This window comes from Plantibacter cousiniae (nom. nud.) (assembly GCF_977070315.1).
Genome location: NZ_CDRVEU010000008.1, coordinates 1 through 230686 on the forward strand (window position 1 = coordinate 1; position 230686 = coordinate 230686).

Below are 230686 nucleotides of genomic sequence, written 5' to 3' on the forward strand. Positions count from 1 at the left end.
AGCACCGCCAACCCGGTCAACCTCAGCCATCCATTGAACCTGGCTTACGTGATTTACACCTCCGGCTCGACCGGCAAACCCAAGGGCGCGGGCAACAGTCATCGTGCGCTGGTCAACCGTCTGCACTGGATGCAGAAAGCTTACAAAATTGATGGCAGCGATACCGTTCTGCAGAAGACACCGTTCAGTTTCGACGTGTCGGTCTGGGAATTCTTCTGGCCGCTGATGACCGGCGCACGTCTGGCCATGGCGCTGCCGGGGGATCACCGCGACCCCGAGCGGCTGGTGCAGACCATCCGCGAGCATCAGGTCACGACGCTGCACTTTGTGCCGTCGATGCTGCAGGCGTTCATGACTCACCCCCACGTTGAAAGCTGTAACACGCTGCGCCGAGTGGTATGCAGCGGTGAAGCACTGCCTGCCGAACTGGCCGCTCAGGTGCTCAAGCGCTTGCCGCAGGTCGGTTTGTACAACCTGTATGGCCCGACCGAAGCGGCCATCGACGTGACCCACTGGACTTGTAGCACCGACGATATCCTCAGCGTGCCGATCGGGCAGCCGATCGACAACCTGAAAACCCATATCCTCGACGACGGCCTGTTACCTGCTGCACAGGGTGTGGCGGCGGAGTTGTACCTGGGGGGCGTCGGTCTGGCGCGGGGTTATCACAACCGTGCAGCACTGACGGCCGAGCGCTTCGTGCCGGACCCGTTCGACGAGCAGGGCGGCGGCAGGCTGTACCGCACTGGCGATCTGGCGCGTTATCGCGACGCAGGTGTCATCGACTACGCCGGGCGTATCGACCATCAGGTGAAGATTCGCGGCTTGCGCATCGAACTGGGCGAAATCGAAGCCAGCCTGCTGGAGCACGACAGCGTTCATGAGGCGGTGGTGATCGACGTTGACGGCCCGTCCGGCAAACAGCTGGCGGCGTATCTGGTGGTCGGGCACCACGACGATCAGTTGCGTGATGCGCTCAAGGCCTGTCTCAAGGAATCGCTGCCGGATTACATGGTGCCCACGCATTTCATCGTGCTGGACAGAATGCCGCTGAGCGCCAACGGCAAGCTCGATCGCAAGGCACTGCCTAAGCCGGACGCCAGCCAGTTGCAGCGCCAGTACGTCGCACCCTGTACCGAGCAGGAACAGCAGATGGCGGCGATCTGGGCCGATGTGCTGAAAGTCGAGCGTGTCGGGCTGAGCGATGATTTCTTCGAGCTGGGTGGTCACTCGCTGTTGGCGACGCAGCTGATTTCCAGAATCCACACCGGCCTGGGAATCGACATTCCGCTGCGCCTGATCTTCGAGAAACCGCAACTGAACGAATTTATTCAGGCCTTCGCCGGCAGTGGCCTGTCGCTGACCGAGGACGGCTTGTCCGATATTGAAAAAATGATGAATGAAATGGCGGGTATCTGACATGGACAAGTCTGCAGCAGAGCGTATTGCCCAGCGTTTCATCGGCCTGCCCGTCGAACAGCGGCGCCAGATCCTCGCCAAAATGCATGAGACCGGACAGAGCTTCAAACTGCTGCCCATCGCCGTGACCCGGCATGCCGCAGCGCGTATTCCGCTGTCTTACGCGCAGCAGCGCATGCTGTTCCTCTGGCAGATGGAGCCGGGCAACGCAGCCTACAACGTGCCTTTGGCGGTGCGTTTGAAAGGCGCACTGGACCGGCAGGCGCTGAGCGCAGCGCTGGAGCGGCTGGTGCAACGCCATGAAACCCTGCGCACCCGCTTCGTTTCAGAGGATGGCGTGTTCTATCAGGAGATTCTCGAACAGGCTACAGTCGCTCTCGAGTTCGCGTCGGTGGCGCCCGCAGACATCGAGCAGCAGGTGCGCGCCGAGTTGCAAAAGCCCTTCGACCTGCTGAGCGGCACGCTGCTGCGGGTCAAGCTGTTCCAACTGAGTGAAAGCGAACACGTACTGACCGTGTGCATGCATCATGTGGTGTCCGATGGCTGGTCCGGCGAAGTGCTGATTCGCGAGTTCGTGCAGTTGTATCAGACTCAGGTATCCGGACAGCCGATTTCGTTACCTGAGCTGGCGATTCAGTACGCAGATTACGCGATCTGGCAACGCGCCTGGCTGGAGGCCGGGGAGGGCGAGCGGCAGCTGGACTACTGGAAACAGCAACTGGGCAGCGAACATCCGTTGCTGAGCCTGCCACTGGATCATCCGCGTCCGCTGCAACCGAGCCATCGCGGTGCGATGGTGCGCGTCGACCTGCCGCAGCAATTGTCCACGCAACTGAAAAGCCTGGCGCGCAACAATGGCCAGACCCTGTTCATGGTGACGCTGGCGGCGCTGTCGGTGGTGCTGTCGCGCTTCAGCGGGCAGTCCGACATCCGCATCGGCGCACCCAATGCCGGGCGCACACGCAGCGAGCTGGAAGGGCTGATCGGCTTTTTCATCAACACTCAGGTGCTGCGCGTGCAGGTGGATGAGCGGCAGAGCTTTGCCGAGCTGCTGGATCAGGTCAAACAGGTGGTGACGGGCGCGCAGTCGCATCAGGAACTGCCGTTCGAGCATCTGGTGGATGCCTTGGCACCGGAGCGCAATCCGGGCCACAACCCGCTGTTCCAGTTCAAGATCAATCAGCACGTGCTGGCGGCCGATGGCAGCGGGCAGCGCGTGTCGGGCCTGACGGTCGATGAGTTCCCGATGGGCAGCAGCGATGCGCGTTTCGATCTGGCCTTCGACTTCACCGACACGCCCGAAGGGATACGTGGTTATTTCACCTACGCCACCGACCTGTTCGAAGCGCAGAGCATCGAGCGTATCGCCGAAGCGTTGCGCAACGTGCTGCAAGCACTGGTCTCGGACACCGACCGGCGTCTGGCCGATCATCCACACGCCGTATCGTCGCCGGTCGCCGAGCAAACCCAGGATGTTGCCTGCCCCGATTTCCTCAGCCTCTGGCAACAGGGCCTGCGTGCCGGGCGTGGCAACACCGCGTTGCGTGTGGGTCAGCAGGTGTTGAGCTTTGACGAGCTTGAGACACGCAGTAACCAATTCGCCCGCTACCTGCACGCTCAGGACATAAAGCCGGGCATGACCGTCGCGCTGTGCCTGGACCGCTCCGTGGAATGGGTGGTCAGCCTGCTGGCGGTGCTGAAACTGGGCGCGGTGTACTTGCCGCTGGACAGCGCGCAACCGTTCGAGCGCTTGCAGCAACTGGCCCGTGACAGCGGCGCGGTGCTGCTGGTGCATGCACCCGATGATGACAAGGCCGCGCGGTTGGGCGTGTGCCCGGTGCTGGCGTTCGATGCTGCGCTGTGGGCCGCTGTCGATAGCGGGGCGCTGGATGTTCGGGTGCTGTCTGGGCAAGCGGCGTACATCATCTACACCTCCGGCTCCACCGGGCAGCCCAAGGGGGTGGTGGTCAGCCACGGCGCGCTGGCCAACTATGTGCAGGGCGTGCTTGAGCGTCTGGCGTTGAATGAAGGGGCGAGCATGGCGATGGTGTCGACGGTCGCTGCCGACCTGGGGCATACGCTGTTGTTCGGTGCGCTGGCGTCCGGCCGACCGCTGCATCTGCTGTCGCACGAGCAGGCGTTCGACCCTGACGGTTTTGCGCGTTACATGGCCGAGCATCAGGTTGAAGTGCTGAAAATCGTGCCCAGCCATTTGCAGGGCCTGTTGCAGGCCGCCAACCCGGCGGACGTGCTGCCTGGGCAAGTGCTCATTCTGGGTGGCGAGGCCAGCGCCTGGGCGTTGATCGAGCAGGTGCGTACGCTCAAGCCGGGCTGCCGGATCATCAACCACTACGGCCCGACCGAAACCACGGTCGGTATCCTGACCCACGAAGTGGCCGGGCACCTCAGTGCCTGCCGTAGTGTGCCGGTCGGTCAGCCGCTGGCCAACGGCAAGGCGCGGGTGCTGGACGCATACCTCAATCCGGTGGCCGAACGGGTGGCCGGTGAACTGTATCTGGGCGGTCGCGGGCTGGCGCAGGGCTATCTGGGCCGTGCGGCAATGACCGCCGAACGCTTTGTGCCGGACCCGGACGCCAACGGTCAGCGTTTGTACCGTGCAGGGGACCGTGCGCGTTGGGTGGATGGCGTGCTGGAATACCTCGGCCGTGCTGACGATCAGGTGAAAATCCGCGGTTACCGGGTCGAACCGGGCGAGGTCGGCCAGCTTCTGCAAACCCTGGAAAACGTGGCCGACGCCGTGGTGCTGGCGCAGCCGCTGGAAAGCGATGAAACACGTCTGCAACTGGTGGCCTATTGCGTCGCGGCAGCCGGCACGAGCCTCAACGTCGACAAACTGCGTGAGCAACTGGCGGCGCGCTTGCCCGAGTATCTGGTGCCCGCGCAGATCATGCTGCTGGACAGTCTGCCACTGACCGCCAACGGCAAGCTCGACAAGCGCGCCTTGCCTAAGCCTGGCGTGGTCAAACAGCGCTACACCGCGCCAGTCGGCGAGATCGAGGAAAAGCTCGCCGCCGTGTGGGCGGATGTCCTCAAGCTGGAACAGGTCGGCAGCACCGACAACTTCTTCGAGCTGGGCGGCGATTCGATCCTCAGTCTGCAGATCATCGCCCGCGCCAAGCGTCAGGGCATCAAGCTCAGCCCCAAGCAATTGTTCGAAAGACAGACCATCGGCCAACTGGCTTCGGTGGCGAAACTGATTCAGAAAAAGCCCGCCGCCGTGGCAGAGCAGATCAGCGGTTCGTTGCCGTTGCTGCCGATTCAGGCGCGTTTCTTCGAGCTGGACATCCCCGAGCGTCAGCACTGGAATCAGGCGCTGATGCTCAAGCCTCTGCAAGCGCTGGAGGCCTCTTGTCTTCAGTCGGCATTGACGGCGTTGGTCGAACAGCACGACGCGTTGCGTTTGGGTTTCTCCCAACAGGACGGCCAATGGCTGGCCACCTTCGGCATGCAGAACACTCGTGAGCTGCTCTGGACCCATGAGCTGGACAGCATCGAGCGTTTGTCTGAGCTGGCCGATGAAGCGCAACGTAGCCTGGACCTGAAAAACGGGCCGCTGCTGCGTGCCGTGCTGATCAACCTGCCACAAGGCGAACAGCGCCTGTTGCTGGTGATTCACCATCTTGTGGTGGACGGCGTGTCATGGCGGGTGTTGCTGGAAGACCTGCAACAGGCGTACATCGCCCTGGCAGCAGGTCAGCCAGCGCTGCTGCCGGCGAAAACCAGTTCGCTGAAAAGCTGGGCCGAGCACTTGCAGGCCTACGCGCAAAGCCCGGCGCTGGAGCAGGAGTTGGGCTACTGGCAGGCGCAATTGCAGGACGTCAGCGACGCCTTGCCGTTTGATCATCCGCATGGCGGCCAGCAACAGCAGCACGCGCTGTCGGTGGTCACGCAACTCAATGGCGAGCTGACCCGGCAACTGCTGCAGGACGCCCCGGCGGCCTACCGCACGCAGATCAATGACCTGCTGCTGACCGCGCTGGCGCGGGTGGTCAGTCGCTGGACCGCGCAGCCGCATGCACTGATTCGTCTCGAAGGCCATGGTCGCGAAGACCTGTTCGACGCACTGGACCTGAGCCGCACGGTGGGTTGGTTCAGCAATGTGTACCCGGTCAGGCTCACCCCACAGGCCTCGCTGGCCGATTCGATCATGACCATCAAAGAGCAACTGCGCGCAGTGCCCGACAAGGGCATCGGTTACGGCGCGTTGCGTTACCTGGGCCGCGAATCGGCGCGTCAGACCCTGCAAGCCTTGCCGCTGGGCAGCATCGTGTTCAATTACCTGGGGCAGTTCGACGGCAGCTTCGACGCACCGCAGGCACTGTTCACACCCTCCGTCGACAGTAGCGGTGCCTCACAGAGTGCCGATGCGCCGCTGGCTGCGCCGATCAGCATCAACGGTCAGGTCTATGCCGGTGAGCTGCGGCTGAGCTGGACCTTCAGTGGCGCGGTGTTCGAGCGCGACACCATGCAGCGCCTGGCCGATGAGTACACCGCCGAATTGCAACAGCTGATTGCCCATTGCACCACCGAAGGCGTGGCGGGGGTGACCCCGTCGGACTTCCCGCTGGCGTGCCTCAGTCAGTCGCAGTTAAGCCGTTTGCCGATACCTGCCGGGCAGATCGAAGACCTCTACCCGCTGGCACCGATGCAGCAGGGCATGCTGTTCCACACCTTGTTCGAGCAGGAGGCGGGCAATTACATCAATCAGATGCGCATTGAGGTCAGCGGCCTGGACGTGCCGCGTTTCCGCACCGCCTGGCAGGCCACGCTGGATGCCCATGAGGTGCTGCGCAGTGCTTTCATCAGCCATCTGCAGCCAGCGCTGCAAGTGGTCTTGCGTGATGTGCGCATGCCTTTTGTCGAGCTGGATGCCCGGACGCAGTCGTCCGGCTGGATCGACCAATGGGCCGATGCCGACCGCCGGCAGGGTTTCGAGCTGGTCCACGGGCCGTTGCTGCGCCTGGCCGTATTGCGCACCGGCGAGCAGAGCCATCAGCTGATTTACACCAGCCATCACATCCTCATGGATGGCTGGAGCAGCTCGCGCCTGCTCGGTGAAGTGCTGCAACGCTATAGCGGCCAGACACAGCCGAGGCAGGTCAGCCGCTATCGCGATTACATCGAATGGTTGCAGCGCCAGGATGCCGGGCTCAGCGAGCGTTTCTGGACCGATCAACTCGCCAGACTCGATGAGCCCACGCGTCTGGTTCAGGCCTTCAAGGCGCCTGAGAACGGCCAGGGGCACGGTGATTACCTGCACTTGATCGACGCCGAGAATACCCGTCAACTGAGCGAGTTTGCCCGTGAGCAGCGCGTGACCCTCAATACGCTGGTGCAATCGGCCTGGCTGCTGGTGCTGCAACGCTATACGGGGCAGTCCAGCGTCACCTTCGGCGCAACCGTGGCCGGGCGTCCGGCTGATCTGCCGGGTGTCGAGGAGCAGCTCGGGCTGTTCATCAATACCCTGCCGGTGATCGCCAGCCCGCGTGCCGAGCAACGGGTGGCGGAGTGGGTGCAACAGGTCCAGGCGCAGAACATCGCCTTGCGTGAGCATGAACACACGCCGCTGTACGAGATTCAGCGTTGGGCCCGCAGCGCTGGCGAGGCGCTGTTCGACACCATTCTGGTGTTCGAAAACTACCCGGTGTCCGAAGCCCTGCAACAGGCTGCGCCGCCGGGGCTGGTGTTCGGCGGCCTGCGTACGCAGGAGCAAACGCATTATCCGCTGACCCTGGTGGTCAATCTCGGCGAAACCCTGTCGCTGCGCTTCAGCTACGCCCGCGAGGCGTTCAGCGAGCAACACATGGCGCAGTTGTCGGCGCATTTCCAGCAGGTCTTGCAGGCGCTGACGCATGACGCACAGACGGCGCTTGGCGAACTGGCGCTGTTGAGCGACCGTGAGCAGCAGCATGTTCTGCGCGAGTGGAACGCCACAGCCGCAGACTTCCCGAGCAAAGACTGCCTGCACAGCCTGATCGAAGCCCAGGTATGCGCCACGCCGGACGCACCGGCGCTGATTTTCGCTACTGAACAACTGAGCTACGCGCAACTCAACGCCCGCGCCAATCAGCTTGCGCATCGCCTGCGTGAGTCGGGCGTTGGCCCGGACGTATTGGTGGGCATTTGCGTCGAGCGCAGCCTGGAACTGGTGATCGGTCTGCTGGCGATCATCAAGGCCGGTGGTGCCTACGTGCCGCTGGACCCGGACTACCCCGAGGATCGTCTGGCCTACATGATGCAGGACAGTGGTATCGGTTTGCTGTTGACCCAAGCGGCGCTATTGGAGCGTTTGCCTGTTCCGCCTCAGGTGCAGAGCCTGTGCCTGGATCAGGACGGCGACTGGCTTGCCGGTTACAGCACCGCCAACCCGGTCAACCTCAGCCATCCATTGAACCTGGCTTACGTGATTTACACCTCCGGCTCGACCGGCAAGCCCAAGGGCGCGGGCAACAGTCATCGTGCTTTGGTCAACCGCTTGCACTGGATGCAGAAGGCCTACGGGCTGGATGGCAGCGATACGGTTCTGCAGAAGACGCCGTTCAGTTTCGACGTGTCGGTCTGGGAGTTCTTCTGGCCGCTGATGACCGGCGCACGCCTGGCCATGGCGCTGCCGGGTGATCATCGCGACCCCGAGCGGCTGGTGCAGACCATCCGTGAGTATCAGGTCACGACCCTGCATTTCGTGCCGTCAATGCTGCAGGCGTTCATGGCTCATCCTCAGGTGGAAAGCTGCAACACGCTGCGTCGGGTGGTATGCAGCGGCGAAGCACTGCCTGCCGAGCTGGCCGCTCAGGTGCTCAAGCGTCTGCCGCTGGCCGGTCTGTACAACCTGTATGGCCCGACCGAAGCGGCCATCGACGTGACCCATTGGACTTGTAGCACCGACGATATCCTCAGCGTGCCGATCGGGCAGCCGATCGACAACCTGAAAACCCATATCCTCGACGACGGCCTGTTACCTGCTGCACAGGGTGTGGCGGCGGAGTTGTACCTGGGGGGCGTCGGTCTGGCGCGTGGTTATCACAATCGTGCAGCACTGACGGCCGAGCGCTTTGTGCCGGACCCGTTCGACGAGCAGGGCGGCGGCAGGTTGTACCGCACTGGCGATCTGGCGCGTTATCGCGACGCAGGTGTCATCGACTACGCCGGGCGTATCGACCATCAGGTGAAGATTCGCGGCTTGCGCATCGAACTGGGCGAAATCGAAGCGCGTCTGCATGAGCATGCCGCCGTGCGCGAAGCCACGGTGATCGACATCGACGGGGCGTCCGGCAAGCAATTGGTCGCTTATGTGGTGCCGACCGATGCCGCTGATGCGCCGGACGTTCTGCGCGAGCGTCTGCAGGTTCATCTCAAGGCTCATGTGCCGGATTACATGGTGCCGGGCTACTTCGTATTTATCGATTCGATGCCACTGACCGCCAATGGCAAGCTGGATCGCAGAGCACTGCCGAAGCCGGACGTGGCCCGCTCACAGCAGGGTTACGTGGCGCCGCGCACTGCATTCGAGCAGCGTCTTGCTGAGTTGTGGGAGCAGGTGTTGCACGTCGAACGGGTCGGGCTCAACGACAACTTTTTTGCCTTGGGCGGGCACTCGCTGCTGGCGGTTTCACTGGCGGGCAGGATTCGCGAGACGTTCGATATCTCCATCAAGCTGCATGACTTGCTGTTGCTGCAGACCCTGGGCGAGCTGGCTGATTTCATGCGTGCCGATGAAGCCAGGGTCAAATCGGCGGTCATCGCCATGAACGCCAATGGCTCGACGCATGCGCCACTGTTCTGCCTGCCGCCGGGCGGTGGTGGCACGTATTCGTATTACCCGCTGGCGGGCAAATTGGGCGACAGCCGACGGGTTTACGGGTTGGTCAACAAGGCCTATGTGGTGCCGGGCTGGTTCGATACGTCGTGGCCGGACATGGTCGATTACTACGTCGAGCTGATCCGCACGACCCAGCCACACGGGCCTTACAACCTGCTGGGTTGGTCGATGGGTGGCGCGCTGGCCATTGAGGTCGCGCATGTACTGGAGCACGCTGGCGAAGTGGTGAGCTTTCTCGGGCTGGTCGACACCCAGCTACCGACATCGGCTGGCATGGAATGGGTCGAAGAGGACCCGCACGTCACCACGCAGCAGCAGGGCGAAAACTACTACCGCGGCCTGATCAAGAGCCTGCAGGCCTTCGTGCCGGGCTTGCAGGAGCAAACCATTGTCGACCTGATCGAAACGGCCCGGCAGTCGGTGACCGGGGAGAGTGAAGTGATTGATCGAGTGATCGAGCAGATCGCGCTGCAACACGCAATGAACGTCGACAACCTGCGCAGCATGTTCCAGGACATTGCGGTGCAGGACGAAATCGAAACCGGTTACACATTGCTGGAAGCCAACGCGAAACTCAGCCAGGCGTTTACCTTGAAGACTCTCAATGTAAAGGCCGATTGCTGGTGGGCAGGGCAAAGCCGCAAACCGGGGCAGATTGCCAAGGCTGAAGCAGTGCTGCTGGAACAGTGCTCGGTCAACGGACTGCGCAGCTCGACGACGATTGATCAACGACACGACAACCTGGTGATCGCTGAAGCATTTTTGCAGGGGCTTGCCGAGCGGTTGGTGTGACGCAGAGCGTCACGAACGGCATTCCCACGCGGAGCGTGAGGAACGATAGGTGTCCGGGCTGGAGTGCGAGGGACGACAGGTGTCCGCTGTTGATCGCGAGGGGCAAGCGTCGCTTAAAAATCACCGCGCAGGGTCAGGACGTAGTTGCGCGGGTCGCCGTAATAGTTACCGCGGTCGATGTCGCCGGTGGCCTTGTAGTATTTGCGATCCAGCAGGTTGTTGCCGTTGAGCGCCACCGACCAGTGTTCGTCGATTTTCCACGCGACCCGGGCATCCCAGATGGCCCGGCCAGCGTTATCGATGGGTTGGGTCGACTCGTGTTCCGAGTAGCCGCTCTGCGCCGAAACCCCGCCGCCGACGCTCAACCGACGCCAGGCGCCGGGCAGGGTGTAGCTGCTGGTCAGGCGCAGCATATGCCGGGGTGTTTCTGCTGAAATGGACTGTCCGTCACTGCCGCGGGTGATGTTGAACGTGTACCCGGCGAGGGTCTGCAATCCCGGTAACGGCTCGCCACTGATTTCCATGTCGACGCCCTTGCTGCGCCGGATATCACCGTTCAGGTAGCAGGTCCCATAGGCATCATTACTCAGGCACTGGCCGGCGTTGGCGTCATCCGCGACGGCTACGTCCTTCTGCTTCACATAAAACAGCGCCAGTGACACGTTCAGACGTTTGTCGAACAGTTCGCCCTTGATTCCGGTTTCGTGGCTGGCGCCGATGGCCGGATCAAGCAGCGTGCCTGATGCCGTTCGATAGGCGCTTTGCGGCAGGAAAATATCCGTGTAACTGGCGTACCACGACCAGTCCCGGTTGAGGTCGTAGATGACCCCCGCAAACGGCGTGACCTGGTTGTCCTCCTGCGCGCGACGGGTTACGCCTGCGGATGTGGTCTGATAGTCATAGCTGCTGACCCGGCCGCCCATCACCAGGCTCAACGATTCCGTCAGGCTCAGACGCAGGTTGCTGTAGAGGCCATAACGTTTGTCGCTGTAGTCGGTACGGCGCCAGGCCGGGCGCACAGGTTCGGCAATCGCGTCGTGGTCGGGGTTGAAGATAGCCAGCGGCTGATTGGCGTTGACCGTGGCATAGCGCGACTCGCGTTTCTGTTCGGACCCATTACCGCCGACGGTCAACTGGTGACTCAGGCCAAAGGCGTCGAACCGGCCGTCCAGGTGCGCGTCGATGCCATCGCTATGGATATCGTCCGAGCGAAACAGGGTTCTGACCAGTCGGGAACCGCTCTGCGTCGCCGGGTCGATGGCGCCCTGTGCGTAGGCCACCTTCTGATCGAAAGCACCCTCGGAGCGGGTTGCCGACAGTGTGCCGCTCCAGTTTTCGTCAAAGCGGGTTTCCAGCTCGCTGAACACTTCGTCAGTGCGGGTCTGGTGGCGGTTCCAGTCCTGGGCCAGCGACGTCGAGCGCGGCAGGTCGATGGCCTTGCCGTTGCTGTAGCGGGGCAGACCGAAGATCGAAAAGCCTTGGGTGTCGGCGTTCTGATGGCGCACGCCCAGGGTCAGGGTAGTGTCTTCGCTCAGGTCGGTTTCCAGGATGCCGTAGAACAACGGCGCGGTTTTCTGCAGACCATCGGTGAAATAGCCGCGGTCTTCATAGGACGTTACAACACGCCCGCGGATGCTGCCGGAATCGTTGAGTTTGCTGCTGCCATCCAGGTCGACCCGGTAGTTGTCCCAACTGCCTGCGCGGGTGGTAATCGAGAACTGCGGCAGGGCAGTCGGGCGCTTGCGGACCAGATTGACCGCGCCACCGGGGTTGCCTGCGCCAATCAGCAGACCGGCCGCGCCGCGCAGCACTTCGACGCGGTCGTAGATTTCCATGTCCGGGGTCATCCAGCCGGTCACGCTGTAACCCTGACCAGCCACGCCATCGATGATGTAACTCTCGTCCTCCAGCGCAAAGCCTCGCGAACTGAAGACATGAGAGCCGAAATTGCGTTGGGAAAAGGTGATGCCGGGCGTTTGTGCCATCACCTCGTCGAGGCCGGTGAGGTTTTTGTCGTCCATCACCTGGCGGGTCATGACGGTGACCGACTGCGGCGTTTCGCGCAGCGACTGAGCGGTCTTGTTGATGCTCACGCCGGTGGCTGAATACGCGCCGCTGCCCTCGGTGGTGATGCCGAACGAATCGCCCTTGATCGCCACCGGCCCGAGGCTCATGGTTTGTGCGGAGGCAGCAGCGCCGAGGGTCAGGGTGTTGTCTTCAAGACTGTGCGCTACGTTGGCTTTTTTCAGCAGGTCGGCGACGGCCTGTTCGGGCGTCAGCCTGCCGTGCACCGGGCTGCTGAGCTTGCCGTTCAGGTCGTCGGGGTTGTAGAGGATTTGCAGATCGCACTGGCGGCCCAATTCCTTCAGGGCACTGCTCAGTGTCTGGGCCGGGATATCGAACTCGAACTCCTCCGCCAGCACCTGTCCCTGGACACTCAACGCCAGCACCAGCCCCACACTGCCCAGACGCAGGCCGAGCGTTTTCACGCGGCCTGTGCGCAGACGGCTGGAGGATGTTTGCATGGGAGGGATGGCTCGTTGAGATCAATGGCGAAGGATAATGCATTTGCGGCAGCCTGGTCGCGTGCAGAGCGCTGTATCACGTACCGAAGCCGCTCCGCGCGGGGCATGGGCACGCTGGTGCCTCTCCGGAGACCCATCGTTGCGCACGCTCCAGCGCGGGAATGCCGTTCGTGACGCTTTGCTTCACACTCGCTGTCGCGCCGCGCGATCAACGCTTCGCTTGCTCGCGAAGAGACCTGTCCAGTCCCGGAAATCAGGGCGTTTGAACCATTGCCTTCGCGAGCAAGCTCGCTCCCCCACAGGGATTTCAATAACGTTGAGCTTAGATCAGAAATCCCCCCGCAGTGTCAGGACGTAGCTGCGCGGTTCGCCGTAGACGTTGGAGCGATCGGTGGCGATCGAGGTGGTGTAGTACTTGCGGTCGAACAGGTTTTCGGCGTTGAGTGACACCTTCCAGTTTTCGTCCAGTTTCCACGACGCCCTGGCATCCCAGATGGCCCGACCGGCCACGCCAAGCTCTTTGTTGGACGGCACTTCGTAACCCGAATCCGCCGACACACCGGCGCCCAGGGTCAGGCGGTTCCAGGCACCCGGCAGGTTGTAGCTGGTGTTGAGGCGCAGCATGTGTTTCGGTGTTTCGTAAGCCACATCCGAATCACCGTTGTTGCGCAGCATGTTGTAGGTGTAACCGCCGAACACTTGCAGCCCCGGTAACACCTCACCGCTGGCCTCGACATCGACGCCCTTGCTGCGGCTGATGCCGTCCTGCAGGTAGCAGGAGCCGTCGGAGCTGGTAGGGCACAGTTCAGTGGTGTTCACATCAACGGCGGCCACATCTTTCTGCTTGATGTAGAACAGCGCCATCGACAGGTTCATGCGCTTGTCGAATAGCTCACCCTTGAAGCCGGTTTCGTAGTTGGAGCCGATGGCCGGGTCCAGTGGCGAGCCGCCAGCGGAGACGTAGTTGGCCTGTGGCGTGAAGATGTCGGCATAACTGGCGTACCACGACCAACTGTCGTTGATGTCATAGATGACGCCCGCGAACGGCGTGAATTCCTGAGTCTGCTTGGATTCGTAACTGTTTGCCGCACCGGTTTTGACGTCGTACTTGTAGTCATACCAGCTGAGGCGCGTGCCAAGCACCACGCTCAACGGTTCGCTCAGGTGAATGCGCGTGTTGGCGTACAGACCCGCGCGTTCTTCGGTGGTGTCGATGTCGGTTTGCCAGGCTGGACGGGCTGGTTTGGCGAAAGCGCTCTGATCGACATCGAAGACGTTGACGGCGGTGCGCCTGGTCACGGTCGCCTGATGCGTGTTGGCGTTCTGCTTCGACCAATCGGCACCCAGGGTCACCTGATGTTCGAGGCCGAACGCGTTGAAGTTGCCTTCCAGCTGGCTGTTCAGACCGACGCTGTCGACCTCGTCCTTGCGAAACAGCGTGCCCTGAAAGTTGGAGCCCGCCAGCGTCACGGGATTCACTGCGCCCCGTGCGTAGGCAATGTTCTGATCGAAGCCACCCTGGGAATAGGTCAGCGAGGTCCGGCTGGTCCAGTCCTCATTGAAGCGATGCGCGACTTCGGTGAACACCTCGGTCATGTCGCTTTCATGGCGATTCCACTTCTGCGCCAGGTTGGTCGAGCGCGACAGGCCCAGCGACTGGCCGTTGCTGTAGCGCGGCAGGCCATAGATCGAGTAGCCGTTGATGACCTGTTCCTGACGTCGCAGGCTCATGGTCAGGGTGGTGTCGTCGCTCAGGTCGGCTTCGACGATGCCGTACAGCAGCGGCGTGCGGCTGTCGCGACCATCCAGATAGGAGCCGCTGTCATCGTAGGCCGCGACCATGCGCCCGCGCAGGGTGCCCGAATCGTTGAGCTTGCCGCTGCCATCCAGGTCGACCCGGTACTGGTCCCAGGAACCGGCGCGGGTGGTGATCGAGAATTTGTTATCGGCAGTCGGGCGTTTGCGCACCAGATTGACCGCGCCGCCGGGCTGCCCGGCACCGACCAACAGCCCTGACGCGCCGCGCAGCACTTCCACACGGTCGTAGATGGCCATGTCCGGCTGCATCCAGCCGGTGATCTGATAGCCCTGACCGCCAATGCCGTCGACCAGGAAGCTTTCCGCCAGCAGCGAGAAGCCGCGCGAGGTGTACACGTGACCGCCGAAGTTGCGGTACTGGAAAGTGATACCCGGGGTGTCTTCCAGCACGTCGCTGAGGCTGGTGAGGTTGTTGTCATCCATGACTTGCCGAGTCACCACGCTCACCGATTGCGGTGTTTCGCGCAGCGATTGCGGTGCACCCTTGCCGATACTCACTGCGCCGGTGGTGTAGGAACCGGTGCCGTCGGTGGTGGTGCCCAGGTAATGCGAGTCGATTGCAGTCGGGGCCAGATTGACGGTGCCTGTGGTGTTCGAATCGTCTGCGACGGTTTCCTGTGCCTGACCGGCGACCGGCATGCACAGCGCAAGACCCATGGCCGCCATGGATGGCCGGGAGCGGAACATCTGACTGAGCATCAACGCTTTGCTGAGCGGGGTGAGTCGTGACGGGTTGTGCATGAATTGGCTCTTTCCAGTGAGTATCGGCAAGGAGATTGGGAGCGTCGTTCAGGCCTGCGCAGTCGGGTCCAGCCGTCGACCGGGCAGGCGTGAGCCACTTTTTTATGGGGCGTTGCGCGAGAGATGGCTGGGCGCGCAATTCGCTGTTAATGAGAACGAAAGCGAATAACGTTTATTTAATGTTTTTTTCACAATCCACGAAAAAAAGATGGCGCTTGGCTAGCAATTGAGGGTGGTGCGGAGCGGCCAGGCAAAAAAAGCCCCGCTCGCGGACGGGCCGGGCGGGGCGTTTCAGGTGCGAGTGAATCACGCCGTAATGGTTTTATCGCGGGTTTCGTTGCGAACCTGTTCGACCTGAATCTGCCCGGCCTGCATCCGCACCAACTGGTCGGCGACGTAGAAATAGCGGTCGTCATGGGAGATCACGATGATGGTCTTGCCCTGCTGCTTCAGTTCCGGCAGCAGTTCGGTGTAGAACACGCGACGGAACGCCGGGTCCTGATCGGCGGCCCACTCGTCGAACACCAGCACCTGCCGCTCGTCCAGCCACGCATTGATCAGGGCCAGGCGCTTGCGCTGACCGGTCGACAGATCGGTGGTGGTGAAGGCACCGTTCTCGATCCTGACCTTGTGCGCGATGTCCAGGCGCTCCAGGTATTTGCCCGCGTCCTGCGGCAGCGCGGCCTGCCCCTGCAACGGCTCGTCGAACAGGTAGTAGTCGGCGAAAATCGTGGTGAACAGCTGGCGGTAGTCATCCAGGTTTTCCGCGCTGACGGGCTGGCCATTGAGGCGGATCTCACCCTGTTGCGGGGTGTACAGTCCCAGCAGCAGCTTGATCAGCGTGGTCTTGCCACAACCGTTCTCGCCGACGATGAACACGATGTCGCCCTGTTTGATGCTCAGGTCGACCGGGCCGAGGTGGAAGGCATCGCTGCCCTCGACGGGCGGGTAGTCATAGCGCAGGTTGTGCAGCTCCAGCGTGTGCATGCTGGGCAGCGACGTCGGGCGGTCACTGACCAGCAGGTGCGGTTCGGGGCTGGAGAATTTCCATGACAGCTCGGCAATGCGGCGCATGGCGATCTGCGCACGGCTGATGCCGGGCAGGGCAGTAATCAGGCGCTCCAGTGGGCCTTTCATGTACAGCATCACCAGCACGAAGCCGCCCAGTACGGTCTTTTCGGTCGTCGGCCAGAACGCCTGAAAGGCGATGGCCATGCCGATCACCGCGAAGAACAGCATCGAGCCGAAGGTTTCCGCGCTGACGAAGATATTGGCAGCGCGAATGTTCGAGCGGCAGATGTGTTCGGTGGCCCCATGAATCTTCTCGTCGAGCATGTGCTGACGACGCTTGCGCTGGATGCGCAGCTCCTTGGCGCCTGCGGACAGCGCCTGATAGTGCTTCTGCAATTCGTCTTCGCTGTTGCGCGCGGCCAGAATGCTGCGCATGCCGAACGCATGCGCCAGGTATTGCGCGCCGGTGCCGAGCACCACGGTGAGCACCGTCAGCGCCAGAATCTGCCAGGACAGCAAGGCCAGATAGGTCAGGCAGCCAAGGGTGACGGTGAACGAGATGACCATCGGGGCGACCGACAGGGCAAAGGTGCTGATGGTGTTGACGTCGTTGAGCAGCACCGGGATCAGGCGGTGCGCGCGATAGCGTTCCAGCTGCTCGATGGGCGCGACCAGCACCTTGGCTGCCAGCTCGCGGCGCAGGTTGGCGACGACCCGCTGGCCGACGTAATTGGTCGACAGGTTGGACAGGGTCGAGCACGCCAGGGTCAGCACACACAATCCGGCGAACAGCAGCGCGGTCTGCGTGTCCGGCCCGCCGGGCATGTTCATCGCGTTGTTGATGGTGGCCAGCAGCCCGGTGACGCTCAGGCCGCTGACAATCCCCAGCACGGTCGATAGCGCCACCAGCCACCAGAATGGCTTGAGGATTCTCAGGGTTTCCCGGGCGAGGCTTTCAGTTGTGCGGGTCATGGTGTGTCTCGTCAGTGTCCGTGAGTGCGGCGTGGGCTATCGCCGGCCGAGGGTGCGCATGAAATCGGTCAGAGGTCGCGGGCGACCCGGAAACCCAGCCAGTCACCCCGTACATCCGGCTGGCGGCTGTTGCGGTTGCCGGAGCGCGAGAAGATCGGCGCTTCGGTCCAGTCATTGCCGCGAATCATCTTCCAGGTGCAATCACCGGCCAGCCATGCGCTGCCATCGGTGGGCGCGCCGTTGTAGTTGCTGGTCTCGCAATCGGCAGTCCATTCGTAGACATTGCCGTGGGCGTCGTAGATGCCGAAATCGTTGGGGCTGTAGCTGCCAGCGGGTGCCGTGTAGCTGAAGCCGTCTTCCGGGCCGTAAGTGTTGGCATGTTTGGCGATGCTGTAGGGCTTGCCTTCGTCCATCGGAAACGGGAACGAGCCTTTGCTGCCGCCGCGTGCCGCGTATTCGCGCTGGGCTTCGCTGACCATGTGGTAGGACTTGCCGGTCTTTTTCGACAGCCAGTCGACATACGCCTTGGCTTCGTTCCAGTCCATGCACACTGCTGGCTGACGCGGGCTCAGCGGGTAGCGCGGCTTGCCGGCCTTGCACTCGCGGCCTGGCCGGGTATCGCCATCCGGCATCGTGTAGCCGGAGCTCTTGATATAGGCATTCCACTCGCCGCTCAGCACCTGAAAACGGCTGATGGCGAAGGGTTTGGCGAAGGTCACGTCGTGCAGCGGGCCTTCGTCCGGCTGACGACCCAGTTCCTCTTCGGGCGCACCCATGGTGAAGGTGCCCGCAGGCAGCACGACCATTTCCGGGCAGTCCTTGCAGTCCTTGAACACTTTTCCGGGCGCGGGCACCGCAGCGGGCGTGGCGGCGAGGGTGGTGCCGCATAGCAACAGGCCGAGCAGGGCGGACAGGGGCAGCAATGTTTTTTTCATGACGGGTCTCGATGGAAAACGGAAAACAGGTGAACGGTGCAGGCGTGTCAGGCGCGTCGGGCGAGCAGCGTCATGAAGCGATCGATTTCGGCTTCGCTGTTCAGCAGCCCCGGCGCGGTGCGCACCACCGGGCCGACGTCGCGACTCACCGCGTCAACGACCATGCGCTGCTTCATCAGCCAGGCCGCCACGTCGTCGCACGATTGGCCCTTGAGCCGGAAGAAGCTGAAACCCGCCGACAGCGCAGGATCCATGGGCGTCACCAGCTCGACATTGGGCTGGGCCTTGAGGCGCTGCTTGAGGTCACTGTTGAGCTGGTGAATACGTGCCTGCACATCGGCCTTGCCCAGTTGCAGGTGCAGTTTGAAGGCCTCGTTCAACGCCCAGCGGTGTTCGAACGAGTGGTAGCCGCCGGGCGTCATGATCGTGCTGAAACCGCTGGCTTCCGAGAACGTCGGGATCAGCGGCGTGAGGACCTTGACCTGTTCCGAGCGGGCGCAGACGATGCCGGTACCGCGTGGACCGAACAGCCACTTGTGGGTGCCGGCGACATAGAAGTCGCACTTCATCTCCGGGAAGTCGAGGTTCTCGACGCCAAAGCCATGCACGCCGTCGACCACATAGAGGATGCGGTCCTGGTCGTCACGGTTGCGGTTGTGTTCCTCGACCAGATCGCCGATGGCCCCGATGGGCAGTTTCACGCCGCTGCCGGACTGCACCCAGGTCATGCCCAGCACGCGCGTCTTCGGCTGGATACTGCGCGCGATGGAGCCGATGATTTCGTCGACCGAGACGGTAGCCGGGTCCTTGAACAGGCGAATCTTGCGAACCTGCGTGCCGTCGCGCTGCTGGCGGAATTTCAGGATGTCGCGGACGCAGGAATGCTCGTGTTCGGTGGTCAGAATCTCCTGATCCGGGCGCACATGAATACCGCCGTAGATGATCGCCAGGCCTTCAGTGGTGCTGCCGGTCAGGGCGATCTGGCCGGGTTGGGCCTTCAGGTACTTGCCCGCCCAGACGCGAACCTCGTGTTCGCGGCGCTCGGTCTCTCCCAGATCCCAGTCCATGGCCAGACCGGGATTGCGGTCGATATGCGCGCGATGCTGTTCGATGGCCTGGCGAACCGGTGCGGGGTGCGAAGTGACCAGAAAATTCGAGAGGTGAACGTAGTCCGGGTCCTGATTGAACAATTGTTTCAGGCGCGTCCATTTATCCGTGGAGGCCGGCTGAGTGGCTGGCGTCATGGCCGCTGTTGCCAGGCCGGAGCCCAGTGGCAGGGCTGCGGCCAGCACTCCGGCCTGTTTGAGAAAGGTTCTGCGATCAGTCATGAGCGTCTGCGCCTGAGGGTCGGGTGGCGGCGTTTGAGAGATTCATGTGTTTCACATCCGGACGGGCAGCCGCCTGAACCTGCTCCCAGACGCGCAGAAAGTTGCCGCCCCAGAGCTTGGTGATATCCGCTTCGGCGTAGCCGCGCTCGATCAATTCGGCCGTCACGTTGCGGATTTCGCTGACATCGTTGAAGCCTTTCACACCACCGCCATCGTTGAAGTCGGAGCTGATGCCGACATGGTCGATGCCGATTTTGCGGACCGTGTAATCGATGGCGTCGACGAAATCCTTGACCGTGGCTTTGGGCTCCTCCTCGAGAATCGCGTACAGCTTGCTGGCATAGGCGCCGAAGCGTTGCTCCGGCCAGACGGTGATGATCGGGTCGCCGGGCATCAGCGCCATGGCCAGGTTCGGCAGCGGTGGCAGGTCGAAGTCCTTGCGTAGCGCATTGAGCTTGTTCTGGGTTTTCTGGGTCAGCGGCTTCAAATAGGCTGGGAACGCCACGATTTGCACCACACCGCCGCTGCGCTTGATGAGCTGCAGTTCCTCGTCGCTGAGGTTGCGCGGGATGTCCACCAGCGCACGCGGCGCCGAGTGCGAGGCGACCATCGGCGTGCGGCTCAGCTCGCTGACCTGTTGCAGCGCCTTGCTCGACATCTGCGACACGTCGATGATCACACCCAGGTCATTGAGGCGTTGCACGGCCTGCCTGCCGATCTCCGACAGGCCGCCCAGAGCGTCGGGCGTGTCATTGAGAAAGGGCAGGGGGCGTGAAGAATCGGCCCAGCTGTTATTGCCGACATAACTGAAACCGAACATGCGCATGCCGCGTGCGGCCCAGTGGTCCAGCAGGCTCAGGTCATTGCCCAGCGGGTAGGCGTTGAGCATGCTGATGAAGATCGCAAACTTGCCTTCGCCGTGCAGGCGGCGCATGTCGTCCGGGGTGTAGGCGATGCCGACCTGATTGGGGAAATCGCGCACCAGCCCGCTGATGATCCGGTAGCGCACTTCCTGCTGATGGCGTGCTTCGTCGACGAAACCGGGTGTCGGACGATGCGGGGCGTTGTCGCCGTTCCAGATCTCCGGCCAGCCGAATACCGTCAGCGCTGCACCGGACAGGCGTCCGCGCGCGGCTTTCACCAGGTCGAACTGCCCCGAGCCGTCCTTGTCGGCTTCGTTGCCCTCGCTGCCGAATTTCATCGGCACGGTGATGTGGCTGTCGAAGGAAATGATCCGCTCCTGCAGGTCGTCGGCCTGCTGCATGACCTTGACCGGGTAGCCTGCTGGCGACCAGTAATTCCAGGCCAGAAAGCCCGTACCTGCACTGATCGCCAGGGCCAGTGGCAGGCCGATGAAGAGAGCTTTTTTCCAACGCGGTCTTGTCATTTCCGTCTCGTGTGGTTAACCGTTGCGCAGCCTGCGACGGCTGTTGCTATCTGGTGGAGAACGAGCGGATCACCGAGAAATTTAGCGCGGGCTCATGGATGTGTGTGCAGCGCTAAATTTGTCTGCCGGGTTTACGTTCTAGCTTGGATAACGGCTGTCTCGGGGCTGGAACAGGTAGGGTAATGACGATTTCTCGACGAGGGTTCATAGCGGGTCTGGCGCTGACCGGTGCGGCAGTTCCGGCAGCGTATTACGCGCATCGGGAACTCACCCGGGTCGACCTGCCGGAAACGCCGGGCGAAGCGACGGCGGGGCCTGCCGATACCGCCACCCAGCGCCTGGCCGACAAGCTGCGCGGTGTGTGGACTCTGCGCTTCGAAGGGCGCGATGCCGGACTGAGCGGTGCGCCGCTCGAAGGCCTGGAAATGTTTCTCGACATCGCCCCGCGTGGTCGCGGCCTGCGCGGCTATATCGACACGGCCGGGCAATTGCGCGGCGATGCGCTGCCGCGTTTTCGGGTGATTGGCGATCTGCAACCGGCCAATGCCGCAAGACTCTACCTGCGGGTCATGGACGGCCATGCCGGCAATGGTCCGCACAGCGACAACCCGGATTACGAATTCAGCCTGACCCTCGATGAAGTCTGGGGCGCGTTCGGTAACGCCGGCAGCGGCACCCTGAGCGGGCGTATCGAACGTCTTGACCGACCGCTGGCCCTGCCGGAACTGGAAAACCGTCTGATCGCGATCAAACAGGTGTTTCCAGAAGCGCGGGAAAGGGTGGGCCTGAGTCCGCCGTTTCTGGCCTGGCTGGTTTCCAGGGAGCATCGTCTGTTCCATCAGCTCTGGCATGCCTCGCGAGACAAGTGGCACAAATTGCCCGAAGACAAGCGTAACGCCCTGCGCGGCATCGGCTGGCAGCCGGGGCCGCGTGACCATGAGCGCGATGCGCGTGGCCCGCACAAGGACCGCAACGGCTCGGGTGAAGACTTCTTTTATATGCACCGGCACATGCTGATCCAGGCACGCAGGATTCAGGACTTGCCGTCCTGGCCGCGTTTTCCGCTGCCGCAGCCTGAGCTGGAACGTGACCGCCTGGGCTTTGCCCGCTATTTCGACAATCACGACGGTTGTTCGCTGCCGCCCAACTGGCTGGCGCATGGTGACGAGGAATACACACAGCTGGTCAGCGATATCAAAAGCCACGAGACGTTTCATACGCATTTTCAGGTCTGGGAATCGCAGTATCGCGATCCGCGCTTTTTGTCGAAGCTGACCCTGGGCCAGTTTGGTTCGCAGGTCGAACTGGAACTGCACGACTGGCTGCACATGCGCTGGGCCTCGGTGGCCCGCGATCCGGCCAACGGGCAGCCGGTGCCGATGGCACGTCGATCGGATGATTTTGCCGAGCGCTGGTTCGAGCCTGAAAACGACTTTCTTGCCGACCCGTTTTCATCGCACGTGAACCCGGTGTTCTGGATGTTCCATGGCTGGATTGACGACCGCATTGAGGACTGGTTCCGCGCCCACGAGCGCTTTCATCCGGGCGAAGTGAAGCGCCTGCAAGTCAACGGCGTGCCGTGGTTTGCGCCAGGCCGCTGGGTGAATGTCAGCGACCCGTGGCTGGGGCCTGAAACGCACGGTTGCAGCACAGTGCCCGGCCAGACTGCAGGCACGACCATGGAAATGGACCCGGAAGTCATGAAGCTGGCGCTGCGCATCACCTTCGCGGCCGATGACAAACTGAGCAACCTGCTACGCCGCGTGCCGCGCCGGCCCTGGTATGCACGGAATCTGCTGCCGGAGAGGTGGTTTTGAGCAGCGCTGGCTCCTAGGCTCTGTACGAAAAGTGGCTGCGCTCGGTGATGCTGCGTTAAAAACAGGCTCGGATGCGAGTCCAATCGGAATGCTCATTTACAACACGTAGAGTCGAACGCGACCCCGGCCGTTCCTCGCCTGTTTTTGCCTTGCCTGACCTTCGCTCGCGGACTTTTCGTACAGAGCCTAACGCACTCCGCTCTGTCGGATATTTCATGAATGCCCCCCTGATTCTCGAACAAAAGGCGTAGGGTGGCGCCAGGTCGCAAGCTGTCTGGATGTTCGGCCGTTTCTCATCCCTTCCTTGCTTGCGCCCTCGAGAATACCTTTCATGACACCCGGAATTTTTGACGCGAACAACATTCACTTTGATCTGGGCCCCGATGCCGGTGGCAACTGGTCTGAGGTCATGCTGGAGCATCACGGGCTTTACTGTGAGTTCGATAAAACCCTGTCAGGCAACTCCACAGCGCAAAGCTGGAGCCTGGGGGCTATTGGTGTCACGCAGGCTGATCTGAAATCTCTGGTATTGATCCCGGTTGGAGAAGAACAGGATTGCTGGCAGGGGGAATGGCTTTATCTGAAGCTTATGACCGGTGGGTATGTCGATATCGACGAAGCCGGAAAGCAACATCGCTTCATGGCTGGCAGCATGTTCTTCATCGATCCCGGGCAATCCTTTCAGGAGTCGTTTACCCAGCATGGGCAAATGACCGTATTGCGCATTCCCAAGTCCAGTTTGCGCGATCGGGGCCTGAGGCATTCGTTGCCGGGGCTGATGGTTGCCGACATGGAGTCGGCAGACATACGCGCAGCCCGTGACCTGATCCATTGCATCGCGCAGCAACAGGCGGCCCCTGGCTTGGTCATACGCGAGTTGATGGGCAGACAATTGCTGGAGCTGATTGACGCCATGCTGGGCGGCCCCGGCGACAAGGCAGTTTCGCGCAGCACTGATGTCGTGCTGTTGCGCGCCAGACGTTACATTTACACGCGTTTGAGTGACACCGAACTCGACTGCGCGGCCATTGCCGGTGCCGTGCATGTTTCAGTCAAGCACTTGCAACGCTTGTTCCGGAGTGAGGAGACGACGGTGATGCGTGATGTCTGGAATATCCGCCTGCAACACGCACAGCAATTGCTCAGTTCGACCCGCACGCTTCGGCCAAGTGTTCAGGACGTTGCCTGGCAGTGCGGTTTCACCACGGCAGCGCATTTCAGTCGGGCCTACCGGGCACAGTTCGGTATTTGCCCCTCGCATGTTCGGGCTACTTTCAACTGAGCAACTTCTGCTCTCGCCTTATCAGTTGAAAGCGCCTTGTGGACATCCCTCACGCGCCTTGCAGGTAACGGTGATACGCCGTCTGCGCCCTAGAATCGATCCTGTCATTCAGTGACTGATTCATCTCAATGGCTGCTGCGCTGACGCATCGGTCACAGCCCACCGTTATTCATCTTTCGCGATTGGCCCCGGCAGTTTTGCGCCGTCAATTCATGGAAGTTTTACAAAGGCACTCTTATGGAAAGTTATACCGGCGCAACCGACACTGCAGACTTTGCACGTCGTGTTGAAGACAATCAGCGGCGACTGAAAGCCAGTCTGAAGGGCGCTTACGATTACATCGTGTGTGGCTCCGGCACCTCCGGGTCGGTCGTTGCGCGGCGTCTGGCAGAGAATCCCGACGTCAGTGTTCTGCTCCTGGAGGCAGGCGGCACCGATGATGTGCCCAGTGTTACCGATGCCAGTATCTGGTTCACCAACCTGGGCAGCGAGCGCGACTGGCAGTTTCAGGCACAACCCAACCCGCACCTCAATAACCGGGCCATTCCCTTGTCGATGGGCAAGGTGCTGGGCGGTGGATCCTCGATCAACGTGATGGTCTGGGCGCGCGGGCACAGCAGTGACTGGGACCACTTTGCCAGCGAATCAGGTGATCCGGCCTGGAATTATCAATCGACACTCGCCACCTATCGACGTATCGAGAACTGGCAGGGTACGCCAGACGCACTGCGCAGAGGCACGGGCGGTCTGGTCTTCGTGCAGCCTGCGCCTGATCCCAACCCGATTGCACCAGCCATGCTGGGAGCGGTGGCGGAGCTCGGAATGCCTGTTTTCGATGACCAGAACGGCGCGATGATGGAGGGCGCGGGTGGCGCGGCACTGGTCAATATGTGTCTGGAAAACGGTCGTCGCCGTTCGATTTTTCGTAGTTATGTGTACCCGCTGATGGCGCAGCCCAACCTGACGGTCCTGGCCCACACCCATGTATTGCGCGTGTTGCTGGAAGGCAAGCGAGCGGTCGGGGTCGAGGTCATTCATGAAGGCAGGATCATGAGTTTCAGAGCACGAGAGGAAGTCGTGCTGTCACTGGGTGCCATCAACACACCCAAGGTGTTGATGCTGTCCGGAATCGGCGATGCGCAGCAACTGGTTCGGCATGGTATCGCTCCGTTAGAGAATCTGCCGGGTGTCGGCCAGAATTATCAGGACCACATCATGGTCTCGGGGTGCATCTGGGAATACGAACAGGCTCATGCGGCGCGCAACAACGCCGGGGAATCGACGTTCTTCTGGAAGAGTGATCCGGCGCTCGATGTACCCGACATCCAGACCTTTCTCGCTGAAATGCCCATTGCCTCGTTTGAAGCGCAGGCGACGTTCAACCCTCCGGCCAGCGCATGGTCTTTGTTGCCGGGGCTGGTACGGCCCAAAAGCCGTGGCTCGATCACGTTGTCTGGCGGCGGGCACCGGGACGCACTGAGAATCGACAGCGGTGCGCTTGCCGAACCCGAAGATCTGCAGGCGCTGGTGCGTGCAGTCGAATTTTGCCGAGAGATCGGCAACAGCTCGACCCTGCGCCCGTTTGTACGCCGTGAGGTGATGCCCGGAAAGATGAACCGCAAGGATCTGGAGTCGTTCGTGCGCAACACCGCATCGACCGTCTGGCACCAGTCCGGTACGGCCAGAATGGGTATTGATGAGTTATCGGTGGTGGACGCGCAATTGCGCGTCTATGGCATCGACAATCTGAGGGTCGCGGACGCCTCGATCATGCCGCGAGTAACCACCGGCAACACCATGGCCCCGTGCGTGATCATCGGGGAGCGCTTGGGCAGTCTGCTCACTGGCAAGTCCTGAATAATTTGATCCATGCCGTAGATCATGCAGCGAGTGCCCGGTGGGTACTCGCTGACTTTCACCTTTTCGAGAGCATCATCATGAGCAGGCTTCAAGGCAAAATTGCGATGATTACCGGCGGCAGCAGCGGCATCGGTCTTGCGACCGCCCAGCGTTTTGTGGAAGAGGGCGCCTATGTGTTTATCACGGGTAGACGTCAGCCCGAGCTGGACGATGCCGTTGCACGTATAGGTCGTAACATGACAGCCGTACAAGGCTATGTGTCCAGTCTTGACGATCTGGACCGACTCTACGCAGTGGTCAGGCGCGAGAAAGGCTGCATTGACGTGCTCTTCGCCAACGCCGGCATTATGGAAATGCAATCCATCGATGGCGTCGATGCGGCGCACTACGACAAGGTTTTTGATACCAACGTCAAAGGCCTGTTGTTCAGCGTGCAAAAGGCACTGGTGTTGATGCACGACGGCGGCTCGATCATCTTGAATTCGTCCATTGCCGCCAACAGGGGCGTTTCGGGCCGCAGCACTTACAGCGCTACAAAGGCAGCCATACGCTCGTTTGCCCTAACCTGGACAGCCGAGCTGCAAAGTCGAGGTATTCGCGTCAATACACTGAGCCCGGGCCCGATCGACACGCCGATCATGGGCCTGGAAGGGCTTGCGCAAGAGCACGTCGATCAAATGAAAGCAGCGCTGATCAGAGGTATTCCACTGGGCCGTCTTGGCCGCCCTGAGGAAGTGGCCGCGGCCGCGCTGTTTCTTGCCTGCGACGACAGCAGTTTCATTGCGGGTATCGAGATGTGTGTAGACGGGGGCAAAGCGCAAGTTTGAGGAATAGCGGGCCTGAAGCCCGCTCAGCGCACCTGCCAGCCACCGCCCAGCGCTTTGTACAGCGCGATGCTCGCCTGCACCCGTGCCACCCGCAACTGCACGCTTACGTCCTGTGCCTGGTAAAGGGTGCGTTGGGTTTCCAGTACGGTGAGCAGGTCCTCGGCGCCTTCCTGGTAGCGGCTTTGGGCGATGCGGAAGGCGGTTTGCGCCTGTTTGAGTTCTTCTTCGTGCCAGTAGCGCTGTTGATCCAGGCCGTGAATGCTGTTCAGGGCTTTTTCCACGTCGGCGAAGCTGTTGATGATCGCGCCGCGATAGGTTTCCAGCAGTTCTTCCTGACGCGCTGTGGCCTTGTCGCGCTCGGCGGCCAGACGGCCATTGTTGAAGATCGGTCCGATCAGCCCGGCAGCGAGGCTGCTGAACGGTGCGCGCAGCCAGTCTTCGGCGCGGGTGTTTTCGGTGCCGAGCCGGGCGCTCAGGGTCAGTTTTGGCAGCATGGCGGCGCGGGCGACGGTGACATTGGCCTGTGCCGCCGCCAGGTCAGCCTCGGCCTTGGCCAGATCAGGGCGGCGGGTCAGCAGTTCGCTGGGCAGGCCGGGGCCGATGTCCGGCCAGTTCAGGGTGTCGAAGGGCTGATCCGCGAGGTGCAGATTCTGCACCGGCTGACCGAGCAAGGCTGCCAGGGTGATCAACTGCTCGTTGGCCAGTTGCTGAACGCGGGGCAGTTCACGCTGCTGGGCCGCAACCAGATTTTTTTGCTGCGCCAGCTCGAGGGCGGTAGCTGAGCCCGATTCATAGCGGGTTTGCACCAGGCGCAGTACGTCTTGGGCGTTGGCCAGATTCAGTTCGGCAATCCACCCTTGCTCGCGCGCCGCCAAGGTTTGCGCATAGCGATCGGCGACGTTGGCCAGCAGGGTCAGCTCCACGGTCGCCTGATCGAACTGGCTGGCGCGCAGCCCTTGGAGTGCGCTGTCGCGTCCCGCTGCGATACCGCCCCAGAAATCCACCTCATAGCTGGCGGTCAGGTCGCTGGTGAAGTTGTTGGTGTTGTTGTCGTCGGAAGGGTTGGCCTTGCGGTCGCTGTTGCGCAGGAACCGGTTACGTTCGCCGCGCAGGTCAAAGGCCAGTTCCGGGACCAAGGGCGCGCCGCCGATAATGGCGCTTGCCTGTGCCTGACGAACCCGTGCCATCGCCGCAGCGACTTCATGGCTGTCAAGGCTGGCCTGTTCGATCAGGCGATTCAGCTGTGGGCTGCCGAACTGCTGCCACCAACGGATATCACTGCGCTGTGCGGCGGCGTTTGCGGCAAACGCCCAGCTTGCCGGCGGCTGGATGCCGCTGTCCGGCGGCGGAGCAGGCGTCTGGCAGGCGCTCAGCAACAGGCAGGCAGTCAAAACGCAAAGGCTAGGCTTCATTGATCGATCATTCACAGGTGAGGGCCGCGACCGGGTCGAGGCGGGCAGCTTTGCGGGCCGGCATGAAGCCGAAGATCACGCCGGTAATCAGGGCGCAGGCAAACGCCCCGGTCACAGCCGGCAGGGTGAACGCAACGGCCACCTTACTCAGCAACAGCGCTGCGCCCATGCCCAGCGCCAGCACGATACCGGCCAGCCCGCCGACCACGGAAAGCATCACAGCCTCGGTAAGAAACTGCCGCAGGATGTCGCTCTGTCGCGCACCGGTGGCCATGCGGATGCCGATTTCACGGGTGCGTTCGCGCACTGTCATCAGCATGATGTTCATCACGCCGATACCACCGACCAGCAACGAAATGGCGGCAATCGAGCCGAGCATCAGCGACAGGGTGTTCTGGGTGCGTGCTTCGGCCTGGATCATCGCGGCGTTGTTGGTCAGTTCGTAATCCTGTTTGCCGTGATGCAGTTGTTGCAGCAGGTTACGGATCGCCGTTTCGGCCTGTTTGACGTTGTTGGCGTCACGGGTGGCGATGGTGATGTACTCGGGGTCCTGCGTGCCGAACAGGCGGATACTGGCCGACGAGTAGGGGATGGCGATGCGATTGTCGCTGTCCAGATCGCCGGACGTGGCGCCTTTTTCCTGCAGCACGCCGACCACCTGAAAAGGCACGTTTTCGATCAGGATGTACTGGCCGACAGGGTCGTTATGCTCGCCGAACAGTTTCTGGCGAACCTTGTAGCCAATCACTGCGACGGCGGCTGCGCTCTGCTCATCCGCTTCGCTGAAATAACTGCCTTCCACCACCGGCCAGTTGAAGATCGCCGGAAAGTGCGTGTCATTGCCGCCGACGTAACTGGAGTGATCGACGTTGCCGTAGCGCACCCCGGCCTGGCCGCCGTTGACCGGCATGATCATTTTCACCTCGGGCAACTGGCCCAGCGCGGCGACTTCCTCCAGGGTGATGACGCCTTTCGGCGCGCGCGGATTGGGCGCCTTGCCGTTGAGGTAAATGATATTGGAACCGAACGAGGACATCTGCGCCATGACCTGACGCTTGCTGCCTTCGCCGACGGCCAGCATCACCACCACCGACGCCACGCCGATGACGATGCCCAGCAGGGTCAGCGCGGTTCGGAAGCGATTGATCCACATGACGCGCCACGCCGCCTGAATCGCCTCGAGCAGCTCGCCTTGCCAGGCGCCGTGGCTGCCGCTGCCCTCGCTCAGGCGCTTGCGCAGGTCTACCGCCTGCAGCGTGCCCGGATTGACTGAGCGCTGCACGTCAGAAGCATCTCGAGCCGTATCACTGATCACCAGCCCATCGCTGATCTCGATGACCCGTTTGGCGCGCGCCGCCACTTCCCGGTCATGGGTGATGAGGATCACCACATGGCCCTGGCTGGCCAGTTCGTCCAGCAGGGTCATCACCTCCGCGCCACTGTGGCTGTCCAGCGCACCGGTGGGCTCGTCGGCGAGGATGATGTGCCCGCCATTCATCAAGGCGCGGGCGATGGAAACCCGTTGCTGCTGGCCGCCGGATAACTGATGCGGTCGATTGCCGGTGCGCGACGCCAGGCCCAGTCGGTCAAGCAGGGCGGCGGCCCGCGCATGACGCTCTGCGGCGGGCGTCCCGGCGTAGATTGCCGGCATCTCGACGTTTTCCTGTGCCGAGCCGGACGGAATCAGGTGATAGCCCTGAAACACGAACCCGAACGCTTCACGGCGCAGCCAGGCGAGCTCGTCGCTGCCCAGTTCGGCGACGTTTTCCCCGGCGAACAGGTATTCGCCCGAGGTCGGGCGGTCCAGGCAGCCGAGGATGTTCATCAGCGTCGACTTGCCGGACCCGGAAGCGCCGACAATCGCCACGAATTCACCGGCATGAATCGACAGATCGATGCCGCGCAGCACGTTGACCCGTGGGCTGTCGCCTCCGCCGTAGGATTTGCGGATGCCTCGCAGGTCGATCAGCGGCGTGCGCATTCAGCCTCCGCTGCCGACAGAGGCGGGCACCAGCAGGCGCTCACCTTCATTCAGCCCGTCGAGTACCTGCACGCGCATACGGTCGCTGATGCCGGTGCGCACCTCACGGTTCTGCACCTCACCATTGGCAGATAGCACCTGGGCGGTCTGCCGATCGGCCTGCGCCCCGTTTCGCAACGCCGCGAGTGGCGCGGTGAGGGTGTTCTCGGCTTTTTCGGCGACGAAGAATATCTGTGCGGTCATTTCTGCCATCAGCGCCTGATCGCTGTTATCCACGTCCAGCAGCACGGTGTACAGCACCACACGGCCACCGCCGTTCTTGCGCGAACTGCTCGGGCTGCCGCCGCCCTGATTGGCTTGATCCAGCGGCCTGGGCGGCACCGGCAGGATCTGCCGCACGGTGCTGCTCCAGCGCCGGTTGCCGCCGCTCAAGGTGGTGAAATAGGCAGTCATGCCGGGTTTGACATGGCCGATATCGGCTTCCGAGACCTCGGCCCAGACCGTCATCGGTGACAAGCGGGCGATGCGCAGAATCAGCGGGGTCTGTTGTTGCGCGTTCAGCGTCTGGCCTTCACGTGCATCGAGGGCGACCACTGTGCCGCTCATGGGCGCGAAAATACGGGTGTAGCCCAGCGCTGCTTCGTCGCTGCGCAGCGCGGCCTGAGCTTCGAGAATCTGCGCCTTGAACATGTCGACCCGTGCCTGGGTGGCGCGAAATTCCGATTCCGCAGCCTGAACGTCCTCGGCTCGTGTGGCGCCGCCTGCAGCGAGGCGCTTCTGGCGCTGCTGCTTCTGTTCTGCAAGTTCGTGCAGCGCACGCTGCTCCTGCAATTGCGCCTTGAGGTTATCGATGGCGTAGCGTGCGGCGTCGAGTCTGGCCTTTTGCGTCGAAGGGTCGATTTCGACCAGCAAGTCGCCTTCCTTGACCTGATCGCCGACCTGAGCATGGATTTTCATGATCTGCCCGCTGGCCTGCGAGCCCACATCCACGTAACTGCGCGGCTGCAGGGTACCGAGCGCCGTGACGCTGTTTTCGATCGTGCCGCGGGTCACCGTCACGGTCGCGGCGCTGCTTTTGCTGTCGGGCAGGATCTGCCAGGCGCATACGGCAATGACCGGGAACAGGCACAGCGCCACCAGGAGGGCGCGGCGAGGATGTCGAGAGCGTTTCATGCAGATTCCTGCGCTGGGAGATCAGTCGGTCGGTGAACGACGGCCACGAGAGCTGCCCTTTAAACGAGGCATGCCAGCAGGAATTTAGCGTTGATCACGGGTTACCCGCTTCGGCTAAACATCAGCGTCCGTGCTTCGTTTAACGGGAGCGGCTAATTCGGGTCGTCTTGTCGAGTTGGAGTCAGCGTGATTATGTCCAGACCCCTGTGCGGTTTTGTGTTTGCAGGTCTTTCGTTCGCTGTGATTTTCCCTGCGCAAGCCTTGGTTGAGCCTGGAAAACAGGCGGCCAGTGCCGAGATCCGGCGGACCGGTTTTGGCGTGCCGCATATCGTTGCCGCCAATGAGCGCGGTTTGGGTTACGGCATCGGTTATGCCTATGCGCAGGACAACCTGTGCCTGCTGGCCAATGAGATCGTCACCGTCAACGGCCAGCGCTCGCGCTATTTTGGCCCCGATAAGGCGACCCTTGAGCAGCGCAACAACATGGCCAGCGACCTGTTGTTCCAGTGGCTCAATACGCCGCAGGCACTGGCGGATTTCTGGAATGCGCAGCCGCTGGAGATTCGCCAGTTGATGCAGGGCTATGTCGCCGGTTACAACCGCTCGCTCGATGAACAGAAGGCCAAGGGCCTGCCGCAGCCCTGTGCGGCCGAGTGGGTTCGGCCGATCAGTACCGAAGATCTGGTGCGCTTGACCCGTCGCCTGCTGGTAGAGGGGGGCGTGGGGCAGTTCGCCGAAGCGCTGGCCGGTGCTACGCCGCCTGCGCTGCAAAAGCCACTGCAGGTAAATGCTCAGCAGGTTCAGGCGCTGCAACTGGCTGCTGCGCGCAACCAGCGGTTTGCTCTGGAGCGCGGCAGCAATGCCGTGGCAATAGGGCGCGAGCTATCGGCCAACGGGCGCGGCATGCTGCTGGCCAATCCGCATTTTCCATGGGCTGGCGGCCTGCGCTTCTATCAAATGCACCTGACCATTCCCGGCAAGCTCGACGTGATGGGCGCAGCCTTGCCGGGCCTGCCACTGATCAATATCGGCTTCAATCAGCATTTGGCCTGGAGCCATACCGTCGACACGTCGAAACACTTCACGCTGCATCGCCTGCAGCTCGACCCGAAGGATTCCACCCGTTACCTGCTGGATGGCAAATCGGTTGCCATGGACAAGCAGCAGGTGAGTGTCGACGTGAAGCAAGCCGATGGCAGCTTGAAGTCGGTGCCACGCATTGTCTATTCGTCCAGGTTCGGTCCGGTGGTGCAGTGGCCGGGCAAGCTGGACTGGGACGAAAAGTTTGCCTTCAGCCTGCGTGATGCCAATCTGCAAAACGACCGAGTGTTGCAGCAGTGGTATGCAATGGACAAGGCTGACAGCCTCAAGGCGTTTCAGGATTCGGTGCGCAAGATCCAGGGCATCCCGTGGGTCAACACCCTGGCAGTCGATGCGCGGGGGCAGGCGCTGTACATGAACCTCTCGGTGGTGCCAAACGTCGACGCCGTCAGGCTTGCCCGATGCAGTGATCCGCGCATCGGCACGGAACTGATCGTGCTCGACGGCTCGCGCAGTGAATGCAACTGGGAGGTTTCCGCAGAGGCGGCACAGGCCGGTATTTATCCCTCTTCCCGTCAGCCGCAGTTATTGCGGACCGACTTCGTGCAGCACTCCAACGACTCGGCCTGGATGGTCAATCCCGCTGCGCCGTTGAAGGACTTTTCGCCGCTGATCAGCGAGGACAGCCAGCCGCTGGGGCAGCGAGCACGTTTTGCGCTGGATCGGCTGGGCAGCCTGAAGAAGGCGGGCAAGATCAGCGTCGAGAATCTGCAAGCGATGGTCATGGACAACGAGGTCTATCAGGCCGGGCAAGTGCTGCCGGATCTGCTCAGGTTCTGTGCCTCGGAGCTGGGTGATGATGCTGCGCGGCTGACGCCGCTGTGTACCGCACTGAAAGCCTGGGATGGACGCGCTGACCTGAACAGTGGCATCGGGTTCGTGTACTTCCAGAGAATCGTGACGTCCATGCAGGCTGTTGCCTCGCGCTGGCGTGTTGCGTTCGACCCGCGCGACCCGGTTCACACGCCGAGCGGGCTGGCGATTGAGAACCCGCAGGTCGCCACTGCATTGCGCGCCGCCATGCGGGCCGCAGTGGATGAAGTGGCCAAGGCAGGCCTCTCGGCAAGCAGTCAATGGGGCGACATTCAGGTTTCCAGCATCAGCGGCAAGCAGATCCCGATTCACGGTGGTCCGGCCGGGCTTGGCATCTACAACGCCATGCAGACCGTGGCAGGCAAGGACGGCAAGCGCGAGGTGGTTAGTGGCACCAGTTACCTGCAGGTGGTGACATTCGACGAGCACGGCCCAAGGGCGCAGGGTTTACTGGCGTTCTCTGAGTCGAGCAATCCACAGTCAGCCCATTCAAGCGACCAGACTGAAGCATTTTCAAAAAAACAATGGCAGGCGTTGCCGTTCACTGAACAGCAGATCAAGGCTGATCCTGCGTATGAGGTGCAGGTGATAAGCGAGGAGCCTGATCGCTGAAAGAGGCAAGAAAAGCGTTTGGGCCATGCGGCCCAAATGCGCTTATCGGTAATCAGCCGCCCGGTGTATCGATATCGGCGTCAACGCCAGTGGTGGGCTGATGATTGCGTAAATCCTCGGTTTTTTCTTCCGGCTCATGGTCAGGCACGTAGGCGCTGTCGCTGGTTGACTGGCCCTGCGACTGAGTCTGTGACTGACTTGGGGCGGGCGTCTGGCCCTGGCTCTGGCCATTGCCCTTTTCAGTCTCGGGTTTTACGTCCCCGACTTGCGGCTCGATTGCCGGATCGTTGCGGTCCGGGCCCGGGCTGGCAGGTGCGTCCTGATTTGGCGTCGGTTCTTTCTGACGTTGCGGTTCGATAGACATGAGTACCTCGATATCGGTTTCAGAAAATGTTTTGACACAGTTTCGAGGGGTAGCAATGGGGATCGTTCGATTCAGTTGCCGAATGGTGATGCAGTGGGAAGTGCTGCGTGCAAGGCTGTTGGATAAGCGCTGTTCGCGAAAGGCCCGTACGTTGCATGAGATGCATCGACCGGAGAACAGCCTTCGCGAACAGGTTCGCTTCTACCAGTGCGCTTCAGCGCAGTCAGAGCACTTTTTTGATCGCGTCACACACCACGTCGATGTTCTTCTGATTCAGCGCGGCCACGCAGATACGCCCGGTGTCCAGCGCGTAGATACCGAACTCGCTGCGCAGGCGCTGGGCCTGTTCGGCGGTCAGACCGGAGTAGGAGAACATGCCGCACTGGCGCGCGACGAAGCTGAAGTCCTGACCGGCCGGGTTGTCAGCCAGGCGCTCGACCATCGCCTTGCGCATGCCCTGGATGCGCAGACGCATTTCGCCCAGTTCCTCTTCCCACATTGCACGCAACGCAGGGTCGTTAAGCACCGCAGCGGAGATGATCGCACCGTGGGTCGGCGGGTTGGAATAGTTGGTGCGGATCACGCGCTTGACCTGGGACAGGACGCGAGTGGTTTCTTCCTTCGATTCGGTAATGATCGACAGCGCGCCGACGCGTTCGCCATACAGCGACAGTGATTTGGAGAACGAGCTCGAGGCGAAGAAGGTCAGGCCCGACTCGGCGAACAGACGCACTGCCAGGGCATCTTCCTGAATGCCCTGACCGAAGCCTTGATAGGCCATGTCCAGAAACGGTACGTGGCCCTTGGCCTTGACCACTTCCAGCACTTTTTTCCAGTCATCCAGGCTCAGGTCGACACCGGTGGGGTTGTGGCAGCAGGCGTGCAGCACGACTACCGAGTTGTTCGGCAGGTTGTGCAGGTCTTCGAGCATGCCGGCACGGTTCACGTCGTGGGTGGCAGCGTCGTAGTAGCGGTAGTTCTGCACCGCAAAGCCTGCGGTTTCGAACAGCGCGCGGTGGTTTTCCCAGCTCGGGTCGCTGATGGCGACGACGGCATCGGGCAGCAACTGCTTGAGGAAGTCGGCACCGATCTTCAGTGCGCCGGTGCCGCCGACCGATTGGGTGGTCAGCACACGGCCCGAGGCGATCAGCGGCGAATCGGCGCCCAGCAACAGTTTTTGCACGGCCTGGTCGTAGGCGGCAATACCGTCGATCGGCAGGTAGCCACGCGGCGCATGCTGGGCCACGCGGATCTTTTCGGCTTCGGCCACGGCGCGCAGCAGGGGAATGCGCCCGTCTTCATCACAGTAGACGCCCACGCCAAGGTTGACCTTGGTACTGCGGGTGTCGGCGTTGAAGGCTTCGTTGATACCCAGGATCGGATCGCGGGGTGCCATTTCGACAGCGGAAAACAGGCTCATGGTGCGGCGGCTCTTGGTGAAGAGTGGGAAGGGGACACGCTGAGGCTCGATGCGCCAAAGCGGTGCGCAAACTGAGCGTAGTATAGAGAGCATCCCCTCGGTGATCGACAGTGCAGGGCGGGTTTTTTACAGGTTTTTGCGCATATTTGTAGAACGTTCGTTCGGTTAAAACCTCAATGCTTTAAGTGCGTGCCTTGAAAGGCTGATATATGACTCCATCTATTAGCCATCACTTCAAAACATCGCACGCCTGCTTCCCGGCGGGAACGGCTGTTTGCGATGATTTCGTCGTTGCGCGCCGTCATGCGCCGACGAATATTTCCAGTTGTGCCGTCGAGGCGGTCAGGTCGCGGAAGGTTTCACGCGAACCCCGTCACACGCGCACCATTCAAGAGGTCAGTTATGTCCGAGTTCCAGCTCGTTACCCGCTTTGAGCCAGCCGGCGATCAGCCCGAGGCCATTCGCCAACTGGTCGAAGGGATCGACGCCGGGCTCGCGCACCAGACCCTGCTCGGGGTGACCGGGTCGGGCAAGACGTTCAGCATCGCCAACGTGATTTCCCAGATCAAGCGTCCAACGCTGGTGCTGGCACCGAACAAGACCCTGGCGGCGCAGTTGTATGGCGAATTCAAGGCGTTTTTCCCGAACAACGCCGTGGAGTACTTCGTTTCCTACTACGACTACTACCAGCCGGAAGCCTACGTGCCGTCGTCCGACACCTTCATCGAGAAGGATGCCTCGATCAACGACCACATTGAACAGATGCGTCTGTCCGCGACCAAGGCGCTGCTGGAGCGCAAGGATGCGATCATCGTCACCACGGTGTCGTGCATCTACGGCCTGGGCAGTCCGGAAACCTATCTGCGCATGGTCATGCACATCGATCGTGGCGACAAACTCGATCAGCGTGCCTTGCTGCGCCGCCTCGCCGACCTGCAGTACACCCGTAACGACATGGACTTTGCCCGTGCGACGTTCAGGGTGCGCGGTGATGTGATCGATATCTACCCGGCCGAATCCGATCTGGAAGCGATCCGGGTCGAGCTGTTCGATGACGAGGTCGAGAGCCTGTCGGCGTTCGACCCCCTGACCGGCGAGGTGATTCGCAAGCTGCCGCGCTTCACCTTCTACCCGAAAAGCCACTACGTCACCCCGCGCGAGACGCTGATCGAGGCGATGGAAGGGATCAAGGTCGAGCTGCAGGAGCGCCTCGAATACCTGCGCAGCCAGAACAAACTGGTGGAAGCTCAGCGTCTGGAGCAGCGCACCCGTTTCGATCTGGAAATGATGCTGGAGCTGGGCTACTGCAACGGTATCGAAAACTACTCGCGCTACCTGTCGGGCCGTCCTTCCGGTGCGCCGCCGCCAACCCTTTTCGATTACCTGCCACCGGATGCCTTGCTGGTGATCGACGAGTCCCATGTCAGCGTGCCGCAGGTCGGCGCGATGTACAAAGGTGACCGTTCGCGTAAGGAAACCCTGGTCGAGTACGGCTTTCGTCTGCCATCGGCACTGGATAACCGCCCGATGCGTTTCGACGAGTGGGAGGCGATCAGCCCGCAGACCATTTTCGTCTCGGCGACCCCGGGTAACTACGAGGCCGAGCACGCCGGGCGTATCGTCGAGCAGGTGGTGCGTCCGACCGGCCTGGTGGACCCACAGATCGAGATTCGTCCGGCGCTGACCCAGGTCGATGATCTGCTGTCGGAAATCCACAAGCGCACCGCGCTGGAAGAACGGGTGCTGGTCACCACGCTGACCAAGCGCATGTCCGAGGATTTGACCGACTACCTGAGCGACCACGGGGTGCGCGTGCGTTACCTGCACTCGGACATCGATACGGTGGAACGTGTCGAAATCATCCGCGACCTGCGCCTGGGTACGTTCGATGTGCTGGTGGGCATCAACCTGCTGCGCGAAGGCCTGGACATGCCGGAAGTGTCGCTGGTGGCAATTCTCGATGCCGACAAGGAAGGCTTCCTGCGCTCCGACCGTTCGCTGATCCAGACCATTGGCCGGGCGGCACGTAACCTCAATGGTCGGGCGATTCTGTATGCCGACCGGATTACCGGCTCAATGGAGCGCGCCATCGGCGAGACCGAGCGGCGACGCGAGAAGCAATTGGCGTTCAACCTGGAACATGGCATCACCCCCAAAGGTGTGTTCAAGGACGTCGCCGACATCATGGAAGGCGCCACCGTCCCCGGCTCGCGCAGCAAAAAACGCAAAGGCATGGCCAAAGCCGCCGAAGAAAACGCCCGCTACGAAAACGAACTGCGCTCGCCGAGCGAGATCAACAAACGCATTCGCCAACTGGAAGAAAAAATGTACCAACTGGCCCGCGACCTGGAATTCGAAGCCGCCGCACAAATGCGCGACGAAATCGGCAAACTGCGCGAGCGGTTGCTGGCGGTTTGAAGCATTGGACACGCCACCTCTCATGCCGGTGCGGCGACCCCCGGATCAGTGTCAGGGCGAAGGAACCCGACGAAGTCGGGCCGGAAACGGAGCAGGGGGCTTCGGTCACTTTGGCCCCTTTCGAAGTGACTCGCCGAGGGGCGAAAAGGTGACCTGAGTCGAACCCCCATTTACCTGACAAAGAAAAACCGCCGTGTGGCGCAGAGCGTCACGAACTGCATGCCCACGCGGAGCACTGGCACGATAATCAGCTGAATTTGTTTACAACTCCGGGCGCGGAGCTTGCGGAACGAGAGGCGTCCGGGCAATTGCCTTTGTTGCTGGAGCCTCATGCCCCCGGCCTGTTAACATTCCGCGCTTGATCGACCTAATTCGGGATTTTCCATGACCACCGTTCGTACCCGCATCGCGCCATCGCCCACTGGCGACCCCCACGTCGGCACGGCCTACATCGCGCTGTTCAACTACTGCTTTGCCAAACAGCACGGCGGCGAGTTCATCCTGCGTATTGAAGACACCGATCAACTGCGCTCTACCCGCGAGTCCGAACAGCAGATCTTCGACGCACTGCGCTGGCTGGGCATCGACTGGAGCGAAGGCCCCGACGTCGGTGGTCCACATGGCCCATACCGCCAAAGCGAGCGCGGCGACATCTATAAGAAATACGCGCAGCAACTGGTCGACATGGGCCATGCCTTCCCGTGCTTCTGCACCGCCGAAGAGCTGGACCAGATGCGCGCCGAACAGCAGGCCAAGGGCGAAACCCCGCGCTATGACGGTCGCGCCTTGCTGCTCTCCAAGGAAGAAGTCCAGCGCCGCCTGGACGCCGGCGAGCCACACGTGATCCGCATGAAAGTGCCGACCGAAGGCGTCTGCGTCGTCCCTGACATGCTGCGTGGCGAAGTCGAAATCCCGTGGGACCGCATGGACATGCAGGTCCTGATGAAGACCGACGGCCTGCCGACCTACTTCCTCGCCAACGTCGTCGATGACCACCTGATGGGCATCACCCACGTACTGCGCGGCGAAGAATGGCTGCCATCGGCACCCAAACTGATCCTGCTGTACGAATACTTCGGCTGGGACAAGCCGCAGCTGTGCTACATGCCGCTGCTGCGTAACCCCGACAAGAGCAAGCTGTCCAAGCGCAAGAACCCCACGTCGGTGACCTTCTACGAGCGCATGGGCTTCATGCCCGAGGCGATGCTCAACTACCTGGGGCGTATGGGCTGGTCGATGCCTGACGAGCGCGAGAAGTTCTCCTTGCAGGAGATGGTCGACAACTTCGACCTGTCGCGTGTTTCGCTGGGCGGGCCGATCTTCGATATAGAAAAGCTGTCCTGGCTCAATGGCCAATGGCTGCGTGATCTGCCGGTCGAGGAGTTTGCCTCGCGTCTGAAGACCTGGGCGCTGAACCCTGACTACATGATGAAGATCGCACCGCACGTGCAGGGCAGGGTAGAGACCTTCAGTCAGGTTGCACCGCTGGCCGGCTTCTTCTTCGCAGGTGGCGTCACGCCTGATGTGAAGCTCTTCGAACACAAGAAGCTGTCCCCGGAGCAGGTGCGCCAGGTGATTCAGTTGATCCTGTGGAAGCTGGAATCGCTGCGTCAGTGGGAGAAGGACCGGATCATGGGCTGCATTCAGGCCGTGGTCGAGCATCTTGAGCTCAAGCTGCGAGACGCCATGCCATTGATGTTCGCTGCGATCACCGGTCAGGCCAACTCGGTCTCGGTGACCGATGCGATGGAAATCCTCGGCCCGGACCTGACTCGCTTCCGCCTGCGTCAGGCCCTCGATTTGCTGGGCGGCGTTTCCAAGAAAGAAAACAAGGAATGGGAAAAGCTGCTGGGCTCGATTGCCTGAGGCATTACCTGTTCCTGTGAATCGCCCCCGGTTTTCCGGGGGTTGAAAGGTAAGTGGTTGTATTACCGACAAAAAACTTTGCAAATTGTAGAAAATAAATTTGACAGCCCTGTCACTCACGCTTAATATGCGCCCCGTCCACTGATGTGGGGCTTTAGCTCAGCTGGGAGAGCGCCTGCATGGCATGCAGGAGGTCAGCGGTTCGATCCCGCTAAGCTCCACCAAATTTAGCATTTCAGAGTGCTGCTACACTGCTCTGAAATGATGTGAAACAAGCGGATCCAGCGACCGTTTGTTTTGCAAGAAGGTTTTGTCCCCTTCGTCTAGTGGCCTAGGACACCGCCCTTTCACGGCGGTAACAGGGGTTCGAGTCCCCTAGGGGACGCCAGTTTCACCGAGGGATGCCGGAAGGTTGATCTCCGCCGAGAGGCGTAAATCCGGGGCTTTAGCTCAGCTGGGAGAGCGCCTGCATGGCATGCAGGAGGTCAGCGGTTCGATCCCGCTAAGCTCCACCAATTTTGCCAGGGTTCATCGTTCGATGAACCTGACTGAAGGTTTTGCGTCCCCTTCGTCTAGTGGCCTAGGACACCGCCCTTTCACGGCGGTAACAGGGGTTCGAGTCCCCTAGGGGACGCCACGATTTCCCGCTCTGCGGGACCAAGGGTCATTCGATTATTGAATGGCCCTTTTGTTTTTTCAGGGTTTGAAAACCCCTCCTTTCTGTTTTTATCTATTGCCACACTCAACTGTAACCGACTCTCGTGCCGATACTGCGTTGGCATGCCGTTCAGGACACTCCGCGTCCTCTATGCGTTCGCAACGCAGTGCGCCGCGAACTACATCCTCGCGCTGCAGCCCTCTTGGTTATACACAAATCTTGTGGGAGCGAGCTTGCTCGCGAAGAGGCCGGTATAGCCCCCAGGAAATAGGGGTTGGATGCATCGTCTTCGTGAGCAAGCTCACTCCCACAGGTCTGTGTCCAGTCTGCACGTACGGTTTCAGGCCTTTTATCCGGGCTTATCCAGACTTGTGTATGACTCTGAGCGCTGTAGCGTGAAGAGCAAAAGGCGTTCGGAGGGGCGCTTTTCATGCCAACGCGTGTGAACGCGCGCCATGACCCGCTACACTCCCGCCAATTACATCCACTCAAGCAGGAGCACGCATGGTCTGGGACCGGGCAACGCCGTTTGTCATCGATCTGAATGTCGCCGCCGAAGACATCGACGGGCTGGGGCATGCCAATAACGCTGTCTATGTGTCCTGGCTGGAGCGCTGTGCCTGGCGTCATTCGCAGTTCCTCGGGCTGGACCTTACCGAATACCGGCGTCTGGATCGGGCGATGGCGGTGGTCAGGCATGAGATCGACTACCTTGCCAGCGCCTACGAGAACGACGGGCTGCAATTGGCGACCTGGATCGTCGACTGGGATCGCCGCCTGAAAATGACCCGCTGCTTTCAGCTCAAGCGTCCTGCCGACAACCTGACCTTGCTGCGCGCGCAAACCACCTTTGTCTGCATCGAACTGTCCACTGGTAAGCCCAAGCGTATGCCTGCCGAGTTCATCGAGGGCTATGGCGCAGCCATCTCTGACAGCGCCGTTCCCAATCCGCACGCCGGGCAGTAAACTGCCGGACTTTTTTTCGAGTGTGACCCATGCAAATTGCTTTGGCGCCCATGGAGGGGTTGGTCGACGACATCCTGCGTAATGTGCTGACGAAAGTCGGCGGCATCGACTGGTGCGTGACCGAATTCATCCGGGTGTCCGAGCGTTTGATGCCAGCGCATTACTTCTACAAGTACGCATCGGAATTTCACCAGGGCGCGAAAACTGACGCAGGCACGCCGTTGCGCCTTCAGTTGCTGGGCTCTGACCCGGTGTGCCTGGCCGAAAACGCCGCGTTCGCCTGCGAGTTGGGTGCACCCGTGCTGGACCTCAACTTCGGCTGCCCGGCCAAGACCGTCAACCGCTCGCGGGGCGGCGCAATCCTGCTCAAGGAGCCGGAACTGCTGCACTCGATCGTCAGCCAGGTGCGCCGTGCCGTGCCCAGACCTATCCCCGTTACCGCCAAGATGCGCCTGGGTTACGAAAACACCGATGGCGCGCTGGACTGCGCCAGAGCGCTGGCTGACGGCGGGGCAGAGCAAATCGTCGTTCATGCGCGCACCAAGGTCGACGGCTACAAGCCTCCCGCGCACTGGGAGTGGATTGCGCGCATCCAGGAAGTGGTCAATGTCCCGGTGGTCGCCAACGGGGAAATCTGGACCGTTGAGGATTGGCGCCGTTGCCGTGAAATCTGCGGTGCGCGGGACATCATGATCGGTCGCGGTCTGGTGGCGCGTCCTGATCTGGCCCGGCAGATCGCTGCAGCGCAGAAGGGCGACGAGGTCGTGCCCATGACCTGGGACGAGTTGCAGCCGATGCTGCGGGTCTTCTGGCAGGACTGTCTGGCGAAGATGACGCTGATTCAGGCGCCGGGCCGGCTCAAGCAGTGGCTGGTGCTGCTGACCAAAAGCTACCCCGAGGCGACTCTCATGTTCAATACGTTGCGCCGCGAAACCGACTGCAATTGCATCAGCGTATTGCTGGGTTGCGCGCCCGGTTGCTACCCAGAAGCTGATCCCGACGAACGGTCAAAAAAATCCTGAAAAAAGTCTCTTGAAAAGCGAATGGCTGTCCCTATTTTGGTGACCAAGCGATGCCGAACACGGGTCGCGTAAACCACTCGCTGATAAACAGGAGAATTGTTATGGCTACTGCATTTTCTCTGGCTCCACTGTTTCGCAACTCAGTGGGATTCGACCGCTTCAACGACCTCTTCGAGTCGGCGGCGCGAAATGAGACAACCAGCGGCTATCCGCCCTACAACGTCGAGCGGCACACCGATGACCATTATCGAATCGTGATTGCTGCAGCAGGCATGCAAGAGCAGGATCTCGAGTTGCAGGTTGAAAAAGGTGTGCTGACCGTGATCGGCAACAAGCGCGAGCAAGAAGCCGAAAACGTGACGTATCTGCATCAGGGTATTGCCCGGCGTGAATTCAAGCTGTCATTCAGGCTGGCGGACAATATCGAAGTCAAAGGGGCCGATCTGTCTCACGGCCTGCTGAATATTGACCTGGTGCGCAACGTGCCGGAAGAAGCGAAACCAAAACGCATTCCGCTCAATAGCCAAAAAGCGCTGGAAAACTGATCCGACAGGTGATGTTGAGTCAGCGGCATGTAACGGGGAAGGCGCCTGCGGGGCGCCTTCCTTTTTTCAGTCCTGATGTGCGGTTTGCTGCGCAGGCCCCCTGAGCTCCAGCAGGGACTCGAACTGTGGGCCTGGCAGCGGTTCGCTGAACAGATAGCCTTGATAGATGTAGCAGCCGACTTTTTCCAGAAACGCCAACTGCTCTGAGGTTTCAACGCCTTCAGCGATCACGTTCAGGTTGAGACTCTGCGCCATGGCGACAATGGCACGGATGATTTCTGCGTCGTTGGGATCACTGGTAGCGTCCTGGACGAAGGACTGGTCGATCTTCAGCGTATCCACCGGCAAGCGCTTGAGATAGGTCAGGGACGAGTAGCCGGTGCCGAAGTCGTCCATCGCAAAGCTGACGCCCAGTGCCTTGAGGCTGAGCATCTTGAGGATGGTGTCGTCCAGGTTCTGGATGACGATACCTTCGGTGATTTCCAGCTTGAGCATGGATGCAGGCAACTGATGCAGGGTCAGGCTGCGTTCCACGCGCTCGATGAAATCGTGCTGCAGAAACTGTCGCGGGCTGATATTGACGCCCATCAGGAATCTGTTTTCCGGGATCAGCCCTTGCTTTAACAGCAGGCCACCGGTTTTACAGGCCTCGTTCAGAATATGGCTGCCGACCTCCAGAATCATCCCGCTTTCTTCAAGTATCTGCACGAACTGATCGGGCGCCAGCAGGCCGTATTCGGGGTGTTGCCAGCGCAGCAGGGCCTCGGCCCCGGTGATGTATTCGTTACGACAGTCGACCTGGGCCTGGAAGTGCAGGTGAAATTCGTTGCGGGTCAGCGCCAGGCGCAAGTCATTTTCCAGGCGCAGGCGCTGGCTGACGGCCTGTTGCATGGATACATGGAAAAACTGTGAAGCGTTACGCCCGCAATCCTTGGCCCGATACAGGGCAATATCGGCGCGCTTGAGCAGATCGGCCGGGGTCAGGCCATCATCCGGAATCAGCACCACGCCGATGCTCGGCGTGACCTGCAGACGATGGCCGTCGAGAAACATCGGCTCGGCCAGCAGGTTGCGCAGGTTGTCGGCCAGCTCCCGGACTTGCCGGGTGACCTCGTCCTGCGAGCCTTCCAGGCCGCAGATCAATACCACGAATTCGTCGCCGCCGAGGCGTGCCACGGTGTCTTCCTGGCGCACGCTGGCTTCCAGGCGCGCGGCGATGATGCTTAAAACGCTGTCGCCTACCGGGTGGCCAAGCGAGTCATTGATGTGCTTGAAATGGTCCAGATCGAGAAACAACAGGGCGCCGCGCAGATTCTGGTGCTGGAGCAGCGACACTTGCTGGCTGAGGCGGTCGAGCAGCAGCGCGCGATTGGGCAGCCCGGTCAGTGGATCGTGATAAGCCAGGTGCTGGATCTGCGCCTGGGCATTTTTGAGTTCGCCGATGTCGCGGGCATTCATCAGCAGGCAGGCGGTGTTGTTCAGGGTGATGAACTCGACCGATATATCCAGCACCAGAGGCGCACCGTGCTTGTCTCGCCCGTTCATTTCACGATGATGCACGCGGCCTTTCTGGCGCAGTTCTTCAAGCATGTGTTCGCGCTGCAAGGTGTCGGTCCAGATGCCGATTTCATGCGCTGTACGGCCGAGCACTTCCTGGGCGCTGAAACCGGTCAGGCGGCTGAAGCCATCGTTGACCTCGACATAGCGGCCCGAGTCGATTTCAGTGATGGTGATCGAGTCGGGACTTGAATGAAACGCCTTGGCAAATTTCTCCTCGCTGGCCTCCAGTGCGACCTGAGCACACTGCTGGGTAATGTCCAGCAGTGTGCCGGACAGTCTGACGGGCTGGCCCTGTTCATCCCGGTAAATCCGCGCGCGGCTCTCAAGCAGGCGTGACGTGCCGTTTTTCAGCCGGAACCGGTAAGTGACTTGCAGGCAGTCCTGCCCGGTTTCGAGTGCCGCGGCATAGAGCGCGCGCATTCGGCGGCGTTCTTCGCCGGGCAGGCTGCCGAAGAACTGCCCGCCAGACTCATTGAAGGGCATTGCCGGCATGCCGTGCAGCAGCGCCGCGCGTGCCGAGGCTTGCAGCCGGTTGCGGACGATATCCAGATCCCAGGTGCCCATTTGCGCCAGTTCCAGTGCCAGCTCCAGGCGATCACGGGTTTCCTGCAGGATCCGCTCTGCGTCTGTCAGCGGCAGCCTGGCAGAGACCGACTGTGCGGCAACATTCGGCACGGCGTTATCCGGTGGGTTGGGCATGTTATCCGAGCCTTTGATCGATAGGGCGGCCAGAGCGATCTGCCTGCGGCCTGCTGCAGCATCTGTTCACTGTGTCTGCGCATCGAGCAGTTTCATGAATGCCCGTGCCGCATTTGAGAGCGTGCGTTCGGTGTGCAGGATGTAGCCTAGCTGGCGATTGAGCTGTACGCCCGGCAGCGGGATGCGCGCCACCTGCTCGTCGAGCATGGTGCGCGGCAGAACGCTCCAGGCCAGGCCGATGGAAACCATCATTTTGATGGTCTCCATATAGTTGGTGCTCATCGCGATGTTGGGCTTGAGGCCCTGAGCCTCGCACAATCCGCTGACAATATGATGGGTAAACGTGTTACCGCCGGGAAATACCGCCGGATAGCGCACAATATCCTCCAGCTTCATCGGGCCGCTGTTGGCCAGCGGGTGCTCGGGGGCCGCGACGAAATCCAGCGGATCGTCCCAGACGGGCACGGCGCGGATCAGCGTATGCGGCTCGGGCGCCAGTGTAATGACTGCCAACTCGGCGCGCCCGTGAAGAATTTCTTCATAAGCAATTTCCGAATCCAGGAACTGGATGTCCAGTGCAACCTTCGGGTAAGTGCGGGTAAAGGCGCGCAATATCGGCGGCAAACGGTGCAGGCCGATGTGGTGGCTGGTCGCCAGAGTCAGCCGCCCGGTGACTTCCCCGGTCAGGTTGGTCAGGGCCCGGCGTGTGTCATCCAGCACGTTGAGAATCTGGTAGGCACGCGGCAACAGGGCGCGTCCGGCCTCGGTCAGACTGACTTCGCGGCCCAGGCGATCGAACAGGCGTACGTTGAGTTGCTGCTCCAGACCGGCAATGCGTTTGCTAATGGCCGGCTGGGTCAGGTAAAGGCGTTCGCCTGCCCCGGAGAAACTGCCCGTTTCAGCGATGGCGATAAAGGCATTGAGGTTGGCCAGGTCCATGGTCGGATTCCAGTTGGTTATCCAAAGTATGAAAATTATGAATTTGAGTTATTTAAGCATATTCCATAGGATGACCGCACAAGCCAAGGGGTCATCGCAACGATTGCCCAAGGCATAGAAACAAGCTGATGAGGAAGTACGTCCGATGGCCGGGAAAACGCTCTACGACAAGCTCTGGGATTCGCATTTGGTCAAACAGCGCGACGACGGTTCGGCGCTGATCTACATTGACCGCCATATCATCCATGAAGTGACCTCGCCGCAGGCGTTCGAAGGTCTGCGGCTGGCGAAGCGCAAGCCGTGGCGGATCGACTCGATCATCGCCACGCCTGACCACAACGTGCCGACCACGGCCGAACGCAAGGGTGGCATCGGTGCCATCGAGGATCAGGTGTCGCGCTTGCAGGTGCAGACCCTCGACGATAACTGCGACGAATACGGCATCACCGAATTCAAGATGAATGATCCGCGCCAGGGCATCGTCCACGTGATCGGCCCGGAGCAGGGTGCAACCCTGCCAGGCATGAGTGTGGTCTGCGGCGACTCGCACACCTCTACCCACGGCGCCTTCGGTGCGCTGGCCCACGGCATCGGCACTTCCGAGGTCGAGCACGTGCTCGCCACCCAGTGCCTGGTCGCCAAGAAAATGAAGAACATGCTGGTGTCGGTCGAAGGGCAATTGCCCTTCGGCGTGACGGCCAAGGACATCGTTCTGGCGGTGATCGGCAAGATCGGCACGGCAGGCGGTAACGGTTACGCCATCGAGTTCGCCGGCAGCGCGATTCGCGACCTGTCGATCGAAGGCCGTATGACCATCTGCAACATGTCCATCGAAGCGGGTGCCCGGGTCGGTATGGTGGCCACCGACGAGAAGACCGTCGAGTATGTCAAAGGCCGTCCGTTCGCACCCAAGGGCGCGGAGTGGGACCTTGCTGTCGAAGCCTGGAAGGACCTGGTGTCCGACCCGGACGCTGTGTTCGATACCGTGGTCAGGCTGGATGCCGCACAGATCAAGCCGCAGGTCAGCTGGGGCACTTCGCCGGAAATGGTCCTGGCGGTCGATCAGAACGTGCCGGACCCTGCGCAAGAGCCGGATCTGGTCAAGCGTGGCTCCATCGAGCGTGCGCTCAAGTACATGGGCCTGAAAGCCAATCAGCCGATTACCGATATCCAGCTGGACCGGGTATTCATCGGTTCCTGCACCAACTCGCGTATCGAAGACCTGCGTGCTGCGGCCGATGTTGCCAAGGGTCGCAAGGTGGCCGCGACCATCAAGCAGGCCATCGTGGTGCCGGGCTCGGGGCTGATCAAGGAGCAGGCCGAGAAGGAAGGGCTGGATAAGGTGTTCATCGATGCTGGCTTTGAATGGCGCGAACCGGGCTGCTCCATGTGCCTGGCGATGAATCCGGACCGCCTGGGGTCCGGCGAGCACTGCGCGTCGACTTCCAACCGTAACTTCGAAGGTCGTCAGGGGGCCGGTGGCCGGACGCATCTGGTGAGCCCGGCAATGGCCGCTGCCGCTGCGGTCAATGGCCGTTTCATCGATGTTCGCGACCTGATCCAGCACTGAGGAGTCCTGTATGAAAGCCTTTACCCAGCATCATGGCCTGGTCGCTCCTCTGGATCGTGCCAATGTCGACACCGATCAGATCATTCCCAAGCAGTTTCTCAAGTCGATCAAGCGCACCGGCTTCGGCCCGAACCTGTTCGATGAATGGCGTTATATGGACGTGGGGCAGCCTTACCAGGATAACTCCAAGCGTCCGTTGAACCCTGACTTCGTCCTCAACCACGAGCGTTACCAGGGTGCCAGCGTGCTGTTGGCCCGGGAAAACTTCGGCTGCGGCTCCAGCCGCGAACACGCGCCGTGGGCACTGGAAGAGTACGGTTTCTGCGCAATCATCGCGCCGAGCTACGCGGACATCTTCTTCAACAACAGCTTCAAGAACGGCTTGTTGCCGATCATCCTGTCCGAAGAAGACGTCGATCAACTGTTCAAGCAGGTGGAAGCCACGCCCGGCTATCAGTTGAATATCGATCTGCAGGCGCAGACCGTGACCCGTCCGGATGGCAAGGTCCTGAGCTTCGAAATCGATGCGTTCCGCAAGCATTGCCTGCTCAATGGCCTGGATGACATCGGCCTGACGCTGATGGACGCTGAGGCAATCGCCGGTTTCGAGAGCAGGCACCGCGCCAGCCAGCCATGGCTGTTCCGCGACTGATCGATCAACAGCGGATGCTGCATGTTTGCCAGTAAGGTGCAATTGCGCCTTGCTGGCAAAAGTGTTTTGGCCGGACGCTAAATTTTCTGTGGTATTGAGCGTTTCAAGCAGGCGTTGTCAAAGACGCCGATGCACAAAATCGAGGATGTTATGAGCAAGCAGATTCTGATTCTCCCAGGTGATGGTATTGGTCCGGAAATCATGACCGAAGCGGTCAAGGTGCTGGAGCTGGCCAACGAAAAGTATCAACTGGGGTTTGAATTGACCCACGACGTGATCGGTGGCGCGGCCATCGACAAGCACGGCGTGCCGCTGGCCGATGAAACCCTGGATCGTGCCCGTGCGGCCGACGCCGTGCTGCTCGGTGCAGTCGGCGGCCCGAAATGGGACACTATTGAGCGTGACATCCGTCCTGAGCGCGGTCTGCTGAAAATCCGTTCGCAACTGGGCCTGTTCGGCAACCTGCGTCCTGCGATCCTGTATCCACAACTGGCCGACGCGTCGAGCCTGAAGCCGGAAATCGTCGCCGGCCTGGATATCCTGATCGTTCGCGAGCTGACCGGTGGTATCTACTTCGGTGCGCCACGCGGTACTCGGGTGCTGGATAATGGCGAGCGTCAGGCCTACGACACGCTGCCGTACAGCGAAAGCGAGATCCGCCGCATTGCCAGGGTCGGTTTCGATATGGCCATGGTGCGTGGCAAGAAGCTCTGCTCGGTGGACAAGGCCAACGTACTCGCGTCCAGCCAGCTGTGGCGTGAAATCGTCGAGCAGGTCGCCAAGGATTACCCTGAAGTCGAACTGAGCCACATGTACGTCGACAATGCCGCCATGCAACTGGTGCGTGCACCCAAGCAGTTCGATGTGATCGTGACCGATAACCTGTTCGGCGACATCCTCTCCGATCAGGCGTCGATGCTCACCGGCTCCATCGGCATGCTGCCGTCGGCCTCGCTGGACACGGCCAACAAGGGCATGTACGAGCCATGTCACGGCTCGGCGCCGGACATCGCCGGCAAAGGCATTGCCAACCCGTTGGCGACCATTCTGTCGGTGTCGATGATGCTGCGTTACAGCTTCAATCTGACCGATGCGGCCGACGCCATCGAAAAGGCTGTCAGCCTGGTTCTGGATCAGGGTATCCGCACCGGCGACATCTGGTCGGAAGGCAAAGTCAAAGTCGGTACGCAGGAAATGGGCGATGCGGTAGTCGCCGCGCTGCGGAATCTGTAATCTCTCTGGCCCGCCGCCTGCTGTGTACGCGCAGAGCGGCGGTCCCACTTTTATTCAAGGTGTAGTTGCGATGAAACGTGTAGGTCTGATCGGTTGGCGTGGCATGGTCGGTTCCGTGCTCATGCAGCGGATGCGGGAAGAGCAGGACTTCGATCTCATTGAGCCGGTGTTCTTCACTACTTCCAATGTCGGTGGCCAGGCGCCTTCGGTGGGCAAGGATGTTGCGCCCCTGAAAGACGCCTACAGCATCGACGAGCTGAAAACCCTGGACGTGGTGCTGACCTGCCAGGGTGGCGACTACACCAATGAGGTGTTCCCCAAGCTGCGCGAAGCGGGCTGGCAGGGTTACTGGATCGATGCGGCGTCCAGCCTGCGCATGCAGGATGACGCGGTCATCGTGCTGGATCCGGTCAACCGCAAGGTTATCGACCAGCAACTGGACGCGGGCACCAAGAACTATATCGGTGGCAACTGCACCGTCAGCCTGATGCTGATGGGGCTGGGCGGCCTGTTCGATGCCGGTCTGGTCGAGTGGATGAATGTCATGACCTATCAGGCAGCCTCCGGCGCCGGCGCGCAGAACATGCGTGAGCTGATCAGGCAGATGGGCGCGGTGCATGCCTCGGTGGCCGATGATCTGGCCAACCCGGCCAGCGCCATTCTGGATATCGACCGCAAGGTGGCTGAAGCCATGCGCGGCGAGTCGTTCCCTACCAAGAACTTCGGTGTGCCACTGGCGGGCAGCCTGATCCCGTGGATCGACAAGGCGCTGCCAAACGGCCAGAGCCGCGAAGAGTGGAAAGGCCAGGCTGAGACCAACAAGATCCTCGGTCGCTTCAAGAGCCCGATCCCGGTGGACGGCATCTGCGTGCGCATCGGCGCCATGCGCTGCCACAGTCAGGCGCTGACCATCAAGCTCAACAAGGATGTGCCGATTGCGGACATCGAAGGGTTGATCAGCCAGCACAACCCGTGGGTCAAGCTGGTGCCGAACAATCGCGAAGCCAGCATGCATGAGCTGAGCCCGACGGCGGTGACCGGGACCATGAGCATTCCCGTGGGGCGTTTGCGCAAACTGAACATGGGTTCGCAGTACCTGGGCGCTTTTACCGTGGGTGACCAGCTGTTGTGGGGCGCTGCGGAGCCGCTGCGTCGCATGCTGAGAATCCTGCTGGAGCGTTGAGGCTCGGTTTTACAGCAAACCCGCTTTCCGAAAGGAAGGCGGGTTTTTTAATGCCTGATACTTTTGATTGATCGCCTTTCATCCCTATATATGGGATTGAAATTTACATATTGAGATAAGTGTAACAACAGGTTTATAGTCGTCCTGCACTCACTTCCAAAAAAACAACAGGTGACGCAATGCAGGCGCAATTGATCGCGCTCGATTGGGGGACAACCTCACTTCGTGCTTATCGACTTGGCGAACACGGCCAGGTACTGGAACAGCGCGCATTGAGCGCGGGCATCATGCAGTTGCCGACCACGCCGCGGCTGATCGCGGGGCAGTTCTGCAGTGACGGTTTCGAGTTGGCCTTTGACCAGGCGTGCGGCGACTGGCTCGATGCACAGCCGGACCTGCAGGTGATTGCCTGTGGCATGGTCGGCAGCGCACAGGGCTGGCGCGAGGCGGCCTACCGGGAAACGCCGGCCAGCGTCAATGAGCTGAGCGCAGCGTTGCAGACGGTGCGCAGCGTGCGCGGCGTGACGGTGCACATCATCCCCGGCGTCCTGCAGCGCTCGACCCTGCCCAACGTCATGCGTGGCGAAGAAACCCAGGTGCTGGGTGTGCTGGCAGGGCGCGAAGACGGGCAGGGCAGCCAGCCTCTGCTGATCGGTCTGCCCGGCAGCCACTCCAAATGGGTGCAGGTAGAACGGGGTCGCATCGTTCACTTCGATACCTTCATGACCGGCGAGGTCTACGCCGCGCTCTGCGCGCACACCATTCTGGGACGCACCATGCAGCCTTCGGAGGCGTTCGACGAGCAGGCGTTTGACCGCGGCTTGTCGATTGCCCTGTCCGACGCGGGCTCTGCGGGGCCGCTGTCGACGATTTTCAGCACACGAACGCTCGGCCTGACCGGGCAATTGGCTGCCAGTGCGCAACCTGACTATCTTTCCGGCCTGTTGATTGGCCATGAACTGGGTGCCATCGCCAGGCTGCATCTGCACAACCACGAACAATTGCCTGCGGTGATCCTCATCGGTAGCGATTCGCTGTGCACGCGCTATGCGCGCGGGCTGGCCGTTTGTGGCTTTCCCGGGGTGACATTGGCCGAGCAGGCGACCGAGCGCGGCCTCTGGCAGGTCGCCGTTCAGGCCGGCCTGATCGCGCGCCGCTCGTCCCAACACATTCGAGAGATTTGACATGCTCAAGCAAGCATTGAAAGAAAATGGTCTGGTCGCGATTCTGCGCGGCCTGCGCCCCGAAGAAGCGCCTGCCATGGGCGATGTGCTGTACGAGGCGGGGTTTCGGGTCATCGAAGTGCCGCTCAACTCCCCGCAACCGTTCGACAGCATCCGCCTGTTGCGTCAGCAGTTGCCTGCCGATTGCCTGATCGGTGCTGGCACCGTGCTCACCGCTGAACAGGTAACTCAGGTCAAGGACGCCGGCGGGCAGGTGATTGTCATGCCGCACAGCGATGCCAAGGTGCTGCGTGCGGCCAAGGCGGCCGGGCTGTTCCTGTCGCCAGGGGTCGCGACGCCGACCGAAGCCTTTGCCGCGCTGGCCGAAGGCGCTGATGTGCTCAAGCTGTTTCCTGCCGAGCAGATGTCGCCGGCGGTGGTCAAGGCGTGGCTGGCTGTCCTGCCCAAGGGCACGATTCTGCTGCCGGTCGGGGGTATTTCGCCGGACAACATGAAGGTATTTCTCGACGCCGGCGTGAAGGGTTTTGGCCTGGGCTCCGGGCTGTTCAAACCCGGCATGAGCGTCGCAGACGTCACCGAGCGTGCCCAGGCTTATGTGGCGGCCTGGAAGCAGCACAGCGCAGCGCTTGCAGACTGAGTGGCGCAGCAGACGCCGCCGTGCAGCAGCCGCTATCCAACAAGAGAATCAACAAGAGAAACCGCACCCATGAAAATCACCAAACTCACCACGTTCATCGTTCCGCCGCGCTGGTGCTTCCTCAAGGTCGAGACCGACGAGGGCGTTGTCGGCTGGGGCGAGCCAGTGGTCGAAGGCCGCGCGCACACGGTTGCTGCCGCGGTGGAAGAGCTTTCCGACTACCTGATCGGCAAGGACCCGCGCAACATCGAGGACATCTGGACCGTGCTGTACCGCGGCGGCTTCTACCGCGGCGGCGCGATCCACATGAGTGCGCTGGCCGGCATCGATCAGGCGTTGTGGGACATCAAGGGCAAGGCGCTGGGGGTGTCGGTCAGTGACCTGCTCGGCGGTCAGGTACGTGACAAGATTCGCGTCTATTCGTGGATCGGCGGTGATCGGCCCGCCGATACGGCACGCGCCGCGAAGGAGGCGGTAGAGCGCGGTTTTACTGCGGTGAAAATGAATGGCACCGAAGAGCTGCAGTTTCTCGACACCTTCGACAAGGTCGACCTGGCGCTGGCCAACGTGGCCGCTGTGCGTGATGCCGTTGGGCCGAATGTCGGCATTGGTGTGGACTTCCATGGCCGGGTTCACAAGCCGATGGCCAAGGTGCTGATGAAGGAGCTGGACCCTTACAAGCTGATGTTCATCGAAGAACCGGTGCTCAGCGAGAACTATGAAGCACTGAAGGAGTTGGCACCGCTGACCAGTACGCCGATTGCGCTGGGCGAACGGCTGTTCTCGCGCTGGGACTTCAAGCGCGTGTTGAGCGAAGGCTACGTCGACATCATCCAGCCCGATGCCTCGCACGCCGGTGGCATTACCGAGACCCGCAAGATCGCCAACATGGCCGAAGCCTACGACGTCGCGCTGGCGCTGCATTGCCCGCTGGGGCCTATCGCGCTGGCAGCGTGCCTGCAACTGGACGCGGTTTGCTACAACGCCTTCATCCAGGAGCAGAGCCTGGGTATTCACTACAACGAAAGCAACGACCTGCTCGATTACGTCAAGCACCCGGAAGTCTTCGACTACGACCAAGGCATGGTCAAGATCCCCAACGGCCCTGGCCTGGGCATCGAGATCAACGAAGAGTACGTCATCGAACGCGCCGCCATCGGCCACCGCTGGCGCAACCCGATCTGGCGGCATGCGGATGGCAGTTTTGCAGAGTGGTAGAACAACAACTCCGCTAATCATCGTTTCGGCGCCCTGCGCTCATCGCCATACATAAGCCCTGAAGAGCCCGGAAAATGGGCGTTCAGGCTTCTGCCCGCAGGGCGTAGGAGCGAACGTGTTCGCGACAAGGCCGACGTGTTCTCTGAAAATGTTTCGTTTGAACAATGTCTTCGCGAACACGTTCGCTCCCACGGCCTTCGGCCAGAATCAAAAGCGCACTGGTGCATAACGATGAGCGCTCTGCGCGGGAACGAGAACCGGCGTGCCTTCAGCTCAGTTATATCGAAACACAGACCTCAATAAATCCAACAAGAGGCTACATTCCATGCGCACTCGAACTCTGGAGGGTGCGGCATCCCTGGTGACGCCGTCCCGCAAACGTTTCTTTATCATGGTGCTGCTGTTCATCACGGTGGTGATCAACTACCTGGACCGCAGCAACCTGTCGATTGCCGCACCAGCGCTGACCTCCGAACTGGGCCTTGACCCGGTGCATGTCGGGCTGATCTTTTCTGCGTTCGGCTGGACCTACGCCGCCATGCAACTGCCCGGTGGCTGGCTGGTGGACCGCGTGCCGCCGCGCATTCTCTACACCGCAGCCCTGCTGCTGTGGTCCATCGCGACCATCATGCTCGGCTTCGCCGCCAGCTTCATCGCCCTGTTCGTACTGCGCATGGCGGTCGGCGCGCTGGAAGCACCTGCCTATCCGATCAACAGCCGCGTAGTCACCACCTGGTTTCCTGAGCGCGAGCGGGCCACTGCCATCGGCGTCTATACCTCCGGGCAGTTCGTCGGCCTGGCGTTTCTGACCCCGGTGCTGGCCTGGTTGCAGGCGCACTACGGCTGGCACATGGTGTTTGTCGCCACAGGGGGAGTCGGCGTGCTGTGGGCGTTGATCTGGTACACGGTGTATCGCGAGCCACGTGATTTCAAAGGCGTCAATCAGCAGGAAATCGAGCTGATCCAGGAGGGCGGCGGGCTGGTGGACATCCAGAAGGATGTCGAAAAACAGAAGCAGGCGTTCAGCTGGCTGGACCTGGGCATTGTGTTGAGCAAACGCAAGCTATGGGGCATCTACCTGGGGCAGTTCTGCCTGAACTCCACGCTGTGGTTTTTCCTGACCTGGTTCCCGACCTACCTGGTGAAATACCGGGGCATGGACTTCATCAAGTCCGGCCTGCTGGCGTCGTTGCCGTTCCTCGCCGCGTTTGTCGGTGTGTTGTGCTCGGGCTTCTTCTCCGACTGGCTGATCCGCCGCGGGCATAGCGTAGGCTTTGCGCGCAAGCTGCCGATCATTGCCGGGCTGCTGATCTCGACCTCGATCATCGGTGCCAACTTCGTCGACTCGACGCCGTTGGTGATCACCTTTCTGGCGCTGGCGTTCTTCGGCAACGGCCTGGCGTCGATCACCTGGTCGCTGGTCTCGACCCTGGCACCGGCGCGCCTGCTGGGCCTGACCGGTGGCACGTTCAACTTCATCGGCAACCTCTCAGCCATCGCCACCCCGATCGTGATCGGCTTTCTGGCATCGGGAGACTCGTTCGCGCCTGCCATCACCTACATTTCGGTCCTGGCACTGTTGGGCGCGCTGTCGTACATCCTGCTGGTAGGGAAAGTGGAGCGTATCGAGCTCTGATGTCGACGCCTCTGGACTCAGGCGGCGATAATGCCGCCGGTTTTCGATCCGAACCCTTTTGATCCGAGCAAGGCCTCTCATGCACAACGATTCGATCACCCCTGAAAAAATCACCGGCAAGGATTCCGTACCCACCGGGACTCAGACCTTGCTGCGCGGGCTGGGGGTGGTGCAGGCGGTTGCCGGTGGCGCACGGGACCTCAAGGAGATCGCCCGGCTGATCGGTACCACGCGCAGTACCACGCACCGCCTGGCCAGTTGCCTGGTCGAGGAGCGTTACCTGCGGGTCGTTCCTCAGGTGGGCTATCTGCTCGGCCCGAAATTGATCGAACTGGGATTTCAGGCGCGTGAAGAGGTGCCCTTGGCGATGCTCGCCCGGCCGTATCTGGATCGCTTGTCGGAGCTGACCGGCGATACCGTGCATCTGGCAGTACGAGAAGGGGACGACGTGCTCTATCTGCACAAGAATCCCGGTCGCAATGGTCCGGAAATGCGTTCGCGGGTCGGGCATCGGATGCCGCTGGTGCGCACCGGTATCGGCAAGGCGCTGCTGCTGGACAGTGCTCAGTCCGAGTGGCAACGGCTGTATGAAATCAGCATGCCGAGCACAGGCAGAAATCCGCTATGGCCTGCTCATGAGCAGCAAACCTGGGAGCAGTTGAAGGCGCGGCGCGAGGAGTATGTACAAGGGGGGTATGCATTCGATCTGGAGGACAACGAACCGTCGATCCGTTGTGTTGCAGCGCCGGTACGTGATGCCAGCAAACAGATCGTTGCCGGCATCAGTGTCGCCAGTACCGTGCCCTACATGCCGCTGGAGAAGATGGCCGAGCTGGTTCCGCTGATCAAAACCATCGCAGCGGAACTCTCGGCCGATCTCGGCGGCTGATCGGCAGTCGATCAGGCCTTCAGCGTGGCCATGTCGATCACGAAGCGGTACTTCACGTCACCGGCCAGCATGCGCTCGTAGGCTTCGTTGATGTTGCGAATATCGAGCATCTCGATGTCGCAGGTGATGTCGTTCTCGGCACAGAAATCCAGTACTTCCTGAGTTTCCGCGATACCGCCGATCAACGAACCGGCCAGCACGCGACGGCTCATCACCAGATTGGCTGCATGTACCGGCGGCTCGACCGGCTCGATCAGGCCGACGAGGATATGTACGCCATCGAAACGCAGGGTTTCCAGGTAGGGATTCAGGTCATGCTGGACCGGAATGGTGTCGAGCAGGAAGTCGAAGTGCCCGGCAGCAGCCTTCATCTGTTCAGCGTCGGTGGATACGATCACATGATCGGCGCCCTGGCGACGCGCTTCCTGCGCCTTGGCGGCGGAACGAGTGAACAGGGTCACTTCAGCGCCCATGGCCTTGGCGAACTTGATGCCCATATGGCCCAGGCCGCCCATGCCCAGAATGCCGACCTTGTCGCCAGCCTTGACACCGTAGTGCTTGAGCGGCGAATAAGTGGTGATACCTGCGCAGAGAATCGGTGCAGCGGCGGCCGGATCGAGTTTTTCCGGGACGCGCACGACAAAGTGCTCGGCGACCACGATGCTGTTCGAGTAACCGCCCATGGTGTTGCTGCCGTCCACGCGGTCTGGCGTGGCGTAAGTCATGGTCGGGCCTTCCAGGCAATACTGCTCGAGGTCTGATTTGCAAGCCGAGCATTCGCGGCACGAATCGACCATGCAGCCGACACCGACCATGTCACCGACCTGGTACTGGGTTGCACTGCTGCCGGTGGCAGTGACACGACCGACGATTTCATGGCCCGGCATCAGCGGGTAGACGGCGATGCCCCATTCGTTGCGTGCCTGGTGAATATCGGAGTGGCAGACGCCGCAATAAAGGATTTCGATGGCAACGTCGTCGGCACGCAGAGCGCGACGTTCGAAGGTCATCGGGGCGAGGGGGGCGGTAGCTGACTGTGCGGCGTAACCGATAGCTGTGTACATGTTTGACCTCGCAAGGTGTGACGGAAGAGAGGCGAACCATTGTCCTGATACGGGCCCTTCGCGGCTATGGTGAATCCTCCGTGTTTCATGCCTATTCCTCCGGTCTGATAGTTCGGGGTCGGCGCTGAGGCGCAAATCTGCGATTATATGACTGTCTGTTTCTCTGTCAGGCGGTGCTCATGAACTTACCTGTTGTGCTGGATGGCAATGCCACCCTTGTGTCCCTGATCCAGCCGCTGGCGGTGCGCCCGGGGTTCGTCGCGACGCCGTTGCCGGAGGTACGTGTGCTTTCGGCGTTTGGTTATGTCGCCAGCAGCCCGCAGATCTACGAGCCAAGCCTGATGATCGTGGTACAGGGCAGCAAGGTCGCGTGCCTGGGGCCGCGCACGTTCGAATACGGCACCGGGCATTACCTGATTCAGGCGCTCTCTGTGCCGTTCAAGTGTGAAACCTTCGCTACTCCGGAAAAGCCGCTTTACGGCGTTTCAGTGGCCATCGACCGGGTATTGCTCGGTGAGCTGGTGCAGGCGATGGGCCCGGTCACCGGCCAGGAGAGTCAGGTGCAGACGCCGGAATCGATGACCTCGGTGCGCATCGACAACAGCATGCGCGACAGTGTCGAGCGTCTGCTGCGTTGTCTGCATGATCCGCTGGAGTGTCAGGCCATGGGCCAGGCACGGATTCGCGAGGTGCTGTATAGCGCGCTGCGCGGACCGCAGTCAGGGGTTTTGCGTGCGCTGGTCGAGCAGCAGGGGCAGTTCGCACGAATTGCTTCTGCGGTGACCTACCTGCATGAGCATTATGATCACGCACTGAACGTCGACACGCTGGCCAGTTGCGCGAACATGAGCACGTCGACCTTTCATGAGCATTTCAAGCGCAGCACGCTGTTGTCGCCGGTGCAATACCTCAAGCGTCTGCGCCTGCTCAAGGCTCAGCAATTGCTGGTGGCCGAGGGCCTGGGGGTGGCGCAGGTCGCGTTGAAGGTCGGCTATCAAAGCGCGTCGCAGTTCAGTCGTGAATACAAGCGCTACTTCGAGCGCAGCCCGGGGGAGGAGAGCAGCAATCTGCGTGTCCCTGCCTGAATAAAAAAAGCCCCGAAAGGGGCTTTCTCTATTGAGGCTTGCTGCGGCTCATTACATATTCGGGTAAGTAGGTCCGCCAGCGCCTTCCGGTGCTACCCAGGTGATGTTCTGCGACGGGTCCTTGATGTCGCAGGTCTTGCAGTGCACGCAGTTCTGCGCGTTGATCTGGAAGCGCTTCTCGCCGTCTTCCTTGGTGATGACTTCATACACGCCAGCCGGGCAGTAACGCTGAGCCGGCTCGTCGTACAGCGGCAGGTTCTTGCTGATCGGGATGCTCGGATCGGTCAGCTTCAGGTGGCAGGGTTGTTCCTCTTCATGATTGGTGCTGGAGAGGAACACCGAACTGAGCTTGTCGAAGCTGAGCTTGCCGTCGGGTTTCGGGTAATCGATCTTCTTCGAGTCGGCTGCCAGCTTGAGGCAGGCGTAATCCGGCTTGGTGTCGTGCAGCGTGAACGGCAGCTTGCCGCCGAAAATGTTCTGATCGATGAAGTTGAATGCGCCACCCTTGATCGCGCCATATTTATGGATCGCCACGCCAAAGTTGCGGCTGGCGAACAGCTCTTCATGCAGCCAGCTGGCCTTGAAGGCATCCACGTAGGAGGTCAGCACGTCGCCACCTTCCTTACCGGCCAGCAGCGCGTCGGCCACCGAATCGGCGGCCAGCATGCCCGACTTCATGGCCGTATGGCTGCCCTTGATCTTGGCGAAGTTCAGCGTGCCCAGATCGCAGCCGATCAGCGCGCCGCCGGGGAAGACCATTTTCGGCAGGGAGTTCAAGCCACCCTTGGCAATCGCGCGGGCACCGTAGCTGATGCGCTTGCCGCCTTCCAGGTATTGCTTGACGACCGGGTGGTGCTTGTAGCGCTGGAACTCGTCGAACGGCGACAGGTACGGGTTGCTGTAGGACAGGTCGACGATCAGGCCGACCACTACCTGATTGTTCTCCAGGTGGTACAGGAACGAGCCGCCCGGATTGGCATCGTCCAGCGGCCAGCCTGCGGTGTGCACCACCAGCCCTTGTTCATGTTTGGCCGGGTCGACTTCCCAGATTTCCTTGAGGCCGATAGCGTAATGCTGCACGTCGGCTTCGTCGTCGAGGTTGAAGCGCTTGAGCAGCTGCTTGCCGATGTGACCACGGCAGCCTTCGGCGAACAGCGTGTACTTGGCGCGCAGTTCCATGCCGGGTGTGTACAGGCCTTCCTTAGGATTGCCTTCGCGGTCGACACCCAGATCCCCGGTGACGATGCCGCGCACTACACCGTTTTCGTCGAACAGCGCTTCCTGAGCGGCAAAGCCAGGATAGATTTCGACACCGAGGTTTTCAGCCTGCTGAGCCAGCCAGCGGCACAGGTTGCCCAGCGAGATGATGTAGTTGCCATGGTTGTGCATGGTCTTGGGGACGAAAAAGTCCGGTATTTTCTGAGCTTTTTCAGCATCGCGCAGCACATAGATGTCGTCGCGCTTGACCGGCGTGTTGAGCGGAGCGCCCAGTTCCTGCCAGTTGGGGAACAGTTCATTCAGCGCGCGGGGCTCGAATACCGCACCGGAGAGGATGTGCGCGCCGACTTCGGAGCCTTTTTCCACCACGCAGACGCTGATTTCCTGGCCAGCTTCAGCGGCCTTCTGTTTAAGGCGGCAAGCGGCAGAAAGCCCGGACGGGCCGGCTCCGACGATAACGACGTCGAATTCCATGTATTCGCGTTCCACAGGCTATCTCCTACTCTCAAGGCTCACGGTGTTTTTATGGGCACTGCTTTTTTGGTCGCTGCAGGCCGACGCATGGAGGTATTGAACCGTCCCGTCTTTTAATGGTTCGCATTATATCTACACCACTGCGCGGGTCCAATACAAACGTTTGTTTGAATCGGCCGCAGGCCAGATAAATCAAAGACACCAGACTCGGAACTGGCCGATTTGGCGTATTGACCGGAAAAGGCGTTGCGGTCAATATACGGGCGGTTTTGCGTTTGCCGTAGGCTGAAACGAGGTTTCCGGATTGCGGGCAATCTCTCAAAAGGCATCAGGCAGACGCGCTGCAGGCAACAGGTCAACGTCGCACGGCGCATTTTACACACCCAGCCGCTGCTTGACGGGTGACTCCCGGCTTTTATATGGCTTTTTAAAGTCGTCCGGGTGGCCTGCACGCATTGCGATTGCTTGTTGAGGACACATATCGATCGCCTGGTGCCGCCGGGCGACTTCTTTTCACCGGAGAGTGAGGAATCCATGAAGGTTCTTGTAGCTGTCAAACGAGTGGTCGACTACAACGTCAAGGTTCGCGTCAAGGCGGACAACTCCGGCGTCGATCTTGCCAACGTCAAAATGTCCATGAACCCGTTTTGCGAAATCGCCGTTGAAGAGGCTGTTCGCCTTAAAGAGAAGGGTGTAGCCACCGAAATCGTCGTCGTCACCATCGGTCCTACCACGGCTCAGGAGCAACTGCGTACCGCCCTGGCGCTGGGTGCCGACCGCGCCGTGCTGGTCGAGTCCGCCGAGGAGCTGACTTCTCTGGCCGTGGCCAAGCTGCTCAAGGCCGTGGTTGACAAGGAGCAGCCACAGCTGGTGATCCTTGGCAAACAGGCCATCGACAGTGATAACAACCAGACCGGCCAGATGCTGGCTGCGTTGAGCGGCTACCCGCAGGGTACGTTCGCATCCAAGGTTGAAGTGACCGGTGACAAGGTTGCCGTGACCCGCGAAATCGACGGCGGCCTGCAGACCGTTTCCCTGAGCCTGCCAGCCATCGTGACCACGGACCTGCGTCTGAACGAGCCACGCTACGCTTCACTGCCCAACATCATGAAGGCCAAGAAAAAGCCGCTCGAAGTGCTGACCCCGGATGCGCTGGGCGTTTCCACGGCCTCGACCAACAAGACCCTCAAGGTTGAAGCGCCGGCTGCACGCAGCGCCGGCATCAAGGTCAAGTCGGTGGCCGAACTGGTCGAGAAACTGAAAAACGAAGCGAAGGTAATCTAAATGACGATCCTGGTTATCGCTGAACACGACAACGCGACCGTAGCCCCGGCTACGCTCAACACCCTTGCTGCTGCCCAGAAGATCGGCGGTGACATCCATTTGCTGGTGGCCGGGTCCGGCGTGAGCGCCGTTGCCGACGCCGCCGCCAAAATTGCCGGTGTGACGAAAGTGCTGGTGGCCGACCACGAAGCCTACGCGCACCAACTCCCTGAAAACATCGCACCGCTGGTCGTGGAGCTGGCTGCAGGCCATAGCCATGTTCTGGCTGCGGCAACGTCCAATGGCAAGAACATCCTGCCGCGCGTCGCTGCTCAGTTGGATGTCGATCAGATCTCCGAGATCGTTTCGGTGGTTTCCGCTGACACCTTCACTCGTCCGATCTATGCCGGTAATGCCATCGCCACCGTACAGTCGACGGCTGCGGTCAAGGTCATTACCGTACGTGCCACCGGCTTCGACCCGGTGGCTGCAGAGGGTGGCTCGGCCGCTGTCGAGGCGGTGTCGGCTGCTCACGATGCCGGCAAGTCCAGCTTCGTCGGTGAAGAACTGGCCAAATCCGATCGTCCGGAACTGACCGCGGCCAAGATCGTCGTTTCCGGTGGTCGCGGCATGCAGAACGGCGACAACTTCAGGCACCTGTACACGCTGGCCGACAAGCTCGGTGCGGCAGTGGGCGCTTCCCGAGCTGCGGTCGATGCCGGTTTCGTACCCAACGACATGCAGGTCGGTCAGACCGGCAAGATCGTTGCTCCTCAGCTGTACATCGCAGTCGGTATTTCCGGCGCCATTCAGCACCTGGCCGGTATGAAGGATTCCAAGGTGATCGTTGCGATCAACAAGGATGAAGAGGCACCGATCTTCCAGGTCGCCGATTACGGTCTGGTGGCTGACTTGTTCGAAGCCATCCCCGAGCTGGAGAAGCTGGTTTAAGCCACGCGCTTCCACTATAAAGAGAACCCGTTCCATTCGGGGTTTGCGCACCAGCGGTTTACGGTGCGCCTGCCTGGATGAAGCGGGTTTTTTATTGCGTATCGAAAGGACTTTTCATGGTGCATTCCCGGCTGCTTTCTTCGCTTCTCCTCGGGCTGATCACGCTGCCGACGCTGGCATCCGCCGCAGGCAAGTGCGAGCGTCTGATCGTGACCGGCAGCCCGGACGCGCCGCCGTATCTGTGGCGTGATCCCCAGGATCCGCGCCACCTGATGGGGGCCAATGCCGATCTGCTCACCCAGGCGGCAGGCGAGCTGGGTATCAAGGTCGAATTTCTGTATGGCGGCAAGCGTAGTCAGGCGCTCGAAGAGGTGCGCACCGGGCGCATGGACCTGCTGGCTGACGCGCCATTGAATGTCGCACAACTCGAAGCGCTGGATTACATTCATCCGCCGATCGTGCAGAACGAGATCATGGTCTGGACGCGTCACGATCACAGCGTGCCGTTCAATGCCGTGAGCGAGCTGCAGGGCCATCCCGGCGCCATGTCGGAAAAGACCCGCCTGACGCCTTCCTTTGAGGTGCTGGCCAGACAGAATCTGACCCTGGAGCGCCTGCCCGCACTCACACCTGCCTTTCAGAAGCTGGCCTTGGGTGAGGTGGATTACGTGCTTGCCGGGCGTTATGCCGGTATGGTCATGGTGCAGACGCTGGGTCTTTCCAAAGACCTGACGGCACAGCCTCTACCGGTCGATACGCCGGGTTTCTATCTGGCCTTGTCGTTCAACTCGGCCTGCAATGAACCATGGTTGCGCGGACAGCTGGCGAAAAAGATGACAGAATCGGCCGCCTCTGGCCTTGCGGGCGATGTCATCAGGCACAACCTAGAGTTGTGGAAAGCCCAACTGTTGCAACCCGCCAGCGCCAGCGCACCCAACAAGTAGGGATGTTTTTGTGAGTATTCGTTTTTCAATTGCCGTCATGGCAATCGCCACGCTGGCCGGTTGCGCCAGTGATCCGGTACCAACCGAGCAGTTCAAACTGACCGAGCAGGCGCTGGAGCAGGCCAAGGCGGTCGGCGCGAGTGATGATCAACCCGAGATGGAAGTCGCTCAGGCAGGATTTGCCGAAGCCCGCGCTTCTATGGCAAGCCATGCCTACAAGGACGCGCGTATGAAAGCCGAGCAGGCCGAGCTTGATGCGCGCCTGGCTGAAGCGCGCGTGTTGACCCTCAAGAGCCAGGAGCAGGTCAATCAGTTGAATACCCGCCTCAATCGCTTGCGCAAGCAGCTGGGGGAGGCGCAATGAAGAGTATTCCGCGTGTCCTGAGTGTGTGTCTGTTGCTGGGTGCGGCTGGCCTTTATGGTTGTGCCGGTCACCAGGACAGCGGCCAGGCGTTGCAGCAGGCCAGTGCCGACTTCCAGAAGGTCAAGGAAGATACCGATGTGCTGCGCAGTGCACCCAAGGATGTCATTCGTGCGGGTGAATCGCTGGCTCGCGCCGAGCGTCTGTCCAGTTACCTGGGGAGTGGCGCCGATGTCGCTCACTACGCCTACCTCAGCAGCCGCTACAGCGAGATCGCGCGTGAGCACAGCAACCTGATGCTGAGTCAGGAGCGTCTGGCGAAAATGGACATGGAACGTCAGCGTATGCAGTTGGCACTGCGCGAAGCCAAGTTGGCCAGCGCCCAGCAACAGGGCCGTTGGCTGGAGGATCAGATCCTCAGCCTGGCCACCACCGAAACCGACCGCGGGCTGGTCATGACCCTGGGCGATGTGCTGTTCGACGCCGGACATGCCGAGCTGAAAAACTCGGCCAGCCGTACCATTCTCAAGGTTGTGCAGTTTCTGCAGATCAATCCGCGCCGAGTGGTCCGCATCGAAGGCTATACCGACAGCACGGGCGATCGTCAGGAAAACCTGAAGCTCTCGAAAGACCGGGCGCAAGCAGTCGCTGATGTGCTGATGGACCTGGGCATCGACGAAAAACGCATTCAGGTCGAAGGCTATGGCCAGGAGTTTCCTGTGAATGCCAATACCTCCGAGCGGGGCCGCGCGCAAAACAGGCGTGTCGAGATCGTTTTCTCGGACGAAAAAGGTCAGCTGGGCGCAGCTCGCTGATAAATAGACGATAAAAAGCCCGATGCCGGAAACGGCCTCGGGCTTTTTTGTCTTTAATCACATTGATTATGGCGTTTCTGCCCGCGTTTATTTTCACTCAGCAGCCATCAATGCTGGCCTGTCTTCAAACTGTTCCCGTACACTTCCGATCTGTGCCGGTTATTACGCATCTGTATTTTCAAAAATAATAAATCACCGGTCTTTTCGAGGCTGTGTCATGACCAATCTCTTGCTCTACCAGCGTATCGCTCAGCAGTTGGCCGAAGACATCCGCCGTGGTGTGTATCAGCCCGGCGAGCGTGTGCCGTCCGTTCGCAAAATGAGTTCGCAGCTCAACGTCAGCCATGCGACTGTATTGCAGGCTTACGCGAACCTTGAAGACCAGGGGCTGATCCGGGCGCGTCCTCAATCCGGCTACTACGTCCATCAAACGCCCGCGCTGACAGCGTCCACCCCGGATATCGCGCGGGTCGAGCGGCCCGGCCTGGTCACACGCAGCAGCATTATCCAGCAAGTGCTCGAAGAGTCGCGCCGCGAAGGCGTCTTCGCCCTCGGGGCCGCCGTGCCTCATGTGGATTACCTGCCGGTGCGCGCGCTGCATCAGCAGCTGGCCAAGGTCACGCGTTTTCACAGCCCACGGGCCTTCAGTTACATGTTCAGCCCTGGCTTCGAACCCTTGCGCAGGCAGGTCGCGATCCGCATGCGCGACGCCGGTGTAGTGGTCGACCCGTCAGAAGTGGTCATCACTCACGGCTGCGTGGATGCGCTGCAGATGGCCCTGCGGGTGCTGACCCGGCCCGGCGATCTGATAGCCGCCGAATCACCGGCTTATTACGGGTTGCTGCAACTTGCCGACCTGCTGGGTTTGAAAGTCATCGAAATCCCCAGTGATCCGGCCACCGGCATCAGTCTTGAAGCCTTGCAACTGGCGGCCAATCAATGGTCCATCAAGGCCCTCGTGCTGACCTCACGGCTGAGCAATCCACTGGGCGGCACCATGCCCGAGGAGCGGCAGAAAAACCTGCTGCGGCTGACCTCGGATTTCGATATCCAGGTGGTTGAAGACGACGTCTACGGCGAGTTGATGTTCGAAGTAGGGCGGACCAAGGCGCTCAAGGCCTTCGACCGGCTGGGGAGGGTGATTTACTGCTCAAGCTTCTCCAAGACCTTGTCACCGGGTGTGCGCATCGGCTGGATGATAGCCGGCAAATACCAGGCGGAAATTCAGCGCCTGCAGACCTTCAGTACTCACTCGGCGTGCAGTGTCACGCAAATGGCCGTCGCCGCGTACCTTGAAAACGGCGGCTATGATCGGCACCTGCGCTTCATTCGGCTCGAATATCGCAAGAACCTCAGTGCGTATCAGCTGGCGGTGCAGCAGTTCTTTCCCGAAGGCACGCAGATGAGCCGTCCCGCAGGGGGCTTTATCCTCTGGGTCAGTCTGCCGGGCAGGGTCAATACCCAGGAATTGCACGTGCGTGCGCTCGAGCAGGGCATCAGCATTGCACCCGGGCTGATTTTCAGTAATACCGAGCAGTTCAACCACTGTATTCGTTTGAATTGCGGCATGAAATGGAACAAGGAAGCCGAGCGGGCATTGATGACATTGGGGATTCTGGCCAAGCAGTTATGTCAGGAAGCTGTCCAGGCTTATTGATTGGCAAAGATATTTGTCAATTCTTCGGAACTCTTGTCTTGTCAGGTTGGCCTCAAAAGGACAGCATGTGTTTCTTTCCGGCTTTTTGCCACTGTCTTGCCTGACTTTTTGCCTATGAATGTTTTTCGCTGTCTCGGATTGCTTGTCGTCGTACTTCTGAGCGGTTGTGACGCTCCGGATACCTCTGTGCCCAAACCCAAGACCGAGGCGGTCATCACCGCGCCGGTATCGCCCGAGGTGCATCTGAAGACTGAGGCACCTGCGGAGGCAGCCGCCACCGATGCCAGGCAAATCAAGGCGCCGGACACCATGCATCAGCTGATGCCGGGGGTGCCAGTCGTGCCTGTGGTGGTCGGAAAGGAAAAGTCAGAACCTGCAGCACCCCAAAGCGCCAAATCGGCGGCGTCCGAAAAAGCGTCTTCCAAGGTCGCGGCAGCCAAGGCGCCTGCGAGCAAGCGCAAGAACGCCAAGGATGCCAAGACGGCCAGCGTCAAGGATGTGCGAATCAAATCGCCCAAGCTGGACCTGAGCCTGCCTCCCGAACTGGTCAAGGAACTCGACCCGCCTGCCAAGGTGATTACCAGCAAGCGCAAGCCGATATTGCCGCAGATGTTCAGCGACAAGGGCGACTCTGCGAACCCTGGTCCGTTCGAGCTCGAAGGGCGATTGCTGACCAACGAAATGCAATTGCAGATGCGCAACGAAAACCGTCGCGACGTGGAAGGCGCTGCGCTGGACTTCAAATTCAAGCAGTAAGCCCTGCCTGTCGTCCGATACGGCGTTTTCAAACAGACGTTTTGACGGTTAATATCCTTCCTCTTTTTCAATTTTCACAAAAGGGTGTCTGGTCATGGACTGCCGTTCCGGTTGTGGAGCGTGCTGCATAGCGCCTTCCATAACGTCTCCCATACCCGGTATGCCCGACGGAAAGCCTGCAGGCGAGCGTTGTCTGCACCTGTCGGTCGAGTTTTTGTGCGCCTTGTTTGGCAGGGCTGAGCGGCCCGCCGTATGCAGTCAGTTCAAGGCGGCAGAGGATGTCTGCGGTGTCGACCAGGCGGATGCCATTCGCCTGATCGGTTGGTGGGAAAAAGCCACTGCGGTGGCCTGAAAAAGTGTTTTCGAGCACAAATGCTTCTTCGGAACTTCAAAACAAGGAATAAAACAATGGGTCCGCTGTATCGCATGGCTGTTGCTTGTGGTTTGACTGTAATGCTTGCCGGAACGGCGCAGGCTGAAGAGTGGAAAGAGGTCAAGAATCAGGAGGGCATCAAGGTTTCGTTGAGCGACGTGCCCGGGTCTGATTACAAGGCTTATCAGGGCATTGCGCTGATCAATGCCAGCGTGAGCAAGTTGCGCGCGCTTCAGGAGGATGTCACGGGCGCCTGCTCCTGGATTCATGAGTGCAAGTTACAGAAAGTGCTCAAGCACGAAGGCAACAAGACCTGGACCTACAGCCAGTTCAACACTCCCTGGCCAGTGACGCCTCGCGATTCCGTGCTGTTGATCACCACTCAGGAAGGCCCTGACGGGAGTGTTACCCGTAATCTTGAAGAGCAGCCTTCGTACATCCCCGAGGAGAAGGGCTATGTGCGCGTAACCGAGGTCAAGGGCTTCTGGAAAATGGTACCCAAAGGGCCGAACCAGACTGAAGTGACCTATCAGGTTCACACCGAGCCGGGTGGCAGTGTGCCTTCGATGCTGGCCAACAAGTTCGTTGTCGATGCTCCGTTCAACACCTTGAAAGCCCTCAGGGAGCGTGCTGCGCAAACCCCATGATGTGCATCGGATAGCGCGCACAAAAAAGGGCTGCCAATGGCAGCCCTTTTTTTGCGCGTGGCGCTTACTTGCGGTCTTGCAGGGCGACGATGTCGCGTTGCACGTTGCCGGTGTACAGCTGGCGAGGGCGACCGATCTTGTAGGGGCTGGAGAGCATTTCCTTCCAGTGCGAGATCCAGCCGACAGTCCGCGCCAGGGCGAAGATCACGGTGAACATGCTGGTCGGAATGCCGATGGCCTTGAGGATAATGCCCGAGTAGAAGTCGACGTTCGGGTACAGCGAGCGCTCGATGAAGTACGGGTCGGTCAGGGCGATCTCTTCGAGGCGCATGGCCAGTTCGAGTTGAGGATCGTTGGTGATGCCCAGCTCTTTCAGCACTTCGTCGCAGGTCTGCTTCATTACGGTGGCGCGCGGGTCACGGTTCTTGTACACGCGGTGACCGAAGCCCATGAGCTTGAATGGATCGTTCTTGTCCTTGGCCTTGGCAATGAACGTGTCGATGTTCGACACGTCGCCGATTTCATCGAGCATGGTCAGTACCGCTTCGTTGGCGCCGCCGTGGGCAGGGCCCCAGAGCGCTGCGATACCGGCTGCGATACAGGCGAACGGGTTGGCACCCGAAGAGCCCGCCATGCGCACGGTGGAGGTCGAAGCGTTCTGCTCGTGATCGGCGTGGAGGATGAAGATCTTGTCCATCGCCTTGGCCAGCACCGGGCTGATCGGTTTGATCTCGCACGGGGTGTTGAACATCATGTGCAGGAAGTTTTCCGCGTAGCTGAGGTCGTTGCGCGGGTACATCATGGGTTGACCCATGGAGTACTTGTAGACCATCGCTGCCAAGGTCGGCATCTTGGCGACCAGACGGACTGCGGAAATCTCGCGGTGCTGCGGGTTATTGATGTCCAGCGAGTCGTGGTAGAACGCCGACAGGGCGCCGACTACGCCACACATGACGGCCATCGGGTGGGCGTCACGGCGGAAACCGTTGAAGAAGGTCTTGAGTTGTTCGTGAACCATCGTGTGGTTCTTGACCACGGCCACGAACTGGGCTTTCTGCTCGGCGGTGGGCAGTTCACCGTTAAGCAGCAGGTAGCAGGTCTCGAGGTAGTCGGACTGCTCGGCCAGTTGTTCGATCGGGTAGCCGCGGTGTAGCAGAATGCCATTATCACCATCGATGTAGGTGATCTTCGAATCGCAAGAGGCCGTGGACATGAAACCAGGGTCAAATGTGAAGCGGCCGGTGGCGGTCAGGCCGCGTACGTCGATCACGTCCGGACCCACTGTACCGGTCAGAATTGGCAGCTCGACGGGGGCAGCGCCCTCGATGATCAACTGCGCTTTTTTGTCAGCCATGTGGCCTCCTATTTATGCTTCAAATCATCAGACAGGCCCCCCACGCAGGGCCCGCATCACTATAGTGAGATAAATTCTAAAGTCAATTTGCCTAAAGTCGTGTTCCGCAAGGGCTCGACCGTGGATTTTTCAGACGGTTTACTGCCATTTACGCCTTTTGTCGCGGCAACGCAATCCGCTATTGGCGGTACGTCTGCGCGTTGTCATTAGTAACCTAACTGTCTATACTCGGCGTCCGACCGCCAGAGGCTTTTGGCCTGTTTCAAGGGGGTCGTCACTTCCTGGGTGGTGGGTACCTGACCAGTGCACTTCCCAACAACTTGCCCTGATTGTTAGGGGCTCTTCAGTGTGAAAAAAAGCCGTGAATAGCCAACGACCTGTAAATCTAGACCTAAGGACCATCAAGCTCCCAGTCACCGCTTACACGTCCATCCTTCACCGCATCTCCGGTGTCATCCTCTTTGTCGGTATTGCAATCATGCTGTATGCAATGGACAAGTCGCTGGCCTCCGAAGAGGGATTTGGTGAAGTCAAGGCGTATATGACCAGTCCGCTGGCCAAGCTGATCATCTGGGGACTTCTGTCTGCCCTGCTGTACCACCTGGTGGCCGGTATTCGTCACCTCATCATGGACTCGGGGGTAGGCGAGACGCTTGAAGGCGGAAAGCTGGGCTCCAAAATCGTTATCGCGGTTTCCGTGATTCTGATTCTTCTGGCGGGAGTATGGATATGGTAACCAACGTCACCAACCTGTCGCGTTCGGGCCTCTATGACTGGATGGCTCAGCGTGTCTCCGCAGTCGTGCTCGCGGCTTATTTCATTTTCCTGATCGGTTACATGGTCTTTCACCCGGGTCTGAGCTACGCCCAATGGCATGGTCTGTTCGCTCACAACGGAATGCGTATCTTCAGTCTCCTGGCCCTCGTTGCCCTTGGCGCTCACGCCTGGGTCGGCATGTGGACCATCGCGACCGACTACCTGACGCCGATGGCGCTGGGCAAGTCCGCAACTGCAGTACGTTTCCTGTTCCAGGCGATATGCGGCGTTCTGATGTTCGCCTACTTCGTCTGGGGCGTGCAGATTCTTTGGGGTATCTGATCCATGGCTAACATTAATGCGCTTTCTTTCGACGCCATCATCATTGGTGGTGGCGGTGCCGGCATGCGCGCTGCGCTGCAGCTCGCCCAGGGCGGTCACAAGACTGCCGTGGTCACCAAGGTTTTCCCGACCCGCTCGCACACCGTATCCGCCCAGGGTGGCATCACCTGTGCAATCGCCTCCGCCGATCCGAACGATGACTGGCGCTGGCACATGTACGATACCGTCAAGGGCTCCGACTACATCGGTGACCAGGACGCTATCGAATACATGTGTTCCGTAGGTCCGGAAGCGGTCTTCGAGCTCGAGCACATGGGCCTGCCGTTCTCCCGTACCGAGCAGGGCCGTATCTACCAGCGTCCGTTCGGTGGCCAGTCCAAGGACTTCGGCAAGGGCGGGCAGGCTGCCCGTACCTGCGCTGCCGCCGACCGTACCGGTCACGCACTGCTGCACACCCTGTATCAGGCCAACCTGAAGGCAGGCACTGTATTCCTCAACGAATACTATGCAGTGGATCTGGTAAAGAACAACGACGGCGCCTTTGTCGGCATCATCGCAATCTGCATCGAGACAGGCGAAACCTCGTACATCCGCGCCAATGCAACCGTGCTGGCGACTGGCGGTGCAGGCCGTATCTACTCGTCGACCACCAATGCCCTGATCAATACCGGTGACGGTATCGGCATGGCGCTGCGTGCCGGTGTACCTGTTCAGGACATCGAAATGTGGCAGTTCCACCCGACCGGTATTGCCGGTGCAGGTGTACTGGTCACCGAAGGTTGCCGCGGTGAAGGCGGTTACCTGATCAACAAGCACGGTGAGCGTTTCATGGAGCGTTATGCTCCGAACGCCAAGGACCTTGCCGGTCGTGACGTTGTGGCACGTTCCATGGTCAAGGAAATCATTGCCGGTAACGGCTGTGGTCCCGATGGCGATCACGTGATGCTCAAGCTCGATCACCTTGGCGAAGAAGTGCTGCACAGCCGTCTGCCAGGGATCATGGAGCTGTCCAAGACCTTTGCTCACGTCGATCCTGCGACCGCTCCGATCCCTGTCGTACCAACCTGCCACTATATGATGGGCGGCGTTGCCACCAACATTCATGGTCAGGCGATCACTCAGGATGCGGCGGGCGTCGATCAGATCATTCCAGGTCTGTTCGCGGTAGGTGAAGTGGCTTGCGTATCGGTTCACGGCGCAAACCGTCTGGGCGGCAACTCGCTGCTCGATCTGGTGGTGTTCGGCCGCGCTGCGGGTATCCACCTCGAGCAGGCGCTGCGTGAAGGCGTCGATTATGCGCGCGCTTCCGAGTCCGACATCGATGCTGCCCTCGCGCGCCTTGCCGGCCTGAACGAACGCACCACCGGTGAAGACGTCGCGTCCCTGCGTAAAGAACTGCAGAGCTGCATGCAGAACTACTTCGGTGTATTCCGTACTGGCGAATACATGCAGAAGGGTATTGCCCAGCTGGCTGATCTGCGCGTGCGTATCGCCAACGTCAAGATCAACGACAAGAGCCAGGCGTTCAACACCGCCCGTATCGAAGCGCTTGAACTGCAAAACCTGCTGGAAGTTGCCGAAGCCACGGCGATTGCTGCAGAGCATCGTAAAGAGTCCCGCGGCGCTCACGCTCGCGAAGACTTCGAAGATCGCGACGACGAGAACTGGTTGTGCCACACCCTGTATTTCCCGGGTGACAAGCGCGTGACCAAGCGTGCCGTGAACTTCTCGCCGAAGACTGTTCCGACTTTTGAACCCAAGATTCGGACTTATTAAGGGGTGGCCGATATGTTGCAAGTCAGTGTTTATCGTTACAACCCTGAGCAGGACGCCGCGCCGTTCATGCAGGAGTTTCAGGTCGATACCGGTGGCAAGGACCTGATGGTGCTGGACGTGCTCGCCCTAGTCAAAGAACAGGATCAGGGGTTCTCTTATCGTCGCTCATGCCGTGAAGGCGTGTGCGGTTCCGACGGCATGAACATCAACGGCAAGAACGGTCTGGCCTGCATCACGCCGCTGTCGGCTGTCGTTGCCAAGAACAAGCTGATCGTACGTCCGCTGCCTGGTTTGCCGGTTATCCGTGACCTGGTCGTCGATATGAGCATCTTCTACAAGCAGTACGAGAAGGTGAAGCCGTTCCTGCAGAACGACACGCCGGCTCCGGCCATCGAACGTCTGCAAACACCGGAAGAGCGCGAAAAGCTCGATGGTCTGTACGAGTGCATCCTGTGCGCTTGCTGCTCGACTTCCTGCCCGTCCTTCTGGTGGAACCCCGACAAGTTCCTGGGTCCTGCTGCACTGCTGCAAGCCTACCGTTTCCTGGCTGACAGCCGTGATACCCGCACCAGTGAGCGTCTGGCTTCGCTTGATGATCCGTTCAGCGTATTCCGCTGCCGCGGCATCATGAACTGCGTCAACGTCTGTCCGAAGGGCCTTAACCCAACCAAGGCTATCGGTCACGTACGCAACATGCTGTTGCAGAACGGCGTCTGATTCATCGCTTTATCTGTTACACCGTTGTACTGAAGTGGCTACGGCGCAGGCTTCAACCGGCGCCGTAGTTTTAACCTGAGCAGTAGCTCGCAAAGCTGCGGCTCTTATTTTGAAGAAATGAGACCAGCAGGGGCATCCGGGCTGGTACCCGGACTATCTGCGTGATCCCTGGTGACTTGATACAGTCGCTGCACACGACTATTTCAGGATTGCTCTGGTGTCTTCGCCGGTGGTGTCCCCTTACCGAGGGTGACCAAGCATGCAAGAAAGCGTGATGCAGCGCATGTGGAACAGTGCCCACCTATCCGGTGGTAACGCTGCCTATGTGGAAGAGCTCTATGAGCTTTACCTGCACGACCCTAACGCTGTGCCAGAAGAATGGCGCACCTACTTTCAGAAGTTGCCAGCAGACGGCAGCTCTGCCACTGATGTATCGCACTCGACCATTCGCGATCATTTCGTGTTGCTGGCCAAAAACCAGCGCCGCGCTCAACCGGTGTCCGCCGGCAGTGTGAGCAGCGAACACGAGAAGAAGCAGGTTGAAGTGCTGCGACTGATCCAGGCATATCGGATGCGTGGCCACCAGGCTGCCCAACTCGATCCGCTGGGCCTGTGGCAGCGCCCTGCGCCTGCGGATCTGTCCATCAATCATTACGGCTTGACCAATGCCGATCTTGATACGACCTTCCGTGCCGGCGACCTGTTCATCGGCAAAGAGGAAGCGAGCCTACGCGAAATTCATGAAGCGTTGCAGCAGACATATTGTCGCACCATCGGCTCCGAGTTCACTCACATCGTGGATTCCGAGCAGCGCAACTGGTTCATGCAGCGTCTCGAGAGTGTTCGTGGCCGTCCGGTGTTCTCGGCTGACATTCAGAGCCACCTGCTCGAGCGTGTTACCGCAGCTGAAGGCCTCGAGAAATACCTGGGTACCAAATACCCGGGCACCAAGCGTTTCGGTCTGGAAGGCGGCGAAAGCCTGATTCCAATGCTGGACGAGCTGATTCAGCGTTCCGGGTCCTATGGCACCAAGGAAGTCGTGATCGGCATGGCCCACCGTGGCCGCCTCAACGTACTGGTGAACACCTTCGGCAAGAATCCTCGCGACCTGTTCGACGAGTTCGAAGGCAAGAAGAAAGTGGAACTGGGTTCCGGTGACGTCAAATACCACCAGGGCTTCTCTTCCAACGTCATGACCGCAGGCGGTGAGGTTCACCTCGCCATGGCCTTCAACCCGTCTCACCTGGAGATCGTGTCTCCGGTGGTCGAGGGGTCGGTGCGTGCGCGTCAGGATCGTCGCAACGATCCAAACGGCGACAAGGTTCTGCCGATTTCCCTCCACGGCGACGCGGCCTTTGCCGGCCAGGGCGTGGTCATGGAAACCTTCCAGATGTCGCAGACTCGCGGCTTCAAGACGGGCGGTACGATCCACATCGTCATCAACAACCAGGTGGGCTTCACCATCAGCAACCCGCTGGACTCGCGTTCTACCGAGTACGCCACCGACGTTGCCAAGATGATCCAGGCACCGATCCTCCATGTGAATGGTGATGATCCGGAAGCCGTGATGTTCGTGACCCAGCTGGCCATCGATTACCGCATGCAGTTCAAGCGCGACATCGTGATCGATCTGGTTTGCTACCGTCGCCGTGGTCACAACGAAGCTGACGAGCCGAGCGGCACCCAGCCTTTGATGTATCAGCAGATCACCAAGCAGCGCACCACGCGCGAGCTGTATGCCGAGCATCTGATCAAGACCGGCGTTCTCGACGATGCCCGCGTTCAGGCCAAGGTCGACGACTACCGCAGCGCGCTGGACAACGGTCTGCACGTGGTGAAAAGTCTGGTCAAGGAGCCGAACAAGGAATTGTTCGTCGACTGGCGTCCATACCTGGGCCATGCCTGGACTGCGCGTCACGACACCCGCTTCGATCTCAAGACCCTGCAGGAACTGTCCGCCAAGCTCATGGAGCTGCCGGAAGGCTTCGTCGTGCAGCGTCAGGTTCAGAAAATCTACGAAGACCGCCAGAAGATGCAGGCCGGTGGCTTGCCGATCAACTGGGGTTACGCCGAAACCATGGCGTACGCCACACTGGCATTCGAAGGTCACCCGATCCGCATGACGGGGCAGGACATCGGTCGCGGTACGTTCTCGCACCGTCACGCCGTGCTGCACAACCAGAAAGACGCCGGGACCTATATCCCGCTGCAGAATCTGTACTCCGGTCAGCCACGTTTCGACCTGTACGACTCCTTCCTTTCGGAAGAGGCCGTACTGGCATTCGAATACGGTTATTCGACTACCCAGCCTGATGCGCTGGTTATCTGGGAAGCCCAGTTCGGCGACTTCGCCAACGGCGCTCAGGTGGTTGTCGACCAGTTCATCACCAGCGGCGAGCACAAGTGGGGCCGTCTGTGCGGTCTGACCATGCTGTTACCTCATGGCTATGAAGGGCAGGGGCCAGAGCACTCGTCGGCCCGTCTGGAGCGTTACCTGCAATTGTGCGCCGAGCACAACATTCAGGTGTGCGTACCGACGACTCCGGCGCAGATCTATCACTTGTTGCGTCGTCAGGTCATCCGTCCGCTGCGCAAGCCGCTGATCGTGCTGACACCGAAGTCGCTGTTGCGTCACAAGCTGGCTGTTTCGACTCTGGAAGACTTGGCCGAAGGCTCGTTCCAGACCGTCATTCCGGAAATCGATACCCTCGATCCGGCCAAGGTCACGCGTCTGGTGCTGTGCAGCGGCAAGGTTTACTACGATCTCCTGGAAAAACGCCGTGCCGAAGGGCGTGAAGACATCGCCATCGTTCGCCTTGAGCAGCTGTATCCGTTCCCTGAAGATGATTTGATGGAAACCATCGCGCCTTATACCAACCTGCAGCATGTGGTCTGGTGTCAGGAAGAGCCGATGAACCAGGGTGCCTGGTACAGCAGCCAACACCATCTGCGTCGTAGCATGGGCAACCACAAACGTGAACTCGTTCTCGAGTACGCCGGTCGTGATGCTTCTGCCGCTCCAGCATGTGGTTACGCTTCGATGCACGCCGAGCAGCAGGAAAAACTGCTGCAAGATGCCTTCACTGTTTAACGCCTTCGAGCATTAGAAACCGAATTAAGGAATTACAGATAATGGCTATCGAGATCAAAGCCCCCTCTTTCCCGGAATCCGTTGCCGACGGCACCATTTCCACCTGGCACAAGCAGCCGGGCGATGCGGTAAAACGTGACGAGCTGCTGGTCGACATCGAGACCGACAAGGTCGTTCTCGAAGTACTGGCCGAAGCCGACGGCGTGCTGGTATCGATCGTGAAAGGCGAGGGCAGCACTGTCCTGTCCAACGAAGTGATTGCAACGCTGGACGCTGGTGCTACTGCTTCTGCTGCGCCAGCTGCCGCTGCGGCCGCGCCTGCCTCGGCTCCTGCTGCGGCTCCCGCTGCACCTGCCGGCGCTGGCGAAGAAGACCCGATTGCTGCGCCTGCTGCGCGTCAACTGGCTGAAGAAAACGGCATCAACCTGGCCAGCGTCAAGGGCACCGGTAAAGACGGCCGTATCACCAAGGAAGACGTGGTTGCTGCAGTTGAAGCGAAGAAATTCGCTCCGGCCGCTGCGCCTGCCGCCAAGCCTGCTGCCGCCGCGGCTCCTGTGGTCGCTGCTGGCGATCGCACCGAGAAGCGTGTGCCGATGACCCGCGTGCGTGCAACCGTTGCCAAGCGTCTGGTCGAAGCCCAGTCGAACATGGCGATGCTGACCACTTTCAACGAAGTCGACATGACCGAAGTCATGGCACTGCGTTCGAAGTACAAGGACCTGTTCGAGAAGTCGCACAATGGCGTACGCCTGGGCTTCATGTCGTTCTTCGTCAAGGCTGCCACTGAAGCGCTGAAGCGCTTCCCGGCCGTCAACGCGTCGATCGACGGTTCCGATATCGTTTACCACGGCTATGCTGACGTCGGTGTCGCGGTTTCCAGCGATCGCGGTCTGGTCGTACCGGTTCTGCGTAACGCAGAGCACATGAGCCTGGCTGAAATCGAAGGCGGCATCGCCACCTTCGGCAAGAAAGCCCGTGACGGTAAACTGTCCATCGACGAGATGAACGGCGGTACGTTCACTATCACCAATGGTGGTACTTTCGGTTCGATGATGTCGACGCCGATCGTCAACCCGCCACAGGCTGCAATTCTGGGCATGCACAACATTCTGCAGCGTCCGATGGCGGTCAATGGTCAGGTTGTGATTCGCCCGATGATGTATCTGGCGTTGTCGTATGATCACCGTTTGATCGACGGCAAGGAAGCGGTAACCTTCCTCGTGACCATCAAGAACCTGCTGGAAGATCCGGCTCGTCTGCTGCTGGATATTTGATGACGCAGCCCCGGGCTGCACACGACAGGCTGCGCAAGAGCGCAGTCTGTCGCACAGCCCGGGTCTTGCAGATTACATCTAATGAACAGGTTGCAACGCTCGTCTGTAAAGCATCACAGACCTGCCTGCAGCTTGCAGGTTAAAGCTCGCAGCTATAGAGGAATTCTTTTTTATGTCCCAGAAATTCGACGTGGTAGTGATTGGCGCAGGCCCTGGCGGTTATGTTGCCGCCATCAAGGCTGCGCAACTTGGTCTCAAGACTGCCTGCATCGAGAAGTATCAGGACAAGGAGGGCAAACTGGCCCTCGGCGGTACCTGCCTGAACGTGGGTTGCATTCCTTCCAAGGCACTGCTCGACAGCTCCTGGAAATTCTATGAAGCCAAGAACGGCTTCAGCGTGCATGGCATCTCGACCTCTGAACTGAACATCGACGTTCCAGCGATGATCGGCCGCAAGTCGACCATCGTCAAAGGCCTGACCGGCGGCGTTGCCAGCCTGTTCAAAGCCAACGGCGTGACCACGTTGCAGGGCCACGGCAAACTGCTGGCCGGCAAGAAGGTTGAACTGACCGCAGCCGATGGCACTGTCGAAATCATTGAAGCGGATCATGTGATCCTGGCTTCGGGTTCGCGTCCTATCGACATTCCGCCAGCGCCTGTTGACCAGAAAGTCATCGTCGATTCGACTGGTGCTCTTGAATTCCAACAGGTTCCACAGCGTCTGGGCGTGATCGGCGCTGGCGTGATCGGTCTGGAACTGGGTTCTGTCTGGGCTCGCCTGGGTGCCCAGGTTACCGTTCTGGAAGCGCTGGAGAAGTTCATCCCGGCAGCCGACGAAGCGGTTTCCAAGGAAGCGCTGAAAACCTTCAACAAGCAGGGCCTGGACATCAAGCTGGGCGCTCGCGTGACCGGTTCCAAGGTCGAAGGCGAGCAGGTTGTGGTCAGCTACACCGACTCTGCCGGCGAACAGTCGATCACCTTCGACCGTCTGATCGTTGCCGTGGGCCGTCGTCCGGTTACCACTGACCTGCTGGCTTCGGACAGCGGCGTCGATCTCGACGAGCGCGGTTTCATCTACGTTGATGACTACTGCACCACCAGCGTTCCGGGCGTATACGCCATTGGTGACGTGGTTCGCGGCCTGATGCTGGCGCACAAGGCCTCGGAAGAGGGCATCATGGTTGTCGAGCGCATCAAGGGCCACAAGGCCCAGATGAACTACAACCTGATCCCGTCGGTTATCTATACCCACCCGGAAATCGCCTGGGTCGGCAAGACCGAGCAGACGCTCAAGGCCGAAGGCGTTGAAGTCAACGTCGGTACGTTCCCGTTCGCAGCCAGCGGCCGTGCCATGGCAGCCAATGACACCGGCGGTTTCGTCAAGATCATTGCCGACGCCAAGACCGATCGCGTACTGGGTGTTCACGTTATTGGCCCGAGCGCTGCAGAACTGGTACAGCAGGGCGCAATCGCGATGGAATTCGGCAGCAGCGCAGAGGACATCGGCATGATGGTCTTCTCGCACCCGACCCTGTCCGAAGCGCTGCATGAAGCTGCACTGGCTGTGAATGGCGGCGCCATCCATATCCAGAATCGCAAGAAACGCTAAGACAACAAGAGAAACCACGGCGCAGTGCCCGTCGTTGGCCTTGCAAGCAGGGCTTACCGCGGAATCTGCGCCGGACTCGACCTCTCAGGCGGCTTCATGAGTGTCCCACGGCACTTGCGGAGTCCACCCGGAGTAGCGGTCACAGGTGGTGCGGCACGCCGACGTGCAGCACCGAATGCGCAGTACCTAAACGAAGACGGTAATAAGCATGAATCTTCACGAGTATCAGGGTAAGCAGCTGTTCGCTGAGTACGGCCTGCCAGTATCCAAGGGTTACGCGGTAGACACCCCGGAAGCAGCAGCAGAAGCCTGCGACAAGATCGGCGGGACCGAGTGGGTCGTCAAAGCCCAGGTTCACGCAGGTGGTCGCGGTAAAGCGGGCGGCGTAAAGCTGGTTCGCAGCAAGGAAGACGCTGCAGCGTTCGCTCAACAGTGGTTGGGCAAGCGCCTGGTGACTTACCAGACTGACGCCAACGGTCAGCCAGTGACCAAGATCCTGGTCGAGTCCTGCACCGACATCGCCAAAGAGCTGTATCTGGGCGCTGTGGTCGATCGTTCCAGCCGTCGTATCGTGTTCATGGCTTCCACCGAAGGTGGCGTGGACATCGAGAAGATCGCGCACGACACTCCTGAAAAGATTCTCAAGGCCACCATCGATCCACTGGTTGGCGCTCAGCCGTTCCAGGGTCGCGATCTGGCATTCCAGCTGGGTCTGGAAGGCAAGCAGGTCACTCAGTTCGCCAAGATCTTCACCGGTCTGGCCAAGCTGTTCCAGGACCATGACCTGGCACTGCTGGAAGTGAACCCGCTGGTGATCAAGGCTGATGGCGATCTGCACTGCCTGGACGCCAAGATCAACATCGACGCCAACGCCATGTACCGTCAGCCAAAGCTGAAGGGCTTCCACGATCCTTCGCAGGACGATCCTCGTGAAGCTCACGCCGCCAAGTTCGAACTGAACTACGTTGCGCTGGAAGGCAACATCGGCTGCATGGTCAACGGTGCCGGTCTGGCCATGGGTACCATGGACATCGTCAACCTGCATGGCGGCAAGCCTGCAAACTTCCTTGACGTTGGCGGCGGTGCCACCAAGGAACGCGTTACCGAAGCGTTCAAGATCATTCTGTCCGACGCCAACGTCGCTGCAGTTCTGGTCAACATCTTCGGCGGTATCGTTCGTTGCGACATGATTGCCGAAGGCATCATCGGCGCAGTGAAAGAAGTCGGCGTTAAAATCCCGGTTGTTGTTCGCCTTGAAGGCAACAACGCTGAGCTGGGCGCTAAAGTACTGGCAGAAAGCGGTTTGAACATCATCGCGGCTACCAGCCTGACCGACGCTGCTCAACAAGTTGTCAAAGCCGCGGAGGGCAAGTAATGAGCGTCCTGATCAATAAAGACACCAAGGTTATCTGCCAGGGTTTCACTGGTTCGCAAGGTACCTTCCACTCCGAGCAAGCCATTGCCTACGGCACCAAGATGGTTGGCGGCGTGACACCAGGCAAGGGCGGCACCACGCACCTGAACCTGCCAGTGTTCAACACTGTGAAAGAAGCGGTAGACACCACTGGCGCAACCGCCAGCGTCATCTACGTTCCGGCTCCTTTCTGCAAGGATTCCATCCTTGAAGCAGCGTTCGGCGGCATCAAGCTGATCGTGTGCATCACCGAAGGCATCCCGACCATCGACATGCTGGAAGCCAAGGTCAAGTGCGACGAGCTGGGTGTGGTCCTGATCGGCCCTAACTGCCCAGGCGTCATCACTCCGGGCGAGTGCAAGATCGGTATCATGCCAGGTCATATTCACTTGCCAGGCAAGGTAGGCATCGTGTCGCGTTCCGGCACCCTGACTTACGAAGCTGTGAAGCAGACCACTGACGCCGGTTTCGGCCAGTCCACCTGCGTCGGTATCGGCGGTGACCCGATCCCGGGCTCGAACTTCATCGACATCCTGAAGCTGTTCCAGGAAGACCCGAAGACCGAAGCGATCGTCATGATCGGCGAGATCGGCGGTTCGGCTGAAGAAGAAGCCGCTGCCTACATCAAGGCGCACGTGACCAAGCCGGTTGTTTCCTACATCGCTGGTGTGACTGCTCCTCCGGGCAAGCGCATGGGCCATGCCGGTGCAATCATCTCGGGTGGTAAAGGTACTGCAGACGAGAAGTTCGCTGCACTGCAGGACGCTGGCGTGAAAACCGTGCGCTCCCTGGCAGACATCGGCAAGGCCCTGGCCGAGCTGACCGGTTGGCCGACCAAGTAAGCCTAGCTTGCTTTTCGGGTAATCGACAAAAGCCACCTTCGGGTGGCTTTTGTTTGGGCCGCTGAAAAACGCAGAGGTGCGTCCTTGTGCTGCTTGCGTCTATCGATTGTTATTCATCTGCCATTCCTGACAGGTCAATTCCTATATCTGTTCCTGAGTGGTCCCGCAAACAAACTGTGCTTCCTGAACGATCACAAGGCGCATGCCTTTGCGCCGCGACAGGCGGCACGACGCTTCATTAAGGGGCGCAGGACCAGGCGTGGCGAATACAGGGTCGGCGTGGGTATCGCTCTCGGATGGGTGATGTCAGGCATGGAAATAAGCTGCCGGGTATAGAGAGGAGGCCCAATCTATCTGTCAGGAAACGGTTGGTCTGTCAGGCATTTCTCGTTTTACAGCGGCTTTTGCAGCTGCCAGTTCAGGGTGCGTCGTCGGGTGGCTCGCCCTGAGACAGTGCATTTTCGAGCGAAGTTGGCTACCCTGTCCGCCGTTTTTGCGTTGCCCTCACGAGGGGCGTTTCGCAAGGTACTGCCACGTCTTACGCCGACGGGCTGCGTCTGCCCCATTCATGGGTGACGTCCCATCCCTTTTTCGATTCCGTGTGGTCCCTCGTAATGAAAGTGTTGAAAGGCCAGGACATCCTGGCACTCGGTTTTATGACATTTGCCCTGTTCGTCGGGGCTGGCAACATCATCTTTCCCCCTATAGTCGGCCTGCAAGCCGGGCCGCATGTGTGGATGGCGGCGCTGGGCTTTCTGGTCACTGCGGTTGGCTTGCCGGTCATTACCGTGATTGCTCTGGCCAGGGTCGGCGGCGCGATGGATGCCCTTAGCAGCCCGATTGGCAAGATCGCTGGCGGGGCGCTCGCTGCCGTCTGCTATCTGGCGGTCGGTCCGTTGTTCGCCACGCCACGTACCGCCACAGTATCGTTCGAAGTCGGCCTGGCGCCTCTGACCGGCGACACCCCGATGGCATTGTTTCTCTACAGCCTGGTGTATTTTCTGGTGGTGTTCTGGGTTTCGCTGTACCCAGGGCGCTTGCTCGATACCGTCGGACGCTTTCTGGCGCCGCTGAAGATCATTGCGCTGGCGGTTCTGGGCATTGCGGCATTCGGCTTGCCGGCGGGCGGAATAGGGGAGGCGGAGCCCGCGTACGCCGCAGCACCGTTTTCCCAGGGGTTCATCAATGGTTACCTGACCATGGATACGCTGGGGGCGTTGGTCTTCGGTATCGTTATCGTCAATGCGATCCGCTCTCGCGGTGTCGAATCGCCCCGTCTGATCACTCGCTACGCGATCATTGCCGGGCTGATCGCCGGGGTGGGGTTGGCGCTGGTGTATGTCAGTCTGTTTCGCCTTGGTTCCGGCAGCCACGCCGTGGCGGCCGGTGCGAGCAATGGCGCAGCGGTTCTGCATGCCTACGTGCAACACACCTTCGGTTCGCTGGGCAGCGGGTTCCTTGCCGTGCTGATTTCCCTGGCGTGTCTGGTCACTGCAGTAGGCCTGACCTGTGCCTGCGCCGAATACTTTGCCAAGGTGCTGCCGCTGTCCTACAGAACGCTGGTGATTATCCTCGCCGTGTTCTCGCTGCTGGTGTCCAATCTCGGGTTGACCAAACTGATCCAGTTTTCGATTCCGGTGCTCACGGCGATTTATCCGCCGTGCATCGTTCTGGTCGCGCTGAGCTTCTGCAAGGAGCTCTGGCAGCGCCAGGGACGCGTAGTGGCACCTGTGATGCTGGTTTCGCTGGTGTTTGGCCTGATCGATGCGCTGAAGGGCGCTGGTTTCGCCGACGCGCTGCCCGATGTTCTGAGCCATCTGCCGCTGGGTGATCAGGGGCTCGCGTGGCTGGTGCCTGCTGTTGTCACGCTGGCGGTCGCGGTGGTGGTCGACAGGGCCATGGGCAAGCGTAGCGAGGCGCTGGCTTGAAGGCCTTGCGTTAGACGATTGCGCAGGAAAAACCGTGTTGCATGAAAAGGCCCGCTATAAGCGGGCCTTTTTAGTTCTGCGAGCGTATCAGCCTTACTTGGTGGCTGGTGCTGCTTCTGGCGCCTTGTCGGCGTTTTCATTGGCGCGCTGCTGAGCGGCTTCAGCGTTCTTCTGAGCGGCTTCCTGGCTTTCCTTGGCCGCGTCATTCACTTTTTCCTGAGCCTTTTCCATCGACTCCTGGGACTGCTGAGCTGCCTTGTTGGCATCTTGCTGAGTGTTTTCGGACTTTTTGTCACAGGCGGCAAGGCCCAGGGTGGCAGAAAGCATCAAGGCATAGGCTAAAGATTTACGCATGGGGTGTTTCTCCTTATTAAGTATTCACGAGCCTAAGAGCCTGCCCCCGCGAGTTAAGTTCCACCCGTGACGACAATAATGGGGAGCGCTGTTGCACGGCCGTTACACACTCATGAAACCGGGCCGATCATGAGCCTTTCCGGTGAGCGCCGAGCAAGCCGGTTCGCCTTGTGCCCGGTGCACGAAACATGCTCCACGCATCATTGGCTCTTGAAATCCTCGACCCAGCCCCCACCTTGATGACTACCCGCTGTCACACAGGCTGCTGCCTGACCGTGACGGCTTATACCATCCAGATCGGAGTTTGATGATTATGAGTGTGGAAACTCAAAAGGAAACCCTGGGCTTCCAGACCGAGGTAAAGCAACTGCTGCACCTCATGATCCATTCGCTGTATTCCAACAAGGAAATTTTCCTTCGCGAATTGATCTCGAACGCGTCTGACGCGGTCGACAAATTGCGTTTTGAAGCGTTGTCCACGCCCGAGTTGCTGGAAGGCGGCGCGGAGCTGAAAATTCGTGTGAGCTTCGACAAGGACGCGAAGACCGTTACGCTTGAAGACAACGGCATCGGTATGAGCCGTGAAGACGTGATCACCCACCTGGGCACGATCGCCAAGTCCGGCACCGCTGATTTCATGAAAAACCTGTCGGGCGACCAGAAGAAGGACTCGCACCTGATCGGTCAGTTCGGCGTGGGCTTCTACTCGGCGTTCATCGTAGCCGATCAGGTCGAAGTGTTCAGTCGCCGTGCCGGCACGCCAGCGAGCGAAGGCGTGCACTGGTCCTCCAAGGGCGAAGGCGAGTTCGAAGTTGCCACCGTCGACAAGGCTGATCGTGGCACCCGCATTGTTCTGCACCTGAAAAACGGTGAAGAGGAATTCGCTGACGGCTACCGCCTGCGTAACATCATCAAGAAATACTCCGACCATATCGCCTTGCCGATCGAACTGCCCAAAGAGCAGGCTCCGGCAGCCGAAGGCGAGGAGGCGCCGGCGCTGGAGTGGGAAACCGTCAACCGCGCCAGCGCACTCTGGACCCGTCCGCGCACCGAGGTGAAGGACGAGGAGTATCAGGAGTTCTACAAGCATGTCGCGCACGACTACGAGAACCCGCTGAGCTGGAGCCATAACAAGGTCGAAGGCAAGCTGGAATACACCTCGCTGCTGTACGTGCCTGCGCGTGCGCCGTTCGATCTGTATCAGCGTGAAGCCCCGCGTGGCCTCAAGCTTTACGTCCAGCGCGTGTTCGTGATGGATCAGGCAGAGTCGTTCCTGCCGCTGTACATGCGCTTCGTCAAGGGCGTGGTCGACTCCAATGACCTGTCGCTGAACGTTTCCCGCGAAATCCTGCAGAAAGACCCTATCATCGACTCGATGAAGTCGGCGTTGACCAAGCGCGTGCTGGACATGCTGGAGAAGCTGGCGAAAAACGAGCCCGAGAAGTACAAGGGTTTCTGGAAAAACTTTGGTCAGGTCCTCAAGGAAGGTCCTGCAGAAGACTTCGCCAACAAGGAAAAAATTGCCGGTCTGCTGCGTTTCGCATCGACGTCCGACGACAGCGGCGAACAGAGCGTTTCTCTGGCCGAGTACTTGGCGCGTGCCAAGGAAGGTCAGGACAAGATTTATTACCTCACTGGCGAATCCTACGCACAGGTCAAGAACAGCCCGCACCTTGAGGTCTTCCGCAAGAAGGGCATCGAAGTGCTGCTGCTCACCGATCGTATCGACGAGTGGCTGATGAGCTACCTGAGCGACTTCGATGGCAAGGGCTTTGTGGATGTGGCGCGTGGTGACCTGGATCTGGGCAATCTTGACTCCGAAGAGGACAAGAAGGCTCAGGAAGAGATCGCCAAGGACAAGGAAGGCCTGATCGAGCGCCTGAAAGCCGCGCTGGGTGAATCGGTGAGCGAAGTGCGGGTTTCCCATCGTCTGACCGATTCGCCTGCGATTCTTGCCATTGGCGAGCAGGATATGGGGCTGCAAATGCGTCAGATTCTGGAGGCCAGCGGGCAGAAGGTGCCAGACTCCAAGCCTATCTTCGAATTCAACCCGGCTCACCCGTTGATCGGCAAGCTTGATGCCGAACAGAGCGAAGACCGCTTCGGCGATCTGTCGCACATCCTGTTCGATCAGGCCGCGCTGGCCGCCGGTGACAGCCTCAAGGATCCGGCCGCTTACGTGCGCCGTCTGAACAAGTTGCTGGTAGAACTGTCGGTTTGATAGCCGGTTGACAAGAAACCCGCCTCGGCGGGTTTTTTGTTTCAGTTCCCGCGACACGTCTTTCATCTCTCCAACGATCAGGAGTCAGTAATGAGCAGCAATATCGAAATTCGTTCTGTGGTCTATCAGATTGATGGTCAGCCCTATGAAAGCCGTCTGGTGTACGACACCCATGCTACTGTTGCACAGCCAGGTCTGTTGATGGCGCCCAACTGGATGGGTGTCAGCAAGGGCGCCGAAGACATCGCCAAAGCGGTAGCAGCCGAGGGCTATGTCGTGTTGCTGGCTGACCTGTATGGTCAGCAGATTCGCCCCGGTAACAATGACGAGGCGGGCGCTGCCATGACGCCGCTCAAGAACGATCGCAGCCTGCTGCGCAAGCGTATGCAGGCAGGACTCGACCAGTTGTTGAGCCAGGGGGATGTGGCTCTGGACTCAAGCAGAATCGCAACCTTCGGCTTCTGCTTCGGCGGCTGCTGCTCTCTGGAGCTTGCGCGTACCGGTGCTGAACTGAAAGCCGCGATTTCCTTCCACGGCACGCTGGATACGCCTAACCCGGCTGACGCCAAAAACATCAAGGGCTCGGTGCTGGTCCTGCACGGTGCTTCTGACCCGTTGGTGCCGAAAGAGCAGCTACCGGCTTTCGAAGATGAGATGAACGCCGCTGGCGTGGACTGGCAACTGTACAGCTACGGTGGTGCATTCCACTCCTTCACAGATCCGCACGCCAACGTGCCGGGCATGATGATGTACGACGCCAAAGTGTCGAACCGCGCGTTCAAGTCGATGCATGATTTGCTGAAAGAAGTGTTCGGCTGAATGAATACCTATCGCGCCTAGGGCGTGCCGGAGAACACTATCGTGCCCATGCTCCGCGTGGGCATACCGGAGAACACCAGCCACTTTTCCCCATTCACAAAAAAGGCGCCTCGAAAGGCGCCTTCTTTGTTTGTCGCAAAAGCGGTATTACTTGCCCGCCCAGCGCTTCAAGACCAGCGTGGCGTTGGTGCCGCCGAAGCCGAAGCTGTTGCTCATGACCAGATCGATCTTCGCATCTTCCTGAGTCTTGAGCAGGATAGGCATGTCGGCAACCACCGGGTCCAGCTCGTCGATGTTGGCCGAACCTGCGATGAAGTTGTTTTCCATCATCAGCAGGCAGTAGATCGCTTCGTGGACACCTGCGGCGCCCAGCGAGTGGCCCGACAGGCTCTTGGTGGAGCTGATCGCCGGAGCGTTGGCGCCGAATACTTCGCGCACGCCTTCCATCTCCTTGGCGTCGCCGACCGGAGTCGAGGTGCCGTGGGTGTTGATGTAGTCAATGGCACCCGAATCGATGTCGCCCAGCGCCATCCTCATGCAACGAATGGCGCCTTCACCGCTTGGTGCGACCATGTCGTAGCCATCGGAGGTCGCGCCGTAGCCGACGATCTCTGCGTAGATCTTCGCGCCACGCGCCAGAGCGTGTTCGAGTTCTTCGACAACGACCATGCCGCCACCACCGGCAATGACGAAACCGTCACGTTTGGCGTCGTAGGCACGCGAGGCTTTTTCCGGCGTTTCGTTGTACTGGGTGGACAGTGCACCCATCGCGTCGAACAGGAACGACTGGCTCCAGTGCTCTTCTTCGCCGCCACCGGCAAAGACGATGTCCTGCTTGCCCAACTGAATCTGCTCGACAGCGTTGCCGATGCAGTGTGCGCTGGTGGCGCAGGCGGACGAGATGGAGTAGTTCACACCCTTGATCTTGAACGGCGTGGCCAGGCAGGCCGAAACGGTGCTGCCCATGGTCCGCGTGACGCGGTACGGGCCGACGCGCTTGACGCCTTTCTCGCGCAGGGTGTCCAGCGCTTCCATCTGGTTCAGGGTCGAGGCGCCGCCGCTGCCGGCGATCAGGCCGGTACGCACGTTGGAAACCTGCTCGTCGGTCAGGCCCGAATCGGTGATGGCGTCTTTCATCGCCAGGTAGGCATAGGCTGCCGCATGGCCGACGAAACGGAAGATCTTGCGATCGATCAGCTCTTCCAGGTTCAGGTCGATGGAGCCGGAAACCTGGCTGCGCAGACCCATTTCGGCATATTCCGGGTTGAAGCGGATGCCAGGGCGGTTAGCACGCAGGTTAGCGGTGACGGTGTCTTTGTCATTGCCCAAGCAGGAAACAATACCCAGACCAGTGATAACGACGCGGCGCATGCGAGTACCCTTAGAAATTTTCAGTGGAAGTGAACACGCCGACCCGGAGGCCTTCGGCGGTATAGATTTCGCGACCGTCGACACTGACCGAACCGTCGGCGATGGCCAGGTTCAGTTTGCCCTTCAGGACGCGCTTGATGTGGATGTTGTAAGTGACCTTCTTGGCGGTAGGCAGCACCTGACCGAAAAACTTCACTTCGCCTGAACCCAGGGCACGACCACGGCCGGGGTTGCCCTGCCAGCCAAGATAGAAACCGACCAACTGCCACATGGCGTCGAGGCCCAGGCATCCAGGCATGACCGGATCACCTTCGAAGTGGCAGGCAAAGAACCACAGGTCCGGATTGATATCCAGTTCGGCGACCAACTCACCCTTGCCGAACTTGCCGCCCTCATCACTGATGTGCGTGATGCGATCAACCATCAGCATGTTGGGGGCGGGCAGTTGCGCATTACCTGGGCCGAACAGCTCGCCACGACTGCAGCGCAGCAGGTCTTCCCGGGTAAAGGCGTGTTGTTTGGTCATGCGAGCTCCTCAATAATCTTGTGCGGCAGGTTGTGGCGCCACTGGCCCGAACGCCAGTTCTGGCGTGTTATTTTCGCCAGGACCCTGTCCGGCAGCCTACTCATAGACTGTTGCGTTGTAATGAAAGTCACAGCGCAGGTGAAATCAAGGTACACCTGTACACTGAATTTTGTCATTCAGCCGATTTTGCTGGCCGATCTGGATGCCAAGACTGCCGCAATTTAACATTTATCGCCAGTCACAGGTGCTTCAAAGGACAGCCAGCGCTGTAAAACCTGCTGTAAATCAGCATGTTTGAAGGGTTTGGGCAGGTAATCATCCATTCCTGCCTGCAAGCAGGCGTCCCGATCACCCTGTAACGCGTTGGCCGTCAGGGCAATGATTGGGATTCGCTCCAGCCCGGAAAGTTGCCTGATTCGACGGGTGGCCTCATAGCCATCCATGACCGGCAGTCGGCAATCCATGAGAATCAGCGCGTGGTTGCCTGCGCTTGCCTTCGCCACCGCTTCGGCACCGTCGACAGCGATGTCGACCTCGCACCCCAGATTACGCAACATGGCCTGCACCACCGTGCGGTTCACGGGGTTGTCTTCGACCAGCAGAATGCTGCGTTCCCGGCCATGTGCATCGAGTATCGACAGCGGCTTGGCAATATCCACCGAAGCGTCGCGCGAGACGGGCAGGGGGATCTGCAGTGTGAACAGCGAGCCCGAACCTTCCGCGCTTTCGGCGTGCAAGGTGCCGCCCATGCGTTCGGCCAGGGTCCGCGCAATCGGCAGCCCCAGACCCGTGCCGCCGTAACGTCTGGAAATCGAGCTGTCGGCCTGCTTGAACGCATCGAACATCGACTCCAGTCGCTCGGCGTCGATACCGATGCCGCTGTCCTGAACCGCGCAGGTAAAGTGCAGCCGCTCATCGTCGAGCATTGCCCACCTGGCGTCGACGCAGACCTTGCCTTGCTCGGTGAATTTAAGCGCGTTGCCGATCAGGTTCACCAGAATCTGGCGAATGCGTGTCGGGTCGCCTATGACGTTTATCGCCTCAAGACCTGGCTGAATGTGCAGTTCCAACAGCAGCTTGCGTTGCGCGGCGCTGTGGTTGAAGGCGTGGGTCGAGGCGCTGACCAGTTCAGCCAGGTTGAACGGTATGCCTTCCATTTGCAGGGCATCGCGCTCGATGCGGGAAAAATCGAGGATGTCGTTGATGACCCGCAGCAGATGCTCGGTGGATTCGGTCGCCAGCGTTGCGTACTCGCTCTGCTCGTGGGTCATCTGCGTGGTTTCCAGCAACTGCAGCATGCCCAGTACACCGTTCATGGGCGTACGCAGTTCGTGACTCATCATGGCCAGAAAATCCGATTTGGCGCGGTTGGCCTGTTCGGCTTCTTCCCGGGTCTGGATCAGTTGTGCCACCGAGCGTTGCTGCTCGAGGCTGGCGCGGTGCAGGTTCTCCGCCAGGTTGTTGATGTGCCGCGCCAGCGCACCCAGCTCGGCATCATCGCTGACCGGCATGGGCGTGTGGTAATCGCCATGTTGAATCGCCTTGAGGGCTTCGCCCATAGCGCTGATGGGTCTGGACAGGCTCAAGGCCAGGCTGCGCGCCAGCAGAAAGGCGAACAGCAAGGCCACCATCGCCAGGACGCCAGCCTTGAGCAGGATCTCTTGCTGACGTCGGCTGAATGCTTCGCTGGACATACCTACCAGCACCCGGCCCAGATAACTCTGTGAAGCGCCCTGCGCGGGTTGGCTTTTCCCTGCGGCGGGGGTGCCTGGATTGCCATGAATGGTGGTGCGCTGCGGCTGAACGGGGGCCAGAAACACTTCCATCTGCCGGGTCTGCTGCTCGTTTTCGCGCGGCTGGTCTATGTAAATTACGGCGGTGTTGGAGCTGTCCTGAATTTCCACATAGCGAACGCTGGGCATGGACAGGGTGGCGCGCATCAACGCCTTGAGCCCTTCGATATCGCCCGAGGTCACGCCTGGCTCGACCGCAGTCGCCAGCTGATTGGCGATCAGTTGCCCGGTGTGATTGAGCTCCTGACGCAGGTCCTGAATACGTACGAACGTAAAAAAGCTGATCAACAGAGCTGTCAGCAACAGGGCAGGGCCAAGGCTGATGATCTGTGTGCGGGTATTGATGTCCCAATGCCGAAACTTCATCGACTGTGGGCCTCGCGCGCAACGCACTGCGGAGGTGGTTCGATTGATGCGTCCATGCTTGTTCGCCCGGTGGTCGCGAATCGCTCCGGCTGCACAAGGCAGGGCCGATTCGTGATGATTCATGCTGTGCGCGCATGTTAACCGAGATGGCGCGTGTTTCCAGCGAACTTGTTGATGGATGCCATCCTGCGTGCATAACAGATCAGCTTTGTCGCTGGCTGATAACGTGTTGCTCCGTATAATGACGGCATCGCCACTTGAATGGCTCTGGATGGATAGTTTTATGACCACACAGCAACCCGTCGCGGTGCTTGGCGGTGGCAGCTTCGGTACGGCCATTGCCAATCTGCTGGCCGAGAACGGCCATCAGGTTCGTCAGTGGATGCGCGATCCGGAGCAGGCTGAGGCCATTCGCGTCAATCGTGAAAACCCCCGTTACCTCAAGGGTATCAAGATTCGTCCTGAAGTCGAGCCGGTCACCGACCTGACGGCGGTGCTCGACGCCAGCGAACTGATCTTCGTCGCCTTGCCATCGAGTGCCTTGCGCTCGGTGCTGTCGCCTCACGTCGAGCGCCTCAATGGCAAGATGCTGGTGAGCCTGACCAAGGGAATTGAAGCGCAGAGCTTCAAGCTGATGAGTCAGATCCTCGAAGAGATCGTCCCGCAGGCGCGTATCGGCGTGTTGTCCGGGCCCAACCTGGCGCGGGAAATCGCGGAGCATGCGTTGACTGCAACAGTGGTTGCCAGTGAAGACGAAGCGCTGTGTCAGGCGGTTCAGGCTGCATTGCACGGGCGCACCTTTCGCGTTTATGCCAGCAATGACCGCTTTGGTGTCGAGCTGGGCGGGGCACTGAAGAACGTCTACGCGATTATTGCCGGGATGGCGGTGGCGCTGGACATGGGCGAAAACACCAAGAGCATGCTGATCACCCGGGCGCTGGCGGAAATGACCCGTTTTGCGGTCAGCCAGGGCGCCAACCCGATGACCTTTCTCGGCCTGGCCGGGGTGGGCGATCTCATCGTCACCTGCTCCTCGCCGAAAAGCCGCAACTATCAGGTCGGCTTTGCGCTGGGCCAGGGGCTGACGCTGGATGAAGCGGTCACCCGCCTGGGCGAGGTGGCCGAGGGCGTGAACACCCTCAAGGTGCTCAAGGTCAAGGCGCAGGAAGTGCAGGTCTACATGCCGTTGGTCGCCGGGCTGCATGCGATTCTTTTTGAAGGCCGTACGCTCAGCCAGGTCATCGAGGCACTGATGCGGGCCGAGCCCAAGACGGACGTCGATTTCATTTCGATTACCGGCTTTAATTGAATTCAGTCTGATCAGGAGAAGGTCTTGAACGAATCGAAAATCCAGCACAACGAATCGATCCTGCTGCGCATTCTGTGGATGCTGCTGTTTCTGGGTGTATGGCACGTCGCGCAAATCATTCTGGCGGGCGTGGTGCTGGTGCAATTGGTCTATCGCCTGATTTACGGCGCGCCGAATGGCGGCCTGATGAACTTCGGCGACAGCATCAGCCAGTACCTGGCGCAGATCGGTCGTTTCGGGACCTTTCACAGCGACCACAAACCCTGGCCTTTCGGCGACTGGCCAGCGCCGCGTGCGCCCGAAGGCGAGTCGGCTCATCATGTCCCGTCAGCGGCTCAGCCGGTGCGCGATGAGGAGCCAAGGCCATGAAGGTCTGGGTATTGCGTCATGGCGAAGCGCAGTCGCGGGCGCGCAGTGATGCCGAACGCGAGTTGACTGCACACGGACGTGAGGAAGTGCTGAAAAGTGCGCTGCACCTGACAGACAAGCCCGTGCAACGGATCATCGCAAGTCCCTACGTGCGAGCACAACAGACTGCCGAGCTGGTGCGTCAGTCGTTGGCATTCGATGACTCGATCGTCACCGCGCCCTGGCTTACACCCGACAGCAGTCCGCGTGAGGTGCTGGCGCAACTGGACAAGCTGGGTGTCGACGAAGTGCTGCTGGTCAGCCATCAGCCTCTGGTGGGCGAACTGATCGGGGTACTGGCGCACGGCAGCCCGCAGCAGGCCGAGCCGATGAGCACGGCCAGTCTTGCCGAGCTGGAAGGCGAGTTCTTAGTGGCAGGCGGGATGCGCCTCAACAGCGTCAGGCACGTCTGAACGGTCTGTGCGAGCAATGAATGACCGCCGCGAATGCGGCTCTCCCGGAAAAAGGATTTAGCATGAGCATATGGCGTCAGGCTCCCGATATCGAAGCCCTCATGGCGGCTCAAAAGAACACCATTGGCGAGGTGCTGGACATTCGCTTCGAGTCTTTCACCGATGATTCCCTTACGGCCAGCATGGTGGTCGATCAACGTACCCACCAGCCTTTCGGACTGCTGCACGGCGGCGCATCCGTGGTCCTGGCCGAGTCGCTGGGATCGATGGCCAGTTATCTGATAGTCGACCCGAGCAAGTACTTTTGCGTCGGGCTGGAGGTCAACGCCAACCATTTGCGCGGTGTGCGTGCCGGCCGTGTCACCGGTGTGGTCAGGCCCGTTCATATAGGCCGGACCACGCATGTGTGGGACATCCGTATCAGCAACGACGAAGGCAAGCCAAGCTGCATTTCGCGCTTGACGGTGGCCGTTGTACCGCATGGCAAAGAGCCTCCAGTCAATTGAGTGTTTTCAGCTATTACGGACGCATTCTCAGGTCCGGTTTGGCCGTTGTGAGAGGGTATCTTTTCTCTTAGTGTTTGAGTGTTCCCTGGAGGGAGCACTCATTCTCAGGAGGATTGATAATGACCGAAGAAAAGCCAGTCTCACCCGGAGAGAGCCCTGCGCCTGAACAGACGGTTGCGTCTGAAACGCCTGCTTTGCCGGGCAGTTCACCGCCCTTTGGCGGAGTACTCACCGGTCAACCGATATCTGCTGCAACCCCGCCTGCTGCCAAGGCTCCACCGCAACACGGTGAATTGAATCTGGAAAAGCGCTTGAAGGCGGTCTATGCGGATAACCTGATGACCTCAGCCGAGTTCATGGCCTTGCGTGATGATGCCGACATGCTGTTCGACAAGCTGAAGGTCCAGTTTCCCGACAATGGTCCCCTCGCGCTGTTCCAGCCGTTGGCGGATGCCGCAGTACAAGCCATGCAGTTAGCCATCCTGGATTTCAGAAAGGCCAAGCCCTCTGCTGAGGCCAAGGCCCTTGCCAAACAGTCTTTTGGTTTTCAGGTCGCCTATATAAAGGCTTGTCTGGACCGTTTTACCCAAGCTTTATAGGCCTTCACGCCGCTCCGACCGCCGTATCGGGTAATCCTGATGGCCGGAGTGACACCTGCGATGGCGGTTCCAGTCATTGCCGATCTGCGAAGCAACTTGGCACAATCGTGACTCGCCCGCTCATGGAAGTATTGGCATGTCGCAACCCGTGTTCTTTGCTCACGCCAATGGCTTCCCTTCAGCGACGTACAACAAGCTGTTTTGCGCGCTGGCACCGGAGTATTCGGTGGCTCATCTTGAGCAACACGCCCATGATCCGCGTTTTCCGGTAGATGACAACTGGCTTAATCTGGTCGATGAGTTGCTCCACCATCTGCGTGAGCAGCCGGGCCCGGTGTGGGGGGTAGGGCACTCGCTCGGCGGCGTGTTGCACCTGCATGCCGCATTGCGCTGTCCGGAACTCTATCGGGGCGTGGTGATGCTCGACTCACCGGTCCTGGGGCTGGCTGATCAGTTAGTCATACGCGCTGCCAAGCGGCTGGGTTTTATCGACCGCATCACGCCAGCGGGTCGCACCCTGGGCCGGCGTGAGGCGTTTGACGATCTGCAGTCGGCACGCGCCTACTTCGCGGGCAAGACCCTGTTCAGCCGCTTCGATCCCGACTGCCTGACCGCCTACCTGCAACATGGTCTGCGCGAAGACGGCGGGCAGTGGCGTCTGCGTTTCGACCCGGCGACCGAGATCAGCATCTACCGCAGTATCCCGCACACCAGCCCAATGCCGTCACGGCAACTCAAGGTGCCGCTGGCCATGGTGCGCGGCAAACACAGCCGGGTGATCATGCCTCATCATGGTTATCTGGCCCGACGCATGCGCGAAGGCGAATACCTGTCCATGCCCGGAGGGCACATGTTTCCCCTTGAACGACCGGATGAAACCGCATTGCTGCTCAAGACGCTGCTGGCTCGCTGGGACGCGCGCAGCGCCTCAAGGGTGACGGCGTGACGTTTACCGTGGAGGAGGTGCGTTTCAATCTGGGCCATATCGAACTGGCGGCGCATCTTTACGGCCCCGAGGACGGCCAGCCGGTGATTGCCCTGCATGGCTGGCTCGACAACGCCAACAGCTTTGCCCGCCTGGCACCGCAACTGGAGGGCCTGCGCATTGTGGCGCTTGATCTGGCCGGGCATGGTCATTCAGAGCATCGGCCTGTCGGGGCGTCCTATGCGCTGGCCGACTATGTGTTTGATGTGCTGCAGGTCGCCGAGCAATTGGGCTGGCAGCGCTTCGCCCTGATGGGCCATTCGCTGGGCGCGATCATTTCGGTATTGCTGGCCGGGTCGTTGCCGGAGCGCATCACGCGGCTGGCACTGATCGATGGTTTGATTCCCTTGACCAGTGACCCCGAATCCGCTGCCGAGCGCATGGGCTCGGCCATGCAGGCACAGCTCAGGCTGTCGGGCAAGAAAAAGCCGGTTTACGAAGATCTACAACGCGCTGTCCAGGCGCGAATGAAAGGCACCGTTCCGGTCAGTCGCGAGGCTGCAGAATTACTCGCGCAGCGCGGCCTGATGCCGGTACCCGGCGGCTATACCTGGCGCAGCGACAGTCGCCTGACCTTGCCATCTGCGATACGTCTCACGCATCAGCAGGCAATGTCTTTCGTCAATGCTATCCGTTGCCCGACGCAACTGCTGGTCGCTGCGGGCGGTATGCTGGCGAAAAACCAGCTTGTGCTGTCCGGGCTGCCTTTCGACGTCGTGCAGCTTGAAGGTGGTCATCATCTGCACCTGGATGACCAGCAGGGTGCGAGCGCTGTTGCACACTGTATCAATCGCTTCTTCGCTGCTTCTTGACTTGAGACCGGCAACTGCCGACGCTGGACGGGTTGAAACAGGAGTCAACCGTGATGGATCAATCCGCAGCCTCTGGTGACCGCCTCGCTGGCGATCTTTTATATTTTCACTCCCTGCTTGCCTGCCAATGAGAGCACTCATGCGTTTATCAAGTGTTCCCGTTGTTGCCTTGTGCATGTCTATGTTCAGCGCTGTGCTGTGCGCCGCCGATGTACCAGGCAGCAGCGATCTGCAGATCCTGCCGCGTCTGGCCGACACGGAAATCGTCGATTATCGTCCGGCTGCCGAGCTCGAGCGGGTCTACCCCATGGGCTCGATCCGCAAGATTAGCGGCCAGTTGCGTTTCGACGGCCAGGTCAGTGCGCGTGGCAATCTGACGTCGGTCACCTATCAGTTACCTGCAGAGCGGACTTCCGACGACGCCTTCACCGCGGCTCGTGAAACCTTGCAGCAGCAGGGCGCCGAGCTGTTGTTCTGGTGCCAGGCGCGCGACTGCGGAGAAAGCAGCCTGTGGGCCAACGAAGTGTTCGGCAACGCCAAACTGTATGGCGCGGATGACCGCCAGGCTTACCTGTTGCTGCGTCTGGCAGAGCCGCGCAGCGACACGCTGGTAGCGTTTTACAGCATCACCCGTGGCAATCGCCGGGCCTACCTGCATGTCGAGCAGTTTGAATCCTCTGCGCCACTGGGCGAACTGCTGCCGACCTCGGCCACCTTGCTGCGCCAGCTGCGAAGCACCGGCAAGCTGGAACTGCCCCGTCTGAGCGGCGAACCACAGGATGCCTGGATTACCCTCGTTTCCCGCGCCCTCAATCAGGACAGCAGCCTGCGCGCCACGGTGTCCGGACCCAGTGCCGGCGCCTGGCTTGACGCCCTGATCGCCAAAGGTGTTCGCGCTGCCCGGCTCGAGGCGGGCGTCACTGAAGGCAAAGGGCTCAAGATCGAGGTTATCCGTTAGAACAGCGATGGCGGACGCGCAGGTTCGCCATTATGCTCGCTCCCTCCGATCCTTTTTAGTGGATAGCGCATGTTCAACAATGACCGTCTGTTGGTGCAGATTCTGCTGCTGGCGCTGTTTGGTGCCTGTCTCTGGGTGATGGCGCCGTTCTGGTCGGCGCTGGTCTGGGGCGCGGTACTGGCCTTCGCCAGCTGGCCGCTGATGCGTTTGCTGACCCGCTGGTTCAAGGGCCGTGAGTCGTTGGCCGCGCTGGTGATGTGCCTGTGCTGGATGCTGCTGGTCGCGGCGCCGCTGGTATGGCTGGGCTTCAATCTCGCCGACCATGTGCGTGACGCTACAGGCCTGATCAAGGATATTCAGGTCGACGGCTTGCCCGATCCACCGCAATGGCTGGCGGGTATTCCGCTGGTGGGCGAACGACTGGTAGCGCTGTGGACCACCATCGATCAGCAAGGCGCGGCGTTCATGGCGACGCTCAAACCGCATCTGGGTCAGGTCGGTAACTGGGTGCTGGCACGCAGTGCGCAGATTGGCAGCGGGATTCTGGAACTGACCCTGAGCATCGTCTTCGCCTTCTTTTTTTACAGGGACGGTCCGCGCCTGGCCGCATTCGTGCTCAGCCTGCTGGAGCGCCTGATCGGGGAGCGCGCCCAGTATTATCTGGATCTGGTCGCTGGCACGGTGCAACGCGTGGTCAACGGGGTCATCGGTACGGCAGCGGCCCAGGCGGTACTGGCGCTGATCGGCTTCCTGATCGCGGGCATTCCCGGCGCGTTGGTGCTGGGTATTCTGACTTTTCTGTTCAGTCTGATCCCGATGGGCCCACCCCTGGTCTGGCTGCCTGCCACTGCCTGGCTGGTCTGGCAGGGCGAGTACGGCATGGCGATATTTCTGGGCATCTGGGGGATGTTCATCATCAGTGGCGTGGACAACGTGCTCAAGCCATACCTGATCAGCAGGGGCGGCAATCTGCCGCTGGTGATTGTCTTGTTGGGTGTGTTCGGCGGATTGCTGGCGTTCGGCTTCATCGGCCTGTTCATCGGCCCGACGCTGCTGGCAGTCGCCTACAGCCTGCTGACCGACTGGGTCGGCAGCGAGCGTGCCCGCAGCCGCTGACGGCGAAAGTTTCCGCCGCGCCATGACGGGCGGCGGAGCCTCGCTTTACGCAGCGGTATCCAGGTACTTGCCGACCGGCTTGCTGCTCTGGGTGTCATATTTTTCGCTGAGTGCGGCGATCATCTTGTTCAAGGCCTGAGTCGCAATCTGGTTGGTGTTGCCCTGATCAATGGTGCTGTCACTCTGTTTCAACGCGGCAGACAACTCGGAGGCGCTGATACTGTCGTTGCTATCGCTGTCCAGCGCACTGAACAGGCTGGCGCTGTCAGTACTGCCGGAGGTGCTCATCTGCGCAGGCGGCATACCGGCAGGAGGCTGTTGCGGTTGCATACCGGCGACCAGCTCCTCAAGGCTGACTGTGCCGTCCTCGTCAGTGTCCAGTGCATCGAACACCTGGCTGCTGTTCGCCGTACTGCCCGCATTGCTCAGGCCGGTGGTCAGCTCGTCGCTGCTAATGGCGCCATCGCCATCGCTGTCCAGCGCGCCGAGCAGATCTTCTGCCTGTTCATCGACCGACTGCATGGGCGGCGGCGGAGGTGGTGTCATCGCGGCCAGTTCGTCGGCATCGAGGCTGTCATCGTCGTTGCTGTCCAGATCGCTGAATGCCTTGCTCAGGCTCACAGTGATGCCATCCTTGCTGTTCGACGACAGGGCCGAGCTCAGCTCGTTCTTGCCAATGCTGCCGTCGCCATCGGTGTCCAGCTTGGCCAGCAGCTCTTCCTGAAACTTCTTGTTGCTGGTGCTGGAGGTTGCACTGGTCGAACTGGTGTAGCTGGAGAAACTGCTGCTTATCCCACTGATCATTGGTCTCACTCCCCTGAGATGAATGTACCCGGTAACGGTGTACCGGCTTTTGCAGACTCGGGGCGTCAGTTGTCGAGGGGATGTAGGCTTTGTACGCGGAGCGTTACAGAGTGCGTCACAGTCGTGGCAGGTCCAGTATCGCCGTCAGGCCGCCGCCTGGCGTTTGCGCGAGCGACAGCTCGCCGCCGATACGCCGCGCCGCTTCCCGCGCAATGCTCATGCCCATGCCTATACCGCCGGAGTTGCGGTTGCGAGAACCTTCCAGTCGGTAGAACGGCTCGAACACGGCTTCGTGAAACTCAGGTGCAATGCCAGGCCCGTGATCGACCACGGAGATGCGCACCCGCTCGCTGCTGTCCTCGATCACGATGTGTACGCTGCCGGCATAACGCAGAGCGTTGTCGACCAGATTCTGCAGGCACGAGCGCAGTGCCATCGGCTGCGTGTTCAGCGGTTTGCACTGGCCTTCGTACTGTACGTCGTCGCCATTGTCCTGGGCATTCTCGGCCTGCGACTCGATCAGTGCCTGCAGGTCGAACTGCTGCAGGCCTTCGCTGCGTCGGTGTTCATTGAGGTAGGCGAGCGTGGCGTCGAGCATGCTGATCATGTCATTGAGGTCCTGAGTCATCTGGCCATGCAGCCTGGGCTCTTCGATCTGTTCGACACGCAGCTTGAGCCGCGAAAGGGGGGTGCGCAGGTCATGGGATACCGCAGCCAGCATGCGCCCGCGCTGCTGCATCTGTTCGCGGATCTTGCGTTGCATCAGATTGAAGGTGTGCGCAGCCTGTCGGGCTTCCTGCGGACCGCTGATTTCCAGTGGCGGGCTGTCGAGGTCTTCACTCAGGCGCTCGGCTGCTTCGCTCAGGCTCTGCACGGGACGGCTGAGGGCCTTGGCGCCGTACCACGCGGCAATGATCAGGGTGATGAACTGGAAAAACAGCAAGATGACCGGGCCACCGAGCATCGGCGGTCTGTGCATGGGCCGCTGATCGAATTGCCCATGTTCGGCGTTGAACTCGTTGGACGGCGGCGGCGGGGGGCGCATGCCGTACTGGGTGAACCAGATGAAGGCCAGCAGGTGCGCCAGCAGAATGGCCAGCAGGGCGCCACCAAACAGACGCGCAAACAGTGTATCGAATCTGCGGATCAACCCAGCTCCCTGGCATCGAACAGATAGCCTTCACCGCGCACGGTTTTGATCAGTTGCGGATTCTTCGGATCATCGCCGAGCTTCTGGCGCAGGCGCGAGACCAGTAAATCGATGCTGCGGTCAAACGCCTCGATCGAGCGGCCTCGGGCAGCATCGAGCAACTGCTCGCGGCTCAGCACCCGATGCGGCCGTTCGAGAAACACACGTAACAGGCGAAACTCGGCGTTGGACAGCGGCACCACGAGGCCGTCGGCGGCGGTCAACTGACGCAGGACGCTATTCAGGCGCCAGGCGTCAAAGCGAATGGTGGTGCGCTGATCGCTGCGTTCGTCGCGGACCCGGCGCAGAATGGTCTGGATGCGCGCGACCAGTTCACGCGGCTCGAACGGTTTGGCCATGTAATCGTCGGCACCCAGTTCCAGGCCGATGATCCGGTCAGTCGGTTCGCAGCGTGCGGTCAGCATCAGAATAGGGATATCCGATGTACTGCGCAGCCAGCGGCACAGTGACAGCCCGTCTTCACCGGGCAGCATCAGGTCCAGCACCACGACATCGAAGGTTTCATCGGTCAATGCCTGACGCATCTGCGTGCCATCGGTGACGCCACGAGCGTTGATATTGAAGCGCGTCAGGTAATCGCAGAGCAGCTCGCGAATGGCCACATCGTCATCGACGATCAGCGCACGAACGCTCCAGCGCTGCTCGGTCGATGTGGCATCCAGGGGGGTATCGGGAAGTGCTTGCATAATGCGTCTGTCGCCTGCTTGTGCCGCCATGGACTGGCTGCTGTTGAAGATCAACGCTGCCCCTCATGCTACTTCGCCGGTAGGCTCGGCGGTAGGGTGGCGCGACCGAATGTCGTGCGCATGTCATAAATGTATCGAGATTGATACGAGCGCCTGTCGAGCCTGCCCTGCGAAGCTCACCCTGATAGTTATGACAGTATCCAGTGTCGCGCAACTGCCGTTTAATCGAACGGGCTACCGGCCTGGATGGCTGGTTCTGGGCAGACAAGTTTTTGTCGAGAAAGCCAGGGTCTGTTGCCGTTTCATCGCGGCTCGGGATGAAAGGACGACAGTCCTTGGGGGCATGATCAATCCGCCCGTACGTTTTCTGCATAAACAGGGGCGGCAATCGGATAGCAAAGGAGTGCTGATAATGGTCGATTCAAAAACAACAGCGGCTTTAGATGACAATCAAAAAGAGCGTATCGCCCATGGGCTGGCGGGCAGTGGACCCGATTCGGAGCTCGACGCAGACCTTGCTCTGGCAGAGGTGACGGGCGTTGTGGACCCTGTCGATGGAACGCTGAACAAGGATGTCCTGCTCGGTGAGTTTCTTGAGGTCACCTTGCTTCAGTGGGCAGGACTGGTCACTGATCCGGGCGACTCCGATACTTTTTTCATCGATTGGGCCATCGGTGCAGAGGCGGAGACGGACGCGTTTAAAGAGGTGTTTAGCGATATCGTTACCGCACCGGTGGCTCCTGGCACCTTTCCCAAGAAGATCCAGATTCCGTTGAGCAGTTTGATGCAAGGCCTGGAAAAGCCTGCAGACGGTACTTACAGTTTGCGCTACCGGATCAGACAACCGAATGATCAACAGACCACCAGCCCATCGATCAACCTGATCGTCGATACCACGCCGCCGGGCGGGCATTCTGAGCCAGAGCAGATGATTCTGGATACCGATCAGTTGACCCAGGCGTATCTGGATGAACATCCGGACGGTCTGGTCGGCACGCTGCCTGACTATTACGACTGGGCGCCTGACGACAGGGTAGCTTTCTATTACGTTGGCAATCCGTTGCCCGAAAAACCCGAAGATCTGCCGCCTCCGGTCGATGTCGTTTACCTGCCCGGCCCGAATAACAATACGCTGAAATTCCCGGTTTCGGTCATTGGAGCGTCCAGGGACGATGCCTACTACATCGCCTACTTTCTGATCGACAAGGCCACCAACCGCACTCCGCTCTCCAACTACAAGCGCATAGACGTAGCGCTGGGACTGTTGCCCGACAACCTGCAAGACCCCGTCGTGCCATTGGCAGAAAATGATAACTTGATCGACCTGCCTGACGCAGGAATCGGGGTCCAGGTATCGATCAAGTCGTTCGATAACTGGAAGCCGACCGACCGTATCGAAGTCACCTGGGGCGCAGGAATGCTGAGATCCGAGGAAGTCGGCAGCTATCCAGAGTTTCCGCTTTTGATCAGGGTCCCTGGTGAGGTTCTGCGTGCTCAATACAATTTAGCGACTGGCGGTGACCAGGCCACTAATGTGAGTTATCGAATCCTGCGTGGCATTCTCCCTTCCGCAGTGAAAAGCACCAGCGTCAATGTCAATTTCTCCACTATCGGACCTGATCCCATAACCGATCCTGTATGGCCGGATCCAGTCAACGATGCGTTGCCGCTGGTCGAGGTCCGTGGCAAGACTTCCGATTCAGCGAACGTCCTGACAGCAGCGGATAAAGGCGAGGCTGCCAGGGTCCTTTTCAAGCTGTATATCAATCTTCAGCCGGGTGAAATGATCGATTTCTACTGGGGCACAAGGCTCACTTCATCGGCCACCTACACCGTACTGCCTTCAGACGCAGCGGGTTCCGATCGTGAGGTTGAAATACCCTGGGATGATATCTTTGCGGAAGGCAATCGCGTTGATTTGCCGGTTCATTACCGCATCCATGCGCCCGGTTCAGCAAACACCCAGCACTCGAAAGAGACTCTGGTCAACGTAAGCGCCATTGTGATAACCCCGGACGCACCGCTTTTCGAGGGCACCAGTACAAGTGGCTGGCTGAACTGCGATTCACTCTTCGCCAACGGCATCGGAAATCCGGCCACGGGTGAGCCGGGGATACGGGTCCGCGTTCCGGATCTTTCGAAATATCTGTCGGACGGTGAGACTGTTACTTTGCACTGGTACGCCTCTACAGGAACTACAGGCGACGCTCTTATTCCGGGCACAGAAAAAGAGGAGGCTATCGTGCTGGGAGCCGACCATCCGGCTACCGGTTTCACCTGGCTGGTCACGCCCTACGCGACACACATTCTGCCTGTCTATAATCCTGCAAGCGGCAGCCCGAACGGGAGCGCGAGGATCAAGTACTCCTTCATCATGAGCGGCGCAACTGAAACCATTACCTCGTTGGAAACCACCGCCCGGGTAGGGATGTACGACGCAGTTGGGGCGTGTCCTATCGTGTTCAAGTCACGTAAACCGAAGAAAAAGTAAGGAAGGTCGCCGGTTCAGGGTGCCTGCGGCAGGCGGCAGGCACCCTGTGGGGTATAAGCAGGCTCAGGTTGCTCCCAAACGGTTTAGGAAGGCCGGCGCGTACCGGGTCATGTCACCTACGCTTATTGGTATTTTCCCCGACGATCTTCTGCTGTCAGAACCTCCCTACGTTTACCTAGGAAACGTCCTACAGAGCATTCGGTTGGATCCCCGTAGTCTTTCGGCCTCTCTCCCGAGACCGCTTTCGGGCAGTCTTCACGGGGTTCAACCAGGTTTACCTCAAGGTAATGCATCGTCATGAATGCTCCATTCGTGCTGCGTCCGCTTTCATGGACATTGAAAACCGTTATTTTTCTCTCTCCCTTGCTGCCTGGCAGTCATGCCTTTGCGCAAATCCTTGTCAACACGCCGCAGACCATTGATGCAACAGGTCCGCTGGACAGCTATCGGGTTGTCAGCACCGGAAATCTGACGGCCAACGGCGCGACAACCCTGCAAATATCCACGATCACCGGGGCGCAGCTGACGCTCACTGGCAGTCAGGTCAGTGCAGGCACCAGCTCTTCAGCCGTATCGTTGACCGGGGCAGATGCGTTGATTGTCGGCAGCGCCCTGACAGGTGGTGCGGATGGCCTGGGGATGGGCAATGAAAGTGCACGACTGGTCGGTTCCACTGCCACCGTCATCGGCAGCACGATCACTGCCACGAATCGCGGGATAAATGCCGGCTCGCTCAGCAACCTGACCCTGGAAAGTACTTCGGTGACGGCCACCGGCACCAATGGCAGAGGCATGGAGATGTTTGACTCCACGGTGAAGGCGTCCGGCAGTACCCTCACCGGGCAGCAATATGGCGTGCGCTTGCGCGCTGACCCGGCCGTACCCTCAAGCAATTTGTTGGTCCTTGAGGGAACCCGGGTCGAAGGTATCACCGGGTCGGCGCTGATCGTCGGAACGCCCACCGGTGCGCCCGCGACTGCCGATATCCAGGTCAACAATGGTTCTACGCTGACCGGCGGCAATGGCAAGATACTGGAGTTGATCAACGGCTCAACGGCGCACATGACCGTGGACAACAGCCATCTGCAGGGCGACGTATCGGCGGTTGAGGGCAGTACCGCCAGCCTGTCACTGCAAAATAACGCGACCCTGACCGGACGCCTGGAGAACGTATCCAGCCTGTCGCTCAGTAGCCAGGGCCAGTGGGTGATGGTCGAGAATGGTCAGGTGAATGAATTGTCCATGGACGGCGGATCGGTCAGGTTTGGCGACGCGGCCTCGTTTTACACCTTGTCGCTCGCCAGCCTGTCGGGGAATGGTACGTTCATGATGGACGTGGATTTCGGTGGCAAGACCACTGACTTTCTTGACATCACGGGCAGTGCGACCGGCAGTCATACCTTGCTTATCGGTAGCACGGGGGCTGATCCGCTCAGCGATACCAGCTTGCACGTCGTGCATGCGGCAGCCGGCGATGCCAGCTTTTCGCTCTCAGGCGGCGCAGTGGACCTGGGCGCCTGGTCCTATGACCTGATCAAACAGGGCGATAACGACTGGTATCTGGATACCGCCACCCGGACCATCAGCCCGGGCGCACAGACTGTCATGGCGTTGTTCAACACGGCGCCGACTGTCTGGTATGGGGAGTTGAGCACGTTGCGTTCGCGCATGGGCGAGTTGCGCATGGACGAGGCCCGTTCCGGCGGCTGGATACGGACCTACGGCAACAAACTCAACGTGGCCGACGCCTCGGGCTTCGGATATCGGCAGGTTCAGAACGGTGTTGCTCTCGGCGCAGATGGCAAGCTGCCTGTGGGGTCGGGACAATGGCTGGCGGGTGTGATGATCGGGCAGAGCTCGTCCGACCTCAGCCTGGATCACGGTGCCAGTGGCAAGGTCGACAGCTACTCGCTGGGCGCTTACAGCACCTGGCTGGACAGCGAGAGCGGCTACTACGTCGATGGCGTGATCAAACTCAATCAGTTCAAAAACAAGGCCAGAGTCAATCTCAGCGATGGTTCCCGCACGCGCGGCAACTACGACAATCTGGGGGTTGGCGCGTCGCTGGAACTGGGTCGGCACATCAAACTGAACAACGGTTATTTTCTTGAACCCTATACCCAATTGGCGGGCCTGGTCGTTCAGGGCAAGGACTACGCACTGGACAACGGTATGCGCGCTGATGGTGACCGCAGCCGGTCGCTGCTCGGCAAGGTCGGTACGACGGCGGGGCGCAGTTTCGATCTGGGCCAGGGACGTACGCTGCAACCTTACGTGCGGGTTGCCGTGGCTCACGAATTCGTCAACAGGAACGAGGTCAAGGTCAACGACAACGTCTTCAGTAACGACCTCTCCGGTTCCCGTGGCGAGTTGGGGGCAGGCGTTTCGGTGTCACTGTCTGACAACCTGCAGTTGCATGCTGATTTCGATTACAGCAATGGCGATGCCATCGAGCAGCCGTGGGGCGCCAGTGCAGGCTTGCGTTACAGCTGGTAGCGACAGCGAAGCGGGGGGGGGGGTGATGCTTGATTGATGGCGCTGATGCGCCAACGGTCCTATCACTTGTGCCAGTATCCGCAAAAAAAAACAGGGTGTTAACTGACGGGCATGGCGGTCGGCAAACGGGTCGGCCACCGCTTTCTCCTACTGGAGGCCTGGCTCATGTCTGTCATTTCAAAGTGGATCGAACGGATCAGAGTCCTCTTCTGGCCGGCTTCAAGACGCAAGAGCATGCTGCTTGCGCCGCCTGTGATCGCCGAACTCCTGCCTGACGTACCCGGCGGTGAACCCAATCTGCTTCCCAGCAGTGGCTGGCTCGTGCCGTTGCGGGTCGATTTTCCCATGTGGCAAAACTCCGAGCCCACTCCGGGCGACCCTGAGTATCTGCGCGTGTACTGGAATGACCTGCTGCTGGAGGAGAAGGTCTGGACCAAACCTGTACAGCCTGTCGATCTGTTCATCATGATCGCGCAGCAATACCTGGGCGAAGGCCAGCATCGACTCCGTTATAGCGTCGAGACCGCCAATCAGGTGCAGACCGAATCCGAAACACTGGCCTTTGTCATTGATAAAACGGCACCGGTATTCGCAGACGAAGGGGCGCTGATTTTTCCGGAAGAAATCATCAGGGATGGTCTTACCTCGGCCTGGCTGGACTCTCATGGCAACACCGTGCTGGCCGAAGTGCCCGCGTATTTTTCGCCGAGCGCCGGGGATCTCATTATCTGGTACTGGAGCAGTACGCTGACGGGCTCGGAGCACACCGGAACCCTGACGCTTGAAGCGTCCGACATCGGTAGCACGATCAATATTGCCTTCGACAAGCAAATGGTTCTCGAGAGTGGCGATGGCATTCGTTATGTGTGCTACAGGTTGAAGGATCGCTCGGGGAATGCCGGGCCCCGTGCGCTGGCTGTTTCGCTGCTGGTGCGTGCTCAGCCAGTACCGCGTGTGCTGCCACCCCCGCGGGTTCAGAAGGCGTCAGGCTCGGCAAGCGCCAGTACGCTCGATCCGTTGGATGCCTATCAGGGCGCCGTGGTATCGATACCTGAGAGTGCCGTGATTGCTCCCGGTGACACCGTCCGCGTCCAATGGGCCGAGCCCGGCAGTGTGGGGGCCTTTCTTACGGAGGTAGCAGACTCGAGACTGTTCAACATTCCTTCCACACAGATTGCCCAGCATTTCGGCAAGTCGATCCCCGTTTATTATGAGGTATTCGAAAAAAGCGCCGCCCCGCCTTATCTTTCGGACCTGCATACGCTGAGTATCATGGTCATGACAGGCTTTCCGGTCGTGCAGTGTGACAAGGTCTCCGGGGGGCGTCTGAGCCTGCAGGACATTGCCGAGGGAGGCTACGCACGGTTCACGCTCGACAGTTGGTCATTCATGGGCACTGACCAGTTCCTCACCATCGAGGTGCATGGTGTCAGCAGTGCTGATAATGAGTTGTTGACCATTGGCGTTCTGGATGAATACCCGGTGCCGCGGGTGGACGATAAGATCGACGCCGGTGTTATCAGCAAAACGGATCTGCAGGCATTTCAGGTCGGCACTCAGCTGGATGTCCGGGTGCGTGTGAGTTTTGACCAGACGCACTCCTGGCAGCCTTTCCCACCGCTCAGAACCACGTTGTATGCCTGAGGAGGTCATGGACCGCCAGTTGGCAGTCCATGATGCATTGCTACTTGTAGGTCATCGTGAAGCTGAGGGCTCCTTTGGCCTTGCCCGGCCGGATCGCGCTGCTGGCCTGTGTCTGATAGAAGCGGGCGTAGAAGTTCAGCACAACGTTACCGGGTGTGATCGCCATGATTGGCACTTCGGTCTGCAACTCCATGGGCGTGACTCCATCACCTTTGAGAACCTGAATCCCCATGCCCTTGGCGTCCGAATCGCTGGTCAGGGTGAAAACCCCGCTGCCGACAGGGCCCTCGGGGACCGAGCCTTCGACACCATCGAGCTGGATATGCGCCGTTGCCACGAAGCCGTCACCCGTATAGGTCTCGCAGTTGCTCAACGCAATACTGAATGGCACCGCAGGTGTGGTGAAACCGGGACCAGTGAAGTCAGCGCTGTCCCACTCACCCAACTGCACCGTGTCGGCACTGACCGGATCTGCACCGACGCTGCACTGTGCCTGAAGTATTGTGCCGGTTAGCCCGAACTTCATGATCCTGCCAAGCGTTGTCACGCTTCCGGAGAACAGTTCACTGCCATTGAGCACATTGGGGCCGGAGGGAATCGGTCCGGTCTTGACCAGCGTGACATAGTTGTTCAGATGAAGAAAACGCAGGCTCGTGAGCATTTTCTCGTGGTCGTTGAGGCCGATGAACGGAACGGAGGCGCTGCCACCTACAGGCGTGAAGCAATTGGGGCAGTTCCTGTCATACGGAAACTCCAGTCTTACCCGCACCCCGACGCCCGGAATATTGGTTTGCAGTATCTTGCCTGTGAGGTCTTCCCCGTTTATAGGGGCCACCGTGCCCGGAAAGATCGGAGCCGTTGCCGTAGCGTTGAATTCCAGAAGCGCCGTGCCGTCATTTTTGCAGGCCGCCTCCAGGCCTGCCTGGTCTGGTGTGGCGTTAAGCATATCGATGCTGCCGATAAAGGTACCCACTGCGGCGTCTTTGGGGACGTAGAGCGTGCCGATGTCGCGCCGGTAATCCTTTATTCCCGGTGAGGAAACCCAATAACAATCGTTGCTCGGTGTGTCATCCGGTTCTTCGGAGTAAGCCGCAGCACTATAGCTGGTCCCCAACAGGATCAGACTGGGGAGCAGGGCATTCAATGCAGTGTTCATGGGGTGATTCCTGAAATAACAATGTCGCGGACGGCTCAGATCTGATGTCACTGGGTACACGTCATGTCTTGCATTCGGTAACCCTTGGCCAGAGGCATGCCCGCGGGGTCTATGTGCAGACGACACTGAGGGTCGCTTTTCTCACCCCAGCGGACATCGAGGGTTTGGACCTGCATGCCGGTAGACAGCAAAATCTGCCCGCCTTGCCCTGCGATGCCCAGGATGTTGCCCTGCGCATCGCTGACCTGGGCGCCGAATGGCAGCGGCTTGCCACTGTCAGTGGTTGCATTGATGACCAGGCGCGTCACCTTGCGCGCAGCGAAGGTGGTCTTGATCACGGCCCCCTTGGCAGGTACCACTTGAGTACTGGCGTTATCGATTTCCACCTCGGGCCCCAGTCGGTCGGTTTGCAAGGTGATCGGGTTATAGCGGTAGGGGCGCAGATAGGGCATCAATGCGTAGCCGCGACTATTGGTCCTGACACCGGTAGCGTTCTGTATGCCAACGCCGGGTGTATCGGGTACTTCGATCAGGGCGATGGTGTCGCCCAGATTCGGGCCGAACTCGATGCCGTCCGCATGCAGCAACAAGGCGCCACTGACGTTGACTGATGCACTTCGATAATCATTGCCCTGGGTCACGCCGGCGCCGAGGCTGGCGAAGGGCGCCTGATAGCCTGCCGCAAGGCCTGCACTTTGCTGTTTGCCGTCATCGTTGCTAAGACTGGCGTGATAATTGACGCGGTTTTCATAGAAGCTGCCGCTCAGGCTGCCCCGTTGACTGTGGCGATTGGCGCTGCTCTGCAGGTCGAGTGTGGCATTACTCGAATGGCCGGTGTCGAGGGGCATCGAGATACTCAGGCCGAACTGCCGGTCGTTGCCGCGGCTACTGTCTACGCTCAGTGACTGTGAGGCGTAGAAGTTGTAGGTGATCCCGGCACGATGGGTGTTGACGTTGAGTTGAAATTGCCGCTGCTCGATATCGCGGCCCCAGTAATCCTGTTGCGACAGCGTCAGACCTACGCTGCTGCGTGCGCCGATTCTTTGATGAATCGAAGTTTCCAGACGGCTTCGGCGGCTGCCTGTGAACGTAGCGTCGTTGCTGCGCTGACTGACGGCTTCGTCGAAATCCCGATAGCCTTCGGTGGAGTAGCGATAACCTGCGAAGCGCAGATTGGTATGGGTAGTGAACGCCTTGCCATACTTGATGGCGTAACTCATGCCCTGCACGCTGGACCGAACGGTTTGATCGATATTGGCTCGTGACCGGGTCACATCGAACGCCATTGCCCCCAGCAGGCCCATGTCCCGCGACACGCCCAGTGCAGCGGCGTGGTAGAAGTCGCTGGTCATCAGTCCGCCATAAAGGGTCGAGTTCCAGCCTGTTCCAACGGCCAGAGTGCCTTGCCACAGCCAGGGATGCTCGGTGGCGTAGGCGCCGTTGAAGCGGCCCAGGGCTGTGCTGTATTTCCAGACGCCTTCGCGCAACAGGTTGCTGATAGTCGAGTAAGGTTGGGTAAAGCGCCGGACCTGACCATCGGCCTCGGTCAGCACGATCTCCAGTTCGCCGCTGCCCGCCGTGTTCAGGTCATCTATTTCATAGGGGCCCGCACTGACATACGTGGAGTAGATCGGGTATCCGTTCTGCAGCACTTCGAGTTTGGCCCTGCTTTGCGCCACGCCACGAATCACCGGTGCGTAACCCTGCAGGGAATCGGGGAGCATCTCCTGATCGGTTTTGATCAACCCGCCCTTGATCGGCACGCTCCGGAAGACATCGCCACCGGTGTAGGTTTCACCCAGGGTCAGGTTAGCGTGCGTGCCGGGCAGGTCGCGCTGTGCATAAGCGTAGGCTCTGGTCCATTCGCGATGTCCCTGTGCATCCTGGCGCACGCTTTGATTGCTGCGCAATCGCCATGATCCCAGGTTGATACCGGTGTTTAGGTACAGGTCTGCGCTGCTGCTGGTGCCTGTCTCCCTGTGGGTCGTCTGTTGCGCCGAGGTCTGGTAATTGATGAAGGCGGCGTTGATGCCGTAATCCCAAAGCGCCGGGTCCACTCGACCGTTGGCATCGCGGCGCATGGCGATCTGCGGTATCGAGATCGACAGTTGCAGTTTGCCGCCGTCGAGTACGACCCTGGAGTCCGGAATCAATTGCCCCAACGCGACACAGGCGACTTGCAACGAGGCCGGGTCGGCCAGACTGTCGAGGCGTACGCCGATCTGCTCAAGCAATTCCGACGACAGGCAGGGCAGCAGGCCGTTGCCTTGCGGGTCGGCATCGAAACGGATCTGCCGTTGGCCGAAATAGCGCATATTGACGTGGATTTCTACCCAATGGTCGCCTGGCCCGAGGCTCTCGACAACTGACAACTGGTTCAGCACGCTGGCCGCGGCCGCACTGTCATAGTCCTGGCCCTGACGCAGGAAGCCGGACTGGAAATTGACAGGTGTTGCCGCCTTGGTCAGTTCCAGCGGAACGGTCACGCTGCCGCACACAATCAGCACCTGCATAAAACGCAGGCGCACCGGTATGAACCCGGAATCGGGTAATAGGGTCATGTTCAATGTCCTGGGGATGAAGCGTGCCAGCGCTGTTTCAGTCAGTCAGCGTGGCCGTAGCTGTCTGCGGCTGGCTGTAGCCGCCGTAATCGTTGATCGCGGCAAACACCACCTGCAGGCCCGGTACCGCTTTCGTTTCGTTGAGCGTGTAATGGCGAGAGCTGAACGGGCCAAGCATGGCGACTTCACTGACCTTTTCAGTCCTGCCACCGCCGGAGACGTCGAGGCGAATGAACGACACATGAAAGGGCGTCGGATTCATGGCGGTCAGCTCTGCCTTGCCGGCAATCTGCCGGACCGACCATTGCAGGTCCTTGAGGCGGGCAATGGGGTTGTCAGTCAGCAGAACCGGGCGATAAAACAGTTTGATACGGGTACGCAGGGCAATATTCAGTACATTGCCTTGCGAAGAGTCGGCTTGAGGTATTTCCTGCACGTTAAAGTAGAACAATGACTCACGATCAGAGGGCAGGTCGTGGGGCTGGCCATTGATCTGTACCTGTTGTTCCTTGCCCGGATTAAGGCGGAAAAGTGGCGGCGAAGGTGCGAATGGAACGACGGTGACAGTGTCGTCTGCCTCCGTATTTACCCAGGTCTGCACCGCGAACGGGCGATCACTAGGATTGGATATGACCACCGACGTACTGCGCTTGTCGCCGTCGAACACTATACGCGTTGCGTTGACGGTCAGTGCTGCCTGGCTGGCGGGTATATAAGCTGCGCACATGAATAACATCATGCACCCCGCGAGGGCAGGTCTTTTAAAAGCCTGTTGGCAAATCATGGAAAGTTACCTTGTACGTTCAGATCCGAACGGACCTGAACGTAGTGAAGATGCTTCACGTGAAAAGACTATTGATCCTTACACAGTGAGCGAGTGGGTCGATGTATCAGTTGATCGCGACAACAAACTGGACATCCGCCGAAGCAGCACCGGGTTGAACGGTAGCCAGTGTCGAACGGTAGTAAGCGTTGAACACCATGTCGGTGACACCCCCCTCGACCAGTGGATAAGGCGCCGAGGCGTCGCCTGGTTTGATGGCGGTACCGGTCTGGTCCTTGATCACGATCGCAACGCCCTTTGCCCCGTCGACAGTAGGGGTGACGCCGAAGTAGTCGCCGCTGCTGTCAGGGGCGCCGATGAAGGTGACTTTGGCAGTGTTCGCGGCGCCGCCAGACGTAAGACCGCAACTGCCGTCGTCATTGACGCGCAGGGCAAAGCTCTTGCCAGACAGTTCGTCACCGATGCCGGTGAAACGGTTGGCTTCGATAGAGCCCATGTTCACCACGTTGCCGATAGAGCCATCGCCCGGATTGACCACTTCGATAGGGCAGGTGGTGGCGGTGATCTTGCCTTCGAAACGGATGGTGCCGGGGCCGGGGTTGGCGGATGCGACAGTGCCGGTCAGTGTAGTCGCCAGAGCAAGGCCCAATACGGATAGCATTTTGTTCACGATTAAAACCTTATAAGTATTAAAGTTGCAGGACTAAAAATGTAACTATTTATGGTGTCTTGGTAGACGGTTTGTGTTGTGTGTCATGACGGGGCGGGAGTTTACAGCAGGAGCGTTAGTTGCAAAGTCTCTGAAGCACTTTGTTTAATGGCGGGAGGTGTAGGATATTTCCTAAACTAGTGTCATGCATTTAAAATCTTGAGTTTTATGTTGTTCCGGGTTTTTCATGGGGCTGTGATTTTTTGTTCGGGCAGAGAACCCAAAGGGCAAATGTAACGGTATAGAATTAGAGGCGATGACTGAAATGCCGCCGACAGTCACGAGTTTTTTGTCAGCGGCGGGAAGTTCAGCTTTAGTACATGCGAATATCGCGTATAACCTGGAATACGTTTGGCCCTAAACCGGGAATCCGTTTAAGAAAAGCCGTTCGCTGTAGAAGCCATGAAGGGCCACTGGATGCTGCTGTATTAGTTGCCGATTGCTGGTTGACCCTGGCGTTAGGCCCTTTCGTCGGCCGCGGGTTCGGTTGAGGTGGCACACCCCTCAAGACGGACGCTCTTGGAATCTCCCCATCCCTAACCAATCCGGGTACGGCCAAATTCGCTGGGGCAGACCCACGTCGCGCAGCTATTCCAGGCGCGGCCTGCAAATCGTCAAGTGATCTCCTCATTATCTTACTTCCTTGGTCTAAAGCCTTGGTCGTAGCCTTGAGCGCGCTTTTAACCGCACTTTTCAATAGCATCCCACCGACGTCCAAAGGTATCGCGGCGTAGCCGACGTATTCCCCTATCCGAAGGGCTGTGTTATCTCCTTTCGCTGCACCATAAGCAGTGGCAGCCGTTGATGCAGCACCCAGAACGGTCCCTGCCGCCAGCACCCCGGTTGCGACGTAGGCCGCCGCCTGTGAGGTCATCGTGATACCCAGGACCGTTACAGGAACCGAGGCGGGCGCGGCCAATCCAAACGATGCATATGTCGCGTAGGCACCTGCTGCCGTGAACGCTACGCCAACCGCAAGCATGACCCAGGTCATCATTCCAATCCCCCCCGACATCTCTGCAGGTATCTCATCCTCATCGGGTCGTCGCAGCCTGCCACTCTGGGAGCTGGCGTCATGCCCGGTGGGGTCGCGCCAGGCAATGGGATTGCCCAGGCAATAGGTATAGGGGTTGACCCCGCCTGCACCAAAGGGGCTCAAGAAGTCAGGGCTGTGAAAACGCATCATGCCCGGGTTGTAGGCTCTGTAGCCGTTGCCCAGCAGGTACCAGCCCGTATCTGTTTCGCACACCTCGCCGTTGAACCCGGCAACGCTGAGCAGCACGTCATCGCTGTGGCGTTCTCCGTAGGCGCTGTAGACAGCCGTTCGCAACGTGTCCTGCTGGAACTCACCGAGAACGCTCTGGTTCGCATCCGTCAGCAACAGCAGGGTTTTGGCAGGTTCTCCGATGATCTGCTGGCCTATGGGTTGCTCGTCAATGTGCAGAAACTGAGTACGTCGGTCGTCCTGCACCGTGCTGCCCAACTGCTGGCCCTGATAAAAACGCAGTATTTCGCTGTCACTGCCATTGCGGGTGGTGGCCAGATGATTATGGCCGTCGTACGTGTAGGTGTTGATGGGCTCACCCGCCGGTTTTGCCACCCGAAGAAGGCGGCTCTGGCTGTCGTAGTGCAACTGGTTGCCATGCTCGTCAGTGCACTGATTGCCGTTGGCGTCATAGCTGAACGTCGGGTCCGGCGTGTCCCGTGGAGGTCTGTAGGTGATGCCCAGTAACTGGCATCGGTCCTCGGAGTCGGGGTCACCCTCTTTGCCATAGCGGAAAGTGGCTGTTTCAGTGTTGCCGTCGGCAAATTTGGTATAGCTCAGGGTCATGTTGTCCAGCTCGTCGAAGGTGAACGTCTGGCTGAGCATCGCCTTGTCGGAAGCGTGCACTGGCAACTTACTGCCTGAATAGGTGATGCCGGTCAGCCGGGCTCGGGTGTCATACCTGAACTCTTCCAGCAGCAGCGTGTTGCCCGCTTCCCGCAAGTGGCGGCTTTGCATGAGCCCGTCCGGTTGCCATTGCTGTTCCAGCGTACGTACAGGGTGATTGCCGGCAATCTGCGTCCTGAGCACTTCCTGCCCTTGGTCGTCATATTCCATACGGTTTATCAGGCGGGTCCCGGCGACGATGTCATGGGTTGTCATCTCGCAGGGCTGACCCAGTGTGTCATACCGGGTGATCACCTCCACGTTGCCCTGAGCGGCACTTTCGAGTCGGCCGAACGTGTCATACCGGTAAGTCGTTTCCACGCCTTTGACACTGTTTTTGACGCCGCCTCTAACCCGGCCCTTGACTACGTCTTTAACCGGGTTTTTGACCTCTTTTTGTTCGACATCGGTGCGATACATCGTACGGCCCTGCAAGGATGTCCGATGCAGGGTTTGCCAGGTCCGGCCTTGCAGATCTTCCCAGGTCTCTTTGGTCAGCTGGTTATGCGCGTCATAAGCGTAAGCGCGCTTGCCCTGCTGATTAGTGGCAGAGACCAGGCGGGCACTGACGTTGTCATAGTCGAAACGGGCAGCGTCATCCGGTGCAGTACTGGAGACGATCTGGTCGGTGAGCTCCCGCTTGTAGGTGTAGCTGATGGCATCACCCATGGCCGTCGTGCGGGTTTTGACCTGCATTTGACCATCCTCGTACTTGTAGTGCTCCACACGTTGCCCGGCCTGCGCCCGTGTCAGACGGCCCAGCCCGTCGAACTTCTGTTCGCCTGTCAGGGTTTTGGTAATACCGTCCCGATGAATCACGCTCAGGCTGGTCGGCAGCTCGGTGGTGCTGAACGGTTCATATTCACGATGTGCCTCGCTGCTATCCGGCAAGCGTGTTCTGACCATGCGCGACCAGGCGTCATAGCTGAACAGGGTTGTGTCGTCTGACTCGTCAGTCTGCTGCGTGCAGCGCCCCATTCCGTCGTAGAGAAAGGTTTGTGAGCCCAGATCTTCTCCTGCTGCGTTCTGGCTCTTGATCTTGTCCGGTTTGCCGAACATGTTCAGCCAGGTCTCGCTACGACCACTGATCAGAGGTTCTGCGTCACTGCTTTGCACCCACGTCTTCTGGACCGGACCGTTATGTTCTTCACTGCCGATGGGGTCGTAGTACTGGTGGGTCTGCACGCCGTGATCCGAGGTAATGACAGACTGGCGGTTCCAGTCGTCGTAGGTGTAGGTACTTTGCGTGGTGAACCGTTGCTGGTTGTCGAACCAGTCGTAATCCATTTCGTATTGCACATTGTTCCAGGCGTTGTATTGCGCTGTATGGATCATGCGCATCGCTTTCAGATCATTGCTGTCGATGTGGTCCCGTTCCTCGAGTATTGCCCGGCCCAGGCCATCCATGACAGAGCGGGTCCTGACCTTGCGGGCGTCGGTCAGCACTTGTTCTGCATGCTGTCCCGGAGCGGAACACAGGGTGTACTCGTACTCGCGACTGGCTTCATAGCCAGCACTTGAATTCGGTGCGATCGTTTCCTTGGTAAGCCGGTTGAGCGCGTCATAGGCATAGCGGATCTCCACGCCTTCTTCCAGGGTCATCAGCACCTGGCCGGTCAACAACGACTGCTGTTGCTGCTTGCTTATGCGGGCATTGTCGAAGCCGATAGTGGTGATCTCTATCAGCTGTACCGGGACCTGCAAGTGTTCGCTGTTGTCCTTGTTGTTGCCCTTACCCTTGTTCTTGCGGTTGTTGCTGTTGCTGTGACTGATGCTGGCGTGGCTGTACTCGTAGACGGTAACGGTGTCCTTTCCATTCAGGGACTCGATATTTTTCCCGGTTCGACCATGCTGGAAAGGCGCGTCCGGCTGGTTGATGTGCTCCAGCAGGATCTTTTGCAACTCCACAGAGGTTCCATCGCTTTCAAGCTGCAGCAGTGTTTCGGTTTCCGGCACGATCCAGTCGGGTAACTCGCTGCCGGTCAGTGCAGGCAGCGTGCTGTAGCGATAACGTTTGGACAGGGTAGGGGCCCCGGGCTGCGACGACAGGGCGGGTTTGACCACTTTTTCTTTCAGTCGTGAGACAAACCCTTCCGCATCGGCCGGGCAACCGTCGCCACCGGCGGCCGGGTACCAACTGCTGACTTCTTGGATCCCGTCGGCGCGTGTATGCACCAGCGGATTGCCGTAACGGTCATAGGTATTGGTGACGGTTTCTGTGCGCGTCCGCTCAGGCTCGTCCAGCCGTTGCCAACGGGTGGTGACTTCGCTGGGTAGCTGACAATCGTCGGGCTGTCTGGAGTAATGCACGTCCTCCAGGATGTTGTAGGCGGTGGTGACCGTTTGCTGGTTTTTGTTCTGGGTGGTGACTTCGCGGGTCTGCAAGTGAAAGCGGTTGAAGGTGCGCTCTATGCTGCGCACGGCCTTGTTGTCGACCCACAGGCTTTCGGTACAGACATAGTTGTACTCCTGCAGATATTTATAGAGGTTGTCCAGGCCGTCGTCTTTCCAGGCGATGGGCAACCCGGCACCGAGAAAATTTCGTGAGCGTTGCTGGCCGTCCTTGTAGGTATATCGCACATCGACCTTTGCCTGACTGAGGCCGGGATCGGTGATGTGTCTTGTCACTCTGGGTATGGGCTGGCGAGCGGCGCTGGATGGAAACGCATGGCCTTCATCCTGGTAGTAAATTTCTTCGCTGCTTCCAGAGGGCGTCTCTACATGGTTGATGCATAACTGATTGCCGTTCTTCAGGGCATATTCGAAGCGCCACGACGCATTGTTCTCGGTGGGCAGGGTGATGCACGTTACGTGTTTTGTGCCGGTGAGGGTCATCAAAAAGCGCGCCAGTGGAGTACCGCCAGTGCCCGCGTACGGATGCAGTTTCAGCTCGACGGATGTACTGCTGCGTGCAATTGCCAACAGCGTCTGACCCAGGTCGTCAGTGATCGAAGCAAGTCTGTAGGTGCTGCTGTTGAACACCGTGTGCTCGAGCGCGATGCTGTGTCCCGACGGGGCGATGATCTTTACCGCCCAGGCCATTTTTTTATTACCGCTGCTGTGCAGCTTGAGGATTTCCATCAGACCTGATTTGTGCACCACCCGGTAAGACGTATCGTCCTGTTTGTAGAAGTGGAAGGTGTCAATTTTCTTCTCGGTCATCGTCAGTAGACCGTTGCTGCCGGTGCCGTCGACCCGGAAGGTCTCGCCTGTGCTCAGGGACAGGATCTGGGTGGCAGGGTCGTACTGCGACAACTGCAGGTTCCAGCCCAGGCCGTAGCCGCTGTCCAGCGTATTGAGCTGATTGTAGGACAGGTCGAGTCGGAACCCTGGCCCGCGCAGGTCATTGCTCTGCAGATCGGGCATGCTGATCGATATGTTGTAAAGCCCGGTGCGTGGGTCGACGCCGCTTTTCAGACAACTCATGAAATTGAGCGCGTTGGAGTGCACGGAAGTGGAAGCAGCCATGGAGCGGACCTCGCTGATTGATGCGTGCCAAGCGCAGCGGTGTCTGACGATTGTGCAGTCCTTGCGCTCTGGTCATTGACGACCCCCAAGCCTGAACGCCCTGAGGCGTCCGTGTGGCTGGAAGTCTTGCCTAACCCTAACAGTCCTTACCCGGGCAACAACCTAGCAGTAGTGCTAGTGGGCAACCGATGGGCATCGGCGTAAAAAAAGTCCTATCCGCACTTGCAGGGTCAACCCTTGCGACCTACCCATTTCAGCGGAAACGAGAAAGGAGTCTCACTCATGGCGCTGAATTTCCCCGCCCCCAAGGTGCCTGACTTGCAGCAGCCCGGGAACTACCTCGATCTGGATCAGTTGGGCAGTGCCGACCTGACCACCTGGATTGACTACCCAGGGATCAAGAACGGCGATCGGTTCATGCCCAACTGGCGAGGTTGCGGCGCCCTGGGCGAAGTGGACGACTACGTCAACGATTTGATCGAGGTCGCGGGGCTGCAGCCTGAAGGTATGCTGCTGATGATCACTAACCCGTTGCTGATGAGGCTTGACCAGGGCTGGGTGTTTTACTCGTATGTAGTCGAAGGCAGCATCGAGGAATCCCAGCGCCTGTTCTTCTATGCCGGCAAACGTCCGTCAGCCGCCGCCGGGCTGGGGGTGCCGCAATGCAAGGAGTCTCACGATCTGAAGCTTGACCCCGGCCTGCTGTGGGATCTTTCTGAGCTGTCGATCGTGACGCCGTCGTATCTGGCCATGCGCGAGGGCGACAGAGTGACCCTCACACTGGATCTTTATTACAGTGACGGCAGTTTCGCGCTCCCTGTTATCCTGTCCCGGGTATTGGCGCTGGAAGAGGTGGGCCAGCCTTTGCAGTGGTCGATACCGACTAACGAACTGGTGCCAATTGAAACGGGTGGCTTCGCGCTGATGAGCTACCTCATCGAGTACGGCGATCCCGCATTGACAACGGTTTCGGTCACCCAGTCGCTGGCCATGGTCATACCCTCCTTGGTGTTATTGCCGGCCTTGAAGATCAAGGATTTCAGCGGCGGCTCACTGGACCCGGAAGCCTTCCCTGGCGGCATCACCCTGCTGATCGATCCTTTCGGCATGCAGATCAATGACGATGTCGTGGTTTACATCTCCAGCGGCAATCAGCTGGTGCAGACCCTGAGGGCCGACATATCCAATATCGACAGTGGCGTGCTGCAGTTCTCGCTGGCGAAGGCCTGGCTTTCTGCCAATAACGGCAAGAACATCGAGCTGATGTATCAGTATGCGCGACCGGGCCATGCCGCCAGCTCGTTGCCGCTCAAGGTAACGCTGAGCCGTCCGCTCGATCTTCCTGTGCCCGTTATCGACGACGCCCAGATCGAGAGCGCTGAAGAATGGGGAGTAGTGGGCTATATCCATGCCTCGTTGCTGCTGAGCGGGGTGAGAATTCGCATACCGAAAGATGTGTTCATCGGCGACGACTACACGATACAGATGCACTGGGAGGGCAATACAGGCACGGGCAGCTTTATCGCCGATCCTTCGCCAGACAACCCGCACCTGTTCATCATCCCGTCCACAGCGGTCCCGGCCAATATGGACAAGTGGGTGAGCGTCTATTACAGCGTCGTTTCACCGTTGCAATCAGGCACTTCGCCAGTCTTCAAGCTGGAAGTCAGAGGCCTAAGCTCCGTTTGGCCATATATCCAGATCATGCGACCACGCGTTACCGATACCCTGCTTTACCTTGGCTGTGTGCCACCGGAAGGTGCGCTTCTCGAGCTGGCATCCTGGGCCTACATGGCACCCGGGCAACGGGTACGAATCAAGGTTACTGGCTTGTCCCAGTCGGGTTCGCCACAAGCGCTCGGGCTACGTACCGGCGCCGCCGAACCGCTCACTGAGGCGGAATACGATGCCAGGCAGGTGCCGGTGATCATCCCGAGGGATTTCCTGGACAGTCTGCAAAGAAAGAGTCTGACCAACATCGTCACGGTCGAAGTCAGCTTTGATGACGGGGCGAATTACACACAGTTTCCGTCTATTAATTTCATCGTACTGGACGGTCTTTTTTTATAGGCCGGCAGGCTGGCGCAGGACGCAACAGCCACTGGCATGACCCCACACATACACGGACGTAACCCCATGGCCAATAACACGCTGAACCACCTGACCGAGTGGATGAAAGACCTCGACAATAATGTGATGTGGGGTTGGGACTCCATCGCTGCAATGGCCCGAGGCAAGGTGAATAACCTGTTGCTTCAGGAGTATGTCGCGCGTTTTTCGTCGGATACCTATCTAAAGCCTGTGAGCGGAGAGGTGAGGCTGAGCGAAGGGTTTAAAGAAAGCATTCACAATTTTATTCTGGATGCGCCCAGGCTGGCCTTCTCGAACGATAACCTCGGTCAGTCTCATGCGACATTGACCTGCTCGATCCTGGGCGGAACCCAATTGACGATGAAGAATAACGTCGATAATTGGGAAGCCTACAGGGTCATCCATATCGATGCGCTGCAAGGTCCGAAGCTGACACTGGATCTCGCGCTGGAAAGGGTCCCGGGCAATATCGAGAGCGATGGCCGGCTGCGGCTCGACCTCAAGGACAGTGACAATTTCATTCTTACCTTCGCGGCTGACAGGACTGACCGGGCACTCGGCGGAGCTTTTTTCAAAGCCTTGTTCAATGCGTTGCCGGACGAGGAGCGCATATGGACGCTTGGCGTGATCAAGCGTGGCACGAATAATCTGATGCACCCACAGTCTTTCAAACTGCGCACCCAGACCAATCCCGCTGCACCTCTCGACCCGCATGCCGCCAACTACGGCGACGGGGCCGTGTTGGTGTTCATTCGTCTGGAAGGCAGTCAGGAAGGCGGCGACATCCCGGTAGAGTACCAATACCTGATACCGGATGATGTCGGGAAAGATTACTCGGCCACCGTGTTGTTCAGTGCGGAGCGTACGTTCAAGGCGGCACTGTTCATAGGTGAAGTGACCAAGACCATTGCTTCGGTTATTGAAGGCGTGGTGTTCAAACCTGTTCATGATGGCTCCGGCCGACTGGTCAAGGCGACTGCCACGTCGGGCAGACTGAAGACGTCCGAGTCGAGCAGCCAGGATGTCCAGGTTCAAATCGATGGCGTGTCAGTCCTGGCAAATGTTTACAAAACCGAGACCTGGCTTGATGCGTTGGGGAGCACGCCTTTGTCTGTGGAGCTCATTGCCGATGGCACGGTGGCATTGACCTGGAAGTCCAAAGCAACCCCCGGCGTTGTGCTTACGTTGCCAGGCCATGGGGCGCTGCTGGTCATGAGCAAGGTCGTCACGGTCGATGTACGGTGCATTTATACCTTCGCCGAAGAAAACAACGACTTGGTTTTGATCCCCAGCCTCACGATAAACACCATCATCGATGGCCTGACTTTCGTGGAGATCCCTCCACCAGCAAACAGCTTTTCATTACTGTTTTTAATAGAGGCGGTAAAAAGCAATTTTGAGAAGTTGAACAAGGACCCGTTCGAGTCCGACATCAAAGCCGCACTGGCACGCAAACTCGCTACTCGTGTGCCGATCAGTTCGTTCATCCGGGACAGTATCGATCTCAATTTCAACGAAGCCATTGTGCCTGATGTACTGCGTGGGCCTAGAGACATAGCCGCCTTCGGCCGCATCAACAGCTCCGGGGCAGACTTTGTCGTCAGCCCGGCGGAGCATCTGATGGTGGTCGACAGTTCCACCACCTTCTCCATTCAACCGCCGGGTGCGAATGTGACCTGGAGTGTCGAACGTCTGCAGGGCGATGCGCAGAACTTCGGTGCCATCAATGGCACCGGCCGATATTACGCGCCAGAAGCCTCTTTGACCGAGCTTGCGTTCACGCGTGTTCGGGTGACGGCCACTGACATGAACTCCAACTATCAGAGTTCGGCGCTGGTCACGATCGTGACCAACCCGATCACCGTCAATCCGTTGATTCAGGTGTGTGACGCCGGGCAGATTGTGGAGCTTGAGGCAGGTTCGCTCGGCACAGAAGAAATGCACTGGTCGCTCAAGGATCCGGTTCCCGGCGAAAGCGGTGTTCTGGAGGGCAGTGCACTGGCTGATGGTGATCACCGTTACGTCGCGGCGCACAAGGTGCCCGGCAAAACCTATGTTCTGGATCAGATAGTCGTGACCGGCGGGCAGGCGAGTGTTTCGTCGTGGGTATTGGTAAAGCATCAAACCCCATTGATAACGGTGAAAGTCGTAAAAACCGTGGAGGTTTCTGAAGTTCTGGAGGTTGCGAAGGTCGACAAGCCCGTGGACGTTGTGACCATTCGTGCCGATCAGGTTCAACTGCAAGCGTTTGCCAATGCCGTTGCGCTGCCTGGCGTCAAATGGAGAGTAGGCGCCGGGAGCGGGAGCATCAGTGACGGCTTGTACACCCCCGACATATCGTCGACTGACCGGTTTGTGCTTATTTTTGCCGAGGCCGATCATCCAGTCTTTGACGTCATGGAGGGGCATATCATATTGCCGCTACCGGTGTGCGGGTTTGCCCCGGAGCTGGAATTGATGAAGGGCAAAGAAGTCCCGGCGTCCTGATCGAATGCACATCGGTCTTATATATATCAACATCACAGGAGGTGATGTCATGGCTGGTTATTCAGCGGAAAGTCTGCTGGCATGGATGAAAAATACCACGCGTCTCAGAGGCTGGGACGCGATCATTGCTCTGGATGGCGACAAGGTCAACGAGCTCCTCGACCAGGTTTACCAACAGAGTCTGGCCCAGGGAATGTCGCGTCCGGTGCCGGACGGAAGTATCACAATTCCCGATACGCATGATTCCCATTTTTTCTCGGGCTGCGTTCTCGGACCACCAGGCTTGTCGTTCAAGCACAGCGTTCTGGAGCATTCGCTGCTGGCCTGGCGCATTTCAGTTATCGCCGGTTTGCATACCGTGGTAGAGAACGCTCAAGGGCAGCACAATGTTCACAGAATCGCAGCCTACGACCCACTGAACGCGCCAGGTCTGGACTTCGATCTGGAACTGAGCAGTCAAAGCGCGGATCTGGTGGTGGACCTTGGTCTGGCTGAAAACCTTTCACTGGATTTTCCGGGCGGTTCTACCGAACGAGAGAAGATCGGCGACTTTTTTCAGGATTGGTTCAGCAACCCGGAAAATCATGAGCAGCAGTTCAGGCTGGGTATTTTCAACGAGCAGAGCAACGAATTGCTCAATGTACGTAGAATCGATGTGCGATCACAGCTTGAAAGCCCCGATGCTGTATCGGTCCATAAAAAAGGCGCGTTGCTGCTGTTTGCGACCATGGAATACGGCGTGACGGGCGGGATTCCGGGTGGCGACTCCGACTTCCGTTACCTGATTCCCAACGATGCTCAGCAGTCGTACTCGGCGACCGCTGTGTTTTCCTCTCACGCACTGCACCGTGCTGCCTTTGGCCATGCGGTGATACAAATGCTGCAAGCGCCTGACTTCAGCTTCAGCGTTCCGGACGATAAACCGCTGCAGCGGATGGTCGCTCAGGCCGGCACGTTTGCAGTTCCGGCTGGAGAATATCGCAGCGCGGAATTCGTCTTTGAATCGGAACCGTTCAGCGTTCAGGCCTTCAACGCCCAGCATCCCCTGACCATTGACTTCGAGTACGCCCAGACCACGCAGACCTGGGAATTTCCCTGCACGCTGGGCTTTCGCTACAGAGCGCTGGACAGCGATGAATGGCAATCGCACAACGCTACCTTCAACATCAGCCTCAGGCATGAGTTTCATCTGACCGAAGGTGGGTCGGATGGTCAGGCAGTGGAAGGGCATCTTTATACACCTTACCTGTTCGACCATGAAGTCAGCGCCGTTCCAGGAACACTGGACAACCTGAGTGCCGGGGAGCTGGAGCAGGTCAATGGCTTCGTGGCCTACACCGTCAAGCACGCGTTGCTGCAAGGGTTGAGCAAAACCCTGGATGCAACGGGCGCCGAGCGTTTTCTGGGCGGCTGGTTATTGCCTGACGAGCAAGTGTTGCAACCTGTACTCAAGCGCCTGCCTTATGACCAGGTCGTGTTCGGACGCATCGATCCCGGTGTGTCGACGTTCAGTATCGCCGGGCACCAGGCATTGATCGCTACGGGAGAAGCGCTGCAATTGACCACCCAGCCTGCGCGGTCGGGCATCGTCTGGACCCTGGAAGATCCATCGGATGACGGTACTGAAGGTTTGGGAGAAATCGATAAGCAGGGTCGGTATACGGCGCCCGCAGCGCTGCCCGCAAAGCAGGGTTTTCAGCGTGTACTGATCAAGGCGATGGACCCGGTGTCGGGGCATTACAGTACCGCTGTGGTGACGGTGCTCACCAGCAGCGTCAGCGTCAGCCCGTTGATTCAGGTGTGTAATCACGGTCAGCGGGTAGCGCTTACAGCACGCAGTTCGCGTGCAACCAGCCTGAAATGGACGGTGGTCGATCCGGTAGCCGGAGAAAGCGGGACGCTTGAGGACGGCGTTGATGCATCGCATGAGAAGTTTTACGTCGCCGGTGCAGGGGGGGCAGGGAATACCTATGTCCTTGACACAATAACGGTCAGCGACGATCAGCACACCCAATCGATTCAGGTACTGGTCGTTCGCCACCCTCCGATGCTGTTCATAACGCTTGCCAGCGTCAATGATCAGCGTGCCGAGCTGAAAGTCGTCGTCAATGGCCGTGACCTTCCAGTCACCTGGAGTATTGATGGGCCGGGCTCTATAGACGCCACGGGTGTGTACAGCAGTGATGCCAAAGCACCCGAACGCTACGTTGTCGTGTTTGCAGAATTTGAAGACGAGGTTTTTGGCACAATGGCCGGGCACTTGATTCTGCCGCTGCCATTGAGTGGTTCCTCCGGTGTGTTGCAGGCACTGACCGGGACAGCGGGGGGCACGGCGGCTAACGCAATGCCCCGTTCATTGAGCGGTATTGTGCAGCGAGCGGGTGCAGGTACCTTGACCCAAGGCTGGGGAGCCGTCGCGGCGGTCAGTCGCAGCGAGCTCAACCGGCATATAGAGCAACAATACATCGAGCGCTATCAGGATCTGGCCTTCTTGCCGTTGTTCACCGGCGACATCGTGGTGGATGAGCGACAAGGCGACACTGTTCGTCTGAAACAGGTCGAGCTGGGCGTGCCGGTCCTGTCGTTTCTGCCTGACTCGCCGAGCTCCAGTAGTGTCCTCGTCACGATGAACATCGTGTCTGGCCGTTACAGCGGCTTGCATCAGCCGGAGGGGAGTGTAACTACCGTGTCCGGCAGCTTCATCATCAGCGAGCCCATGGGCTTCAGGCTGGCGATGACTGTCGAGCTCTTCGTGGATGAGGAGGGGCATGTGCTGCTCGATCTGGCCGGCGGGGCTGGCGTTGCCTGTAGTCTGGGGGGCGTCAATGAGGCGATCAACCAGCGACTGGCGGATTTCTTTGCTGAGGCGTTCAAGGACATTGCGCTTCATCGTCGGGTTTTCTCAGTGCTGCAGGCACAGCTCAATCGCTACCATGTTCAGACTCCAGGCAGCTTGCGGCTTGTTACCCGCGCCGCGCCGCGTTCAAGCGATGCGCGCATGGACACGACCGGTGATGGCGCGCTTGTGCTGTTCATGCACGCGCAGGATAGCGACGCCGAAGGCGTGTTTTCGCCGACAGATGATTTCGTTTATCCGATACCTGATGATCGTGGGGCAGACGGTCAGTCAACCTACGGCACGGTGCTGATGCTCTCGCAGGAGACTCAGTCGATGATCGAGCGTGAAGGCCTGCAGGTGGCGGACAGCCTGAAGTTCACCGGTGGATGCGTATTCGAACCACTTGAGCAGCACCGCCCGGATGACCTGCTGTTGTTTGGCGGCCTTCGGTCGAAACAGGCCAGTATCACACCCCTGTTCTCGACCCTGACGGCCGGGCAGACCCAGCGTTTTGTCCTGTGCAACCCGCAAGGCGAAGAAATACCGGCCACCAGCTGGAGTGCATTAAGCATTCAAAGCCACCTGGCTGCCGGAAGCGGCAGCATCTCTTCCAGCGGCGTCTACACGGCGGCGGGTATTGAGGCGATCGGCCATGACGCGCTGCGCGTGGTAATCACAGCCACGTATGAAGAGTCAGGCGCTGTCGTCAAGGTCTCGGCGCTGGTGGGTGTGGTATCACGCAGCATGGAGTTGGCGCCACGTGTGACGGTAGTGCCAGGGGGGGCTACGCTGCAAACGGTCTCGCTGGCGGCTTCGACGCTTGACGGCAGCCCGGTGAGCTGGGCGTTGCTGGGCTCCGAGCTTGGCAGGTTGAGTGAGGCCGGCAAGGGCGCGCTTTTCAGTCCGGATGCCAGGTCCGGGAAAAGAGCGCTGGCCGTGCAACAGATAGAAGCGTCGGGCAATGACCTTGGCATCGCAACGGTGCTTGTTGCCAACGGGCAGCAAATGCTGCGTGTCGAGCCGGCTTTCGTACCCAGAGCACGGCCAAAGGTAGCGGTGCAGCTACAGGATGACCGTGCACTGTTGCCCGGGCTTGAGCGACGCTGGAAGGTGGTGGGGGGGGCCAGGCACTGTCGATCGGCAGGGGCTTTTCATGCCTCCCGATCAGACGCTTGTCGCCAGTAGCGTGGTGAGCTGTGAAGTGGTGAACAACGGGGTGGTTCTGGCGTGCGGCTATAGCGTCATCGAATTATCCGAGGTCATCGATGAAGGCAGTTGGACCGAAATGTCGATGTTTACCATCACGGTCCCTGGCTCGTCATCACCTGACAATACCAAAGGTAATCTGTACCCCAACGGTTATCAGCAAATCAGGCTGCAGGTCAAGACCCAGGTGATGCCGGACAACGAAATCGAGTACCAGCTGAGTCCCACTGAAAGGGCCTCCATGCGTCTGGTAGACGATGAAACCGGCCAAAATATCGAGTCAGTACTCCCCCCTCTCGACGGCATGTCCGAGGGCGATAAGCAGGCGTGGCGCGTGCGCAGTCAACATAACCGTTTCGAGCTGTCCGGGACCGGCATCTCCGCTGCTGAATCGGGCCTGGATGCGCAACGGCCAGTCGTGCAGGACTTCTACCTGCACAGTCGGGCGGAAACGGGTTTTGTCGGCGTCTTCCACGCGACCTTCCGGGCCGACGCTACCGGCTTTTGGTGGACCTCTGTGCGGTATGAAGATGTGAACAGCACGGTTGAAATAACGCCGCGACGCTTGCCAACGTTCGATTCCCGCAATTACACCTTCCTTCCGCGGCGTGCTCATGGGGATGGCGGAGATCCTCCGGTTGAGCCGCCGGTGGAGGGGCCTCCGGACTTCGGTGAGGATGTGCATTTCGATTACCAGTTCGAGACTACTGATTACTGGACGCTGGCTGCCATTAACCCCGATACCCAGCAATGGGTGAGTTTCCAGACGCTGAAGTTTCTGCCCTCCGAGCCTGACAGTGATGTGATCAATACGTCGATCATTCTTTGGGAGAGCCAGCAGGAAAACGAAGTCATGTTCAGCTGGACGGGATTTATCTTCGACGACCCGGCGGTTCCCGGTGATGTAAGCAAAGTGCACTTCGACGACGCGCTTCAGGACGTGATGGGAGATATTAAGTCGTTGGACATTGACGTCAAGATGTCCGTATTCGAGGCCGGCAAACTGGTTATCAGCCTGCACCGCCTCCGGGGCCTTCAATACATCCCGGAAGGTGACCCCGCACGCGACAAATTGACGGGTGAACTGGTAGTTCTGTTGGTCGATAAGCAAGGCAATGCCCATAAACGGCGAATCGGTTTTCTGGCCGACGGCGCCGGTAGGCGCAACCGTCTCATGCATACCTTCTATTCGGAAACGCTGCCCGAATGAGGCATTGATGCAACACACTGACAGGGAGTCATTATCATGAATGCGTTAAGTAAAACCTTGGCCTGCATGGCGCTTACGGGTTTGACAGGCTGTACGCTCGTCCCGTCCCACAGCCCCGTGCCAAAGCCCCAGGCACAGGCGGTTCGACTGATCATGCTCGCAGCAAACGCTGATGGCGGAGGCAAGAACTGCACCTTTACCGCCCAGGACGACACGGTTTATCTCAACGAGCGCGATCATTCGTGCACGAACGATGAGATGAGTTTTATCAAGCTGGATAATGTGCGCTCAGCCATGAAGATTTACCTGGAATCCAGAGACTGTAATGATTCGGGAGGCTGGGTATTTGGGCTCGAGACGTATATCGACCCCTTGACAACAAAATGGATATCCATCGACCAGCTCAGAAGCAAACCGGTCGGCACCATCGTCAGTCGCGGCGTTGTTGTGATCAAGGCGTATGACGGTGATGAAAATATAAAAGGCAAGTTGTCCTGCGTCCGTGTCGATGTATCGAGTTAGTCGTTAGTACAACTGAACTTGTCAGGCCTGCTTAACCGTCGCCCCCGTGGGCGGCGGTTATCTTAATACATAACGTTCGAGGTTCATGGAACATGACAGCATCGACTTCCGTACACTCCAACGCGTTCAACTTTCTCAGTTATGTACAGAGCGGCGTTGACCCCCGCACCGGGCAATACACGGTGGCGATCACCTTGCCCGACGTCAAGACCAACGGATTGCGTGGCCCGGGCATGCCGCTGGCACTCAGTTATAACCCTCTCAACCGTCTGGACAGCGGCTTTGGTCTTGGCTGGAACCTGCCATTGTCGCAGTACGATCCTGGTAACCAGATCGTATCGCTGAGCAGCGGCGAGACATTCAAGGTCCATAGTACCGGCAACGGCCAGATGCTGATGTCGGAAAAGAAAATCGACAGCTTCCACTTGTACAAGGAGGACGATAACCACTACCGGGTGATGCACAAGTCCGGTCTGGTTGAGCAGCTTGAAATGCGCGGCAGCGGCACCAACAGAGTCGCGCTGCCGGTGCGCGTATTTGCCCCTGAAGGCCACAGTGTCACGCTGGGTTATGCCTCTTTCGGCGTGCATCAAATGCTCAGCGAAATCAAGGATGACTCGGGTCAGGTCCTGCTCGGCATCAGCCGCGACGCAACGTCGGTGAAGCTGCGCATGACCACTGGAGAGGGCCCGGATGCGACCTTCGTGATGGTGCTGGCCGGATCGAATCACCATGTCAACCGTATCGAATTGCCGACCGACAATGCTGCTTCCTGGCGTTTTGCATACAGCACGATCCGTGAGCATTTATGCATCACGTCGGTGGAAACACCCGTTGGCGGTCGGGAAGAGGTCTTTTATACCGACAGCGGCCATCAGTTTCCTGCGAGGGCGGCACGTCCCGCTCTGCCCAGAGTCACGCGCCATCGCACGACGCCCGGCCTGGGTCAGGCGCAAATGGACGTTTATTACACTTACCAGGACAGCGCCGGGCGCGAGCGCAACTTTCTGGGCGCAGGGCTGGATATCGCCTGGGAAGACAATGGTCTGGACAATCTGTATCGATACCTCGGGGCGGAGCCGTACGAGTATTCGTCGACCGAAACATGGCGTGTCCAGGTCGCGGGCAAAGCTGATGCCGAGCGCAGCATCGAACGGACCTTCAACCAGTTTCACCTGCTCACTCGAGAAACCACGCGCAAGAACCTCACCGTCAAGCAGGTGGACACTCGTTACTACATCGAGCCGGGACAACCCTTTTTGACTCAGCCAGCCTACTGCCAGTTACCCAAAGAGGTGCAGACCACCTGGCGGCTGTCGTCAGACGGCAGTGTGCCGCGCAGCGAGACTGTCAGCAGCACGTATGACAAGCACGGTAATCTGCTCACTCAGACTCAGGCCAACGGTGTGGTCGAGGTCAGTGAGTGGTATCCGGCCGCCGGTGAGGACGGATGCCCGCCAGACCCGGAAGGCTTCGTCCGCTGGATGAAAAGCAGCAAGGTCATCCCGGCCTTGTCCAGCTACGGCAAGGCACCGGTCCTTGTCACCCGCTATCGCTACCTGGCGTTGCCTGCGGTGGATGGCGGCCAGCGACAGGAATGGCTTGCACCGCAAAGCGAGACCTTATTGACGCAGGCCCCTGAGCAGGAACAGCAACGCACGACCTATGAATACTTCGATGAGCCGAGCAACGCAGCCCTGCACGGTCGGCTCAAACTGCAGCAAGTGATCATGGGCGGGAAGGTGACCAGCACAGCGTATGCCTACAGCATCTTCAAGCGCTCCTTCGAGACCCCGGCCCAAGGCTCGCCTGATGGCTTCGCTGAGCGCTTCGTTAAGGGTTCCCCTGAGAGCAACCGTTACGCCGCGACGGTGCTGCAAACCGTACAGACCGTGACCGGCTTCGATGGCGCGAAGAAGGTCATCACGCTGGAGGATTCTGTGCTCAACGGCGAACCCTTGCTCAATCGCGATGACAACAATGTGGAAATTCGCTACGTCTACGACAGCCTGCGGCGTGTACTGAGTGAAACCGTGGCACCAAATGATGAAACCTACAGGGCGACCAGAAGTTACGAGTATCAGCTATGTGCCAAGGCGACTGATCGGGCCATGCAGACGCTCATCGACGTCAAGGGGGTAAAAACCTGCAGTCATTTCGATGGCCTCAACCGAGTCGTCTATGAGGAGCGGGATGACGCAGATAACCCTGCGCGCGCCGACAAGCCTCGCCAGACCTACGCGGCTGTTTACGATGCGTGGGGGCTCATGGTCAGTGAGACCGAGTTCGACTGGCTGGGCCAGCAGGATCTGGCGCTCAAGAGCGTCTTCGAATACGACGATTGGGGCGAACAGCGCTGCGTCACCGGCCCGGATAACGTCAAGACGTTCGAAGAGACCGACCCCATTGGCACGGTGCAATCGCAGGGCCCGATTCAGCGTAGCTGGATCGAAGGTAACGGTGGCGGGAAGAGCGAGTTCACCGAGACCTGGATGAACCTGTTCGAACAGCCGACCCGTAGTGAGCGAAAGGATCAGGCTGAAAACTCGGTCAGCCTGAGCCAGTACCATTACGACGGCCTTGGCCGCCGTGTCGAGGAAATTGTCGGGGAGGCAAACGGCGGGCGGCGCACCACCTCTGTTTACGACGTCTTCGATCGGGTGATCGAGTCCACATTACCAAGCCGGGCCATCGTGCGTCGCAGCTATGCAAGCTACAGCAGCGAAGACTTGCCCGTCAGTATCGGCATCGAGCACAACGGCAAAAGCATTGTGCTGGGAGAGCAGGAGTTCGATGGGCTGGATCGTCTGGTCAGTTCTGTCACCGGTGGGCGTAAACGTACGCTTGTTTACGACCCCGGTCTGCTGCAACCCAAAACGGTAACCCTGCCCAGCAAGCGGAAAATCGACTATGAATACAAGCCCCAGGTCGGTGATGAGCCGTGGCGCAGGGTGCAGTCCGAAGCTGTGCCTGAACCTGAAACCACTCGCGAAGTCGATCCGCTGAAAGAGTCGGGGCCGGCCCGGATTGCGGAGCCGGGTGTGGCTGCCGATTACACTTACGATGAGCAGAATGCTCGTCTGATTCATTCCTCGGAGCAGGGCGAGACACTGGATCGCACGTATTACAGTACCGGATCGCTGAAAAGCGAGAAGCGTACCTCGGCAGGCAAAACCTACGACATGTTCTACAGCTACAGCCGACAGGGTCTGCTGCTGTCTTACACCGACGTACTGGGACAGGAGCAGGTCAATCGCTATGACAACTTCGGTCGTCTTTACGAAACCTCGCTGGGTGAGGTCTATTCGACGTTCGACTACGACACTGTCTTTGGTCGCCTCGCAAAAATCACCACCACCGACAAAACCGACAGCAGCCGCGAAAGAACCGTCGCGATCAGGCCTTGAATATGATGACCTGGGTCGGGAAGTAAAGCGTACGTTTGACCTCGACGGTGTCGAGCAACAGATGGTTCAGGTCTATGACGATGTGGATGACATGGTCCAGCGTACCCTGAGCCAGGGCACGGAAATACTCCGTGACGAAACCTACCGCTACGATACGTCCGGTCGCCTGATTCAATACCAATGCACGGGAACTCAACGGCCGGTGGACCCCTATGGCAGGACCCTGCTCGCGCAGAATTTCATTTTCGATGGCGCGAACAACCTGACGGTTGTCACGACCCGCTTCGATGGCGGTACCAACAATGCCCGGTATTTTTACGAAGGTGACGATCCCGTGCAGTTGAGCCGGGTAACGAACAGCAATGATCAATATTACCCAGCTGAAATCAAACTCCGCTATGACCTGGACGGCAATCTGGACATAGACGAAGCCGGGCGCACGCTCAAATACGATCCCCTCGGCCGCCTGATCGAAGTAGGCACGCCGTCAGCCGGCATTCACTACCAGTATGACCCCCAGGACCAACTGACCGGGGAGACCCGTGGCGGCGACAGGGACCTGCGCTTCTATCGCGACGGAGAGCTGGCCAATCAGCTCGGCAACCATGTCCAGAGTACCTTCATGCGTGGCGACGACTACCTGCTGGCCGAACAGCAGAGTGATCACACGCTGCTGCTTGCCACCGACGGCAGCGATAGCGTGCTGGGCGAGCTAGGTGCCGACGGCGTCAACCGGAGGTGGTATACGGCCTACGGCCACGCCAGCGGTAAAGCCCCCCCACTTGGCAAACTGGGGTTCAACGGCGAACTGGCCGAAGCGGATACCGGCTGGCAAATGCTGGGCAATGGCTATCGGGCCTACAGCCCGGTGTTGATGCGCTTCAACAGTCCCGATAGCTGGAGTCCGTTTGGCGAGGGAGGGGTGAATGGGTATGCGTATGTTGAGGGCGATCCGGTGAACAGGGTGGATCCGTCGGGGCACGTCGGGTTATTGACCCCATTCAAGCTGTTGTACCGAGCCTTAAAGCAGACTCCTACTCTGACCACAAAATCTCCAGGCGTCGAAGAAATTCCCGGGCTACTTACCTCTCGTGGTAGTAAAAGCGTAACAGCATTAAAAACCATCAGGCAAAAAGACGCAGCTAGATTACTTGAAGCTACTGAAAGTAATCGCCTTCGAATTAAATCTGCCAGAATTAATTACGAGCTTGAAACAGCGGAATTTCTTGCTGGCAAAGAAGTCAACGCAGTCAAAGCATTAAGATACATGCAGGAGAATATTGGTGAGCCCGGAATGACTGCCCATGCGCGTTCTGTGATTAAAAAAGATTTATCACTTGCCAGAAAAGAGCTTAAAAAAATCCCCACCGTAGAGAACATAAGGCGTCCAAATCCGCCTCCTAAAAAAACAGGATTGGACTGGCTCCAGCGCGGACGAGATAAGGATAGATATGGATACAACCCAGACAACTAAATGTACGTGTTGATCCGCAATCCAAGTGCACAACGCGGGGGGGGGTATCTCCTGTGGGGTGCACCGGGCTTAGATACTTCACTCCACCAAAATAACCCCCTGCCTGATCGCCATCACCAATGCCGCCTTCAATGACGTCACCCCGAACTTGCGGCGGATATTGCTGGTATGAAAGTGCACGGTCGCTTCCGAGCAGCCTTGTATCCGGGATATCTCCCAGGCGGATTTGCCGAGCGCCACCCATTCCAGGACTTGTCGTTCCTTGACAGTCAACTGGACAGTGGCGGGTGTGGCTTGGGAAGGCGGCGTGATGCCGGGTGGTTTTCCATTGTCGCGAAGCATGGTGAAGTCCTTTCCCTGAAGATCGCCGCACCACGATACCCCTGCATCCCCTAACGCGAACCTGACATAAATGACAGCGCCGCAGGACCGTGAACGCCTTGCGCCGTCAAGGCTGTAGCGCTTTTTTACAGCTTCTTTACGCCCCGGCCAGCCTGTCGATCTCGCGCCTTTACACCCTGCCTGCGGACAATCACCTCACGCGGCCTGCGCCGTACCGGTGTTGCCTGATGGGGGAAATTTCAATGAGCGTTATGGATGGTATCTCTCTGCTGATGGGAGTCGGGCTGTTCATCTATCTGCTGGTGGCGCTGTTGCGCGCCGACCAGAGTCAGGAGTGATCATGCACAGTTACGATTATCTGTTGATCCTGGCCTTTCTGGTCCTGCTGCTGGCCCCCGCGCCGTGGCTGGGACGTTTCTATTACCGGGTCATGGAAGGCGAGCGCACCTGGCTGAGCCCGGTGCTGGGGCCGGTCGAGCGCGCCTGCTACCGGATTTCCGGCGTCGACCCGAAAACCGAACAGTCCTGGAAGCAATACGCCTGGGCGTTGATGGCGTTCAACCTGGCGGGCTTTGTCGTGCTGTTCGCCATCCTCATGCTGCAAGGCATGCTGCCGCTCAACCCGCAGCAATTGCCGGGCATGGAGTGGTCGCTGGCCTTCAACACGGCGATGAGCTTTATCACCAACACCAACTGGCAGGCCTACAGCGGCGAAGCGTCGCTCAGCTACCTGAGCCAGATGGTCGGCCTGACCGTGCAGAACTTCGTCAGCGCCGCGACCGGCCTGGCAGTGCTGGTCGCGTTGTGTCGCGGTATCAGCCGTCGCTCGTCGCAGAGCCTGGGTAACTTCTGGGCCGACATGACCCGCGCCACGCTCTACGGCCTGTTGCCGATCAGTATCGTGCTGGCGGTGTTTCTGGTCTGGCAGGGCGTGCCACAGAACTTTGGCCACTACATCGACGCACTGACCCTGCAAGGCGCTGACCAGAGCCTGCCGATGGGCCCTGCGGCCAGTCAGATATCGATCAAGCAACTGGGCACCAATGGCGGCGGTTTCTTCGGCGTCAACTCGGCGCATCCGTTCGAGAACCCCACTGCCTGGAGTAACCTGTTCGAGTTGGTATCGATCCTGCTGATCCCGGCTGCACTGGTGTTCACCTTCGGCCACTACGTCAAGGACATGCGCCAGAGCCGCGCGATTCTCGGCTGCATGCTGGCGCTGCTGTTGATCGGCGGCGCGGTCTCTCTGTGGGCCGAGTACCAGCCCAACCCGGCGCTGAACATCGCCGGTGTCGAACAGACCGCACCGCTGGAAGGCAAGGAAACCCGCTTCGGCACCACCGGCACGGTGCTGTGGTCAGTCGCTACCACTGCGGCCTCCAACGGCTCGGTCAATGGCATGCATGACAGTCTTAACCCGCTGACCGGCATGGTCGCGCTGGTCAACATGATGGTCGGCGAAGTGATCTTCGGCGGCGTCGGTGTCGGCCTCAACGGCATGCTGCTCAACGTACTGATCGCTGTGTTCCTCGCAGGTCTGATGATTGGCCGTACCCCGGAATACCTGGGCAAGAAGCTGCAAGCGCAGGAAGTCCGACTGCTGGTCGCCACCTTGCTGGTGATGCCGGTGGGCGTGCTGGTGCTGGGCGCGATTGCTGCCAGCCTGCCAGGCCCGGCCGGTGCGATCAGCAACCCTGGTGCACACGGTTTCAGTCAGTTGCTGTACGCCTATACCTCGGCCACGGCCAACAACGGCTCGGCGTTCGGCGGTTTCAGTGCCAACACCGTGTTCCACAACCTGATGCTCAGCCTGGCGATTTTCATCGGCCGCTTCGGTTACATCCTGCCGGTGCTGGCCCTGGCCGGTAGCCTGGCCATGAAGAAGACCGCGCCGCAGGGCCAGAACAGCTTCCCGACCCACGGCTTGCTGTTCGTCACCCTGCTGACCGTCACGATTCTGCTGGTGGGTGGCTTGACCTTCCTGCCTACCCTGGCACTGGGGCCGATTGCCGAACACCTGAGCCTGGGTTTCTGAGGAACCGATCATGAACTTACCTATTAATCCCGCAAAAAATGCTGCTGCGAAATCTACTGAATCGCAGGCCGCCGAATCGGCAAAAACCGGAATCGCGGCCCTGTGGCGTCCGGCGCTGGTGCAGGCGTTCGTCAAGCTCGACCCGCGTCAGCTCAAGCGTTCACCAGTCATGCTGGTGGTGGAACTGACCGCTATTCTGACCACTGTGCTGTGCGTGATCCCCAACCCGCAGGTGCCGACTTCGGTCTGTGTGCAGATCGCTCTGTGGCTGTGGTTCACCGTGTTGTTCGCCAACTTCGCCGAAGCGCTGGCCGAAGGCCGTGGCAAGGCGCGCGCCGACAGCCTCAAGGCGGGCAGCGAAGGGCTCAAGGCCCGTATCAGGGACGACAACGGCAGCCTGCGCATCATCAATGCCAGCGAGTTGCGCAAGGGCGACGTGGTGCGGGTCGAGATCGGCGAAATGATTCCCGGTGACGGCGAAGTCATCGAGGGCATCGCGGCCGTCAACGAGGCCGCGATTACCGGCGAATCTGCGCCAGTGATCCGCGAATCCGGTGGTGACCGCTCGGCCGTGACCGGCAATACCCGGCTGGTGTCCGACTGGCTGCTGATACGCATCAGCGCCAACCCCGGCGAATCGACGCTGGACCGCATGATCGCGCTGGTCGAAGGCGCCAAACGGCAGAAGACCCCCAACGAAGTCGCGCTGGATATTCTGCTGATCGGCCTGACCCTGATCTTCCTGTTGGTGGTCATCACCTTGCAGCCGTTCGCCCACTTCGCCGGTGGCAGCCTGCCGCTGGTATTTCTCGTGGCGCTGCTGGTCACGCTGATTCCCACCACCATTGGTGGTTTGCTGTCGGCCATCGGCATTGCCGGTATGGACCGCCTGGTGCGCCTCAATGTGATTGCCAAGTCCGGTCGCGCCGTGGAAGCCGCGGGCGATGTGCATGTGCTGCTGCTGGACAAGACCGGCACCATCACCTTCGGCAACCGTCGCTGCGCTGCTGTCTACGCTGCACCGGGTGTGACGCCCAAGGAGCTGGGCGAGGGTGCTTTGCTGGCCTCGCTGGCCGACGATACGGCAGAAGGCAAATCCATCGTCGAGTTTCTGCGCAACCTGCACCCGATGAACGAGCCGACTCTGAGCTCGGTGACGGCCGTGCCGTTCAGCGCTGACACACGTCTGTCCGGCGTTGATTATCAGGGCCACGTGTATCGCAAGGGCGCGGTGGATTCGCTGCTGGCTTTCATCAACATGCAGCGCAGCGAGCTGCCGCCTGTACTGGCCCGTGAGGTCGACAAGATTGCCAAGACCGGTGGCACACCGCTGCTGGTCTGCGCCAACGGTCGGTTGTTGGGCGCGATCCATCTCAAGGATGTGGTCAAGCCAGGTATTCGCGAACGCTTCGAAGAGCTGCGCAAACTGGGTATCCGTACCGTGATGGTCACCGGCGACAACCCGCTGACTGCCGCAGCGATTGCTGCCGAGGCCGGTGTCGACGACGTGCTGGCCGAAGCCACGCCGGAGAAAAAACTGGAGCGCATTCGCCAGGAGCAGGGCGAAGGGCGTCTGGTGGCGATGTGTGGCGACGGTGCCAACGATGCACCTGCACTGGCGCAGGCCGACGTCGGCATGGCGATGAATGACGGCACCCAGGCGGCGCGCGAAGCGGCCAACATGGTTGACCTCGACAGCGACCCGACCAAGTTGCTGGACGTGGTGCAGATCGGCAAGGAGCTGCTGGTTACCCGCGGTGCGCTGACCACCTTTTCGATTGCCAACGACGTGGCCAAGTACTTCGCGGTACTGCCCGCACTGTTTGCCTCGATCTACCCGCAACTGGGCGTGCTCAACGTCATGAAGCTGGCCAGCCCGCAGAGCGCGATTGTCTCGGCCATCGTTTTCAACGCGCTGATCATCGTCGTACTGATTCCGCTGGCCCTGCGTGGCGTGCGTGTGCAGGCGGCCAGCGCCGCTCACTTGCTGCGTCGCAACCTGCTGATCTATGGCCTGGGCGGCATCGTTGTGCCGTTTCTCGGCATCAAGCTGATCGACATGCTGCTGGTCGCACTCGGCCTTGTTTGAAGCCTGTGCTGCATGCCGGTCGGCGTGCAGCCTCACCTGATTGAGGATGTGCAGATGTCCAATGTATTGCGTCCGGCCTTGAGCCTGATCGTGTTGATGAGCCTGATCACCGGCGTGGCCTATCCACTGGTGGTCACCGGGGTTGCGCAAGTGGCGTTTCCGGCGCAGGCCAACGGCAGCCTGGTGTATGACGCGTCGGGCAAGGTGCGCGGCTCGACGCTGATCGCCCAGTCGTTCACCGGCGATGAGTGGTTCCAGTCGCGTCCTTCGGCGGGCGCATTCGCGACCGTGGCCAGCGGCGCGAGTAACTTTGCCCCGAGCAATCCGGCGCTGGCGACTCGCGTGAAAGAGGACGCTGCGAAACTGGCCAACGCTTCTCAGGAACCGATACCAATGGCCTTGCTGACCACCTCCGGCAGCGGACTGGACCCGCACCTCTCGCCTGAAGCGGTTGCCTGGCAGGCCGGTCGTGTTGCAGCGGCGCGCCAGTTGCCGTTGGACAAGGTTCAGGCGCTGATCGACGCCAATACTCAGCGTCCGCTGATCGGCCCACCCGTGGTCAACGTATTGGCCTTGAATATGAGCCTGAATCAGTTACCGTCTGCACCGCGCAACGCGCAGTTGTAACAAAGTACGCCTTGTACGCAGCAGATTCACTAAGCTGTAGCTGATCAGAAAGAGGGTGGTAACCAACGTGAGTGATTCCGGTCGAGCTGACGCACTGCTGGCCCAGTTGCCCCGCGAGGGGCGCGGGCGGCTGAAGGTGTTTCTGGGTGCCGCGCCAGGCGTCGGCAAGACCTACGCCATGCTCCAGGCGGCTCACGCGCAGCTGCGCCAAGGCGTGAAGGTGCTGGCGGGTGTGGTCGAAACCCACGGCCGCGCAGAAACCGAGGCGCTGCTCAACGGTCTGCCGCAACAGCCCTTGCTGCGCACTGAGTATCGCGGCATGACCCTCGAAGAAATGGACCTCGACGCGCTGCTCAAGGCTGCGCCGAGCCTGGTACTGGTCGACGAACTGGCGCACACCAACGCGCCCGGCAGTCGCCACGCGAAACGCTGGCAGGATATTCAGGAATTGCTGGCGGCCGGCATCGATGTGTACACCACCGTCAACGTCCAGCACCTGGAAAGCCTGAATGACCAGGTGCGCGGCATCACCGGCGTGCAGGTGCGCGAAACGCTGCCGGACTGGGTGTTGCAGGAAGCCTTTGATCTGGTGCTGATCGACCTGCCGCCCCGCGAACTGCTGGAGCGCCTGCGCGACGGCAAGGTCTACGTGCCTGAGCAGGCACGCGCGGCCATCGACGCATTCTTCACCCAGACCAACCTCACTGCACTGCGTGAAATGGCCATGCAGACGGCGGCTGCCCAGGTCGATAACGATCTGGCGCAGGGCTACCGGCAATTGGGCCAGTCGGCCCCGGCAGTTCGTGGGCGGATGCTGGTGGGCATCGACGGTGATATCCATGCAGAGCGTCTGGTGCGTCACGCCAGTCGGGTTGCCCAGCGTCGCCATCTGCCGTGGAGCGCCGTGCATGTGGACGACGGGCAAACCCTCGACGAGCAGTCTCGCGCGCGTCTGCAAAGCGCCCAACAACTGGCCGAGCGGCTCGGTGGCGAGGCGGTTTCCCTGCGCGCCGGGGAGGTCGCCCGAACGCTGGTGCAGCATGCCATCGAACGGCGCGCCAGCGTGGTGCTGGTCGGCCAGTCGCGACGGCATTGGCGGCGTCGCGTGTTTGGTGGCGGCGTCGCGGCACGCTTATTGCGCGAAGGGCACGGGCTGGAAATCTCGGTGCTCGACGACAGCGAGGAACTGCCTGATCAGCCGCCGCGTGCCCGTCCGGCTCACGAAGTGGTGTGGTTCGATTACGGTCTGGCCTTCGTCGCCACGCTGATCGCCAGTCTGGTCGCCTGGGGCGTTGCAGGCGTGCTGGCGCTGCCCAACATATCCCTGATCTTTCTTGCTGCGGTATTGCTGGTCGCCGTGCGCAGCAGCATGGGCCCAGCGCTCGCCTGTGCCGGGTTATCGTTCCTGGCCTATGACTTTCTGTTCATTCCGCCGAGTTTTTCCCTGAACATCCAGCGCGAAGAAGACGTGCTGACGCTGTTGTTCTTCCTGTTGATGTCGGCCTTGACCGGCAAGCTCGCGGCGCGCCAGCGCAGGCAGTTGCAGGCGTTGCGCGATACCCAGGAACAGACCAGCGAGCTGCTCGACCTGTCGCGCAAGATGACCGCCGCCACGGATCGCAAGGCGGTGCTCGCCGCCGCCGAACAGCATTTTTCCGGCTGGAAGGAACTGCATCTGTGCCTGGTCGATCGCGACGGGCAGGGCGGTTGGGTGGTCGAAACCGGTGGGCCACTGACGTTTTCGGAGCCCGAGCGCGCTGCTGCCGATTGGGCCTGGCAGCACGATCAACCCGCGGGCAGCGGCACCGGCACCTTGCCATCCGGGCGCTGGTGGTGGTGGCCGATCACCGCAGAAGAAGGGCCGTTGGCTCTATTGGGAGTCTGCGCGCGAGAAGGCCAGTCGTTTACCGCGCAGCATCGACGTCTGCTGGCCGCGCTTACCCAGCCACTGGCGCAGGCACTGGCCCGTGCGCAATTGGCTCAGGAACTCGAGGCGGCGCGTCTGCACGGCGAAACCGAGCAATTGCGCAGCGCCTTGCTGGCTTCGGTGTCCCACGACCTGCGTACCCCGCTGACCTCGATGCGCGGCAGCATCGACAGCCTGCTGGCTCTGGGCGAAGCCATTCCACTGGAGGATCGCCGCGAGCTGCTGGAGGGTACCCGTGACGAAGCCGAGCGCCTGGACCGCTATATCCAGAACCTGCTCGACATGACGCGTCTGGGGCATGGCGCTCTCAAGCTCGCCCGCGACTGGGTGTCGCCCGCCGATATCGTCGGCAGCGCGCTCAACCGGCTGCGTGCCGTACTGGCGCCCTTGCAGGTCAGCACCCAGGTGACCGGCGAGCTGCCGCTGCTGTATGTGCACGCGGCGCTGATCGAGCAGGCGCTGGTCAATGTGCTTGAGAACGCTGCGCGCTTTTCACCCGTCGACGGGCGCTTGCAGGTAGCAGCCGGTGTGGTCGACAGTGAACTGTTTTTCTCGGTCAGTGACGAAGGCCCGGGCATTCCCGAGGATGAGCGAGCGAAGATTTTCGACATGTTCTACACCGGCGCGCGCGGCGATCGGGGCGGGCAGGGCACAGGGTTGGGCCTGGCGATCTGTCAGGGCATGATCGGCGCACACGGTGGACGGCTCACGGTCGAGGACGGCATTGACGGGCTGGGCACGCGCATCACGCTGTTTCTGCCGCTGCAGGCGCAGCCGGACGTAGAACTGGAGGAATCCGCTTGAGCCAGGCGACCACCATTCTGGTCATCGATGATGAGCCGCAGATTCGCAAGTTCCTGCGCATCAGTCTGGTTTCGCAGGGCTACAAGGTGCTGGAAGCCGCCACTGGCGCTGAGGGCCTGACTCAAGCTGCCCTGAACAAACCGGATTTGCTGGTGCTCGACCTTGGGTTGCCGGATATGGACGGCCAGCATGTGCTGAGTGAGTTTCGCGAGTGGTCGGGAGTGCCGGTGCTGGTGCTCTCGGTGCGTGCCAGCGAGGCTCAGAAAGTTCAGGCGCTGGACGCCGGCGCCAACGATTACGTGACCAAGCCGTTTGGCATTCAGGAGTTTCTGGCCCGAATCAGGGCGCTGCTCAGGCAGGCGTCGGGCAGCGAAAAGCCCGAGTCTGCGCTTGAGTTCGGGCCGCTTACCGTGGACCTGGCCTATCGGCGTGTGCTGCTCGACGGCCAGGAAGTGGCGCTGACCCGCAAGGAATACGCGGTGCTGGCGCAGTTGGCGCGGCATCCCGGGCGGGTCATTACCCAGCAGCAGTTGCTCAAGGATATCTGGGGGGCCACGCACACCGAAGACAGTCATTATCTGCGTATCGTGGTGGGGCATTTGCGGCAGAAGCTGGCGGACGATCCGACCGCTCCGCGGTTCATCCTCACCGAGCCTGGAATAGGGTATCGTCTGCTGGCTGATCACTAGATGAAAAAAGCGAGCATAGCCCCGTGCTGCGGCACTTTTACTGCCCCGCACCGTCAAAGCCGCACACTCCCTGTTCACTCTGAGGTAACACCCGCATGAAAGCCCTTATCTGTCTGCCATTGCTTGTTTTGGTTCTTGCAGGTTGTGCTGGCAAGACTGGATATCGCGACAGCTGTGCTACTCAGCTCGACGCTGCCTGGCATGAGCTTGATCTGGCCAAGGCTGAAGGCTTCGCCGGAACGGTCAGTTACTCCAAGGCCTTGTCGCTGCTGACGGGTGCCAAGACTCAGCAGCAGTTCGAGGCGTTTGAAGGCTGCACCGAGAAGTCCGAGAAAGCCCGCTTCTACATCCGCGAGTCCCGCGCTGGCCGTTGATACCTGACGATACACAGGTCTGCTCTTGATTCTGGCCGAAGGCCGTGGGAGCGAGCTTGCTCGCGAAGAGGCCAGTAAAGCCCCTGAAAATGGGGCGTCCGGAAAATGACTATCGTGCCAATGCGTTGGCATGCGGTTCGTGACGCTCTGCGTCACGCAGCTGTTCTGTGGTTTCAGTGATTTCTCCATCTGGCTCAAGTCACCTTTTCGCCCCTCGGCTACTCACTTTGAGGGGCCAAAGTAAGCAAACCCCCAAGCTCCGTTTCCGGCCCGACTTCGTCGGGTTCCTTTGCCCTGTCACTGACGTCGCACTCTGCGTCGTCTGTGCCATCGCGCTCGAAAAGCATTTTAAGCAATTTGGCTAAAGGCACGGCCCGGGAGCTGATGGCTATCGTTCCTCACGCTCCGCGTGGGAATGCCGTTCGTGACGTTCTGCGTCACAAATCTTTCGGTCTGGCGAGACGGTAGGCCTAACCAACTCTGGCGAAACGGCCTACGCTCACTTTAAAGTGTTCGGACACTGGCATCGCTTGCAGTCCCACAGTCATGAAGCAGTTGCCGGAAGGGGCTTTCGATGGGTAGAAAACTCGATGCGTGCCTGAGCGCGATCAATGAGGTGGTGCTGGGCAAGGAGGCGCAGGTACGGTTGGCGATGACGTGTCTGGTCGGCGGCGGGCATTTGTTGATCGAGGACTTGCCGGGGATGGGCAAGACCACTCTCAGTCATGCGCTGGCGAAAATTCTCGGCCTGAGTTATCAGCGTATTCAGTTCACTTCTGACCTGCTGCCAGGTGACATCCTGGGGACTTCGATATTTGATCGGGACAGTGGGCAGTTCACCTTTCATCCTGGTCCGATTTTCGCCGAGTTGGTGCTTGCCGACGAGATCAACCGCGCCACGCCCAAGAGCCAGAGCGCGTTGCTGGAAGCGATGGAAGAAGGGCAGGTGTCCATCGAAGGCGCTACGCGTCTGTTGCCCGATCCGTTCTTTGTGATCGCGACCCAGAACCCGTTCAGTTCCGGCGGCACTTTTGCGTTGCCCGAGTCGCAACTGGACAGGTTCATGATGCGCATTTCCATGGGCTACCCGGCCAGAGCCGCAGAGAAAGCCCTGCTGCTGGGCGAGTCGCGCCGCGAGCTGTTGCCGCGTCTGCAACCGATTCTGGATCACGCCCTGCTTGGCCAGCTCCAGGCGCAGGCGCGGCAGGTGCGTGCCAGTGACGCACTGGTTGATTATGTCCTGCGACTGGTCGAGGCGACGCGCAGTCAGCCGCAGTTCGCTTACGGACTTTCACCCAGGGCGAGCCTGGCGATTCTGGCCGCAGCACGGGCCTGGGCGATGTTGCTGGGGCGGGAGTACGTGATTCCCGAAGACGTGCAGGCGGTGCTGCCATCGGTTATCGGACACCGTTTGCGTGAACGCAGCGATCCGACCGGGCATGGCGGCGGTGCGCTGGTGCAATGGCTGTTGCGCGAGGTGCCCGTGCTTTGATCGAACCGCTCAAACCGCTCTGGCAACGCTGGCTGTCGAGGCGAATTCCTCCAGCGTCACGCATTACCCTCGACCACCGGCGTATTTTCATCATGCCGACACGCACCGGCATGATTTACGCGCTAGTGCTGGTGCTTATGCTGCTGGTGGCGATCAATTATCAGAACAGCCTGGCCTACGGATTGACCTTTCTATTGCTGTCGATAGGCGTGCTGGCCATCCTGCACACCTACCGCAACATCAGCGGTCTGGTTCTGAGTGCGGGCGTGGCGCGTTCGGTATTCGTCGGCGAGCCGGTGCAATTGCGCCTGCGCCTGGAAAGTGCCGGGCAGGCCCACCAGGCATTGGGATTGGGCTGGAGTGCGACAGCATTGCAGTCCGGCGACGTGCAGCCCCGTGGGCTGACCGACCTGGAACTGACTCTGCCCGCCGAAAAGCGCGGCTGGCTGCGTGCGCCAAGGCTGCGCATCGAGAGTGTGTTTCCGCTGGGTATCTTTCGCGCCTGGAGCTGGCTAGATCTGGAGCAGAGCGCCTTGATCTACCCTCGACCCTTGTCCGGGACCATGCCGCTGCTCAAGGGCGTGCAGCCGCATGCCGAGGACGATGGCCATGCCACCCAGGGGGCCGGTGTCGATGATTATCAGGGCTTGCGCAGCTACCAGCCGGGTGACAATCGCAGTCGCCTGCACTGGAAAGCCTATTCCCGCGGGCAGGGGCTGCTGATCAAGGATTTCACCGACCTCAGTGGCCATGACCTGTGCCTGGACTTCATGGCGCTGGGCGGCGATATCGAAGAGCGCCTGTCGCGCCTGTGTTACTGGGTGCTGGAGCTGTCGCAGCGGCAGCAGCCGTTTGCCCTGCGGTTACCGGGCTTTTTGTCGGCGGTGGACAGCGGCGATGCACACCGCGAAGTCTGTCTGCGCGCCCTTGCGCTGTACGGCCATCGATCATGAACGACAAGGTCAAGACAGTTCAATCCGCGCCCATTCCGCGTGTCAGCCTGACCTGGCTCTTGGTGGCGCAGGCACTGGTGGTGTTGCCGTTCGCGCTGCATGTACCGGTGTCAATCACGATCCTCTGGCTCGGCTGTACGGTGTGGCGCGTGCAGGCGTTCCGGATGCGCGTGCGTTTGCCTGGCACCTGGGTCAAGTCCGGGCTGTTGGTGGGCACCGCAGGTGGCGTTTATCTGGCGCGCGGCAGCCTGGTCGGGCTGGATGCCGGGGCTGCGTTACTGGTGGCTGCATTCGTTCTGAAAATGCTGGAAATGAACAGTCGCCGTGACGCGCGCGTGCTGATTTTCCTCGGTTTCTTCTGCGTGGCGGTTGGCTATCTGTTCGAAGACAACCTGCTGTGGGCGCTCTTCAGTCTGCTGCCGGTCAGCGCGCTGCTGGCTGCGTTGATCGGCCTGCAACACACAGACCTGGCCGGCAGGTCGGCGGACACGCTCAAGCTGGCGTTGAAGCTGATGGCGCAGGCACTGCCATTGATGCTCCTGCTGTTTCTATTCTTTCCGCGCCTGGACCCGCTCTGGTCGCTGCCGCAGCCGAGTAACAAAGGCGTCACCGGCCTGTCGGACAACATGGCACCCGGCGACATGGCGGAACTGAGCAAATCGCCTGCACTGGTGTTCCGCGCCAGTTTTGAAGGGCCGATCCCGGCGCGCAATCAGCTTTACTGGCGCGGTTTGACCCTTGAGCAGTTCGATGGACGTCGCTGGTCGCAGTCGGCACGTGCCCAGACCGTGCAGATTGCGCAGTGGGAAAAACGCGGTGAGCCGCTGGCCTACAGCGTTGTCATGGAAGCCAGCGGCCGGCCCTGGTTGCCGAGCCTCGACGTGGCAGAAACCACGTTGCCGGACGTGCGGCAGATGAGCGACTTCCGCCTGCAGCGCAGACGCCCCATCGAGCAGTCGTTGTTGTACGCCGTCAACTCATGGCCGCAAAGCGTCCGTGATCCGCTGTCCAGCGAGCAGATCCAGCGTCAGGACCTGCAACTGCCTGCCAAGGGCAATGATCAGGCGCGGCAATGGGCCGATGAACTGCGCCGGCGCTACACCACACCAGACGCTATGGTCGCGGCGCTGCTCGGCTACTTCAGCGATCAGCCGTTTCACTACACCCTCAAACCGGTGCCATTGGGCAATGACAGCATCGATGAATTCCTGTTTGCCAGTCGTCAGGGTTTTTGCGCCCACTACGCCGGAGCCATGACCTTTGTCCTGCGCGCGGCAGGCATTCCCGCGCGGGTGGTGGCCGGGTATCAGGGCGGTGAGCTGAACCCCGACGGGCAGTACCTGACTGTTCGCCAGTTCGATGCGCATGCCTGGGTGGAATACTGGCAGCCAGGCGTGGGCTGGCGCAGCGTCGACCCGACTGCCGCCGTGGCGCCGCAACGTATCGAGCAAGGTCTGGAGCAGGCGCTGGCGGCGGACGAAGCGTTCCTGCAGGACTCTCCCTATTCAGCGTTACGCTACCGTAACGTGGCTTGGGTCAACGCCCTGCGCCTCAGTTGGGATAACCTCAATTACGGCTGGCAGCGCTGGGTACTGGGCTATCAGGGACAACAGCAGTTACAAATTCTCGGTCGCTGGTTTTCAGGCTTCCAGGCGCCGGTTTTTGTTCTGGGAACCCTGTTTTCACTGGGGGTGGTGGCGTTATGGCTGTTCAAACCCTGGCAACGCGAAAGCGACTCGCAGTTGCGCGTGTTCAACGCATTTGAACGCTTGCTCGCCCGTCATGGTCTGCGTCGTATGCCGGGTGAAGGCGCTGACGCATTCTGCCGCAGGGCGGTACTCTACTTTCCGCAGCATGCCGAGGCCATTGAAGGTTTCATCCGCGAATTTCAGGCGCAGCGCTACGCTGGGCGTCTGGCTTCGGCGAGCCGCTTGAGGCAGGCGCTGAGCACGTTGCGTCGGGTTTTGCCATGGAGGTTGTCAGCCGTCAGGGACAGGCATTCATGAATCAGTTTGTCGAAGGGGAATTGCATGTCTTCAATGGTGGATCATCTGGTCGCCGAAGTGCTGGCGCTGGATGTCAAATTACTCGCGTGTCAGGCACGCCTTGCCGTTTCGACTGACAGCGAAGCGCTGCACGATTTACGTACCACGGTGCGCCGTCTGCGCAGCGTATTGCGGCCCCTGCGGGAAAACCCGAGTGCGGCAGAGCTGGAAGAGGCGGCCAAGGCGGTCGGCCAATTGACCACGCCGCTGCGTGACATGCAGGTGCTCGCCGGGTTTCTTGAAGAGCAGGGTTTGAACGAGGCCGCGTTCACACGCAACCGCTACCTGGAAACCGCCTGCCCCAAGGTCGCCAGCTCGTCCGAGCTGACCCGTCTGCTCAAGCTGATTGACCGGTTCCCGGAAATGCTGCGTCTGCAACAGCGCCAGGGCATGTTGCGGGGTCTGCGCAAGACCATTGAAAAACGCATGGACAAGCAATGGCACAAGCTGCGTGTTGCCATCGCTGAGCCGGGACACGATCGGCATGACCTGCGTTTGCTGATCAAGCGCGTACGCTACGCTGCCGAAGCCTATCCGCAACTCAGTCATCAGCCGAAAAACATGCAAGCCCGGCTCAAATCCGCACAAGGCGAACTGGGCGACTGGCATGATCATCTGCAATGGCTGGCGCAGGCTGCGGAACAACCTGATCTGGCCCCCTGCGTGCCGGGCTGGCAAATCGGCATAGTACGTGCCGAACGCAAGGCCGAAGCGTCGCTCAAACGCCTGGCCAAGGCCTGTTTCTGATCCGGTAATTTATCGTGAGGCATGTCATTCAGGCCGCAAAAATGGCCATTATGCGGCCTGTCGATAACTAAGAGGATGGTTATCATCCATCCACTTGTGTGTTGACGTGTGGAGTGAACATGACCTTTTCTGAACTGATCGATGCGCTGCGTCGTGATCCTCGCGCTGTCACGATCCCTGCCGAATGGTCTCAGGGGCGTGCCTGCTTTGGCGGGCTGATGGCTGCGCTGACCTACGAAGCGATGCGTGCACAGGTGCCGGAAGGGCGGCCGGTTCGTTCGCTGGCGATCACCTTTGTCGGGCCGGCGGCGCCCGGGGTGCCGATTGCTTTCGAGGTCGACATCCTGCGCCATGGCAAGGCAGTCAGTCAGGTGCTGGGGCGCGCAGTGCAGAATGGTCAGGTAATGACCCTGATACAAGGGAGCTTCGGTGCCCCTCGAGAATCAATGATCACCTTTGCCGCAGAGGCCGCGCCGGTCCTCAAACCGGTCGAACAATGCCCGGAGCTACCGTTCGCCAGCGGCGTGATGCCTGATTACCTGCGTTTCATGGACATCCGCTGGGCGTTGGGCGGCATGCCTTTCAGTAACACCCAATCGCCGGCGATAGGCGGCTACGTGCGCTTTCGCGATGAGGCGCACGCCACGCCCATGAGCGAAGCGCATATTCTGGCCCTGGTGGACACCTGGCCGCCTGCGGTGTTGCCGCACCTGGACAAGCCGGCACCCGGCAGTTCACTGACCTGGACCATTGAGTTCGTCCAGCCCCAGCCGTCGCTGGATACCCTGCAGTGGTGCAGCTATCGCGCAGTCATCGAGCATGCCCGCGATGGCTATGGTCACACCGCCGCGGCATTATGGAGCCCCGACGGCGAGCTGATCGCGATCAGTCGCCAGACGGTCACCGTGTTTGGCTGACCGGCAACCGGATCAAGGTTTGCGAGCGGCCCGAGCGGCGTCCTGGCGCTGAAAACCCAGCGCCGCCACCAGGCCGATCACGCCGATGGCAACCGATGAAAGGCTTTCGGAAAACAGACCGTTGAGGATCAGCAGGGCCGCCAGAATGAACAGCGGTACGGCGATCAGGTACAGGGCCAGACTGGTCGAGTGCTCTTGACTGTCGTTGCTGTCACGCCATTGATTCAACTGCAGATCGGAAAGTGGCTTGTTCATGATGCGGTCCTCTTCAGGTAACGCGTAAAGCGTCGTTCAATGCCTGAAGGATAGGCCCGCGCGCTGATGGCTGACGAGTCAAGCCTGTCTATCGTGGCGATAGCCTGTTACAGCTTGAGCTGGCCAATGGCGGCATTCAGTTCGCCTGCCAGCGTGGCCAGTTCGTCACTGGTGCTGGCCGAGTCAACCGTCTGGATCACCGTGCGTTCGGTGACATCGCGGATACTCACCACCGCACGGTTCATCTCCTCGGCGACCTGACTTTGTTGCTGGGCCGCGACGGCGATCTGCGTGTTGCTTTCGCGCATCTGCGCCACGGCACCGGCAATCGCCGCCAGTGCATCGCCGGCTTCCCGCGCCTGCTGCACGCATTCGTCGGCCTTGTACGAGCTTTCCTGCATGAAATCCACCGCATCGCGGGTGCCGCTTTGCAGGGTCGAGACCATCGTGGTGATTTCATCGGTGGAGGTTTGCACCCGCTTGGCCAGATTGCGTACCTCGTCGGCGACCACGGCAAAACCCCGACCCATTTCCCCGGCGCGTGCGGCTTCGATGGCTGCGTTGAGGGCGAGCAGGTTGGTCTGCTCGGCGATGCTGTGGATCACGTTGACCACACCGTTGATCTTCTGGCTGTCTTCGGCCATGCGCTGGATCATTTCCGCCGTCTGCTGCACGCCGCTGGACAGCCCTGCGATGGACACCTGCACGCGGTCGACCACCACTTTGCCACTGCCCGCCAGCGCGTCGGCGGTCTGCGACTGATCACGGGTAGCCGTGGCGTGCTGGGCAATGTGATGAACCGTAGCGGTCATCTCGTTGATGGCCGTGGCCACCTGGTCGGTTTCGCTTTGCTGGCCGAGCATACCCTGGCGCACTTCCTTCATGCCCGCCGCCAGGTGCGCGGCACCCTGATCGAGACGGCCAGCGGTTTGTGAAACGGTATTGACCACTCGCTGATAGCCGGCCTGCATGGCATTAAAGGCCTTGGCCATCTGTCCGACCTCATCGTCACTGCGATTGGGAACACGGGCCGCCAGGTCGCCGCTTTTTTCCACATGCAGCATCACATCCTTGAGCGCGTTGAGCTGGCTGAGCAGAAAGCGGATCAGCAGTTGCGAAGCGCAGAGCATCAATAACATCAGCACGAAAACCGCAATCGCGTAGTGCGTGAAGCGATCCAGCAGGATTTGCATGAAGGTCGGGGTGAATGCCAGTAGCGCAATCCGTTGCTCGGCGCCCCGGGTGATGATCTGCGCACCGCTCAGCCATCGATCGCCAGCGGGCTTGTTCAGCGCAACCCAGTCGCTGGCGTCAGCCAGTTCCGGCAGCGCAAGGCCATCCAAAACGGGTGTCTGACCCTGTCGGTACGTCAGCAAGACATTACTGGAGGGCAGGGCCGTGTCGACGGGCCAGTCGGTCAGCAGCCGCGCCTGCGCTTGTGCTGCCTGGCGCGACGCATCCGTGCGCGCGTGTTGTTCAGTTTGCATGGCGTACAGCACCAGCAACAGGGTGGTGACGAAAGCGACCGCGTTGACGGCCCAGAACTTATATTTCAGTGACAGGTTGCCAAGCCATGAGCCCATGAGTGGTCTTCTTCGGTGATCGGTTGAGATAGCAGCAAGATGCCATCACTGTGCCTCAGCCAACGAAGAGACTCTTGATGCGGGTCAAGAAAGCTGCAGATTTTCATCCTCCGGGTTTGTTTTCAGCACTGGCAAGGCAAAAAACTGCCGTGCGCAATCTGTGCTGTGGCGTGCGAGGTCTTCCTGCGTTTCGCCCCGGTGCAAGGCTACTTCGCGCAAGACTTCCGGCAGGTAAGCCGGCTCGTTGCGACCGTTTTTCGGCTTGGGACGCAGGCTGCGTGGCAGCAGGTAGGGCGCATCGCTTTCCAGCATCAGCCGGCCGCGAGGGATGTTGCCCACCAGTGCGTGCAGGTGGGTGCCGCGTCGCTCGTCGCAGATCCAGCCGGTGATGCCGATATGCAGATCAAGGTCCAGGTAACTGAACAGCGCGGCGCGCTCACCGGTGAAACAGTGCACGACTGCCGCGGGCAGGCGGTCGCGGTAGTCGCGCAGAATTTCCAGCAGCCGCTGGTTGGCGTCGCGTTCGTGGAGGAACACCGGTAATTGCAGTTCCACGGCCATGGCCAGATGCGCTTCGAGGACCTTTTCCTGCTGAGGGCGAGGCGAGAAATCGCGATTGTAATCCAGGCCGCATTCACCCACGGCGCGAACGCGATTTTCCTTGAGCAGGGCATGCAACTGTTTCTCGGTGTCGCCGGTCCAATCGCTCGCCGAATGCGGGTGGATACCCGCCGTGCAGAACAGGCGTTGCGCGCTCTCATCCAGCTCGTGACACAACTGCAGGGCCTGTTCGCTGCCTTCGACACTGGTGCCGGTCACCACCAGTTGCTGGACGCCTGCGGCATAGGCGCGGTCGAGTACCGCCTGTCGCTACGAGGCGAAGCTTGCGTTGGTCAGATTGACGCCGATGTCGATGAGTTGCATGGTGCTACCTCCAGCTGAAGGCTGTCGAGCATACCAGAGCTCTGGCCACAACAAGAAAACGCTGGGTATTCAAGCGATTGAACCTGTGGGTTCAACGATTTCCTTCGCTGTTCGATGCTGCTGCGTGACCTCAAGATTTCCTTTTTCCTGATTTTTTCCGGCATTGCCCTGGGGAAGTGAATGATCCGATCCGCGCTTGTGTCTTTGATGTGCCTGTTACCGCTGCTGCCCTTGCAGGTTTCTGCTCGTCAGACCGGTCCCGAGGTCGTGCAACACACTGTGCAGGTGCGCGATTTGCCGGCGATTCGCAGCAGCAAGGTGCTACGCGTGCTGGTCAATCAGAGCCGTAACAGCTCCGGTGACGTCAAGGGCCAGGAAATCGGCATCGAATACCATCGCCTGCAAGCCTTTGAGCAGTACCTCAACAGCCATGCCCGAGCGGGGCAGAGGGTCACGATCAAGGTCGTCCCCAAGGCCAAGAACCAGTTGCTCACCGCCTTGCAGCGCGGAGAAGGCGACATGATCGCGCCGGGGGAACTGCTCGATGTCAGCGACGCCAAGGGTATTCAGGCCAGCGCACCCATCGTGCATGACGTGCCTCTGGTGCTGGTCGGCGTTAGTGGTCAGCGCAGTGTGCGCCGTGTGGAGCAATTGTCCGGAAAGACCCTGAGCCTGCCCACCGGCAGTGCGGCCGACGAAGCCCTGCATCAGGTCAATCGACAACTGGAGCTGCGCAAGCTGCCCCTGGCAAAAATCGAATGGGTCGACCCCAGCCTGGCCGTCGAGGATGTGCTGGAAATGGTCCAGGCCGGGATTTACCCGATGACGCTGGTCGAGCAGCCGATTGCCGAGCGCTGGGCGAAGATCATGCCCAAACTGCGCATCGACCGCGGCCTTACGTTGCAGACCCACGGGGATATCAGCTGGTTCGTGCGTGACAATGCCACCCAGCTGCGGGCCAGTGTCGATGATTTCCTCAAAGGCTATAAGCCCTCGGCCCAGCAGGATCAGGTGTTGGCCAAGGCGTACAAGAACACCTACAAGGTCAACAACCCGCTGGTGCGCAACAACCTGCAGCGCCTGGAACAACTGCGTCCGATGCTGCAGCGCCATGCCGATGCGCAGGGCATGGACTGGCTGGACCTGGCTGCCCTCGCGTTCAAGGAGTCCAGACTCGACCCGACTGCCAAGGGCAGCGGCGGCGCGACAGGGCTGTTGCAGATCACTCCGTCGGCGGCAAAAAGCGTTGGCGTACCGAGTATCCAGAGCGCTGACGACAATATCCGTGCCGGCTCGCGCTATATGGCGCTGATCCAGCGCAAGTATTTCTCCAGTAACCGGGTCAACGAACGCGAGCGCATGGCATTCGTGATGGCCGCCTATAACCTGGGGCCCGAGCGCGTGCAGGGCATGCGCGAGGAAGCGCGGCGTCGCGGGCTGAACCCGAACCAGTGGTTCTTCCAGACCGAACGTGTGGCAATGGAGCAGGGCGGTGCCAATGTCGTTGCGTTCGTGAACAGCGTGAACAAGTACTACCTGGCTTTCGACCGCGAGCGTGACTCGCTGGAAAAGAGCGGCACGAAACCTGCGTTAAAACGCTAAAGATCGATTTATTCGATTTGTATGCGCCGTTATTTGCGGTTTTTACATGAGTGAATTTGATTATCATGACGCCACTCGTTGTTAATCACTCCCCACTCACGGAAAGTCGCCCATGAACACATTGATCAAGTCGGTCCTCACCACTCGCGCCGGTTACGGCCTGACTGTCCTGCGCGTCATCGTCGGTATCGCGTTCATCGCGCACGGCAGCCAGAAATTGTTCGGCGCCTTCGGCGGTTATGGCCTGGAAGGCACTGCGCAGTACATGGAAAGCCTGGGCTTGACGCCGGGTTACCTGATGGCGCTGATGTCAGGCAGCGCCGAATTCTTTGGCGGCCTGGGTCTGTTGTTGGGGCTGCTGGCTCGTCCGGCTGCGGTCGTGGTGATCCTGCTGTTGCTGGTGGCGATCTTCACCGTTCACATCCACAACGGTTTCTTCATGGCCAAAAACGGCTACGAGTACGCGCTGGCACTGCTCGGCGGTGCCGTGGCGGTACTCATCGAAGGTGCAGGCAAGTTGTCGCTGGACCGTATCATCGCCCGATAACCGGCTACGCTTGCTCTGCAAGGCCCGCTCTTGTGGCGGGCCTTGCGCGTTTGCAGGCACCCGCCATGAATGGCAATTGACAATGAATGGGACGTTTCTCTAGGATGCGTGCTCAAGCGCCGATTTAACAACTACTTGCGGGGCGCCTGGCAAGGCTGAGGCCTTGTCGAAATACCGCTAAAACGTTGGTTCGGTGTTGCCTCTCACCGCTGCCCAGCGGATCTTGCGAGGCAGAGAAACAACCATGAACAACCTGCGCCCCCTCATTCGTCTTTCCCCGATCAGCACGGTCTTGTCACGCAAGAACCCGAAAATCCTTCTCAGCGGCTCCCATCAGCCCACGCTGTTGCGCTATCTCGACGGCTGGCCCCGTCGGCGTGGCGGTTCCTGTGCGTTTTTGATTCAGTTCGTCGAGACCCACCAGTCTCTGAGCCATTTTGCCGACGATCAATTCGACCTCGCCGTGGTGCAATCGCCGCAGGCAGATGATGTCGGGCAGGTGATTAGTGACCTGACCCGCATTGCCCGGCAGGGCTTGATTACGCTGGGTTGAATGGCCTGAGTCAGCCAATTGGCATAGAAGGCATATTGCTGGCCCCCGACGCGTGAACGGACAGGCAAAATCGCCGCCTTATCAAAGGATTAGGTGGTTTTCGCATGCGTTTGGTCTATTGTGCTCTGGCGTGCCTGACGCTTTCCGGGCTGGCTTTCTCCGTACAGGCCAGAAACGCGACGGAAAACGAGCGTTATCTGTGTCGTTGGGGCTCGGCCATTGCGGGCGGTGCGCAGGCCTCCAAGTTGTCAGGCGTTACCCGCTATGGGGCGCGGCAGAAGCTGCAGGCGCGCAAGTTTGCCAAACAATGGATGCGGCCCATGGCATTGCGCATCACGGAACAGACCTACGACAGTGAGTCGCGGCTGAAGCCTGATGCGGTGACCAAGGTCTATTACGACGGCTGCATCCAGCACGAGGTGGCGCGACGTTGAGTCTTTGTCGCCTGTCGAACTGATTTTCGCAGGGCCGGAGAAACCGCTTGAGTACAAAGATCATCACCCGTGACGGGCATGAAGCCCTGAAGAAAGAGCTCGACTACCTGTGGCGAGAGCACCGGCCTGACATTACGCAAAAGGTCGCTTGGGCGGCATCGCTCGGGGATCGCAGCGAAAACGCCGATTACCAGTACAACAAGAAGCTGCTGCGCGAGATCGACCGACGCGTGCGCTACCTGCGCAAGCGCCTCGAAGACATGCGTGTCGTGCAGTATTCGCCGGAGCAGGAAGGGCGGGTGTTCTTCGGTGCCTGGGTCGAGATCGAAAACGAAGCGGGCGATCTCAAGAAATTCCGCATTGTCGGCTATGACGAAATCTATGGGCGCAACGACTACATCTCCATCGACTCGCCCATGGCGCGCGCCTTGCTGAAGAAGGAAGTCGGCGACGAGGTGCTGGTCAATACGCCCGAAGGCGAGAAGCTGTGGTTCGTGAACTCGATTGATTACGAGAAGTGAGGCCGGACGCAGAGCGCCCGGACCTGCATTCTCATGCGCTCATCGCTATACACAACTCCTGATGAGCCCGGAGAGTGAGGCTAAAACCGTAGCGTCAGGCAGGGTGCAGATCTCTGTGCGAGTGACCGGGGCGGCGATCCGCATTGCTCACGAAGACGTTGGTCCAAACGCCCTATTTCTGAAGGCTGTACCGGCCTCTTCGCGAGCAAGCTCGCTCCCACTGGATGGTGAGTAGCCTCAACCCTCGCGTAGCACGGTCAGCGGACTGACGTTCAATGCGCGGCGGGTGCCGAATACACCGGCACCGCCGACCAGCAGGGCACCGATCACCGGGAGCAGCAATAGCCACGGATGCGGTTGCCATTCCAGCGAAAAGGCGTAGCGGTACAGTACAAAGCTCACCAGCTCACAACCGAGTGCCGCCAATACACCGCTCGCGGCGCCCAGCAAACCGAATTCGATGCGTCGCGACTTGATCAGCAGTGCTCGCTCTGCGCCCAGTGCCCGCAGCAGTGCGCCTTGCCGGATGCGTTCATCCAGCGTGGCCTGCAATCCGGAAAACAGCACGGCGATACCCGCGGCCAGCACGAACAGCAGGACGAACTGCACGGCCAGGGTGACCTGATCGAGGATGCTGCGTACCTGTGCCAGCAAAGCCTCTACACCCAGAATGCTGATGGACGGGTAGGCGCGCGACAGCTCGACGATCTGCTTGTCCTGGCCGGGTGGCAGGTAGAAGCTGGTCAGGTAGGTGGTCGGCAAGTCGGCGAGGGTGCCGGGCTGGAAAATCATGAAGAAGTTGGGCTGGAAGGTATCCCAGTTCACATTCCTGAGGCTGGTCACCACGGCTTCGCGGGTCAGTCCGCCGACAATGAAACTCAGGCGGTCGCCCAGCTTGATTTTCAGGCTGTCGGCCAGTTTGGCCTCGATCGAGACACCGGGCGTTGCATCACGTTGCCCGGAGTCAGGCAACGCCTTCCACCAGTTACCGGCAGTCAGGGTATTGCCCTCGGGAAGCTCGGCGGCCCAGGTCAGGCTCAGGTCGCGACGCGTGGCATTTTCACCGCGCGAATCCTTGGTCACGAAGTTACTGACCTGTTCACCATTGATGCTGGTCAGGCGTCCTGGCACCACCGGGTAAAGGGGCGCAGCGTGAGTGGACAGCTTGCTCAGGGTCTGGGCGAAGTTTTCTTTATCGGCTGGCAGTACGTTGAGCACGAAATAGTTCGGTGCATCCTTGGGCAGCTGATTTTGCCAGGTGTCGAGCAGCTCACCGCGCAGCAGGGCGATCAAGCCCATCGACAACAGGATCAGGCCGAAAGCCAGTGATTGTCCGGCAGCGGCCAGCGGGTAACGCAGCAGTTGCCCCAAGCCCAGTCGCCAGGGCAGCGAGGCGCCGGACAGCAGACGGCGCAGGCTGTTGAGCGCCAGTAACAGCAGACTGCCGAGCAGCAGCGCGGCGACGATACCGCCACCCAGCAGGGCGAAGGTCAGCACCAGATCCAGGCTCAGACGCCACATGATCAGGCCCAGCGCAAGCAGCGCCGCGCCATACACGAGCCAGGAGCTGGCGGGGATCGGCAGCATGTCGCGGCGTAGAACACGCAGCGGCGGCACGCGACCCAGTGCAGCCAGCGGCGGCAGGGCGAAACCGGCCAGTGCTACCAGCCCGGTGCCCATGCCGGCCAGCGCAGGCAGCACGCCGCCTGGCGGAACGGTTGCCGGAAGCAGATTTTGCAGCAGCGCGAACAGCCCGAGTTGTGCAAGCCAACCCAGCAAGGCACCACTCAGGCTGGCCAGCAAGCCGATGATCGCCAGTTGCAGACTGAACAGGGTCATCGCCTCACCGCGCGACAGCCCCAGGCAGCGTAGCAGGGCGCTGGCATCGAAGCGCCGTGCGGCGAATCGGGATGCCGACAGCGCCACGGCAACGCCCGCCAGTAAGACGGCAACCAGACTGGCCATATTCAAATAACGTTCGGCCTTGCCCAGTGCGCCGCCAATCTGCTGGCTGCCATCGCGGGCGTCCTTGATTTCCTGATGCGGCTCAAGACCCGGCTCGATGGCTTTGCGATAGGCCGCCAGTGCTTCCGGCGGGCCGCTCCACATCTCCCGATAGGTGACCCGGCTGCCCGGTTGCACCACGCCAGTGGCGGCAAGGTCCTGCAGGTTGATCATCACGCGCGGGGTCAGGCTGTAGAAGTTGCCTGCCCGGTCTGGCTCATAAGTCAGTATGCGGGTCAGTTTCAAGGTTTTGGAGCCGACGTCGAGGTCGTCTCCCACCTTCAGGTCGACCGCAGGAAGCAGGCGTGCCTCGACCCAGGCTTCACCCGGTTGCGGGCCGCTGCCAGCCTGTTCCGGCTGGTACAGGTCTGCGGCGCTTTTCAGTTCGCCGCGCAATGGGTAAGCGTCGTCCACCGCCTTGATGCTTGACAGCTGGATGCCCGAGTCGGTCGCGATCACGCTGGAAAAGACCACGATCTGCGCATGCTTGAGTTGCAGGCGTTTGCCTTCTTCGACCTGCTCGGCACGCGCCGGGCTCGAGCCTTCAAGGATCAGATCTGCGCCCAGGAACTCGGTCGCCCGCAGCAACATCGCGCCGTTCAGACGGGCGCCGAAATAACCGATGGCGGTGCTCGCCGCCACAGCGACCAGAAGGGCAAAGAACAATACCCGCAACTCTCCGGCGCGGGCATCGCGCATCAGTTGGCGGACAGCGAGGCTCAGCAGGCGGGCAAAAGGCAAACGTGCCATCAAGGCTCCAGCGGGGCGACCAGTCGGCCCCCTTCAAGACGGATCAGGCGACGGCAGCGATGCGCCAGACGCTCATCGTGAGTGACCAGCACCAGCGTGGTGTTGCGCTCCTTGTTCAGTTCGAAGAGCAGGTCGCTGATACGCTCGCCGGTGTGGCTGTCGAGGTTGCCGGTGGGTTCGTCGGCGAACAGCACGTCGGGGTCGGCAGCGAAGGCGCGGGCAATGGCGACCCGTTGCTGTTCACCACCGGACAACTGACGCGGGGTATGGGTCAGGCGCTGGCCAAGGCCCACCCGTTGCAGCAGATCGCGGGCTTTTTCGCGGGCGTCTTTGCGGCCTTCGAGCTCCATCGGCAGCATGACGTTTTCCAGCGCGTTCAGGCTGTCGAGCAACTGGAACGACTGAAACACGAACCCGACGTGCTCGGCCCGCACTCTGGCGCGCTGGTCTTCATCCAGCTCGCTGAGATTGCGGCCTGAAAGGATGACCGAACCGGCGCTCGGCAGGTCCAGTCCGGCGAGTAAACCGAGCAGGGTGGATTTGCCCGAACCGGAGGCGCCGACGATGGCCAGCGTGTCGCCCTTGTTTAGTTCCAGGGAGAGTTCGTGCAGGATGGTCAGGTCACCTTCGGTGCTGGGGACTACTTTGCTGAGGCTTTGGGCACTGAGAATACTTTCACTCATGGAGAATCCGATGCGTGCGTTGTTTTTAAGTGCTGGCCTGGGGTTACTGCTGCTGTCACAGGGCGCGTTGGCGGGCACGGTATTGATCGTTGGGGATAGTATCAGTGCGGCTTTCGGGCTGGATACCCGCGTGGGGTGGGTCAGCCTGCTGGAACAGCGTCTGGGCAAGGAGGGATTCGACGACAAGGTGGTCAATGCCTCGATCAGTGGCGACACCAGTGCAGGCGGCCAGGCGCGTTTGCCTGCGCTGCTTGCAGAGCATAAGCCGGAGCTGGTTATTCTGGAGTTGGGGGGCAACGATGGCCTGCGCGGTCAGCAGCCTGCTCAATTGCAACAAAACCTTTCATCGATGATCGACCGCTCGCAGGCGGCGGGTGCCAAAGTGCTGTTGTTGGGCATGCGTATCCCGCCCAACTACGGGCCACGCTACACCAAGGCCTTTGAAGAGGTTTACAGCAACCTGGCCAAGGAGAAAAAGGTCCCCTTCGTGCCGTTCTTTCTCGAAGGTGTAGGCGGGGTGCCTGAACTGATGCAGGCCGATGGTCTGCATCCGGCCGCCGCTGCTCAGGGCAAGTTGCTGGAAAATGTCTGGCCGAGCCTGAAACCGCTGCTTTGAGGCTTTCCCGGGCGGGGGCTTTCGGCTAATGTGGCGCCCCCGATCTGGAGCCCCCCATGCCGCGTCCCGCCTGGTCCCTGTATGCCTATCAAATGCTTGAACCCGATGAGCAGCTGGATCTGTTCGCCTGTCAGGAAGTGCGCGTCCATTTGATCGCTCGCCAATTGGAGCTGGGCGGCTCGATCGACCGTACATTATGTGGCACGTTGTTGCCGGCCCATCCGCAAATGCGCGCCGTCGAACTGCAGGCCATGCGCGATGAGCGTCTGTGTCCCCTGTGCAAGGCCATCATGGATGCGCAGCGCAGAGGGATGAATCCGATCTGGCCTGAACTCTAGCTGTCATGACTGCCCGAAGGGCAACCGCAGATATCCCCGATCCGGCAAGGGCCGGTGTACACTTCAGTTCTTGTTTCCATCTCTTTAGTCGTTACCCGAAGGATCTTCCCGGATGTTGTCGCGCATTCCAGCCGTTACCCGCTGTCTGTCGCTTGCTGCTCTGTGCGCGGCGAGCTCTGTCCATGCACTGGAGTTTCCGTTGCCGCCGCCCGGCGAAGACATCGTGGGGCAGGTGCAGGTCATCAAGGCCAAATACGAAGACACCTTCGCCGACCTTGGCACCCAATATGATCTGGGCTACCTGGAAATGATCGCCGCCAACCCTGGTGTCGATCCCTGGCTGCCGGGTGCAGGCAAGGACATCGTGCTGCCGACCCGTTTCATTCTGCCGCCGGGGCCGCGCGAAGGGATTGTCATCAACCTTGCCGAATACCGCATGTATTACTACCCCAAGGGTCAGAATGTCGTGCACACCTATCCGCTGGGTGTCGGTCGTGAAGGCTGGGGGTCGCCGATCGGCGTGACCAAGGTGACGGCCAAGACGCCGAACCCGACCTGGACGCCGCCAGCCTCGATCAAGGCCGAGCATGCGGCCGATGGTGATCCGCTGCCAGACGTGGTGCCGGCCGGTCCGGACAACCCGCTGGGGCCGTTCAAATTCGGCCTCGGGCTTTCCGGCTACCTGATCCACGGCTCGAACAAGAAGTTCGGCATCGGCATGCGCACCAGTCATGGTTGTTTCCGCATGTATAACAATAACGTGCTGGAACTGGCCGACATGGCCCCGGTCGGTACGACGGTGCGCATCATCAGCGAGCCTTACAAGTTCGGGATCAGCGGCGGCAAGGTTTACCTGGAAGCGCACACACCGGTTGATGACCTGGGCAACCCGTCGGTGGTCGACAAGCACACTGCGGTGATCAATGCGCTACTCAAGCGTGACGACCTGGCCAATAACCTGCGCATGAACTGGGACGTGGTGCGTGATGTAGTCGCGGCCGAAGACGGCATACCGGTGGAGATCGCAGAGCCGGGCAAAGCGCCTGCGAGTGCTGAAGAACCGGTGATTTTTCAGTAAATCGCCGCCGGCAGTTGCTCTCGTGCCAATGCTCAGCGTTGGCATGATAGTCAAAAGAAAAGTCATCGGGTCTTAGCCCTGTCCCTGGAGTCATTCAGGCTTCTGCAGGCAATCACTCAGCCAGACAACAGGCAAAAAAAAGCCGACCCGTTGCCGGGTCGGCTTTCAATAACCCCGGGGGATTATTACTTGCGGCTGGCTTTGTCCAACATGCGCAGAGCGCGCTCGTTGGCTTCGTCAGCAGTTTGCTGAGCTTTTTGAGCAGCAGCCAGAGCTTCGTCAGCCTTGCGGTAGGCTTCGTCGGCACGTGCTTGCGAACGAGCTGCTGCGTCTTCGGTAGCTGTCAGACGAGCTTCGGTTTCTTTGGATACGCTGCTGCAACCGGTAGCCAGAACTGCGGCCAGAGCCAGAGCAGAGAATTTCAGAACGTTGTTCATCGTGTTCACCTTCAAGGAATTTTTTTTCAAATTAGTCATCTCTCGAAAATGAGAAAACGACCAGCGTACATAGTACCCATTGTTTGTAGTAAGTAAACGGACCCGGCGCAAGAAGCTGCTAAAATTCCTCGCTTTGAAAGCGTTCCGCGTTACTTCTCAAGCGTTCTGTACAAAAACTATCCACTTTAACGGGACCCATGCCGTGCTGAAGCGTTCCCGACAGTTCTCATCAGCCCTGGCCTGATCGACTGTCGGTCGGCACGCGAACATTTAAAGGTGTTTTTACATCGACCGCGCTTGAGCATAGTCGCTAATGGCGCCTACTATCTCAATGTGATGTCCGTCGAGATCGGCAGTGCTCTACCGGTGTCGAAAACAGACACTGGGTGGCGTAGATGTTCCTTCGCCTGAAAAAGACCGGTAAGGTAGGGGTCAAATTCCAAGACCCGCGAGGAGTAGCGATGAGCGAGGCGTTGTCCATCCACCATGACGAAGTCGGCCACCATTTCGAAATCATTATCGACGGCCACCGTGCTTATCTGACCTACATGGATCTCGGCAAGCAGACCCTGGATTTCTATCGGACCTTTGTGCCGGACGCCTTGCGAGGTCGCGGAATTGCCGCGGCGCTGACCAAGGAGGCGCTCGATTATGCCGACAGCATGGGCTATTCCGTCATACCGTCCTGCTCTTATGTAGAGCGTTATATGGAGTTGCATGATCTGCAGTCGCAGGCGGCCAAGCTCTGACGACCTATAGCTACCGACAGCAAGCATAAAAAACGCCGAGCATTTGCTCGGCGTTTTCGTTATAGCGGTGCAGTCGGCCAGGCAATCACTTGCGCTTGCGAGCTGGCAGCACATCCCTGAGTTTCGCATGCATGCTGCGCAGGGTCTTTTCGGTGCTTTCCCAATCGATGCAGGCATCGGTAATGGACACGCCGTACTGCAATTCCGACAGGTCCTTGGGAATCGCCTGGCATCCCCAGTTCAAATGGCTCTCGACCATCAGGCCAATGATCGATTCGTTGCCTTCCAGGATCTGGTTGGCGACGTTTTCCATCACCAGCGGTTGCAGGGCCGGGTCCTTGTTGGAGTTGGCATGGCTGCAGTCGACCATGATGTTCGGACGAATGCCGGACTTGTTCAGGGCCTGTTCGCAGAGCGCGACGCTGACCGAGTCATAGTTGGGCTTGCCGTTGCCGCCGCGCAGCACCACATGACCGTAGGCATTGCCTTTGGTGGTCACGATCGACACGCCCCCTTCCTGGTTGATACCCAGGAAACGATGCGGGCTCGACACCGATTGCAAGGCGTTGATGGCAACCGTCAGGCCGCCGTCGGTGCCGTTTTTGAAGCCGACTGCCGAGGACAGGCCCGAAGCCATCTCACGGTGAGTCTGGGATTCTGTGGTGCGCGCGCCGATGGCCGACCAGCTGATCAGGTCCTGCAGATACTGCGGAGAGATCGGGTCCAGGGCTTCGGTGGCGGTGGGCAGCCCCATTTCGGCCAGATCCAGCAGTAGCTGGCGACCGATGTGCAGGCCGTCCTGGATCTTGAACGAGTCATCCAGGTACGGGTCGTTGATCAGACCTTTCCAGCCTACCGTGGTGCGTGGCTTCTCGAAGTAGACGCGCATCACCAGATACAGCGTGTCGGATACTTCCGCCGCCAGCGCCTTGAGACGCTCGGCGTACTCCTTGGCTGCCTTCAGGTCGTGGATCGAGCACGGGCCGATCACAATGAACAGGCGGTGATCATGGCCATCGAGAATGTTGCGAATCACTTCACGACCCTGGCTGACGGTCTGCAGGGCAGCATCGGTCAGGGGGATGTCGCGCTTGAGCTGATCCGGAGTGATCAGAGTCTCGTTGGAGGCAACGTTGAGGTCGTCAATCGGTAAATCAGCCATCGTGTTACTCATCAGGTCGCGGGTACTGGCCGCCAACGGTCCCCCGTGCGGCGGTGCCCAGCAGGTTTGAGCGCAGCGGGGAGCCGAACCTTAGCGCGTTATCGCGTTGTTCGACAATAAGTAAACGAGGTATCGGCCAGGTCTTTGGCCGAGATGCGCTGCCTTATTGCAAGACAATCCGCTGCGACGGATAGTGTACGGCCGCAAATAGCGAGACAGTCAAGGGAGAGGTCATGAGTGTTGATTCTCGTCGTCCGCGCGTCGGCATCATAGGTACGGGTGCCATCGGTGGCTTTTACGGACTGATGCTGGCGCGTGCCGGATACGATGTGCATTTTCTGCTGCGCAGCGAGTTTGACACGGTGGCGCGCGAAGGTTTGCAGGTCAAAAGCGCCGTGCATGGCGAATTGTCCCTCAAGCCCGTTCAGGCGTATCGCTCGGCGGCTGAAATGCCGCCTTGTGACTGGCTGCTGGTCGGCACCAAAAGCACCGGCAATGCCGCGCTCGGTCCGATCATTCGCCAGGCGGCTGCGCCGAACGCCAGCGTGCTGCTGTTGCAGAACGGTCTGGCTGTCGAAGACCAACTGCGTAATGTCCTGCCCGACAGCCTGCATATACTCGGCGGGCTGTGTTTCGTCTGCGTCAACCGGGTTGCGCCCGGCGTCGTTGCCCATGAAGCTTTCGGCGCGGTCAGCATCGGCTATCACAGCGGCCCGGCAGCCGATGAGGCGAGCCGCATGGCGGTCGTCGAAGCCTGTGCGGCTCTGTTCAACACGGCCGGCATCGACGCCCCGGTCATGGCCAATCTGCAGCAGGCCCGCTGGCAGAAGCTGGTCTGGAATGTGCCCTACAACGGGCTGTCGGCCTTGTTGCAGACCAGTACCGGGCGATTGATGGCCGATCCGGACAGCCAGGCCTTGATCCGGTCGCTGATGGACGAGGTCGTGCAGGGCGCCGAGGCCTGTGGGCAGACTTTGCCGCCGGGTTTCGCGCAGCATCTGTTTACAGTGACCGAAAGCATGCCGGATTACAGGCCCAGCATGTACCACGACCTGGCCGAAAGACGCCCGCTGGAGCTGGACGCCATTTATGCCCGGCCCCTTGCAGCGGCGCTTGCCGCCGGGTTTGACATGCCTCGCGTGCGGGCGCTTTATCAGGCACTGGCGTTCATCGATCGGGGCAACCACCCGGCAAGCAAGGAGTGATTCATGACAGAAGCTGAAGACCACAAGCTGGTACTGGCGATTTCATCGCGCGCGCTGTTCGATCTGCGCGACAGTCATGAGGTGTACATGGCCGATGGGGTCGAGGCCTACCGCAAGTATCAGATCGAGCATGAGGATGAAATTCTCGCGCAGGGCGATGCGTTCCCGCTGGTCGAAAAACTCCTGAGCCTCAATGCCAGTCTGCAAAAGGCGCGCGTCGAAGTGGTGCTGGTGTCACGCAACAGTGCCGATACCGGCCTGCGGGTTTTCAACTCGATTCAGCATTATGGCCTCGACATCAGCCGCGCCGCCTTTGCTGGCGGACGCAGTCCTTACCCGTATCTCGCAGCGTTTGGCTGCCACCTGTTTCTCTCCACGCATGCCGAGGATGTGCGCAGCGCCCTGGATGCGGGGTTTGCGGCCGCGACCATCCTTTCGGGTGGCGCACGGCGTGCAGCCAGCGCTGAGCTGCGGATTGCCTTCGATGGCGACGCCGTGTTGTTTTCCGACGAATCAGAGCGGGTGTACCAGAGCGGCGGGCTGGCGGCCTTTCAGGCCAGCGAGCGTGAGTGGGCTCGCGAACCGTTGCGCGGCGGTCCTTTCAAGCCGTTTCTCGCCGCACTCAATCAACTGCAGCGCGAGTTTCCCGACGCGAGCTGCCCGATTCGCACCGCGCTGGTCACGGCTCGCTCGGCACCTGCCCACGAGCGGGTGATCCGCACCTTGCGCGAATGGGACATTCGTCTGGACGAGTCGCTGTTTCTCGGCGGCTTGCAAAAGTCGGCCTTTCTTGAAGCGTTCGCCGCCGATGTGTTTTTCGACGATCAGCCCGGCCATTGCGAGAAGGCGCGTGATGTGGTGGCGACGGGGCACGTTCCGCACGGCATCAGCAACGAAATAGTGCCACTTGCCGACGGGGGCTGAGAAGTCCGCCGTCGCAGCCGAGGATGCGCTGCTACGCTGAGTCAATCTCCGCCATTCCGGTTGTATGGGAGGTTGTATGGTCCGTTCGATGCTGTATGCCGCAGACCTCGGTCTGTACGCGCCTTATGTAACGCAGCACGCGCTGGCGCTGGCTCGAACGTTCAACGCCGAGCTGTACGTTATCCATGTCGTCGAGCCTTTGGGCCTGTTCGCCGAGTCGGTGCTGCAGAGTTACCTGGGCGAGGAAGCGTTGAAAGAGCTTCGCGGCAAGGGTGTGAATGCGTTTCTGAGTGGAATAGAGCAACGAATGCTCGACGGGTTTCGTGAAGAACTGGGCGAAGGGCACTCGGACCTTTCCCTGATTCGTACGGTGCGTGTCGTTCAGGGCGAGCCTGCCAGCGTGATTCTCGAACAGGCGCACAGGCTGAATGTGGATTTGCTGGTGGTCGGCAGTCACAGCCGCAGGATGGAAGAGGGCACCTCTATAGGCCGCACGGCTGCCAGGGTTCTGCAGTTTTCCGACGTGCCGGTCTACATGGTTCCGATGATGTTGAAAAAGGGGCGGGGGTAGAGGGAAGGTCCAATTGGTGGTTTTAATGAAATCGAGCGTGCGATCACCTTACAAAGGTGATAAAAAGTTCTAGAATTATTCGTCTCACCATTAATCCAGTTATATACCGTCGCCGATACCCATAGGGTTTATCTGCTTTGAGGGATACATATGAAGCTCCAACAACTGCGCTACATTTGGGAAGTGGCGCACCACGACCTCAACGTTTCCGCGACGGCCCAGAGCCTTTACACCTCCCAGCCCGGTATCAGCAAGCAGATCCGTCTGCTTGAAGACGAGCTGGGCGTCGAGGTTTTCGCCCGCAGTGGCAAGCACCTGACGCGTGTGACACCGGCAGGCGAGCGCATCATCACCACAGCGGGCGAGATCCTGCGCAAGGTCGAGAGCATCAAGCAGATTGCCCAGGAGTTCTCCAACGAGAAGAAGGGCACGCTGTCGATCGCCACCACTCACACCCAGGCGCGTTATGCCTTGCCGCCGGTAATCAGCAACTTCATCAAGCAATACCCAGATGTCGCGCTGCACATGCATCAGGGCTCACCGATGCAGATCGCTGAAATGGCGGCTGACGGGACGGTTGATTTTGCCATCGCCACCGAGGCCCTCGAGCAGTTCAGCGATCTGGTGATGATGCCGTGCTATCGCTGGAACCGTTGCATTGTCGTGCCGCAGGGGCACCCGTTGACCAAGGCACCGAAGCTGACGCTGGAATTGCTCGCCGAATACCCGATCGTGACTTACGTCTTCGGCTTTACCGGCCGTTCCAAGCTGGACGAGGCGTTCAGCCATCGCGGGCTGGTGCCCAAGGTCGTGTTTACGGCGGCGGATGCCGACGTGATCAAGACCTACGTCAGGCTGAATCTGGGCGTGGGCATCGTGGCAAGAATGGCGATAGACGAGGCAGTGGACAGCGACCTGGTGGTGCTCGATGCCAGTGACCTGTTCGAGTCCAGCGTGACAAAAATCGCTTTCCGTCGCGGCACCTTCCTGCGTGGTTTCATGTGCGATTTCATCGAGAAATTCGCACCGCACCTGACCCGCGAAGTCATGGCCAAGGCGATTCAGTGCCATAACAAGCAGGAAATGGAAGAGCTGTTTGCCAACGTCGAGTTGCCGGTGCACTAGGAGCAGCGGCAAGCTGCAAGTCAGCGCCGGACGCGCGTTGACTTGTAGCTTGCAGGTCGAGGCGTGCCTCTGGCTGCGTCAGTTGCGCGCTATCAGGTTGCCCGCATGCAGCCCGCATTCCTTCTGCGTGGCTTCCTCCCACCACCAGCGACCTTCGCGTTCGTGCTGGTTCGGCAGTACCGGGCGGGTGCAGGGTTCGCAGCCGATGCTGATGAAGCCGCGCTCGTGCAGGCTGTTATAGGGCAGCTCCAGCATGCGGATGTAGCCCCAGATTTCCTCGCTGCTCATCTGTGCCAACGGGTTGAATTTGTACAGCGTGCGCTCGGGCGTCGAAAATGCGCTGTCGACTTCCACTGCAGCAACGGCACTGCGCGTGCCGGGGCTCTGATCACGGCGCTGGCCGGTTGCCCAGGCGCTGACGCCAGACAGTTTGCGACGCAGCGGCTCGATCTTGCGGATGCCGCAGCATTCGCCGTGACCGTCCCGGTAAAAGCTGAACAGGCCCTTTTCCTTGACGAAAGGTTCGAGTTTGCTGTGGTCGGGCGAAACGATCTCGATCTCGATCTTGTAGTGCTCGCGGACCTGTTCGATGAAACGATAGGTTTCCGCGTGCAGGCGCCCGGTGTCCAGGCTGAAGACCTTGACGTTCTTGTTCAGCTTCCAGGCCATGTCGACCAGAACCACGTCCTCGGCACCGCTGAACGAGATCCACAGGTCTTCGCCGAAGTGTTCGAAGGCCAGCTTCAGAATGTCTTGTGCAGACTTGTTCGCATAGGTCGTCGCCAGTTCAGCGACGTCGAAAGGTTGGCTCATCAGGCGGCTTCCTAAAATGCAAGAGTGGCGCTTAAGCGCTCGTGATGGCGGCAATGGTAACAAAATCCGCTGTTCAGTGGCCGTTGCCAGCGGCTAGAGTGCCGCTTCCGTCGAGCGTGAATGGTCTGAGGAGTGTGTTGTGGAAATTGCCTGTCTGGACCTCGAAGGGGTACTGGTCCCGGAAATCTGGATCGCCTTTGCCGAAAAAACAGGTATCGAATCGCTGCGTGCCACCACGCGGGACATTCCCGATTACGACGTGCTGATGACGCAGCGCCTGCGCATTCTTGATGAGCACGGTCTGAAACTGGCGGACATTCAGGCAGTGATCGGCACCCTCAAGCCGCTGGAGGGCGCCGTGGAGTTTGTCGACTGGCTGCGTGAGCGGTTTCAGGTGGTGATTCTCTCGGACACTTTCTATGAGTTCTCTCAGCCACTGATGCGTCAACTGGGTTTTCCGACCCTGCTGTGTCATCGTCTGATCACTGACGAGACCGATCGGGTGGTCAGTTACCAGTTACGCCAGAAAGACCCCAAGCGTCAGTCGGTGCTGGCCTTCAAGAGCCTGTATTACCGGGTCATTGCTGCCGGTGATTCGTACAACGACACGACCATGCTGGGCGAGGCCGACGCCGGTATCCTGTTCCACGCTCCCAATAACGTGATCCGCGAATTCCCGCAGTTTCCGGCGGTGCACACGTTCGATGACCTGAAAAAGGAATTCATCAAGGCCTCGAATCGGGATCTGATGCTTTAGGCGGGGCGAACTCCCGGCGCTTCGTTCCCACAGACGCCGGATCTCAGAGCGCCTCAAGCGTCTCCAGTAGCACACGAACCTTGGTGAAAGTTTCCTGATACTCGGCGTCGCAGTCGGAATCGGCGACGATGCCGCCACCGCCCCAGCAGGAAATCTGTCCGTCCTTGACCAGCAGGCTGCGGATGGCGATCGAACTGTCCATCTCGCCGCGCACGTCCAGGTACATCAGCGAGCCGCAATACAGGCTGCGACGGGTCGGCTCCAGCTCGTCGATGATCTGCATGGCGCGGATCTTCGGCGCACCCGTGATTGAGCCGCCGGGAAAGCTGCCGCCGATCAGGTCCAGTGCATCGTTGCCAGCCGCCAGCTCGCCGGTCACGCTGCTCACCAGGTGGTGCACATTGGGGTAGCTTTCTAGGCTGAACAGCTCGGGGACTTTCACCGAGCCGATGCGGCAACTGCGGCCCAGGTCGTTACGCAGTAAATCGACGATCATCAGGTTTTCTGCGCGATCCTTCTCGCTGGCCAGCAGTTCGGCGGCGAAGGCGGCATCCTGCGCGGGGGCCGCGCTACGGGGGCGAGTGCCTTTGATCGGGCGGGTTTCGACCTGCCGGGCGCTGACCCGCACGAAGCGCTCCGGCGAAAGACTCAAAATCGCATCGGCTCCCGGCAGGCTCAGGTAGCCGGCGAACGGCGTCGGGCAAGCCGCTCGCAGTGCACAATAAGCGGCCCACGGGTCACCAGCGCACTGCGCCTGAAAGCGTTGTGCGAAGTTCACCTGATAGCAGTCACCAGCCTGAATGTAGGCCTGAATTCGTTGGAAAGCCTGGCGATAGTGATCCGCGCTGATGCTGGCTTGAAACGGCTGGCTGAGGCGGAACTCCGCGTGCGGCTCAGGGACATCGACAGAGAACAGCTCAATCAGCCGTTTGCGCTCGCGTGTGGCCAGGGACGGGTGAAAAATCAGCTGGCTGGTCTGCTCCTGATGATCACTGATCAGCGCCCAGGCGTAGAGCCCCAGACGGGCCTCGGGCAGTTGCAGGTCGTCAATGGCCTGATCCGGCAAAGGCTCCAGGCGTCTACCGAACTCATAGCTCAGATAACCGATCAGGCCGCCAGCGAAGGGCAGTTCGCATCCGTCAGGCAGCTGTGCTGTGCCGAGCGCCTCGAGACTGTCGCGCAAGCGCTGGAGATAGGTGGCTCCGTCCTCGTCATCGGTCACGCTCAGTTCCTGCAGCGGCCATGCGCTGAGCAGGTCATGTCGGCCCCGAACGGCTGCTGGCCTGCCGCTGTCGAGCAGCACCGCACCCGGCGCTTCGCGGATTCGCGCAAAGAACGCGATCGGGTCGGCGCTGTAGGGCAGGGGGTGTATCGAGCAGATCGGCATCGTCGAATATCGGTCTTGGAAACGCGGCTGGCGATTGTAGCCTTGCCGGTGCGGCAGTCCTAGCGGTATGTCGGTTCAGGCGCCGGGCACGTGGCCGAACAGGTCCTGGACAAAGCTGACCCGCTCCTGCGCCGATTCGTGGCGTCCTTCAAGAGCCAGTTGCTCCAGGCGCGCCTCGACGGCCTGAGTGCGATGGGTCAAGCCACTGTCGTTGGCGATCTGAATATTCAGACCGGGACGGGCGTTGAGCTCCAGAATCAACGGGCCTTTGTCCTGGTCCAGCACCATGTCGACGCCGATATAGCCCAGGCCGCATAACTCGTAGCACTCGGCGGCAAGCTTCATGAAGCCATCCCAGTTGGGCAGTTGCACGCCATCCACCGAGTGGGTGGTGTCCGGGTGCTTGCTGATGATGTTGTTCAGCCACGTGCCTTGCAGGGTGACACCGGTGGCCAGGTCCACACCTACGCCAATGGCGCCTTGGTGGAGGTTAGCCTTGCCGCCTGATTGACGGGTAGGCAAGCGCAGCATGGCCATCACCGGATAACCCATCAGCACGATGATGCGGATGTCCGGTACGCCTTCGTAACTGATGCTTTTGAAGATCGGGTCCGGTACGACCCGGTACTCGATCAGCGCCCGGTCGCGGTGACCGCCCAGGGAATACAGGCCAGTGAGTATGCTGGACACCTGATGCTCGATTTCCGAGTGGCTGATGATGCGTCCCGAGACGGTGCGAAAGCGTTCCTCGAAACGGTCGGCGATCACCAGAATGCCATCGCCGCCTGCGCCCTGTGCAGGTTTGATCACGAAGTCGCGGTGCGCGCCGATGATCTCGTCGAGCTTGTCGATTTCCTTTTCCGTGGAAATCACGCCGTACATCTCCGGCACATGAATGCCTGCGGCGATGGCCCGCTCCTTGGTGATGATCTTGTCATCGACGATCGGATAGAGGCTGCGCTTGTTGTACTTGAGCACATAGTCGGCGTTACGTCGATTGATGCCCATGATGCCGCGCGCTTCGAGCGCCTTCCAGGTCTTCCACCAGCCGATCACTTGGCCTTTTCCTCTTTCAGGAATGCCTTGAAGCGCATCAGCTCGGTCAGCCGGTAGCCACGGTATCTGCCCATTGCCAGCATGAAGCCGACCAGTATCAGCAGCACTGCGGGGAAGGTGAAGACGAAATAGGTCAGTTCCGGCACGCTCATGATCAGGTGCGCCAGCGACGCGGCGAACAGTGTCCCGATGGCGACCTTCATGGCATGGCTGCCACCACGTTCTTCCCAGGTGATCGACAGGCGCTCGATGGTCATGGTCAGAATCACCATCGGGAACAGCGCAACCGACAGGCCGCGCTCCAGTCCGAGCTTGTGGCTGAACAGGCTGATGGCCGCGATCAGCACCACGACGAAGGTCAGTACCACCGACAGGCGCGGCAGCATTTGCAGTTTCAGGTGCTCCAGATACGAGCGCAGGGACAAGCCCAGCGCCGTGATCACGGTAAACAGTGCAATGCCGAAGCCCAGTTGCGTTTCACGGAATGCCAGCGCAATCAGCACGGGGGTGAAGGTGCCCAGTGTCTGCAGGCCAATCAGGTTGCGCAGGATCAGGATGACCAGCACGCCAATCGGGATCATGACCATGATCATGAAGGTCTGCTGGGTTTGCAGCGGCAAGCCGTACAGCGAATAGGCCAGGAAGTCCGAATCGGTGCTGGCGTCGGTCAGTTTGGCGAGCCGCATCGCGTTCATTTCACTGTTGTTGAGGCTGAACGTGACTTGCACCTTCTTGCCGCCTTCGACGCTGACCAGACCTTCCTCGCCGGTCCACCAGAGCAAGCGGTCATCCGGCAGGCCGGCTTCACCAGTGTCGGGATTGAAGTACAGCCATTCCTTGCCGTTGAAGCTGCGCAGCCAGAGTTCCGGCGTCTGCTGCTCGGCATCCAGGCGAATAGTGTGGGCTTTTTCCAGCGGTACGTGGGCGATCGACAGTAGCAGTTCGGTGACCCGAGCCTTGTTGGACGCCGAGTTATCACCGGCCAGCAGCAGTTTGACGTTATCGTCATTCAGGTTGTTGACGCGCTTGATGGCCTCGGTGATGAAGGTCTCCACGTCCGCCGAATGCTGGCGAATGGGCGCCAGCAGTGCTTCTGCGGCGATCTTTTCCGGGCCTTCGACGGTCATGCTGTCGCGAAAGATAGGCCCTTTGACCTTGGGTTTTTCACCGCTGTAACGCTTGGTCAGCACCAGTCGGTAGTAGAGGGTCTGATTGCCGGTGGCGCGACGGGCCGACCAGGTGACCTTGCGGTTGCCGTCGGCGCGGTTGACGCTGACGCCGTAATTGTTCGAGATGAAGCTTTCATTGAGGCTGATGTAGTCGTGGGCCAGCGGCGGCACGAACATCTGCACCTTCACGGAATCCTTGGGATTGGCGACGAATTCGACTTTGGCGTCGATATTCCACAGGTCATCGGTTTCGTCTTCGCTGACGGGTATGCCCAGCGCCAGAATCTGATAGGCCGTGATCGCGATGCCGAGGGTCACCAGAGCAGTGATCAGGATCTTCAGATGGAGTGTAAGAGAGCGCATGGATTTACTCTGCGTTTTGAGCGACGGAAGCGCAGCCGGGCTTCCCTGCCGCATATTTAAGACTTGGATCGACCAGCGCATCAAAGCGTTTCAAGGCTTCGGAGCCGATCAAAAGCGGGTATTGGAAAGCACTTCGGTCAGTCAAGTTCACTTCTATGGTGCGTAAAGATTCACCCATGCAGATATCGAGGCTGATCACCGGGCGTGACGAATAGCGATTGTCGTCATCCGGGTCGAGATCGTCGGCACGCCGCTTGATTTTGCTGACCCGCGCCAGGGGGCGTTCGATGGGGTGTACATGCTTGCTGTCGCTGGCCAGATAGAAACGCACCCAGCTTTCGCCATCGCGCTTGAAATGTTTGATGTCGCGGGCGCTCAGCGAGGCGGTCTTGGCACCGGTGTCGAGCTTGGCGGCGATCTCGATATCGATTTCGATCAGCCGGGCGTATTCGTTGAGGCCATAGACTGTCTTGTTGGCGGCCAGGGTCAGGCCGGGCAAAAACAGAAGGCTGAGCAGTGTGGGGAGGGTAGTCAGTCTCATAAATCCTGGCGCGATGAGCGAACAACTTCAGGGTCAGGGCGCAAATGGAATTGACCTGATGATGGTAGGGCAGGCGGTTCGCAGTCGCTGGCTCCGCTGCGGAGCGCGCTGTACGGACGCGACGCATTCTAGCATGAAGCCCTGCGGCTGCCAGTGATCAACCTGTGTAGCTGTTCAGGTTGCGTTGTCGAGCAGAGTTCACCCGCTTTGACTGATTGTCGACAATGCTGGGTTTGGCTTTGACGGATTGACTAAATATGACTAGATTTGAGCGCATATAGCCATGAGGTGTCGACAATGCTGAATGTGGTCGAAAAAACAATGACGGTTGCCGACGACTCGGAAACCCTCTCCGAGAACGTTTTCCGACGCATTCAATCGGCTATCGTGAAAGGCGAGATTGCCCCCGGCAGCAAGATTTCCGAGCCGGAACTGGCTCGCACCTATGGCATCAGTCGCGGGCCGCTGCGCGAAGCGATTCACCGGCTCGAAGGGCAGCGACTGGTGGTTCGTGTGCCGCATGTGGGCGCCCGGGTGGTGTCGCTCAGTCATGCCGAACTGATCGAACTCTATGAAATTCGCGAGTCACTGGAGGGTATGGCCTGTCGTCTGGCCGCCGAACGCATGACCCAGGCCGAAATCGACGAGCTGCGCGGCGTTCTGGATACCCATGAGCGCGATGCCGCCTTTCAGGCAGGTATCGGCTATTACCAGCAAGAGGGCGATTTCGACTTTCACTATCGCATCATCCAGGGCAGCGGCAATCGCACCCTCAGCCAGATGCTCTGTGGCGAGCTGTACCAGTTGGTGCGCATGTACCGCATTCAGTATTCCACCACGCCCAACCGGCCTCGCCAGGCCTTTGCCGAACATCACCGCATTCTCGACGCCATCGCCGACCGCGACGGTGAGCTGGCCGAATTGTTGATGCGCCGCCATATCGGCGCGTCCAGACGCAACATCGAGCGCCATTATCAGGCGGCTTCCCAGACGACTTCCGACCGAGGTAAACAATGAGTCATAACAACAGCACTCCCGGCCAGCGTTTCCGCGACGCAGTCGCCAGCGAACAGCCGCTGCAAGTGGTCGGCGCGATCAATGCCAACCACGCACTGCTCGCCAAACGTGCCGGGTTCAAGGCCATTTATCTATCTGGCGGCGGAGTCGCGGCGGGATCACTGGGCATTCCGGACCTGGGAATCACCGGTCTTGAAGACGTGCTGATCGATGTGCGGCGTATCACCGACGGTTGCGACCTGCCGTTGCTGGTGGATGTCGACACCGGTTTCGGTTCTTCGGCTTTCAATGTGGCGCGTACCGTGCGCTCGATGATCAAGGCCGGAGCGGCGGCGATTCACATTGAGGATCAGGTGGGTGCCAAGCGTTGCGGGCATCGTCCCAACAAGGAAATTGTCTCTCAGCAGGAAATGGTCGACCGGATCAAGGCTGCCGTGGATGCCCGGACTGACGACAGCTTCGTGATCATGGCGCGTACCGATGCGTTGGCGGTTGAAGGGCTGGAGTCGGCGCTGGAGCGTGCCGCTGCCTGTATTGAAGCCGGCGCGGATATGGTGTTCCCCGAGGCCATCACCGAACTGGCAATGTACAAGCAATTCGCCAACCGTGCAGGTGTGCCGATCCTCGCCAACATCACCGAGTTTGGCGCCACGCCGTTGTTTACGGTCGATGAGCTGCGCGAGGCGGACGTGTCGCTGGTGCTGTACCCGCTTTCCGCATTCCGTGCGATGAACAAGGCTGCGGAAAATGTCTACGGCGCGATCCGCCGTGACGGCAGCCAGAAAAACGTGATCGACAGTATGCAGACGCGCATGGAGCTGTATGACGCGATCGATTACCACACATTCGAGCAGAAGCTGGATGCGCTGTTCGCGCAGAAGAAGGGCTGAAAGGGGCAGGCTGACACTCGGCCCCGCGCTCCGCGTCCAGTCACACAAAAACAAAATTGGAGAAAACCATGGCTGAAGCAAAAGTATTGAGTGGTGCCGGACTACGCGGGCAGGTGGCCGGGCAGACGGCGTTGTCCACGGTGGGCATGGCCGGTGCCGGGCTGACCTATCGCGGCTATGATGTGCGCGATCTGGCCGCCGAAGCTCGCTTTGAAGAAGTTGCCTATCTGCTGCTGTACGGCGAACTGCCTGATAAAGCCGAATTGTCTGCCTATATGGACAAACTCAAGGGCCTGCGCGATCTGCCGCAGGCCTTGAAGGAAGTGCTGGAACGCATACCCGCCGATACTCACCCGATGGATGTCATGCGCACGGGTGCCTCCATGCTCGGCACCCTGGAGCCGGAGCGCAGCTTCGATCAGCAGCGCGACTCAACCGACCGTCTGCTCGCAGCGTTCCCGGCGATCATGTGCTACTGGTATCGCTTCAGTCATGACGGCAAGCGTATCGACTGCACCTCCGCAGAAGACTCCATCGGCGGGCATTTTTTGCACCTGTTGCTCGACAAGACGCCCAGCGAACTGCACCGCAAGGTCGTGGACGTCTCGCTGATTCTGTACGCCGAGCACGAATTCAATGCCTCGACCTTCACCGCCCGCGTCTGCGCGTCGACGCTGTCGGACCTGTATTCCTGCGTCACAGCCGCCATCGGCACCTTGCGCGGCCCGCTGCACGGTGGTGCCAACGAGGCTGCAATGGAAATGATTCAGCGCTTCGCCTCGGCTGAAGAGGCCACCAAAGGCACGCTGGGCATGCTGGAACGCAAGGAAAAGATCATGGGCTTTGGCCATGCGATCTACAAGGAGTCCGACCCGCGCAACGAGGTGATCAAGGGCTGGTCGAAGAAACTCGCTGACGAAGTGGGCGATACGGTGCTGTTCCCGGTTTCCGAGGCCATCGACAAGGTCATGTGGGAGCAGAAGAAACTGTTCCCCAACGCCGACTTCTACCATGCGTCGGCGTATCACTTCATGGGCATCCCGACCAAGCTGTTCACCCCGATCTTCGTCTGCTCACGCCTGACCGGCTGGGCCGCTCACGTTTTCGAACAGCGTGCCAATAACCGCATCATTCGCCCTATCGCCGAGTACATCGGCGTCGAACAGCGCGCGTTCGTACCCTTGGAACAGCGCTGAAAAGGGGGCAGGGGAGCCGCCGACGAGCTCCCCACCCGTATTCCGAACACTCCGTGATCGAGTCCCGCAATGAACAGTGAATTTCGCAAACCGCTCCCTGGCACCCGACTGGATTATTTCGATGCTCGGGCGGCCGTCGAGGCGCTCAAGCCCGGCGCCTATGCCACGCTGCCCTACACCTCGCGGGTGCTGGCCGAGAACCTGGTGCGCCGTTGTGATCCGGCGACCTTGAATGCCTCGTTGACCCAGCTCATCGAGCGCAAGCGTGATCTGGATTTTCCCTGGTTCCCGGCACGTGTGGTCTGCCACGACATTCTGGGTCAGACCGCGTTGGTCGACCTTGCCGGACTGCGCGACGCGATCGCTTCGCAGGGTGGCGATCCTGCGCTGGTCAACCCGGTGGTTCCGGTGCAATTGATCGTCGACCACTCGCTGGCAGTGGAGTCCGACGGTAACGACCCGCAGGCGTTCGCCAAGAACCGCGCCATTGAAGACCGTCGCAACGAAGACCGTTTTCATTTCATTGACTGGACCAAGCAGGCGTTCAAGAACGTCGAAGTGATCCCGCCGGGCAACGGCATCATGCACCAGATCAATCTGGAGAAAATGTCGCCGGTGGTGCAGGTGCTCGACGGCGTAGCCTTTCCCGACACACTGGTGGGCACGGACAGCCACACGCCGCACGTCGACGCCCTCGGCGTGATTGCCATCGGCGTCGGCGGGCTCGAGGCCGAAAACGTCATGCTCGGGCGCGCCTCGTGGATGCGCCTGCCGGACATCATTGGTGTCGAACTGACCGGGCGCCGCCAGCCAGGCATCACCGCCACCGACGTAGTGCTCGCGCTGACCGAATACCTGCGCCAACAGAAGGTGGTTGGCGCTTACCTGGAGTTCTATGGCGCAGGCGCGTCGAGCCTGACCCTGGGCGACCGGGCGACGATCTCCAACATGGCGCCTGAATACGGCGCGACGGCGGCGATGTTCTCCATTGACTCGCAAACCATCGACTACCTGCGTTTGACAGGGCGCGAGGACGAGCAGGTCAAACTGGTCGAGCTGTATGCCCGGCACACTGGCCTTTGGTCGGACAGCCTCAGCGAGGTGCACTACGAGCGGGTGCTGAGTTTCGACCTGTCCAGTGTGGTGCGCAACATGGCCGGGCCCTCCAACCCTCATGCGCGGGTTGCCACCGCCGATCTGGCGGCCAGAGGTATTGCCGGGCAATGGGACGAGGTGCCGGGGCAGATGCCCGACGGCGCGGTGATCATCGCGGCGATCACCAGTTGCACTAACACCAGCAACCCGCGCAACGTCATTGCCGCCGGTCTGCTGGCACGCAACGCCAACCGCCTGGGGCTGCTGCGCAAGCCGTGGGTGAAATCATCGCTGGCACCCGGCTCGAAAACCGTGGCGCTATACCTGGACGCAGCAGGGCTGACCTCGGAGCTGGAGCAACTGGGTTTTGGCGTCGTGGCCTTTGCCTGCACCACCTGCAATGGCATGTCCGGCGCGCTCGATCCGCTGATCCAGCAGGAAATCATCGACCGCGACCTTTACGCCACGGCGGTCTTGTCCGGTAACCGTAATTTCGACGGGCGTATTCACCCCTATGCCAAACAGGCCTTTCTGGCTTCGCCGCCCCTGGTAGTGGCGTATGCCATTGCCGGGACCATCCGCTTCGATATAGAAAACGATGTGCTGGGCGTCGCCGAGGGCCGGGAAATCCGTCTCAAGGACATCTGGCCGAGCGATGAAGAGATTGATGCGGTCGTGCAGGCGTCGGTCAAGCCTGAGCAGTTCCGTCAGGTTTATATCCCGATGTTTGCCATCGAAGAGCACAGCGGGCCGAAGGTCGAGCCGCTGTACGACTGGCGTCCTATGAGCACCTACATCCGTCGCCCGCCCTACTGGGAAGGCGCATTGGCCGGAGAACGTACGCTCAAGGGCATGCGGGCTCTCGCCGTGCTGCCGGACAACATCACCACCGATCACCTGTCGCCGTCCAACGCGATCATGCTCGACAGTGCGGCGGGCGAGTACCTGGCGAAAATGGGACTGCCGGAAGAAGACTTCAACTCCTATGCGACCCATCGGGGCGACCACCTGACCGCCCAGCGCGCGACCTTTGCCAACCCGCAACTGGTCAACGAGATGGCAGTGGTCGATGGCAAGGTCAGAAAAGGCTCGCTGACCCGCATCGAACCCGAAGGCGTGGTCACGCGCATGTGGGAAGCCATCGAAACCTACATGGCGCGCAAGCAGCCGTTGATCATTATTGCCGGTGCCGACTATGGGCAGGGCTCGTCCCGTGACTGGGCGGCCAAAGGCGTCAGGCTGGCGGGCGTCGAAGCGATTGCTGCAGAAGGTTTCGAGCGTATTCACCGCACCAACCTAGTCGGCATGGGCGTGCTGCCGCTGGAGTTCAAGCCCGGCACCAGCCGTCTGACTCTGGGTATCGATGGCAGCGAAACCTTCGATGTGATCGGCCAGCGCACACCGCGCGCGACATTGACGCTGGTGATTCAGCGCCGTAACGGCGAACGCGTCGAGGTGCCGGTGACATGCCGTCTGGACACTGCTGAAGAGCTTTCTATTTATGAGGCGGGCGGCGTGTTGCAGCGTTTTGCTCAGGATTTTCTGGAGGCTACTGCATCGTAGCTACGCTGGAGCGTGAAGAACGATAAGCGTGCGCAAGAGCACTATCGTGCCCATGCTCCGCGTGGGCATGCAGTTCTGGACGCTCTGCGTCCGATTTTGAGCGCGCAGCGCGCTCTTTGAACAGGACAACGAATTCATGGCTCATTTACCCCAGATCCGCATCCCGGCCACCTACATGCGTGGTGGCACCAGCAAGGGTGTGTTTTTCAGGCTGACGGATCTGCCTGAAGCTGCACAGATTCCGGGATCGGCGCGGGATGCTTTGCTGTTGCGGGTCATCGGCAGCCCTGACCCCTATGAAAAGCAGATCGATGGCATGGGCGGCGCGACGTCGAGTACCAGCAAGAGCGTGATTGTGTCGCGCAGCAGCAGGCCCGACCACGATGTCGATTACCTGTTCGGCCAGGTGTCCATCGACAAGCCGTTTGTCGACTGGAGCGGCAATTGCGGCAACCTGTCAGCGGCCGTGGGGCCATTCGCGATTACGAGCGGTCTGGTCGACCCTGACCGCGTTCCGCAGGACGGCGTTGCGGTGGTGCGTATCTGGCAGGCCAACATCGGTAAGACCATCATCGCCCATGTGCCGATCTGCAACGGCGCGGTGCAGGAAACCGGCGATTTCGAGCTGGATGGCGTGACCTTCCCGGCAGCCGAAGTGCCACTGGAGTTTCTTGACCCGGCGGCGGACGAAGAGGGCGCGGGCGGCTCGATGTTCCCCACTGGCAATCTGGTGGACGATCTGGAAGTGCCCGGTATCGGCCTTCTGAAAGCGACCATGATCAATGCCGGCATTCCGACGATTTTTGTCAACGCTGCTGACATCGGCTATACCGGCACTGAGTTGCAGGGCGATATCAACGCTGACCCGCAGGCGCTGGCCCGTCTGGAGGCCATCCGCGCCTACGGTGCGGTGCGGATGGGCCTGATTGGCAACATCGATGAAGCTGCCGCACGCCAGCACACACCCAAAGTGGCTTTTGTGGCGGCGCCTGCCGATTACCTGGCGTCGAGTGGCAAGCCTGTCGCTGCGCAGGATATCGAGCTGCTGGTGCGCGCCGTGTCGATGGGCAAGCTGCACCACGCGATGATGGGTACGGCTGCGGTAGCCATCGGTACGGCAGCAGCCATTCCGGGCACGCTGGTCAATCTGGCCGCTGGCGGTCAGGCGCGCAGTGCGGTCAGCTTTGGCCATCCCTCCGGCACCTTGCGAGTCGGCGCCCAGGCTGTTCAGGAGGGCGGTGACTGGAAAGTCACCAAGGCCCTGATGAGCCGCAGCGCCCGAGTGCTGATGGAAGGCTGGGTACGTGTGCCGCAGTCAGGCGAGTGAAGTGATCAGTTTGGCGGGGTGACCGCAGCGTCTATTTGAAACGTCGCTCCACGCCTTTTTCGACCAGCACCTTGGCGGAGATTTCTTCCACCGAAAAATGCGTGGAGTTGATGTGCGCGATGTTCTCGCGGCGGAACAGGCTTTCCACCTCGCGCACCTCGAATTCGCACTGCGCGTAGCTGGAGTAGCGGCTATTGGGCTTGCGCTCGTGGCGAATCGCGGTGAGACGGTCCGGGTCGATGGTCAGGCCGAAGAGCTTTTCGCGATGCTGCTTGAGCGCCGCAGGCAGTTGCAGCCTCTCCATGTCATCTTCGGTCAGCGGATAGTTGGCGGCCCGGATACCGAACTGCATGGCCATGTACAGACAGGTCGGGGTTTTGCCGCAGCGCGAGACGCCGACGAGGATAATGTCGGCCTTGTCGTAATAATGCGTCCGTGCGCCATCATCGTTGTCCAGCGCGAAGTTGACCGCCTCGATGCGCTCCATGTAATTGGAGTTATGCCCGATGGAGTGCGATTTACCCACGGAGTAGGACGAGTGTGAACTAAGCTCCTGCTCCAGCGGGGCCAGGAAGGTCGAAAAGATATCGATCATGAAGCCATTGGACGTCGCCAGAATCTCGCGAATGTCCTGATTGACGATGGTGTCGAAGATGATCGGCCGCACATCGTCCTTGTCGGCGGCATTATTGATTTGTTGTACCATCGCCCGCGCCTTCTCGACACTGTCGATATAGGGCCTGGTGAACTTGTTGAACGTAATGTTTTCAAATTGTGCCAACAGGCTCTGGCCCAGGGTTTCGGCGGTGATACCCGTGCCGTCCGAGATGAAAAAAGCGGATCGTTTCATTTTTGCCCCAGGCCTTAAGCAGTTGACGAATTCTGGCTATCATAGGCGTGCTGGCCTGCCATGAGAGCCCGCAGGTGCAGCTTTTTTGCACACCTGGTTTTGAAGCACGGTTTTCAACGCCCGATCTGTACTTCCGGGCAGACACGCCTGAAGCCACACCGCATGTGGCGCAGGTGAATGAGCTTTTCCCAACAACAAACACAGTTAGTGGAGAGATCACCTTGGTAGAGTACGTAGTTTCCCTCGATAAGCTCGGCGTCCATGATGTAGAGCACGTGGGGGGCAAAAACTCGTCCCTCGGCGAGATGATCAGCAACCTCGCAGGTGCTGGTGTGTCGGTGCCCGGCGGCTTCGCGACTACCGCCCAGGCCTACCGTGACTTTCTCGAGCTCAGCGGCCTCAACGAGCAGATCCATGCTGCGCTGGACGCCCTTGACGTCGACGATGTCAACGCGCTGGCCCGCACCGGTGCGCAGATTCGTCAGTGGATCATGGAAGCCGAGTTCCCCGAGCAGCTCAACGCCCAGATTCGTACTGCGTTTGCCGAGCTGTCTGCGGGTAATCCGAACCTGGCTGTGGCCGTGCGTTCCTCCGCAACTGCCGAAGACTTGCCGGATGCGTCGTTCGCCGGCCAGCAGGAGACCTTCCTGAACATCCGCGGCGTCGAGAACGTGATCCGTGCCGCCAAGGAAGTTTTTGCTTCACTGTTCAACGACCGTGCAATTTCCTACCGCGTACACCAGGGCTTCGACCACAAGCTGGTCGCGTTGTCTGCGGGCGTGCAGCGTATGGTGCGCTCCGAAACCGGTACGGCCGGTGTCATGTTCACCCTTGACACCGAGTCCGGCTTCCGCGACGTGGTGTTCATCACCGGTGCTTACGGCCTGGGCGAGACGGTTGTGCAGGGCGCCGTCAACCCGGACGAGTTCTACGTGCACAAGGACACGCTGGCGGCTGGCCGCCCGGCGATCCTGCGTCGCAATCTGGGCAGCAAGGCGATCAAGATGATTTACGGCGAAGAAGCCAAGGCCGGTCGTTCGGTCAAGGTGATCGACGTCGAGCCTGCCGATCGCGCGCGTTTCTGTCTGAGCGATGCCGAAGTGTCCGAACTGGCCAAACAGGCGATGATCATCGAAAAGCACTACAAGTGCCCGATGGATATCGAGTGGGCCAAGGACGGTGACGACGGCAAGCTGTACATCGTCCAGGCGCGTCCGGAAACGGTGAAGAGCCGTGCATCGGCCAACGTCATGGAACGGTATCTGCTCAAGGAGACAGGCAAGGTGCTGGTCGAAGGCCGTGCTATCGGTCAGCGCATCGGCGCGGGCAAGGTGCGCATCATCAAGGACGTGTCCGAGATGGACAAGGTCCAGCCCGGCGACGTGCTGGTGTCGGACATGACCGACCCGGACTGGGAGCCGGTGATGAAGCGCGCCAGTGCAATCGTCACCAACCGTGGCGGTCGTACCTGCCACGCGGCGATCATCGCCCGTGAACTGGGCATCCCGGCAGTGGTTGGCTGCGGCAATGCCACGCAGACCCTTCAGGATGGCCAGGGCGTCACGGTCTCCTGCGCTGAGGGCGACACCGGTTACATCTTCGAAGGCGAGCTGGGCTTCGACATCAAGACCAATTCGGTCGATGCAATGCCTGATCTGCCGTTCAAGATCATGATGAACGTCGGCAATCCGGACCGTGCCTTCGATTTCGCCCAATTGCCCAATGCCGGGGTGGGTCTGGCGCGTCTGGAGTTCATCATCAACCGCATGATCGGCGTGCACCCCAAGGCGTTGCTCAACTATTCGGTGCTGCCACCGGAAATCAAGGAAAGCGTCGACAAGCGCATCGCCGGTTACCATGATCCGGTCGGTTTCTACGTCGACAAGCTGGTCGAGGGTATCAGCACCCTGGCCGCCGCGTTCACGCCGAAAAAGGTCATCGTGCGCCTCTCGGACTTCAAGTCCAACGAGTATGCGAACCTGATTGGCGGCAAGCTCTACGAGCCCGAAGAAGAAAACCCGATGCTGGGCTTTCGCGGTGCGTCGCGCTATATCAGTGAGAACTTCCGTGACTGTTTCGAGCTGGAGTGCCGTGCGCTCAAGCGTGTGCGCGAAGAGATGGGCCTGACCAACGTCGAGATCATGGTGCCGTTCGTCCGTACCTTGGGCGAGGCGAGTCAGGTGATCGATCTGCTGGCCGCCAACGGCCTGAAGCGTGGCGAAAACGGCCTGCGCATCATCATGATGTGCGAACTGCCGTCCAACGCGATTCTGGCTGAAGATTTCCTGGAGTACTTCGACGGCTTCTCCATCGGCTCCAACGACCTGACCCAGCTGACACTCGGTCTCGACCGTGACTCCGGCGTGATCGCCCACCTGTTCGACGAACGTAACCCGGCGGTCAAGAAACTTCTGTCCAACGCCATTCAGGCGTGCAACAAGGCCGGCAAGTACATCGGCATCTGCGGGCAGGGGCCTTCCGATCACCCGGATCTGGCGCGCTGGCTAATGGATCAGGGCATCGAGAGTGTGTCGCTCAACCCCGACTCGGTGCTGGAGACCTGGTTCTTCCTCGCCGAAGCACAGTCGCCTGTCTGACAGGCGGCTCGCCTGAGGCGCGGTCCTCGCAGGAGCGGGCCGCCGTGTGACGCGAACGCGGCCTGAGCCGTCATGTGGTTCAGGTGTTTGAATGAGGCGGTTTCTTCGGAAGCCGCCTTTTTTATGGCGCATCGCGAGATCCCGGAGCGCGTGGTTTCATCCCGTCTGTCAAGCCAGATAAAGAGTGATATGCAGAGCAGCAGCCAGCTTTTTCCCGTTGCCTTGATCAGCGCCGAGCGTCGTGGCGATCTGGTCGAGGACGTCTACCGTCTCAAACCTGCCAACAGTCCCGACGCCAGTGTCGAACTGGCGGTGACCCGGCTAGGGTGCGCCGATCAGCCCGATGTGCGTGGTACTCCAGTCATACTGCTGCATGGCAGCTTTTCCAACCGGCGTTTCTGGTATTCGCCCAAGGGCATCGGTCTGGGTGCGTATCTGGCGCGGGCCGGCTATGACGTGTGGATTCCCGAAATGCGCGGCCATGGCTTGTCGGCTCGCAACCTGAGTTACCGCAGCAACTGCGTGGCGGACTACGCGCGTTTCGATTTGCCAGCCATTGCCGCATTCGTCGTCGAGCAAAGCGGGCAGATACCGCACTGGATCGGCCATTCGCTGGGCGGCACCAGCCTGGCGGCAGCCTTGGGCGGTCAGTATCTGGGTGCTGATACTGCGGCGTCCGTGGCGCTGTTCGGCAGCCAGGTCAGCCGCACCTACTGGCCGCTGAAAGTCCCGCCACTGCAATGGTCTGCGAAGTTGCTGCTGAGGTCCTTCGAGCATATTTCCGGCCCGCGTTTCAAGCGCGGGCCGGAAGACGAGCCGATCGGTCTGGTTCTGGAAAGCATGCGCTGGCACGGGCTGTTCCGACGTTTCGGTGAGCGTGACAACAACTGGTGGGCAGGGTTGAGCGCGGTTCAGGTGCCGCTTCTGGCTGTCGCTGCGGCCGGCGACCAGCAGGACCCGGTGTGGGCTTGCCGTGAACTGTTCGAGCAGATCGGCAGCGCACACAGGCAATTCCTCTGCCTGGGCCGCGAATACGGCTTCAGCGAGGATTTCGACCATGTGCAGATGCTGGTCAGCAAGGCTGCGCAGCAGCAGGTCTGGCCGCGAGTGATCGAGTGGCTGGGTGAGCGTTCCGTTCCTGAACAGGTTGCAGAGTTTCAGGTCGCGGTAGGCAGTTAGCCGGTAAAGTCGCTATGGTTATGCTGATCCGGTCGTGTCTGTTTCAATAAATCGTCTGTATCAATCGCGACCCCATAGCCGATGACAGGAGTTGACCCATGCACTACCTCACCCCCGATCTGTGTGACGCCTATCCGGACCTGATCCAGGTCGTGGAGCCGATGTTCAGCAATTTTGGCGGCCGCGATTCGTTTGGTGGCCAGATCGTCACGCTGAAATGTTTCGAGGATAACTCCAAGGTCAGGGAGCAGGTCGAGCTCGACGGCAAGGGCAAGGTGCTGGTCGTCGACGGCGGTGGTTCGCTGCGTTGCGCGCTGCTGGGTGACATGCTGGCAGACAAGGCTGCCGAGAACGGCTGGGAAGGCATGTTGATCTACGGCTGCATCCGTGACGTGGATGTCATCGCCCAGACCGACCTGGGTGTCCAGGCGCTCGCCAGTCATCCGAAGAAAACCGAGAAGCGCGGCATAGGCGAACTGAATGTGCCGGTGACCTTTGGCGGCGTGACGTTCCGCCCGGGTGAGTACCTGTATGCCGACAACAATGGCGTCATCATTTCCCCATCACCCCTGACCATGCCGGAATAAGCGAAGTATCCATGTTCGATGAAGCAAACGCGCAGTGGGGGCTGGTTCATGCCCTCGTTTTGGACGGTAAGGGTGGGGCGCGTTTCATCGCTCGAACCGAGTTGCAGGACCTTGCATTGCAGCCAGAAGAAAGCCTGTGGCTGCATTGGGATCGTAGTCACCCGCAGACACATGCGTGGTTGCGCACCGGCAGCGGTCTGAGCGAGTTTGCCTGCGACCTGTTGCTGGAAGAGAACACCCGGCCGCGTTTGCTGCCGTTGCCGGAGCAGGAGCTGCTGCTGTTTCTGCGCGGCGTGAATCTGAATCCCGGTGCGGAACCTGAAGACATGGTCTCGGTGCGTATCTTCGCCGCCGCGCAGCGAGTCATCTCGCTGCGCCTGCGTCCGTTGCGTGCCACCGAGGAGCTGATTGAGCTGCTGGGGCAGGGCAAAGGCCCGAAGGGCGCCTCGGAGCTGATCCTGCACCTGGCGCAGCACCTCACCGACAAGGTTCAGGATCTGGTGGGTGAGCTGACCGAATCGGTCGATGAAGAGGAAGAAAAGAACGATGCCGACGAATGGTACAGCCCCGAGCACGGCAAGCTGCTGCATATTCGTCGGCGCGCCGCCGGCCTGCGCCGGTTCCTCGGGCCGCAGCGGGATATTTATGGCCAGCTTTCACGCATCAAGTTGTCCTGGTTTGCGCATGACGACGCTGACTACTGGAATGAGCTGAACAACAGCCTGACCCGTTACCTGGAAGAGCTTGAGCTGACCCGCGAGCGGGTGGGGCTGCTGCTGGAGTCCGAGGACCGGCGCCTGCGCGAGCACATGAACCGCACCATGTACCGCTTCGGGATCATTACCTGTATCTTTCTGCCGATGAGTTTTCTCACCGGTCTGCTGGGTATTAATGTTGGCGGCATTCCGGGTTCGAGCAGTTCGTACGGCTTCCTGGTGGCCTGTCTGCTGATCGTCGCGCTGGGCGCAGGGCAGTGGTGGTTGTTCCGCCGTTTGCGTTGGGTATAGGGCGGGCCTGTGATGGTTATTTGGCGAGCCTGTGTGACTTGTTGTTTTCGCGTCGCGTCTTTGAATGACATTACGTGAGGTGCCTGATGCACGATCCGTTTGAAGAATCTTTACGCGACATGCTCAATTCTTCATCCTCCAGCCGGGATGATGACGCATGTCTGGGACGCGTCCTGAAAACCGCCAATCGCCAGGTCGGCGCCGGTGTGTTGTTCGGGTTGCTGGGCCGCTGGTCGGAGGCGCTGATGATCGCCGTGAACAACGGCTCGGCCCACGTCTCTCCCGTTTCTCGTCGCACCTCGAACGGTGCGCGTTCTCTCGATAAGGCTGATTGAGCATGGAATTGAATCTCTGGACCCAGAGCCTTCTTGCTGCAATGACTGCATTGTGGACCAAAGTCGCAAACTTCATTCCCAACCTGTTCGGCGCCCTGGTTGTGGTGCTGCTCGGTTTTGTCGTCGCCAAACTGCTCGACGCACTGCTTTCCAAATTACTGGCCAAGCTGGGCCTTGATCGTCTGGTCGGCGGTACCGGCCTGACCAAGATCATCGGCCGCGCTGGCGTCAAGGTGCCGGTCTCCACGCTGATCGGCAAGGTCGTCTACTGGTTCGTTCTGCTTATCTTTCTCGTATCGGCCGCTGAATCTTTGGGCCTGCAGCGGGTCTCAGCGACGCTGGACATGCTGGCGCTGTATTTGCCCAAGGTATTTGGTGCCGCGCTGGTGCTGCTGGTCGGTGTGCTGCTGGCGCAACTGGTCAATGGTTTGGTGCGCGGTGCTGCCGAAGGTGTAGGGATCGACTACTCTGCCGGCCTGGGGCGAATTGCCCAGGGGCTGGTCATTATCATCAGTATTTCGGTCGCCATCAGCCAGCTCGAGGTCAAGACCGACCTGCTGAACCACGTTATTGTGATTGCGTTGATTACCGTTGGTCTGACAGTGGCGCTTGCCCTGGGCCTCGGAAGTCGCGAAATTGCCGGGCAGATCATTGCCGGAATCTACGTCCGCGAATTGTTTCAGGTCGGCCAACAGGTACAGATAGGCGATACGGAAGGGCAGATCGAGGAAATCGGTACGGTCAAGACAACGCTGCTGACAGACGAGGGGGAGCTGGTGTCGTTTTCCAATCGCATCCTGCTCGAGCAGAGAGTAAGCAGCCGTTAAGCGGTTAACCTGCTAATGTATGCCGCCAGGTTGCCGATACAGGCCATGGCGGACACTGACCTGACTGTCGGCAAGATTTGTTTTGAATAAACCTCAACCGTTTTCGACGCGCTACGATCCACGCGAGCTCTCAGATGAGGAGCTGGTTGCGCGCGCCCACGTTGAGCTGTTCAATGTGACGCGGGCCTACGAAGAATTGATGCGCCGTTACCAGAGAACACTTTTTAACGTCTGTGCACGTTATCTGGGGAACGATCGCGATGCTGACGATGTCTGTCAGGAGGTGATGCTTAAAGTGTTGTATGGGTTGAAAAATTTTGAAGGTAAATCTAAATTTAAAACCTGGCTGTACAGCATCACCTACAATGAATGCATCACGCAGTACAGGAAGGAACGGCGTAAGCGTCGCTTGATGGACGCGCTGAGTCTGGATCCACTTGAGGAAGCGTCGGAAGAAAAGGCGCCCAAACCTGAAGAACGGGGCGGACTTGATCGCTGGCTTGTGTATGTGAACCCGATCGATCGGGAGATTCTGGTGCTGCGGTTTGTAGCAGAACTTGAATTCCAGGAAATCGCTGACATCATGCACATGGGCTTGAGCGCAACGAAAATGCGTTACAAGCGGGCTTTAGATAAATTACGAGAGAAATTTGCGGGAATCGCCGAAACTTAATACGGTGCAAATATCTCTAACAAACTGGCAAGGTCTGGTAGACTTGCCGCTGAGTTGTCCCCCTGTGTGGGACTGCTTAATAATCATCAGATGGGGATTTAACGGATGAAACTGAAAAACACCTTGGGCTTGGCCATTGGTACTATTGTTGCCGCAACTTCGTTCGGCGCTCTGGCTCAAGGCCAAGGCGCGGTCGAAATCGAAGGCTTCGCCAAGAAAGAGTACTACGACAGCGATCGTAACTTCAAAAACGACGGCAACCTGTTCGGCGGCTCCGTTGGCTACTTCCTGACTGACGATGTTGAGCTGCGTCTGGGCTACGACGAAGTCCACAACGTCCGTAGCGACAGCGGCAAGAACATCAAGGGCGCAGACACTGCTCTGGACGCTCTGTACCACTTCAACAACCCAGGCGACATGCTGCGTCCATACGTATCTGCCGGTTTCTCTGACCAGAGCATCGGTCAAGACGCTCGCCGTGGCCGTGACGGTTCCACCTTCGCCAACATCGGCGGCGGCGCCAAGCTGTACTTCACTGACAACTTCTATGCCCGTGCAGGCGTTGAAGCTCAGTACAACATCGACCAAGGCAACACCGAGTGGGCGCCTAGCGTCGGTATCGGTGTAAACTTCGGCGGCGGCAGCAAGAAAGTTGAAGCAGCACCAGCTCCAGTAGCTGAAGTGTGCTCCGACAGCGACAACGACGGCGTGTGCGACAACGTCGACAAGTGCCCGGACACCCCAGCCAACGTTACCGTTGACGCTGATGGCTGCCCAGCAGTTGCCGAAGTGGTTCGTGTTGAGCTGGACGTGAAGTTCGATTTCGACAAATCCGTAGTCAAGCCTAACAGCTACGGCGACATCAAGAACCTCGCTGACTTCATGCAGCAGTACCCACAGACCACCACCACTGTTGAAGGTCACACTGACTCCGTCGGTCCTGACGCTTACAACCAAAAACTGTCCGAGCGTCGTGCAAACGCCGTTAAACAGGTTCTGGTTAACCAGTACGGTGTTGGCGCTAACCGCGTAAACTCGGTTGGTTACGGCGAATCCCGTCCAGTTGCTGACAACGCAACTGAAGCTGGCCGCGCAGTTAACCGTCGCGTAGAAGCAGAAGTAGAAGCTCAAGCTAAGTAATTAGCCGCTTGTACTGAAAAGCCCGGCTCAGGCCGGGCTTTTTTTTGCCTGCGATTTGGCGGGGCGTCTGTTCAGACGAGCCTGGGGTCAGCCGGCATTCAACTGCGCGTGGTCCATCAGGGTTTGATCGATCAGCTCATTGTTGTACGCGGCAACCGCACCGATCACCAGAATGGCGGGGCTCTTCAACTGGAAAGCGGCTGCGTCCTGTTGCATGGCATTCAGGGTGCTGCGGCATTCGCGCTGCCACGGCAGCGAAGCGTTCTCGATCATCGCCACCGGCATCTCCCCACTCATTCCGCATGCCAGCAGACTCTCGCGAATTTCCGCCAGTTTCGCCACGCCCATGTAAACCACCAGGGTGGTTCCGCCTTGCGCGAGTGCCTGCCAGTTGAGGGTGCTGTCGTCCTGAGTGTGGGCGGTGACCAGCGTTACGCCACGGCTTATACCGCGCAGGGTCAGCGAAATGCCGCACTGTGTTGCACCGGCAAGACCCGCTGTAATGCCGTTGACCAGCTCCACGGCGACACCGCGCTCCTGTAGCCATTGAGCCTCTTCACCGCCACGTCCGAAGATGCACGGATCGCCGCCTTTGAGGCGAACGACACATTTGCCCTGACGTACGTAGCGCAGCATCAGGCGATGGATGAACGCTTGCGGCGTCGAACGACAACCGCCGCGCTTGCCGACCGCGATGACCCGCGCTCCCGGACAATGTTCCAGCACTGCGGGGTTGACCAGATCGTCGATCAGCACCACATCGGCTTCAGCCAGGGCACGTACTGCCTTGAGAGTCAGCAGTTCGGGGTCGCCTGGGCCCGCGCCCACCAGCCATACTTTTGCGCTCATGCCGCATTCCTCATTCTGTAACCGCCACGGTATGGATCAGTCGTCTTATTTCCGGCACGCAGGAGCCGCACTGGGTGCCGCAGCCCAACTGTGTCTTGAGTTGATTCAGGTCCAGGCCACGCTCGATAGCGCTCATTACCGCGCTCTGGCTGACGTTCATGCAGTTGCACAAGGTCTTGTCGCGAGGCTGTGTCGAGTCTTTGCCCGGTTCGCTGCTCAACGGTGCCAACAGCCAGCGCCGCAACGAAGCCTCAACGCGCTCTTCCAGCCACAACGTCTGCAGCCAATACCGGGCAAGTGTTTCACCGGCCAGGCGAATAGCAGTAATACGTTCGCCGTCGATCCGTACCCGTTTGCCGATCGAGCGCTTGGGGTCGTCATACGCCATGACCGGTCCTTCATCCAGGCCCAGTACTTGATCAATCTGCTGCAGCAGCGCTGAATCGGGTGCTGCTGCGCTGGCGGCGCGTATCACCAGCGCCGGTCGCTCGCGTCCGGCAAGGCTCATGCTCAGATAGGTGAAGGTGTCGCACAAGGGGCGCAGCTTTTCCATCCGTTGCTGCACGTTGCCCTCGACCAGCGCAAAGAACTGCCAGGGCAGTCGGGCTTTTTCGATCCTGACGCCGGCGTGCTTGAGTTCCGGTTGCTTCGAAACCGGGTCGAAGGCTGGCTGGGTGAGAACGTTGACACCCCCCTTGAGGAACCTGTCGCCCCAATGCATCGGCACAAAAGCCTGGCCGACTGCAACGCTGTCCTCACTGCCGACCGGCAACAGCAGCTCGCCGCGCCGACTGATCAGTTTGACCAGATCGCCGGGTTGCAGGTCATGGCTGAGCATGTCCTGCGGATTGAGGCTCAGCACCGCTTCACTGACATGCCCGAACAAGCGGGCAGCGGTGCCGGTGCGGCTCATGCCGTGCCACTGATCGCGCAGTCTGCCGGTGTTGAGCGTCAGCGGGTAGTCGGCATCGCGCACTTCCCTGGCGGCGATGTAAGGTTCGGACAGAAACTGCGCCCGGCCTGAATCGGTGGGAAAGATGCCATTGTTGTACAGGCGCGGCGTGCCGCTGCTGGCGCCACGCGGGAAGGGCCATTGTTGCGGACCCTGCTGATCGATGAGCTCGCGGTCGATTCCTGACATGTCCAGATCGCGCCCGACCGTCAGGCCCTTGAACTCATCGAACAAGGCTTTGGGTGTAGCGAAGTCGAACAGCGCGGGTGCGCCGGGTTGCAGGCGTTTTTGCAGGCGCTGGGCGAAATCCACGGTGATCGCCCAGTCGGAGCGCGCTTCGCCGGGCGCCTGAATAGCTTTGCGCACGTTGGAGATGCGTCGTTCGGAGTTGGTCACCGTGCCTTCTTTCTCACCCCAGCTGGCAGCAGGCAGCAACAGATCGGCATAACGCGCGGTTTCGGTGGTCTTGAAGGCCTCCTGGAGTACCACGAACGGGCAGGTTTCCAGCGCTTGCCTGATGCGGTTCTGGTCGGGCAGTGACTGTGCCGGGTTGGTGCAGGCAATCCACAGGGCCTTGATCGTTCCATTCTGCAATTGCTCGAACAGTTCAATGGCTGAAAGGCCGGGGTTGGCAGGCAGGCTATCGACGCCCCAGTAGTCTGCAACCTCCTGACGATGCTGAGGATTTGCCGCGTCGCGATGGCCAGGCAACAGGTTGGACAGACTGCCGGTTTCACGTCCGCCCATGGCGTTGGGCTGGCCGGTGAGCGAGAAGGGACCTGCGCCGGGTTTGCCAATCTGTCCGGTCGCCAGGTGCAGGTTGATCAGCGCGCTGTTTTTCGCGCTGCCGGCCGTGGACTGATTCAGCCCCATGCACCACAGCGACAGAAAAGCCGGCGCTTCGCCCACCCATCGGGCGCAGGTGTGCAGCTGTTTCAGAGTAATACCGCAGAGGGCGGCCACGTATTCAGGTGGGTAGTCACGGGCCAGCGTGGCCAGTTCCTCATAGCCCTGCGTGTGCGCGGCAATGAACGCCGGGTCGATCAGCCGTTCGTTCATCAGTATATGAAAGATGCCGTGAAACAGCGCGACGTCCGTGCCGGGCTGAATCGCCAGGTGCAGGTCGGCCAGTTCGCAGGTGTCGGTGCGTCGTGGATCGATGACGATGAGTTTCATCTGCGGACGACGGCTTTTTGCCTCTTCCAGACGGCGAAACAGAATCGGGTGTGCGTACGCCATGTTGCTGCCGACGATCATCACACAATCGCTCAGTTCGATGTCTTCATAGCTGCACGGTGGGGCATCGGCACCCAGGCTGCGCTTGTAGCCAGCCACGGCCGATGACATGCACAGCCGTGAATTACTGTCGATATTGTTGGTGCCGATCAGTGCGCGCGCCAGTTTGTTGAACGCGTAGTAGTCTTCGGTCAGCAATTGGCCGGAAATGTAGAAAGCAACGCTGTCGGGGCCATGTGCGCGAATGCTTTCGGCGAACACATTGGCCGCATGCTCCAGAGCGGTATCCCAATCGGTGACGCTGCGCGCCAGGCCCTTGCTCAGGCGCAGTTCCGGGTACAGCGCGCGGGCTTCAATGTCGCCGGTCAGGTGCAGGCTCGACCCTTTGCTGCACAGCTTGCCGAAGTTGGCCGGGTGCTTCGGGTCGCCGCTGACACCAAGAATATGCTCGCCGTCATGTTCGATCAGTACGCCGCAGCCTACGCCGCAATAGCAGCAGGTAGACGCCGTGACCCGGGGGGTGTGGAGGGCAAGGCTGTTCATGCGCAGGCAGCCTCTGGAGCAACGGGTTTGCCGAACATCAGGTGGTCGCGAATGGCGTCGATACCCTGGCCATCACGGATCTGCTGCAAGTACCAGTTACCGTCCGCGGTGTCGCCGTACAGGCAGGCGCCGACCAGTACATCGTTCTTTATTACCAGCTTCTTGTAGATACCGCCGATGGGGTCGGAAAGGGTGATGCTTTCAGTACCTTCACCGCCGAGGAAATCCCCGGCGGAAAACAGGTCGATACCGGTGACTTTCAGCTTGGTCGAGGTGACCGAGCCCGGATAACGCGCAAAGCCCAGTTGCGCAAGGTGGTTGGCGCAGACCCGCGCCTGCTCGAACAGCGGCGCCACCAGCCCATAGGCGATGCCACGGTGGCTGACACATTCGCCAATCGCGTAGATGCGCGGGTCGTAGGTCTGCAAGGTGTCATTGACCAGAATGCCACGGTTGCAGGGCAGGCCGGCTTGCTCGGCCAATTCGGTGTTGGGCCGTATGCCTGCTGCCATGACCACCAGATCGGCGTCGATCCTGTCGCCATTGTTGAATTGCACCGCGGTTACCCGGCCCTGATCATCGCCGAGCAAGGCGTTGGTCTGTTCGTCGAGGCGAAAGCTCAGGCCGCGCTTTTCCAGCGCCGCTTGCAGCATGCGCCCGCTGGTCTTGTCCAGTTGGCGCTCCAGCAGCGTCTGGCCGTTATGCACCACCGTCACGTGCATGCCGCGCAGGCTCAAGCCGTTGGCCGCTTCCAGGCCGAGCAGTCCGCCGCCGATGACGACTGCGCGCTTGTGCGTGACGGAGGTGTCGATCATCTGCCGCGTGTGGCCGATGTCGCGATAACCGATCACACCGTTCAGCGTGTTGCCCGGGATCGGCAGTATGAACGGCCGCGAACCGGTGGCAATCAGCAGCCGATCATAATGGGCCTGGGTGCCGTCATCGGCGATCACCAGGCGTCTGATGCGGTCGATCTTCACCACGCGACGGTTGAGCAACAACTGGATACCGTTGCGTTCGTACCAGTCGAGGTCGTTGAGCACGATGTCTTCGAAATTCTGCTCGCCGGCCAGTACCGGCGACAGCAGAATGCGATTGTAATTGGGGTGTGGCTCGGCGCCGAAGACCGTGATGTGGTAAAGGTCTTCGCTCAGTTTCAGCAACTCTTCGAGTGTGCGCACGCCGGCCATGCCGTTGCCGATCATCACCAGTTTGAGTTTGGTCATCTTGCCTCCGAGTCACTGCAGCGCGTGCTCGACACGTTTCGCGCAAACAAAAAAAAGGCGTCCCGTCAGTGGCCTGACGAGGACGCCTTTGTCCGGTCCCGTTCGCTCGGGAGACGCAGCCTTCATCGTTGAGGGCGGCGTGTTATGAATTATCTGCCAGTGACCATGCAGCGCTTGTGCCAACTCGGATTTGCCAGCCTGCGCGGTGTGCAGTCGATAACCCTGGCGCTTTCTGCACTGCGTTGAGGCGCGTTGCACAGAAGCGGGGCGCAAGGGCTCAGTGGCGGCCCATTAACCAGATCACCAGCATCAGGTTGAACAGCAGAGAGAGCAACGCCAGTGTTCGCCAGACTTTCAGCGGTTCGCGTTCCAGCAGCGGACGCGGCTTTGCCACCAGCGGACGATGCTCGGCCTGCTCCAGCTCCAGCAACCACTGTTCGGCGGTTTCATAACGCTGGCTCGGGTCGGCGTGCAGTGCCTTGTCCAGGCTTTGGCTCAGCCACTGCGGCAGATCCGGTCGATAACGACTGGCAGGTATCGGTGCGCCGAAGCGACGGTGCTGAAAGGCTTCGATCTCGCCGTAAGGGTATTGCCCTGTCAGCAGGTAGTACAAGGTGACGCCTGCTGCGTACAGGTCCTGTTGCGGATGCGGTTCGGCGCCGTTGAAGGCTTCCGGTGCTATATAACTGGGTGTGCCGGGCAGGTCTTCGGTGTTGACCGCCGACAGGCCCGGGCAGAACGCCAGGCCGAAGTCCAGCAGGCGCAACTCGCCGTCTTCGGCCAGCAGCAGGTTTTCCGGTTTGATATCGCGATGGATGATGTTGCGTCGATGCAGCAGGCCCGTGGCCCGTAACAGTCGGGTGGCCAAGTCCTGCCACTGGGCCAGCGGCAACGGCCCTTTGTCGGTGAAGCGCTCGGCCATTGTGTGCCCGCGATACTCGCGCATGACGTAATACAGATGCTGACGGTCTGGCAGCGGGTGTATCTCGGGAAAAAAACGCCCGGCGACCCGACGCAGAAACCACTCCTCCAGCAGTAAACCCTGACCGGCACCGGTCTCGTCATGACGACTGGCTGGCAGGGTCTTCAGCAGCCAGGGCTGCTCATTGATATCGGTGACTCGATAAACGATGGACTGGCGTGATTGCGCCACGATGCTGACGACTTTCCAGCCTTCGAATGTCTGATCGGCCTTGAGTGCGGGTGGCAGCGGCCATTGCTGCAATTGCAGTAGCGTATCGCCCAGATCGTCCTCGCCGAGCGTGTCGACCTGAATCAGCAGGGCGCTGGCATTGTCCTGACTGCCGGCCAGGTGCGCCGCGCTGACCAGGGTTTTCACTGCCGCGTCGAGGTCGTGCTGTTCGCCCAGAATCGAGCGGATACTTGCATCGCCCAGTGCCGCCCATACGCCGTCGCTGACCAGCAGCAGGCGTTCGCCTTCACACAGCTCGCCGTCCAGGTAATCCATGACCACGTACTGATCCAGGCCCAGCGCACGTTTGAGCACATGCTGCATGTCGGCCTGTTCCCAGACGTGATCTTCACTGATGCGTTTCAGCGTTCCGGTGTGCCAGCGGTAAGCCCGGCAGTCGCCGACATGGGCGAGGGTGAAACGCCTGCCACGCAGTACCAGAGCGCTGAGGGTGGTCAACAGGCCGTTGGCCAGCAGCCAGCGATTCTGCGCCAGCAGCAGGCGATCAAGGGACTGCGCCACGCCCCAGGTTTCCGGCGTGGCGTAATAGTCGAGGGCCAGCGCCTGCAGGGTCGACTGCGCGGCCAGTGCGCCGTCGGCACATTGGCTGACGCCGTCGGCAAGGGCGAACAGATAGCCCTTGCTGGCCGCCAGTGCCGGGACTGGCGTGACCAGGCGCACGGCGTCCTGATTCTCCGCTCGCGGTCCGCTGGCGCTGAATTGAGCGAACTGCAGTTGCAGGGTCATCGGCGCTTCAGACCCGGGCCGCCGTGACCGCGGCCGAACCCCAGGTGGTTCTCCAGCGACGTTTGACGTTCAGCAGGCCGAACCAGGCCAGTATCGCCAGGCCGGCGAACAGCCACAGACCCAACTGGTAGTCGCCGGTGTTCTGTTTGATGCTGCCCAGGCCCGCCGCCAGCAGGAAGCCACCGATGCCACCGGCCATGCCGATCAAGCCGGTCATGACCCCGATTTCCTTGCGGAAGCGCTGCGGTACCAACTGGAACACCGCACCGTTGCCGGCCCCCAGGCCCAGCATCGCGGCCACGAACAACGCCAGTGCTGCCCACGAACTCGGCAGGTTGAAGCCCACGGCGGCAATGCCGATGGCGGCAACCGCATACATCACGGTCAGCGTGCGAATCCCGCCGAAACGGTCGGCCAGCGCACCACCCAACGGACGCATCAGGCTGCCACCGAACACACAGGCAGCGGTGTAGTAACCGGCAGTGATCGGGCTCAAGCCATATTGGTCGTTGAAATAGCCGGGCAGGGCGCTGGCCAGGCCAATGAAGCCACCGAACGTCACACTGTAGAAAAACATGAACCACCAACTGTCACGGTCACCCAGCGCCTTGAGGTAGTCCGCCATGGATTTGGGTTTGCTGCGTTGCGGGGCGTTGCGGGCCATCAGGGTGAAGGCGATCAGGGTCAGAACCAGCGGGATCAGCGCCAGGCCGAAGACGTTGCCCCAGCCGAAACTGGCGGCCAGCACCGGCGCGATTAGCGCGGCCAGTACAGTGCCGGAGTTGCCCGCACCGGCGATACCCATGGCCTTGCCCTGGTGCTGCGCCGGATACCATTGCGACGCCAGGGGCAGCGCGACGGCGAACGAAGCACCGGCCATGCCGAGGAACACGCCCAGTACCAGCACCTGGCCGTAGGTGTGAATGCCCAATTGCCAGGCACCCAGCAGCGCGCCGATGACGATCACCTGGCCGATGATTCCGGCGGTTTTGGGCGACAGTTGGTCGGCCAGCAGGCCCATGAAAAAGCGCAGCACCGCGCCCGCCAGAATCGGCGTGGCGACCATCAGGCCACGTTGCTGAGTGGTCAGGTGCAGGTCAGTGGCAATCTGTACCGCCAGTGGGCCCAGCAGGTACCAGACCATGAAACTCAGGTCAAAATAGAGAAAGGCCGCGAACAGGGTCGGTTTGTGGCCTGCCTTCCAGAAGCTTGTATCCATGTGCACACCTCATCATCTGCTAGTTAGTCAGTCGGGCCATGACCGCGACACGGGTGGTTCAGACGCTGTGGTGGAGTGTTCCGAATGACGGCGACTCCACCGGCCCCTTCGCCGGGGCCAAAACGCAAAAAACGTCGCCTCTCTGTCCACGGGGCGGAAAGAGATGAGCGACGTCTTTGTCGTAAAAGGTGATAGCCGCCGTTGGCTACCGGTGCGATTGCATTAGCAATAGACGGGCCAATGGTCGTGCAGGCGCGTCAGCCATAGTTGCAGACAGGTTGTATGGCTTTCAGAGACTGCGAGCAGACTGATGTATGACCTCGAACCGGGCGTGGGCCATCAGGCGCGCTGCAAAAAAGGGCGTGGCGGCGAAAAGCCAGATAACGGCTTGCACAGTCCGTATCAGTCAACAGAAACAGGCAGTTAACAGGGTTTAAGTATGTTTTATTAAAGTTCAAACTATTTAATATTATTTAATGTGCCATCAGTTTTGCGTGTAAGTACTGTCATTGTGATGCTGTTTCGATACGCAGCTATGGTGGCCTTAATATATATAATTTAATGCGCAGCTCTCGCAGTTGTACGATAGCAACGCTGTAAATATTTAATTTACTTTGCGTGGCATCTCTGAGAACATCGCTTCTGTTGCGACGTGTGACGCTTATTAAAAAGGTGGTTTCACTTTTCAATCCGGTAATCTGTAGTTGCAGTTTGCCAGTCAATCTCGATAAATGCTTACTTTGAAAGAAGTCATCGGCTACTCGCTCTTTTATCGGCGTCCGGCTGTCCTCGACACCTGAATGCCCGACACACTCTGCACCTCGGCATTGCACGCATGCCTGCCGTGTTGCCTTCCTATACGCGCTGCTTGTACAGGCGCCAGCAAAGGACATCATCATCATGAGTAACATCAATTACGCACCTACCATCTGGTCCCGTGCCGATGCGTTGAAGGTCAATGAAAATGACCCGACCACCACGCAGCCATTGGTAAAAGCGGACTTTCCGGTCATGAGTGATAAGGTCTTCATCTGGGACACCATGCCGTTGCGAGAGCTTGACGGCACGGTGGTCTCAGTCAACGGCTGGTCGGTTATCGTCACACTGACGGCTGATCGCCATCCCGATGACCCGCAGTATCTCGGCGCCAACGGCCGCTACGACATCAAGCGCGACTGGGAAGATCGTCATGGGCGGGCGCGCATGTGCTACTGGTATTCGCGCACCGGCAAGAACTGGATCTTCGGTGGCCGGGTCATGGCCGAAGGCGTGTCGCCCACCACCCGTGAGTGGGCGGGCACACCGGTATTATTGAATGACAAGGGTGATATCGATCTTTACTACACCTGCGTGACACCGGGGGCGACCATTGCCAAAGTGCGCGGCCGTATTGTGACGTCCGATCAGGGCGTGGAGTTGAAAGACTTTACCCAGGTCAAAAAACTGTTCGAGGCCGACGGCACTTATTATCAAACCGAAGCGCAGAACTCGACGTGGAACTTCCGCGACCCGAGTCCGTTTATTGATCCCAATGATGGCAAGTTGTATATGGTCTTTGAAGGTAATGTGGCCGGTGAACGCGGTACGCATACCGTTGGCGCTGCAGAACTTGGCCCGGTGCCACCCGGCCATGAAGAAGTGGGGGGTGCGCGTTTTCAAGTGGGCTGTATCGGCCTGGCAGTTGCGAAAGATCTCAGCGGAGAAGAGTGGGAAATACTACCGCCACTGGTGACTGCGGTGGGCGTCAATGACCAGACTGAACGTCCGCATTATGTCTTTCAGGACGGCAAGTATTATTTATTCACCATTAGTCACAAGTTTACGTATGCCGACGGTGTGACCGGGCCGGACGGCGTTTACGGTTTTGTGGGCGAGCATTTGTTCGGGCCTTACCGGCCGATGAACGCTTCCGGACTGGTGCTGGGCAATCCGCCTGCACAGCCATTCCAGACGTACTCCCACTGTGTGATGCCCAACGGCCTGGTGACTTCGTTCATCGACAGCGTGCCCACCACCGGCGATGACTACCGTATCGGCGGCACCGAGGCGCCGACGGTCAGAATCCTGTTGAAGGGCGACCGCTCGTTCGTGCAGGAAGAGTATGACTACGGCTACGTCCCGGCGATGAAGGATGTGCAGTTGAGCTGACAGGCTGCGCCCCTGTAAACGCGGAAGAACGCCTGTGCGGGCAGGCGTTCTTCCTGGCTTCAGCCCAGCAGTTCGCTCATTGCGATAATCTGCTCGGCCACCTGAATCAGCTTCTGCTGACGACTCATTGCCTGACGTCGCATCAGCGTATAAGCCTCTTCTTCGTTGCAATCCTTCATCTTCATCAGTAGCCCCTTGGCCAGCTCGATGCGCTTGCGCTCGGCCAGTTGCTGATCGCGGGCATGCAATTGCGCACGCAGCGCCTGATCGCTTTCAAAGCGGGCCATTGCCACATCCAGAATTGGTTGCAGCCGTTGTGCCTGAATCCCCTCGACGATATAAGCGCTGACCCCGGACTTGATGGCCTGGCGCATCACGCCTGGATCGTGCTCGTCGGTGAACATCACGATGGGACGTGGCTGGTCGCGGCTGACCAGCACCACCTGCTCCATCACGTCGCGACCTGGCGATTCAGTGTCGATGAGGATGACGTCCGGGCGCACGGCTTCGACGCGTGCGGGCAGGTCGATGATCAGGCCGGATTCGTCGATCACGTCGAAACCGGCCTCTATCAAGGCTGACTTGAGGCGACCGACCTTTTTGGCGGTGTCATTGATAAGCAGGATACGCAGCATGGTCACGTTCTCCGTCAACGACTGGCCACAGCGGGCGCGTCGTCGGCCAGCGAATGGAGCTTGAAGCTACGCGCGTAGCCCGCCGGATCGCTGCCGTCCCAGATCCTGCCATCGATCAGCTGACTGCTGCGCATGGTTGCGGCGGGTACGTCGATGCCCAGCGCGCTGGCCGCCTGACGGTACAGGTCGAGTTGCTGGACGCGACTGGCGACCGCCAGGTAATCCGGGTCTTCGCGCAACAGGCCCCAGCGTCGGAACTGGGTCATGAACCACATGCCGTCGGACAGCCAGGGGTAGTTGACCTGTCCTTGGGCATGGAAGCTGACCGCGTGAGGGTCTTGCCAGCGATTGCCGAGACCGTCGCTGTACTGACCGAGCAGGCGCGGCTCGATGCAGTCCACTGAGGTGTCCAGGTAATCGGCACCGCTGAGAAGTTGTGCGGTGCTGCGCCGGTTATGATCGTTTTCCTCGATGAAGCGGCTCGCTTCCAGTACGGCCATGATCAGCGCTCTGGCGGTATTGGGGTTCTGCTCGACGAACTCACGGGTACAGCCCAGCACCTTGCCCGGGTGATCCGGCCAGATCGACTGGCTGGTGGCCATGGTGAAGCCCAGTTGCTGCTGAACGGCGCTGGCGCCCCAGGGTTCGCCGACGCAGAAACCGTCGATGCGCCCAGCCTGCAGGTGTTGCGCCATTTGCGTGGGCGGCACCACGACACTGGTCACATCATCGAGCGGATGAATGCCCTGACTGGCCAGCCAGTAGTAGAGCCACATGGCGTGGTTGCCGGTGGGGAAGGTCTGCGCGAAGGTCAGCCTTGATCCGCTTTGGTGCGCGCGTTTGTCCAGTGCTTCAGGAGTGATCACGCCCGCCTGCTGCAACTCGCGGGACAGGTTGATGCACTGGCCGTTCTGGTTGAGCCCCATGAGGATGGCCATGTCGGCCGCCGGGCCACCGCTGATGCCCAGTTCCACCGCATAGATCAGACCGTACAGGCTGTGTGCCGCCTGCAACTGCCCGCTGACCAGCCTGTCGCGCAGCCCGGCCCAGGAGGTCTGACGCTCGAGGTTCAGGCTCAGGCCGTAAGGCTGGGCGAAACCCTGAGTGGCCGCGACCACCAGCGGGGCGCAGTCGGTCAATGCCATGAAGCCCACGTCCAGGCTGTTCATTTCCGGGGCGTCGCTACCGGCCACCCAGTCCAGCGCATTACCGGTTCGTTCGTTCATCGCGCGTGCTTCATCAAAGGTCCGTCCAGAAAAAAGGCGTCGTCCGACCCATTGCAATGCAAGTGTCGAAGCGACGCCGTTGTCCATGCACCGCTCCGCCGTTGGAGTGAGTGCCGATAGCGGTTTCAAGCAAGGCATATGCCATCGCCGGGGAGGGGCGAGCAACAAGTTTGTCGCGCGCCTCGCCTGACAGGCCCGCACACGTCTATAATCGCCACCCTGAATTCAGCTGCTCACGAGCCCATCCCGCCATGTATAACCTGGCCCGCCAGTTACTGTTCAAACTTTCCCCGGAAACCTCTCATGACCTGTCGCTGGACCTGATCGGTGCAGGCGGACGGCTGGGCCTCAATGGCCTGCTGAGCAAGTCCCCGGCGAAGTTGCCGGTCAGTGTGATGGGCCTTGAATTTCCCAACCCTGTTGGGCTGGCAGCCGGCCTGGACAAGAATGGTGCAGCCATCGATGGCTTCGCGCAACTGGGCTTCGGGTTCGTCGAGATCGGCACAGTGACGCCACGTCCTCAGCCGGGCAATCCCAAACCGCGTATTTTCCGCCTGCCCAACGCCGAGGCGATCATCAATCGCATGGGCTTCAACAATCTGGGTGTCGACAACCTGGTGTCCCGTGTCGAAGCGGCAAAATATCGAGGCGTTCTGGGCATCAATATCGGCAAGAACTTCGACACGCCGGTCGAGCGTGCGGTCGACGATTACCTGATCTGTCTGGACAAGGTCTATGCCCATGCCAGCTACGTTACGGTCAACGTCAGTTCGCCCAATACGCCGGGGCTGCGCAGCCTGCAGTTCGGCGACTCGCTCAAGCAACTGCTCCAGGCCCTGAGCCTGCGCCAGCAGGAGCTGACGCAACGGCATGGCAGGCGTGTGCCGCTGGCGATCAAGATTGCCCCGGACATGACCGACGAAGAGACCGTGCTGGTGGCCGCAGCCCTGATCGAGTCCGGTATGGACGCAGTCATCGCCACCAACACCACGCTTAGCCGCCAAGGCGTCGAAGGCCTTCCGCATGCTGATCAGGCAGGCGGCTTGTCGGGCGCGCCGGTTCGGGAAAAAAGCACGCACATCGTCAAGGTCCTGGCCGGTGAGCTCGCGGGGCGTCTGCCGATCATCGCCGCAGGCGGGATCACCGAAGGCCGACACGCCGCCGAGAAGATCGCTGCGGGGGCCAGTCTGGTGCAGATCTATTCGGGGTTCATCTACAAGGGCCCTGCGCTGATTCGCGAGTCGGTGGATGCCATTGCGGCGATGCCTCGCGCCGCACGCTGAACCCGGGGTAAAAAAAAGGGGCTCTGCAAGAGAGCCCCTGGGCGTTGGCCCGCCGCCCGGGTCGGGCGTGCATGGTGCAGGTGTGAATCAGTCAATCATGTGTGTGGCCCGACAGAGGCCGAAAGTCTTTGATGTGAATCGCCTCATCCGACCGCGTGAAGTTCGTTGAGTCTGTGGATGCCCGCAGTGCCGGTCATACCGTCCCAGTTGTCGCCGCGTCCTTCGCGCCAGCCATTGATCCATGCCTGGCGTACTGACGGTAGAGTAAAAGGGCAAAGCTCACGGGATTTACCATGAACGCCGTATTGATATCCGCGTAAAAATGCTCTTTCCAACGGATCACGCTTAAGTCTTCTCATAGGGTAATGCCCTCGTCTGTTGACTGTAATATCCCTGAGACCCCGTGATGAGGTCGGGCAGAATCTTCTGCCGTTGGGGCCCGCTGCCGGCGTCGCGGGCCTTGATGCCACCACCATTGCGGCGATGACCTGAGACGATTTCTAACCAAAGCGCAGGGCGGTGTGAATGATCGTTTTGTCATAAGCACGTCACATTCAGGTCTGTCGAGCAATAAGCGATGATCTGTTTCAAGCATGATTTTTTCTGCAGCCCCTTGAACATGGGCGTTTGCAGGCTAATTGAAATCGCTTATCAGGCTCATATACTGGCTCAATGTCTTGGCTGCTTAAGCGACGAAGGGTCATGATCGGCGCTGCACAAATGTGACTTTTCAAAACACCACTTTTGATTGCGTGCCTTATTGCCGACATCGACTTGCCTGATATCTGTTCTAATACGCGCCAGAACTGCCGCAATGACATGACAGGATCATGCGGTGGACCGGCACACATCACGTGCCACGCAGGCGTTCTCCATGAAAGACGCCTGTTCAAATCTGGCAGGGCAATGCGTTGCCCGCCGCAGACGGCTCAGGCCCTGGAATACACATGTCGGATCGCTACGAACTTTTCCTCACTTGCCCCAAGGGCCTCGAAGGCCTGCTTGCCGAGGAAGCCACTGCGCTGGGCCTGCAAGAGACCCGCGAGCACACTTCAGCCATTCGCGGCTCGGCCGACATGGAGACCGCTTACCGGCTGTGTCTCTGGTCGCGACTGGCCAACCGCGTGTTACTGGTGCTCAAGCGCTTCCCGATGAAGGATGCCGAAGACCTCTACCACGGCGTACTGGATGTCGAGTGGCAGGATCATCTTGAATCCGACGGCACCATTGCGGTGGAATTCAGTGGTCATGGTTCGGGCATCGATAACACCCATTTCGGTGCATTGAAGGTCAAGGATGCGATCGTCGACAAGCTGCGTACTCCGGATGGCGAGCGTCCTTCGGTCGACAAGATCAACCCCGATCTGCGCGTGCACCTGCGCCTGGATCGCGGCGAAGCCATTCTGTCCCTCGACCTGTCCGGGCATAGCCTGCACCAGCGCGGTTACCGTCTGCAGCAGGGCGCTGCACCGCTGAAGGAAAACCTCGCCGCCGCTATCCTGATTCGTGCTGGCTGGCCGCGCATCGCTGCCGAGGGCGGCGCGCTGGCCGACCCGATGTGCGGTGTCGGTACGTTTCTGGTCGAGGCCGGGATGATCGCCGCCGACATCGCCCCGAACATCAAGCGTGAACGCTGGGGCTTCTCGGCCTGGCTGGGCCACGTCCCGGCGCTGTGGCGCAAGCTGCACGACGAAGCGCTGGCCCGCGCAGAAGCCGGGTTGGCCAAAACACCTTCGTGGATTCGCGGTTACGAGGCTGATCCGCGACTGATCCAGCCGGGACGCAACAACATCGAACGTGCTGGTCTGAGTGACTGGATCAAGGTCTATCAGGGCGAAGTCGCGACCTTCGAGCCGCGTCCCGACCAGAACCAGAAAGGTCTGGTGATCTGCAACCCTCCGTACGGCGAGCGCCTGGGTGACGAAGCCAGCCTGCTGTATCTCTACCAGAACCTCGGCGAGCGCCTGCGTCAGGCCTGCCTTAACTGGGAAGCTGCGGTGTTCACCGGCGCGCCGGACCTCGGCAAGCGCATGGGCATTCGCAGCCACAAACAGTATTCGTTCTGGAACGGCGCCTTGCCGTGCAAGCTGCTGCTGATCAAGGTCACGCCTGACCAGTTCGTGACCGGCGAGCGACGCACCCCCGAGCAGCGTCAGATCGAACGCGAAAACCCGGTCGAGGTTGAAGTCGTTGAGCGCAAACTCAACAAGAACGGCAACCCGATCAAGCCGGAACCGGTGGTGGTCGAACAGGCGCGCCTGAGTGAAGGCGGGCAGATGTTTGCCAATCGCCTGCAAAAGAACCTCAAGCTGATGGGCAAGTGGGTACGTCGCGAGGGGATCGATTGCTACCGCGTGTATGACGCCGACATGCCTGAATACTCGCTGGCGATCGATCTGTATCACGACTGGGTGCATGTTCAGGAATACGCCGCACCCAAGTCCATCGATCCGGAAAAGGCGTCAGCCCGGCTGTTCGATGCGCTGGCGGCCATTCCGCAAGCCCTGAACATCGACAAGAACCGCGTAGTGATCAAGCGTCGCGAGCGTCAGAGCGGCACCAAGCAGTACGAGCGCCAGAGCGCCCAGGGCCAGTTTCTGGAAGTCAGCGAAGGCGGCGTCAAGCTGCTGGTCAATCTGACCGACTACCTGGACACCGGGCTGTTTCTCGATCACCGGCCGATGCGCATGCGTATTCAGCGCGAGGCGGCCGGCAAGCGCTTCCTGAACCTGTTTGCCTACACGGCGACGGCCAGTGTGCATGCTGCCAAGGGCGGTGCGCGCAGCACCACCAGCGTCGACCTGTCGCGGACCTATCTGGACTGGGCGCGTCGTAACCTGTCGTTGAACGGTTTCTCCGACAAGAATCGTCTCGAGCAGGGCGACGTGATGGCCTGGCTGCAGGCCAATCGCGACGAGTACGACCTGATCTTCATCGACCCGCCGACGTTCTCCAATTCCAAGCGCATGGAAGGCATTTTTGATGTCCAGCGTGATCAGGTCGAGCTGATCGATCTGGCCATGGCGCGTCTCGCACCGGGAGGCGTGTTGTACTTCTCCAACAACTTCCGCAAGTTTGTGCTTGATGAAAACCTGAGTCAGCGTTACGCGGTCGAGGACATTACCGCGCAAACCATCGATCAGGACTTCGCCCGTAACGGCAAGATCCACCGCGCCTGGAAAATCATGGCGCATAGCTGATCCGGTGCGTGATGAACTGATCGGTAATGGTCCGTTCATCGCGCCTCGCGATACCTCCTGCACTCGCTTGCATGCCCGTGCAGACAGACCAACGGATCGTCCTGAAACCGCCATAAGCCTATGAAAATTACTGGCGAATAGCTATAACAGAAGTCATAGCCAGCCTGACGCTTCCGTATGTTGGCGTCATGAGTTTGTGTGTATGACAGTGAAACGGTTCAAGCTGAGAATTCTGAGTTTCATCAATGGTCAGCGATCAGCGTGGCTTATCGCAGTGCTGGTATTGCTGATCGGTACGGCACTTACGATCATGCTGGCGCTGGCCGATAACGAGTTGTATCAGCGCCAGTTGCGTCAGCGTTTCGACATGGTTGCCGCGGAGCGCTTCAGTCGCCTGCAGGAGCGTCTGGACCGGCAGGTCACCCGGCTCGACACGTTGGCTCGCTTTTTTATCTACTCCCATCAGGTTGAACTGTCCGAATTCGACGGGTTTGTCGCGCCGTTGCTGATTGGCACCCAGGCGTATGCCTGGAACCCGAGGGTGCTGCAGGCCGAGCGTGCAGCCTTTGAACGACAGTCGCGTGAGGAAGGATCGCCCGGGTATGCCATACGCGAGATGGATGAAAACGGCGCCTTGAAAATCGCCGCCGTGCGAAATGAATACTTCCCGGTTCGATTCATCCAGACCCTCAGCAACATTCCAACGCCAGCGGGGTTTGATATTGCTTCCGAGCCGGTGCGGCGTGCCGCTCTGGAGCGTGCGCGGTTGCTGAAACGAACGGTCGCAACGCCTCGTATTCGCCTGCTGTCTCTGGAGCCGTCCGATACCTACGGCATTTTGCTGGTCGCACCGGTGTTCTCGATTGGCCAGCCGGTTCCGCAATTGAGGGGCTACGTCACCGCAGTGATCAGCCTGACGCAATTGATGAACGTTGGAACGGCGGAGCAGGACAACCTTGCCGTGACCATGCTCGACCTCAGTTCGCCGGAAACGCCCGAGCAGGTCTACCAGTCTCCGCTCCGCGCAATACGCAATCAGCTGTACGCCAGCAGCCTGCTGAGCCTGGGCGACAGGGATTATCTGGTCGAGGTTCGCCCTACGCAGATTTTCAGTCTGAATAACCAGATCATGATGCCCGGTCGGGTGCTGTGGCTTGGAGGACTTTTGAGCCTGATGCTCAGTGCCTTGCTCTACAGCCTGATCAGCCAGCGTCAGCGCGCCTTGCAACGGGTGGCGCAGCGTACCCGCGAGCTGCGCCAGCGCGAGCAACAATTGAGGGCTGCGCACGGTCAACTGCGCAGTGTGCTGGATGCGGCGACAGAAGTGGCAATCATCGCGACCGATCTGGACGGGCTGATCAAGACGTTCAATGTCGGGGCACAGAAAATGCTCGGCTATGCACAGGAGGATGTGCTGGGCAGGTTTCGCCTCATGGACTTTTATCAGTCTGCTGATCTGGAGGCCCGAGCGAGCCGCTTGAGCAAAAGCCGCGGGCAACCGATCAGCGCCTCGCAACTGATGTTTCTCGACGCCGTGCAGGATGGTAACCATCCTTCGCAGGAGTGGACCCTGCAGCGCAGCGATGGCAGCACGCTGGTGGTGAATATGCTGGTCACCGCGGTGCGTGACGATCAGGGGCTCTGGACCGGGTATCTGGCCGTGTGCATCGACGTTACCGAGCACAAGCGTGTCAATCAGGCCCTTGCCGAGCAGGGGCAGTTGCTGAAAAAGCTCGGCTCGCAAGTCCCGGGCGGTATTTACCAGTACCATTTGGCCGTTGATGGCAGCGCGCGTTTCAGGTACGCCAGCGCCGGCATGTGCGAGCTGTTCGAAGTGGATGAAGAGCAGTTGCTGGGCGACTCTGAAACTATCCTGCAACGCATACAGCCGGTGGATCTGACACGGGTCAAAAGCTCCATTCTGATCAGCGCCAAACACCTGACACCGTGGAGTCAGGAGTACCGCGTCGATCTGCCACGCAAGGGTTTGCGCTGGCTACGCTCGGCGTCGACGCCTGAGCGCCTGGCCGATGGCAGCGTGCTGTGGCATGGCTTTGTGTCCGATATCACCGACCTCAAGCGCGTCGAGCAGGAGTTGCGTGCGCTGTCGGTCACTGACGTGCTGACCGGTGCCTATAATCGGCGCTACTTTCAGGACCGGATGCAGTCCGAGCTGAAAAGAATCGACCGGCACGGCGGTAACCTGTCGGTCATCATGCTCGATATCGATCACTTCAAACGGATCAATGACCGCTTCGGGCACGCCGCAGGCGATCAGGTGCTCAAGGCCATTTCGGAAAAGATCAGCCAGCGGCTGCGCAGCGATGATGTGTTCTGCCGCCTGGGTGGCGAAGAGTTCATGGTGATCTGCCCGGGAACGCGCGGTGCCCAGGCCTATCAACTGGCACTGAGCCTGCGCGATGAACTGCGCAAGCAGGTTATCGAAGGCGTCGATCAGGTGGTCACGGGCAGCTTCGGGATCGCCAGCTGGCGCGAGGGTGAGGGTGTCGACGCAATGTTGCTGCGCGCCGACTCGGGTGTCTATGCGGCGAAACAGGCCGGTCGCGATCGGGTCGAGCCTGAGCAACGCTGATGAAGACAGACCCGCTGCGACAGCGGGTCTGTTGTTGATGGCCAGTATCGGTTGGTTATTGCTGGATCGAGACCGTGGTGTTGGTCAGCTTGGGCTGTCGATACAGATCGATCAGTACCTCGTCGAGTATCGAGGATGCGCCGAACGGACGCGGGTCGTTGAGGATCGCCACGACTGCCCAGGTGTTGCCGTTACTGTCGCGGCTGAAGCCGGCAATCGCGCGTACGGTATTCAGGGTGCCGGTCTTGATGTGCGCCTCGCCCAGCAGCGGGGTGCGCTTGAGTCGCTTGCGCATGGTGCCGTCGAGGCCGGCCAGCGGCATCGAGCTCATGAATTCGGCCGCATAGGGGCTGCGCCAGGCCGCTTGCAGGATCACCGCCATTTCACGCGCGCTGACACGCTCGGCCCGCGAAAGCCCGGAGCCGTTCTCCATGACCAGATGCGGCGCAGTGATGCCTTTCTTCGCCAGCCACTGACGGATGACACGTTGCGCGGCCTTGCCGTCGTCACCGTCCGCTTCGTTGCGGAACTCTTCGCCCAGGCTCAGGAACAGTTGCTGGGCCATGGTGTTGTTGCTGAATTTGTTGATGTCACGAATGACTTCCACCAGGTCCGGTGAAAAGGCCTTGGCCAGCAACTTGGCATTGCCGGGCAGCACGCCAACGCGGTCCTTGCCCTGAATGGTGCCGCCCAGTTCCTGCCAGATGGCTCGCACTGCGCCGGCCGCGTAGGTCGGATGGTCCAGCAGTGACAGGTAGGTCTGTGAGTTGCAGCCATTGCCCAGCTGGCCTGTGACCGTCACGTTGACGCTGCCATCGGCCTGGGTGACCGGGTTGTAGCGCACATCCCCGGTGCATTGCTTCGAGGCGCTTGCCTTGACCTGATTATCAATGCGGATGCTGGCAATCGGCGGCTCGACCGAGACCAGAATCCTGCCATCGTCATTACGGGTCACGAATCGCAGCGCCTTGAGGTTGACCATAAGCGCGTCGGGTTTGACCAGAAACGGCTTGTTGTCGTCATTGCCGTCATCGTTGAACACCGGCAATTGCGGTTGCACAAAATGACTGCGGTCCAGTACCAGGTCGCCGGTCACCTGCTGTACACCGTTGGCGCGCAGGTCACGCATCAGCAGCCAGAGCTTTTCCATATTCAGCTTGGGATCGCCACCGCCCTTGAGATACAGGTTACCGCGAAGCACGCCATTGCTCAGAGTGCCGTCGGTGAAGAATTCGGTTTTCCACTGATGGGTCGGGCCGAGCATTTCCAGGGCCGCATAAGTGGTGATCAGCTTCATGGTAGAAGCCGGATTGACCGATACGTCGGCGTTGAACACGGTCGGCGTGCCCGGGCCGTTAAGCGGCAACATCACCAGCGACAGTGCGTCATCGCTGAGTTTGCTGGCTTTCATAGCCTGTTGAACCTTGGGGGGCAGCGTGGTGTTGATGACGGCGGCGTAGGAGGGCAGAGCCAGGGGCAAAAAAAGTGACGCGAGCAACAATGGACGTAGCGACTTGATCATTGACTAAAACCCTACTGCAAAGAGGGAAACGAAAAAGAGGGCATGGATGAATTCCCTCGGTAACTATTGCAAATGGCGATTCGATTTCGATAACTATAGTAGTGAATGCGCGGCGGGCTTTTTTTGTAACACGCAATGCCACGCATGAAACGAGTCGCATTATGCCCCAAGCGGGGCAGGCTTGTGACCGGGGGGTAAGCCGGTAAATGCTATTTTTTATTGATTCGGCATCGGCGGCTGCTGCAAGGCCGGATATCCATCACCCGCTGTAATTGTCGGGCTTTTAAATTGCCAAGCTGGTAAAGTGCCGCCCGATATTTATTGATGAGGATTGTCCCATGGCCACTAACCGCTCCCGCCGTCTGCGCAAGAAACTGTGTGTGGACGAGTTCCAGGAATTGGGTTTCGAACTGAACCTGGACTTCAAGCAAGAGCTGGACGACAAGGCAATCGATGCTTTCCTTGACGCTTTCCTGAAAGAAGCAATGGAAGCCAACGGTCTTGGCTATGTGGGCGGCGACGACTTCGGTCTGGTTTGCCTGAGCAAGCGTGGCTCGGTCAGCGAAGAGCAGCGTGCTGCTGTCGAAGCCTGGCTCAAGGGCCGCAGCGAACTGACAGAAGTCACTGTCAGCCCGCTGATCGACGTTTGGTACCCGGAAAAAGAAATCAATCCGGCCGCCTGATGTAGCGGGAAGCAGGCCAGCGCCTGCTTCCCTTGCCTGTTCCCGCGCACCCTTTCGTACATACCCTCGCCATACCGTCTTCAGCGCTCGCTCAGTCAGGCTTTGCCTGTTGCAGCATCAGTGCGTCCTCAAGCTCGATCATGGCCAGTTCGACCGCCTGCTGGCAGGTGCGGAACTGTTCATCCGGCGTGTCCGGTTCGCAGGCCAGTTCGAGCGCATCACAGGCGTCGACCACCCTTGAAGCCGTGATGATCCGTGCCGCGCCTTTGATCCTGTGCGCCAGGTCACGGGTTTTCTGACGATTGTTTTCCGGCATTAGTCTGGCGAGCAACAGCCGGTCTTCGTGGTTACTGTGCAGCAGTTGCGCGAGCAGACGCTCAACCATTTCAGGACGGTCACCGGTCAGGTTGCTGACGCTGTCGAGGCTGAAGGGGAGGGCCCGCGGGGGCGCCAGCGGGGCAATGGCTGCCAGCCGCTCGCTGAGCATCGAGAGGCTGATGGGTTTGAACATGCAATCGTCCATGCCTGCTGCCCGGCAGCGTTCTATCTCGTCGGGCTGCGCGTTGGCCGTGAAGCCCCAGACCGGGCAGCGTTGGCGTTCGCAGGCGCGCTCCTGTTCACGGATAGCCGCGGTCATGTCGTAGCCGTTCATGATCGGCATGTTGCAGTCGGCGACGACCAGATCGAAGGTATCGGTCTTCCAGCGCTCGAGCCCTTGCGCGCCGTTTTCGGCCATTTCGCAGTGATGGCCTAGAAAGCCGAGCTGCTGGCAAAGCAGCAGTCGATTGGCCGGATGATCGTCGACGATCAGGATTCTGAGTGCCTGATGAACGACGGCTGCCGGTTGCGCAACGACGGGCTGCCCGGTCAGCGCTTCAAGTGTGGTCAGTACCAGGTTCATGCTGATCCGGGTACCGTGCCCCGGTGTGCTGTCGAGCGAGAGATTGCCGCCCATCATCATGCACAGGCTGCGGCAGATCACCAGCCCGAGCCCGGCGCCGGTACGCGCCATTTGTCCGGTGTTATCGGCCTGAGCGAACGGTTCAAACAAGCGTTGCTGGTCTTCGACACTGATGCCGATGCCGCTGTCCTGAACGGTGATGTGCAGATGCAGCAGTTGCGGGTCCGGACTTTCGGCTGCCTGCAGTACGACCTTGATCCGCCCCATCGGGGTGAACTTGATGGCATTGCTGACCAGGTTGGACAGTATCTGTTTGAAGCGCAGCGGGTCGATCAATACGTCGGCATTGATCCTGCTGTCCAGTTCCAGTACCAGCTCGAGGTCCTTCTGCCGCGCCAGACCGTCGAATACCCTGAGCACCGATTCCACCAGACGACGCAGATTCGCCCGCTCGGGGTTGAGTGACAGCCGCCCGGATTCGATGCGGGCGATGTCGAGGATATCGCCGATCAGGTCGAGCAGGTCGTTGGCCGAACTGTAGGCGACTTCGATGGCGGAGCGATCCAGTTCGCCGTGATCGGCACGTTTGAGCGCCAGTTCCAGCATGCCGATCACTGCATTCATGGGCGTGCGGATTTCATGGCTCATGGTGGCAAGGAAGGTGCTCTTGGCCCGGCTGGCGGCGTCGGCCTGCTCCTTGGCAGCCTGCAAGTCCTCGATGAGCTGGCGACGCTCGCTGATGTCGATCCAGCCACCGATAATGCCCTGCACTTCGCCCAGAGAGTCACGAAACGGCAGGATCCAGTGGTAGATGGTCAACTGTCGATCGCCAATGCGCAGAGGGCGGTCGAGGATCAGTGCGGTATTGCTGGCCATGACCCGCTGATAGTCGGCAGCATATTCCCGGGCTTCGAAGGCATTGCCCAGCACCCCTTCGGTAGCGCTCTTGCCGATGATGTCCTCCCTTTGCGCGGAGAAAACCCTGAGGTAGCTGTCATTGCACATGCGCAGCATACCTTCGCGATCCCGTACGTAGATTGGATGCGGTGTACCCTCGACCAGCGCGCGCATGAACTCGAACTGATCGCCCAGCGCTCGTTCCGCAGCCTCGCGCTGACGTATCTGCCGGCGCATCCAGGCATTCCAGGCCAGCAGGCCCAGCAGCAACAGGCCTGCACCCACCACAATCTGATAGATCAGCCGCTCATAGTCATGCCAGTTGGCGCGTGAGGGGGTGTAGACGCGCCATCGGTTGTTGATCGCTGCCAGATCCTGCGGCGCGATACTCGCCAGCGCCTTGTCGAGAATCGAACTCAGCTCGATGGCATTGCGTGAGGTCGCCATCGAAATCAGCGCCGGATCCTCGCCGACGGTGGCGGTCATCTGCAAACGCTCCTCGAAGATGCCGGAAGACAGGAAATAGTCCGCGCTGAGCAGCGAGATGACCGCACCTTCCGCTCTGCCCAGCGACAACATGTCCAGCGCCTGGAATGGATTGTCAATCTCCAGCGGCACGACCCTGGGGTATTTGCGGCTTAGCCAGTCCAGCACCGGGCTGCCCTGAGTGATCGCCAGACGCTTGCCGTCCATCTGCTCCAGATAGCTGGGGGCACCCTGGCCCTTGTGGGTGACCAGCACGAACGAGTTGTCGATGTAGGGGCGGGTGAAGCTCAAGCGGTCCTCACGCGCATCACTGGACACCAGCGCGCCGATCATGTCGGCCTGGCCTTCGCTGACCTGATTGAGCATGTCGGTCAGGCTGGGCGAGCGTTTGACGTCGAACCTAAGCCCGGTACGCAGACGCACCAGTTCGAGCAAGTCTGCGGTGATGCCGCGAAAGTTACCCTTGGCATCGAAGAATGTCAGCGGCGCATACGCTTCGTTGACGACCACGCGTACGGTCGGGTGCTGCGCGATCCAGCGTTCCTCGCGTTGCGTCAGTTGCAGCTTCTGGTCGGTGAGCATCAGGTCGCTGCCCGTGCTCCAGCGTCTGGAAATATTGATGCGTTCATCGACGGGGATGGCTTTCAGCGTCTGATTGATGATGCCCAGCAGTTGCGTGTTTTCGTTGCTGACCGCGAAGCTGAAACCGTTGGGCTCGTGCTGGCCGAAATTCGACATCTGCACGTTGTTCAGATAACCCTTGTTGATGATGTATTGGGTGGAAATCGTATCGCCCAGAAACACGTCCGCCTGATTGAAAGCGACTGCGTTGATGGCGTTCTGAAAAGAGGGATAGGTTTTCAGCGTTGCGCCTGGATAGGACGCTTCGACCTCGGCAGGCGGCAGGTAGTGATAGACCATGCTCAGCCGCATGCCTTTCAGGCCCTCGTTCAGGGGGCGGGTGTCTCCGACCCGGGTGACCAGAACGGGTTGATCCACCGAGTAGGGCTGCGAAAGCCTGATGTTTCGATCGGTGGCTTCAAAACCGTTTGCGGTACCCAGCAGATCGATCTGGCCTGCGGCAAGGGCCTTGATCGCCGCATCACGGGTTTCGAAACGCTGAACCCTGACGGGCAGGTCCAGCGCATCCGAAATGATCCCTGCATAATCGGCAGTGATGCCTTCGTAATCGTTACCCGACATCGTGATATCAAAGGGCGGGTAATCGGGGTTCGAGGTGCCGAGAATCAGTTCGCGTTGACCGCGCACCCACTGCCACTGGTGACTGTCCAGCTTCACATCCATGTGCGCCGGGCTCGAACGACCGAGCAGGGTATAGTGATCGGCCGCATGAAGACCGGCCTCAGCACCCCAGCCTGTGCACAGGCTTGTAGCCAGTATTAATAATTGTCTGAAGCGCTTGGGCATCCGTTTTCTCACACTAGCGCGTTGCGTTTTGCCATCTCGATAAGTTCTACCAAGGTTCTTGTTTTTAGTTTTTGCATCAGTCGCGTTTTGTAAGTACTGACGGTTTTGTTACTGAGAAACATACCCTTGGCTATTTCCTTGTTGGAACGGCCCTGGGCAAATAACTGCAATACCATCAGTTCGCGGTCATTGACCAACTTGAACAGCTCCAGCTCGTGGGTCTGTCCATCTTCACGAACTGCGCACGTCAACGCCTGACTGGGAAAGTAATTGTAGCCGGATAATACCGCTTTCACCGAACTGAGCAGCTCGCTAAGGTCTTCCTGCTTGCACACATAACCCGAGGCACCCGATTGCATGCAGCGAATGGCAAACAGGTTGGGAGTTTGCGACGTCAGCACCAGAATCTTGGAGGACAGCCCCATCGTATTGAAGCGAGCCAGCACCTCAAGGCCGTCGAGCTTGGGAATGCTGATATCGAGGATGATCAGGTCGGGCATGCATTCACGAACCATTTGCATGGCGTCGACACCGTTATCGGTTTCGCCGACCACCTCATAGTTTTCGTTCTCCAGAAGCATTCTTACCGCCATCCGGATGACCGGGTGATCGTCGATGATAAAAACTTTTTGTGGACAGACGTATGCTTGGTGTCAAAGCCCACAAGGCTTTGACTGCTCTTGAGCCCCTGATCTGCTTGGCTTTTAGCTCAAAGCCCACAAGGCTTTGGTGCTCCTGCTCCTGCTCCTGCTCCTGCTCCTGCTCCTGCTCCTGCTCCTGCTGGTAGGGGTGATGTATGTTTTTGATTGGGAGTGGTGAGCAATGTTAATCCGACTAAATAATATCGATGGCCATCCGGGACGCTCCAGAACATTGAAAAAATGCTGTCGATTCAGAAAGTTGACTCTGGCTAAACCTACGGCACGATGTCAAACTTTCCCCAATCGCATTATAAGAGGATTGCTTTTAAACATGCGGGTGCGCCCATCAGACGGCTTTGATAGCTGTCGAGTTTTTAAATCCCATAATCGGTTATTGGGCTCAAACTGTCTGGCGGAATTTCTTAATGCAGTTACCGCTATGGTTAGCTACCCCTTCGCTAAAGGAACCCGAAGGTGGATGCAGCAATAAGTTAAAGATTCGATTGGCAACCTGATCCAACGCAAAGAATATTCTATTAACAGCCGTGCATGCTGAGCATCCATTAAGTCGGAGGCGCCATCGGCTCATTGATCTCAAACGGCCTGTTGAAGAGCATTTTTAATCTTTTGTTGCTGGTGCATTTGTCGGTGAGTGGGAGTGGGATTGACATAGCAAATAAATGAATTGCGTCGTGGCGGGCAGACGGATTTATCCCACTCGTTCACTTGGAGAGGCAACCTCACTCTTCGTGTAGTAGCATCCCGCCATGTATCAATTTTGAGTAACGTCATGGGTGAGCAGTTAGATTTTTCGAACGTTTGGGAGACCGGGCTTGTGAAGATTGCCAGGAGTCAGCTCCGAACACTGCGCGAGCTGGATCAAGACTTCACCGGGAATGTGGGAGCCTTTGACGTCGACGCTGCGCTGAATAGGCTGTGTGCGCTCACTGATCTTGTTTATGAAGCAGACTTCGAGTTTTCCCAACAGGCGCGGGCTGCTTTGTTACCTATTAATGAAGATGGGATGGAAGTAATGCGTCGCCGCGCCATGCGTGAACTCGCGCCGTCAGGCCGGCCAGGGGGACTGGATGTCGAACCAGTCGTCGCTCTCTACCACGCGATTCTGTCAAACCTGCCAAGCTTTGCTGCGGGGGAGACTTCGAGACATGCGCTGGCGCTTTCACGAACGATGTACAGCGAGCTTGTACAACGGTGCGCCAACTACCCGAGGTTTGACGCTGTCAGCAGTGTCGTCTGCGTCCATACCTACCCAATGTCGCGGATGTGCTCGACAAGATGCTGGCCAACAATAATCAGCCTGAAAAACAGATTTTTGAGCTGCTCACCGCCGCGTTCTACATAAAGAATGGGTATGAAGTCTCCTTCATCCCAGAAGGGTCGATTACGTGGCCCGATGGTAAAACCAAAAAATCACCAGATATGCTCGTCACCATGGGCGATTGTGAGTTCTACGTTGAGTGCAAGCGCGCACAGAAGCAGACTCAGTATTCTGAGGTTGAAGGGCAGGCTTGGGCTGTTATCTGGGATCGTCTGAGCCACCACATGTTCAGGGTGGCGCCATGGTGTACTGTCGACATCACATTTCATCACTGCTTGGCAGAGGTTGCGGTTGAGCGAGTGTTAGAGTCGCTGGATCGGGCACTAAAGGATCCGTTGAGCAGGGCTATAAACGACTTGCTGACCGTTGAGGTGCGGGTCATTGATAAGAAGGCTTTGAAGCAGCACTACCGTAAGTTTTCTGTTAGGCCTAACAGCCCTCAGCAAGAGTTGCTCGTATTCGGAAACATGGACAGCAATGAAAAGCGCAGCATCGCGACATTGGCAAAGCAGGTCATACGTCCCGGTACGGGCAAAGACATACTCAACCTGTTCGTCAAGGATGTCGCGAATTGCGTGGGTGCTCAATGGCGCTGCCATCATGAGGAATCCCTAAGACTGCGTTCAAAGCACTTCAAAGGTCTCGTGCATGACGGCGTTTCTCAAATTCCGTCAGGAAAGCCAGGCCTAGTGCACATTTTGTATGAGACCCGGGACGGCATTAGGATCGAAGAGCTGCGGCGAGACAAGAACTTAGAAAATATTTCTAAGTACGACGCTTCACAGTCATCGGCGATCGGCGTCTTTTTACACAGTGTCAATTATTATCCGTTCGAGGATGACTATGACTGGGCTGAAACTGTTGATAATTTTGGGCGCATCCCTGACCTGTTCGACCTCTTCCCTCGACAGACGCTGATGATTTCAGCCGGCTCGACGCTGGAAGTGCCTGATATCACTCATTGGCAGCAAGATAAAAGCGCAAGAGAAATCCGATGACTGGTCGCATTGAACACGGGTTGAACGCTGTCAAGCCTCAGGCTGTGCTCGCTCCATCGTAATCCGAGAATCGACAGACTCTCAGGCGGTCGGGTAATGGATTATCCAACGCCTCCCCCCGCCAGATAACCGATACAATACAGTTCGAGATTAGAACCTGATGGACGCATCGCAATATCCGTTGTTCCAAATTCCCCCGAGTGAGTTTGAAAAACTCGCGATAGACTTGCTGAATGCTGAAGGTGGCCGGTACGGCCCTGCTGGGCGTGCTGAATTCGATATTCTGGGACGTAGAGCTGCTGAGAGTGACGAGAAAGGCAAGATCGCTATCGAAGTCAAGCACCGCGTCCATATACAGATTGACCAGGTTAAGGCCTTTATTGAAAGAGCGAGTGCGCTTCCTGAGCATTTCAGCAACCTCGTCTTTCTGACCTCTGCTCCTATCACGTCTGTGCAACGTCAACAGATCAACAGAATCGCTGAGAGCTTGTCTGGTCGGCAACTAACAGTCATTGGCCAGCGCGAGCTGGAAGCGATGCTCGCGAAACACCGCACGATCGCTGACAAGTATTTCAAGCCAGCCGCAGCGGACAGGCGAAAGAGAATATTGACCTCTTTCGTGGCAGTCCTCGCGGTGATTTTCTCAACTCTTTCGTACTTCGCTCAGGTATGGGATCAACTCTATAAACCTGAGCCTTCCAGTTTTGAAAGCCGCATTGACTCTGTGGAGCAGAATCTCCGTGGACTCAAATCGCTTGAGCAAAGCTTGCAAGGCCTGAAGGCTCAGCTTCAGGAAACGTCAGCTGAGACGGCCCGAATTCAGCTGGAATACGAAGAGGCACTCAAGCTGAAATCCTTCACAGATGAGGAGATCAATCGGTTTAAGAAAGCTGCCAGTACCACGAGCGCCATGGATACGTTCCTAAACTACTTTTACGGGTTCCTCCTCGGTGTTTCTGGTTCGATCTTGGCGACGATTATTACTGATCGCTGGAAAACCTGGCGGGCATTGAATCGTACCTGATGGCAGTGGCCGAGGAGTACTGGCCAGCTGGTCTGTGCTTCGCTCACTATCGTGATTCATTGGCATGAAGCACTTTTCATTTAGAAAGAGGTTTTACGTTGGCCAGATGATGTTCACAGCCTTGGGGCGTTTACCTACCGTTGTGCGAGGGGATAGTCTTTTTGTAAGCGCAATAAAGCGTTTCTCGCCCAATTTGTCAGTTTGGAACGGGTAGAAGTCCAAAGTGGTGGTGAGGTTTCTCATGGGGTTGGTAGAGTCACCAGTCTGCTTAGTGGAGCGGGTTCAAAGCGCCAACTCTTCGAGATGCGGTGCGACGTGGCTTTTCCAATACGGTAGCAGTGGCAGGCAAGCTAGGTAGTACATTAACCAGCATGCATAAATACTGGAGGGTAGGTAACAGTTGCCAGAGGCCAACTTGCCGTGCGCCAGTTCGTGCCGCAAGCATGGGCCACCCTTTAGATTGAACAACAGATCAATGGTGTAGATCAGATCAACGCCAAATATCGACTCCAACTGATCGCGTCGGTTTTTCAACAGTCCGCTGATTGAACGGTCTTCCTGAAACATCTCCTCATCGAGTTTTGAGGTGTCGAATCCAACATCGCTGAGCACGTGACGAAGCGAGTTCTCAAGCTGAGGGAAAAGCAGGTGACAGGCCGACATCATGTCGCCTTGGAGAAAGCGGGCGAGACCAAGGGCGTAGATTTGTTTGAATCCTGGATGAACGAAGGGACTGACTGACACGATAGCCATGAGGTGGCGATCGTCTAAAGCAAATTTTGTAAGCAAAGTCTGCGCGGCGGGCTTTACGCGACTCTCGACTACCATCTGGTAATGGATATCAAGGTAGATAAGGCTCTCATGCTCATACCACTCAGGGGGAGGCGTCTGGTTAAGATTAACGGCTTGAGCTTGGTTGATTACGCGCCCCAAGACGTCGGTGTATATCCGTCCGCTGAAAAGATCAGATAAGAACGAGTCGCTGCGATCCTTGATGATGTCCGTATGCAACGCCATTTTTTGCGGCACGTCGCAGACAAACGCAAGCCTGTAAAGAAAGTCTGGAAGCGTGAGGTGCTTGAAAATGTCGATGGTACCTTGGCGCTCCTCACTTAAATCCATGGGAGTTCTGAAGACCGAAAACTCATGAGCAGCTTGTGCTTGCTCCTCTAGCAACTGGGCCTTCAAGGCCTCCAGTTCTTTCTGCATTCCTGGGATTGAACGAAGCTCTCGGATGGCATCTCGCGTCCAGCTTGCTTTTGCCATGTAGCTGTCGACAGCGTCCCCCATCTTGAGGGTCTGCTGGATCGACTGGAGCTTGCAGCGCTTGAAGCATTCATGATCTTGCAATTGTTGGTGAGCCTGGGCGGCAAGCTCCCACAACAATTTGACTGCCATGGCGTACTCACCAGCCCCGGCATGGGTTGCTAATTCCTCAGCATCTTGGGCCACTTGTGCCGATTCAATCATCTTGAATGCCTCCCCCAAGCGTGCGAGTCGGTCAAACGTCGAATAGCACCGCCGCCTCTGAGCTTCGCCGTAAAGCCGCTTCCAAGAATCTACAGCGGCTTCGGGAGGGTTTTTACGCTTCCCGGTACTGGCGATGATATGGAAGACCCGGTGGATCAAATCAACGACTTTTGAGGACAGGCCATAGGGCGGTTCGTAGCTGAAAGAAAGTTTGTCGTCGAGATAGAACTCGATTGCCTGGCAGTAGGCTTCGATGGATAAACTGGCGGACTGGTGGAATTTTCTGTGGTTATACCAAGCCACGTCAGCGACCCGGGCACGCAGCAGGGGATGATCGATACTTTTCGCAATCGTGGCGAGTACCTGGCTTTGCTCGCCGCTGATGTCTGACGGAACAGGGGTACGCATTCCGTCTCTGATCAACCTTGGGCCGAATGCGTCTTGGCGATCAACCGAAAAGTGGTATGAGCACACGACCATGAGCACCCGATACGCTCGGTATGCGCCACGTTGACCATCGGCAAGCGCCTGTCTGGCCAGAGCACCAAACTGAGAATCGAGCGTAAAAAATTCGAGGGTGTCGATGGTTTCCAGCAGATTGCTGATTCTCGTTTGTTCGAAGTCGGCGATAGATGCCAGCTCCAGTTCAAAACGGTGGCGCTGGTCGTCAATGGTAGTTGCCGACTCTGATTCAGTCTCTTGCAGCGCTTGACCACCTGTACCCCCTTTGTCGTGCTGGGGTGCGTCCAACAGATCAGTGTCCTTCACTTTGCCTCTCACTCCTTTTTTCTGTGCCAGATGCTATATCTGTCGTCTTACAACGGAGCCGGAGCTGACGCCATGTCATCCGGCGCTTAGATCCGCTGGGGTTTTAGGTTGGCCGGGTCGGAAAGTCCAGATGCAGGTTTACCAAAGTCGTCGTGACATGCTGCCATGAGCTGTGCTTGAGCTGCTATCGACGTCGCGAGCTACGGCCATGTGCATCACTCCCAGCAGCCGGTTGCTCTTGCTGCCTACGCCGCCAACAATTCGATCTTTGCAAACCCACGGGATCTGCTACAGCGGTCATGAATACCGCTCGTCTTCTATGTGCGTATGGTTGACGTGCTTTGGCCTCCGGTGTAATTTAACTCGCGCTCACTTTTTGAGCCAAGGGGTGAAGAAATCGCCATCCATTAGACGTAGACCGTCAGTGGAGGCTATTTTCTAACACGGCACCCCGGCCTACGGCTAAAGGACTTTGTCTGCCATCGATAGCTCTGCGCACCTTTTTAAGATGCGTTGTACCTAATTGTGGAGACTAGCAATGTCCTTTTCCCTTTCTTATGACGAGTTTCAATCCGTCAGTTTTGCTTTACGTGCTGCTCGAATTTTCCCACCTGAGGTCTTGAAGGGGCTCAAATTCCAGTTCCCGCGCGTGAGTCCTTGGTACCCCCTCCGTCCTGCTGACTTTCTTGCTCTTGCCTACTATGGCCCGAATGTCATACCCGCTACCTACAATGGCTTTAAAGGTATCTTGGACAAAGCATTCAAGGATGCGGTGGCGAGAGGTGAAGTCGAACAACTACTTCGTAACGAAATGTATCGCCAAGCTGCTGAGGAGTACGGATTCAGTAGTCTCGAAGCTTTTCAGGCTCTCTACCGCGAGCTGGATCAAACAGCAGCAGATTTATGCGCGCCCCCCTATGCAAAAATATGCAACTGCGGTGCCTACATCGAAGCGCAGTTGCGTAGCAAGTCTTGCAACATCAGCTTACTGAAAGACCTACGCCACACGTACGTCACGGCGTTCTCGCGTTATGCTCCTTACCTCTGGGATATCTTCGTCGCTACGAGGCAGGGACTGTTGCCCTCAATTTACCTGGATCATTTCAAAGGTGAGTTGGTGTATCTGCACAAAACCGACGACTGCGTGGAGGCCTACATCATCGGGTGTTCGGGCTATATGCGAGGAGTGGAGCAAGTACTCAGCCCGCAGATGGGTCAATCCACGACTGAAGATCTGAATGAAATTCGTGAGATATCTCGAAAGCAGTTTGGTGAGATTCGCGTCCTTTTCAAAGATATGGTCTTGGTGGAGGTCTCAGCATGAGCTATTTCTTCAAGATGACCGGTCGAGAAGGGATGGTTCCCTGCAGCATTTGCCGTGGTGGAAGCGCCGAAATCATCTGCCCGGACTGTGATTGCCGAGGCTATGGTGCGGACGTTGAAGGTAATTACGAGGATTGCGATCGCTGCTATGGAGACGGCTATCTGCCGCCCGATGAATGTGAGAACTGCCTAGACGGTTTTGTTGAACAAGACGACTGTTCAAATGCTCCAAATGAAGACTGAAGGTTTGTAAGCTGTCGATAAACCGCTTTCTCCAGGCCACGTATGGTGAACTGTAGGGTCAGTGATCAGGGGCTGACGTTCTGGCGGCCCTAATCGCGATAGTGGATTCGTGCAGAGTGAAACGTTGGACACAGCTCTTGGCTAAGTGAAAAAATAGCCAAGAGCTCTGTTCCCGGCTTTCCGCGAAGACGCACTCAGCAAGCGATAGCCAGCAACCCTTATAGCATGTCTCGCAGGTACTTACTGATCGCATTTTATGTTCCGAAACGACGTTGGCGGCAGTGAGCAATGGCGTATTGCGGCCACTGCACCAAATTACTGATAGCATATGTTCTAATATTTGGTGATAACTGTTTTTATATACAGTATCAAAACAGAGGTACGTGCTCTCTCCCAAGCTACCTAACGGTTAATGTTGATTAGCCTCCGCGTATTCAAAGATCATGCGTGAGCTCGGTCTGCTAGGCGAGTCGTTGGTTAGGGAAGCATACCTAACTTTGGAATGTGTATGGATACGACGCTACCTGAGATTGCGACGCTGCCAGGCGACGCTCCTTTGCCGTTCGATGCAACTCTGCTCTTCAAGGCACTCCAGTATCAATTGCTCGTGGCTATTGAGTACTGCTACGACTTGGCGTCTGACGAATGCTTGTGGGTAGAAGCCATGGGGGACGTCACCGTTCCCGGCAAAGTCCAGACAGAGGTCAAGCTCTATTCCGATAGCCTCACGGACAGTCATGCCAATTTCTGGAACACCGTAAAAAACTGGCTCCATGAAAATTTTGAGCGCACTTCGTTCAAGAGCTTGGTACTGCTGACGACCCAAAAATTCGGCGCCCTGACGTTATTCAAGGATTGGAACACGGCCAGCCCTGCAGAACGGCTCTCGATCATGGAGAGCATCGCCGCATCATCTCAAGCAAGTAGTGCCAAGAAGGCCAAGAAGGCGTCCGAGTCCGCAGAAGACGCTGCAGGCAAAGCGCCGCAACCCCAATCGCTTCAGCAGTACGTCATGGCCCCAGAGCGGCGAGACGCGTTGATGGAAGTGCTGGAGCGCATGCGCATCACCACAGGCGCTGAGACGCTGGAGCAACGCCTTCAGAAGTTTGAGACTCGGCATCTCAAGCCAATTCGACCTTCAAAATGTCAGCAGTTTATTTACGAGCTGCTGGGTTTTATCGGCAGCCCACAGCTCTTGATTGGCGGCTGGGTAATAACCCATCAAGCCTTTACTAACAAATTGTCAGAGCTCACTCATCGGTACATGAGGCACCCGCGTACTTTCCCGACTGTGGATATCAAAGCGCTCAAAGAGAGCATTGATATCGAGGAAATTCGACCCATGCCATTCGCTCAGAAGATCGTGGAGTTCGGCGGCGAAAGTCAATTGAAACGCGCAGCACTGCACCGAGTGGTCGCGCATACCACGATCTCGGATCTGTACACAGATGGCGTTCTGTTCAAGCCGATGGTGGATCTCTACCTGAGTAATCACCTGACACAGCACCAATACGGGCGCGAGCTGGCGATGCTCGGCTGTGCGGGAGTGAGTTGCCCAGCCGACCTCAACACTCGCTCCATGAAGTTCTTTCTGGAGCGAAATTGCCTGCCTGTCGAGTCGTTCTGTGGGTTGGAAAATACGATGCCCGAATTTCGCAATGGCATCTATCACATGCTCGCCGGAGAGAAGCCAGCAGATGAGGATGAAGAGTTTCACTGGAGGCTTTGGTAATGGCTACTCAAGTCTCTGATCACCTGTACACCCTGCACCGCACGCCCTTTGCATTAGCCCCTGTAATCCAGAGCTTCTACGAGAATTGGGAGCCGCTTGAAAAAGATATCCTGCTTAGCTACCTGATTCTTCCTTTGGTCACCTACAAGCCAATGCACGGGTTTCTCAAGTTTGCTCGGCGGGACAGCAATGTGCGAACTATGGGGTCGGATTCAGCCAGGCTGGTCGGGCTTGCGTTGCGTGTAGAAGAATTTAAGCCGATCACCAATGCCGCGTTGCTCATCCTGGCCGCCGAAAAAAGCCTGGAAATTACACCCGAGCTGTCGATTCGATCGCTTAAGAAACCTCATTCGATCAATGCGGATAAAGCGCTGGTGAAGTACAGCCAGAAGCTGGCCATGGTGCTATCCGGTGAAAACGTCGTTTCCATTTACAGGATGTTGGGACTCAAATCGCTATGAAGTGTTATGTAGAGTACATCGGAGTCGTGGACAAAGAGCGTCGCGTCCATCACGTCCCGTTCAAGCCTGGTCTCAACATCGTGACAGGCAGGTCGTCCAAGGGTAAGAGCGCGATCCTCGACATCTTCGATTACTGCCTGGGCAGCTCCGAGGACACGATTCCCGAAGGAATCATCACGGATCGCGCAAAATATTTCTTCACAGTCCTGCGCTTTCCAGCAGTGTCTGTCGTGGTGGGGCGAACGGCAGCAAGCAATAGCTGCTTCCTGCGTGAGATCTCCGGGCCAGCGGTGGACGACACACTGGAGCTCATCGAGGACGTAGATACCTTCTTCGCTCAGAGTTTCTTCCAGCACAAGGATGCCTTTCTCAAGAGTCTTGGTCGCTACTTTGGGGTCACGTTGCAAAACATCGACACTGACCCTCTGCATAAAGAAATGACCGGCAAATGGAGTGCCACGCCTTCAGTGCGCAGCTTCGTATCATTCATGTTGCAGCATCAGAACCTGGTCGCTAACCGGCATGCGGTCTTTTACCGTTTTGAAGAGAAGCGCAAGCGCGATCAGGCGATTGATCAGTTCAAGATCTTCATGGACATCGTTGGTGAGGATTACTTCGATCTGGCCAAGCTGCGGACTGAGGCGTTGTATGAGCTCAAGCGTGCCGAGACACAGGTAGGCGCAGGCCTGGCTATGATGATCTGACACGACTAGACCATGTCGTATTGAGCGGGCAGTGTTCCGAATTTCTCGCTGCCGCGTTGAAGGAGAGTCCCAAGCACATCTGGTATGGGTTGCAGCTGAAAAGTATCCGTCCGGCCAAGTCATCTACTCAGTCCCGCATAACCATGGTAGCGCCCTGCCCACTACAACCAATTGGGCGACCAACACATTTGGGTTGTATACCCGTGCTTGGCTTAAGGCGCCGTTAGCTTATCTCGGCCCATCTCGTGGGATGCGAAGAGCATTCGGATGGCCAGCATTGCGCCTGTTAAAACTGCCGTAATACCTAGGGCTTCATACAGCGTTGGTAAACGTTGTTCAAAAAGCAATCCAAATAGGGTCGCGAAAAGAGATTCTAGAGCAATTAGTTGCCCCGAAAGCACCATGGGTAAATACCGAGACGCTTTGTTCCACGCCCATGCCCCCAATACGGACGACAAAATTGCAATTAGAAATGCCCACACATAAAGGCCTCCAGCGTTGGCAAAGCTAGCGCCTCGGGAAGGCATTTCAAAAAGGTTAAACGCGTATCCCAAGGGCATCAGCAGAAGCATACCCAGCGCGCTCCCGACCATCATGAGTCCTGTCCACGCGCTTGTTGAATGTTCTGAGATTTTGCTGAGACCTTTTTGGTTCAGCACACTGAACGCTAACCAAAACGCCACGGCACAAACAGAAAAAAGCACCCCGAACACGGCTGTGCCTTGCGGGGCGAGCTGGGTTTCATTAGCCATAACATTGATGAGCAGCAGGCCGAATATCAGCATGCACAAAGGCAATGCCAATTTTCGCCACGCCAAGATCTTGCTTTGCGCATTTCCAAGCAGAGCCAGCAGCACAGGCACCACCGCGATGAATGCAGGTGTCAGGACGGGGCCGCTGATCTTGACACCGCATGCAATGCAGACGCTGTATCCTAGATAGCCTATGGCTCCCAGTGCCAACGCCATCGTCCGCATAGGAAGTGTCAGCCCTCGAACGTTGGTGCGGTCGGCGATCATCCAAACGATTCCGACTACTCCAACGATCATGAATTTGACTGCCAGAAAGTCAAATATGCTGTAGTTCCCAGTGACATACGGAACGATAAAATTCGAACCCCAGCATAATGTTGCAAATACCGCAAAAAATATGCCGAGGACAAAAGGATGAGCTGATGTGTTCATAGGCGACTCCAAGGCTGGTAATCGCAATTTTGAACGTTTCCGAATGTATGCTACAAACGAGTTATCAGCCCTCAATGCATAATCCATGGTTATGAATTTACTCGGTAAGTCACTTCCGCCACTCGCTAGCTTGTTACCTTTTGAGGCGGCCGCCCGCCTGGAAAGCTTTTCACGAGCTGCTGACGAACTCCATATCACTCAAGCAGCAGTAAGCCGACAGATTCGAGGGCTTGAGGAGGATCTTGGTGTAGCACTCTTCGACAGGCGCAATCGTGCGGTCTTTTTAACGCCAGAAGGACGGCAGCTTGGGCTTGTCGTGAATGCCGCGTTAAACCAAATAAGCTCAGTCGCTGAGAGCTTGCGAGGCGCGGCCCGTCGGCATCAGGTCGTATTGCTCTGCCAGCTTTGTGAAGCGTTCTACTGGCTAATGCCGCGCCTTTCTCGCTTCCACCAACGCCATCCGGATATTGAGATTCAAGTCGTTACCACTACCCAACCGTTGACGGAATTCGGCGGTCATTTCGACGTTGCTCTCCAGAGCACTGGTCGAGCAAGCGGATTAAATCACCTGTTATTCACGGCTTCTGACGAAGTGTTCCCCGTGTGCAGTCCCGATTATCTGAGTAATCAAGAGGACGCATTGAAAGTCACAGATTTGGTACACCACACGCTCTTGCACCACCGGGCTACGCCTCCTCATTTGATGGAGTGGGACAGTTGGCTAGCCGAGTACGGCATCGTTCTGGATGGCCGCACCAAAAATCGTCATTTCGACAGTTACCCGATGATGCTTCAAGCCGCAGTGGAAGGACATGGTATTGCAGTCGGCTGGGCTCGAACTGCCGGGAGATTGGTTGAAAGCGGGGACTTGACCAAGCCTTGCGCTGAAAGCGTGTTTTTACCGCAAGCGATATCTGTTTTTAAACGCCCTGTTGTTACCGAGCGAAGAGAAACCAACTCGCTGATAGAGTGGCTCAGGATTGAACTGTTACGGGCGCCTGGGTCAGCGTTTCGCAGTCATCGCAGACCCATTTGCCACGGACATGGCGTTCGACGGTGAACACGCCGGGCGTGTAGTCCAGCTTCTCGCTAACGTCCTCACCGATGCGCTTGAGGGCGCAGCCGCACTGGCAATGGCTGTTGTCCGGTTCGTGATGGATCAGTGTGCGTGGAAACTCAGCCGGTAATGCAGTGCGCTTGGGCTTCTGCTTTTTCTCGGTCGCCGCTGGCACTGTCTGCAAGGCCTGAAGCTCTGCTTCAATCGCTGCGATATCGGTATCGATCAGGTCATCGAGCAAACTGGCCTGCTCAGGATTCATCTGCTCGCTGCGCTTGGCAAACTTCAAACGCTTGAGCTGGGCGATCTCGTGGGTCAGTTTCTCGATCAGCGTTTGGTCGCGGTTGATTTTCTTGCCCATCGTGTCGACTTGCGACAGCAACTGCACTGCCAAAGCACGCAGTTGGTCGGGGGACATTTGGTCGAGATTGGGAGAAGAAGTCATGCGCCGGATTTTGCCAGAGCAGGCGCTTCGCGGCGATAGACCGATAGGCTAATGGCAGCCGTTAAAGCAGTGTGATCGAGCCTCCAGAACCTGCGCGTTGCCATGGCAGACCCAGCACCAATGCTTGAAGTTGCTCGGTATCCAGTTCCATTTCAGAACCATGGCGAATGCCGGGCCAGTGAAACTTGCCTTGGTTTAACCGGCGCGCCGCCAGCCATATTCCAAAGCCGTCATGCACCAGCACTTTCATGCGATTGGCGCGGCGGTTGGCGAACAGATAAGCACAGTGCGGCTGCGCCGCACCGAACACCGCGATCACCCTGGCCAATGCCGTCTCGGTGCCTGCGCGCATGTCCATCGGCTCGGTGGCGAGCCAAATGGCGTCGATGCGAATCATCGAAGAAGGTCTCGAAGAAAAGTCGCGCAGGCAGCAGCATTTTCAGTGGGCCAGTTCACCGTGACGGTGCCTAGCGGGTGCTGTATTTCAACGCAGATGTTCGATGATGACGGGTGGGATTTTGCCTCAGCCAGCGACACGGGTAATGGAATAAATGCAGGTTGCAGCGCTGTGTTTTTCTGCACTGGCTGCCGAATCCATTTGTGGACGAGGTTTGCGTTGAGGTTATGGCTGAGTGCGACGCTGGCAATTGAAGCACCGGGCTGGGCACAGTCTTGAATGACTTGGGCCTTGAAGGACTTGGAATAGGAACGGCGTGTTGGCTGCATGAAATACCCGCTTAAAAGGCTAGAACTGGTGTCCACTTAAATTTAAGTGCACACCATGTCTTGGCTTTGCGGGGCTGGGTAGATGACTTGGCCGGACGCATACGCTGAAAAAGAGCAAGCCCAGCGAGAACCTGCTCAGAAACAGCCGAGCAATCACTGTTATCAGAAGTGACTGGATGGTGGTTACATCACTCTCAAGCCATCGATCCTGATTTGCTCATTGAGCGACTTGCAGAGGAAGGGCGTGACAATGCACTTGTTGGAGTCGGCCAGTCGGGGTACCTCGCTCTTCAGTTCGCAAGAGACGCTGAGAGCGCCGCGAAGCAGTTGCAACTGCATAGGAAGACGTCTGCCGTGCTTTTCCAAACGCTGACCTGATTGAAGCGACGCCGGATCTTTAGGCGTCACGGACATGGCTGAATTCATGGGTGATGGGGTCATTCAGGCAGCCTTTCTGCATGCAGCCCTGCCAACTGAACTGGATTACCGTGCTGATGAGACTCAGAGCCTCGCGATGTCTGACATTATCTATCGCCTCGCTGCCGGGTATGGGCACGAGCGGGGAGAGGCTGCTATGGAGTTTGTCATTGCGCTGGCCATCGAGAAGATCCGTCTTCATCAGTCTGTAGACGCCCGTTTGCGGACGAAGCTAATCGAAACCCTTACGGAAAAGATCCCCGAAATTTCTGATCTGCTAGATCCAGAGGAGGGGGTTCCTTTTTGAGCCTCTCCCCATCTGTTGCGGTGACTCATCTGTTCCTTGGTTGGAGAGATGAGTTTTGCTGCGATGGCATGGATTTTCACCAGCTTGAAACATCACAAGAGCGGCGAGCATGCATTTGAGCAGGTAACAGGGTTGAGATTCGGGTTCTAACTCAGCTCTAATCGCAATATGTTCATAACAAGGTGGGAGGCGGCGGCGCCTTTCACACCTACTTGGGGTTCGGTAAAATCATGGCTTCAATCTATCATTACACATCCGGGTCGTCTCTTCTTGGTATTATCAGTAGTAGTGAATTTTGGGCGACTGATATCAATTTTCTTAATGATCATCAGGAGCACGTATTCGGGTACGGGGCATGTGTCGAATACGTGAAGGATTTAATGGACAAAGAGGATCATCCTGATTTTGCTGATCCGCTGAAGCTACTGTATCAGCAGTTGATTAATGCTTCCGAGCGGAACGTAATTGAGCGTCAGACATATATCGTCTCTTTTTCGAAGAAGAGTGACAGCATCGCGCATTGGTTTAGTTACTGTGAAAAAAATCAAGGTTACTGCATTGAGTTTGAGGAGGATACGTTTTTTGACGTTGAAAATGAAAAAGCCTTGTCTGGTATATTCATGAGCTTTGAAGATGTGAACTATGCGGACTCCATAACGTTCAGTGCCGGGCTAGGTAAGGTTATATCTAGAGAGTCCATTCTATCCAGTATGCTAGACGCACAAAAGACTGCAAGTAAATTAAAGATTAATGTTCAGGATGAGAATAATAAACATGCTGAGAACTTTTTGTTTAAAATTTGCAATGAGTTGATGCGGGGGTTGCTTGGCAGGATGATAATTTCTAGCTGTTCGTATAAGGGTGAAGGGTTCATTCATGAATCAGAAAGGCGACTGATGCTTGTTGAGAACGAGATGACTCCAAAAGGGGATTCTAAGACTCCGAAGACGAGATTCAGGGAGAGGAACGGCGCTATTTTTCCATACATGTCTATCGGCTTTAACAAGCACAGCATCAAAAGTATTCTGATAGGCCCGTGCTCGGATTATGAATTCAAGCGGGCAGGCCTGCTCAAACTTCTGAAGTCTCAAGGCATTCAGTGCGAAGTGAAGCGATCTGCCAGCTCTCTCCGATTCACCTAAGGAATTTAGGATCTACTCTCTCTACTCCTTGGTCACGTGAGTGCTCAACGTTCATCGAGGTCTTGATTGCAACGGCCAAGGCTTCCATCCTAAGTTCGACGCTGACAAAGGTATGAGTTGCTAAAAAAACCAATATTGAGGCGCTTTGAAATATGCTGGACTGGAGCCTCATTACCCCAGAAGTCCTTGATAGTGTAGGGATCGATACCCTGTTATCCAGCGCTGAGAGGCGGGATTGCATAGCATATGGTGAGTTACTGTCGCGAGAGGTTGAAGGTAACGAAAGGTGGAGCATCGCTCAGAAACAGTGCATCAATCTTTTGAAGCATGCTCTCATGATGAACTTACAACCAGATCATCCTTCGGAGCCATTCGGAGCGTTGATACAGTTTGCTAACGGTCGAAGTGCGCTTCCATCTGACTTTCCCAAGCATGAGCTCATTCGGCTTGTCCCGTGGATGTTGTCGCTAGCTAATCCGGAATTACGCTCTAGGTTATTGGACATCGCCTGGGTACAAGCGCGCTATTTTCCAGTGGTTCAGCCTGCGGTGCATGCCTACCTTGAGGCTGCGGGACGCACGGGTGATTTCCTACCCACCCCCTTGAAAATTTTTAAACGAGACGGAGTTCTTATATTTGAGAGCAAGAGAAAAGCAGCGGCAGTCCTGACATAGCCGGCGTGCAGGCCGCCACCGGTTTTGCTTCTGCTTTTGAGGCTCTTGCTTCGCTTGTGATGTTGATCTTGTGGCACTCGGTTCCTAGCCCGACGCGGTACTGACGCCAGTGCGGGGGAAGGGGAGATCGGCCTTCGGCGGCAAGGCCGCCGCCTTCTCTTTGGCTACAAAACTAAAACTTCTACAGACGAAAAGATTCGTCGCCAAGCACAAAAGACTGAAACGGATCAGTCCATCCTGAGTTTGGAGGTGAAAATGGATTATTGTTTGGAGTCGGATATCTGGTGCGCCGTGCAACGAAGCATGCCAAGGTATGCGTTTGTAGTACTGCTTTCCTTGACAGTTCAAAGCTATCGGCGTCGTCCGGGTTACGCTCAGCTTGAACGGATACATGTGGCGGTCGTCGGTGCTGAAGGGATTGAAGCTCTAGGTGAGGCTTTCAGCCGGGCAGGGCTGTCAGGCTGGAAACGCGGAGATACTTTCGTTTCGATCAGGGCTCACCTGCGAGAGCATATTTACGGGGCTCTGCAGCAATATCTAATCTCGTCGTCTCTGGCGTCGGGCGCTGTGGAAGACAACAGGATGGCGCGTGACTTGGGGCTGTGATTGGTAGCTGGCAATAAACACGGAATGAACTGTAACGTCCGCGTGTGCTGCTTTACTCGGACGGTTACGGAGCTGCTGCCCATCATTAATCAACCTACATGATCAGCAGGTCTAGGATAGCGACTCGTTTAGCGAGTGACCAGCCATGCTGATAGAATGGTCTACGTTACTTATCCCAGATTTACGAGAGGCGGCATGAGCACAGAGCTTACAGAAGACGAGATGCGCCGGGCGCTATTCG

General features: G+C 59.3%; 176 protein-coding genes, 4 tRNA genes and 2 pseudogenes (1 of these 182 cut by a window edge). 123 read left to right on the forward strand and 59 right to left on the reverse strand.

Annotation, left to right across the window (positions count from 1 at the left end; translation table 11 throughout):
- Together ACW55A_RS15985 and ACW55A_RS15990 are read left to right on the forward strand one after the other, a co-directional pair.
- Window positions 1–1419, forward strand: a 1419-nt coding sequence (locus tag ACW55A_RS15985; RefSeq protein WP_499140460.1) for an amino acid adenylation domain-containing protein, incomplete at its 5' end; no start/stop codon positions are given.
- Between the two features lies 1 nt (window position 1420).
- Entirely contained in the window at window positions 1421–10051 is an 8631-nt protein-coding gene (locus ACW55A_RS15990; protein ID WP_498811030.1) for an amino acid adenylation domain-containing protein, read from the forward strand.
- A 113-nt stretch (window positions 10052–10164) separates the two neighbouring features.
- On the opposite strand, the gene ACW55A_RS15995 is transcribed toward ACW55A_RS15990, so the two are convergent.
- From ACW55A_RS15995 to pvdM, 6 genes are all read right to left on the reverse strand, one after another.
- On the reverse strand, window positions 10165–12576 hold the full coding sequence (locus ACW55A_RS15995; RefSeq protein ID WP_498811031.1) for a TonB-dependent siderophore receptor: 2412 nt from the start codon (window positions 12574–12576) through the stop codon (window positions 10165–10167).
- A gap of 327 nt (window positions 12577–12903) precedes the next feature.
- The gene (locus ACW55A_RS16000) at window positions 12904–15135 is read right to left on the reverse strand and encodes a TonB-dependent siderophore receptor (RefSeq protein ID WP_046719684.1); all 2232 of its coding nucleotides are present in this window, start codon (window positions 15133–15135) and stop codon (window positions 12904–12906) included.
- Between the two features lie 306 nt (window positions 15136–15441).
- Window positions 15442–17118, reverse strand: a complete 1677-nt coding sequence (locus ACW55A_RS16005; RefSeq protein WP_455807810.1) for a cyclic peptide export ABC transporter — start codon at window positions 17116–17118, stop codon at window positions 15442–15444.
- 68 nt (window positions 17119–17186) lie between these two features.
- Window positions 17187–18053, reverse strand: a complete 867-nt coding sequence (gene pvdO, locus ACW55A_RS16010) for a dihydropyoverdine dehydrogenase (protein ID WP_455807809.1) — start codon at window positions 18051–18053, stop codon at window positions 17187–17189.
- 47 nt (window positions 18054–18100) lie between these two features.
- On the reverse strand, window positions 18101–19381 hold the full coding sequence (pvdN, locus tag ACW55A_RS16015) for a pyoverdine-tailoring periplasmic protein PvdN (RefSeq protein WP_455807808.1): 1281 nt from the start codon (window positions 19379–19381) through the stop codon (window positions 18101–18103).
- Window positions 19374–20768: a pyoverdine-tailoring dipeptidase-like protein PvdM gene (pvdM, locus tag ACW55A_RS16020; protein ID WP_060708903.1), complete on the reverse strand. Its 1395-nt coding sequence runs from the start codon at window positions 20766–20768 to the stop codon at window positions 19374–19376. Before pvdM ends, pvdN begins: the two co-directional genes overlap by 8 nt.
- 182 nt (window positions 20769–20950) lie before the next feature.
- Between pvdM and pvdP the strand changes: the two genes are divergently transcribed.
- The 4 genes from pvdP to ACW55A_RS16040 all read left to right on the forward strand — a co-directional run bounded on the left by pvdP (window position 20951) and on the right by ACW55A_RS16040 (window position 26554).
- Window positions 20951–22585 carry a pyoverdine maturation tyrosinase PvdP gene (gene pvdP, locus ACW55A_RS16025; RefSeq protein WP_498811032.1) on the forward strand — a complete coding sequence of 545 codons (1635 nt, stop codon included), beginning with the start codon at window positions 20951–20953 and terminating at the stop codon, window positions 22583–22585.
- Window positions 22586–22916: 331 nt separating this feature from the next.
- Window positions 22917–23867, forward strand: a complete 951-nt coding sequence (locus tag ACW55A_RS16030; RefSeq protein ID WP_430302135.1) for a helix-turn-helix domain-containing protein — start codon at window positions 22917–22919, stop codon at window positions 23865–23867.
- Window positions 23868–24104: 237 nt separating this feature from the next.
- Complete coding sequence (locus ACW55A_RS16035; RefSeq protein WP_003366627.1) at window positions 24105–25724, forward strand: GMC family oxidoreductase; 1620 nt, start codon at window positions 24105–24107, stop codon at window positions 25722–25724.
- A gap of 80 nt (window positions 25725–25804) precedes the next feature.
- Window positions 25805–26554 (forward strand): SDR family oxidoreductase, encoded by a 750-nt coding sequence (locus ACW55A_RS16040; RefSeq protein WP_455807806.1) that lies wholly within the window; start codon window positions 25805–25807, stop codon window positions 26552–26554.
- Window positions 26555–26577: 23 nt separating this feature from the next.
- Here the strand turns inward: ACW55A_RS16040 and ACW55A_RS16045 are convergent, their stop codons facing one another.
- Genes ACW55A_RS16045 through ACW55A_RS16055 form a run of 3 tightly spaced genes read right to left on the reverse strand, consistent with a single transcriptional unit; the run spans window position 26578 to window position 31120 of the window.
- Window positions 26578–27966: an efflux transporter outer membrane subunit gene (locus tag ACW55A_RS16045; protein ID WP_455807805.1), complete on the reverse strand. Its 1389-nt coding sequence runs from the start codon at window positions 27964–27966 to the stop codon at window positions 26578–26580.
- 7 nt (window positions 27967–27973) lie between these two features.
- Window positions 27974–29947, reverse strand: a complete 1974-nt coding sequence (locus ACW55A_RS16050; protein WP_268950711.1) for a MacB family efflux pump subunit — start codon at window positions 29945–29947, stop codon at window positions 27974–27976.
- Window positions 29948–31120 (reverse strand): efflux RND transporter periplasmic adaptor subunit, encoded by a 1173-nt coding sequence (locus tag ACW55A_RS16055; protein WP_455807804.1) that lies wholly within the window; start codon window positions 31118–31120, stop codon window positions 29948–29950.
- A 192-nt stretch (window positions 31121–31312) separates the two neighbouring features.
- Between ACW55A_RS16055 and pvdQ the strand changes: the two genes are divergently transcribed.
- Window positions 31313–33646, forward strand: coding sequence for a bifunctional acylase PvdQ (pvdQ, locus tag ACW55A_RS16060; RefSeq protein WP_498811033.1), 2334 nt, complete (start codon window positions 31313–31315; stop codon window positions 33644–33646).
- Between the two features lie 52 nt (window positions 33647–33698).
- Here the strand turns inward: pvdQ and ACW55A_RS16065 are convergent, their stop codons facing one another.
- Together ACW55A_RS16065 and ACW55A_RS16070 are read right to left on the reverse strand one after the other, a co-directional pair.
- The gene (locus ACW55A_RS16065) at window positions 33699–34010 is read right to left on the reverse strand and encodes a hypothetical protein (RefSeq protein WP_455807802.1); all 312 of its coding nucleotides are present in this window, start codon (window positions 34008–34010) and stop codon (window positions 33699–33701) included.
- A gap of 223 nt (window positions 34011–34233) precedes the next feature.
- A complete protein-coding gene (locus tag ACW55A_RS16070) occupies window positions 34234–35430 on the reverse strand; it encodes an amino acid aminotransferase (RefSeq protein WP_003366639.1) in 1197 nt (398 codons plus the stop codon).
- A 402-nt stretch (window positions 35431–35832) separates the two neighbouring features.
- On the opposite strand from ACW55A_RS16070, the gene uvrB reads away from it, so the two are divergent.
- The 9 genes from uvrB to ACW55A_RS16115 all read left to right on the forward strand — a co-directional run bounded on the left by uvrB (window position 35833) and on the right by ACW55A_RS16115 (window position 42905).
- The gene (uvrB, locus tag ACW55A_RS16075; protein WP_003366641.1) at window positions 35833–37848 is read left to right on the forward strand and encodes an excinuclease ABC subunit UvrB; all 2016 of its coding nucleotides are present in this window, start codon (window positions 35833–35835) and stop codon (window positions 37846–37848) included.
- Between the two features lie 384 nt (window positions 37849–38232).
- A complete protein-coding gene (gltX, locus tag ACW55A_RS16080; RefSeq protein WP_003433142.1) occupies window positions 38233–39714 on the forward strand; it encodes a glutamate--tRNA ligase in 1482 nt (493 codons plus the stop codon).
- A 148-nt stretch (window positions 39715–39862) separates the two neighbouring features.
- Window positions 39863–39938, forward strand: a tRNA-Ala gene (locus ACW55A_RS16085).
- A gap of 88 nt (window positions 39939–40026) precedes the next feature.
- Window positions 40027–40102, forward strand: a tRNA-Glu gene (locus ACW55A_RS16090).
- Window positions 40103–40153: 51 nt separating this feature from the next.
- Window positions 40154–40229, forward strand: a tRNA-Ala gene (locus ACW55A_RS16095).
- Window positions 40230–40275: 46 nt separating this feature from the next.
- A tRNA-Glu gene (locus ACW55A_RS16100) sits at window positions 40276–40351 on the forward strand.
- Window positions 40352–40876: 525 nt separating this feature from the next.
- Window positions 40877–41338 (forward strand): acyl-CoA thioesterase, encoded by a 462-nt coding sequence (locus ACW55A_RS16105; protein WP_042930441.1) that lies wholly within the window; start codon window positions 40877–40879, stop codon window positions 41336–41338.
- Window positions 41339–41367: 29 nt separating this feature from the next.
- A complete protein-coding gene (locus tag ACW55A_RS16110) occupies window positions 41368–42360 on the forward strand; it encodes a tRNA dihydrouridine synthase (RefSeq protein ID WP_498811034.1) in 993 nt (330 codons plus the stop codon).
- A 101-nt stretch (window positions 42361–42461) separates the two neighbouring features.
- Complete coding sequence (locus ACW55A_RS16115) at window positions 42462–42905, forward strand: Hsp20 family protein (protein WP_003316521.1); 444 nt, start codon at window positions 42462–42464, stop codon at window positions 42903–42905.
- A 66-nt stretch (window positions 42906–42971) separates the two neighbouring features.
- On the opposite strand, the gene ACW55A_RS16120 is transcribed toward ACW55A_RS16115, so the two are convergent.
- Window positions 42972–45164: a putative bifunctional diguanylate cyclase/phosphodiesterase gene (locus tag ACW55A_RS16120; RefSeq protein WP_455807801.1), complete on the reverse strand. Its 2193-nt coding sequence runs from the start codon at window positions 45162–45164 to the stop codon at window positions 42972–42974.
- Window positions 45165–45230: 66 nt separating this feature from the next.
- Window positions 45231–46103 carry a LysR family transcriptional regulator gene (locus ACW55A_RS16125; protein WP_003433130.1) on the reverse strand — a complete coding sequence of 291 codons (873 nt, stop codon included), beginning with the start codon at window positions 46101–46103 and terminating at the stop codon, window positions 45231–45233.
- Between the two features lie 145 nt (window positions 46104–46248).
- On the opposite strand from ACW55A_RS16125, the gene leuC reads away from it, so the two are divergent.
- The 9 genes from leuC (at window position 46249) to ACW55A_RS16170 (ending at window position 56305) form a co-directional block, all read left to right on the forward strand.
- On the forward strand, window positions 46249–47673 hold the full coding sequence (gene leuC / locus ACW55A_RS16130) for a 3-isopropylmalate dehydratase large subunit (RefSeq protein WP_003433129.1): 1425 nt from the start codon (window positions 46249–46251) through the stop codon (window positions 47671–47673).
- 10 nt (window positions 47674–47683) lie between these two features.
- The gene (gene leuD / locus ACW55A_RS16135; protein WP_003366655.1) at window positions 47684–48325 is read left to right on the forward strand and encodes a 3-isopropylmalate dehydratase small subunit; all 642 of its coding nucleotides are present in this window, start codon (window positions 47684–47686) and stop codon (window positions 48323–48325) included.
- A 150-nt stretch (window positions 48326–48475) separates the two neighbouring features.
- Window positions 48476–49558: a 3-isopropylmalate dehydrogenase gene (gene leuB / locus ACW55A_RS16140; RefSeq protein WP_003366657.1), complete on the forward strand. Its 1083-nt coding sequence runs from the start codon at window positions 48476–48478 to the stop codon at window positions 49556–49558.
- Between the two features lie 70 nt (window positions 49559–49628).
- Window positions 49629–50741, forward strand: coding sequence for an aspartate-semialdehyde dehydrogenase (gene asd, locus ACW55A_RS16145; protein ID WP_498811035.1), 1113 nt, complete (start codon window positions 49629–49631; stop codon window positions 50739–50741).
- 179 nt (window positions 50742–50920) lie between these two features.
- A complete protein-coding gene (locus ACW55A_RS16150) occupies window positions 50921–51925 on the forward strand; it encodes a 2-dehydro-3-deoxygalactonokinase (RefSeq protein WP_455807800.1) in 1005 nt (334 codons plus the stop codon).
- 1 nt (window position 51926) lies between these two features.
- Entirely contained in the window at window positions 51927–52562 is a 636-nt protein-coding gene (locus ACW55A_RS16155; RefSeq protein WP_072364638.1) for a 2-dehydro-3-deoxy-6-phosphogalactonate aldolase, read from the forward strand.
- Between the two features lie 69 nt (window positions 52563–52631).
- The gene (gene dgoD / locus ACW55A_RS16160; protein ID WP_003366667.1) at window positions 52632–53780 is read left to right on the forward strand and encodes a galactonate dehydratase; all 1149 of its coding nucleotides are present in this window, start codon (window positions 52632–52634) and stop codon (window positions 53778–53780) included.
- A 325-nt stretch (window positions 53781–54105) separates the two neighbouring features.
- Window positions 54106–55416, forward strand: a complete 1311-nt coding sequence (locus ACW55A_RS16165; protein ID WP_003366669.1) for an MFS transporter — start codon at window positions 54106–54108, stop codon at window positions 55414–55416.
- 79 nt (window positions 55417–55495) lie between these two features.
- The gene (locus tag ACW55A_RS16170; RefSeq protein ID WP_003433120.1) at window positions 55496–56305 is read left to right on the forward strand and encodes an IclR family transcriptional regulator; all 810 of its coding nucleotides are present in this window, start codon (window positions 55496–55498) and stop codon (window positions 56303–56305) included.
- An 11-nt stretch (window positions 56306–56316) separates the two neighbouring features.
- Here ACW55A_RS16170 and ACW55A_RS16175 read toward each other — a convergent pair whose 3' ends face one another.
- Window positions 56317–57369, reverse strand: a complete 1053-nt coding sequence (locus ACW55A_RS16175; protein ID WP_003366675.1) for an NAD(P)-dependent alcohol dehydrogenase — start codon at window positions 57367–57369, stop codon at window positions 56317–56319.
- A gap of 179 nt (window positions 57370–57548) precedes the next feature.
- On the opposite strand from ACW55A_RS16175, the gene ACW55A_RS16180 reads away from it, so the two are divergent.
- Window positions 57549–58454, forward strand: coding sequence for an AraC family transcriptional regulator (locus ACW55A_RS16180; RefSeq protein ID WP_003433116.1), 906 nt, complete (start codon window positions 57549–57551; stop codon window positions 58452–58454).
- Between the two features lie 51 nt (window positions 58455–58505).
- Here the strand turns inward: ACW55A_RS16180 and ACW55A_RS16185 are convergent, their stop codons facing one another.
- Complete coding sequence (locus tag ACW55A_RS16185) at window positions 58506–60161, reverse strand: electron transfer flavoprotein-ubiquinone oxidoreductase (RefSeq protein WP_003366679.1); 1656 nt, start codon at window positions 60159–60161, stop codon at window positions 58506–58508.
- Window positions 60162–60680: 519 nt separating this feature from the next.
- Between ACW55A_RS16185 and ACW55A_RS16190 the strand changes: the two genes are divergently transcribed.
- From ACW55A_RS16190 to ACW55A_RS16230, 9 genes are all read left to right on the forward strand, one after another.
- Window positions 60681–61430 (forward strand): electron transfer flavoprotein subunit beta/FixA family protein, encoded by a 750-nt coding sequence (locus tag ACW55A_RS16190; RefSeq protein ID WP_003394537.1) that lies wholly within the window; start codon window positions 60681–60683, stop codon window positions 61428–61430.
- Complete coding sequence (locus ACW55A_RS16195; RefSeq protein WP_003366683.1) at window positions 61431–62360, forward strand: electron transfer flavoprotein subunit alpha/FixB family protein; 930 nt, start codon at window positions 61431–61433, stop codon at window positions 62358–62360.
- Between the two features lie 116 nt (window positions 62361–62476).
- Window positions 62477–63304 carry a substrate-binding periplasmic protein gene (locus tag ACW55A_RS16200; RefSeq protein ID WP_044308404.1) on the forward strand — a complete coding sequence of 276 codons (828 nt, stop codon included), beginning with the start codon at window positions 62477–62479 and terminating at the stop codon, window positions 63302–63304.
- Window positions 63305–63314: 10 nt separating this feature from the next.
- Window positions 63315–63668 (forward strand): DUF4398 domain-containing protein, encoded by a 354-nt coding sequence (locus ACW55A_RS16205; RefSeq protein WP_003345625.1) that lies wholly within the window; start codon window positions 63315–63317, stop codon window positions 63666–63668.
- The gene (locus ACW55A_RS16210; protein ID WP_498811036.1) at window positions 63665–64480 is read left to right on the forward strand and encodes an OmpA family protein; all 816 of its coding nucleotides are present in this window, start codon (window positions 63665–63667) and stop codon (window positions 64478–64480) included. Before ACW55A_RS16205 ends, ACW55A_RS16210 begins: the two co-directional genes overlap by 4 nt.
- 217 nt (window positions 64481–64697) lie before the next feature.
- Window positions 64698–66137, forward strand: a complete 1440-nt coding sequence (locus ACW55A_RS16215; RefSeq protein ID WP_003366691.1) for an aminotransferase-like domain-containing protein — start codon at window positions 64698–64700, stop codon at window positions 66135–66137.
- Window positions 66138–66323: 186 nt separating this feature from the next.
- The gene (locus ACW55A_RS16220; protein ID WP_003433109.1) at window positions 66324–66893 is read left to right on the forward strand and encodes a hypothetical protein; all 570 of its coding nucleotides are present in this window, start codon (window positions 66324–66326) and stop codon (window positions 66891–66893) included.
- Between the two features lie 94 nt (window positions 66894–66987).
- Window positions 66988–67245 (forward strand): YkgJ family cysteine cluster protein, encoded by a 258-nt coding sequence (locus ACW55A_RS16225; RefSeq protein WP_003366694.1) that lies wholly within the window; start codon window positions 66988–66990, stop codon window positions 67243–67245.
- Window positions 67246–67301: 56 nt separating this feature from the next.
- The gene (locus ACW55A_RS16230) at window positions 67302–67913 is read left to right on the forward strand and encodes an START domain-containing protein (protein ID WP_455807796.1); all 612 of its coding nucleotides are present in this window, start codon (window positions 67302–67304) and stop codon (window positions 67911–67913) included.
- A gap of 64 nt (window positions 67914–67977) precedes the next feature.
- Here ACW55A_RS16230 and gltA read toward each other — a convergent pair whose 3' ends face one another.
- The gene (gltA, locus tag ACW55A_RS16235; protein ID WP_003366698.1) at window positions 67978–69267 is read right to left on the reverse strand and encodes a citrate synthase; all 1290 of its coding nucleotides are present in this window, start codon (window positions 69265–69267) and stop codon (window positions 67978–67980) included.
- Window positions 69268–69628: 361 nt separating this feature from the next.
- Between gltA and sdhC the strand changes: the two genes are divergently transcribed.
- The 10 genes from sdhC to brnQ all read left to right on the forward strand — a co-directional run bounded on the left by sdhC (window position 69629) and on the right by brnQ (window position 83016).
- On the forward strand, window positions 69629–70003 hold the full coding sequence (gene sdhC / locus ACW55A_RS16240) for a succinate dehydrogenase, cytochrome b556 subunit (protein ID WP_003423585.1): 375 nt from the start codon (window positions 69629–69631) through the stop codon (window positions 70001–70003).
- Window positions 69997–70365, forward strand: coding sequence for a succinate dehydrogenase, hydrophobic membrane anchor protein (gene sdhD, locus ACW55A_RS16245; protein ID WP_499140470.1), 369 nt, complete (start codon window positions 69997–69999; stop codon window positions 70363–70365). Before sdhC ends, sdhD begins: the two co-directional genes overlap by 7 nt.
- A gap of 3 nt (window positions 70366–70368) precedes the next feature.
- Complete coding sequence (gene sdhA, locus ACW55A_RS16250; RefSeq protein ID WP_003419913.1) at window positions 70369–72141, forward strand: succinate dehydrogenase flavoprotein subunit; 1773 nt, start codon at window positions 70369–70371, stop codon at window positions 72139–72141.
- A gap of 12 nt (window positions 72142–72153) precedes the next feature.
- The gene (locus ACW55A_RS16255; RefSeq protein ID WP_003343563.1) at window positions 72154–72858 is read left to right on the forward strand and encodes a succinate dehydrogenase iron-sulfur subunit; all 705 of its coding nucleotides are present in this window, start codon (window positions 72154–72156) and stop codon (window positions 72856–72858) included.
- Window positions 72859–73117: 259 nt separating this feature from the next.
- A complete protein-coding gene (locus ACW55A_RS16260; protein ID WP_003366703.1) occupies window positions 73118–75949 on the forward strand; it encodes a 2-oxoglutarate dehydrogenase E1 component in 2832 nt (943 codons plus the stop codon).
- A gap of 41 nt (window positions 75950–75990) precedes the next feature.
- The gene (gene odhB / locus ACW55A_RS16265; RefSeq protein ID WP_455807795.1) at window positions 75991–77223 is read left to right on the forward strand and encodes a 2-oxoglutarate dehydrogenase complex dihydrolipoyllysine-residue succinyltransferase; all 1233 of its coding nucleotides are present in this window, start codon (window positions 75991–75993) and stop codon (window positions 77221–77223) included.
- A 172-nt stretch (window positions 77224–77395) separates the two neighbouring features.
- Window positions 77396–78832 carry a dihydrolipoyl dehydrogenase gene (gene lpdA / locus ACW55A_RS16270; RefSeq protein ID WP_498811038.1) on the forward strand — a complete coding sequence of 479 codons (1437 nt, stop codon included), beginning with the start codon at window positions 77396–77398 and terminating at the stop codon, window positions 78830–78832.
- Window positions 78833–79040: 208 nt separating this feature from the next.
- Window positions 79041–80207 (forward strand): ADP-forming succinate--CoA ligase subunit beta, encoded by a 1167-nt coding sequence (gene sucC / locus ACW55A_RS16275; RefSeq protein ID WP_003316561.1) that lies wholly within the window; start codon window positions 79041–79043, stop codon window positions 80205–80207.
- Window positions 80207–81088 (forward strand): succinate--CoA ligase subunit alpha, encoded by an 882-nt coding sequence (sucD, locus tag ACW55A_RS16280; protein WP_003316562.1) that lies wholly within the window; start codon window positions 80207–80209, stop codon window positions 81086–81088. Before sucC ends, sucD begins: the two co-directional genes overlap by 1 nt.
- Before the next feature lie 614 nt (window positions 81089–81702).
- Window positions 81703–83016: a branched-chain amino acid transport system II carrier protein gene (gene brnQ / locus ACW55A_RS16285; RefSeq protein WP_455807794.1), complete on the forward strand. Its 1314-nt coding sequence runs from the start codon at window positions 81703–81705 to the stop codon at window positions 83014–83016.
- 93 nt (window positions 83017–83109) lie between these two features.
- Here the strand turns inward: brnQ and ACW55A_RS16290 are convergent, their stop codons facing one another.
- Window positions 83110–83370 carry a hypothetical protein gene (locus tag ACW55A_RS16290; protein WP_003366710.1) on the reverse strand — a complete coding sequence of 87 codons (261 nt, stop codon included), beginning with the start codon at window positions 83368–83370 and terminating at the stop codon, window positions 83110–83112.
- Window positions 83371–83683: 313 nt separating this feature from the next.
- Here ACW55A_RS16290 and htpG point away from each other — a divergent pair, with 313 nt between their 5' ends.
- On the forward strand, window positions 83684–85591 hold the full coding sequence (gene htpG, locus ACW55A_RS16295) for a molecular chaperone HtpG (protein ID WP_003366712.1): 1908 nt from the start codon (window positions 83684–83686) through the stop codon (window positions 85589–85591).
- Between the two features lie 90 nt (window positions 85592–85681).
- On the forward strand, window positions 85682–86410 hold the full coding sequence (locus ACW55A_RS16300; protein WP_455807793.1) for a dienelactone hydrolase family protein: 729 nt from the start codon (window positions 85682–85684) through the stop codon (window positions 86408–86410).
- Window positions 86411–86557: 147 nt separating this feature from the next.
- Here the strand turns inward: ACW55A_RS16300 and fabB are convergent, their stop codons facing one another.
- From fabB to ACW55A_RS16315, 3 genes are all read right to left on the reverse strand, one after another.
- The gene (gene fabB, locus ACW55A_RS16305; RefSeq protein ID WP_455807792.1) at window positions 86558–87781 is read right to left on the reverse strand and encodes a beta-ketoacyl-ACP synthase I; all 1224 of its coding nucleotides are present in this window, start codon (window positions 87779–87781) and stop codon (window positions 86558–86560) included.
- Between the two features lie 10 nt (window positions 87782–87791).
- The gene (fabA, locus tag ACW55A_RS16310; RefSeq protein WP_003316569.1) at window positions 87792–88307 is read right to left on the reverse strand and encodes a 3-hydroxyacyl-[acyl-carrier-protein] dehydratase FabA; all 516 of its coding nucleotides are present in this window, start codon (window positions 88305–88307) and stop codon (window positions 87792–87794) included.
- Window positions 88308–88528: 221 nt separating this feature from the next.
- Window positions 88529–90589 (reverse strand): ATP-binding protein, encoded by a 2061-nt coding sequence (locus tag ACW55A_RS16315; RefSeq protein ID WP_498811039.1) that lies wholly within the window; start codon window positions 90587–90589, stop codon window positions 88529–88531.
- Window positions 90590–90749: 160 nt separating this feature from the next.
- Between ACW55A_RS16315 and ACW55A_RS16320 the strand changes: the two genes are divergently transcribed.
- The 9 genes from ACW55A_RS16320 to ACW55A_RS16360 all read left to right on the forward strand — a co-directional run bounded on the left by ACW55A_RS16320 (window position 90750) and on the right by ACW55A_RS16360 (window position 97572).
- The gene (locus tag ACW55A_RS16320) at window positions 90750–91775 is read left to right on the forward strand and encodes an NAD(P)H-dependent glycerol-3-phosphate dehydrogenase (protein ID WP_003366722.1); all 1026 of its coding nucleotides are present in this window, start codon (window positions 90750–90752) and stop codon (window positions 91773–91775) included.
- A gap of 24 nt (window positions 91776–91799) precedes the next feature.
- Window positions 91800–92144, forward strand: coding sequence for a DUF4389 domain-containing protein (locus ACW55A_RS16325; protein ID WP_044308396.1), 345 nt, complete (start codon window positions 91800–91802; stop codon window positions 92142–92144).
- The gene (gene sixA, locus ACW55A_RS16330) at window positions 92141–92596 is read left to right on the forward strand and encodes a phosphohistidine phosphatase SixA (RefSeq protein ID WP_044308395.1); all 456 of its coding nucleotides are present in this window, start codon (window positions 92141–92143) and stop codon (window positions 92594–92596) included. The genes ACW55A_RS16325 and sixA overlap by 4 nt, the downstream gene beginning before the upstream one ends.
- A 62-nt stretch (window positions 92597–92658) precedes the next feature.
- Window positions 92659–93102: a hotdog fold thioesterase gene (locus ACW55A_RS16335; RefSeq protein WP_003366728.1), complete on the forward strand. Its 444-nt coding sequence runs from the start codon at window positions 92659–92661 to the stop codon at window positions 93100–93102.
- 119 nt (window positions 93103–93221) lie between these two features.
- Window positions 93222–93701, forward strand: a complete 480-nt coding sequence (locus ACW55A_RS16340) for a hypothetical protein (RefSeq protein ID WP_455807791.1) — start codon at window positions 93222–93224, stop codon at window positions 93699–93701.
- Window positions 93702–93837: 136 nt separating this feature from the next.
- Window positions 93838–94647 carry an alpha/beta fold hydrolase gene (locus ACW55A_RS16345; protein ID WP_044308393.1) on the forward strand — a complete coding sequence of 270 codons (810 nt, stop codon included), beginning with the start codon at window positions 93838–93840 and terminating at the stop codon, window positions 94645–94647.
- Window positions 94644–95498, forward strand: a complete 855-nt coding sequence (locus ACW55A_RS16350; protein ID WP_096128013.1) for an alpha/beta hydrolase — start codon at window positions 94644–94646, stop codon at window positions 95496–95498. Before ACW55A_RS16345 ends, ACW55A_RS16350 begins: the two co-directional genes overlap by 4 nt.
- A gap of 139 nt (window positions 95499–95637) precedes the next feature.
- Window positions 95638–96456 (forward strand): DUF4892 domain-containing protein, encoded by an 819-nt coding sequence (locus ACW55A_RS16355; RefSeq protein ID WP_498811040.1) that lies wholly within the window; start codon window positions 95638–95640, stop codon window positions 96454–96456.
- Window positions 96457–96525: 69 nt separating this feature from the next.
- Complete coding sequence (locus ACW55A_RS16360; protein ID WP_044308390.1) at window positions 96526–97572, forward strand: AI-2E family transporter; 1047 nt, start codon at window positions 96526–96528, stop codon at window positions 97570–97572.
- A gap of 45 nt (window positions 97573–97617) precedes the next feature.
- Here the strand turns inward: ACW55A_RS16360 and xopAW are convergent, their stop codons facing one another.
- The 3 genes from xopAW to ACW55A_RS16375 all read right to left on the reverse strand — a co-directional run bounded on the left by xopAW (window position 97618) and on the right by ACW55A_RS16375 (window position 100272).
- Window positions 97618–98376, reverse strand: a complete 759-nt coding sequence (gene xopAW / locus ACW55A_RS16365) for an EF-hand domain-containing protein (protein WP_003433090.1) — start codon at window positions 98374–98376, stop codon at window positions 97618–97620.
- A gap of 115 nt (window positions 98377–98491) precedes the next feature.
- The gene (locus ACW55A_RS16370) at window positions 98492–99526 is read right to left on the reverse strand and encodes a sensor histidine kinase (RefSeq protein WP_498811041.1); all 1035 of its coding nucleotides are present in this window, start codon (window positions 99524–99526) and stop codon (window positions 98492–98494) included.
- Window positions 99523–100272: a response regulator gene (locus tag ACW55A_RS16375; protein WP_004661894.1), complete on the reverse strand. Its 750-nt coding sequence runs from the start codon at window positions 100270–100272 to the stop codon at window positions 99523–99525. The genes ACW55A_RS16370 and ACW55A_RS16375 overlap by 4 nt, the downstream gene beginning before the upstream one ends.
- 412 nt (window positions 100273–100684) lie before the next feature.
- On the opposite strand from ACW55A_RS16375, the gene ACW55A_RS16380 reads away from it, so the two are divergent.
- The 3 genes from ACW55A_RS16380 to ACW55A_RS16390 all read left to right on the forward strand — a co-directional run bounded on the left by ACW55A_RS16380 (window position 100685) and on the right by ACW55A_RS16390 (window position 106903).
- Window positions 100685–102763, forward strand: a complete 2079-nt coding sequence (locus ACW55A_RS16380) for a hypothetical protein (RefSeq protein ID WP_455807790.1) — start codon at window positions 100685–100687, stop codon at window positions 102761–102763.
- A gap of 297 nt (window positions 102764–103060) precedes the next feature.
- Complete coding sequence (locus ACW55A_RS16385; protein WP_498811042.1) at window positions 103061–105259, forward strand: autotransporter outer membrane beta-barrel domain-containing protein; 2199 nt, start codon at window positions 103061–103063, stop codon at window positions 105257–105259.
- Between the two features lie 165 nt (window positions 105260–105424).
- Window positions 105425–106903, forward strand: a complete 1479-nt coding sequence (locus tag ACW55A_RS16390) for a hypothetical protein (protein ID WP_498811043.1) — start codon at window positions 105425–105427, stop codon at window positions 106901–106903.
- Window positions 106904–106943: 40 nt separating this feature from the next.
- Here ACW55A_RS16390 and ACW55A_RS16395 read toward each other — a convergent pair whose 3' ends face one another.
- The 5 genes from ACW55A_RS16395 to ACW55A_RS16415 form a co-directional block, all read right to left on the reverse strand.
- Window positions 106944–108059, reverse strand: a complete 1116-nt coding sequence (locus ACW55A_RS16395; RefSeq protein ID WP_498811044.1) for a fimbrial protein — start codon at window positions 108057–108059, stop codon at window positions 106944–106946.
- A gap of 47 nt (window positions 108060–108106) precedes the next feature.
- Window positions 108107–110620, reverse strand: a complete 2514-nt coding sequence (locus ACW55A_RS16400) for a fimbria/pilus outer membrane usher protein (RefSeq protein WP_455807787.1) — start codon at window positions 110618–110620, stop codon at window positions 108107–108109.
- Window positions 110621–110657: 37 nt separating this feature from the next.
- Window positions 110658–111347 (reverse strand): fimbrial biogenesis chaperone, encoded by a 690-nt coding sequence (locus ACW55A_RS16405; RefSeq protein WP_498811045.1) that lies wholly within the window; start codon window positions 111345–111347, stop codon window positions 110658–110660.
- Between the two features lie 163 nt (window positions 111348–111510).
- A complete protein-coding gene (locus ACW55A_RS16410) occupies window positions 111511–112065 on the reverse strand; it encodes a fimbrial protein (RefSeq protein ID WP_083188424.1) in 555 nt (184 codons plus the stop codon).
- Between the two features lie 361 nt (window positions 112066–112426).
- The gene (locus ACW55A_RS16415; protein ID WP_455807785.1) at window positions 112427–117511 is read right to left on the reverse strand and encodes an RHS repeat-associated core domain-containing protein; all 5085 of its coding nucleotides are present in this window, start codon (window positions 117509–117511) and stop codon (window positions 112427–112429) included.
- Between the two features lie 282 nt (window positions 117512–117793).
- On the opposite strand from ACW55A_RS16415, the gene ACW55A_RS16420 reads away from it, so the two are divergent.
- From ACW55A_RS16420 to ACW55A_RS16450, 7 genes are all read left to right on the forward strand, one after another.
- Window positions 117794–119581 carry a hypothetical protein gene (locus ACW55A_RS16420; protein ID WP_498811046.1) on the forward strand — a complete coding sequence of 596 codons (1788 nt, stop codon included), beginning with the start codon at window positions 117794–117796 and terminating at the stop codon, window positions 119579–119581.
- Between the two features lie 66 nt (window positions 119582–119647).
- On the forward strand, window positions 119648–122089 hold the full coding sequence (locus ACW55A_RS16425; RefSeq protein WP_044308246.1) for a hypothetical protein: 2442 nt from the start codon (window positions 119648–119650) through the stop codon (window positions 122087–122089).
- A gap of 49 nt (window positions 122090–122138) precedes the next feature.
- On the forward strand, window positions 122139–126113 hold the full coding sequence (locus tag ACW55A_RS16430) for a hypothetical protein (RefSeq protein ID WP_498811047.1): 3975 nt from the start codon (window positions 122139–122141) through the stop codon (window positions 126111–126113).
- A complete protein-coding gene (locus ACW55A_RS16435; protein ID WP_498811048.1) occupies window positions 126082–127344 on the forward strand; it encodes a hypothetical protein in 1263 nt (420 codons plus the stop codon). The genes ACW55A_RS16430 and ACW55A_RS16435 overlap by 32 nt, the downstream gene beginning before the upstream one ends.
- A 36-nt stretch (window positions 127345–127380) precedes the next feature.
- Window positions 127381–127866 carry a hypothetical protein gene (locus ACW55A_RS16440; protein WP_003366771.1) on the forward strand — a complete coding sequence of 162 codons (486 nt, stop codon included), beginning with the start codon at window positions 127381–127383 and terminating at the stop codon, window positions 127864–127866.
- 92 nt (window positions 127867–127958) lie between these two features.
- Complete coding sequence (locus ACW55A_RS16445) at window positions 127959–131273, forward strand: RHS repeat domain-containing protein (protein ID WP_498811049.1); 3315 nt, start codon at window positions 127959–127961, stop codon at window positions 131271–131273.
- Window positions 131161–132747 (forward strand): RHS repeat-associated core domain-containing protein, encoded by a 1587-nt coding sequence (locus ACW55A_RS16450; RefSeq protein WP_498811104.1) that lies wholly within the window; start codon window positions 131161–131163, stop codon window positions 132745–132747. The genes ACW55A_RS16445 and ACW55A_RS16450 overlap by 113 nt, the downstream gene beginning before the upstream one ends.
- A 78-nt stretch (window positions 132748–132825) precedes the next feature.
- Here ACW55A_RS16450 and ACW55A_RS16455 read toward each other — a convergent pair whose 3' ends face one another.
- A complete protein-coding gene (locus tag ACW55A_RS16455; RefSeq protein WP_003366775.1) occupies window positions 132826–133089 on the reverse strand; it encodes a helix-turn-helix domain-containing protein in 264 nt (87 codons plus the stop codon).
- 242 nt (window positions 133090–133331) lie between these two features.
- On the opposite strand from ACW55A_RS16455, the gene kdpF reads away from it, so the two are divergent.
- The 12 genes from kdpF (at window position 133332) to ACW55A_RS16515 (ending at window position 147788) form a co-directional block, all read left to right on the forward strand.
- The gene (kdpF, locus tag ACW55A_RS16460) at window positions 133332–133427 is read left to right on the forward strand and encodes a K(+)-transporting ATPase subunit F (RefSeq protein ID WP_003406089.1); all 96 of its coding nucleotides are present in this window, start codon (window positions 133332–133334) and stop codon (window positions 133425–133427) included.
- A 2-nt stretch (window positions 133428–133429) separates the two neighbouring features.
- A complete protein-coding gene (gene kdpA, locus ACW55A_RS16465; protein ID WP_003433073.1) occupies window positions 133430–135124 on the forward strand; it encodes a potassium-transporting ATPase subunit KdpA in 1695 nt (564 codons plus the stop codon).
- A gap of 10 nt (window positions 135125–135134) precedes the next feature.
- Window positions 135135–137213, forward strand: coding sequence for a potassium-transporting ATPase subunit KdpB (gene kdpB / locus ACW55A_RS16470; RefSeq protein ID WP_003433072.1), 2079 nt, complete (start codon window positions 135135–135137; stop codon window positions 137211–137213).
- Between the two features lie 54 nt (window positions 137214–137267).
- On the forward strand, window positions 137268–137840 hold the full coding sequence (gene kdpC / locus ACW55A_RS16475) for a potassium-transporting ATPase subunit KdpC (protein WP_032609430.1): 573 nt from the start codon (window positions 137268–137270) through the stop codon (window positions 137838–137840).
- 67 nt (window positions 137841–137907) lie between these two features.
- Window positions 137908–140571, forward strand: a complete 2664-nt coding sequence (locus ACW55A_RS16480) for a DUF4118 domain-containing protein (RefSeq protein ID WP_455807780.1) — start codon at window positions 137908–137910, stop codon at window positions 140569–140571.
- A complete protein-coding gene (locus ACW55A_RS16485) occupies window positions 140568–141260 on the forward strand; it encodes a response regulator (protein ID WP_455807779.1) in 693 nt (230 codons plus the stop codon). Before ACW55A_RS16480 ends, ACW55A_RS16485 begins: the two co-directional genes overlap by 4 nt.
- Window positions 141261–141355: 95 nt before the next feature.
- On the forward strand, window positions 141356–141634 hold the full coding sequence (locus tag ACW55A_RS16490; RefSeq protein WP_003316607.1) for a lipoprotein: 279 nt from the start codon (window positions 141356–141358) through the stop codon (window positions 141632–141634).
- 574 nt (window positions 141635–142208) lie between these two features.
- Window positions 142209–143126, forward strand: a complete 918-nt coding sequence (locus ACW55A_RS16495; RefSeq protein WP_003433070.1) for an AAA family ATPase — start codon at window positions 142209–142211, stop codon at window positions 143124–143126.
- Window positions 143123–144079 (forward strand): DUF58 domain-containing protein, encoded by a 957-nt coding sequence (locus ACW55A_RS16500; RefSeq protein ID WP_003433069.1) that lies wholly within the window; start codon window positions 143123–143125, stop codon window positions 144077–144079. The genes ACW55A_RS16495 and ACW55A_RS16500 overlap by 4 nt, the downstream gene beginning before the upstream one ends.
- Complete coding sequence (locus tag ACW55A_RS16505) at window positions 144076–146085, forward strand: transglutaminase TgpA family protein (protein WP_498811050.1); 2010 nt, start codon at window positions 144076–144078, stop codon at window positions 146083–146085. Before ACW55A_RS16500 ends, ACW55A_RS16505 begins: the two co-directional genes overlap by 4 nt.
- Before the next feature lie 24 nt (window positions 146086–146109).
- Window positions 146110–146871 carry a CHAD domain-containing protein gene (locus ACW55A_RS16510; RefSeq protein ID WP_072364678.1) on the forward strand — a complete coding sequence of 254 codons (762 nt, stop codon included), beginning with the start codon at window positions 146110–146112 and terminating at the stop codon, window positions 146869–146871.
- A gap of 119 nt (window positions 146872–146990) precedes the next feature.
- A complete protein-coding gene (locus ACW55A_RS16515; protein ID WP_455807777.1) occupies window positions 146991–147788 on the forward strand; it encodes an acyl-CoA thioesterase in 798 nt (265 codons plus the stop codon).
- 12 nt (window positions 147789–147800) lie between these two features.
- On the opposite strand, the gene ACW55A_RS16520 is transcribed toward ACW55A_RS16515, so the two are convergent.
- From ACW55A_RS16520 to ACW55A_RS16530, 3 genes and pseudogenes are all read right to left on the reverse strand, one after another.
- Window positions 147801–148043 (reverse strand): hypothetical protein, encoded by a 243-nt coding sequence (locus ACW55A_RS16520; protein ID WP_003366791.1) that lies wholly within the window; start codon window positions 148041–148043, stop codon window positions 147801–147803.
- A gap of 107 nt (window positions 148044–148150) precedes the next feature.
- Window positions 148151–149626 (reverse strand): methyl-accepting chemotaxis protein, encoded by a 1476-nt coding sequence (locus ACW55A_RS16525; protein ID WP_455807776.1) that lies wholly within the window; start codon window positions 149624–149626, stop codon window positions 148151–148153.
- An 84-nt stretch (window positions 149627–149710) separates the two neighbouring features.
- Window positions 149711–150481 (reverse strand): annotated as a pseudogene (locus ACW55A_RS16530) (TatD family hydrolase); the annotation flags it as partial.
- 276 nt (window positions 150482–150757) lie between these two features.
- Here ACW55A_RS16530 and ACW55A_RS16535 point away from each other — a divergent pair.
- The 5 genes from ACW55A_RS16535 to greB all read left to right on the forward strand — a co-directional run bounded on the left by ACW55A_RS16535 (window position 150758) and on the right by greB (window position 154207).
- Window positions 150758–152152: an MltF family protein gene (locus ACW55A_RS16535; protein WP_498811051.1), complete on the forward strand. Its 1395-nt coding sequence runs from the start codon at window positions 150758–150760 to the stop codon at window positions 152150–152152.
- Window positions 152153–152264: 112 nt separating this feature from the next.
- The gene (locus tag ACW55A_RS16540) at window positions 152265–152699 is read left to right on the forward strand and encodes a DoxX family protein (protein WP_003366798.1); all 435 of its coding nucleotides are present in this window, start codon (window positions 152265–152267) and stop codon (window positions 152697–152699) included.
- 244 nt (window positions 152700–152943) lie between these two features.
- Window positions 152944–153252, forward strand: a complete 309-nt coding sequence (locus ACW55A_RS16545; protein ID WP_003366800.1) for a hypothetical protein — start codon at window positions 152944–152946, stop codon at window positions 153250–153252.
- A 104-nt stretch (window positions 153253–153356) separates the two neighbouring features.
- On the forward strand, window positions 153357–153686 hold the full coding sequence (locus tag ACW55A_RS16550) for a hypothetical protein (RefSeq protein ID WP_003316621.1): 330 nt from the start codon (window positions 153357–153359) through the stop codon (window positions 153684–153686).
- 47 nt (window positions 153687–153733) lie between these two features.
- Window positions 153734–154207, forward strand: a complete 474-nt coding sequence (greB, locus tag ACW55A_RS16555) for a transcription elongation factor GreB (protein ID WP_003316622.1) — start codon at window positions 153734–153736, stop codon at window positions 154205–154207.
- A gap of 237 nt (window positions 154208–154444) precedes the next feature.
- On the opposite strand, the gene ACW55A_RS16560 is transcribed toward greB, so the two are convergent.
- Together ACW55A_RS16560 and ACW55A_RS16565 are read right to left on the reverse strand one after the other, a co-directional pair.
- Window positions 154445–156961, reverse strand: a complete 2517-nt coding sequence (locus ACW55A_RS16560) for an ABC transporter permease (RefSeq protein ID WP_455807774.1) — start codon at window positions 156959–156961, stop codon at window positions 154445–154447.
- A complete protein-coding gene (locus ACW55A_RS16565; RefSeq protein WP_003366807.1) occupies window positions 156961–157644 on the reverse strand; it encodes an ABC transporter ATP-binding protein in 684 nt (227 codons plus the stop codon). The genes ACW55A_RS16560 and ACW55A_RS16565 overlap by 1 nt, the downstream gene beginning before the upstream one ends.
- A gap of 10 nt (window positions 157645–157654) precedes the next feature.
- Between ACW55A_RS16565 and ACW55A_RS16570 the strand changes: the two genes are divergently transcribed.
- The 3 genes from ACW55A_RS16570 to ACW55A_RS16580 all read left to right on the forward strand — a co-directional run bounded on the left by ACW55A_RS16570 (window position 157655) and on the right by ACW55A_RS16580 (window position 159676).
- Window positions 157655–158260, forward strand: coding sequence for an arylesterase (locus tag ACW55A_RS16570; RefSeq protein ID WP_003366808.1), 606 nt, complete (start codon window positions 157655–157657; stop codon window positions 158258–158260).
- Between the two features lie 56 nt (window positions 158261–158316).
- Window positions 158317–158598 (forward strand): hypothetical protein, encoded by a 282-nt coding sequence (locus tag ACW55A_RS16575; RefSeq protein ID WP_455807773.1) that lies wholly within the window; start codon window positions 158317–158319, stop codon window positions 158596–158598.
- A 112-nt stretch (window positions 158599–158710) separates the two neighbouring features.
- Window positions 158711–159676, forward strand: a complete 966-nt coding sequence (locus ACW55A_RS16580) for a L,D-transpeptidase family protein (RefSeq protein WP_003433060.1) — start codon at window positions 158711–158713, stop codon at window positions 159674–159676.
- 185 nt (window positions 159677–159861) lie between these two features.
- Here the strand turns inward: ACW55A_RS16580 and oprI are convergent, their stop codons facing one another.
- Entirely contained in the window at window positions 159862–160113 is a 252-nt protein-coding gene (gene oprI, locus ACW55A_RS16585; protein ID WP_002553018.1) for an outer membrane lipoprotei OprI, read from the reverse strand.
- Window positions 160114–160574: 461 nt separating this feature from the next.
- Here oprI and ACW55A_RS16590 point away from each other — a divergent pair, with 461 nt between their 5' ends.
- A complete protein-coding gene (locus ACW55A_RS16590) occupies window positions 160575–160862 on the forward strand; it encodes a GNAT family N-acetyltransferase (RefSeq protein ID WP_003315710.1) in 288 nt (95 codons plus the stop codon).
- Between the two features lie 85 nt (window positions 160863–160947).
- On the opposite strand, the gene ACW55A_RS16595 is transcribed toward ACW55A_RS16590, so the two are convergent.
- Entirely contained in the window at window positions 160948–162024 is a 1077-nt protein-coding gene (locus tag ACW55A_RS16595) for a 3-deoxy-7-phosphoheptulonate synthase (RefSeq protein WP_003366814.1), read from the reverse strand.
- 233 nt (window positions 162025–162257) lie between these two features.
- Between ACW55A_RS16595 and ACW55A_RS16600 the strand changes: the two genes are divergently transcribed.
- The 4 genes from ACW55A_RS16600 (at window position 162258) to cysB (ending at window position 165849) form a co-directional block, all read left to right on the forward strand.
- Window positions 162258–163229, forward strand: a complete 972-nt coding sequence (locus tag ACW55A_RS16600; RefSeq protein ID WP_455807772.1) for a putative 2-dehydropantoate 2-reductase — start codon at window positions 162258–162260, stop codon at window positions 163227–163229.
- Window positions 163230–163232: 3 nt separating this feature from the next.
- Window positions 163233–164153, forward strand: coding sequence for a 5'-nucleotidase (locus ACW55A_RS16605; protein WP_003347087.1), 921 nt, complete (start codon window positions 163233–163235; stop codon window positions 164151–164153).
- Window positions 164154–164229: 76 nt separating this feature from the next.
- Window positions 164230–164724, forward strand: a complete 495-nt coding sequence (locus ACW55A_RS16610; protein WP_003433056.1) for a universal stress protein — start codon at window positions 164230–164232, stop codon at window positions 164722–164724.
- A gap of 150 nt (window positions 164725–164874) precedes the next feature.
- Window positions 164875–165849 carry an HTH-type transcriptional regulator CysB gene (gene cysB, locus ACW55A_RS16615; protein WP_003315705.1) on the forward strand — a complete coding sequence of 325 codons (975 nt, stop codon included), beginning with the start codon at window positions 164875–164877 and terminating at the stop codon, window positions 165847–165849.
- A gap of 78 nt (window positions 165850–165927) precedes the next feature.
- On the opposite strand, the gene ACW55A_RS16620 is transcribed toward cysB, so the two are convergent.
- The gene (locus tag ACW55A_RS16620; protein WP_072364689.1) at window positions 165928–166662 is read right to left on the reverse strand and encodes a phosphoadenylyl-sulfate reductase; all 735 of its coding nucleotides are present in this window, start codon (window positions 166660–166662) and stop codon (window positions 165928–165930) included.
- 139 nt (window positions 166663–166801) lie between these two features.
- Here ACW55A_RS16620 and thrH point away from each other — a divergent pair, with 139 nt between their 5' ends.
- Entirely contained in the window at window positions 166802–167419 is a 618-nt protein-coding gene (gene thrH / locus ACW55A_RS16625; RefSeq protein WP_003366824.1) for a bifunctional phosphoserine phosphatase/homoserine phosphotransferase ThrH, read from the forward strand.
- Window positions 167420–167462: 43 nt separating this feature from the next.
- Here thrH and pabB read toward each other — a convergent pair whose 3' ends face one another.
- The 4 genes from pabB to rloA form a co-directional block, all read right to left on the reverse strand.
- On the reverse strand, window positions 167463–168806 hold the full coding sequence (gene pabB, locus ACW55A_RS16630) for an aminodeoxychorismate synthase component I (protein WP_455807771.1): 1344 nt from the start codon (window positions 168804–168806) through the stop codon (window positions 167463–167465).
- 75 nt (window positions 168807–168881) lie between these two features.
- Entirely contained in the window at window positions 168882–169862 is a 981-nt protein-coding gene (locus ACW55A_RS16635) for an alpha-L-glutamate ligase-like protein RloC (protein WP_498811052.1), read from the reverse strand.
- Window positions 169859–171394, reverse strand: coding sequence for an osmotic stress tolerance membrane protein RloB (rloB, locus tag ACW55A_RS16640; RefSeq protein ID WP_003433053.1), 1536 nt, complete (start codon window positions 171392–171394; stop codon window positions 169859–169861). The genes ACW55A_RS16635 and rloB overlap by 4 nt, the downstream gene beginning before the upstream one ends.
- A 4-nt stretch (window positions 171395–171398) precedes the next feature.
- Window positions 171399–171935, reverse strand: coding sequence for a retropepsin-like aspartic peptidase RloA (gene rloA / locus ACW55A_RS16645; protein WP_003366834.1), 537 nt, complete (start codon window positions 171933–171935; stop codon window positions 171399–171401).
- 297 nt (window positions 171936–172232) lie between these two features.
- On the opposite strand from rloA, the gene ACW55A_RS16650 reads away from it, so the two are divergent.
- From ACW55A_RS16650 to prpF, 5 genes are all read left to right on the forward strand, one after another.
- Window positions 172233–172952, forward strand: a complete 720-nt coding sequence (locus ACW55A_RS16650) for a GntR family transcriptional regulator (protein WP_003366836.1) — start codon at window positions 172233–172235, stop codon at window positions 172950–172952.
- Entirely contained in the window at window positions 172949–173842 is an 894-nt protein-coding gene (prpB, locus tag ACW55A_RS16655) for a methylisocitrate lyase (protein ID WP_455807770.1), read from the forward strand. Before ACW55A_RS16650 ends, prpB begins: the two co-directional genes overlap by 4 nt.
- 68 nt (window positions 173843–173910) lie before the next feature.
- The gene (gene prpC, locus ACW55A_RS16660; RefSeq protein ID WP_498811053.1) at window positions 173911–175038 is read left to right on the forward strand and encodes a bifunctional 2-methylcitrate synthase/citrate synthase; all 1128 of its coding nucleotides are present in this window, start codon (window positions 173911–173913) and stop codon (window positions 175036–175038) included.
- A gap of 69 nt (window positions 175039–175107) precedes the next feature.
- On the forward strand, window positions 175108–177696 hold the full coding sequence (gene acnD, locus ACW55A_RS16665; protein WP_003433048.1) for a Fe/S-dependent 2-methylisocitrate dehydratase AcnD: 2589 nt from the start codon (window positions 175108–175110) through the stop codon (window positions 177694–177696).
- 136 nt (window positions 177697–177832) lie between these two features.
- Complete coding sequence (gene prpF, locus ACW55A_RS16670) at window positions 177833–179023, forward strand: 2-methylaconitate cis-trans isomerase PrpF (protein WP_058396442.1); 1191 nt, start codon at window positions 177833–177835, stop codon at window positions 179021–179023.
- A 31-nt stretch (window positions 179024–179054) separates the two neighbouring features.
- On the opposite strand, the gene ppsR is transcribed toward prpF, so the two are convergent.
- Entirely contained in the window at window positions 179055–179873 is an 819-nt protein-coding gene (ppsR, locus tag ACW55A_RS16675; RefSeq protein WP_003347114.1) for a posphoenolpyruvate synthetase regulatory kinase/phosphorylase PpsR, read from the reverse strand.
- Between the two features lie 221 nt (window positions 179874–180094).
- Here ppsR and ppsA point away from each other — a divergent pair, with 221 nt between their 5' ends.
- The 8 genes from ppsA (at window position 180095) to ACW55A_RS16715 (ending at window position 188218) form a co-directional block, all read left to right on the forward strand.
- On the forward strand, window positions 180095–182470 hold the full coding sequence (ppsA, locus tag ACW55A_RS16680; protein WP_455807768.1) for a phosphoenolpyruvate synthase: 2376 nt from the start codon (window positions 180095–180097) through the stop codon (window positions 182468–182470).
- A 189-nt stretch (window positions 182471–182659) separates the two neighbouring features.
- The gene (locus tag ACW55A_RS16685; RefSeq protein WP_498811054.1) at window positions 182660–183649 is read left to right on the forward strand and encodes an alpha/beta fold hydrolase; all 990 of its coding nucleotides are present in this window, start codon (window positions 182660–182662) and stop codon (window positions 183647–183649) included.
- A 98-nt stretch (window positions 183650–183747) separates the two neighbouring features.
- Window positions 183748–184236, forward strand: coding sequence for a ribonuclease E activity regulator RraA (gene rraA / locus ACW55A_RS16690; protein ID WP_498811055.1), 489 nt, complete (start codon window positions 183748–183750; stop codon window positions 184234–184236).
- A gap of 11 nt (window positions 184237–184247) precedes the next feature.
- Complete coding sequence (gene cmaX, locus ACW55A_RS16695) at window positions 184248–185243, forward strand: divalent cation transporter CmaX (RefSeq protein ID WP_003366851.1); 996 nt, start codon at window positions 184248–184250, stop codon at window positions 185241–185243.
- 86 nt (window positions 185244–185329) lie between these two features.
- Window positions 185330–185578 (forward strand): hypothetical protein, encoded by a 249-nt coding sequence (locus ACW55A_RS16700; protein WP_003433041.1) that lies wholly within the window; start codon window positions 185330–185332, stop codon window positions 185576–185578.
- Window positions 185579–185580: 2 nt separating this feature from the next.
- Complete coding sequence (locus ACW55A_RS16705; protein WP_003315687.1) at window positions 185581–186405, forward strand: mechanosensitive ion channel family protein; 825 nt, start codon at window positions 185581–185583, stop codon at window positions 186403–186405.
- 82 nt (window positions 186406–186487) lie between these two features.
- Window positions 186488–187078, forward strand: a complete 591-nt coding sequence (gene sigX, locus ACW55A_RS16710) for an RNA polymerase sigma factor SigX (protein WP_003315686.1) — start codon at window positions 186488–186490, stop codon at window positions 187076–187078.
- A gap of 105 nt (window positions 187079–187183) precedes the next feature.
- Complete coding sequence (locus ACW55A_RS16715; RefSeq protein WP_003366856.1) at window positions 187184–188218, forward strand: OmpA family protein; 1035 nt, start codon at window positions 187184–187186, stop codon at window positions 188216–188218.
- 87 nt (window positions 188219–188305) lie between these two features.
- Here the strand turns inward: ACW55A_RS16715 and cobA are convergent, their stop codons facing one another.
- The 5 genes from cobA to ACW55A_RS16740 form a co-directional block, all read right to left on the reverse strand.
- Complete coding sequence (cobA, locus tag ACW55A_RS16720) at window positions 188306–189067, reverse strand: uroporphyrinogen-III C-methyltransferase (protein ID WP_455807766.1); 762 nt, start codon at window positions 189065–189067, stop codon at window positions 188306–188308.
- A gap of 10 nt (window positions 189068–189077) precedes the next feature.
- Window positions 189078–191798, reverse strand: coding sequence for a nitrate reductase (locus ACW55A_RS16725; RefSeq protein ID WP_455807765.1), 2721 nt, complete (start codon window positions 191796–191798; stop codon window positions 189078–189080).
- A complete protein-coding gene (locus ACW55A_RS16730; RefSeq protein WP_003433036.1) occupies window positions 191795–193024 on the reverse strand; it encodes an NAD(P)/FAD-dependent oxidoreductase in 1230 nt (409 codons plus the stop codon). The genes ACW55A_RS16725 and ACW55A_RS16730 overlap by 4 nt, the downstream gene beginning before the upstream one ends.
- A 277-nt stretch (window positions 193025–193301) precedes the next feature.
- Window positions 193302–194963 (reverse strand): bifunctional protein-serine/threonine kinase/phosphatase, encoded by a 1662-nt coding sequence (locus ACW55A_RS16735; RefSeq protein ID WP_455807764.1) that lies wholly within the window; start codon window positions 194961–194963, stop codon window positions 193302–193304.
- A gap of 7 nt (window positions 194964–194970) precedes the next feature.
- Window positions 194971–196182: a nitrate/nitrite transporter gene (locus ACW55A_RS16740; protein ID WP_003433035.1), complete on the reverse strand. Its 1212-nt coding sequence runs from the start codon at window positions 196180–196182 to the stop codon at window positions 194971–194973.
- A gap of 900 nt (window positions 196183–197082) precedes the next feature.
- On the opposite strand from ACW55A_RS16740, the gene ACW55A_RS16745 reads away from it, so the two are divergent.
- On the forward strand, window positions 197083–198330 hold the full coding sequence (locus tag ACW55A_RS16745) for a glycoside hydrolase family 68 protein (protein WP_004410489.1): 1248 nt from the start codon (window positions 197083–197085) through the stop codon (window positions 198328–198330).
- Between the two features lie 59 nt (window positions 198331–198389).
- On the opposite strand, the gene ACW55A_RS16750 is transcribed toward ACW55A_RS16745, so the two are convergent.
- Together ACW55A_RS16750 and ACW55A_RS16755 are read right to left on the reverse strand one after the other, a co-directional pair.
- Window positions 198390–198965 (reverse strand): ANTAR domain-containing response regulator, encoded by a 576-nt coding sequence (locus ACW55A_RS16750; protein ID WP_044308275.1) that lies wholly within the window; start codon window positions 198963–198965, stop codon window positions 198390–198392.
- A 14-nt stretch (window positions 198966–198979) separates the two neighbouring features.
- Window positions 198980–200191 (reverse strand): CmpA/NrtA family ABC transporter substrate-binding protein, encoded by a 1212-nt coding sequence (locus ACW55A_RS16755; protein ID WP_065350071.1) that lies wholly within the window; start codon window positions 200189–200191, stop codon window positions 198980–198982.
- Window positions 200192–200442: 251 nt separating this feature from the next.
- Here ACW55A_RS16755 and ACW55A_RS16760 point away from each other — a divergent pair, with 251 nt between their 5' ends.
- Window positions 200443–201474, forward strand: a complete 1032-nt coding sequence (locus tag ACW55A_RS16760; RefSeq protein WP_003346110.1) for a quinone-dependent dihydroorotate dehydrogenase — start codon at window positions 200443–200445, stop codon at window positions 201472–201474.
- A 143-nt stretch (window positions 201475–201617) separates the two neighbouring features.
- Here ACW55A_RS16760 and rmf read toward each other — a convergent pair whose 3' ends face one another.
- Entirely contained in the window at window positions 201618–201950 is a 333-nt protein-coding gene (gene rmf, locus ACW55A_RS16765) for a ribosome modulation factor (RefSeq protein ID WP_499140490.1), read from the reverse strand.
- Window positions 201951–202421: 471 nt separating this feature from the next.
- Between rmf and rlmKL the strand changes: the two genes are divergently transcribed.
- Both rlmKL and ACW55A_RS16775 read left to right on the forward strand, forming a co-directional pair.
- Window positions 202422–204674: a bifunctional 23S rRNA (guanine(2069)-N(7))-methyltransferase RlmK/23S rRNA (guanine(2445)-N(2))-methyltransferase RlmL gene (gene rlmKL, locus ACW55A_RS16770; protein ID WP_072364697.1), complete on the forward strand. Its 2253-nt coding sequence runs from the start codon at window positions 202422–202424 to the stop codon at window positions 204672–204674.
- A 202-nt stretch (window positions 204675–204876) separates the two neighbouring features.
- Window positions 204877–207267: a sensor domain-containing diguanylate cyclase gene (locus ACW55A_RS16775; protein WP_455807763.1), complete on the forward strand. Its 2391-nt coding sequence runs from the start codon at window positions 204877–204879 to the stop codon at window positions 207265–207267.
- Between the two features lie 55 nt (window positions 207268–207322).
- On the opposite strand, the gene dacB is transcribed toward ACW55A_RS16775, so the two are convergent.
- Complete coding sequence (gene dacB / locus ACW55A_RS16780; protein WP_003366890.1) at window positions 207323–208789, reverse strand: D-alanyl-D-alanine carboxypeptidase/D-alanyl-D-alanine endopeptidase; 1467 nt, start codon at window positions 208787–208789, stop codon at window positions 207323–207325.
- 338 nt (window positions 208790–209127) lie between these two features.
- Here dacB and ACW55A_RS16785 point away from each other — a divergent pair, with 338 nt between their 5' ends.
- The gene (locus ACW55A_RS16785) at window positions 209128–209472 is read left to right on the forward strand and encodes a YggL family protein (RefSeq protein WP_003346101.1); all 345 of its coding nucleotides are present in this window, start codon (window positions 209128–209130) and stop codon (window positions 209470–209472) included.
- Between the two features lie 91 nt (window positions 209473–209563).
- On the opposite strand, the gene ACW55A_RS16790 is transcribed toward ACW55A_RS16785, so the two are convergent.
- Window positions 209564–213184 carry a transporter substrate-binding domain-containing protein gene (locus ACW55A_RS16790; RefSeq protein ID WP_498811056.1) on the reverse strand — a complete coding sequence of 1207 codons (3621 nt, stop codon included), beginning with the start codon at window positions 213182–213184 and terminating at the stop codon, window positions 209564–209566.
- An 8-nt stretch (window positions 213185–213192) separates the two neighbouring features.
- Window positions 213193–213804, reverse strand: a complete 612-nt coding sequence (locus ACW55A_RS16795) for a response regulator (RefSeq protein WP_498811105.1) — start codon at window positions 213802–213804, stop codon at window positions 213193–213195.
- 811 nt (window positions 213805–214615) lie between these two features.
- Here ACW55A_RS16795 and ACW55A_RS16800 point away from each other — a divergent pair.
- From ACW55A_RS16800 to ACW55A_RS16810, 3 genes are all read left to right on the forward strand, one after another.
- Window positions 214616–215188 carry a hypothetical protein gene (locus tag ACW55A_RS16800; protein ID WP_498811057.1) on the forward strand — a complete coding sequence of 191 codons (573 nt, stop codon included), beginning with the start codon at window positions 214616–214618 and terminating at the stop codon, window positions 215186–215188.
- On the forward strand, window positions 215122–216162 hold the full coding sequence (locus ACW55A_RS16805) for a hypothetical protein (RefSeq protein ID WP_498811058.1): 1041 nt from the start codon (window positions 215122–215124) through the stop codon (window positions 216160–216162). The genes ACW55A_RS16800 and ACW55A_RS16805 overlap by 67 nt, the downstream gene beginning before the upstream one ends.
- Before the next feature lie 160 nt (window positions 216163–216322).
- Window positions 216323–217186, forward strand: coding sequence for a restriction endonuclease (locus ACW55A_RS16810; RefSeq protein WP_498811059.1), 864 nt, complete (start codon window positions 216323–216325; stop codon window positions 217184–217186).
- Window positions 217187–217468: 282 nt separating this feature from the next.
- Here the strand turns inward: ACW55A_RS16810 and ACW55A_RS16815 are convergent, their stop codons facing one another.
- Window positions 217469–219424, reverse strand: a complete 1956-nt coding sequence (locus ACW55A_RS16815) for a DUF7380 domain-containing protein (RefSeq protein ID WP_498811060.1) — start codon at window positions 219422–219424, stop codon at window positions 217469–217471.
- 538 nt (window positions 219425–219962) lie between these two features.
- Between ACW55A_RS16815 and ACW55A_RS16820 the strand changes: the two genes are divergently transcribed.
- The 5 genes from ACW55A_RS16820 to ACW55A_RS16840 all read left to right on the forward strand — a co-directional run bounded on the left by ACW55A_RS16820 (window position 219963) and on the right by ACW55A_RS16840 (window position 223887).
- Window positions 219963–220748, forward strand: a complete 786-nt coding sequence (locus ACW55A_RS16820; RefSeq protein WP_498811061.1) for a hypothetical protein — start codon at window positions 219963–219965, stop codon at window positions 220746–220748.
- Complete coding sequence (locus tag ACW55A_RS16825; protein WP_498811062.1) at window positions 220745–220990, forward strand: hypothetical protein; 246 nt, start codon at window positions 220745–220747, stop codon at window positions 220988–220990. Before ACW55A_RS16820 ends, ACW55A_RS16825 begins: the two co-directional genes overlap by 4 nt.
- 508 nt (window positions 220991–221498) lie before the next feature.
- Complete coding sequence (locus ACW55A_RS16830) at window positions 221499–222722, forward strand: hypothetical protein (RefSeq protein ID WP_498811063.1); 1224 nt, start codon at window positions 221499–221501, stop codon at window positions 222720–222722.
- The gene (locus ACW55A_RS16835) at window positions 222722–223183 is read left to right on the forward strand and encodes a three component ABC system middle component (protein ID WP_498811064.1); all 462 of its coding nucleotides are present in this window, start codon (window positions 222722–222724) and stop codon (window positions 223181–223183) included. Before ACW55A_RS16830 ends, ACW55A_RS16835 begins: the two co-directional genes overlap by 1 nt.
- Window positions 223180–223887: a hypothetical protein gene (locus tag ACW55A_RS16840; protein WP_498811065.1), complete on the forward strand. Its 708-nt coding sequence runs from the start codon at window positions 223180–223182 to the stop codon at window positions 223885–223887. Before ACW55A_RS16835 ends, ACW55A_RS16840 begins: the two co-directional genes overlap by 4 nt.
- A gap of 212 nt (window positions 223888–224099) precedes the next feature.
- Here ACW55A_RS16840 and ACW55A_RS16845 read toward each other — a convergent pair whose 3' ends face one another.
- Window positions 224100–225071, reverse strand: a complete 972-nt coding sequence (locus ACW55A_RS16845) for a DMT family transporter (RefSeq protein ID WP_272235730.1) — start codon at window positions 225069–225071, stop codon at window positions 224100–224102.
- Window positions 225072–225162: 91 nt separating this feature from the next.
- On the opposite strand from ACW55A_RS16845, the gene ACW55A_RS16850 reads away from it, so the two are divergent.
- Window positions 225163–226131 (forward strand): LysR substrate-binding domain-containing protein, encoded by a 969-nt coding sequence (locus ACW55A_RS16850; protein ID WP_498811066.1) that lies wholly within the window; start codon window positions 225163–225165, stop codon window positions 226129–226131.
- Here the strand turns inward: ACW55A_RS16850 and ACW55A_RS16855 are convergent.
- The 4 genes and pseudogenes from ACW55A_RS16855 to ACW55A_RS16870 form a co-directional block, all read right to left on the reverse strand.
- A pseudogene (locus ACW55A_RS16855) lies at window positions 226052–226573 on the reverse strand (IS66 family transposase); the annotation flags it as partial. The gene ACW55A_RS16850 and the pseudogene ACW55A_RS16855 overlap by 80 nt on opposite strands.
- A gap of 61 nt (window positions 226574–226634) precedes the next feature.
- Window positions 226635–226970, reverse strand: a complete 336-nt coding sequence (tnpB, locus tag ACW55A_RS16860) for an IS66 family insertion sequence element accessory protein TnpB (protein ID WP_232919501.1) — start codon at window positions 226968–226970, stop codon at window positions 226635–226637.
- Window positions 226967–227299 (reverse strand): IS66-like element accessory protein TnpA, encoded by a 333-nt coding sequence (tnpA, locus tag ACW55A_RS16865; RefSeq protein WP_198706250.1) that lies wholly within the window; start codon window positions 227297–227299, stop codon window positions 226967–226969. Before tnpA ends, tnpB begins: the two co-directional genes overlap by 4 nt.
- 183 nt (window positions 227300–227482) lie before the next feature.
- The gene (locus ACW55A_RS16870; RefSeq protein ID WP_499140494.1) at window positions 227483–227713 is read right to left on the reverse strand and encodes a hypothetical protein; all 231 of its coding nucleotides are present in this window, start codon (window positions 227711–227713) and stop codon (window positions 227483–227485) included.
- Between ACW55A_RS16870 and ACW55A_RS16875 the strand changes: the two genes are divergently transcribed.
- From ACW55A_RS16875 to ACW55A_RS16890, 4 genes are all read left to right on the forward strand, one after another.
- Complete coding sequence (locus ACW55A_RS16875; RefSeq protein ID WP_498811067.1) at window positions 227712–228023, forward strand: hypothetical protein; 312 nt, start codon at window positions 227712–227714, stop codon at window positions 228021–228023. The genes ACW55A_RS16870 and ACW55A_RS16875 overlap by 2 nt on opposite strands.
- A 230-nt stretch (window positions 228024–228253) precedes the next feature.
- Window positions 228254–229165, forward strand: coding sequence for a DUF2971 domain-containing protein (locus ACW55A_RS16880; RefSeq protein ID WP_498811068.1), 912 nt, complete (start codon window positions 228254–228256; stop codon window positions 229163–229165).
- 152 nt (window positions 229166–229317) lie between these two features.
- Window positions 229318–229839, forward strand: coding sequence for a DUF7380 domain-containing protein (locus ACW55A_RS16885; protein WP_498811069.1), 522 nt, complete (start codon window positions 229318–229320; stop codon window positions 229837–229839).
- Window positions 229840–230640: 801 nt separating this feature from the next.
- Window positions 230641–230686, forward strand: the 5' end (the start) of a protein-coding gene (locus tag ACW55A_RS16890; protein WP_498811070.1) for a hypothetical protein. The gene runs 278 nt beyond the window's last position; only the first 46 of its 324 coding nucleotides appear in the window; the start codon lies at window positions 230641–230643; its stop codon lies beyond the right edge, outside the window.

Excerpts from the sequence above, each read along its gene's own strand:
- ACW55A_RS16580 (WP_003433060.1), top strand. The coding sequence starts at position 158,711 with ATGTTGTCGCGCATTCCAGCCGTTACCCGCTGTCTGTCGCTTGCTGCT.
- ACW55A_RS16410 (WP_083188424.1), bottom strand. The coding sequence starts at position 112,065 with ATGCTATCCGTATTGGGCCTTGCTCTGGCGACTACACTGACCGGCACT.
- ACW55A_RS16550 (WP_003316621.1), top strand. The coding sequence starts at position 153,357 with ATGCGTTTGGTCTATTGTGCTCTGGCGTGCCTGACGCTTTCCGGGCTG.
- prpC (WP_498811053.1), top strand. The coding sequence starts at position 173,911 with ATGGCTGAAGCAAAAGTATTGAGTGGTGCCGGACTACGCGGGCAGGTG.
- oprI (WP_002553018.1), bottom strand. The coding sequence starts at position 160,113 with ATGAACAACGTTCTGAAATTCTCTGCTCTGGCTCTGGCCGCAGTTCTG.
- ACW55A_RS16215 (WP_003366691.1), top strand. The coding sequence starts at position 64,698 with ATGACCAATCTCTTGCTCTACCAGCGTATCGCTCAGCAGTTGGCCGAA.
- ACW55A_RS16395 (WP_498811044.1), bottom strand. The coding sequence starts at position 108,059 with ATGAACACTGCATTGAATGCCCTGCTCCCCAGTCTGATCCTGTTGGGG.
- ACW55A_RS16200 (WP_044308404.1), top strand. The coding sequence starts at position 62,477 with ATGGTGCATTCCCGGCTGCTTTCTTCGCTTCTCCTCGGGCTGATCACG.
- sixA (WP_044308395.1), top strand. The coding sequence starts at position 92,141 with ATGAAGGTCTGGGTATTGCGTCATGGCGAAGCGCAGTCGCGGGCGCGC.
- ACW55A_RS16785 (WP_003346101.1), top strand. The coding sequence starts at position 209,128 with ATGGCCACTAACCGCTCCCGCCGTCTGCGCAAGAAACTGTGTGTGGAC.
- ACW55A_RS16300 (WP_455807793.1), top strand. The coding sequence starts at position 85,682 with ATGAGCAGCAATATCGAAATTCGTTCTGTGGTCTATCAGATTGATGGT.
- ACW55A_RS16430 (WP_498811047.1), top strand. The coding sequence starts at position 122,139 with ATGGCTGGTTATTCAGCGGAAAGTCTGCTGGCATGGATGAAAAATACC.
- ACW55A_RS16775 (WP_455807763.1), top strand. The coding sequence starts at position 204,877 with ATGACAGTGAAACGGTTCAAGCTGAGAATTCTGAGTTTCATCAATGGT.
- ACW55A_RS16005 (WP_455807810.1), bottom strand. The coding sequence starts at position 17,118 with ATGACCCGCACAACTGAAAGCCTCGCCCGGGAAACCCTGAGAATCCTC.
- ACW55A_RS16030 (WP_430302135.1), top strand. The coding sequence starts at position 22,917 with ATGACACCCGGAATTTTTGACGCGAACAACATTCACTTTGATCTGGGC.
- htpG (WP_003366712.1), top strand. The coding sequence starts at position 83,684 with ATGAGTGTGGAAACTCAAAAGGAAACCCTGGGCTTCCAGACCGAGGTA.
- ACW55A_RS16790 (WP_498811056.1), bottom strand. The coding sequence starts at position 213,184 with ATGCCCAAGCGCTTCAGACAATTATTAATACTGGCTACAAGCCTGTGC.
- ACW55A_RS16560 (WP_455807774.1), bottom strand. The coding sequence starts at position 156,961 with ATGGCACGTTTGCCTTTTGCCCGCCTGCTGAGCCTCGCTGTCCGCCAA.
- ACW55A_RS16700 (WP_003433041.1), top strand. The coding sequence starts at position 185,330 with ATGCACGATCCGTTTGAAGAATCTTTACGCGACATGCTCAATTCTTCA.
- dacB (WP_003366890.1), bottom strand. The coding sequence starts at position 208,789 with ATGATCAAGTCGCTACGTCCATTGTTGCTCGCGTCACTTTTTTTGCCC.
- ACW55A_RS16380 (WP_455807790.1), top strand. The coding sequence starts at position 100,685 with ATGGTCGATTCAAAAACAACAGCGGCTTTAGATGACAATCAAAAAGAG.
- ACW55A_RS16835 (WP_498811064.1), top strand. The coding sequence starts at position 222,722 with ATGGCTACTCAAGTCTCTGATCACCTGTACACCCTGCACCGCACGCCC.
- ACW55A_RS16040 (WP_455807806.1), top strand. The coding sequence starts at position 25,805 with ATGAGCAGGCTTCAAGGCAAAATTGCGATGATTACCGGCGGCAGCAGC.
- ACW55A_RS16705 (WP_003315687.1), top strand. The coding sequence starts at position 185,581 with ATGGAATTGAATCTCTGGACCCAGAGCCTTCTTGCTGCAATGACTGCA.
- ACW55A_RS16885 (WP_498811069.1), top strand. The coding sequence starts at position 229,318 with ATGCTGGACTGGAGCCTCATTACCCCAGAAGTCCTTGATAGTGTAGGG.
- ACW55A_RS16420 (WP_498811046.1), top strand. The coding sequence starts at position 117,794 with ATGGCGCTGAATTTCCCCGCCCCCAAGGTGCCTGACTTGCAGCAGCCC.
- ACW55A_RS16520 (WP_003366791.1), bottom strand. The coding sequence starts at position 148,043 with ATGAACAAGCCACTTTCCGATCTGCAGTTGAATCAATGGCGTGACAGC.
- ACW55A_RS16120 (WP_455807801.1), bottom strand. The coding sequence starts at position 45,164 with ATGCCCAACCCACCGGATAACGCCGTGCCGAATGTTGCCGCACAGTCG.
- ACW55A_RS16505 (WP_498811050.1), top strand. The coding sequence starts at position 144,076 with ATGAACGACAAGGTCAAGACAGTTCAATCCGCGCCCATTCCGCGTGTC.
- asd (WP_498811035.1), top strand. The coding sequence starts at position 49,629 with ATGAAACGTGTAGGTCTGATCGGTTGGCGTGGCATGGTCGGTTCCGTG.
- xopAW (WP_003433090.1), bottom strand. The coding sequence starts at position 98,376 with ATGATCAGTGGGATAAGCAGCAGTTTCTCCAGCTACACCAGTTCGACC.
- ACW55A_RS16435 (WP_498811048.1), top strand. The coding sequence starts at position 126,082 with ATGCCTCCCGATCAGACGCTTGTCGCCAGTAGCGTGGTGAGCTGTGAA.
- ACW55A_RS16210 (WP_498811036.1), top strand. The coding sequence starts at position 63,665 with ATGAAGAGTATTCCGCGTGTCCTGAGTGTGTGTCTGTTGCTGGGTGCG.
- ACW55A_RS16155 (WP_072364638.1), top strand. The coding sequence starts at position 51,927 with ATGCTCAAGCAAGCATTGAAAGAAAATGGTCTGGTCGCGATTCTGCGC.
- ACW55A_RS16105 (WP_042930441.1), top strand. The coding sequence starts at position 40,877 with ATGGTCTGGGACCGGGCAACGCCGTTTGTCATCGATCTGAATGTCGCC.
- dgoD (WP_003366667.1), top strand. The coding sequence starts at position 52,632 with ATGAAAATCACCAAACTCACCACGTTCATCGTTCCGCCGCGCTGGTGC.
- ACW55A_RS16535 (WP_498811051.1), top strand. The coding sequence starts at position 150,758 with ATGTGCCTGTTACCGCTGCTGCCCTTGCAGGTTTCTGCTCGTCAGACC.
- ACW55A_RS16385 (WP_498811042.1), top strand. The coding sequence starts at position 103,061 with ATGAATGCTCCATTCGTGCTGCGTCCGCTTTCATGGACATTGAAAACC.
- ACW55A_RS16035 (WP_003366627.1), top strand. The coding sequence starts at position 24,105 with ATGGAAAGTTATACCGGCGCAACCGACACTGCAGACTTTGCACGTCGT.
- ACW55A_RS16750 (WP_044308275.1), bottom strand. The coding sequence starts at position 198,965 with ATGCTGCGTATCCTGCTTATCAATGACACCGCCAAAAAGGTCGGTCGC.
- ACW55A_RS16620 (WP_072364689.1), bottom strand. The coding sequence starts at position 166,662 with ATGAGCCAACCTTTCGACGTCGCTGAACTGGCGACGACCTATGCGAAC.
- ACW55A_RS16840 (WP_498811065.1), top strand. The coding sequence starts at position 223,180 with ATGAAGTGTTATGTAGAGTACATCGGAGTCGTGGACAAAGAGCGTCGC.
- ACW55A_RS16805 (WP_498811058.1), top strand. The coding sequence starts at position 215,122 with ATGCTGGCCAACAATAATCAGCCTGAAAAACAGATTTTTGAGCTGCTC.
- ACW55A_RS16440 (WP_003366771.1), top strand. The coding sequence starts at position 127,381 with ATGAATGCGTTAAGTAAAACCTTGGCCTGCATGGCGCTTACGGGTTTG.
- ACW55A_RS16850 (WP_498811066.1), top strand. The coding sequence starts at position 225,163 with ATGAATTTACTCGGTAAGTCACTTCCGCCACTCGCTAGCTTGTTACCT.
- ACW55A_RS16000 (WP_046719684.1), bottom strand. The coding sequence starts at position 15,135 with ATGCACAACCCGTCACGACTCACCCCGCTCAGCAAAGCGTTGATGCTC.
- ACW55A_RS16180 (WP_003433116.1), top strand. The coding sequence starts at position 57,549 with ATGAACTTACCTGTTGTGCTGGATGGCAATGCCACCCTTGTGTCCCTG.
- ACW55A_RS16830 (WP_498811063.1), top strand. The coding sequence starts at position 221,499 with ATGGATACGACGCTACCTGAGATTGCGACGCTGCCAGGCGACGCTCCT.
- ACW55A_RS16565 (WP_003366807.1), bottom strand. The coding sequence starts at position 157,644 with ATGAGTGAAAGTATTCTCAGTGCCCAAAGCCTCAGCAAAGTAGTCCCC.
- ACW55A_RS16445 (WP_498811049.1), top strand. The coding sequence starts at position 127,959 with ATGACAGCATCGACTTCCGTACACTCCAACGCGTTCAACTTTCTCAGT.
- ACW55A_RS16390 (WP_498811043.1), top strand. The coding sequence starts at position 105,425 with ATGTCTGTCATTTCAAAGTGGATCGAACGGATCAGAGTCCTCTTCTGG.
- ppsR (WP_003347114.1), bottom strand. The coding sequence starts at position 179,873 with ATGAAACGATCCGCTTTTTTCATCTCGGACGGCACGGGTATCACCGCC.
- ACW55A_RS16195 (WP_003366683.1), top strand. The coding sequence starts at position 61,431 with ATGACGATCCTGGTTATCGCTGAACACGACAACGCGACCGTAGCCCCG.
- ACW55A_RS16355 (WP_498811040.1), top strand. The coding sequence starts at position 95,638 with ATGCGTTTATCAAGTGTTCCCGTTGTTGCCTTGTGCATGTCTATGTTC.
- gltX (WP_003433142.1), top strand. The coding sequence starts at position 38,233 with ATGACCACCGTTCGTACCCGCATCGCGCCATCGCCCACTGGCGACCCC.
- rloA (WP_003366834.1), bottom strand. The coding sequence starts at position 171,935 with ATGAGACTGACTACCCTCCCCACACTGCTCAGCCTTCTGTTTTTGCCC.
- ACW55A_RS15990 (WP_498811030.1), top strand. The coding sequence starts at position 1,421 with ATGGACAAGTCTGCAGCAGAGCGTATTGCCCAGCGTTTCATCGGCCTG.
- ACW55A_RS16570 (WP_003366808.1), top strand. The coding sequence starts at position 157,655 with ATGCGTGCGTTGTTTTTAAGTGCTGGCCTGGGGTTACTGCTGCTGTCA.
- ACW55A_RS16540 (WP_003366798.1), top strand. The coding sequence starts at position 152,265 with ATGAACACATTGATCAAGTCGGTCCTCACCACTCGCGCCGGTTACGGC.
- ACW55A_RS16425 (WP_044308246.1), top strand. The coding sequence starts at position 119,648 with ATGGCCAATAACACGCTGAACCACCTGACCGAGTGGATGAAAGACCTC.
- leuD (WP_003366655.1), top strand. The coding sequence starts at position 47,684 with ATGAAAGCCTTTACCCAGCATCATGGCCTGGTCGCTCCTCTGGATCGT.
- ACW55A_RS16110 (WP_498811034.1), top strand. The coding sequence starts at position 41,368 with ATGCAAATTGCTTTGGCGCCCATGGAGGGGTTGGTCGACGACATCCTG.
- ACW55A_RS16230 (WP_455807796.1), top strand. The coding sequence starts at position 67,302 with ATGGGTCCGCTGTATCGCATGGCTGTTGCTTGTGGTTTGACTGTAATG.
- tnpA (WP_198706250.1), bottom strand. The coding sequence starts at position 227,299 with ATGCAGCCAACACGCCGTTCCTATTCCAAGTCCTTCAAGGCCCAAGTC.
- ACW55A_RS16070 (WP_003366639.1), bottom strand. The coding sequence starts at position 35,430 with ATGAGCCTGTTTTCCGCTGTCGAAATGGCACCCCGCGATCCGATCCTG.
- ACW55A_RS16335 (WP_003366728.1), top strand. The coding sequence starts at position 92,659 with ATGAGCATATGGCGTCAGGCTCCCGATATCGAAGCCCTCATGGCGGCT.
- ACW55A_RS16605 (WP_003347087.1), top strand. The coding sequence starts at position 163,233 with ATGACAGAAGCTGAAGACCACAAGCTGGTACTGGCGATTTCATCGCGC.
- ACW55A_RS16525 (WP_455807776.1), bottom strand. The coding sequence starts at position 149,626 with ATGGGCTCATGGCTTGGCAACCTGTCACTGAAATATAAGTTCTGGGCC.
- ACW55A_RS16175 (WP_003366675.1), bottom strand. The coding sequence starts at position 57,369 with ATGTACACAGCTATCGGTTACGCCGCACAGTCAGCTACCGCCCCCCTC.
- ACW55A_RS15995 (WP_498811031.1), bottom strand. The coding sequence starts at position 12,576 with ATGCAAACATCCTCCAGCCGTCTGCGCACAGGCCGCGTGAAAACGCTC.
- ACW55A_RS16455 (WP_003366775.1), bottom strand. The coding sequence starts at position 133,089 with ATGCTTCGCGACAATGGAAAACCACCCGGCATCACGCCGCCTTCCCAA.
- ACW55A_RS16225 (WP_003366694.1), top strand. The coding sequence starts at position 66,988 with ATGGACTGCCGTTCCGGTTGTGGAGCGTGCTGCATAGCGCCTTCCATA.
- ACW55A_RS16315 (WP_498811039.1), bottom strand. The coding sequence starts at position 90,589 with ATGAATCATCACGAATCGGCCCTGCCTTGTGCAGCCGGAGCGATTCGC.
- ACW55A_RS16575 (WP_455807773.1), top strand. The coding sequence starts at position 158,317 with ATGCCGCGTCCCGCCTGGTCCCTGTATGCCTATCAAATGCTTGAACCC.
- ACW55A_RS16290 (WP_003366710.1), bottom strand. The coding sequence starts at position 83,370 with ATGCGTAAATCTTTAGCCTATGCCTTGATGCTTTCTGCCACCCTGGGC.
- rlmKL (WP_072364697.1), top strand. The coding sequence starts at position 202,422 with ATGTCGGATCGCTACGAACTTTTCCTCACTTGCCCCAAGGGCCTCGAA.
- ACW55A_RS16730 (WP_003433036.1), bottom strand. The coding sequence starts at position 193,024 with ATGACCAAACTCAAACTGGTGATGATCGGCAACGGCATGGCCGGCGTG.
- pvdP (WP_498811032.1), top strand. The coding sequence starts at position 20,951 with ATGACGATTTCTCGACGAGGGTTCATAGCGGGTCTGGCGCTGACCGGT.
- ACW55A_RS16165 (WP_003366669.1), top strand. The coding sequence starts at position 54,106 with ATGCGCACTCGAACTCTGGAGGGTGCGGCATCCCTGGTGACGCCGTCC.
- leuC (WP_003433129.1), top strand. The coding sequence starts at position 46,249 with ATGGCCGGGAAAACGCTCTACGACAAGCTCTGGGATTCGCATTTGGTC.
- ACW55A_RS16255 (WP_003343563.1), top strand. The coding sequence starts at position 72,154 with ATGTTGCAAGTCAGTGTTTATCGTTACAACCCTGAGCAGGACGCCGCG.
- ACW55A_RS16800 (WP_498811057.1), top strand. The coding sequence starts at position 214,616 with ATGGGTGAGCAGTTAGATTTTTCGAACGTTTGGGAGACCGGGCTTGTG.
- odhB (WP_455807795.1), top strand. The coding sequence starts at position 75,991 with ATGGCTATCGAGATCAAAGCCCCCTCTTTCCCGGAATCCGTTGCCGAC.
- ACW55A_RS16405 (WP_498811045.1), bottom strand. The coding sequence starts at position 111,347 with ATGTGCGCAGCTTATATACCCGCCAGCCAGGCAGCACTGACCGTCAAC.
- pvdQ (WP_498811033.1), top strand. The coding sequence starts at position 31,313 with ATGTCCAGACCCCTGTGCGGTTTTGTGTTTGCAGGTCTTTCGTTCGCT.
- sdhA (WP_003419913.1), top strand. The coding sequence starts at position 70,369 with ATGGCTAACATTAATGCGCTTTCTTTCGACGCCATCATCATTGGTGGT.
- ACW55A_RS16545 (WP_003366800.1), top strand. The coding sequence starts at position 152,944 with ATGAACAACCTGCGCCCCCTCATTCGTCTTTCCCCGATCAGCACGGTC.
- prpF (WP_058396442.1), top strand. The coding sequence starts at position 177,833 with ATGGCTCATTTACCCCAGATCCGCATCCCGGCCACCTACATGCGTGGT.
- ACW55A_RS16490 (WP_003316607.1), top strand. The coding sequence starts at position 141,356 with ATGAAAGCCCTTATCTGTCTGCCATTGCTTGTTTTGGTTCTTGCAGGT.
- ACW55A_RS16360 (WP_044308390.1), top strand. The coding sequence starts at position 96,526 with ATGTTCAACAATGACCGTCTGTTGGTGCAGATTCTGCTGCTGGCGCTG.
- ACW55A_RS16345 (WP_044308393.1), top strand. The coding sequence starts at position 93,838 with ATGTCGCAACCCGTGTTCTTTGCTCACGCCAATGGCTTCCCTTCAGCG.
- ACW55A_RS16610 (WP_003433056.1), top strand. The coding sequence starts at position 164,230 with ATGGTCCGTTCGATGCTGTATGCCGCAGACCTCGGTCTGTACGCGCCT.
- ACW55A_RS16400 (WP_455807787.1), bottom strand. The coding sequence starts at position 110,620 with ATGACCCTATTACCCGATTCCGGGTTCATACCGGTGCGCCTGCGTTTT.
- ACW55A_RS16320 (WP_003366722.1), top strand. The coding sequence starts at position 90,750 with ATGACCACACAGCAACCCGTCGCGGTGCTTGGCGGTGGCAGCTTCGGT.
- tnpB (WP_232919501.1), bottom strand. The coding sequence starts at position 226,970 with ATGATTCGCATCGACGCCATTTGGCTCGCCACCGAGCCGATGGACATG.
- ACW55A_RS16845 (WP_272235730.1), bottom strand. The coding sequence starts at position 225,071 with ATGAACACATCAGCTCATCCTTTTGTCCTCGGCATATTTTTTGCGGTA.
- pvdN (WP_455807808.1), bottom strand. The coding sequence starts at position 19,381 with ATGACTGATCGCAGAACCTTTCTCAAACAGGCCGGAGTGCTGGCCGCA.
- ACW55A_RS16190 (WP_003394537.1), top strand. The coding sequence starts at position 60,681 with ATGAAGGTTCTTGTAGCTGTCAAACGAGTGGTCGACTACAACGTCAAG.
- leuB (WP_003366657.1), top strand. The coding sequence starts at position 48,476 with ATGAGCAAGCAGATTCTGATTCTCCCAGGTGATGGTATTGGTCCGGAA.
- ACW55A_RS16260 (WP_003366703.1), top strand. The coding sequence starts at position 73,118 with ATGCAAGAAAGCGTGATGCAGCGCATGTGGAACAGTGCCCACCTATCC.
- ACW55A_RS16055 (WP_455807804.1), bottom strand. The coding sequence starts at position 31,120 with ATGAAACGCTCTCGACATCCTCGCCGCGCCCTCCTGGTGGCGCTGTGC.
- sucC (WP_003316561.1), top strand. The coding sequence starts at position 79,041 with ATGAATCTTCACGAGTATCAGGGTAAGCAGCTGTTCGCTGAGTACGGC.
- ACW55A_RS16740 (WP_003433035.1), bottom strand. The coding sequence starts at position 196,182 with ATGGATACAAGCTTCTGGAAGGCAGGCCACAAACCGACCCTGTTCGCG.
- ACW55A_RS16755 (WP_065350071.1), bottom strand. The coding sequence starts at position 200,191 with ATGAACGAACGAACCGGTAATGCGCTGGACTGGGTGGCCGGTAGCGAC.
- ACW55A_RS16820 (WP_498811061.1), top strand. The coding sequence starts at position 219,963 with ATGTCCTTTTCCCTTTCTTATGACGAGTTTCAATCCGTCAGTTTTGCT.
- ACW55A_RS16600 (WP_455807772.1), top strand. The coding sequence starts at position 162,258 with ATGAGTGTTGATTCTCGTCGTCCGCGCGTCGGCATCATAGGTACGGGT.
- prpB (WP_455807770.1), top strand. The coding sequence starts at position 172,949 with ATGAGTCATAACAACAGCACTCCCGGCCAGCGTTTCCGCGACGCAGTC.
- ACW55A_RS16715 (WP_003366856.1), top strand. The coding sequence starts at position 187,184 with ATGAAACTGAAAAACACCTTGGGCTTGGCCATTGGTACTATTGTTGCC.
- ACW55A_RS16150 (WP_455807800.1), top strand. The coding sequence starts at position 50,921 with ATGCAGGCGCAATTGATCGCGCTCGATTGGGGGACAACCTCACTTCGT.
- fabB (WP_455807792.1), bottom strand. The coding sequence starts at position 87,781 with ATGCGCCGCGTCGTTATCACTGGTCTGGGTATTGTTTCCTGCTTGGGC.
- sucD (WP_003316562.1), top strand. The coding sequence starts at position 80,207 with ATGAGCGTCCTGATCAATAAAGACACCAAGGTTATCTGCCAGGGTTTC.
- ACW55A_RS16590 (WP_003315710.1), top strand. The coding sequence starts at position 160,575 with ATGAGCGAGGCGTTGTCCATCCACCATGACGAAGTCGGCCACCATTTC.
- kdpA (WP_003433073.1), top strand. The coding sequence starts at position 133,430 with ATGCACAGTTACGATTATCTGTTGATCCTGGCCTTTCTGGTCCTGCTG.
- cobA (WP_455807766.1), bottom strand. The coding sequence starts at position 189,067 with ATGAGCGCAAAAGTATGGCTGGTGGGCGCGGGCCCAGGCGACCCCGAA.
- ACW55A_RS16735 (WP_455807764.1), bottom strand. The coding sequence starts at position 194,963 with ATGACCCTGCAACTGCAGTTCGCTCAATTCAGCGCCAGCGGACCGCGA.
- rmf (WP_499140490.1), bottom strand. The coding sequence starts at position 201,950 with ATGGTGGTGGCATCAAGGCCCGCGACGCCGGCAGCGGGCCCCAACGGC.
- brnQ (WP_455807794.1), top strand. The coding sequence starts at position 81,703 with ATGAAAGTGTTGAAAGGCCAGGACATCCTGGCACTCGGTTTTATGACA.
- ACW55A_RS16650 (WP_003366836.1), top strand. The coding sequence starts at position 172,233 with ATGCTGAATGTGGTCGAAAAAACAATGACGGTTGCCGACGACTCGGAA.
- cmaX (WP_003366851.1), top strand. The coding sequence starts at position 184,248 with ATGTTCGATGAAGCAAACGCGCAGTGGGGGCTGGTTCATGCCCTCGTT.
- ACW55A_RS16115 (WP_003316521.1), top strand. The coding sequence starts at position 42,462 with ATGGCTACTGCATTTTCTCTGGCTCCACTGTTTCGCAACTCAGTGGGA.
- ACW55A_RS16745 (WP_004410489.1), top strand. The coding sequence starts at position 197,083 with ATGAGTAACATCAATTACGCACCTACCATCTGGTCCCGTGCCGATGCG.
- ACW55A_RS16725 (WP_455807765.1), bottom strand. The coding sequence starts at position 191,798 with ATGAACAGCCTTGCCCTCCACACCCCCCGGGTCACGGCGTCTACCTGC.
- fabA (WP_003316569.1), bottom strand. The coding sequence starts at position 88,307 with ATGACCAAACAACACGCCTTTACCCGGGAAGACCTGCTGCGCTGCAGT.
- kdpC (WP_032609430.1), top strand. The coding sequence starts at position 137,268 with ATGTCCAATGTATTGCGTCCGGCCTTGAGCCTGATCGTGTTGATGAGC.
- ACW55A_RS16170 (WP_003433120.1), top strand. The coding sequence starts at position 55,496 with ATGCACAACGATTCGATCACCCCTGAAAAAATCACCGGCAAGGATTCC.
- ACW55A_RS16825 (WP_498811062.1), top strand. The coding sequence starts at position 220,745 with ATGAGCTATTTCTTCAAGATGACCGGTCGAGAAGGGATGGTTCCCTGC.
- rraA (WP_498811055.1), top strand. The coding sequence starts at position 183,748 with ATGCACTACCTCACCCCCGATCTGTGTGACGCCTATCCGGACCTGATC.
- ACW55A_RS16875 (WP_498811067.1), top strand. The coding sequence starts at position 227,712 with ATGGCTGAATTCATGGGTGATGGGGTCATTCAGGCAGCCTTTCTGCAT.
- ACW55A_RS16495 (WP_003433070.1), top strand. The coding sequence starts at position 142,209 with ATGGGTAGAAAACTCGATGCGTGCCTGAGCGCGATCAATGAGGTGGTG.
- kdpB (WP_003433072.1), top strand. The coding sequence starts at position 135,135 with ATGAACTTACCTATTAATCCCGCAAAAAATGCTGCTGCGAAATCTACT.
- cysB (WP_003315705.1), top strand. The coding sequence starts at position 164,875 with ATGAAGCTCCAACAACTGCGCTACATTTGGGAAGTGGCGCACCACGAC.
- ACW55A_RS16760 (WP_003346110.1), top strand. The coding sequence starts at position 200,443 with ATGTATAACCTGGCCCGCCAGTTACTGTTCAAACTTTCCCCGGAAACC.
- sdhD (WP_499140470.1), top strand. The coding sequence starts at position 69,997 with ATGGTAACCAACGTCACCAACCTGTCGCGTTCGGGCCTCTATGACTGG.
- kdpF (WP_003406089.1), top strand. The coding sequence starts at position 133,332 with ATGAGCGTTATGGATGGTATCTCTCTGCTGATGGGAGTCGGGCTGTTC.
- lpdA (WP_498811038.1), top strand. The coding sequence starts at position 77,396 with ATGTCCCAGAAATTCGACGTGGTAGTGATTGGCGCAGGCCCTGGCGGT.
- ACW55A_RS16810 (WP_498811059.1), top strand. The coding sequence starts at position 216,323 with ATGGACGCATCGCAATATCCGTTGTTCCAAATTCCCCCGAGTGAGTTT.
- rloB (WP_003433053.1), bottom strand. The coding sequence starts at position 171,394 with ATGCGCTCTCTTACACTCCATCTGAAGATCCTGATCACTGCTCTGGTG.
- ACW55A_RS16375 (WP_004661894.1), bottom strand. The coding sequence starts at position 100,272 with ATGCAAGCACTTCCCGATACCCCCCTGGATGCCACATCGACCGAGCAG.
- ACW55A_RS16685 (WP_498811054.1), top strand. The coding sequence starts at position 182,660 with ATGCAGAGCAGCAGCCAGCTTTTTCCCGTTGCCTTGATCAGCGCCGAG.
- gltA (WP_003366698.1), bottom strand. The coding sequence starts at position 69,267 with ATGGCTGACAAAAAAGCGCAGTTGATCATCGAGGGCGCTGCCCCCGTC.
- ACW55A_RS16125 (WP_003433130.1), bottom strand. The coding sequence starts at position 46,103 with ATGGACCTGGCCAACCTCAATGCCTTTATCGCCATCGCTGAAACGGGC.
- pabB (WP_455807771.1), bottom strand. The coding sequence starts at position 168,806 with ATGCCGATCTGCTCGATACACCCCCTGCCCTACAGCGCCGACCCGATC.
- ACW55A_RS16515 (WP_455807777.1), top strand. The coding sequence starts at position 146,991 with ATGACCTTTTCTGAACTGATCGATGCGCTGCGTCGTGATCCTCGCGCT.
- acnD (WP_003433048.1), top strand. The coding sequence starts at position 175,108 with ATGAACAGTGAATTTCGCAAACCGCTCCCTGGCACCCGACTGGATTAT.
- ACW55A_RS16065 (WP_455807802.1), bottom strand. The coding sequence starts at position 34,010 with ATGTCTATCGAACCGCAACGTCAGAAAGAACCGACGCCAAATCAGGAC.
- ACW55A_RS16415 (WP_455807785.1), bottom strand. The coding sequence starts at position 117,511 with ATGGCTGCTTCCACTTCCGTGCACTCCAACGCGCTCAATTTCATGAGT.
- pvdO (WP_455807809.1), bottom strand. The coding sequence starts at position 18,053 with ATGAAAAAAACATTGCTGCCCCTGTCCGCCCTGCTCGGCCTGTTGCTA.
- ACW55A_RS16870 (WP_499140494.1), bottom strand. The coding sequence starts at position 227,713 with ATGTCCGTGACGCCTAAAGATCCGGCGTCGCTTCAATCAGGTCAGCGT.
- uvrB (WP_003366641.1), top strand. The coding sequence starts at position 35,833 with ATGTCCGAGTTCCAGCTCGTTACCCGCTTTGAGCCAGCCGGCGATCAG.
- ACW55A_RS16340 (WP_455807791.1), top strand. The coding sequence starts at position 93,222 with ATGACCGAAGAAAAGCCAGTCTCACCCGGAGAGAGCCCTGCGCCTGAA.
- ACW55A_RS16050 (WP_268950711.1), bottom strand. The coding sequence starts at position 29,947 with ATGCGCACGCCGCTGATCGACCTGCGAGGCATCCGCAAATCCTACGGC.
- ACW55A_RS16045 (WP_455807805.1), bottom strand. The coding sequence starts at position 27,966 with ATGAAGCCTAGCCTTTGCGTTTTGACTGCCTGCCTGTTGCTGAGCGCC.
- ACW55A_RS16510 (WP_072364678.1), top strand. The coding sequence starts at position 146,110 with ATGTCTTCAATGGTGGATCATCTGGTCGCCGAAGTGCTGGCGCTGGAT.
- ACW55A_RS16880 (WP_498811068.1), top strand. The coding sequence starts at position 228,254 with ATGGCTTCAATCTATCATTACACATCCGGGTCGTCTCTTCTTGGTATT.
- pvdM (WP_060708903.1), bottom strand. The coding sequence starts at position 20,768 with ATGACAAGACCGCGTTGGAAAAAAGCTCTCTTCATCGGCCTGCCACTG.
- ACW55A_RS16595 (WP_003366814.1), bottom strand. The coding sequence starts at position 162,024 with ATGGCTGATTTACCGATTGACGACCTCAACGTTGCCTCCAACGAGACT.